General features: G+C 58.7%; 224 protein-coding genes, 1 tRNA gene, 1 other RNA gene and 1 pseudogene (2 of these 227 cut by a window edge). 120 read left to right on the top strand and 107 right to left on the bottom strand.

What is annotated here, in order from left to right:
- The 4 genes from ggt to GOV53_RS11690 form a co-directional block, all read left to right on the top strand.
- Nucleotides 1-416, top strand: the 3' end of a protein-coding gene (gene ggt, locus GOV53_RS11705) for a gamma-glutamyltransferase (RefSeq protein WP_170466862.1). Its footprint begins 1,378 nt before the window's first position; the window shows 416 of its 1,794 coding nt (coding positions 1,379-1,794); its start codon lies beyond the left edge, outside the window; its stop codon occupies nt 414-416.
- Nucleotides 417-441: 25 nt separating this feature from the next.
- Entirely contained in the window at nt 442-1,848 is a 1,407-nt protein-coding gene (locus GOV53_RS11700) for an FAD-binding oxidoreductase (protein WP_170466860.1), read from the top strand.
- Between the two features lie 99 nt (nt 1,849-1,947).
- Complete coding sequence (locus GOV53_RS11695; RefSeq protein ID WP_170466858.1) at nt 1,948-3,195, top strand: hypothetical protein; 1,248 nt, start codon at nt 1,948-1,950, stop codon at nt 3,193-3,195.
- Between the two features lie 136 nt (nt 3,196-3,331).
- The gene (locus GOV53_RS11690; RefSeq protein WP_170466856.1) at nt 3,332-5,839 is read left to right on the top strand and encodes a GcvT family protein; all 2,508 of its coding nucleotides are present in this window, start codon (nt 3,332-3,334) and stop codon (nt 5,837-5,839) included.
- A gap of 38 nt (nt 5,840-5,877) precedes the next feature.
- Here the strand turns inward: GOV53_RS11690 and GOV53_RS11685 are convergent, their stop codons facing one another.
- The 3 genes from GOV53_RS11685 to GOV53_RS11675 form a co-directional block, all read right to left on the bottom strand.
- On the bottom strand, nt 5,878-6,213 hold the full coding sequence (locus GOV53_RS11685) for a carboxymuconolactone decarboxylase family protein (RefSeq protein WP_170466854.1): 336 nt from the start codon (nt 6,211-6,213) through the stop codon (nt 5,878-5,880).
- Nucleotides 6,214-6,280: 67 nt separating this feature from the next.
- Entirely contained in the window at nt 6,281-6,934 is a 654-nt protein-coding gene (locus GOV53_RS11680) for a DUF938 domain-containing protein (protein WP_170466852.1), read from the bottom strand.
- Nucleotides 6,931-7,998, bottom strand: coding sequence for an NAD(P)/FAD-dependent oxidoreductase (locus GOV53_RS11675; protein WP_170466850.1), 1,068 nt, complete (start codon nt 7,996-7,998; stop codon nt 6,931-6,933). Before GOV53_RS11675 ends, GOV53_RS11680 begins: the two co-directional genes overlap by 4 nt.
- A 177-nt stretch (nt 7,999-8,175) precedes the next feature.
- On the opposite strand from GOV53_RS11675, the pseudogene GOV53_RS11670 reads away from it, so the two are divergent.
- Nucleotides 8,176-8,573: pseudogene (locus tag GOV53_RS11670) on the top strand (hypothetical protein).
- A gap of 3 nt (nt 8,574-8,576) precedes the next feature.
- Entirely contained in the window at nt 8,577-9,809 is a 1,233-nt protein-coding gene (locus GOV53_RS11665) for an HlyD family secretion protein (protein WP_170466848.1), read from the top strand.
- Nucleotides 9,810-10,018: 209 nt separating this feature from the next.
- Here GOV53_RS11665 and GOV53_RS11660 read toward each other — a convergent pair whose 3' ends face one another.
- The 4 genes from GOV53_RS11660 to GOV53_RS11645 all read right to left on the bottom strand — a co-directional run bounded on the left by GOV53_RS11660 (nt 10,019) and on the right by GOV53_RS11645 (nt 13,747).
- Nucleotides 10,019-10,597, bottom strand: coding sequence for a hypothetical protein (locus GOV53_RS11660; RefSeq protein WP_170466846.1), 579 nt, complete (start codon nt 10,595-10,597; stop codon nt 10,019-10,021).
- A 444-nt stretch (nt 10,598-11,041) separates the two neighbouring features.
- On the bottom strand, nt 11,042-12,022 hold the full coding sequence (locus tag GOV53_RS11655; protein ID WP_170466844.1) for a CobW family GTP-binding protein: 981 nt from the start codon (nt 12,020-12,022) through the stop codon (nt 11,042-11,044).
- A 14-nt stretch (nt 12,023-12,036) separates the two neighbouring features.
- Nucleotides 12,037-13,503 (bottom strand): guanitoxin biosynthesis MBL fold metallo-hydrolase GntH, encoded by a 1,467-nt coding sequence (gntH, locus tag GOV53_RS11650; protein WP_170466842.1) that lies wholly within the window; start codon nt 13,501-13,503, stop codon nt 12,037-12,039.
- Between the two features lie 10 nt (nt 13,504-13,513).
- Nucleotides 13,514-13,747, bottom strand: a complete 234-nt coding sequence (locus GOV53_RS11645) for a hypothetical protein (protein WP_170466840.1) — start codon at nt 13,745-13,747, stop codon at nt 13,514-13,516.
- A gap of 99 nt (nt 13,748-13,846) precedes the next feature.
- On the opposite strand from GOV53_RS11645, the gene GOV53_RS11640 reads away from it, so the two are divergent.
- Entirely contained in the window at nt 13,847-15,181 is a 1,335-nt protein-coding gene (locus GOV53_RS11640) for a hypothetical protein (RefSeq protein WP_170466838.1), read from the top strand.
- 141 nt (nt 15,182-15,322) lie between these two features.
- Here GOV53_RS11640 and GOV53_RS11635 read toward each other — a convergent pair whose 3' ends face one another.
- The 8 genes from GOV53_RS11635 to xdhA all read right to left on the bottom strand — a co-directional run bounded on the left by GOV53_RS11635 (nt 15,323) and on the right by xdhA (nt 27,191).
- Nucleotides 15,323-17,266, bottom strand: coding sequence for an autotransporter family protein (locus GOV53_RS11635; protein ID WP_367648773.1), 1,944 nt, complete (start codon nt 17,264-17,266; stop codon nt 15,323-15,325).
- Between the two features lie 568 nt (nt 17,267-17,834).
- Nucleotides 17,835-18,908 carry a BMP family ABC transporter substrate-binding protein gene (locus GOV53_RS11630; protein ID WP_170423208.1) on the bottom strand — a complete coding sequence of 358 codons (1,074 nt, stop codon included), beginning with the start codon at nt 18,906-18,908 and terminating at the stop codon, nt 17,835-17,837.
- A gap of 31 nt (nt 18,909-18,939) precedes the next feature.
- Complete coding sequence (locus tag GOV53_RS11625; RefSeq protein WP_170423206.1) at nt 18,940-19,860, bottom strand: ABC transporter permease; 921 nt, start codon at nt 19,858-19,860, stop codon at nt 18,940-18,942.
- The gene (locus GOV53_RS11620; protein ID WP_170466836.1) at nt 19,860-20,942 is read right to left on the bottom strand and encodes an ABC transporter permease; all 1,083 of its coding nucleotides are present in this window, start codon (nt 20,940-20,942) and stop codon (nt 19,860-19,862) included. Before GOV53_RS11620 ends, GOV53_RS11625 begins: the two co-directional genes overlap by 1 nt.
- 39 nt (nt 20,943-20,981) lie before the next feature.
- Nucleotides 20,982-22,499 (bottom strand): ABC transporter ATP-binding protein, encoded by a 1,518-nt coding sequence (locus GOV53_RS11615; RefSeq protein WP_170466834.1) that lies wholly within the window; start codon nt 22,497-22,499, stop codon nt 20,982-20,984.
- Nucleotides 22,496-23,431, bottom strand: coding sequence for a xanthine dehydrogenase accessory protein XdhC (gene xdhC / locus GOV53_RS11610; protein ID WP_170466832.1), 936 nt, complete (start codon nt 23,429-23,431; stop codon nt 22,496-22,498). The genes GOV53_RS11615 and xdhC overlap by 4 nt, the downstream gene beginning before the upstream one ends.
- The gene (xdhB, locus tag GOV53_RS11605; RefSeq protein WP_170466830.1) at nt 23,431-25,833 is read right to left on the bottom strand and encodes a xanthine dehydrogenase molybdopterin binding subunit; all 2,403 of its coding nucleotides are present in this window, start codon (nt 25,831-25,833) and stop codon (nt 23,431-23,433) included. The genes xdhC and xdhB overlap by 1 nt, the downstream gene beginning before the upstream one ends.
- Entirely contained in the window at nt 25,830-27,191 is a 1,362-nt protein-coding gene (xdhA, locus tag GOV53_RS11600; protein ID WP_170466828.1) for a xanthine dehydrogenase small subunit, read from the bottom strand. The genes xdhB and xdhA overlap by 4 nt, the downstream gene beginning before the upstream one ends.
- Nucleotides 27,192-27,533: 342 nt before the next feature.
- On the opposite strand from xdhA, the gene dnaE reads away from it, so the two are divergent.
- The 3 genes from dnaE to GOV53_RS11585 all read left to right on the top strand — a co-directional run bounded on the left by dnaE (nt 27,534) and on the right by GOV53_RS11585 (nt 31,731).
- On the top strand, nt 27,534-31,061 hold the full coding sequence (gene dnaE, locus GOV53_RS11595) for a DNA polymerase III subunit alpha (protein ID WP_170466827.1): 3,528 nt from the start codon (nt 27,534-27,536) through the stop codon (nt 31,059-31,061).
- A gap of 83 nt (nt 31,062-31,144) precedes the next feature.
- Complete coding sequence (locus GOV53_RS11590) at nt 31,145-31,357, top strand: YMGG-like glycine zipper-containing protein (protein ID WP_170466825.1); 213 nt, start codon at nt 31,145-31,147, stop codon at nt 31,355-31,357.
- Between the two features lie 5 nt (nt 31,358-31,362).
- On the top strand, nt 31,363-31,731 hold the full coding sequence (locus GOV53_RS11585; RefSeq protein ID WP_170466822.1) for a hypothetical protein: 369 nt from the start codon (nt 31,363-31,365) through the stop codon (nt 31,729-31,731).
- A gap of 4 nt (nt 31,732-31,735) precedes the next feature.
- Here GOV53_RS11585 and GOV53_RS11580 read toward each other — a convergent pair whose 3' ends face one another.
- Nucleotides 31,736-31,930 carry a SlyX family protein gene (locus GOV53_RS11580; protein WP_170466893.1) on the bottom strand — a complete coding sequence of 65 codons (195 nt, stop codon included), beginning with the start codon at nt 31,928-31,930 and terminating at the stop codon, nt 31,736-31,738.
- A gap of 127 nt (nt 31,931-32,057) precedes the next feature.
- Here GOV53_RS11580 and hisS point away from each other — a divergent pair, with 127 nt between their 5' ends.
- Genes hisS through hisG form a run of 3 tightly spaced genes read left to right on the top strand, consistent with a single transcriptional unit; the run spans nt 32,058 to nt 35,323 of the window.
- Nucleotides 32,058-33,545 (top strand): histidine--tRNA ligase, encoded by a 1,488-nt coding sequence (hisS, locus tag GOV53_RS11575; RefSeq protein ID WP_170466821.1) that lies wholly within the window; start codon nt 32,058-32,060, stop codon nt 33,543-33,545.
- A gap of 3 nt (nt 33,546-33,548) precedes the next feature.
- Nucleotides 33,549-34,637 (top strand): ATP phosphoribosyltransferase regulatory subunit, encoded by a 1,089-nt coding sequence (locus GOV53_RS11570; RefSeq protein ID WP_170466819.1) that lies wholly within the window; start codon nt 33,549-33,551, stop codon nt 34,635-34,637.
- Nucleotides 34,634-35,323 (top strand): ATP phosphoribosyltransferase, encoded by a 690-nt coding sequence (hisG, locus tag GOV53_RS11565; protein WP_170466817.1) that lies wholly within the window; start codon nt 34,634-34,636, stop codon nt 35,321-35,323. The genes GOV53_RS11570 and hisG overlap by 4 nt, the downstream gene beginning before the upstream one ends.
- On the opposite strand, the gene GOV53_RS11560 is transcribed toward hisG, so the two are convergent.
- The gene (locus tag GOV53_RS11560; protein ID WP_170466815.1) at nt 35,324-35,755 is read right to left on the bottom strand and encodes a DUF1489 family protein; all 432 of its coding nucleotides are present in this window, start codon (nt 35,753-35,755) and stop codon (nt 35,324-35,326) included. It lies immediately after the preceding gene.
- A gap of 129 nt (nt 35,756-35,884) precedes the next feature.
- Here GOV53_RS11560 and GOV53_RS11555 point away from each other — a divergent pair, with 129 nt between their 5' ends.
- The 4 genes from GOV53_RS11555 (at nt 35,885) to rpsD (ending at nt 40,716) form a co-directional block, all read left to right on the top strand.
- A complete protein-coding gene (locus tag GOV53_RS11555) occupies nt 35,885-38,167 on the top strand; it encodes an adenosylcobalamin-dependent ribonucleoside-diphosphate reductase (RefSeq protein ID WP_170466813.1) in 2,283 nt (760 codons plus the stop codon).
- Nucleotides 38,168-38,302: 135 nt separating this feature from the next.
- Nucleotides 38,303-39,076, top strand: a complete 774-nt coding sequence (locus GOV53_RS11550) for a hypothetical protein (RefSeq protein ID WP_170466811.1) — start codon at nt 38,303-38,305, stop codon at nt 39,074-39,076.
- Nucleotides 39,077-39,394: 318 nt separating this feature from the next.
- Complete coding sequence (locus GOV53_RS11545) at nt 39,395-39,895, top strand: hypothetical protein (RefSeq protein WP_170466809.1); 501 nt, start codon at nt 39,395-39,397, stop codon at nt 39,893-39,895.
- Nucleotides 39,896-40,095: 200 nt separating this feature from the next.
- A complete protein-coding gene (gene rpsD, locus GOV53_RS11540) occupies nt 40,096-40,716 on the top strand; it encodes a 30S ribosomal protein S4 (RefSeq protein ID WP_170325974.1) in 621 nt (206 codons plus the stop codon).
- 54 nt (nt 40,717-40,770) lie between these two features.
- On the opposite strand, the gene GOV53_RS11535 is transcribed toward rpsD, so the two are convergent.
- Entirely contained in the window at nt 40,771-41,652 is an 882-nt protein-coding gene (locus GOV53_RS11535) for an AraC family transcriptional regulator (RefSeq protein ID WP_170466807.1), read from the bottom strand.
- A 149-nt stretch (nt 41,653-41,801) separates the two neighbouring features.
- Between GOV53_RS11535 and GOV53_RS11530 the strand changes: the two genes are divergently transcribed.
- A complete protein-coding gene (locus tag GOV53_RS11530) occupies nt 41,802-42,626 on the top strand; it encodes an SDR family NAD(P)-dependent oxidoreductase (protein ID WP_170466805.1) in 825 nt (274 codons plus the stop codon).
- Between the two features lie 2 nt (nt 42,627-42,628).
- Here the strand turns inward: GOV53_RS11530 and GOV53_RS11525 are convergent, their stop codons facing one another.
- Nucleotides 42,629-43,090 carry an Lrp/AsnC family transcriptional regulator gene (locus GOV53_RS11525; RefSeq protein WP_170423168.1) on the bottom strand — a complete coding sequence of 154 codons (462 nt, stop codon included), beginning with the start codon at nt 43,088-43,090 and terminating at the stop codon, nt 42,629-42,631.
- A gap of 103 nt (nt 43,091-43,193) precedes the next feature.
- On the opposite strand from GOV53_RS11525, the gene GOV53_RS11520 reads away from it, so the two are divergent.
- The 4 genes from GOV53_RS11520 to GOV53_RS11505 all read left to right on the top strand — a co-directional run bounded on the left by GOV53_RS11520 (nt 43,194) and on the right by GOV53_RS11505 (nt 47,521).
- Nucleotides 43,194-44,609, top strand: coding sequence for an aminotransferase class V-fold PLP-dependent enzyme (locus GOV53_RS11520; RefSeq protein WP_170466803.1), 1,416 nt, complete (start codon nt 43,194-43,196; stop codon nt 44,607-44,609).
- Nucleotides 44,610-44,673: 64 nt separating this feature from the next.
- On the top strand, nt 44,674-45,759 hold the full coding sequence (gene hisC / locus GOV53_RS11515) for a histidinol-phosphate transaminase (protein ID WP_170466801.1): 1,086 nt from the start codon (nt 44,674-44,676) through the stop codon (nt 45,757-45,759).
- Nucleotides 45,756-46,676, top strand: a complete 921-nt coding sequence (locus GOV53_RS11510) for a prephenate/arogenate dehydrogenase family protein (RefSeq protein ID WP_170466799.1) — start codon at nt 45,756-45,758, stop codon at nt 46,674-46,676. Before hisC ends, GOV53_RS11510 begins: the two co-directional genes overlap by 4 nt.
- Nucleotides 46,673-47,521, top strand: coding sequence for an extensin-like domain-containing protein (locus GOV53_RS11505; protein WP_170466797.1), 849 nt, complete (start codon nt 46,673-46,675; stop codon nt 47,519-47,521). The genes GOV53_RS11510 and GOV53_RS11505 overlap by 4 nt, the downstream gene beginning before the upstream one ends.
- Here the strand turns inward: GOV53_RS11505 and GOV53_RS11500 are convergent.
- The gene (locus tag GOV53_RS11500; RefSeq protein ID WP_170423158.1) at nt 47,518-48,519 is read right to left on the bottom strand and encodes a DUF2125 domain-containing protein; all 1,002 of its coding nucleotides are present in this window, start codon (nt 48,517-48,519) and stop codon (nt 47,518-47,520) included. The genes GOV53_RS11505 and GOV53_RS11500 overlap by 4 nt on opposite strands.
- Nucleotides 48,520-48,586: 67 nt before the next feature.
- Here GOV53_RS11500 and GOV53_RS11495 point away from each other — a divergent pair, with 67 nt between their 5' ends.
- The 3 genes from GOV53_RS11495 (at nt 48,587) to GOV53_RS11485 (ending at nt 52,069) form a co-directional block, all read left to right on the top strand.
- Entirely contained in the window at nt 48,587-49,117 is a 531-nt protein-coding gene (locus GOV53_RS11495; RefSeq protein WP_170466796.1) for a gamma-glutamylcyclotransferase, read from the top strand.
- Nucleotides 49,118-49,186: 69 nt separating this feature from the next.
- Nucleotides 49,187-50,365 (top strand): biopolymer transporter ExbB, encoded by a 1,179-nt coding sequence (locus tag GOV53_RS11490; RefSeq protein WP_170466794.1) that lies wholly within the window; start codon nt 49,187-49,189, stop codon nt 50,363-50,365.
- A 3-nt stretch (nt 50,366-50,368) separates the two neighbouring features.
- Nucleotides 50,369-52,069 (top strand): peptidoglycan -binding protein, encoded by a 1,701-nt coding sequence (locus GOV53_RS11485; RefSeq protein ID WP_170466791.1) that lies wholly within the window; start codon nt 50,369-50,371, stop codon nt 52,067-52,069.
- Nucleotides 52,070-52,093: 24 nt separating this feature from the next.
- On the opposite strand, the gene GOV53_RS11480 is transcribed toward GOV53_RS11485, so the two are convergent.
- On the bottom strand, nt 52,094-52,981 hold the full coding sequence (locus GOV53_RS11480; RefSeq protein ID WP_170466789.1) for a YHYH protein: 888 nt from the start codon (nt 52,979-52,981) through the stop codon (nt 52,094-52,096).
- Between the two features lie 198 nt (nt 52,982-53,179).
- Between GOV53_RS11480 and GOV53_RS11475 the strand changes: the two genes are divergently transcribed.
- Nucleotides 53,180-53,833 (top strand): hypothetical protein, encoded by a 654-nt coding sequence (locus tag GOV53_RS11475; protein WP_170466786.1) that lies wholly within the window; start codon nt 53,180-53,182, stop codon nt 53,831-53,833.
- Between the two features lie 109 nt (nt 53,834-53,942).
- Here GOV53_RS11475 and clpA read toward each other — a convergent pair whose 3' ends face one another.
- Together clpA and gloB are read right to left on the bottom strand one after the other, a co-directional pair.
- On the bottom strand, nt 53,943-56,267 hold the full coding sequence (gene clpA, locus GOV53_RS11470; protein WP_170423146.1) for an ATP-dependent Clp protease ATP-binding subunit ClpA: 2,325 nt from the start codon (nt 56,265-56,267) through the stop codon (nt 53,943-53,945).
- A gap of 172 nt (nt 56,268-56,439) precedes the next feature.
- A complete protein-coding gene (gene gloB / locus GOV53_RS11465) occupies nt 56,440-57,207 on the bottom strand; it encodes a hydroxyacylglutathione hydrolase (RefSeq protein WP_170466782.1) in 768 nt (255 codons plus the stop codon).
- 61 nt (nt 57,208-57,268) lie between these two features.
- Here gloB and GOV53_RS11460 point away from each other — a divergent pair, with 61 nt between their 5' ends.
- From GOV53_RS11460 to GOV53_RS11430, 7 genes are all read left to right on the top strand, one after another.
- Entirely contained in the window at nt 57,269-58,003 is a 735-nt protein-coding gene (locus GOV53_RS11460; RefSeq protein WP_170466777.1) for a class I SAM-dependent methyltransferase, read from the top strand.
- Between the two features lie 311 nt (nt 58,004-58,314).
- Nucleotides 58,315-58,875 carry a F0F1 ATP synthase subunit delta gene (locus GOV53_RS11455; protein ID WP_170466774.1) on the top strand — a complete coding sequence of 187 codons (561 nt, stop codon included), beginning with the start codon at nt 58,315-58,317 and terminating at the stop codon, nt 58,873-58,875.
- On the top strand, nt 58,876-60,414 hold the full coding sequence (gene atpA, locus GOV53_RS11450) for a F0F1 ATP synthase subunit alpha (RefSeq protein ID WP_152459013.1): 1,539 nt from the start codon (nt 58,876-58,878) through the stop codon (nt 60,412-60,414). It begins immediately after the preceding gene.
- 15 nt (nt 60,415-60,429) lie between these two features.
- The gene (locus GOV53_RS11445; RefSeq protein WP_170466770.1) at nt 60,430-61,305 is read left to right on the top strand and encodes a F0F1 ATP synthase subunit gamma; all 876 of its coding nucleotides are present in this window, start codon (nt 60,430-60,432) and stop codon (nt 61,303-61,305) included.
- Between the two features lie 18 nt (nt 61,306-61,323).
- Nucleotides 61,324-62,748 carry a F0F1 ATP synthase subunit beta gene (gene atpD / locus GOV53_RS11440; protein ID WP_170423135.1) on the top strand — a complete coding sequence of 475 codons (1,425 nt, stop codon included), beginning with the start codon at nt 61,324-61,326 and terminating at the stop codon, nt 62,746-62,748.
- A 12-nt stretch (nt 62,749-62,760) separates the two neighbouring features.
- Complete coding sequence (locus tag GOV53_RS11435) at nt 62,761-63,171, top strand: F0F1 ATP synthase subunit epsilon (protein WP_170466767.1); 411 nt, start codon at nt 62,761-62,763, stop codon at nt 63,169-63,171.
- Nucleotides 63,172-63,286: 115 nt separating this feature from the next.
- Complete coding sequence (locus GOV53_RS11430) at nt 63,287-63,637, top strand: H-type lectin domain-containing protein (protein ID WP_170466765.1); 351 nt, start codon at nt 63,287-63,289, stop codon at nt 63,635-63,637.
- Between the two features lie 49 nt (nt 63,638-63,686).
- Here the strand turns inward: GOV53_RS11430 and rpiB are convergent, their stop codons facing one another.
- The gene (rpiB, locus tag GOV53_RS11425) at nt 63,687-64,136 is read right to left on the bottom strand and encodes a ribose 5-phosphate isomerase B (protein ID WP_170466762.1); all 450 of its coding nucleotides are present in this window, start codon (nt 64,134-64,136) and stop codon (nt 63,687-63,689) included.
- Between the two features lie 60 nt (nt 64,137-64,196).
- Entirely contained in the window at nt 64,197-65,216 is a 1,020-nt protein-coding gene (locus tag GOV53_RS11420; RefSeq protein WP_170466759.1) for a ribose-phosphate pyrophosphokinase, read from the bottom strand.
- Nucleotides 65,217-65,324: 108 nt separating this feature from the next.
- Here GOV53_RS11420 and GOV53_RS11415 point away from each other — a divergent pair, with 108 nt between their 5' ends.
- Both GOV53_RS11415 and GOV53_RS11410 read left to right on the top strand, forming a co-directional pair.
- Nucleotides 65,325-65,927, top strand: a complete 603-nt coding sequence (locus tag GOV53_RS11415; protein ID WP_170466757.1) for a 2-hydroxychromene-2-carboxylate isomerase — start codon at nt 65,325-65,327, stop codon at nt 65,925-65,927.
- The gene (locus GOV53_RS11410; RefSeq protein WP_170466754.1) at nt 65,924-66,736 is read left to right on the top strand and encodes an alpha/beta fold hydrolase; all 813 of its coding nucleotides are present in this window, start codon (nt 65,924-65,926) and stop codon (nt 66,734-66,736) included. Before GOV53_RS11415 ends, GOV53_RS11410 begins: the two co-directional genes overlap by 4 nt.
- Nucleotides 66,737-66,772: 36 nt before the next feature.
- On the opposite strand, the gene GOV53_RS11405 is transcribed toward GOV53_RS11410, so the two are convergent.
- The 8 genes from GOV53_RS11405 to GOV53_RS11370 all read right to left on the bottom strand — a co-directional run bounded on the left by GOV53_RS11405 (nt 66,773) and on the right by GOV53_RS11370 (nt 74,223).
- On the bottom strand, nt 66,773-67,807 hold the full coding sequence (locus tag GOV53_RS11405) for a threonine aldolase family protein (RefSeq protein ID WP_170466752.1): 1,035 nt from the start codon (nt 67,805-67,807) through the stop codon (nt 66,773-66,775).
- Nucleotides 67,807-68,280 (bottom strand): YcgN family cysteine cluster protein, encoded by a 474-nt coding sequence (locus GOV53_RS11400; protein ID WP_170466749.1) that lies wholly within the window; start codon nt 68,278-68,280, stop codon nt 67,807-67,809. Before GOV53_RS11400 ends, GOV53_RS11405 begins: the two co-directional genes overlap by 1 nt.
- A complete protein-coding gene (locus tag GOV53_RS11395; protein WP_170466746.1) occupies nt 68,277-69,209 on the bottom strand; it encodes a bifunctional riboflavin kinase/FAD synthetase in 933 nt (310 codons plus the stop codon). The genes GOV53_RS11400 and GOV53_RS11395 overlap by 4 nt, the downstream gene beginning before the upstream one ends.
- A 206-nt stretch (nt 69,210-69,415) precedes the next feature.
- The gene (locus GOV53_RS11390) at nt 69,416-69,859 is read right to left on the bottom strand and encodes a MaoC family dehydratase (RefSeq protein ID WP_170423116.1); all 444 of its coding nucleotides are present in this window, start codon (nt 69,857-69,859) and stop codon (nt 69,416-69,418) included.
- A 100-nt stretch (nt 69,860-69,959) separates the two neighbouring features.
- Nucleotides 69,960-70,835 carry an HAD family hydrolase gene (locus GOV53_RS11385; RefSeq protein ID WP_170466743.1) on the bottom strand — a complete coding sequence of 292 codons (876 nt, stop codon included), beginning with the start codon at nt 70,833-70,835 and terminating at the stop codon, nt 69,960-69,962.
- Between the two features lie 107 nt (nt 70,836-70,942).
- Nucleotides 70,943-72,013 carry a DUF389 domain-containing protein gene (locus tag GOV53_RS11380; protein WP_170466740.1) on the bottom strand — a complete coding sequence of 357 codons (1,071 nt, stop codon included), beginning with the start codon at nt 72,011-72,013 and terminating at the stop codon, nt 70,943-70,945.
- A gap of 116 nt (nt 72,014-72,129) precedes the next feature.
- On the bottom strand, nt 72,130-73,050 hold the full coding sequence (locus GOV53_RS11375; protein ID WP_170423109.1) for a manganese-dependent inorganic pyrophosphatase: 921 nt from the start codon (nt 73,048-73,050) through the stop codon (nt 72,130-72,132).
- A gap of 105 nt (nt 73,051-73,155) precedes the next feature.
- Nucleotides 73,156-74,223, bottom strand: coding sequence for a TraB/GumN family protein (locus tag GOV53_RS11370; protein WP_254439266.1), 1,068 nt, complete (start codon nt 74,221-74,223; stop codon nt 73,156-73,158).
- A gap of 28 nt (nt 74,224-74,251) precedes the next feature.
- Here GOV53_RS11370 and GOV53_RS11365 point away from each other — a divergent pair, with 28 nt between their 5' ends.
- From GOV53_RS11365 to GOV53_RS11340, 6 genes are all read left to right on the top strand, one after another.
- A complete protein-coding gene (locus tag GOV53_RS11365; protein ID WP_170466735.1) occupies nt 74,252-74,926 on the top strand; it encodes a DUF2161 domain-containing phosphodiesterase in 675 nt (224 codons plus the stop codon).
- A 152-nt stretch (nt 74,927-75,078) separates the two neighbouring features.
- Nucleotides 75,079-75,366: a co-chaperone GroES gene (gene groES / locus GOV53_RS11360; protein WP_170423103.1), complete on the top strand. Its 288-nt coding sequence runs from the start codon at nt 75,079-75,081 to the stop codon at nt 75,364-75,366.
- A gap of 55 nt (nt 75,367-75,421) precedes the next feature.
- Nucleotides 75,422-77,062 (top strand): chaperonin GroEL, encoded by a 1,641-nt coding sequence (groL, locus tag GOV53_RS11355; RefSeq protein ID WP_170466731.1) that lies wholly within the window; start codon nt 75,422-75,424, stop codon nt 77,060-77,062.
- A gap of 174 nt (nt 77,063-77,236) precedes the next feature.
- Nucleotides 77,237-78,079, top strand: coding sequence for a DMT family transporter (locus GOV53_RS11350; RefSeq protein ID WP_170466728.1), 843 nt, complete (start codon nt 77,237-77,239; stop codon nt 78,077-78,079).
- A gap of 38 nt (nt 78,080-78,117) precedes the next feature.
- Nucleotides 78,118-78,891 carry an alpha/beta fold hydrolase gene (locus GOV53_RS11345; RefSeq protein ID WP_170466725.1) on the top strand — a complete coding sequence of 258 codons (774 nt, stop codon included), beginning with the start codon at nt 78,118-78,120 and terminating at the stop codon, nt 78,889-78,891.
- Nucleotides 78,888-80,039, top strand: a complete 1,152-nt coding sequence (locus GOV53_RS11340) for an alpha-D-ribose 1-methylphosphonate 5-triphosphate diphosphatase (RefSeq protein WP_170466722.1) — start codon at nt 78,888-78,890, stop codon at nt 80,037-80,039. The genes GOV53_RS11345 and GOV53_RS11340 overlap by 4 nt, the downstream gene beginning before the upstream one ends.
- 1 nt (nt 80,040) lies before the next feature.
- On the opposite strand, the gene GOV53_RS11335 is transcribed toward GOV53_RS11340, so the two are convergent.
- The 3 genes from GOV53_RS11335 to GOV53_RS11325 form a co-directional block, all read right to left on the bottom strand.
- Nucleotides 80,041-81,108 (bottom strand): 5-(carboxyamino)imidazole ribonucleotide synthase, encoded by a 1,068-nt coding sequence (locus GOV53_RS11335; protein ID WP_170466719.1) that lies wholly within the window; start codon nt 81,106-81,108, stop codon nt 80,041-80,043.
- A complete protein-coding gene (gene purE, locus GOV53_RS11330) occupies nt 81,101-81,589 on the bottom strand; it encodes a 5-(carboxyamino)imidazole ribonucleotide mutase (protein ID WP_170423089.1) in 489 nt (162 codons plus the stop codon). Before purE ends, GOV53_RS11335 begins: the two co-directional genes overlap by 8 nt.
- A gap of 66 nt (nt 81,590-81,655) precedes the next feature.
- Nucleotides 81,656-81,880 (bottom strand): YdcH family protein, encoded by a 225-nt coding sequence (locus GOV53_RS11325; RefSeq protein WP_058275529.1) that lies wholly within the window; start codon nt 81,878-81,880, stop codon nt 81,656-81,658.
- A gap of 164 nt (nt 81,881-82,044) precedes the next feature.
- Here GOV53_RS11325 and GOV53_RS11320 point away from each other — a divergent pair, with 164 nt between their 5' ends.
- From GOV53_RS11320 to GOV53_RS11305, 4 genes are all read left to right on the top strand, one after another.
- Nucleotides 82,045-82,458 carry an Hsp20 family protein gene (locus tag GOV53_RS11320; RefSeq protein ID WP_058275530.1) on the top strand — a complete coding sequence of 138 codons (414 nt, stop codon included), beginning with the start codon at nt 82,045-82,047 and terminating at the stop codon, nt 82,456-82,458.
- Nucleotides 82,459-82,463: 5 nt separating this feature from the next.
- A complete protein-coding gene (locus GOV53_RS11315; RefSeq protein WP_170466716.1) occupies nt 82,464-82,688 on the top strand; it encodes a DUF1150 family protein in 225 nt (74 codons plus the stop codon).
- A gap of 94 nt (nt 82,689-82,782) precedes the next feature.
- Nucleotides 82,783-83,670 carry a PhzF family phenazine biosynthesis protein gene (locus GOV53_RS11310; RefSeq protein ID WP_170466713.1) on the top strand — a complete coding sequence of 296 codons (888 nt, stop codon included), beginning with the start codon at nt 82,783-82,785 and terminating at the stop codon, nt 83,668-83,670.
- Nucleotides 83,667-84,536, top strand: a complete 870-nt coding sequence (locus GOV53_RS11305; RefSeq protein ID WP_170466710.1) for a hypothetical protein — start codon at nt 83,667-83,669, stop codon at nt 84,534-84,536. Before GOV53_RS11310 ends, GOV53_RS11305 begins: the two co-directional genes overlap by 4 nt.
- Here GOV53_RS11305 and GOV53_RS11300 read toward each other — a convergent pair.
- The 5 genes from GOV53_RS11300 to trxB all read right to left on the bottom strand — a co-directional run bounded on the left by GOV53_RS11300 (nt 84,533) and on the right by trxB (nt 90,576).
- Nucleotides 84,533-85,390, bottom strand: coding sequence for a hypothetical protein (locus tag GOV53_RS11300; RefSeq protein ID WP_170466707.1), 858 nt, complete (start codon nt 85,388-85,390; stop codon nt 84,533-84,535). The genes GOV53_RS11305 and GOV53_RS11300 overlap by 4 nt on opposite strands.
- Before the next feature lie 116 nt (nt 85,391-85,506).
- The gene (locus tag GOV53_RS11295; protein WP_170466703.1) at nt 85,507-87,225 is read right to left on the bottom strand and encodes a bifunctional sulfate adenylyltransferase/adenylylsulfate kinase; all 1,719 of its coding nucleotides are present in this window, start codon (nt 87,223-87,225) and stop codon (nt 85,507-85,509) included.
- A 206-nt stretch (nt 87,226-87,431) separates the two neighbouring features.
- Complete coding sequence (locus tag GOV53_RS11290; protein ID WP_170466700.1) at nt 87,432-89,102, bottom strand: adenylate/guanylate cyclase domain-containing protein; 1,671 nt, start codon at nt 89,100-89,102, stop codon at nt 87,432-87,434.
- Nucleotides 89,103-89,153: 51 nt separating this feature from the next.
- Entirely contained in the window at nt 89,154-89,630 is a 477-nt protein-coding gene (locus tag GOV53_RS11285) for an RES family NAD+ phosphorylase (protein WP_170466697.1), read from the bottom strand.
- Between the two features lie 4 nt (nt 89,631-89,634).
- A complete protein-coding gene (trxB, locus tag GOV53_RS11280) occupies nt 89,635-90,576 on the bottom strand; it encodes a thioredoxin-disulfide reductase (protein ID WP_170466693.1) in 942 nt (313 codons plus the stop codon).
- Between the two features lie 227 nt (nt 90,577-90,803).
- Between trxB and GOV53_RS11275 the strand changes: the two genes are divergently transcribed.
- Nucleotides 90,804-91,304: an Lrp/AsnC family transcriptional regulator gene (locus GOV53_RS11275; RefSeq protein ID WP_170423073.1), complete on the top strand. Its 501-nt coding sequence runs from the start codon at nt 90,804-90,806 to the stop codon at nt 91,302-91,304.
- A 116-nt stretch (nt 91,305-91,420) separates the two neighbouring features.
- On the opposite strand, the gene GOV53_RS11270 is transcribed toward GOV53_RS11275, so the two are convergent.
- On the bottom strand, nt 91,421-92,203 hold the full coding sequence (locus GOV53_RS11270) for a Hint domain-containing protein (protein ID WP_170466691.1): 783 nt from the start codon (nt 92,201-92,203) through the stop codon (nt 91,421-91,423).
- Between GOV53_RS11270 and GOV53_RS11265 the strand changes: the two genes are divergently transcribed.
- The gene (locus tag GOV53_RS11265; protein WP_170465965.1) at nt 92,122-92,724 is read left to right on the top strand and encodes a hypothetical protein; all 603 of its coding nucleotides are present in this window, start codon (nt 92,122-92,124) and stop codon (nt 92,722-92,724) included. The genes GOV53_RS11270 and GOV53_RS11265 overlap by 82 nt on opposite strands.
- A gap of 186 nt (nt 92,725-92,910) precedes the next feature.
- On the opposite strand, the gene pgeF is transcribed toward GOV53_RS11265, so the two are convergent.
- From pgeF to lgt, 3 genes are read right to left on the bottom strand one after another with little or no spacing between them, the layout of a single operon-like run.
- Nucleotides 92,911-93,669, bottom strand: a complete 759-nt coding sequence (pgeF, locus tag GOV53_RS11260) for a peptidoglycan editing factor PgeF (RefSeq protein ID WP_170466688.1) — start codon at nt 93,667-93,669, stop codon at nt 92,911-92,913.
- Nucleotides 93,666-94,733 carry a class I SAM-dependent methyltransferase gene (locus GOV53_RS11255; RefSeq protein ID WP_170466685.1) on the bottom strand — a complete coding sequence of 356 codons (1,068 nt, stop codon included), beginning with the start codon at nt 94,731-94,733 and terminating at the stop codon, nt 93,666-93,668. The genes pgeF and GOV53_RS11255 overlap by 4 nt, the downstream gene beginning before the upstream one ends.
- The gene (lgt, locus tag GOV53_RS11250; RefSeq protein WP_170466682.1) at nt 94,730-95,617 is read right to left on the bottom strand and encodes a prolipoprotein diacylglyceryl transferase; all 888 of its coding nucleotides are present in this window, start codon (nt 95,615-95,617) and stop codon (nt 94,730-94,732) included. Before lgt ends, GOV53_RS11255 begins: the two co-directional genes overlap by 4 nt.
- A 97-nt stretch (nt 95,618-95,714) precedes the next feature.
- On the opposite strand from lgt, the gene GOV53_RS11245 reads away from it, so the two are divergent.
- The 5 genes from GOV53_RS11245 to GOV53_RS11225 all read left to right on the top strand — a co-directional run bounded on the left by GOV53_RS11245 (nt 95,715) and on the right by GOV53_RS11225 (nt 98,909).
- Nucleotides 95,715-95,963, top strand: coding sequence for an accessory factor UbiK family protein (locus GOV53_RS11245; RefSeq protein WP_050604795.1), 249 nt, complete (start codon nt 95,715-95,717; stop codon nt 95,961-95,963).
- 312 nt (nt 95,964-96,275) lie between these two features.
- Nucleotides 96,276-96,776 (top strand): YbjN domain-containing protein, encoded by a 501-nt coding sequence (locus GOV53_RS11240; RefSeq protein ID WP_170423063.1) that lies wholly within the window; start codon nt 96,276-96,278, stop codon nt 96,774-96,776.
- A 36-nt stretch (nt 96,777-96,812) separates the two neighbouring features.
- A complete protein-coding gene (gene proC / locus GOV53_RS11235) occupies nt 96,813-97,628 on the top strand; it encodes a pyrroline-5-carboxylate reductase (RefSeq protein ID WP_170466679.1) in 816 nt (271 codons plus the stop codon).
- Entirely contained in the window at nt 97,621-97,959 is a 339-nt protein-coding gene (locus GOV53_RS11230; protein ID WP_170466676.1) for a tRNA-binding protein, read from the top strand. The genes proC and GOV53_RS11230 overlap by 8 nt, the downstream gene beginning before the upstream one ends.
- Entirely contained in the window at nt 97,959-98,909 is a 951-nt protein-coding gene (locus GOV53_RS11225) for a 2-hydroxyacid dehydrogenase (protein WP_170466673.1), read from the top strand. The genes GOV53_RS11230 and GOV53_RS11225 overlap by 1 nt, the downstream gene beginning before the upstream one ends.
- Here the strand turns inward: GOV53_RS11225 and GOV53_RS11220 are convergent.
- Nucleotides 98,906-99,484, bottom strand: a complete 579-nt coding sequence (locus tag GOV53_RS11220) for a thymidine kinase (RefSeq protein WP_170423055.1) — start codon at nt 99,482-99,484, stop codon at nt 98,906-98,908. The genes GOV53_RS11225 and GOV53_RS11220 overlap by 4 nt on opposite strands.
- A 354-nt stretch (nt 99,485-99,838) precedes the next feature.
- Between GOV53_RS11220 and GOV53_RS11215 the strand changes: the two genes are divergently transcribed.
- Nucleotides 99,839-100,300 carry a hypothetical protein gene (locus GOV53_RS11215; RefSeq protein WP_170466670.1) on the top strand — a complete coding sequence of 154 codons (462 nt, stop codon included), beginning with the start codon at nt 99,839-99,841 and terminating at the stop codon, nt 100,298-100,300.
- Between the two features lie 291 nt (nt 100,301-100,591).
- Here the strand turns inward: GOV53_RS11215 and GOV53_RS11210 are convergent, their stop codons facing one another.
- On the bottom strand, nt 100,592-101,716 hold the full coding sequence (locus GOV53_RS11210) for a beta-ketoacyl-ACP synthase III (protein WP_170466667.1): 1,125 nt from the start codon (nt 101,714-101,716) through the stop codon (nt 100,592-100,594).
- A 167-nt stretch (nt 101,717-101,883) separates the two neighbouring features.
- Between GOV53_RS11210 and GOV53_RS11205 the strand changes: the two genes are divergently transcribed.
- Genes GOV53_RS11205 through GOV53_RS11195 form a run of 3 tightly spaced genes read left to right on the top strand, consistent with a single transcriptional unit; the run spans nt 101,884 to nt 106,450 of the window.
- Nucleotides 101,884-102,351, top strand: coding sequence for a MarR family winged helix-turn-helix transcriptional regulator (locus GOV53_RS11205; protein WP_170423049.1), 468 nt, complete (start codon nt 101,884-101,886; stop codon nt 102,349-102,351).
- Nucleotides 102,348-103,385, top strand: a complete 1,038-nt coding sequence (locus GOV53_RS11200) for an efflux RND transporter periplasmic adaptor subunit (RefSeq protein ID WP_170466664.1) — start codon at nt 102,348-102,350, stop codon at nt 103,383-103,385. Before GOV53_RS11205 ends, GOV53_RS11200 begins: the two co-directional genes overlap by 4 nt.
- Before the next feature lie 11 nt (nt 103,386-103,396).
- Nucleotides 103,397-106,450 carry an efflux RND transporter permease subunit gene (locus GOV53_RS11195; protein ID WP_170466661.1) on the top strand — a complete coding sequence of 1,018 codons (3,054 nt, stop codon included), beginning with the start codon at nt 103,397-103,399 and terminating at the stop codon, nt 106,448-106,450.
- A gap of 35 nt (nt 106,451-106,485) precedes the next feature.
- Here the strand turns inward: GOV53_RS11195 and GOV53_RS11190 are convergent, their stop codons facing one another.
- The 4 genes from GOV53_RS11190 to carB all read right to left on the bottom strand — a co-directional run bounded on the left by GOV53_RS11190 (nt 106,486) and on the right by carB (nt 110,979).
- Entirely contained in the window at nt 106,486-106,701 is a 216-nt protein-coding gene (locus GOV53_RS11190) for a hypothetical protein (protein ID WP_170466658.1), read from the bottom strand.
- A gap of 152 nt (nt 106,702-106,853) precedes the next feature.
- Entirely contained in the window at nt 106,854-107,027 is a 174-nt protein-coding gene (locus tag GOV53_RS11185; RefSeq protein WP_170466655.1) for a hypothetical protein, read from the bottom strand.
- 101 nt (nt 107,028-107,128) lie between these two features.
- On the bottom strand, nt 107,129-107,335 hold the full coding sequence (locus GOV53_RS11180; protein WP_170466652.1) for a glyoxalase: 207 nt from the start codon (nt 107,333-107,335) through the stop codon (nt 107,129-107,131).
- Nucleotides 107,336-107,634: 299 nt separating this feature from the next.
- Nucleotides 107,635-110,979, bottom strand: a complete 3,345-nt coding sequence (gene carB / locus GOV53_RS11175) for a carbamoyl-phosphate synthase large subunit (RefSeq protein ID WP_170466649.1) — start codon at nt 110,977-110,979, stop codon at nt 107,635-107,637.
- 177 nt (nt 110,980-111,156) lie between these two features.
- Between carB and GOV53_RS11170 the strand changes: the two genes are divergently transcribed.
- From GOV53_RS11170 to aspS, 4 genes are all read left to right on the top strand, one after another.
- The gene (locus GOV53_RS11170) at nt 111,157-112,284 is read left to right on the top strand and encodes an aminodeoxychorismate synthase component I (protein ID WP_170466646.1); all 1,128 of its coding nucleotides are present in this window, start codon (nt 111,157-111,159) and stop codon (nt 112,282-112,284) included.
- Nucleotides 112,239-112,883 (top strand): aminotransferase class IV family protein, encoded by a 645-nt coding sequence (locus tag GOV53_RS11165; RefSeq protein ID WP_170466643.1) that lies wholly within the window; start codon nt 112,239-112,241, stop codon nt 112,881-112,883. Before GOV53_RS11170 ends, GOV53_RS11165 begins: the two co-directional genes overlap by 46 nt.
- Nucleotides 112,883-113,554 (top strand): CPBP family intramembrane glutamic endopeptidase, encoded by a 672-nt coding sequence (locus GOV53_RS11160; RefSeq protein WP_170466640.1) that lies wholly within the window; start codon nt 112,883-112,885, stop codon nt 113,552-113,554. Before GOV53_RS11165 ends, GOV53_RS11160 begins: the two co-directional genes overlap by 1 nt.
- Before the next feature lie 79 nt (nt 113,555-113,633).
- Complete coding sequence (gene aspS / locus GOV53_RS11155; protein ID WP_170466637.1) at nt 113,634-115,409, top strand: aspartate--tRNA ligase; 1,776 nt, start codon at nt 113,634-113,636, stop codon at nt 115,407-115,409.
- A 241-nt stretch (nt 115,410-115,650) separates the two neighbouring features.
- On the opposite strand, the gene GOV53_RS11150 is transcribed toward aspS, so the two are convergent.
- Nucleotides 115,651-116,367: a response regulator gene (locus GOV53_RS11150; RefSeq protein WP_170466634.1), complete on the bottom strand. Its 717-nt coding sequence runs from the start codon at nt 116,365-116,367 to the stop codon at nt 115,651-115,653.
- Between the two features lie 135 nt (nt 116,368-116,502).
- Between GOV53_RS11150 and mce the strand changes: the two genes are divergently transcribed.
- Together mce and GOV53_RS11140 are read left to right on the top strand one after the other, a co-directional pair.
- Nucleotides 116,503-116,907, top strand: a complete 405-nt coding sequence (gene mce / locus GOV53_RS11145) for a methylmalonyl-CoA epimerase (protein WP_170466631.1) — start codon at nt 116,503-116,505, stop codon at nt 116,905-116,907.
- Between the two features lie 21 nt (nt 116,908-116,928).
- Nucleotides 116,929-117,204, top strand: coding sequence for a DUF1467 family protein (locus tag GOV53_RS11140; RefSeq protein ID WP_170466629.1), 276 nt, complete (start codon nt 116,929-116,931; stop codon nt 117,202-117,204).
- 3 nt (nt 117,205-117,207) lie between these two features.
- Here the strand turns inward: GOV53_RS11140 and GOV53_RS11135 are convergent, their stop codons facing one another.
- Together GOV53_RS11135 and GOV53_RS11130 are read right to left on the bottom strand one after the other, a co-directional pair.
- Nucleotides 117,208-117,906: an EI24 domain-containing protein gene (locus GOV53_RS11135; RefSeq protein ID WP_170466626.1), complete on the bottom strand. Its 699-nt coding sequence runs from the start codon at nt 117,904-117,906 to the stop codon at nt 117,208-117,210.
- A complete protein-coding gene (locus GOV53_RS11130) occupies nt 117,903-118,481 on the bottom strand; it encodes a nitroreductase family protein (protein ID WP_170466623.1) in 579 nt (192 codons plus the stop codon). Before GOV53_RS11130 ends, GOV53_RS11135 begins: the two co-directional genes overlap by 4 nt.
- Nucleotides 118,482-118,618: 137 nt before the next feature.
- On the opposite strand from GOV53_RS11130, the gene GOV53_RS11125 reads away from it, so the two are divergent.
- Nucleotides 118,619-118,894 carry a DUF167 domain-containing protein gene (locus tag GOV53_RS11125; protein WP_170466620.1) on the top strand — a complete coding sequence of 92 codons (276 nt, stop codon included), beginning with the start codon at nt 118,619-118,621 and terminating at the stop codon, nt 118,892-118,894.
- On the opposite strand, the gene GOV53_RS11120 is transcribed toward GOV53_RS11125, so the two are convergent.
- Nucleotides 118,882-119,130, bottom strand: coding sequence for a hypothetical protein (locus tag GOV53_RS11120; protein ID WP_170423018.1), 249 nt, complete (start codon nt 119,128-119,130; stop codon nt 118,882-118,884). The two genes, GOV53_RS11125 and GOV53_RS11120, sit on opposite strands and share 13 nt — an antisense overlap.
- 122 nt (nt 119,131-119,252) lie before the next feature.
- On the opposite strand from GOV53_RS11120, the gene GOV53_RS11115 reads away from it, so the two are divergent.
- The 5 genes from GOV53_RS11115 (at nt 119,253) to GOV53_RS21315 (ending at nt 121,186) form a co-directional block, all read left to right on the top strand.
- Nucleotides 119,253-119,960 (top strand): M48 family metalloprotease, encoded by a 708-nt coding sequence (locus tag GOV53_RS11115; RefSeq protein WP_170466617.1) that lies wholly within the window; start codon nt 119,253-119,255, stop codon nt 119,958-119,960.
- Entirely contained in the window at nt 119,957-120,325 is a 369-nt protein-coding gene (locus GOV53_RS11110; RefSeq protein WP_170466615.1) for a YigZ family protein, read from the top strand. Before GOV53_RS11115 ends, GOV53_RS11110 begins: the two co-directional genes overlap by 4 nt.
- Nucleotides 120,326-120,393: 68 nt before the next feature.
- Nucleotides 120,394-120,669 carry a DUF6455 family protein gene (locus tag GOV53_RS21320; protein ID WP_302477695.1) on the top strand — a complete coding sequence of 92 codons (276 nt, stop codon included), beginning with the start codon at nt 120,394-120,396 and terminating at the stop codon, nt 120,667-120,669.
- Nucleotides 120,657-120,929 carry a DUF6455 family protein gene (locus tag GOV53_RS11105; protein ID WP_170466612.1) on the top strand — a complete coding sequence of 91 codons (273 nt, stop codon included), beginning with the start codon at nt 120,657-120,659 and terminating at the stop codon, nt 120,927-120,929. The genes GOV53_RS21320 and GOV53_RS11105 overlap by 13 nt, the downstream gene beginning before the upstream one ends.
- Nucleotides 120,818-121,186: a DUF6455 family protein gene (locus GOV53_RS21315; protein WP_367648774.1), complete on the top strand. Its 369-nt coding sequence runs from the start codon at nt 120,818-120,820 to the stop codon at nt 121,184-121,186. Before GOV53_RS11105 ends, GOV53_RS21315 begins: the two co-directional genes overlap by 112 nt.
- Here the strand turns inward: GOV53_RS21315 and GOV53_RS11100 are convergent, their stop codons facing one another.
- Nucleotides 121,187-121,429, bottom strand: a complete 243-nt coding sequence (locus GOV53_RS11100) for a CDGSH iron-sulfur domain-containing protein (RefSeq protein ID WP_170466609.1) — start codon at nt 121,427-121,429, stop codon at nt 121,187-121,189.
- A gap of 214 nt (nt 121,430-121,643) precedes the next feature.
- On the opposite strand from GOV53_RS11100, the gene GOV53_RS11095 reads away from it, so the two are divergent.
- Together GOV53_RS11095 and GOV53_RS11090 are read left to right on the top strand one after the other, a co-directional pair.
- Entirely contained in the window at nt 121,644-121,832 is a 189-nt protein-coding gene (locus GOV53_RS11095; protein WP_058275732.1) for a hypothetical protein, read from the top strand.
- Between the two features lie 132 nt (nt 121,833-121,964).
- Nucleotides 121,965-122,321, top strand: coding sequence for a diacylglycerol kinase (locus GOV53_RS11090; RefSeq protein ID WP_170466606.1), 357 nt, complete (start codon nt 121,965-121,967; stop codon nt 122,319-122,321).
- 539 nt (nt 122,322-122,860) lie between these two features.
- On the opposite strand, the gene rimO is transcribed toward GOV53_RS11090, so the two are convergent.
- Nucleotides 122,861-124,249 (bottom strand): 30S ribosomal protein S12 methylthiotransferase RimO, encoded by a 1,389-nt coding sequence (gene rimO, locus GOV53_RS11085; protein ID WP_170466603.1) that lies wholly within the window; start codon nt 124,247-124,249, stop codon nt 122,861-122,863.
- 94 nt (nt 124,250-124,343) lie between these two features.
- On the opposite strand from rimO, the gene GOV53_RS11080 reads away from it, so the two are divergent.
- Entirely contained in the window at nt 124,344-126,302 is a 1,959-nt protein-coding gene (locus tag GOV53_RS11080; RefSeq protein ID WP_170466600.1) for an AsmA family protein, read from the top strand.
- Nucleotides 126,303-126,346: 44 nt separating this feature from the next.
- Here the strand turns inward: GOV53_RS11080 and GOV53_RS11075 are convergent, their stop codons facing one another.
- The 4 genes from GOV53_RS11075 to GOV53_RS11060 are packed head-to-tail and all read right to left on the bottom strand — an operon-like array spanning nt 126,347 to nt 130,908.
- On the bottom strand, nt 126,347-127,843 hold the full coding sequence (locus GOV53_RS11075; protein WP_170466597.1) for a phosphomannomutase/phosphoglucomutase: 1,497 nt from the start codon (nt 127,841-127,843) through the stop codon (nt 126,347-126,349).
- 14 nt (nt 127,844-127,857) lie between these two features.
- A complete protein-coding gene (kdsA, locus tag GOV53_RS11070; RefSeq protein WP_170466593.1) occupies nt 127,858-128,691 on the bottom strand; it encodes a 3-deoxy-8-phosphooctulonate synthase in 834 nt (277 codons plus the stop codon).
- Between the two features lie 5 nt (nt 128,692-128,696).
- Nucleotides 128,697-130,271 carry a capsule biosynthesis protein gene (locus GOV53_RS11065; RefSeq protein WP_170466590.1) on the bottom strand — a complete coding sequence of 525 codons (1,575 nt, stop codon included), beginning with the start codon at nt 130,269-130,271 and terminating at the stop codon, nt 128,697-128,699.
- Nucleotides 130,249-130,908: an ABC transporter ATP-binding protein gene (locus tag GOV53_RS11060; protein WP_170422996.1), complete on the bottom strand. Its 660-nt coding sequence runs from the start codon at nt 130,906-130,908 to the stop codon at nt 130,249-130,251. Before GOV53_RS11060 ends, GOV53_RS11065 begins: the two co-directional genes overlap by 23 nt.
- 230 nt (nt 130,909-131,138) lie before the next feature.
- Here GOV53_RS11060 and GOV53_RS11055 point away from each other — a divergent pair, with 230 nt between their 5' ends.
- A complete protein-coding gene (locus GOV53_RS11055) occupies nt 131,139-131,726 on the top strand; it encodes a uracil-DNA glycosylase family protein (RefSeq protein WP_170466588.1) in 588 nt (195 codons plus the stop codon).
- Entirely contained in the window at nt 131,719-132,507 is a 789-nt protein-coding gene (locus GOV53_RS11050) for an SseB family protein (RefSeq protein WP_170466585.1), read from the top strand. Before GOV53_RS11055 ends, GOV53_RS11050 begins: the two co-directional genes overlap by 8 nt.
- Before the next feature lie 35 nt (nt 132,508-132,542).
- Here the strand turns inward: GOV53_RS11050 and yghU are convergent, their stop codons facing one another.
- Nucleotides 132,543-133,421 (bottom strand): glutathione-dependent disulfide-bond oxidoreductase, encoded by an 879-nt coding sequence (gene yghU / locus GOV53_RS11045; protein ID WP_170466582.1) that lies wholly within the window; start codon nt 133,419-133,421, stop codon nt 132,543-132,545.
- Nucleotides 133,422-133,671: 250 nt separating this feature from the next.
- Here yghU and GOV53_RS11040 point away from each other — a divergent pair, with 250 nt between their 5' ends.
- A complete protein-coding gene (locus tag GOV53_RS11040; protein WP_170422988.1) occupies nt 133,672-134,190 on the top strand; it encodes a YHS domain-containing (seleno)protein in 519 nt (172 codons plus the stop codon).
- A 51-nt stretch (nt 134,191-134,241) separates the two neighbouring features.
- On the opposite strand, the gene GOV53_RS11035 is transcribed toward GOV53_RS11040, so the two are convergent.
- Together GOV53_RS11035 and metF are read right to left on the bottom strand one after the other, a co-directional pair.
- The gene (locus GOV53_RS11035) at nt 134,242-134,892 is read right to left on the bottom strand and encodes a J domain-containing protein (RefSeq protein WP_170466579.1); all 651 of its coding nucleotides are present in this window, start codon (nt 134,890-134,892) and stop codon (nt 134,242-134,244) included.
- Nucleotides 134,893-135,059: 167 nt separating this feature from the next.
- Entirely contained in the window at nt 135,060-135,926 is an 867-nt protein-coding gene (metF, locus tag GOV53_RS11030; RefSeq protein WP_170466576.1) for a methylenetetrahydrofolate reductase [NAD(P)H], read from the bottom strand.
- Nucleotides 135,927-136,020: 94 nt separating this feature from the next.
- On the opposite strand from metF, the gene GOV53_RS11025 reads away from it, so the two are divergent.
- Both GOV53_RS11025 and GOV53_RS11020 read left to right on the top strand, forming a co-directional pair.
- Nucleotides 136,021-136,926, top strand: a complete 906-nt coding sequence (locus tag GOV53_RS11025; protein WP_170466573.1) for a LysR family transcriptional regulator — start codon at nt 136,021-136,023, stop codon at nt 136,924-136,926.
- Between the two features lie 96 nt (nt 136,927-137,022).
- Nucleotides 137,023-137,808, top strand: a complete 786-nt coding sequence (locus GOV53_RS11020; RefSeq protein ID WP_170466571.1) for an inositol monophosphatase family protein — start codon at nt 137,023-137,025, stop codon at nt 137,806-137,808.
- 55 nt (nt 137,809-137,863) lie between these two features.
- On the opposite strand, the gene bhcD is transcribed toward GOV53_RS11020, so the two are convergent.
- From bhcD to bhcA, 4 genes are all read right to left on the bottom strand, one after another.
- On the bottom strand, nt 137,864-138,853 hold the full coding sequence (bhcD, locus tag GOV53_RS11015) for an iminosuccinate reductase BhcD (RefSeq protein WP_170466569.1): 990 nt from the start codon (nt 138,851-138,853) through the stop codon (nt 137,864-137,866).
- 81 nt (nt 138,854-138,934) lie between these two features.
- Nucleotides 138,935-140,098, bottom strand: coding sequence for a 3-hydroxy-D-aspartate aldolase BhcC (gene bhcC, locus GOV53_RS11010; RefSeq protein WP_170466566.1), 1,164 nt, complete (start codon nt 140,096-140,098; stop codon nt 138,935-138,937).
- 12 nt (nt 140,099-140,110) lie between these two features.
- On the bottom strand, nt 140,111-141,085 hold the full coding sequence (gene bhcB, locus GOV53_RS11005) for a beta-hydroxyaspartate dehydratase BhcB (protein ID WP_170466563.1): 975 nt from the start codon (nt 141,083-141,085) through the stop codon (nt 140,111-140,113).
- A 10-nt stretch (nt 141,086-141,095) separates the two neighbouring features.
- A complete protein-coding gene (bhcA, locus tag GOV53_RS11000) occupies nt 141,096-142,286 on the bottom strand; it encodes an L-aspartate--glyoxylate aminotransferase BhcA (protein ID WP_170466560.1) in 1,191 nt (396 codons plus the stop codon).
- Nucleotides 142,287-142,476: 190 nt separating this feature from the next.
- Between bhcA and GOV53_RS10995 the strand changes: the two genes are divergently transcribed.
- The gene (locus GOV53_RS10995; RefSeq protein WP_170466557.1) at nt 142,477-143,298 is read left to right on the top strand and encodes an IclR family transcriptional regulator; all 822 of its coding nucleotides are present in this window, start codon (nt 142,477-142,479) and stop codon (nt 143,296-143,298) included.
- 7 nt (nt 143,299-143,305) lie between these two features.
- Here GOV53_RS10995 and GOV53_RS10990 read toward each other — a convergent pair whose 3' ends face one another.
- Both GOV53_RS10990 and putA read right to left on the bottom strand, forming a co-directional pair.
- A complete protein-coding gene (locus tag GOV53_RS10990; protein ID WP_170466554.1) occupies nt 143,306-144,049 on the bottom strand; it encodes a rhomboid family intramembrane serine protease in 744 nt (247 codons plus the stop codon).
- A 42-nt stretch (nt 144,050-144,091) separates the two neighbouring features.
- On the bottom strand, nt 144,092-147,493 hold the full coding sequence (gene putA / locus GOV53_RS10985) for a bifunctional proline dehydrogenase/L-glutamate gamma-semialdehyde dehydrogenase PutA (RefSeq protein WP_170466551.1): 3,402 nt from the start codon (nt 147,491-147,493) through the stop codon (nt 144,092-144,094).
- 102 nt (nt 147,494-147,595) lie between these two features.
- Here putA and GOV53_RS10980 point away from each other — a divergent pair, with 102 nt between their 5' ends.
- Nucleotides 147,596-148,084, top strand: coding sequence for an Lrp/AsnC family transcriptional regulator (locus GOV53_RS10980; protein WP_170466548.1), 489 nt, complete (start codon nt 147,596-147,598; stop codon nt 148,082-148,084).
- Nucleotides 148,085-148,114: 30 nt separating this feature from the next.
- Nucleotides 148,115-148,681, top strand: coding sequence for a tetratricopeptide repeat protein (locus GOV53_RS10975; RefSeq protein ID WP_170466545.1), 567 nt, complete (start codon nt 148,115-148,117; stop codon nt 148,679-148,681).
- Nucleotides 148,682-148,736: 55 nt separating this feature from the next.
- On the opposite strand, the gene GOV53_RS10970 is transcribed toward GOV53_RS10975, so the two are convergent.
- The gene (locus tag GOV53_RS10970) at nt 148,737-150,626 is read right to left on the bottom strand and encodes a PhoX family protein (protein WP_170466542.1); all 1,890 of its coding nucleotides are present in this window, start codon (nt 150,624-150,626) and stop codon (nt 148,737-148,739) included.
- 340 nt (nt 150,627-150,966) lie between these two features.
- Between GOV53_RS10970 and GOV53_RS10965 the strand changes: the two genes are divergently transcribed.
- The 4 genes from GOV53_RS10965 (at nt 150,967) to GOV53_RS10950 (ending at nt 155,970) form a co-directional block, all read left to right on the top strand.
- Nucleotides 150,967-151,041 (top strand) — tRNA-Gly (locus GOV53_RS10965).
- 128 nt (nt 151,042-151,169) lie between these two features.
- Nucleotides 151,170-152,990: an ABC transporter transmembrane domain-containing protein gene (locus tag GOV53_RS10960; RefSeq protein WP_170466539.1), complete on the top strand. Its 1,821-nt coding sequence runs from the start codon at nt 151,170-151,172 to the stop codon at nt 152,988-152,990.
- 154 nt (nt 152,991-153,144) lie between these two features.
- Nucleotides 153,145-155,034, top strand: a complete 1,890-nt coding sequence (locus GOV53_RS10955) for an acyl-CoA synthetase (RefSeq protein ID WP_170466535.1) — start codon at nt 153,145-153,147, stop codon at nt 155,032-155,034.
- Between the two features lie 12 nt (nt 155,035-155,046).
- Nucleotides 155,047-155,970 carry an alpha/beta hydrolase gene (locus tag GOV53_RS10950; RefSeq protein WP_170466532.1) on the top strand — a complete coding sequence of 308 codons (924 nt, stop codon included), beginning with the start codon at nt 155,047-155,049 and terminating at the stop codon, nt 155,968-155,970.
- On the opposite strand, the gene GOV53_RS10945 is transcribed toward GOV53_RS10950, so the two are convergent.
- The 16 genes from GOV53_RS10945 to GOV53_RS10870 form a co-directional block, all read right to left on the bottom strand.
- The gene (locus GOV53_RS10945; protein WP_170466529.1) at nt 155,971-156,807 is read right to left on the bottom strand and encodes an alkaline phosphatase family protein; all 837 of its coding nucleotides are present in this window, start codon (nt 156,805-156,807) and stop codon (nt 155,971-155,973) included.
- 148 nt (nt 156,808-156,955) lie between these two features.
- Nucleotides 156,956-158,593, bottom strand: a complete 1,638-nt coding sequence (locus GOV53_RS10940; RefSeq protein ID WP_170422951.1) for an ABC transporter ATP-binding protein — start codon at nt 158,591-158,593, stop codon at nt 156,956-156,958.
- On the bottom strand, nt 158,590-159,405 hold the full coding sequence (locus tag GOV53_RS10935; protein WP_170466526.1) for an ABC transporter permease: 816 nt from the start codon (nt 159,403-159,405) through the stop codon (nt 158,590-158,592). Before GOV53_RS10935 ends, GOV53_RS10940 begins: the two co-directional genes overlap by 4 nt.
- Nucleotides 159,402-160,358, bottom strand: coding sequence for an ABC transporter permease (locus GOV53_RS10930; RefSeq protein ID WP_170466523.1), 957 nt, complete (start codon nt 160,356-160,358; stop codon nt 159,402-159,404). Before GOV53_RS10930 ends, GOV53_RS10935 begins: the two co-directional genes overlap by 4 nt.
- A 15-nt stretch (nt 160,359-160,373) precedes the next feature.
- Complete coding sequence (locus tag GOV53_RS10925; protein ID WP_170422945.1) at nt 160,374-161,960, bottom strand: ABC transporter substrate-binding protein; 1,587 nt, start codon at nt 161,958-161,960, stop codon at nt 160,374-160,376.
- A 126-nt stretch (nt 161,961-162,086) separates the two neighbouring features.
- Nucleotides 162,087-164,081: a CocE/NonD family hydrolase gene (locus tag GOV53_RS10920; RefSeq protein WP_170466520.1), complete on the bottom strand. Its 1,995-nt coding sequence runs from the start codon at nt 164,079-164,081 to the stop codon at nt 162,087-162,089.
- A gap of 51 nt (nt 164,082-164,132) precedes the next feature.
- Nucleotides 164,133-165,236 carry a glycerate kinase type-2 family protein gene (locus GOV53_RS10915; RefSeq protein ID WP_170466517.1) on the bottom strand — a complete coding sequence of 368 codons (1,104 nt, stop codon included), beginning with the start codon at nt 165,234-165,236 and terminating at the stop codon, nt 164,133-164,135.
- A complete protein-coding gene (gene dtd, locus GOV53_RS10910) occupies nt 165,236-165,673 on the bottom strand; it encodes a D-aminoacyl-tRNA deacylase (RefSeq protein WP_170466514.1) in 438 nt (145 codons plus the stop codon). Before dtd ends, GOV53_RS10915 begins: the two co-directional genes overlap by 1 nt.
- Before the next feature lie 25 nt (nt 165,674-165,698).
- On the bottom strand, nt 165,699-166,367 hold the full coding sequence (locus GOV53_RS10905; RefSeq protein ID WP_170466511.1) for a nitroreductase: 669 nt from the start codon (nt 166,365-166,367) through the stop codon (nt 165,699-165,701).
- An 80-nt stretch (nt 166,368-166,447) separates the two neighbouring features.
- Nucleotides 166,448-167,557 (bottom strand): TFIIB-type zinc finger domain-containing protein, encoded by a 1,110-nt coding sequence (locus GOV53_RS10900; protein ID WP_170466508.1) that lies wholly within the window; start codon nt 167,555-167,557, stop codon nt 166,448-166,450.
- Nucleotides 167,557-168,033: a protein tyrosine phosphatase family protein gene (locus GOV53_RS10895; RefSeq protein WP_170466504.1), complete on the bottom strand. Its 477-nt coding sequence runs from the start codon at nt 168,031-168,033 to the stop codon at nt 167,557-167,559. Before GOV53_RS10895 ends, GOV53_RS10900 begins: the two co-directional genes overlap by 1 nt.
- 18 nt (nt 168,034-168,051) lie before the next feature.
- On the bottom strand, nt 168,052-169,200 hold the full coding sequence (locus tag GOV53_RS10890; RefSeq protein WP_170466500.1) for an SPFH domain-containing protein: 1,149 nt from the start codon (nt 169,198-169,200) through the stop codon (nt 168,052-168,054).
- 22 nt (nt 169,201-169,222) lie between these two features.
- Nucleotides 169,223-170,179 carry a DUF2927 domain-containing protein gene (locus GOV53_RS10885; protein ID WP_170466497.1) on the bottom strand — a complete coding sequence of 319 codons (957 nt, stop codon included), beginning with the start codon at nt 170,177-170,179 and terminating at the stop codon, nt 169,223-169,225.
- Between the two features lie 13 nt (nt 170,180-170,192).
- Nucleotides 170,193-171,383 carry a toxic anion resistance protein gene (locus tag GOV53_RS10880; RefSeq protein WP_170422929.1) on the bottom strand — a complete coding sequence of 397 codons (1,191 nt, stop codon included), beginning with the start codon at nt 171,381-171,383 and terminating at the stop codon, nt 170,193-170,195.
- Between the two features lie 30 nt (nt 171,384-171,413).
- On the bottom strand, nt 171,414-172,328 hold the full coding sequence (locus GOV53_RS10875) for a 5-bromo-4-chloroindolyl phosphate hydrolysis family protein (protein ID WP_170466494.1): 915 nt from the start codon (nt 172,326-172,328) through the stop codon (nt 171,414-171,416).
- 174 nt (nt 172,329-172,502) lie between these two features.
- Complete coding sequence (locus GOV53_RS10870) at nt 172,503-173,312, bottom strand: pseudouridine synthase (protein ID WP_170466491.1); 810 nt, start codon at nt 173,310-173,312, stop codon at nt 172,503-172,505.
- A gap of 61 nt (nt 173,313-173,373) precedes the next feature.
- On the opposite strand from GOV53_RS10870, the gene GOV53_RS10865 reads away from it, so the two are divergent.
- The gene (locus GOV53_RS10865) at nt 173,374-173,823 is read left to right on the top strand and encodes a nucleoside deaminase (RefSeq protein ID WP_170466488.1); all 450 of its coding nucleotides are present in this window, start codon (nt 173,374-173,376) and stop codon (nt 173,821-173,823) included.
- A 2-nt stretch (nt 173,824-173,825) separates the two neighbouring features.
- Here GOV53_RS10865 and GOV53_RS10860 read toward each other — a convergent pair whose 3' ends face one another.
- Nucleotides 173,826-174,518, bottom strand: a complete 693-nt coding sequence (locus GOV53_RS10860) for a metal-dependent hydrolase (protein WP_170422922.1) — start codon at nt 174,516-174,518, stop codon at nt 173,826-173,828.
- Nucleotides 174,519-174,578: 60 nt separating this feature from the next.
- Between GOV53_RS10860 and GOV53_RS10855 the strand changes: the two genes are divergently transcribed.
- On the top strand, nt 174,579-175,235 hold the full coding sequence (locus GOV53_RS10855) for a ceramidase domain-containing protein (RefSeq protein WP_170466485.1): 657 nt from the start codon (nt 174,579-174,581) through the stop codon (nt 175,233-175,235).
- Here GOV53_RS10855 and GOV53_RS10850 read toward each other — a convergent pair.
- Together GOV53_RS10850 and GOV53_RS10845 are read right to left on the bottom strand one after the other, a co-directional pair.
- Complete coding sequence (locus tag GOV53_RS10850) at nt 175,226-175,789, bottom strand: DUF4202 domain-containing protein (RefSeq protein ID WP_170466482.1); 564 nt, start codon at nt 175,787-175,789, stop codon at nt 175,226-175,228. The two genes, GOV53_RS10855 and GOV53_RS10850, sit on opposite strands and share 10 nt — an antisense overlap.
- 139 nt (nt 175,790-175,928) lie before the next feature.
- Nucleotides 175,929-176,093: a hypothetical protein gene (locus GOV53_RS10845; RefSeq protein WP_170466479.1), complete on the bottom strand. Its 165-nt coding sequence runs from the start codon at nt 176,091-176,093 to the stop codon at nt 175,929-175,931.
- Between the two features lie 238 nt (nt 176,094-176,331).
- Between GOV53_RS10845 and gatC the strand changes: the two genes are divergently transcribed.
- From gatC to rnpB, 5 genes are all read left to right on the top strand, one after another.
- The gene (gatC, locus tag GOV53_RS10840) at nt 176,332-176,619 is read left to right on the top strand and encodes an Asp-tRNA(Asn)/Glu-tRNA(Gln) amidotransferase subunit GatC (protein WP_058275619.1); all 288 of its coding nucleotides are present in this window, start codon (nt 176,332-176,334) and stop codon (nt 176,617-176,619) included.
- Between the two features lie 3 nt (nt 176,620-176,622).
- A complete protein-coding gene (gene gatA / locus GOV53_RS10835) occupies nt 176,623-178,110 on the top strand; it encodes an Asp-tRNA(Asn)/Glu-tRNA(Gln) amidotransferase subunit GatA (protein WP_170466476.1) in 1,488 nt (495 codons plus the stop codon).
- A gap of 40 nt (nt 178,111-178,150) precedes the next feature.
- A complete protein-coding gene (locus tag GOV53_RS10830; RefSeq protein ID WP_170466473.1) occupies nt 178,151-178,849 on the top strand; it encodes a hypothetical protein in 699 nt (232 codons plus the stop codon).
- On the top strand, nt 178,800-179,510 hold the full coding sequence (locus tag GOV53_RS10825; RefSeq protein WP_170466470.1) for an N-acetylmuramoyl-L-alanine amidase: 711 nt from the start codon (nt 178,800-178,802) through the stop codon (nt 179,508-179,510). The genes GOV53_RS10830 and GOV53_RS10825 overlap by 50 nt, the downstream gene beginning before the upstream one ends.
- A gap of 124 nt (nt 179,511-179,634) precedes the next feature.
- Nucleotides 179,635-180,034, top strand: an RNA gene (gene rnpB / locus GOV53_RS10820) — RNase P RNA component class A.
- A gap of 8 nt (nt 180,035-180,042) precedes the next feature.
- Here rnpB and GOV53_RS10815 read toward each other — a convergent pair.
- The 3 genes from GOV53_RS10815 to GOV53_RS10805 form a co-directional block, all read right to left on the bottom strand.
- Complete coding sequence (locus GOV53_RS10815) at nt 180,043-180,375, bottom strand: GYD domain-containing protein (RefSeq protein WP_170422908.1); 333 nt, start codon at nt 180,373-180,375, stop codon at nt 180,043-180,045.
- 69 nt (nt 180,376-180,444) lie between these two features.
- On the bottom strand, nt 180,445-181,287 hold the full coding sequence (locus GOV53_RS10810) for a DUF2182 domain-containing protein (protein ID WP_170466467.1): 843 nt from the start codon (nt 181,285-181,287) through the stop codon (nt 180,445-180,447).
- A gap of 13 nt (nt 181,288-181,300) precedes the next feature.
- Complete coding sequence (locus GOV53_RS10805; protein WP_170422904.1) at nt 181,301-181,936, bottom strand: DUF1326 domain-containing protein; 636 nt, start codon at nt 181,934-181,936, stop codon at nt 181,301-181,303.
- A 318-nt stretch (nt 181,937-182,254) separates the two neighbouring features.
- Between GOV53_RS10805 and GOV53_RS10800 the strand changes: the two genes are divergently transcribed.
- The 3 genes from GOV53_RS10800 to GOV53_RS10790 all read left to right on the top strand — a co-directional run bounded on the left by GOV53_RS10800 (nt 182,255) and on the right by GOV53_RS10790 (nt 183,957).
- Nucleotides 182,255-182,959: a DUF533 domain-containing protein gene (locus tag GOV53_RS10800; protein ID WP_170466464.1), complete on the top strand. Its 705-nt coding sequence runs from the start codon at nt 182,255-182,257 to the stop codon at nt 182,957-182,959.
- A gap of 125 nt (nt 182,960-183,084) precedes the next feature.
- The gene (rpmG, locus tag GOV53_RS10795; protein ID WP_007799108.1) at nt 183,085-183,252 is read left to right on the top strand and encodes a 50S ribosomal protein L33; all 168 of its coding nucleotides are present in this window, start codon (nt 183,085-183,087) and stop codon (nt 183,250-183,252) included.
- Between the two features lie 198 nt (nt 183,253-183,450).
- Complete coding sequence (locus GOV53_RS10790) at nt 183,451-183,957, top strand: hypothetical protein (RefSeq protein ID WP_170466461.1); 507 nt, start codon at nt 183,451-183,453, stop codon at nt 183,955-183,957.
- A 176-nt stretch (nt 183,958-184,133) separates the two neighbouring features.
- Here GOV53_RS10790 and GOV53_RS10785 read toward each other — a convergent pair whose 3' ends face one another.
- Together GOV53_RS10785 and GOV53_RS10780 are read right to left on the bottom strand one after the other, a co-directional pair.
- Nucleotides 184,134-184,910: a Bax inhibitor-1/YccA family protein gene (locus GOV53_RS10785; protein ID WP_170422898.1), complete on the bottom strand. Its 777-nt coding sequence runs from the start codon at nt 184,908-184,910 to the stop codon at nt 184,134-184,136.
- Between the two features lie 181 nt (nt 184,911-185,091).
- Nucleotides 185,092-185,301 carry a DUF1127 domain-containing protein gene (locus GOV53_RS10780; RefSeq protein WP_170466456.1) on the bottom strand — a complete coding sequence of 70 codons (210 nt, stop codon included), beginning with the start codon at nt 185,299-185,301 and terminating at the stop codon, nt 185,092-185,094.
- A 127-nt stretch (nt 185,302-185,428) separates the two neighbouring features.
- Here GOV53_RS10780 and GOV53_RS10775 point away from each other — a divergent pair, with 127 nt between their 5' ends.
- Complete coding sequence (locus tag GOV53_RS10775) at nt 185,429-186,310, top strand: LysR family transcriptional regulator (RefSeq protein WP_170466454.1); 882 nt, start codon at nt 185,429-185,431, stop codon at nt 186,308-186,310.
- On the opposite strand, the gene GOV53_RS10770 is transcribed toward GOV53_RS10775, so the two are convergent.
- Nucleotides 186,291-187,274 carry an NADPH:quinone oxidoreductase family protein gene (locus tag GOV53_RS10770; protein WP_170466451.1) on the bottom strand — a complete coding sequence of 328 codons (984 nt, stop codon included), beginning with the start codon at nt 187,272-187,274 and terminating at the stop codon, nt 186,291-186,293. The two genes, GOV53_RS10775 and GOV53_RS10770, sit on opposite strands and share 20 nt — an antisense overlap.
- A gap of 311 nt (nt 187,275-187,585) precedes the next feature.
- On the opposite strand from GOV53_RS10770, the gene GOV53_RS10765 reads away from it, so the two are divergent.
- The 3 genes from GOV53_RS10765 to GOV53_RS10755 all read left to right on the top strand — a co-directional run bounded on the left by GOV53_RS10765 (nt 187,586) and on the right by GOV53_RS10755 (nt 190,242).
- Nucleotides 187,586-187,957, top strand: a complete 372-nt coding sequence (locus GOV53_RS10765; RefSeq protein ID WP_058275630.1) for a helix-turn-helix domain-containing protein — start codon at nt 187,586-187,588, stop codon at nt 187,955-187,957.
- Nucleotides 187,958-188,001: 44 nt separating this feature from the next.
- Nucleotides 188,002-188,793: a histidinol-phosphatase gene (hisN, locus tag GOV53_RS10760; protein WP_170466448.1), complete on the top strand. Its 792-nt coding sequence runs from the start codon at nt 188,002-188,004 to the stop codon at nt 188,791-188,793.
- Nucleotides 188,794-188,907: 114 nt separating this feature from the next.
- Nucleotides 188,908-190,242 carry an 8-oxoguanine deaminase gene (locus GOV53_RS10755; protein WP_170466445.1) on the top strand — a complete coding sequence of 445 codons (1,335 nt, stop codon included), beginning with the start codon at nt 188,908-188,910 and terminating at the stop codon, nt 190,240-190,242.
- 66 nt (nt 190,243-190,308) lie between these two features.
- On the opposite strand, the gene guaD is transcribed toward GOV53_RS10755, so the two are convergent.
- A complete protein-coding gene (gene guaD, locus GOV53_RS10750) occupies nt 190,309-191,598 on the bottom strand; it encodes a guanine deaminase (RefSeq protein WP_170466442.1) in 1,290 nt (429 codons plus the stop codon).
- A 139-nt stretch (nt 191,599-191,737) separates the two neighbouring features.
- On the opposite strand from guaD, the gene mgtE reads away from it, so the two are divergent.
- Both mgtE and GOV53_RS10740 read left to right on the top strand, forming a co-directional pair.
- Nucleotides 191,738-193,132, top strand: coding sequence for a magnesium transporter (gene mgtE, locus GOV53_RS10745; RefSeq protein WP_170466439.1), 1,395 nt, complete (start codon nt 191,738-191,740; stop codon nt 193,130-193,132).
- Nucleotides 193,129-193,686, top strand: a complete 558-nt coding sequence (locus GOV53_RS10740) for a 5-formyltetrahydrofolate cyclo-ligase (RefSeq protein ID WP_170466436.1) — start codon at nt 193,129-193,131, stop codon at nt 193,684-193,686. Before mgtE ends, GOV53_RS10740 begins: the two co-directional genes overlap by 4 nt.
- Before the next feature lie 2 nt (nt 193,687-193,688).
- Here the strand turns inward: GOV53_RS10740 and GOV53_RS10735 are convergent, their stop codons facing one another.
- Nucleotides 193,689-193,925, bottom strand: coding sequence for a putative hemolysin (locus tag GOV53_RS10735; protein WP_170422880.1), 237 nt, complete (start codon nt 193,923-193,925; stop codon nt 193,689-193,691).
- Between the two features lie 88 nt (nt 193,926-194,013).
- On the opposite strand from GOV53_RS10735, the gene GOV53_RS10730 reads away from it, so the two are divergent.
- From GOV53_RS10730 to GOV53_RS10720, 3 genes are all read left to right on the top strand, one after another.
- Entirely contained in the window at nt 194,014-194,829 is an 816-nt protein-coding gene (locus tag GOV53_RS10730; protein WP_170466433.1) for a TIGR00282 family metallophosphoesterase, read from the top strand.
- 89 nt (nt 194,830-194,918) lie between these two features.
- The gene (locus GOV53_RS10725) at nt 194,919-196,697 is read left to right on the top strand and encodes an SLC13 family permease (protein ID WP_170466430.1); all 1,779 of its coding nucleotides are present in this window, start codon (nt 194,919-194,921) and stop codon (nt 196,695-196,697) included.
- A gap of 99 nt (nt 196,698-196,796) precedes the next feature.
- Nucleotides 196,797-197,537, top strand: coding sequence for a YbaY family lipoprotein (locus GOV53_RS10720; protein WP_170466426.1), 741 nt, complete (start codon nt 196,797-196,799; stop codon nt 197,535-197,537).
- Nucleotides 197,538-197,551: 14 nt separating this feature from the next.
- Here GOV53_RS10720 and GOV53_RS10715 read toward each other — a convergent pair whose 3' ends face one another.
- The 4 genes from GOV53_RS10715 to GOV53_RS10700 all read right to left on the bottom strand — a co-directional run bounded on the left by GOV53_RS10715 (nt 197,552) and on the right by GOV53_RS10700 (nt 202,678).
- Complete coding sequence (locus GOV53_RS10715; protein WP_170466423.1) at nt 197,552-199,213, bottom strand: FAD-binding dehydrogenase; 1,662 nt, start codon at nt 199,211-199,213, stop codon at nt 197,552-197,554.
- 11 nt (nt 199,214-199,224) lie between these two features.
- Complete coding sequence (locus tag GOV53_RS10710) at nt 199,225-200,082, bottom strand: bile acid:sodium symporter family protein (protein ID WP_170466420.1); 858 nt, start codon at nt 200,080-200,082, stop codon at nt 199,225-199,227.
- Between the two features lie 72 nt (nt 200,083-200,154).
- Nucleotides 200,155-200,889, bottom strand: a complete 735-nt coding sequence (locus GOV53_RS10705; RefSeq protein ID WP_170466418.1) for a glutamine amidotransferase — start codon at nt 200,887-200,889, stop codon at nt 200,155-200,157.
- 16 nt (nt 200,890-200,905) lie between these two features.
- Nucleotides 200,906-202,678 carry an SLC13 family permease gene (locus tag GOV53_RS10700; protein WP_170466415.1) on the bottom strand — a complete coding sequence of 591 codons (1,773 nt, stop codon included), beginning with the start codon at nt 202,676-202,678 and terminating at the stop codon, nt 200,906-200,908.
- Nucleotides 202,679-202,788: 110 nt separating this feature from the next.
- Between GOV53_RS10700 and GOV53_RS10695 the strand changes: the two genes are divergently transcribed.
- Together GOV53_RS10695 and GOV53_RS10690 are read left to right on the top strand one after the other, a co-directional pair.
- Nucleotides 202,789-203,529, top strand: coding sequence for a YebC/PmpR family DNA-binding transcriptional regulator (locus GOV53_RS10695; protein WP_170422863.1), 741 nt, complete (start codon nt 202,789-202,791; stop codon nt 203,527-203,529).
- Nucleotides 203,530-203,699: 170 nt separating this feature from the next.
- A complete protein-coding gene (locus tag GOV53_RS10690; RefSeq protein WP_170466412.1) occupies nt 203,700-204,974 on the top strand; it encodes a permease in 1,275 nt (424 codons plus the stop codon).
- A 9-nt stretch (nt 204,975-204,983) separates the two neighbouring features.
- Here GOV53_RS10690 and GOV53_RS10685 read toward each other — a convergent pair whose 3' ends face one another.
- A complete protein-coding gene (locus GOV53_RS10685) occupies nt 204,984-205,874 on the bottom strand; it encodes a LysR family transcriptional regulator ArgP (RefSeq protein ID WP_170466409.1) in 891 nt (296 codons plus the stop codon).
- Between the two features lie 86 nt (nt 205,875-205,960).
- Here GOV53_RS10685 and GOV53_RS10680 point away from each other — a divergent pair, with 86 nt between their 5' ends.
- From GOV53_RS10680 to GOV53_RS10655, 6 genes are all read left to right on the top strand, one after another.
- On the top strand, nt 205,961-206,560 hold the full coding sequence (locus GOV53_RS10680) for a LysE/ArgO family amino acid transporter (RefSeq protein WP_170422857.1): 600 nt from the start codon (nt 205,961-205,963) through the stop codon (nt 206,558-206,560).
- 79 nt (nt 206,561-206,639) lie between these two features.
- Nucleotides 206,640-207,509 (top strand): DMT family transporter, encoded by an 870-nt coding sequence (locus GOV53_RS10675; RefSeq protein WP_437436795.1) that lies wholly within the window; start codon nt 206,640-206,642, stop codon nt 207,507-207,509.
- A gap of 87 nt (nt 207,510-207,596) precedes the next feature.
- Entirely contained in the window at nt 207,597-208,169 is a 573-nt protein-coding gene (gene betI, locus GOV53_RS10670) for a choline-binding transcriptional repressor BetI (RefSeq protein ID WP_170466403.1), read from the top strand.
- On the top strand, nt 208,166-209,674 hold the full coding sequence (gene betC / locus GOV53_RS10665) for a choline-sulfatase (protein WP_170466400.1): 1,509 nt from the start codon (nt 208,166-208,168) through the stop codon (nt 209,672-209,674). The genes betI and betC overlap by 4 nt, the downstream gene beginning before the upstream one ends.
- A gap of 73 nt (nt 209,675-209,747) precedes the next feature.
- Nucleotides 209,748-211,406 (top strand): choline dehydrogenase, encoded by a 1,659-nt coding sequence (gene betA / locus GOV53_RS10660; RefSeq protein ID WP_170466396.1) that lies wholly within the window; start codon nt 209,748-209,750, stop codon nt 211,404-211,406.
- A 90-nt stretch (nt 211,407-211,496) separates the two neighbouring features.
- The gene (locus GOV53_RS10655) at nt 211,497-211,736 is read left to right on the top strand and encodes a YdcH family protein (protein WP_170422847.1); all 240 of its coding nucleotides are present in this window, start codon (nt 211,497-211,499) and stop codon (nt 211,734-211,736) included.
- A gap of 69 nt (nt 211,737-211,805) precedes the next feature.
- Here GOV53_RS10655 and GOV53_RS10650 read toward each other — a convergent pair whose 3' ends face one another.
- Nucleotides 211,806-213,206: a helix-turn-helix domain-containing protein gene (locus GOV53_RS10650; protein ID WP_170466393.1), complete on the bottom strand. Its 1,401-nt coding sequence runs from the start codon at nt 213,204-213,206 to the stop codon at nt 211,806-211,808.
- Nucleotides 213,207-213,271: 65 nt separating this feature from the next.
- Nucleotides 213,272-214,477 (bottom strand): multidrug effflux MFS transporter, encoded by a 1,206-nt coding sequence (locus GOV53_RS10645; protein ID WP_170466390.1) that lies wholly within the window; start codon nt 214,475-214,477, stop codon nt 213,272-213,274.
- A 183-nt stretch (nt 214,478-214,660) separates the two neighbouring features.
- Between GOV53_RS10645 and GOV53_RS10640 the strand changes: the two genes are divergently transcribed.
- The 3 genes from GOV53_RS10640 to GOV53_RS10630 all read left to right on the top strand — a co-directional run bounded on the left by GOV53_RS10640 (nt 214,661) and on the right by GOV53_RS10630 (nt 217,248).
- Nucleotides 214,661-216,193, top strand: coding sequence for an acyl-CoA carboxylase subunit beta (locus tag GOV53_RS10640; RefSeq protein WP_170466387.1), 1,533 nt, complete (start codon nt 214,661-214,663; stop codon nt 216,191-216,193).
- 88 nt (nt 216,194-216,281) lie between these two features.
- Nucleotides 216,282-216,767 carry a DUF6497 family protein gene (locus GOV53_RS10635; RefSeq protein ID WP_254439264.1) on the top strand — a complete coding sequence of 162 codons (486 nt, stop codon included), beginning with the start codon at nt 216,282-216,284 and terminating at the stop codon, nt 216,765-216,767.
- Nucleotides 216,768-216,894: 127 nt separating this feature from the next.
- Nucleotides 216,895-217,248: a hypothetical protein gene (locus GOV53_RS10630; RefSeq protein WP_170466384.1), complete on the top strand. Its 354-nt coding sequence runs from the start codon at nt 216,895-216,897 to the stop codon at nt 217,246-217,248.
- Nucleotides 217,249-217,334: 86 nt separating this feature from the next.
- On the opposite strand, the gene GOV53_RS10625 is transcribed toward GOV53_RS10630, so the two are convergent.
- Nucleotides 217,335-218,492, bottom strand: coding sequence for a DcaP family trimeric outer membrane transporter (locus GOV53_RS10625; protein WP_170466381.1), 1,158 nt, complete (start codon nt 218,490-218,492; stop codon nt 217,335-217,337).
- Nucleotides 218,493-219,142: 650 nt separating this feature from the next.
- On the opposite strand from GOV53_RS10625, the gene GOV53_RS10620 reads away from it, so the two are divergent.
- Nucleotides 219,143-219,346, top strand: coding sequence for a hypothetical protein (locus GOV53_RS10620; protein ID WP_170466378.1), 204 nt, complete (start codon nt 219,143-219,145; stop codon nt 219,344-219,346).
- Nucleotides 219,347-219,463: 117 nt separating this feature from the next.
- Nucleotides 219,464-221,509, top strand: a complete 2,046-nt coding sequence (locus tag GOV53_RS10615; protein WP_170466375.1) for an acetyl-CoA carboxylase biotin carboxylase subunit — start codon at nt 219,464-219,466, stop codon at nt 221,507-221,509.
- Nucleotides 221,510-221,585: 76 nt separating this feature from the next.
- Here the strand turns inward: GOV53_RS10615 and GOV53_RS10610 are convergent, their stop codons facing one another.
- Nucleotides 221,586-222,032, bottom strand: coding sequence for a DUF4174 domain-containing protein (locus GOV53_RS10610; RefSeq protein ID WP_170466372.1), 447 nt, complete (start codon nt 222,030-222,032; stop codon nt 221,586-221,588).
- A 168-nt stretch (nt 222,033-222,200) separates the two neighbouring features.
- On the opposite strand from GOV53_RS10610, the gene scpA reads away from it, so the two are divergent.
- From scpA to GOV53_RS10585, 5 genes are all read left to right on the top strand, one after another.
- Nucleotides 222,201-224,327 (top strand): methylmalonyl-CoA mutase, encoded by a 2,127-nt coding sequence (gene scpA, locus GOV53_RS10605; protein ID WP_170466369.1) that lies wholly within the window; start codon nt 222,201-222,203, stop codon nt 224,325-224,327.
- Between the two features lie 105 nt (nt 224,328-224,432).
- A complete protein-coding gene (locus tag GOV53_RS10600; RefSeq protein ID WP_170466366.1) occupies nt 224,433-225,035 on the top strand; it encodes a VOC family protein in 603 nt (200 codons plus the stop codon).
- Entirely contained in the window at nt 225,032-225,556 is a 525-nt protein-coding gene (locus GOV53_RS10595; RefSeq protein WP_170466363.1) for a GNAT family N-acetyltransferase, read from the top strand. The genes GOV53_RS10600 and GOV53_RS10595 overlap by 4 nt, the downstream gene beginning before the upstream one ends.
- Before the next feature lie 9 nt (nt 225,557-225,565).
- Nucleotides 225,566-226,246: a molecular chaperone DjiA gene (locus GOV53_RS10590; RefSeq protein ID WP_170466360.1), complete on the top strand. Its 681-nt coding sequence runs from the start codon at nt 225,566-225,568 to the stop codon at nt 226,244-226,246.
- A 3-nt stretch (nt 226,247-226,249) separates the two neighbouring features.
- Nucleotides 226,250-226,794: the 5' portion of an endonuclease/exonuclease/phosphatase family protein gene (locus tag GOV53_RS10585; protein WP_170466357.1), read on the top strand. 451 nt of this gene lie beyond the right edge of the window; 545 of the gene's 996 nt are visible here — the first part of the coding sequence; it begins with the start codon at nt 226,250-226,252; its stop codon lies off the right edge, out of view.

Here is a 226,794-nt window from a genome sequence, read left to right as displayed (position 1 = left end):
TTTCCTTCAAGACTCATAGTAACGGCGTGCCGATTGCCAACCGGCTGGAACCGGGCAAGCGTCCACGCTCGTCTATGAGCCCGACAATCGTGATGCAGGACGGCGCGCCCGTTCTGGCCATCGGATCGCCGGGCGGCAGCCGCATCATCGGTTACGTCGCCAAGTCGATCATCGCCTGGGCGGATTGGGACATGGATGTACAGCAGGCTTTGTCGCTGCCGCATCTGGTCAACCGATTTGGGACCTATGACGTGGAACAAGGCACGGCGGCTGAGGGCTTCTCGGACACGCTGATCGGGCTTGGGTTCGAGGTCAATCCGCGGGATTTGACCTCTGGTCTGCATGCAATTGAGATTGGCGACGTACTGGTTGGCGGTGCTGATCCGCGCCGCGAAGGGATTGCGCTGGGCGAATAGGCCAGCGTCAACAAGGGAGAAAAACATGGTGCAGGCCGTCGCTTTGCCGCGAAACGAAGATGGGATTGCGGCGGCTGTCGGCATCCTGAAACAACAATTCGGTGACCGGCTGCAGACCGGGCAGGCCATCCGGGAACAGCACGGCCATACGACGACCTGGATTGAAAACCAGTCCCCTGATGCGGTGGTCTTTCCGAAATCGACAGACGAAGTGTCCGAAATCGTGAAAACCTGCGCGGCGCATAAAGTGCCGGTGATTGCCTTCGGCACGGGTACGTCGCTTGAGGGGCACGTCAACGCTCCTGCGGGCGGTATCTCGGTCGACTTGTCCCAGATGGCCAAAGTTCTGGCCGTGAACCCCGGTGATTTGGACTGTGTCGTGCAGCCCGGTGTGACGCGCGAAGACCTAAATACGCATTTGCGCGATCAGGGCCTGTTCTTTCCGATTGATCCGGGTGCGAATGCCTCATTGGGGGGGATGGCGGCGACACGGGCGTCTGGCACAAATGCAGTCCGCTACGGTACGATGAAGGACAATATCCTTAGCCTTGAGGCCGTGATGCCCGACGGACAGATCATCCGAACCGGACAGCGGGCCAAGAAATCCTCGGCCGGGTATGACCTGACTCGTTTACTGATCGGGGCCGAAGGGACGTTGGGCATAATCACTGAACTCACTCTGCGCCTTCAGGGTATCCCCGAGGCGATCACCTCGGCCCGCTGTTCCTTTCCCACGGTGGATGGGGCCTGTCAGGCGGTCATGATGACGATCCAGTATGGCGTCCCGGTGGCTCGGATCGAGCTGCTGGACGAGATGTCTGTCAAGGCCGCCAACGCCTATTCCGGGCTAAGCCTGCCGGAAACGCCGCTGCTGCTGCTCGAGTTTCATGGGTCCGAGAGTGGCGCGGTCGAGCAGGCCGAGACCTTTGGGCAGATCGCCGAAGAGTTCGGCGGCAGCGATTTCGCGGCGACCTCAACAACCGAAGAACGCAACAAGCTTTGGCAGGCGCGTCACGACATGTACTGGGCATGCCTGCAGCTGCGTCCAGGCGCGCGGGGGATTTCGACGGATGTCTGTGTCCCGATCTCTCGTCTGGCGGAGTGCGTGACGGCAACGCAAGACAAGGCCCGCGAGCTTGAATTGATGGCTCCGATGGTCGGGCATGTCGGGGATGGCAACTTCCATAGCCTGCTTCTGATCGACATGGAAAACGCCGATGAAGTCGTCAAAGCCGACGCGTTTGTCGGATGGCTGAACGATCTTGCGATCTCAATGGAAGGGACCTGCACAGGCGAGCATGGAATCGGGCAAGGTAAGCGGCCTTACCTGTCCAAGGAGCTTGGGCCAGCGGTTACTTATATGGCAGCTATCAAAAGGGCGTTGGACCCGGACAACATCATGAACCCAGGCAAGATTCTACCGAACGCCTAGTCTCGCTGCATTCTCGGGAATTCCGTCTCAAAGCCACAACTGCGCCCAATTCCACCGGTATCACTCGCACAAAATGCATTGATTGATTTCGGGGTCAAAATGGACGCACTCAGGTTCATTGGTTTTGTCTTGATTGTCGGGCTGGTTATCGCTGGCCTCGACTACTATCAGCAGGACAAGAAAACGGACAAAACGCTGTCGCTGAGTGGGTATTTTGATACTGTCTCGGCACGTTTCGATCGGGGGCAAAAGGAACGCGAGATCAAGAATGTTGCGCGGGAACGGCAAGAGAAGTGGGATGCAGGGGCCAAATCCTATCTGCCCGAGCCTCCCACCGATTGGGTGCGTCTCGCACTGACCGAGACCGACAACGCTGCCGTGTCGAAGGTTCTTTCCACTTTTGGGCCTACGCCTCTTGTTAGCTCGATCAGCGACCCGGCTGAGCTGGCGCTGCTCAATACGGCCGGAAAAGAGGGTGTTCTGCGAATGCTGGACGAAACGGGCACCGTTTACGCAAAAGATGATGAGCTTGTCTGGCTGGACATCACGCTCAAGCCGCAGGCCGCAAGGAACACGCTTGCGGGGCTCGCGCTGAGTGCACAGGATGCGTTTCTGAACGGAATGCAAGTCCAACAAGGCTTTGCCGTGATTGACGGTGTGGCCTTCATGGAGACAGTGGGACATCTGCTGGATGGCGGCGACAAACCCGAGTTTCGTGCGTTCACGGGCCGCATCGGCTTTGACCAAGAGGTGGTCATCCGCCTTCACACCAACGCCAGCGATGCTACCATTCGTGAGGTGCTCGGGCTGGTCGATTATGCTGGTTTGAACCAGCTTTTGCCGCATCCGGCTTTGGTGGTTGGCAACGGGATCGAAGTTCCGCTGGCCAAACAGCCGGACATCGCAGATCAAATGCACAACCTTTACGAAACGATGCAGGCCGCCCAGCTGAAATTGGGGCAGGAAAAGTTGAATAATCTGGATGCCGTTTCAGTTCTGGCGAATACGCTGACCAGCTCAGGGTTCAATGCCGAAGGCGTTCTGGACATCACCAACGGTGAGGTGTTCGAAAACCAAGAGCTGTCGCAACTGGCCTACATGCGCACTCAGAACCTGCTGCTGACATCTGCATTGAACGAAAAGGCCCCCCAAATGGTAAGCGCAGGCGGCATCGGTGGCTTCCTGAAGGGGTTGATCGGCAAAGCGTCGCAGGTCGCGGTCGGCGCCGAGGAGGCCGCGTCGCGACCTGCAGCGCCACGCGAAGTCAAAGTCTCCAAGGGCGGGTTGGGTGCTTCATCCTGTGCCTCTTTGGGCAGCAGCAAACGGTGTTCGGTCGGAGGCAACTAAGAACATTCACACCAAAAACGACGATCCGCGCCATGGGCGGGTCGTTTTTTTTATATCACTGGTCGGATGAATGTCGCGCCGATCCCCTGAAATGCGCCATATGGTGTCAACTGAATTCAAGGGGAGACGCCCGGTTATGAAAACCCAAGTCAAAGCACTGGTCGTCGGCGGTGGTGCCGTCGGTACTTCGATTGCATATCACCTCGCCAAGGCGGGCTGGGATGATGTGATGCTGATCGAACGGGACGAGTTGACCTCGGGGTCAACCTGGCATGCAGCCGGTCTTTTGCCCCTGTTCAACATGTCTTACGCGACAACGCATATCCACAAGTACTCGGTCGACTTCTACAAGACCCTTGAAGAGGAAACCGGCCTCAACGCTGGATTTGCTGTGGTTGGCAACCTGCGCATGGCGCAGACGCAGGAGCGTATGGACGAATACATGCTCTATGCGTCCACCGCCGAGACCTGTGATGTAGCCTACGAATGGCTGACACCGGACCAGATTAAAGAGCGCTGGCCTCTGATCGAAACCTCGGACCTGAAGGGTGCGATCTACCACACCGAGGACGGCTATATTAACCCCGCTGACGTAACGCAGGCGATGGCCAAGGGCGCCCGTCAGCGTGGCGTTGACATTGTGCGTAAAATGCAGGCCGATGCCTTCCACTGGACCGGTACCCACTGGGAAGTCACCTGCACCAAGATGGTCGAGAAGGGCGGCAACCTCGTTCCTTCAGATGAGCAGGTAGTCATCACGGCTGAGCATGTTGTGACCGCATCGGGCAACCACGCGCAGCGAACCGCCAAGATGCTGGGCATTAAAATGCCTGCGATCCCGGTCGAGCATACCTTCATCGTCATGGACAAGGACCCAGAGCTGGTCAAATGGCGTGAAGCGGGCAACCCCGAGCACCCCGTCGTCCGTGACGCCGACAATGAATCCTACGCGCGAGAGGAACGCGGTGGCTGGATTCTTGGCATCTACGAACATGGCGCGCCCGCGCAATTCGAACATGGCGTGCCGGACAGCTTCCGTGCAGACCTGTTCCCGCTGGATCTTGACCGGATCGCGGATCAGTACATAGCGATGGCCGAGCGCGTGCCGTCCTGCGCCGAATCCGGTCTGAAAGACGATTTCAACGGCCCAATCTGCTACACGCCTGACGGCAACCCGCTGGTCGGCCCCGCGCCGGGTCTGCGCAACATGTGGTTGGCCGAAGGCTTCTCGTTCGGGATCACCGCTGCAGGTGGCACCGGTTATTACCTGGCTCAGATGATGGTCGATGGCGAAGCCGAGATCGACATGGCCTCGCTGGACCCCAAGCGTTACTCGTCCAACTGGATGACCACCGAGTTCGCGGCGCGCAAGAACGAAGAGTGCTATGAGCACGTCTACATCCTGCATCACCCCGATGAAGAGCGCGAAGCTTGCCGTCCACTGCGCACCGTTCCGGCTTATGACCGGCAGAAAGCCCGTGGCGCTCAGTTTGGCTGGGTCAACGGTTGGGAACGTCCGAACTACTTCGGCCCGCTGGACGCGCCCGACAACTTTGACAAGGAAAGCCGCAGCTTCCGCCGCGGTGGCTGGTGGCAATATGCCGTTGAGGAAGCCAAAGCGATCCGCGAAGGCGTTGGCCTGATCGACGCATCGGCCTTCACCAAGCATGTCGTCAAAGGCCCCGGTGCTACCCAGTTCCTGGATTGGTTCACCTGCAACAAGCTGCCCAAGGTCGGTCGTATCAACCTGACCTACGCGCTGACTTCGCACGGCACCACGCGCACCGAATACACCATCGTCCGCAATGGCGAGAACAACTACTATATCGTCTCCGCCGGTGCCTGGACCGAGTACGACGCCGACTATCTGCGCAAGGCGGCCGAGGACAAGATGGAGGAGTTCGGCTATATCGAGATCCAGGACGTGACCACTCAGTGGGGCGTCTTCGCCATCGCCGGACCCAAGTCGCGTGACGTTCTGAAAGAGGTCATCAACGACGTCGATCCCGAAACCGCTCTGTCCAACAAGCGCTTCCCGTGGCTGTCGGCACGTCAGATCGAGCTGGGCATGTGCCCGGTCAACGCGATCCGTGTGGCCTATACCGGTGAGCTGGGTTGGGAACTGCACCACCCCGTAGAGATGCAGAACTACCTGTTCGACCTGCTGGAAAAAGCCGGTGAAAAGCACGGTATGAAGCTGGTCGGTGCGCGCGCCCAGAACTGGCTGCGTCAGGAGAAATCCTATCGCGCCTTCGGTACCGAACTGGGCCGCGACGCGACCCCGCTTGAGGCCGATCTGCCGCGCTTTGTCGACCTGTCCAAGGACTTCCATGGCAAGGCCAAGCTGGAAGAGACAGGCGTGCGCGTCAAATGCTGCACCTTGCTGATCGACGGCCCGGACGATGCTGATCCGTGGGGTCGCGAGGCACTGTATACGCCGGAAGGTGAGCGCGTGGGTCGTCTGACCTCGGGCGGCTACTCGGTCGCGTTCGAGAAATCCATCGGCATGGGCTATGTGAAACCCGAGCTGGCTGTCGAAGGCACCAAGCTGAAGGTCAAAATGCAGGACAAGCTGTGGGATGCGGTCGTCACCTGCGACAGCCCCTACGATCCCAAGAACGAAACCATCCGCAAGGACGGTTGATCAAACAAAGGCCCCGGACACCTCCGGGGCCTTTGTTGTTAAGCGGACAATTCGTCAAAACATTCCAAGGCTTTGGCTGCGTACATCATCGACGGACCGCCGCCCATCTGAATGGCCATGGCCAGAACATCCGATACTTCCTCGCGGCTTGCGCCAGCTTTGATCAGTGCTTCGGTGTGAAGCGTAATGCAGGGTTCGCAACGGGCTGCGATGGACATGCCCAAAGCGATCAATTCCTTTGTTTTGTAGTCCAGCGTGCCACCTTCCTTGACCGACTTTCCAAGTGCCCCAAAGGCACGGGCGGTGTCGGGGATGGCCGCGTTTAAATTGCGCAGATTCTTACGCGTATCCGAGAGCTTGTTTTGCCAGGTCATTTTGAGGTTCCTTTACACATATCACATTCGGAATATGTGGTGAGTCATCGACCGGCTTTGATTTCGATCAGGTTGCTGGTTTTTCCCCGACAAAGGCCAGGTTGTTGGCTGGCATCTCAATCACATCGACCAAGGATAGCTGGCTACGTGCAAACAGATCCAGAATATCGGCATCGTTTTTGTAGCCGATTTCGGGGTCTTGCTGCGTCAATGCTGCGTGAAAGCTCTGATCTCCGGTGCTGGTGAGTTCGCCGCCACGCATGAACGGTCCGTACAGCACAAGGCGGCCACCTGGGTTCAGGGACAAGGCGGCCTCGGTGACCAGAGTTACAACCTCGGGCCAGCTGATCAGGTGTAAAAGATTGATCAAAACGATCAGGTCTTTGGCCCCGTGGTCCGCGTGCCACCCAGATTGGATAGCGTTCAGCTCGGCCGCCGGGGCAATGTTCCCGATGCCATCTGCATAAGCATCGATCGAGGCGCGGCGGTCCGGGGCGATCTCACTGGGTTGCCAGTTCAGATCGGGCAGATGCTGCGCAAAAGCGGCGACATGCTGACCCGTACCACTGGCCAGTTCCAGAGCGCGGCCCCTATGTGGCGCGACACGACCCAACAGATCGCAAAGCGCATCCGCGTTTCGGCTGGCCGCCGGGGCAACCAGTTTCTGTCCCTCAGTTGCTGAGGCAACACTTGCATTCGGAGGAAGCTTACGAGTGGTCATGCGCATAACCTTTCCGGTTTCAGGGCCGCAATACTGAGGGCGTCCAAATCCGATCGAGACCCGGTCACAAGGTCAGTCACTAATTGCGACGCAGCGGGCGCCGTTTGAAACCCATAGCCGCCTTGGGCCGCGGACCAGATGAAACTGGAGTCGGCGGGGTCGGGCCCCAGAACCAGGGTGCCGTCCGGTGCAAAACTGCGCAGCCCGGCCCAGTTTGTTTCGACCCGCGTGACAGGCTGGGTCACCATCGCTTCGTACCGGGCCAGCCCCTCGGCCAGAACCATATCATCGGCATAGGCGTCGTGTGGGAAACTGGGATCCGCTTCGCAGGGCGAGACCAAAAGTTTCCCGGCATCCGGTTTTGCATACCAGCTTTCGCCCGCGCCCAAAATCAGGGGCCATCCCGTGAGGTCATGCCCGGCAGGTGCAGGAATGCGGGCCATCGACCGGCGGCGTGGCTCGATGCCGATGGTGGCTATTCCCGCCATTGTCGCAACCTCATCCACCCAGGCCCCGGCGGCATTCACCAGATTGCGGGCCTCATAGCTGTCTCCGGCCTGCACGATCCAGTGCCCCGATTTTTCAATGGAGGTAACCTTTTGCCGGGTTAAAACCGTACCGCCATTTCCCCGGATCACACGCGCAAAATCCTGCAGCATTCGGTCCGTATCAATGTCGAAGGCTGCAGTGCTTGCGGCCGCAAACCCGACCGTCTGCGGGTTCAGGATCGGAACTCTTGCCGCCGCATCCTCAAGCGGAATTTCCTGCAGCCGAAGGTCTTTCTGATCCTGCAGAAACACCTCGCGCTGGTCCTTGCCGCCAATCAACATCAAACCACGCGGGGAGAGATACCCGTTCGAAACCAAATAGGCTTCGCTTACGGCGTTCAGCACCTTGACGGAAGGCGGGCCATAACCCTTTTCGAACAAAGCCGCGGACCGGCCTGAGGTGTGGTAGCCCAGTGCCTCTTCGGCCTCGAGAACGACAACGTGGCCATGTTCGGACAGCCGCGCACCTGCGCTTAACCCGGCGATGCCACCGCCTATGACAAGGAAATCTATCACTCTTTTCTGCGCCTCGAGGTTGCCGTAACAGCAGTCGTTTTCTGATGTGCCGTCATTCACAAATGGACCATCGCACGCGGTACACCGTTGGGAAAGAGGTGTAATCTCCGTAATGTAAACTTGATCCTGCGCACCCAGCCTGTTTTTAGTGCGGCCAAATCGGAATCGGAGACACACGTGACACCGGCAGAGTTACACCCATTGGCCACGGGGCATATCCCGTCATACGTCACGCAGGCAGACGGCAGTGACTTTTTGCTGACCTTCATGTTCGTGTTCACAGTTCTGGTGATCGTGCTGATCGGCGTCGGGTACTTCACCCTGCATTCGATCCCTAAAAGATCGCACATGAATCCAACCATCCCCAGTTTCAGCTTGTCGGGATCCTGGCGCTTTTGGCGCTGTTTACCCATAACGGCCTGTTTTGGGTTGCGGCCATTCTGGTGGCCGGGTTCCAGTTCCCGGATGTAGCAACCCCGCTGCGTGCCATTGCCGATGCGATCCGGTCACTGGGTAAACAAAGCAACGAAGCGCCTGCGCCTCAACCGCAAGCCACCGCGCAGCAGGAGCACTAAGGCATGCTGGAAACACTGATGTGCGCACTGGTCACAGTGCTGCCCGATTACCTGTTCCGGCGCTATGTTCAGGGCAAACGGATCGGCCACGAGATCACTCTGTTCACCATGTGGTATGAGTTGCGCTGGGGCCTGACCACCTGCGCCATTCTTGCGCTGACCGTCATCACCACGCTGTTCTACTTCCATCCGGCCAGTAAAACGGCGGCATCGTATTTTCGAACCGTGACAATCCTGCCGCAACTGGGCGGTCGTGTCTCTGAGGTCTACGTGACCAACAACCAGCAGGTCGTTGCGGGTCAGCCGATTTTCAGGATCGAAGACTTCACTCAGACCGCGCAGGTCGAAGCCGCGCATGCACAGATTGCACAGGTTCAAGCCTCGCTGAAGGTTGCAGAAACCGATCTGGCCGAGGCCGAGGCCGGCATTGCCGGTGCCCGCGCCGCACTGGACCAGTCGCTTGAAGATCTGGAACGGAATACGACCCTGCGCGACGAGGGGTCCAGCGCAGTGCGTTTGGCCGAGATTGACCGGCTGGAAAACCTTGTGGCCGAGCGAGAGGCGCAACTGACCGCCGCACAGTCCCGTCGCGCCGCCGTCGTACAACAGATCGAAGAGCTGATCCCGGCGCAACTGGCCAGCGCGAACGCGCAGCTGGATGCCGCCCTGACCGAGCTGGACAAAACCGTTGTCAGTGCCGGCGTGACCGGGCGGGTCGAGCAGTTTGGCCTGCAGGTGGGTGACTACGTCAGCCCGCTGTTGCGGCCCGCGGGCATTCTGGTTCCGTCAAGTTCGGGCCATAACAGGTTCGAGGCTGCGTTCAACCAAATGGCGGCTCAGGTGATCAAACCCGGCATGATCGGAGAGCTGGGCTGTATGACCAAACCTTTCACCGTCATCCCGATGGTGGTGGTCGAGGTGCAGGATGTGATCCCCTCGGGCCAAATCCGTCCAACAGATGAACTGCGCGACGTTCAGAACAATACCAACCCGGGCTCGATCCTTGTTTACATGGAGCCTCTGTACAAAGGCATGGCTGATGACATCCCACCGGGCAGCAACTGCCTGGCGAATGTCTATACCGACAATCATGAACGGCTTGAACATGAAGACCTTGGCTTTTGGCACGCAGCCGCCCTGCACGTGATTGACACAATCGGCGTGGTCCACGCCGCAGGCCTGCGCCTGCGTCTGATCCTGATGCCGGTGAACACGTTGGTTTTGACCGGGCATTGATGTCGAAAGGTCCATCTCGTGGTGTCTGACCGGACGAACCAGCGCTTCAAAGGGCTGTAATCAGACCAAAGCGGACCTTTAGAACCGAGTTTGCAATGTCCGAGATGCGGACAAGTCCGGTCATTCGCTTTCGCCGCTGCAACACCCGCAACCGGCCCGGCCGAGCATTTGCGGACAAGCGTCCCTTTGAACAATCGTAAAGCCGTTTCTTAATTGGATTTTGAGACAATTACGCTGGTTTCTGGGTTCAGATCATCGTTCGGATCCGTCAAAACGCCGGCTGGAAAGGAAACCGAGATAGGGCGGTCCTTTGTATCAAGGCAGAGCATGTGGTTATTGTCCCCGTCACCCAGATCGGCAAGCGCGGCGGGCGTAACCGTGCGTTGAGATCCGTCTCCGGCCTCTACGATGATCTTGTACAGATCACGTTCCGTGTCGCCAGGTTCTTTGCCGTTCGCCAGCGTAACGCCACCCGCCCAAGTTACCCGAATGGCCTGTACGATGTTTTCACTTGGACAAAGGCTACCTCTGGTCCGGCGTGGCCCCAAGTTTCCGACCAAAGTCCAATCTTCAACAACCTCGGCCAGGATCAATGAAGGCCCGTCTTCCAGCGGAGTCACGGCGACTGTGGCACCTCGAAAATCAAGCGTTCCATCGATGGAATGAAGGTGTCCAATGACCTCGACTGCAACCGGTGGATCCTCGGATACGTTCCCAAAATCCCCGATGAGAAGCACCGTGCGCAATTCACCGGGATCAGTAGCGGGCAACACTGACGCGCAGTGCATTGTTCCGATCTGGCCTGACTTTGTTACGACTCTGAAGTCACCGGCCTGCAAAGTTTCCAAATCTACCTGGATAGAAAAAATAGCAGGCATCCCGTCTTTGCCCCTGGAACCTCTGCAAATGAGATTTGCTACGCGGGGCAACGCCTCGAGCCCGTGGAACGCGGAAAGCAACTCGGCATCTTGTCCTCCAGCTGAACTCGGCAACCCGAGGTTCGGGGTTATATCTTCAAGTTCTCGACTCGAGACGTCCTGCGCACACAAAGCCGTTCCCGACAAGACAAACGCAGTGGCAGGTGCGAGCAATCTGATCGCTTGGCTCCATTTCCTAAACGGCTTCAGCAATTAGGTTTTTCTCCATACTTGGTCCTCGGTGCTGCGGGCTTTCGAACCGTTGCGTGTAGGAATTATAGAAACACACGCAAACAAGATTGATGGAACTGGCCGCTATGCGGTGGCCAACAACGCATCGGAAAGCTCGTATTCCGAAAGTGCCCCAGGTGCACCTATTGCAACAAGCCTTGTTTCGGGTTTTCGGTGGCCCCATGCGCCATCCCTTGCGATGTCCATGCGCTTTCCGACAACCTGTACAAGAATGCGATGATTCGGATCCTCCTCGCTAAAAACAAAGCCCTTGAGGCGATAAACGTCGCCGGGAAGCTTTCGAATTGCACTCCGAAGAGAAGACAAGCTTATCGGGCGTTCAGCTTTCATCATTGTTGTTGAGAAGCTGTCCGAGTGATCAGAGTGGTGGCAACCACAATCCGGTCCATGCTCGTGATGATCGGGTATTTCTGTTTCGAGTTGTTCGGCGGCGAAACGACCAACGGAAAGAAGTATATCCAATGGTACGTCTGCGTTGACGGCTTCGACCAGACGATATCGACGGAAGCGAGACCCGAGCCAATCGTGCACCCTTTGAACAGCCGCCCTGTCGACGAGGTCGACCTTGTTCAAAATAACCATGTCCGAGAACGCGATTTGCCGGAGCTTCAGTTCCATTTGCTCCGGCGCAGAAAAGAGCTGTTCCGCATCGACCAAGCACATGAGGCTGTCTAAGCGGATCATGTCCCGAAACTTTTGATCGGTGAATGTCATTGCAATTGATGACGGGTCCGACACTCCGCTTGCTTCAAGGACGATGTATTCCGGTTTCTCAGGCCGGGCGAGAACGGCTTCTACCGTTTCGATCAGGTCATCGCGTATCGAGCAGCACACGCAGCCATTTGCCAAACTCATCACATCATCTTCGAGACCGACGACCAAGTCGGCGTCTACGTTTATTGATCCAAAGTCATTCACCAGAACCGCAACCCGCAACCCGTGATTGCCTGTCAGGATGCGGTTCAAAAGTGTTGTCTTACCGGCTCCGAGAAAGCCGGTAAGGATCGTTACGGGGATTGCGGAAGTCGAACCGAACTCAATCATTGTTCAATCTCTCCTCAGTCTTCATCGCGCGAGCCGATTACATCCGAAACTTTGATGGTAAAGTCCTGTGGCCAGTCCCCGCCGGGCGCTCGGAAAACGTCGGTTGGGTAGTACTCACGTGGATCAATCTCCATATCTCGGTATTTCTGATCTTGCTGATCTGCTCGAGTGAGCCTTGGGTTCGGTAGTGTGACTTCATCAGGAAGCTCAATACGCCCGGCCTCGGCTGCTGCAGCCAGTTCGCGAAATGGTGGGACAGTACCGGATTTTCCGGGCAGTGCAGCTTTCCTGTACCAGATCGCATCCTTGGTCACGTTTACAACGGCTACATCGAGACCCCATTGGAAGAGACCGTCATAGTGGGCGCGAATTCCAGCCAGCATTTCAGCGTCGATGTCTTCGTCTTGAGTATAGTGCGTCACCATTCCCAAACGCGGCCTTGTGTCAGCAAAGAGCTTACCCACGGCATAGTGGGAGGTGTGATGCGTATCGATTGTGTAATTAAACAGATCCTGTGGGATACCGTATTTGTAGGTCATCAGTTGACCAATATCCTGTCCCGACATTTCGGTTACAAAGACATCAACACCTTCGCCGTATTTCCGTGAAAGCTCATCCGGGCGACCATCGCCTGTCCATACAAAGCTCAGATCATTCCAATCGAGCCGATACCCAACTGCGCCATCCTTGGCGTGGCTGCGCGGCCAGGACCGAACAGTCACACCGTCTTGGTCGTAAACGACACCGCCTTCTTGTCGGAAATCGAACTCGTTGACCTCGATCTCATAGCCGTCACCAATTGGGAACACGTCGAATGCTTCAAGGTGCCATTTGAGCATCTGCTGCATGCCTTTGACCATCCCGGCTGTTCCAAGCTCGGGTGTCCGACCAGAGGGACCGTGAATGCGCAGCGGCGTGTACCCTCCTGACCAAGCCCGGAACGGGTAGATGTAAGGGATGTCGGCATAGTGGTCGACATGCAGGTGAGAGATGAAGATGTCGTTGATCAGCTGCCCCGGCACCTGCATGGCAATGACGTTACGGACACACCCGGATCCAAAGTCGAAAAAGAACCGTTTTCCATTTCCCAACTCTACCATGATACAAGTGCCCGCCTGATCTTCGCGCGGCGGATAGGGTGTTGAACCACAGAATGAGATGCGCATCTCATCTGGACCCAACTCCTCGCTAAGTGGAAAATAATTCGCGTTAGAACCCGTCATGTATTTCGTCGGGCGGAAGTATTCTGGCAAAGAGATGCCGCCTGCGGGCCGACCACCGTATGGGTTCTTGAGCGTTTCTCCCAGTGGGCCGTCTCCTTCGTGGGCCTCCGCACTCCCCGCCGCAAACCCAGCTGCCCCCGTTGCGGCTGCTCCAGTGGCTAAACCCTTAAGAACATTCCGTCGCGAGGGGTCTTCAATTTGGTCTGTCGCTTGAACCTGTTTGTTCTCCAGGTCTTTCCCATTGTCTTCCTTGGTCATGGATAGGTCCTCAGTTAGGAGTGTTACGAAGGTTGCGCTTCACCATCCGGCGAAGCTCGTTCACGAGTTCGGATCTGATGTGGGCCCATTCCGCGCGCTCTGTGGCTGTGATCGATGTGTCATCCAACAGCGCAGTAACTTTCTTTAGGTCTTCGATTGCCTCGCTGAGCAACGCATCCGTTTCGGTACGCCCCAAAAACGCATTGGAAAGCTCTGGAAGCTCATCACTCAGTTCCCAAGTCACTGGATAATCCCCGGTTCCCACTATCTATTCTCACATCAAGATGAGTGCGGTTGACGACATGCGCCAAGTGAGTCACCGTGAGTTGGGGGTGAGTTTGCTTTGAACCAAGCCAATGAATTGCCGATAGATCAAGATGTTGCACCGCCATCGCCGGAGCTTGTCCGACAGGCACTTCAGAGCGTTGTTTCCAGCGTCGCGTTCCAGGCTTCGCCTCGCCTCCAGCAGTTCCTTACTTACGTGGTCGAAGAAACTCTTGCCGGTCGCGGTGCTCAGATTCGTGGCAAAGCAATCGCGGTTGAAGTCTACGGTCGGAGTATTGATGGCACCGGTGGTCGAAACCTTGTCCGCGTCGAAGCCAGACGGCTGCGGCGACTGCTAAATGAGTTTTATGAAGATCAATGGGACGGTCAGGGAGTTCGCATTTTTGTTGATTCCGGCGGATACAAGCCACGGTTTTCGCAAGGCAGGACGACAGGAAGCGACAACTCAAATGCTCAGGACAGCGACCTGCTTGGCGGGCATCGACGTCTGGTCCAGCTGCTGCCGATTGGGCTGGGTTGCCTAGTGTTGATTGCGGTGACAGGCTTTTGGTTCACGCGGGATAACAAGGCGGTTTTGCCCACAACTCAATCCATCGAACAGGCTGAGCGAACTGCGCTTGGCGAGCAATCTTTGACACGGCTTCAGGCGGCTAATCTTGCGGACCAGGCCCGAGGCATGTTTTTTCCGGTTTTTGACGTCAAGCGGCAGCAAATAGCACTGGGAATGTTTCAGCATGCGGCTGAACTCGACCCCGCACTCTCGGACGGTTATGCCGGATCGGCACAGGTCCTGGCAACTTTGGCCATGCTGTCCCCTGATGAGGCACAAAGAGATGACCTCTTTAGCCAAGCTTCTGAGATGTCGAGAAAAGCGCTTGATCTATCTCCCACTGATGCGTGGGCAAACGGTGCAAATGGTTGGGTGTTGGCCACCCAAAACAATCCAGTCGAGGCTATGAAATACGCAAGACTGTCGGTCGAGCTTGCGCCGAATGATGGTCATATTCTGGATCTTGTCGGCATCACCGCCATCATGGCGGGCGCCCCAGAACTTGCGGCTGAGGTGAGCGATCCAGAAAGACTCAGGTCAGGATCGGGCCGCTTTGGCGCACGAAACATTTGGGGTGTATCGCAACTGATGCTCGGGAATAACGAAAAGGTCGTAGACGCCTTTAAAGGAGCGCCCGCTGCCGGTGCGCCTGTAAGTGCTCCTTCTCTCCTGTTCCAAGCCGTTGCGCAGGATCAGTTGGGGCATACCGAAGAAGCTCAGCGACTGGTCAACGAAATGCGTAAAACGTGGCCGGAGTTTCCATCTGAGTTTCTCGCCGGCCGGATTTTCCAAAATGATGACGCAACGCGGCAAGCGATACTCGATACTCTGATCAGATACTGATGAAACGCGTCGCATCGTTGCCGCTGGTATGAACGACCGCCCCGCGGAGAAAGTGGCCGTCCATTGGGGTCGTTGATGAATACCCCAACACTGATGGTCGACGTGTGCGATGCCTAATTTGGAAACAACTGTGCGGCCAAATCAGAAACGAATGCTAAGATTTGCCCCCAAGCCATGTTCTTGGCCATTGGAACGAACAGAATAGCCATACCCTGCCGTTAGTCTTGCCAGATCAGAAATCTGATAGCCCAGCCCAAGCCCGAGAACGAAGCCATTTGCTCCTCGATTTTGTCCGACTTGTGTAAATGTTCCGAACAATGGACTTGTAACTGTGATTTCGTGCTCACTATCCTTGTTGGCAAAGAAATCGTACTCGTAACGAGCAAAGGCCATTGGGGTGAGGAGTCCATTTTCAGTCAAGAAGTCTTGTTGGTAGTCAATCCCAATGGACGCGACCAGAGACTCTGCGTTCGCTTTTTCAATCGAGTAGTTGAAATCACCACCGCCGGTCTCTGTGCCTGAACCTTGTTGAATGCGCCCGTAGTTCAATCCAAAAACCGTAGAAACCCTTGCGCCGCTGTCCAGGTTAAACAGCTTCCGTGCCTGGATACCGGCATGGATACCCTCTTGGTCCAGATCGGACTTTGCCTCGCCTCCCGTAAAGCCATCAACAGAAGGGTTGTTCCGTTTGGCGTCCGTTTCACCGAACATGTAACCGATCAGCCCTGAGAACTCCCACGTTCCGGTTGTTGTACGTCCATAAACGCCCACGTGATAGCTGTCGGTCGAAAAGTCCTGATCGACTTTATCGTGCTCATCCATGGAGGATGTCCCGAAGCCCGCGTACACGCCGACCACACCTCTATTGGTACTTGCGACATCCGCTCCGACCAAAATGGTGCCGAGCGAATAGTCGAATGTCCCAAGGCCGTTGCTTCCATCAACGTCCCCGCTCACATAGGCCGTGTCGATCCACCAGCGCCGATCAGAGCAGTCTATTGCTCCACTAGGGCTCTGGACCGTGTCGATCTCGCCTGATGCAACCGGTTGATCCTCATTGCCGAAACCGACCGCTTGATACTTGCGGCAGTCTGCGTGGCTCAGCACGGTGTTGGTTATCAGGTCCAATTGCTCAAGCCCAATGGTCAGGTTAGAGGAATAGGGTTCCGCGTGCACTCGATTGAATCCAGCAAGGCCGGAATTGGTGAGAGTATTGACTACTACCCCTACCGTTGAGCCACTACTGAGCCCTGTCCCCGGCGACGTCGTTGTCGTGTTAGCAACCGCTCCGGCGAGGTTGCTGGCATTTGGCGAATTGGTAACTGCTGGGTTTTGCGGTAGGCTTGAGACCGGCTGCGCAGTGAACGCGATATCAATCTGACCATCTGTGCTCGGCGTGTTGGCTATAGTCAGATTGGACAACGCTGGCAGAGATCCTCCTGCAACGAGCGTCGGTGAGTCTCCATCAAACCTTGAGGCTTGAAAAACCGTGTAATTGTTGCCGGCAGCATAGTCTTGCGCAGTCAGGCCGGGCCGAGCAGCTTCGACTTGTATAGTCGCGCGGTCAATTCCCGTCACCGGCCCGCTGGATGACACCAAGTCAGCTTTCTGCCCGGCCGTCGGATCGACTTCACTCAAGACGCTTGATCCAGTTTCAAAGTTAATTCCACCACTATTGTTGAGTGTGCCAATTGAAGAGCCCGGCGAAAGCACCCCGCCGTTCTTAACCGTGAAGTTGAAGGCGTTCACGGTCCCCGTTCCGGCCAGCGTGCCAAAATTCTCAAAGTTTACGGTGTTCAAGCTGCTTGTGGTATCGAGGCGAACAGTCGTGCCAGCGGCTATCGCCATATCGCTGGTTGAGGAAATCGAACTATTCGTCAGTGTGAAATCGGAAGCCTCAGCAATCCGGGTCTGTATATAGTACGCCCCGAAAACCACTTCGGTGGCTCCCATAACAGTCAGGCGGTCGTAGGTTAGCGGTTGGTCTGACTGGAAGTAAACTTCAGTGGGGTCGATATTCGCGCCGTTGAACGGAGCGAACGTCATTGATCTGCCGGAACCAATCGACGTTCCAATCAGGTTCACTCGGAGCTTCCCGTTGATGTTTGTTGCCAAGGCTTCCCGGGAGACAAAGTCTCCGCTACCCGACGCGACATCAACATTCAGAAGAGTTAACACAGAAGCATTGCTTGGAACGGTGTTTTGGCCTGGAACATACAACTCAATCTCACCTGAGGACGTGATTGAGGAGTTGCCAATTGTAAGTCCTGTAATGGGTCCGTTTGGGATCGGGAGACACGTGCGTTCCGTCGTTGAGATTGTTTGATTAATGCGAGTGCTTTCAGATCCAGAAGCGTATTCTATCCGAGGAGACCCTAGTTCTACGCAGGCCTGTGCGCTTTGGGCCTGTGCGTGGTCCGCCACCAACACATAAGCCAAGCCTCCTAGTGTTAACTTAATGAAAACTGCACGCTGAACATATTGTGTCGCAAGTGCCGAGCCCCTTGTTTCCATCAGCTTTCTCCTCTTACTCCATAAGCGAGAGTACACACATTTGTGATACACCGTGAGTCTTTCGGATTGCTTTAAAACAGTCAAAAAAAGGCCCGCATAACGATGCGGGCCCTTTCGATTTCCTAATATTTATAGCGCCTTACTGCGGAATTTCGCCTTCCAGCCCTTCGACATAGAAGTTCATGCCAGCCAGCGTGCCGTCATCAGCAGTTTCGCCCTCGGCCAGCCAGTCGCTGCCGTCCTGCTTTTTGATCGGGCCGGTGAAGGGGTGGTATTCACCCGCAGCCATGGCTGCTTTCAGAGCCAGGGCTTCTTCTTTAACATCAGCCGGAACGGCGTCAGTGATCTCGCCGATTGCGACCATGCCTTCACGGATACCGTCCCAGGTGTTCGCGCTTTCCCATGTGCCGTCCATGACCGCTTGGGTGCGGGCGATGTAGTAGGGGGCCCAGTCGTCAATGATCGACGAGACGCGCGGGAACGGAGCGTATTCACTCATGTCCGAGGCCTGACCAAAGGTGACCACGTTACCTGCTTCTTGCGCAGCTGCCTGCGGTGCGGTCGAGTCTGTGTGCTGCAGGATTACGTCTGCACCCTGTTCGATCAGAACGGTGGCGGCGTCAGCCTCTTTCGCCGGGTCGAACCAGGTGTAGGCCCAAACGATTTTGAACTCGACATCCGGGTTAACCTTCTTGGCGTGGATATAGGCCGAGTTGATGCCGCGGATCACTTCGGGGATCGGGTAGGACCCGATGTAGCCGATGATGTTCGACTTGGTCATGTTGCCGGCGATGTGGCCCTGAACAGCGCGACCTTCATAGAAGCGAGCCGAGTAGACCGAGACGTTGTCGGCGGTTTTATAACCGGTGGCGTGCTCGAACTTCACGTCCGGGAATTTCTTGGCGACGTTGATGGTCGGGTCCATGTAGCCAAACGAGGTGGTGAAGATCAGGTCGGCCCCTTCCAGCGCCATTTGAGTCATCACGCGTTCCGCGTCCGGGCCTTCGGGCACCGATTCAACGAACACGGTTTCGACCTTGTCGCCAAAGTGCTCTTCGACCGCCAGACGGCCCTTGTTGTGTTCGTAGGTCCAGCCGCCGTCACCCACGGGGCCGACATAGACGAAACCAACTTTGGTCTTGTCTTCGGCCATGGCTCCGGTCGCCAGACCCAGTGCCATGGCGGCGCTGGTCAGAAGTGTAGTGAATTTCATGTGTTACTCCCCAAGTTGGTTCAGTTGGCCCCTAGTGCGAGGCATGGAAGGTCCGGCCCAGTGAGGCAGGTGCGCTGCTCTTGTCGGCCGAAAGGATCACAAGCACAAGGATCGTGATGATGTAGGGCGACATTGCCAGATACTCGACTGGAATAGCAACGCCCGCTGCCTGCAAATTAAGCTGCAACACGGTTATGCCGCCGAACAAATAGGCACCCAACAGCGCCCGCCATGGCTTCCAGCTGGCAAACACTACCAGAGCCAGGGCGATCCAACCGACACCGGCAGTCATACCTTCGGTCCACTGCGGGACGCGGATCAGGCTGATATAGGCGCCACCAAGGCCTGCGCAGGCTCCACCAAACAGGATCGCCATGATGCGGATCTTGATGACCTTGTAGCCGAGTGCGTGAGCGGCATCGTGGTTTTCACCCACTGCGCGCAGGATCAGACCAACGCGGGTGTATTTCAGCGTCGCCCAAACTGCCGCTGTCAGGGCGATCCCGACATAAAGGATCGGATCATGCTGGAACAGGATTGGTCCGATAACCGGAATATCGCTGATCACAGGGATGTGGATGTCACCCATGCTGGGCGGTTTGATCCCCACATAGCTTTGACCCAGCAGGGCGCTGAAGCCCAGGCCAAACAGGGTCAGCGCAAGACCACTGGCGACCTGGTTGGCCAGCGCCACCTGTGTCAGCAGCACAAACAGCAAGGACAGCACCGCACCGCCTATGGCTGCTGCGATAAAGCCCAGCCAGGGCGATCCGGTCTCGACCGAGATCGCAAAGCCGCTGATCGCGCCGACGATCATCATACCCTCGACTCCGAGGTTCAGAACGCCTGCTTTTTCGACGACCAGCTCTCCGATCGCGGCCAACAGCAGGGGGGTTGCGGCCACCATCAACGAGGCGACCAGAAGGACGGGGTTAATCTCACCAAGGTCCATTATGCTACCTCGCTACGGGCCGCACGGATGCGGTAGTTTGTCAGAAGATCGAAAGCCAGCAGGAAGAACAGGAGCATTCCCTGAAACACCTGAATGGCAGCGGCAGGCAGACCGAGCTGTGACTGCGCGATTTCACCGCCGATATAGGTCAGCGCCATCAGTCCACCGGCCAGCAGGATACCCACCGGATGCAGACGGCCAAGGAAGGCCACGATGATCGCGGTAAAGCCATAGCCTACGTTAAAGTCGATGCTGACCACGCCCGAAGGACCCGAGACCTCGAACATCCCCGCCAGACCGGCCAGAGCGCCGGACAGGCCCAGACAGAACAGGATCAGACGGGCAGGGTTCACACCAGCAAACTTGGCGGCCCGAGGGGCCTCGCCCGTCAAACGGATGTGGAAGCCCAGCATATGCCGGTTCAACAGGACATAGGCAAAGATCACAGCAATCAGCGCAGTTACGACGCCCCAGTGCATCCCCGACCCGGCGATCAGCTCGGCGTTATGCGCACTCTCGTAAGACTGCAGGTTGCGCGAGCCGGGAAAGCCGAACCCTTCGGGGTTCTTCAGCAGACCCAGAGAAACAGAGGCCAGCATCTGCTCGGCCACATAGACCAACATCAGCGAGACAAGGATCTCATTGGTGCCAAAGCGCACCTTCAGAAAGGCCGGGATCATCGCCCATAGCCAGCCGCCAAACGCGCCTGCGATGACCATGATCGGGAAAATGTAGAACGCATCCAGCGGATAGAACGCCAGACCAGCCGCAGCGCCAAAGATAGCGCCCATGATATACTGGCCCTCGGCCCCGATATTCCAGATACCAGCGCGAAAACCCAAAGACAGGCCAATGGCGATCAACACCAGCGGCGCGCCTTTCACCAGCAATTGCGGGCGGTAGTAAAAGGCGAACTCGCCAAAGAGCGGTTCCCAGAAAATGGTGCCGATCGCCTCTACCGGGTTCTTCCCAAGTATGGCGAACAAGATGCCGCCAAACACCATTGTCGCCAGCACCGCGACCACAGGGGTGGCATAGGACCACGCCTTGGACGGCTGAGGCCGTTTCTCCAACACAATCACCCGCTCATCCCCCTGTTCTTACTTCTTTTTTGATTTGTCTTAGACATGGGCGACCTCCATCCCATGGGCGCCGCCCATCATCAGGCCGATCTCATCAACGGTCAGGCCCGTGGTTTCGCGCGGGGCGCTCAGCCGCCCTTCGTTCAGAGCAGCGAAGCTGTCCGAGATTTCCATCAGTTCATCCAGATCCTGGCTGATACAGATCACCGCGGTTCCCTTGGCGGCCAGATCCAGAATAGCTTGCCGGATCGCCGCCGCCGCCGCTGCATCTACCCCCCATGTCGGTTGGTTCACCACCAGAACGTCGGGGTTTTGAAGAACCTCGCGACCGATCACGAATTTCTGCAGATTGCCGCCCGACAAAGAGCGTGCTGCGTTTTCGGGACCGGGCGTACGGACGTCAAAGGCGCTAATGATCTTTTCCGCAAAGCTCTTGGTCTCGGCCCATTTCAGGAAGCCATTGTTTTCAAGCCCTTCGCGAACCGATCCGGTCAGCAGGGCGTTTTCGGTCAGGCTCATGTCCGGCGCAGCCGCGTGACCCAGCCTTTCTTCCGGCGCGGTCAGAACACCCAACTTACGACGCGCCGTCGGCCCCAGTTTGCCGATCGGCTGACCGTTGAACTTGATCGCATCGGCCGCTGTGGTGCTCTCGCCTGACAGCACGCCCAGCAGTTCGTCCTGCCCGTTGCCAGCAACGCCACCGACGCCCAGAACCTCGCCCTTGCGGACCGTCATATGCACGTTCTTCAACGCCGTCCCGAATTCTGAGGGCGAGGGCACCGACAACCCGCTGACGTCCAGCGCGACTTCACCAAACTCGCGCCCGGAACGTTCGGGCGTTTGCAGGGTCGAGCCCACCATCATCTCGGCCATATCCCTTGCCGAGGTCTCTGAGGGCACGCATTCGCCCACATTCTTGCCTAAACGCAGGATCGTGGCGTGGTCACACAAGGTGCGGATCTCTTCCAGCTTGTGCGAGATATAGAGGATCGAGGTCCCCTCAGAGCGCAATTTGTTCAAAGTCTGGAACAGGATCTCGACCTCTTGCGGGGTCAGAACTGAGGTCGGCTCATCCATGATCAAAAGCTTTGGATCTTGAAGGAGGCAGCGGATAATCTCGACCCGCTGACGCTCGCCCGCAGACAGGTCACCCACGGTGCGGTAGGGGTCCAGAGGCAAGCCATAAGTCTCGGACACTTCGCGGATACGCGACGCCAGATCACCCATCGGAGGCGGGTTTTCCATTCCCAGCGCGATGTTCTCGGCCACGTTCAGCGCATCGAATAGCGAGAAGTGCTGGAACACCATCGCGATCCCATCGGCCCGGGCCGCGCGTGGTTCTGGTGGGGCAAAGGGTTGGCCACGCAGCAGCATCGTGCCGCTGTCGGGCTTCACCAACCCATAGATCATCTTGACCAGCGTGGATTTGCCCGCGCCGTTTTCGCCAAGTAGGGCGTGAACTTCGCCCTCGCCGATATCAAAGGACACTTGGTCGTTGGCCACGACGCCGGGATAGGCTTTGGTCAGCCCTTGTAAGCTTAGAAGTGGAGTGGTCACGCGCTCAGGTCCTTCTTTCTTTCATTCTGCCGGGCAGGGCGCAAAAGCTGCGCCGCGACACCAACTGCGATCATCTGCGGGTGTTTGCCCAGGGCTGGATCCCCGATTGGGCAGGTGATCCGGCTGATCCGTTCGGGCGTGTGCCCCAACGCAGCCAGCCGGGACCGGAATCGCGCCCATTTCGTAGCCGAGCCAATCAAGCCAGCAAAGCGGAAATCATGCGAAAGCAGCCTGTTGCACAGTTCCAGGTCCAGATTGTGTGAATAAGTAAGCACAAGATGCTCGGCATCGCGCGGTGCATGGTGGACCAACTCGGCGGGTTTGGCCGCTGGAACCGTGGTGACACCGTTTGGGACGGCCTGCGGAAACCGCTCTGGTCCGGTATCGACCCATGTGATCGACAGATCGGGCAGCGGGGCCAGAACGTCGACCAACGCGCGGCCAACGTGACCTGCGCCCCAGATCCACAAGTTGCGAGTTGGCTTGTGAACAGGCTCGACCATCCATCCGTCGATCAACTGCGGATCGGGTGCGATCCCCTGACCCCGGGCCGATGCCATCAGACGTTTGACTGATAGTGGCATATCGCCAGTGGCCGTCGGACGCGCTATGATTGTGTCGTCCAGATCGTCGATGGCCTGCAGGTCATACACCTCGCTCAATAGCGATACCGCGCCGCCGCAGCATTGCCCCATGTCCGGACCAAGCGCGTGATGGGTCAGGCGGGACGGTGAGGATTGGGTCCGCGCGGCCTCTGTCGCCTGGAACTCCAAAGTGCCGCCCCCGATTGTGCCGCTTTGCCCGTCCTCCCAAACAAGCATTGCGGCGCCGACCTCGCGAGGGGATGACCCCTTGATCCCGGCGATAACCACCCGGACCACGCGTCCGTGAGTTTTGACCGCCTCCCTCAAAGCCTCCAGGTCAAATCCCATCAGGTGCCTCCTTTCACCCTTTGGACGCCATGCCAGACCTGTTCGGCTGTGGCAGGGGCATCCAATGCCGGATAGCTGTCACCGCAGGCCGCCACCGCGTTCGACAGGGCGAGCCAGGCGGAAATTCCCAGCATAAAGGGCGGCTCTCCGACCGCTTTCGAGCGATAGATCGTCTCTTCACGGTTTTCGGCATCCCAAAGCGCGACGTTGAATACGTCTGGCCGGTCCGAACAGGCCGGGATTTTGTAGGTCGAGGGCGCGTGCGTGCGCAGGTTGCCCTTGCCGTCCCAGACCAGCTCTTCGGTTGTCAGCCAGCCTGCGCCCTGCACATAGCCACCTTCAACCTGCCCGATATCCAGCGCCGGGTTCAGCGAAGCGCCAGCGTCATGCAGGATATCGGTGCGCAGAATGCGATTCTCACCGGTCAGGGTATCCACGGCCACCTCGGTGACCGAAGCGCCGTATGCAAAGTAGAAAAACGGGCGGCCACGACCTTTGATCCGATCCCACTCGATCTTGGGCGTTTTGTAGAAGCCTGTCGCCGAAAGGCTGATGCGGCCCTGATAGGCCAGCGCCGCGGCTTCGGCAAAGTTATAGCGTTCTTCTCCGACTGAGACGTAACCGTCCGAGAACGACACCGTCGAAGGATCGGCCTGATGCCGTTCGGCCAGATAGTCCGCCATCCGGTCGCGGATAGTGTCGCAGGCGGCTTTCACGGCCATCCCGTTCAGGTCACTGCCCGAAGATGCGGCTGTCGCCGAGGTGTTGGGCACCTTTGCCGTATCCGTGGCGGTGATCTTGACCATCTCCAGCGGGATACCAAAGCGCGACGCGGCGACCTGGGCAACTTTCTGGAACAGGCCCTGACCCATCTCGGTCCCGCCGTGGTTCAGATGGACCGAGCCGTCCTGATACACGTGCACCAGCGCACCCGCCTGGTTCAGGTGGGTCAGCGTAAACGAAATCCCGAACTTGACCGGAGAGAAGGCGATGCCTTTCTTGATCACGCTGTTCTCGGCATTCCATTTCTGGATCGCAGCCTTGCGCGCGACATAATCACTGGTTTTCAGCAGCTTCTCGGTCATGCCGTGCAGTTCAAAGTCGCTGACCTCCATCCCGTACGGCGTGGTGTTTCCGCCTGCAGGCAAGGGGCGCACTGGCGCGTCGCCCATTTCAACGGCACCCCGGCTGGTCAGGTCTTCGTGCGGGTCGGGGTGACCCAGTGGTTTCTCTGCTGGTTGCGTCTCGGCGACTTTATGTGCCGGTTCGTAGTAGTTCCGGCGGCGCAGCTCGACCGGGTCCAGACCCAATTCATGCGCGGCGTGATCCATGACGCGCTCGATGCCAACCATCCCCTGTGGACCGCCAAACCCGCGATAGGCGGTGGCGGATTGAGTGTTTGTCTTGAGCCGATGGCTTTCGATCCGCGCATTGGGCAACAGATAGGCGTTGTCCGAATGCAGCATTGCGCGGTCCGCAACGGGCAAGGACAGATCCTGCGCCCAGCCGCAGATCGCGTAGTGGTGGAAGGACACGCCCTGAATGTGCCCGTTCTCGTCAAATCCGGCCTTGTACGAGATGCGGAACGCGTGGCGCTTGCCGGTGATGATCATGTCATCGTCGCGGTCATAGCGCATCTTGCAGGCTTTGCCGGTCGCCCGCGCAGCTATGGCGCAGGCAACAGCCAGCGCGTTGCCCTGGCTTTCCTTGCCACCGAACCCTCCGCCCATCCGGCGGGTTTCGACCCGGACGGCGTGCATCGGAACGCCCAAAGCATCGGCCACCTTGTGCTGAATCTCGGTCGGGTGCTGGGTTGAGCTGTGCACCAGCATATCCGCACCCTCATTCGGCACGGCCAAGGCGGCCTGACCTTCCAGGTAGAAATGCTCTTGCCCGCCGATCTCGAACGTGCCCTCGATGACACGGGCTGCGCCAGCGATGGCCGCATCCGCATCGCCCTTTGCGTAGATACGGGGGCCGTTTTCGAACCGGCTGTCGGCGGCAAGGGCCTCTTCGACCGTCAGGATCGGTGTTTCTTCGGCATAGTCGATCTTGCCCAAGCGCGCCGCCTTTCGGGCAGCCAGATGGCTCGTGGCGACGACCAGAAACACCGGTTGGCCGATATAGTGAACGGTTCCGTCCGACAGCAGCGGTTCGTCATGGATCGAAGGAGAGACATCGTTAGCAAAAGGCAGATCCTCAGCGGTCATCACCATGACGACCCCGTCGGCGGCTTTCACAGCCGATAAGTCCATCGCGTTGATCTTACCCTTGGCGATGGGGCTCAGACCAAAGGCCAGATGCAGGCTGCCCTTGGGCGTCGGGATGTCATCCACATAGCGCGCCGAGCCAGAGACATGTAGCGGCGCGGCGTCATGGGGAAAGGGTTTGGTCACGCTCATGCCGACACCTCCAACACATTGGTCACTTCGCCCTGATCATCAAGGAAGTATCTCTCGAGCATCGCTTTGGCGGTTTCCAACCGATAGTTGGCCGAGGCACGCATGTCCGTGAGTGGCGAATAGTCGTCGGCAAAGGCTGGCAGCGCGGCGCCGATCGTCTCGCGCGTCCAGGGTTTGCCAACCAGTGCGGTCTCGACATGGGTTGCCCGTTTGGGGATGCCAGCCATGCCGCCGAACGCGATGCGCGCTTCGGTGACTGCGCCGTCCGTAACAGTGATATTGAAACACCCACAAACGGCCGAGATATCCTGATCGAACCGCTTGCTGAGCTTGTAGACTTTCAACCTATCAGCCTGACGCGCAAAGCTGACCGCCTCGACGAATTCGCCGGGCGAGCGGTCTTGCTTTCCGTAGTCGATGAAAAACTCTTCCAACGGAATGGAACGGCGCTTTTCGCCTTTGCGCAGATGAAGGGTTGCGCCCAACGCAATCAGGGTAGGCGGGTTGTCTCCGATGGGCGAGCCGTTGGCGATGTTGCCGCCCACCGTTGCTGCGTGGCGCACCTGAACGCTGGCATACCGGCGGATCATCTCGGCATAGGACGGGTGCAGATCGGCCAACGCCTCGCCCATGCGGTTCATGTCGACCATGGCACCAAAGCGGACTTCTTCTTCGGTGATCGTGACCTCCTTCAGATCATCGCAGCGATTTAGAAAGATGACCGGATCGAGATCGCGCAACTGTTTGGTGACCCATAGCCCCACATCGGTCGCTCCAGCGACCAGAGTTGCATCGGGGTGAGCGGCGTAGACCTCGGCCAACTCGTCAGACGAGCCGGGCAACATCGGCGATGCGACACGCGTCGCAACCGGCTTGTCCTTAAGCCAAACGGGCACCGGCTGTTCTTCGGCCGCTTGGGCCGCCCGAATGATCGGGGCGTAACCAGTGCAGCGGCACAGGTTTCCGGCAAGCTGTGTGTCGTGATCTGATGCGCCATTTACGTGGCTTGCGACCATAGACATGACAAACCCGGGGGTGCAGAAGCCACATTGTGAGCCGTGCAGATCGACCATTGCCTGTTGCACCGGGTGCGCCTCGCCGTTGGGGCCGCTTGCGCCTTCGACCGTGCGGACCGCTTTGCCGTGCAATTGCGGCAGGAACAGGATGCAGGAATTCAGCGCTTTGTGGCCGTCCTCATCCGTCACCATAACGGTGCAGGCCCCGCAATCGCCCTCGTTGCAGCCTTCCTTTGTGCCGGTCAGGCCGCGATCCTCACGCAGCCAATCCAGCAAGGTCGCGGTCGGAGTGACATCCGACAGCTCCACTGTCTCTCCGTTCAGAAGAAACGTGATATTCATTCGAGAAACCCGTCGCCTTACCCGGTTGCGCCCCTGTGGCCCTCCTTCGATGCGACGTAGAAAGAGTGGCGGGCGAAGTGCTTGCCGTCAGATGTTAGAAACAGGGCAGCTTGTCTGGCAAGAAAAACTGCCTATTTGATACACCATAGCGCGCTGACGACGCGTGATAGTTATCCGCGTGTAATCTACAGGCGTTTGAAACTAAAGAGCTTTTTCCATTTGATTGCTGGTGATCTTCGAAGCACCTTCTGAAAAAGCCGAATAATCAAGCTTATCTTTTAGGCATCCCGAAGCTGCGGTTCCTGCTTTTGCCCCGCGCCCGGCTGAGATAGCGTGGCGTTTATGAGCAGTACTCCTCGATTCATTCACCTCCGCGTTCACACCGAATATTCCCTATTGGAAGGGGCCGTGCGTCTGAAAAAGTTGCCGGGCCTCTGTGAGAAGATGGAGATGCCCGCCGTCGCGGTCACCGACACCAATTCAATGTTTTCGGCGTTGGAATTCTCGGTCACGGCCAGCGGGGCAGGGGTGCAACCGATCATGGGGTGTCAGGTCGATCTGACCTATGTGCAGGCGCAGCCGGGGGAAAAGCCGAAAGCACCGGCACCGCTGGTGCTGCTGGCCCAGTCCGAGGTTGGCTATGAGAACCTGATGAAGCTCAGCTCGTGCCTCTATGTGGACAAGGGCGGGCAGTTGCCGCAGGTGACTTTGGAAGAGTTGGCAGAGCGTTCAGATGGCCTGATCTGCTTGTCCGGTGGGCCGGATGGTCCGGTCGGGATGCTGCTACAGCAGGGCCAGCGCCCTGCGGCTGAAGCTCTGGTAGATCGCTTGGCGGTGATGTTCCCGGATCGGCTGTACATCGAGTTGCAGCGCCATCCGGGCGAAGGTGGCCAGCCGGAAGCGGAACGCCTGACCGAGCGCGGCAATGTCCAGATGGCCTATGCCAAGAACCTGCCTTTGGTCGCCACCAACGACGTCTATTTTCCGACCACCGATATGTATGAGGCGCATGATGCGCTGATCTGCATCTCCGAGGGCGCTTATGTGGACCAGCAGGAAGGTCGCCGTCGCCTGACCGCGCAGCACTATTTCAAGTCACAGCAAGAGATGGTGACCTTGTTCGCCGACCTGCCTGAGGCGATTGAGAACACGGTCGAGATCGCCAAACGCTGCGCTTTCATGGCTTATCGCCGCGATCCGATCCTGCCGAAATTCGCAGATGATGAAGTCGCCGAGCTGCGCCGCATCGCCAACGAGGGCTTGCAGAAGCGTCTGGCCGTGATCCCTCATGCCGTGACGCCCGAGGAATATCAGGAACGGCTGGATTTCGAACTTGGCATCATCGAGGGTATGGGGTTTCCCGGCTATTTCCTGATCGTTGCGGACTTTATCCAGTGGTCCAAAGATCACGACATTCCGGTTGGGCCGGGGCGTGGGTCTGGTGCGGGCTCACTGGTGGCTTACGCGCTAACGATCACCGACCTCGATCCGCTGCGCTATTCGCTGCTGTTCGAACGGTTCCTGAACCCCGAGCGGGTCTCGATGCCCGACTTCGACATCGATTTCTGCATGGATCGCCGGGAAGAAGTGATCCGCTACGTGCAGCAGAAATACGGACGCGACAAGGTGGGGCAGATCATCACTTTTGGTGCATTGCTGTCCAAGGCCGCCGTGCGCGACATCGGCCGGGTGCTACAGATGCCCTATGGGCAGGTCGACCGTCTGTCGAAGATGATCCCGGTCGAGGGCGTTAAACCGGTTTCGATTGAGAAGGCACTGAAAGACGAACCGCGCCTTCGCGAAGAAGCCCGGAACGAAGAGGTCGTTGACCGGCTGCTCACCTACGGCCAGCAGGTCGAAGGGTTGTTGAGAAACGCTTCGACCCACGCGGCAGGGGTGGTGATCGGGGACCGTCCGCTGGACGCTCTGGTCCCGCTCTATCAGGACCCGCGGTCCGACATGCCTGCCACCCAGTTCAACATGAAGTGGGTGGAACAGGCCGGGCTGGTCAAGTTCGACTTTCTGGGCCTAAAGACTTTGACAGTCATCCAGAACGCGATGGACATCATCTTTAAATCCGGGCGACCCTTGCACGTCGCGGCGGACGGCACCGAGCTTTATGAGCCAGCCGAGGGAGCGGAAAACCAGATTAACGCCATCCCACTGGATGATGAGGCGACGTATAAGCTCTATTCGGCGGCCAAAACCGTGGCGGTGTTCCAGGTGGAATCCTCGGGCATGATGGACGCGCTCAAGCGGATGAAACCCACTTGTATCGAGGATATCGTGGCCCTCGTAGCGCTCTACCGTCCGGGCCCGATGGAGAACATCCCGACCTATTGCGAGGTCAAGAACGGGCTGCGGAAAATTGAATCTGTCCATCCGCTGATCGACCATATCCTTGAGGAAACCCAGGGTATCATCGTTTATCAGGAACAGGTGATGCAGATCGCCCAGGTCATGGCTGGGTACAGCCTTGGCGGCGCGGACCTGTTGCGCCGCGCGATGGGTAAGAAGATCAAAGAGGCGATGGACGCCGAACGCCCCAAGTTCGAGAAGGGCGCGGGCGAGAATGGTGTGGATGCGAAGAAGGCATCCGAAGTCTTCGACCTGCTGGAGAAGTTTGCGAACTACGGCTTCAACAAATCCCACGCGGCTGCCTATGCGGTCGTCAGTTATCAAACGGGCTGGCTAAAAGCGAACCATCCTGTTGAGTTCATGGCGGGTGTCATGAACTGCGATATCCATCTGACCGACAAGCTGGCCGTTTATTTCGAAGAGGTCCGCAAGGGGCTGGAGTTGCCCTATGTGCCGCCTTGCGTGAACCGATCTTTGGCGACGTTCGACGTGGTTGATGGGCATCTGGTCTATGCGCTGGGCGCGCTCAAGAATGTGGGCGTCGAGGCGATGAACCTTGTAGTCGAGGGGCGTCGCACCGGAGGTGCGCAGGATGAAATGAGCGACAAGCCGTTCGTCAACTTGTTCGACTTCGCCCGCCGAGTTGATCTGAAGAAGGTCGGGAAGCGCCCGCTTGAGATGATGGCGCGGGCCGGGGCCTTTGATCAACTCGACAAAAACCGCCGCCGTGTGTTCGAAAGCCTCGAACAGCTGGTGCAGTATTCGGCGGCGATCCACGATCAGAAGAACTCGAACCAGGTGTCTTTGTTTGGCGAGGCCGGTGATGACCTACCTGAACCCCGCTTGTCGCCGACGCCGGACTGGCTCCCGGCTGAACGTCTTAGTGAAGAATTCAAGGCCATCGGATTCTACCTCTCGGGCCACCCGCTGGACGACTACATGCCTGCGTTGAAGCGCAAGCAGGTGCTGACGCTGGACGAGGTGACCGAAAAGGCGCGCTCGGGTCCGTTGATCGCCAAAATGGCAGGTGTCGTTGCCGGACGGCAGGAACGCAAATCCGCGCGTGGTAACCGGTTTGCCTTTGCTCAGCTGTCCGATCCGACGGGTGCGTACGAGTTGACGCTGTTCTCAGAGACGCTGGAGAAAAGCCGTGAGTTTCTGGAAACCGGCGCGCAAGTGGTTCTGACCGCCGAGGCGACGATGGAGGCCGATCAGTTGAAACTGCTGGGCCGCTCTGTCGGTCCGGTGGATTCGGTCGTTGCCGAGGCTGGCGCGACCGGCCTGCGCATTTTCGTCGATCAGCCACAGGTCCTGCCGACCGTCGCCAAAGTGCTGGAAGACGCCGCCGGCGCCGCCAAAAGCGCATCGAAAGGGCCGATCCATCTGTGCTTGCTGGACCCGGGTCTGCCCGGCGATGTCGAGATGGATCTGGGGCAGGACTTCCCGATCAACCCGCAGATCAAAGGGGCGATCAAATCGCTGGACGGCGTTATGTCGGTTGAGGAAATCTGACACAGCGTTTTGTTGCCACAGGCAAATCCCGCCGCTAGGCTGATCCCATATCCATTTGAAGACTGTCATAGGAGGGTTCCGATATGACACACTCAGGTAATGGTTTCAGAGCATTCACTTTGGCGGTTGTCGCCTCGGTAGCGATGGCTTCGGCCGGGCTGGCGGATGACAAGAAGAAAAAGAAAACCATCGAAGGCGCGCTGATCGGCGCGGGCGTGGGTGCATTGGTCGGTGACGGCAAAGGCGCTGCAATCGGCGGCGTGGCCGGCGCAATAATCGGACATAACTGGAAGTGATTGTGATGCGGATCAAGACATTCAAAACCTTCGCTTGCGCGGCAGCCTTGTCTCTTCCTGCGGAGGCGATGGCTGATGAGGCGGCGGATCAGATGGTGCAGGAAGTACTGCCCATGATGCATTATACCTGTGCCTCAATTGCGGAAGAGGCGGATGGGGACGAAGAATTTGTCGTGGCTGTTGTTGGAAAGATGACGGCCCTGTCGCTGTACAATCGCCAGATCAATATCGAAGATCATGCAACCACAGATGAGGAAAAGGCCCATCTGCGCGAAGCCTTCATAGCGGCACTTTCGGAAGGTTGCGCCGCTGATAAGGATGCCCTGTTGGGCGGAGTGGTCGACAACGCGGTGAAAGTGACGTTGGGGCTCTGACTTCTCAATAATGCGGCGGGCGTTCGTCTCCGAACAAGACCCCGCCCGAACCTTCCTGCGCCCGTTCGGCTTCGCGCTGCAACAGCATCTCGACGCGGCGGGTCAGGCGGTCGATCTCGCCTTGTTGGCGGGTGACCACCGCGTTCAGCTCTTCGACCGTGCGGGTCAGGTGGGCGATCTGCTCTTCCAGATGCTGCATGGAAACCTCCTGTCTTGGGCCGGTCATAGCGGCCCCCTAGGCTCAAGGCCAGCGAAACCGCGCCTTGCCCCGATGCGGGCCATGGGATAGACCGCGCGCGGAACATGACCCGTGAAGGACGCCCCCGATGGCCAAGCCCAAGAAACAGCCCCGCCCCAAGGCAATTACGCCAAAAGGGTTCCGCGACTATTTCGGCCAGGAAGTCACGCAGCGCACCGAGATGCTGCGGGCTATTGCGGACGTCTATCATCGGTATGGGTTCGACGCCCTGGAAAGCAGCGCGGTGGAAACCGTCGAGGCGCTGGGCAAGTTTCTGCCCGACGTGGACCGCCCGAACGAAGGCGTGTTTGCATGGCAGGAGGCCGATGAGAACGACAAGGGCGACTGGATGGCCCTGCGGTATGACCTGACCGCACCTCTGGCCCGCGTTTATGCGCAGCACCGCAATGATTTGCCCACGCCCTATCGCCGCTATGCGATGGGGCCTGTCTGGCGCAACGAAAAGCCGGGGCCGGGGCGGTATCGCCAGTTCTATCAGTGTGATGCGGATACGGTCGGCACGGCTTCGATGGCTGCGGACGCCGAGATTTGCGCGATGCTCTCGGACACGTTGGAGACCGTCGGCATCCCGCGCGGCGACTATCTGGTGCGCGTCAACAACCGCAAAGTTCTGAACGGAGTGCTTGAGGCGATGGGTCTGGGTGAAGACGCAGCCGCTCGCGACAACGTCCTGCGCACCATCGACAAGTTCGACAAGGTGGGCGAGCAGGGCGTGCGCGAATTGCTGACCAAAGGCCGTCTGGATGCCTCAGGTGCGTTCATCGACGGAGTTGGCCTGAGCGATGATCAGGCTGAACCGGTGATTGCCTTCCTGACCTCCAAGGCTGCTGACACCGCTGGAACTTTGGCCAACCTGCGCGCGGCTGTGGGTGACAGCAAAATCGGTGCCGACGGGATTGCCGAGCTGGAACAGATTGGCACGCTGTTGGATGCGGGTGGTTATGGGTCGGATCGGATCGAAATCGACCCCTCAGTCGTGCGTGGCCTGGGCTACTACACTGGGCCGGTTTATGAGGCCGAACTGACCTTTGAGATTTTCGATGAAAAGGGCCGCAAGCGGCAGTTTGGGTCGGTCTCGGGTGGAGGGCGTTATGACGATTTGGTCAAACGGTTCACCGGGCAGGAAGTGCCCGCGACCGGCGTGTCTATCGGTGTTGACCGACTGCTGGCCGCCCTGCGCGAAAAGGGCCGGATCGCCGCACAGGCAACCGGCCCAGTTGTTGTTACCGTTATGGATCGTGACCGCATGGCCGACTACCAGGCGATGGTGGCGGAACTGCGCAATGCGGGTATCCGGGCTGAGGTTTATCTGGGCAATCCCAAGAACTTCGGCAACCAACTGAAGTATGCGGACAAGCGCAATTCTCCGATTGCCGTGATCGAGGGTGGTGACGAAAAGGCAAATGGCATCGTCCAGATCAAAGACCTGATCCTCGGTGCGAAAATCGCCGAAAGTGCAACGCTGGAGGAATGGAAAGAACGCCCCAGCCAGTTCGAAGTGCCACGCGGCGATCTGGTCGCGAAGTTGCGCGAAATTCTGGACAGTCAGGATTGAGCCATGGCCAACCGTTCCCAGATACAGGCCCGCGCCGCGATGATGCGTGTCCGGTTCGAGGCCGCAGGTGCGCAGGTCGTGGACCCTCCGCTTTTGCAACCGGCGGAAACGCTGTTGGACCTCTATGGCGAGGATATCCGCGCGCGTGCCTATGTGACCACGGACGCGCTGCGCGGCGAACAGATGCTGCGCCCGGATTTCACTATGCCGGTTGTACAGATGCACATGAGCGAGGGCGCTGAACCCGCGCGATACACCTATTCAGGTGAAGTGTTCCGCCGGCAGGAGCATGACCCGGATCGTTCGAACGAGTATATCCAGGTCGGGTACGAGGTCTTTGACCGCAATGACCCCGCGGGGGCCGATGCTGAGGTGTTCTCGCTGTTTGCCTTGCAGTTGCGAGGGTTGCCCTTGCGCGCGGCAACCGGTGACATCGGTATTTTGACCGCAGCCGTTCAGGGCCTGCGCACGACGGACCGTCGCAAAGCGGCCTTGATGCGCCACCTGTGGCGCCCGCGTCGCTTCCGCATTCTGTTGGATCGGTTTGCTGGTCGTAAACCCGAGCCCGAGCATCGGACCAAACTGCTGGAGTCTGCCTATCCAATGGGCTTCGACGCGCCGATGATCGGCAAACGGCGCGCTGCCGAGATTGAGGCGCGGATCGAAGCCCTGCGCGCAGATCGGGAAACACCTCCGATCTCGGACAACGAACTGACCGGGCTGGAGTCGCTGTTGGGTGTGCGGGAAACCATGCCCTTTGCGCTTGAGCAACTGCGCGATGTAGCGGTCGATCTGCCGCAGATCACACCGGCGCTGGATCGGCTCGAGGCCCGAATCGCTGCACTGCAGGCGCGCGGGGTCGATGTCGAGACATTGGATTTCGAAGCCGCTTACGGTCGCACGTCGATGGAGTATTACGACGGGTTCGTCTTTGGGTTTTATGCCGAAGGCCGCCCCGATCTTCCTCCTATTGCAACTGGCGGGCGCTACGACGCGCTGACGCGTCAATTGGGCGATGGCGCTGAAATACCTGCCGTGGGTGGCGTATTGCGCCCGGACCTGATGCTCGAGATTGAGGAGGCCGCGCAATGAGCCTGAAACTTGGCGTGCCCTCAAAAGGCCGGTTGATGGAAAAGACCTTCTCGTGGTTCGAAAAGCGCGGCATCACCCTGTCGCGCAGTGGGTCGGATCGGGAATATGCGGGCAAGGTTGAAGGGATCGACGGAGTCTCGCTGATCCTGCTGTCGGCGGGCGAGATCCCGCGCGAACTTGCCGCCGGACGCATTCACCTGGGCGTCACCGGAACCGATCTGGTGCACGAAAAACTGCCGCGGTGGGAGCAGCAGGTCGAAGAGGTGTCTCCGCTTGGGTTCGGCAAAGCAGATCTGATTGTCGCAACGCCAGCCTGTTGGGTTGATGTAGAGACGTTGGACGATCTGGATGCGGCCGCTGCGGCGTTTCGTAAAACACATGGGCACCGTTTGCGGATCGCGACCAAATACCACCGTCTGGTGCGCGAGTTTCTGACGGATGCAGGAGTGGCGGATTACACTCTGGTGGACAGCCAGGGCGCGACCGAAGGCACCGTGGTGAACGAAACCGCCGAAGCAATTGCCGATATCACCTCGACCGGTGAGACGCTGCGGGCCAATCACCTCAAGATTCTGTCAGACGGTCTGATCCTGCAATCGCAAGCCACGCTGTGGCGCAGCCGCGTTGCGTCTTACGGAACCGGAGACAAAGAGGTGCTGTCTGACTTACTGGACCGCCTGAGCTGACTAGAGCACGCCGATCTCGGCCAGCGCACGGTTCAGGTCGTCGGGAAGCGCATCGTCTTGCTCGCGCCCTTTTGGCAGATCGGCGGGCGTATCTTCAGGTTTAAGGTAGCGCCAGCCCTGGAACGGACGTTTCAGGGCGTTCTGGGTGCGATGAACCTCTGGGTCCAGAACAATCGCGCAGCGGCGGATGCCGTCTTCGCCGCGTACTTCGTCCAGGCGCAGGATGCGCTGACGGCACTGAATCACGCCTTTGATGACCCAATAGATTGAACCGCCGTTTAGAATCTCGGCCTCACGCTTGGGCCACATGCGTGTCACGTGACGCGGCAAGCCATCATCGAACCGTTGCCGATAGCTGTTCTGCCAGGCGATCAGAGTGTCGACGCTTTCCGAACCGACCGAGAGTTTTATGAGATTAACGTACTTATCCACAGCTTTCCCACAGAGTCGTCCCACGCACCATCTTTATATTGTAGACTGATGGCTGCCGTCATCAAGGTGTTGTGGTGTGCGTGCGAATTGGGATAGTCTGGATACCTCTTTCAGAACAGGGAATCACCAATGAGCCGCTTTGCCGCCCCCATCGCCGAGCAGATCTGGGACATGAAATACCGTTTCAAACAGGCGGATGGTACGCCCATCGACCAAACGGTCGAGGACAGTTGGCGGCGCATCGCCCGCGATCTGGCGCGGGTCGAGAAGGATCCGGCCCACTGGGAAGATAAGTTCTATGAGGCGCTGGAGGATTTCAAATACCTCCCCGCCGGACGCATCACGGCTGGCGCGGGCACGGCACGGCAGGTGACCCTGTTCAACTGCTTCGTCATGGGCACGGTACCCGACAGCATGGGCGGTATCTTTGACATGCTGAAAGAGGCCGCGCTGACCATGCAACAGGGCGGGGGGATCGGTTATGATTTCTCGACCATTCGCCCACGCGGTGCGGATGTGAAAGGCGTTGCGGCGGACGCATCCGGTCCGCTGAGCTTTATGGATGTGTGGGACGCCATGTGCCGTACGATCATGTCCGCGGGTTCGCGACGCGGGGCGATGATGGCAACCATGCGCTGTGATCACCCGGATATTGAACATTTCATCACCGCCAAATCCGACCCCGCGCGTCTGCGCATGTTTAACATGTCGGTTCTGGTAACCGACCCCTTCATGGAGGCCGTCAAGGCCGATGGCCCGTGGGAGCTGGTGTTCGGTGGCAAAGTCTATCTCACCGTTCAAGCCCGTGATCTGTGGAACAAGATCATGCAGGCGACCTATGATTACGCCGAGCCGGGCGTGATCTTCATCGACCGGATCAACCAGGCCAACAACCTGAGCTATGTCGAAACTATTGCGGCCACAAACCCATGCGGTGAGCAGCCGCTGCCGCCTTATGGTGCGTGCCTGCTGGGCTCGATCAACCTGGCGCGTCTTGTTGCTGAGCCGTTTGAAAACGCGGCACATCTGGACGAGGCGGCTTTGCAGGAATTGGTCGCAACTGCTGTTCGTATGATGGACAACGTCGTCGATGCGTCGAAATTCCCGCTGCCCGAGCAGGCGGCTGAGGCTCAGGCCAAGCGGCGCATCGGGTTGGGTGTTACCGGCTTGGCGGATGCGCTGCTGATGTTGGGCTTGCGATATGGCTCCGACGAGGCGGCGCGTCAGACAGAGCGCTGGTTGCACGCGATCGCCCGCGCCGCGTACCTGGCGTCGGTCGACTTGGCGAAGGAAAAGGGTGCGTTCCCCTTGTTCGATGCTGAGAAATATCTGGCCAGCGGCACGATGCTGCAGATGGATGACGACGTGCGCGATGCGATCCGGGAACACGGCATCCGCAACGCGTTGCTGACGTCAATCGCACCTACGGGGACGATTTCGCTTTACGCAGGCAACGTGTCGTCGGGGATCGAACCAGTCTTTGCCTATGCCTATACGCGTAAGGTTCTGCAGAAGGACGGCTCACGCACCGAAGAAGAGGTCGTGGATTATGCCGTGCAGATGTGGCGCGACAAGTTTGGCGACAAGGAGTTGCCCGACTATTTCGTGAATGCGCAGACCCTGTCTCCTTCCGATCACGTCAAGATGCAGGCAGCCGCGCAGAAGTGGATCGACAGCTCGATCTCGAAGACGATCAACTGCCCCGAAGATATCAGCTTTGACGCCTTCAAGGACGTTTACATGCAGGCCTGGGATCAGGGTTGTAAAGGCTGCACGACGTATCGTCCGAACGATGTAACGGGGTCGGTCCTGACAGTTTCGGAAAGCGACGATAAAGTGCCGGGCGAAAGCGCCAATGCGCCGCACGAGGTCGACGGTGGCGATGTTATCTATATGTCCGAACCGCTGGACCGGCCGCAGTCGCTGGAGGGATCGACGTACAAGCTGAAATGGCCCGACAGCGAGCATGCGATTTATCTGACGATCAACGATATCGTTATCGGTGGGCGACGTCGCCCGTTCGAAGTGTTCATCAACTCGAAGAACATGGAGCACTATGCCTGGACGCTGGCGCTGACCCGGATGATCTCGGCTGTGTTCCGGCGGGGCGGGGATGTTTCTTTCGTGGTGGAAGAGCTGAAGGCCGTGTTCGACCCAAGGGGCGGTGCGTGGGTTCAGGGCAAGTATATCCCGTCGATCCTGGCCGCCATCGGCGGTGTGATCGAACAGCACTTGATCAATATCGGCTTTCTTGAGGGTGAGGGCATGGGCCTGAAATCCGATCCTCAGGCCCAAGTGGTCAACATGGACGCGCCGCGAGGCAAAGCCTGCCCGTCCTGCGGTCAGTTTGACATGGTGATGATCGAGGGATGTATGACCTGCCGCAGCTGCGGGCATTCCAAGTGCGGCTGACTGAACGGCCACACCCTGCTTTGCGGTAGTGGTGCTCCAAGCTGATCGGATGTTTGAACCCTATGGTTTCGAAAAGCCCGTTTCTTGCGGGCTTGTCGGCATTCGGAAAGGGCCTGTTCATTTGGAAGACGTGTTTTGAAAGTCCTAATTCATCAGGGGTTCCACAAAACTGGCACAACGACCCTGCAAAAGACGCTTGAGAAAAACCTGGATGTTCTGAAGGAACAGGTGAACATCCTGTTGCCGCACGATCTGCAGGAGGTCAGTTTGGCCGCTCGGCGCTATGCGGTTTCTCCGAAAGAGCGGACGTTGCAAAATTTTGGCCTGAGACTGCGGCAGGTGCTTGCGCCGTTCGCAGGTGAACGGGACAAACCTTTGCTGATCAGCAACGAAGAGTTGTCGGGCCTTATCCCGGGACGAAAGGGTGTGTGGTCCTATGCGCAAACGCATGTTCTTAGCAGGGCCTTGCTAGATGAGGTGTCGCGCCTGACAGGCGAAAAGGATCGCATCATCTTTCTGTTCACGACCAGAAACGCAGGTGAATGGATCAGAAGCACGTATTGGCAGAACTTGCGCAGCAACAGAATCTGCGAAGACCTCGACCAGTATGGCCAGCGGCTGCAGCATGGCGCGGACCTTGAGGCGGTCGTGCAGCGGGTGTCTGACTGCGTTTCCCCACGGGCCGAGGTTGAGGCGGTTAACGTCTCGGCTCAGGGCGCGCGGGATATGCCGCTGCTGACAGCTCTGTCCAAGCTGAATGTGCGATCAGACCACCTGAGGTCGATCGATGAAAGAAACGTTCAGCCCGAAGGGAGCGCGGATTATTTTCTGGAATTGAACCGATCAGACATGAGCGACGCGGATGTCGCCGTTGCAAAGCGCGCGTACCTGGATGCTTTGAAGGGGTGAACTGGGTTTCGGTTGCTTTTTTGAACGTGCATTCTGAATACACCTTAGCTATTTTGCCGTGAGGGAATCATCCAACGTTTTCATATTTATAACAATGCGTTAGATTTGAATTTTCTGATCACGCCTACCGGTTTAAGCTGTCCTCGCCCATTCTTTTTCGCTCTAAGGTTGATTTTGTATTGAGTGAAGTCTCAACCTGATTTGACTCAGCGGCAACATTTTCGTGATTGCTGCATTTACGTCTCTTTTACGCCAGATTCTGACCTGATAAGACAATGCTAGTGAGCAGTGATGTGTTGAAAGGTACGGGCGGTTGTAATGAGAACCGGTTTTAACGGTCGTGTGGCGATTTCGTGGATACAAACAGAGTTGGATGGGCTTGAGGCAGCGCCTCGGTCCTTTTTGAAGGTCGGAGCGGCATGGTCGTGGCGCGGGCAGGCCGTACACCTCGCCGAGCCAGTCCACCAAGAGCTTGAGCTTTCGGGCGGCTCTAATGATTACTCAGCAAAATATACGAGCAAATTCGCAAACTCTCCGGATTTGCAAGGATCCGCGATGGGTTCTGTAGTGCTGACCAATGGGGCGCAAAAGTTTGCCGCCTCGCTATTCCTGGTGTCGGGAGAGTCGGATCCGGTTCTGATGTTCGAAAACGGATACCCAGCGCGGGATCAAGAATTCTGGGTCAGTGAATTTACCGAGTATGAAAACAACAGCGCATCCGTGCGCTTGGATCGTACTGTGGTTGCGTTTCCAACGCGCTCACCCGCGATTGAAGGCTGGGCTGGCGCTGTGAAGCGAGCAAACACAACGGCTGACTAATCCGTCACGCAAAATACGCCTAACCTTCGTCAAAATCTCTCCGACCGTGTGTTGACTCTGCCCACCTGGCAGATATAAGCGCGGCTTCATTGGTGTTGGTGGACCCCGCAAGGGGATGCCTGTCATGGGGGAAACCTCAAGAGGACAACGCCCTTCATAGTGGCCTGCAAAGGCCTCGACCTAAACGAAGGAGATCAGCCGTGACCAAACGCACGTCTGCCAAGTACAAAATCGACCGCCGGATGGGCGAAAACATCTGGGGTCGTCCGAAATCCCCGATCAACCGTCGTGAATACGGCCCCGGCCAGCACGGTCAGCGCCGCAAGGGTAAACTGTCGGACTTCGGTCTGCAGTTGCGCGCCAAGCAGAAGCTGAAAGGCTACTACGGCGACCTGACCGAGAAGCAGTTCCGCCGCATCTACGCCGAAGCCGAGCGTGTCAAAGGCGACACCGGTGAAAACCTGATCGGCCTGCTGGAGCGCCGCCTGGACGCAGTCGTCTACCGCGCCAAGTTCGTGCCGACCGTCTTTGCTGCACGTCAGTTCGTGAACCACGGCCACGTCAAAGTGAACGGCAAGCGGGTCAACATCCCGTCCTACCGCGTCAAAGAAGGCGACGTGATCGAAGTACGTGACAAGTCCAAGCAACTGGCTGTTGTTCTGGAAGCTGTTGCTCTGGCCGAGCGTGATGTTCCTGACTACATCGACGCCGACCACTCGAAAATGACTGCGACCTTCGTTCGCGCACCTGGCCTGAGCGATGTTCCTTACCCGGTAATGATGGAACCGAACCTGGTCGTCGAATTCTACGCGAAGAACTAATCTTCGCCGATACCACATTCCGAAAGGCCGCGCATTTTGCGCGGCCTTTTTCGTTCAGGCGGCGCTGTGCGTGCCGATATCTTGTCGTGGGGACACGCCGAACTTGCGTGAATATTCTCGGCTGAATTGCGTTGGGCTTTCATACCCGACCTCAAAAGCCGCCTGCGAAACGCTGAGGGTTGCGTGTGACAGCAGCCTGCGTGCCTCGAGCAACCTGAGCTCCTTCTGATATTGCAGGGGTGACTTGGCGGTCACCGATTTGAAGTGAGCGTGAAAGGTCGAAACGCTCATTCCGGCTGCTTGTGCAAGGTCCGGCACGGAAAGCGACGTCTTGAAATCCGAACGAATGACATCGATCACCCGCGCGATCCTGCTGGCGCTACTGTCGCGCCAAAGCATTTGCCGCAACATCCCCCCGTGGTCCGCCTGCAGCAGCCGATAGTGGATCTCGCGACTGATCAACGGTGCCAAAACTTGTGCATCCATCGCGTTCTGGCTGGCGTGAAACAGGCGGGTCATTGCGTCGACCAGGTCAGGAGACGCCTTGGAAACAGCGAGGCTCTGCGCGGTTTCGACATCGGTGGCGTTGGTTTCGTTGTAAACACTTCGCAGAACCGACAAATCCAGCGAGAATACCAGACCCACGTAAGGCTTCTCGCGGCTCGCCTCGGTGACCGAAGCCATCACTGGAACCGAATGGCTGACGATCAGAGAGTCACCTGCTCCGAAATGTACCAGGCGATCGCCTATGCGTGTTTCTTTCTGTCCTTGTAGAACTAGACAGACGATCGGTTCGTAGACCAGAGCCTGAAAGGATTTGCATTTGACGTCGTGGACCAGTCCGAAGCCGTCCAGCGCCGTTGGATAGAACTGCGCGTCTTCGGGTTCTCCGCGCACTGCGCAGCAGATTTCGGAAATCAGATTAGCGTGTGTCATATCGCTTACAGCATAATTTGCAGGCCCTATCGCAGCCAGCGAAAATCCGGGGGCTCAGAGAAATAGGCAGAAATTACGTAGAATCCGGCAGGCAAGGTTTGGCGCAACCGCCTATCTGTTTGTCAGGCTCATTTCAGCGGAGAAGGATCATGCCTCAGACAATCCTTATTACCGGCGCATCGTCGGGTATCGGAAAAGTCACAGCGGAACTGTTTCACAAGCAGGGTTGGAATGTCATCGCGACCATGCGCAGCCCTGAGAAGGAAACCGAGCTGACGCAGCTTGAGAACGTATTGGTTACGCGCTTGGACGTGACCGATGAGGGCTCGATCACGGCGGCTGTCCAAGAAGGGATCGCGCAATTCGGCCAGATAAACGTTCTTCTGAACAACGCGGGTTATGGTGCATATGGTCCGCTCGAGGCCTTTCCGATGGACCGCATTCGTCGTCAGTTCGATACCAACGTGATCGGTTTGCTGGCCGTGACCAAAGCCGTGCTGCCGCATATGCGGGCCAATGGATCGGGCTGCATCGTCAATATCTCGTCCATTGGCGGACAGATCACCTTCCCGCTCGGGGCGCTCTATCACGGGACGAAATTTGCCGTCGAAGGTATTTCAGAGTCGCTGCACTACGAACTGGCGGCGGCCGGCATCAAGGTCAAAATCGTCGAGCCTGGGTTGATTGCCACAGATTTCGGCGGTCGGTCTTTTGATTTCGTGAACGACGAAAGCATGACCGAGTATCAGCCCGTGGTTCAGGCCTTGTTCAGCACTTGGGGGTCTGAAGAAATGGCCTCACGCACGTCGCCGCCAAGTGTCGTTGCGGACGTTATCCTGAATGCGGTTACGGATGGCACCGACACATTGCGCTATCGGGCGGGTGAGGATGCTGTTGAGCTTCTCAACAATCGCAAGGCACTGGATGACGCTACTTTTATCGGTGGCATGAAAACGATGCTCGGGTTGTCCTAAGCTCAAATCGGCAGCGGTCGCCCTTCGGCGATCGCTTCCATCGCGAAATACGAGGTTACACTGTCCAGTTCGACTTTCTCGATCAGGCGTTGATAAACCCTGTCATAGGACGCCATATCCTCGGTCACGACTTTCAACTGATAGTCGTAGTCGCCGCCGATCCTGTGGAAATCCACCACCTCAGGGATTGTCAGGACATGGCTGCGGAAAGCCTGCAACCATTCTGCGGAATGGTGCCGTGTGCGCAGCATCACAAACACCACAAGGCTGAGCCCCAGCTTTTCGCGCGCGATCCGTGCGGTTGATCCCGTGATTACCCCATTTTCGTTCAAAGCTTTCAGGCGTCGCCAGCAGGCGTTCTGCGACAGCCCAACCCGGTCCGCCAGTTCGCGCTGAGACAGTGTGGCGTCCGTTTGAAGCTCGCGCAGTATGCGTTTGTCAATTTGATCTAAGTTTTCGGCCATATTAAAGCATATGACACAAAAAATGAGAAATCCATCCAAAGAAAGGTGAAGTTTCCGCGTCTCGGCTCAATCATATTTGATATTGCAATACGGAGCCTTACAGATGACCTTGTCCAATTTTCGCGCAGCACTCCAATCCACCACTCGCAATTCCAGCCTGCGCGACGGGCTGATCGGAGAGAATGTTCTGATCCCGGGTCTGAATGGGGACGTGCCGCTGGTCTATGCGGATTACGTCGCTTCGGGTCGTGCCATGCGGCAGGTTGAGGATTTTGTCGCCCATGAGGTGCTGCCTTTCTATGCCAACAGCCATACCGAGGCCTCCTATTGCGGGTCCTACATGACCCGTCTGCGCCGCGAAGCGCGCGCGGAAATTGCCCGCATTGTTGGCGCGAGGGGCGAGGATGCCGTGATCTTCACGGGGTCCGGTGCCACTGCGGGTCTTAACCGGCTGGTCAGTCTGATGGGAGTAGAGGAGGCTGACCGGCCGGTTGTCTTGATCGGGCCGTATGAGCATCATTCCAACATTTTGCCCTGGCGGGAAAGCAAGGCGCAGGTGATCGAAATTCCCGAAGCACCCGAGGGCGGCGTCGATATGGATGCTCTGCGCCAGGCGCTGCAGGCCAATGCGGAGTCTGATCTGGTCATTGGGTCTTTTTCGGCCGCGTCCAATGTGACGGGTATCATCACTGACCCGGACCCGATCACGCGCTTGCTTAAGTCTCACGGCGCGGTTTCGATCTGGGACTATGCGGGCGGCGGGCCATACTTGCCGATGGATATGGGGCCAGAGGATGCGCGCAAGGATGCCATCGTGGTGTCTCCGCACAAGTTTCCGGGTGGGCCGGGTGCGTCGGGTGTTCTGATCGTCAACCAGAAAGCAGTGCGCCGTACATGTCCCAGCTGGCCCGGTGGCGGCACCGTCAGCTTCGTTTCGCCCTGGCGGCATGACTATAGCGAAGACCTTGCCACGCGCGAAGAAGCCGGAACGCCGAACGTGATCGGTGATATCCGAGCCGCACTGGCCTTTATCGTCAAGGACGTCGTCGGCACGGATGAGATCGCCAACCGCGAAGCGCAGTACAACAAGATGGCGTTGGACGGGTGGCGGGATAATCCGAACCTGACCCTGCTGGGCACTGAAAACCCGCACCGCTTGCCGATTTTCTCATTCCTTGTCCGGGACAACTCGGGCCAGCCAGTGCATCAGCAACTGTTCACCCGAATGCTCAGCGACATCTATGGCATTCAGGCGCGTGGCGGTTGTGCATGCGCAGGGCCATATGCGCATCGCTTGTTGGAGATCGACCAAGAGACATCCACCGAATTGCATGCTGCTTTGTCTGCGGGTGAGGAATTGAAGAAACCGGGTTGGGTGCGTCTGAACTTCTCGTACCTGATGAGCGAAGAAACGGTTCAGTTCATCATCGACAGCGTCAATGACCTGTCCCGCCGGACTGAGGAGTTCGCCCCGTATTACAACGCTGACCCGGCGACCGCCCGTTTCAAGGCGGCGTGACGGAATTGCCGCTTTTCTCAACCCGTTGAGACAGGTATGAGAGGCTCCAACAACGGAGCCTCTTATGAATAAGATCACCCCACAACCCGGCATTATGGACATCGCGCTCTATCAGGGCGGCCAGTCGCATGTGGCCGGGGTGGAGCATGTGATCAAGCTCAGCTCGAACGAAAACCCGTTCGGCCCCAGCCCCAAGGCGATCGAAGCTGTACGGAACAGCGCTGAAACTCTGCATCGTTACCCCAGCACCGACCACGCTAGCCTACGGGCGGCAGTTGGTGAGCGTCACGGGCTGGAACCGGCGCGGATCATCTGTGGTGTCGGCAGTGACGAGGTGCTGCAATTCATCGCTCAGGCCTATGCCGGGCCGGGGGATGAGGTGATCTATACCGAGCATGGGTTCTCGATGTACCCGATAATCGCGCGCATGGCCGGCGCGACGCCCGTTATGGTGGCCGAACGCGAACGCCATGTGGACGTCGACAACATTTTGGCTGCCGTGAACGGGCAGACGCGGATCGTATTCGTGACCAACCCGGGCAACCCGACCTCGACCATGATCCCCGAGGCGGAACTGGTGCGACTGGCCGAGGCGCTGCCGCCGACTTGCCTGATGGTAATCGACGGGGCCTATGCCGAGTTTGTCGATGGGTTCGACGGTGGCGCGTCCTTGGTGGACCGGTTTGAAAACGTGATCATGACCCGGACCTTTTCCAAGGTGTACGGCCTGGGCGGGATGCGTGTCGGCTGGGGCTATGCCGCGCAGTCGATCATCGATGTGCTGAACAGGGTGCGTCAGCCTTTCAACCTGTCCTTGACCGCTTTGGCGGCGGCCGAAGCTGCGGTGAAAGACGTGGAATTCCTGTCTTTCTGTCAGGCTGAAAATGCGCGTTTGCGGGTGTGGTTGTCAGAGGAACTGGCTAAGATCGGAGTGCCTTCGGACGCGTCCTGCACCAATTTCATCCTCGCCCGTTTTGCCGATCAGGCCGAGGCTGAAGCTTGTGATGATTATCTCAAAACCAAGGGTTTGATCGTGCGCCGAGTGGCGGGCTACAACCTGCCAAACGCCCTGCGGATCACCGTGGGCGATGAAGAATCCTGCCGCCGCGTTGTTGCGGCCATCACTGCGTTCAAAGGGGGCGCCGCATGAGCCAAGTTTATGACCGTGTGGCCCTGATCGGGCTGGGCCTGATTGCCTCGTCCATGTTCTGGGCCATCAAGCGCGCAGGGCTTGCTGGCGAAGTAACCGGTTATGCCCGATCCGAGGCAACCCGTGAGACCGCCCGCCGGATCGGCCTGTGCGACCGCGTGTGTGACACCGCGAAAGAGGCAGTTGAGGGCGCTGACCTCGTCGTGCTTTGTGTTCCCGTGGGCGCGATGGGGGCCGTGGCCGCAGATATCGCGTCGGCGTTGAAACCTGGGGCAACGGTGACCGATGTGGGATCGGTTAAGCGGCACGTTATCCAAGCCGTGTCCCCGCATATTCCCGAAGGAGTGCATTTCATCCCTGCGCACCCATTGGCGGGGACCGAGCATTCCGGTCCGGAGTCCGGCTTTGCCGAGCTGTTTGACAACCGTTGGTGCCTGCTGGTCCCGGTCGAAGGCTCGGACCCGGATGCAATCGCCCGCCTGCGCGCGCTTTGGGAAGGCATGGGCTCGAACGTGGATGAGATGGATGCGGATCACCACGATCTGGTACTTGCTGTCACGTCGCACGCGCCGCACCTGATCGCTTACACGATGGTCGGTGTTGCTGATGACTTGCGCCGGGTCACAGATACCGAGGTCATCAAGTATTCGGCGGCAGGTTTCCGGGATTTCACACGTATCGCGGCATCGGATCCAACGATGTGGCGCGATGTGTTCCTGACCAACAAGGATGCAACGCTTGAGATCCTTGGGCGTTTCACCGAAGAGTTATTCGCATTGCAACGCGCCATCCGCACCGGTGATGGGGAGCAATTGTTCGACTACTTCACCCGCACGCGTGCGATCCGCCGCGGCATCATTGACGCGGGTCAGGATACGGATGCGCCCGACTTTGGGCGGGGGAAAGCGAACCCATGAAACAGCGCTTGAGAACCGCTTTGATCGGATTGGTGGCCGCCTGTGCCGCGTCCGTTCAGGCTGGCGTTCTTGAGCGGTCGTTGATCCCCGTAGCCCGGCCTGACGCCGCTCTGGCCCCCCAGCAACTGGCCTTTAGCAGCGCGATACCTCAGCTGCCCACCTCGAACATCCGGCCCGAACAGCGTCCGGTATCTGCTCAGGTTTTGGCGGTTGCAGCAAGGCCCTCTGATCTGCCCTTGTTGGGGCCTGACACGTCCTTGATGCCTTACCTGCGACCCAAAGCCCTTGAGCAGGAGGCGTTCTTCAAAAAACGCAAGTTGCGCAAAGGGTCGGTGTGCGGCGATATCAACATTCAGGGCAAGGCGGTCGGCCGTGTGCCGGGTCGGATCAAAGCCTGCGGCATCAAGGATGCCGTTCAGATCACGTCGGTATCGGGAGTAGCTCTGAGCCGCCCGTCGACGATGGATTGCGGTACGGCGATTGCGTTGAACAAATGGGTCGACAAAAGCGTTAAGCCAACATTCAAACGGCGCGGTCCAGTGGTAGAGCTGCAGGTTGCCGCGCACTATGCGTGCCGGACGCGCAATAACCAAAAGGGCGCGCGGATTTCCGAACATGGCAAAGGCCGTGCGATCGACATTTCCGCGTTCAAGATGGCGGATGGTGAGGTCGTGACCGTTCTGAATGGGTGGCGCAAGAACCCGTCCAAACGGCAACTGACCAAGATATGGCGTGGGGCCTGCGGGCCGTTCGGGACCGTCTTGGGCCCGAACTCGGATCGGTATCACCGCGATCATTTCCATCTGGATACGGCCCGCCATCGCCGCGGGCCATACTGCCGTTAACGCAGGATCAGGCGTGGTGCGGGCCCTAAAGGCAGCGGACCCAACGCGACGAACCCATCCCGAAAGTTCAGTTGCAGGTCCAGCGCATTTGGATTGCCGCCCAGCCCGGCCATGAAGTTCAGCGCGCGCGTGACAGGGTCAACAGCCTGATCGGGCAGGGCGCCCGCTGCATTGGCCATGGCGATCATGTCGCGCCAGTTTTCGGCTTTGATTGCGATCTCTCCGGTTGGAATACCCTGATGGTCGACATCCAGCTCGCCCGCCGCGAACAGACGCAAAGCACCCCATTTCATCTCGGCCAGTTTCAGGTCGATCTTGACCGGCTGCGGCCTGCTCTGCTCCAAGGCCGAGCGGTCCCAGGGCTTGTTGAACGTCGCTACCATATCCAGCTCAAGCGTTTCGAAAGCCTGTGGCAGAGTGGTCGCCGACCGCATCAACGTGCGCAGGTCGTCGCCGGGGGTAAAGCCGTCAATCCTGGCCTTTACGGAATAGGCCACCGGGATTGGGGTCTGTTCCATCACCAACGCCAGTGTGTCGCCCCCGGCCTGAGGCTCGGCCTCATCGGTGATCGACCATGGCCCGGCGGTCAACGCCATCTTTTCCAGCACCAACGCCACGCCCGGCTGTAGCTGTAGTTCTGCCTGCAGGTCGCTGGCCTCAATGGTAGCCGTCTGATCGTAGTAGGACAGGCGTTGGGGCGTGTCGGCAAAGCGAAGCACCTGTCGGCCGGGCCAAATTGCTGGGCTTTGGAATTCGATCCAATCGGCGCTCCAGGCGGTACCATTGACCGGGTCAGCCAGCGCGGGATTATTCAGGCGCGTGACATGGCGAAAGGGATAGCCAGCCGTTGAGACATCTGAAAAGTCCGCTTGCCAACCAACGTCTTGCTGTTTGTCGAACCACGTGGTGATCGCATTGCGCAACCCGTAACCGGCGACGAACCAATAGGCGCTCCAGATAACCGCTATGAAAATGACGACTCGTATAAGTCCACGCATGGCAGTTGGCCCTTTTTCCCGCGTTGAATTTGATGTTTATAGGCCCAAACGGGCAAGGACCAGAGCTATGACGATGTGGGTTTTCGGATATGGATCACTGTTGTGGAATCCCGGCTTTCCGGTAGTGCGCAGCGAACACGCCACGTTGCACGGCTATGCGCGGTCCTTCTGCATGAGCTCGATCCACCATCGTGGGACCGAAGATCACCCCGGTCTGGTTCTGGCACTGGACGAGCAGGTCGATGCCCACTGCAAGGGATTGGCTCTGGCGGTTGAGGCGGGTCACGAAGACCGCACCCTGCACGAATTGCGCGAGCGTGAGCTGATTTCGTCGGCCTATGTCGAGAAGATGTTGGATGTGCAGTTGGCCAGTGGTGAGGTCGTCAATGCGGTCACTTATGTGATTGATGCTGATCACGTCCAATATTGCGGGGGCATGCCGCTGGAAGAGCAGGCACAGATCATCGCACATGCAGTTGGCGGGCGCGGACCAAACACGGAATACCTGTACAACACTGCGGAACATCTGGCCGAGATTGACTTGCGCGATCCCGATCTTGAGTGGTTGGCGCAACGGGTGCGTGCCATTACCTCATAAACCCTTGGCGTCGTCGGCGGAATTTGGCTAGATTCAAGCCAGAGCAGGCAAAAACCAGGAAACACGCGCATGGCGCAGGCACATCAGGGCGCGAGACCCCATTTCTCGCATCCCATCCGTCAAATTGTGATGATGTTGGTCGCAATTGCCTTGGCGGGCTTGGGTGTCTTTATGGCGCTGCCATATGTGTTGCCGGTATTCGAGGCCAACCCATACCTGAACGGCTTCATCATTCTGGTTTTCATAATCGGCGTGTTCGCCTGTTTCTATCAGGTCACACAGCTGATTGGCTCGGTCCGCTGGATCGAAGCGTTTGTCGGTGGCGTCGTGCGCGAAGACGCCCGCACACCGCAACTATTGGCACCTCTGGCATCGCTGCTGCGCGAGCGGGGGGCAAGATCGCAGATCAGCTCAAGCTCAACCCGGTCGATTCTGGACTCGGTTGCGGAGCGCGTCGAGGAAGAGCGCGAGATCACCCGCTATATCACCAACGTCCTGATCTATCTTGGTCTTTTGGGGACGTTCTTTGGTCTGGCGACAACCGTTCCGGCCATTGTCGACACGATCCGCAGCCTGAACCCACAAGAGGGCGAGGAAGGGCTGGCCGTGTTCAACCGCCTGATGGTCGGGCTCGAGTCCCAACTGCAGGGCATGGGTGTGGCGTTCGGGTCGTCTTTGTTGGGGCTGGCGGGCTCTCTGATCGTTGGCCTGCTAGAGCTTTTTGCGGGCCACGGACAAAACCGGTTCTATCGCGAGCTTGAGGAATGGTTGTCCTCAATCACGCGCGTGGGCTTTGCGTCCGCGGAAGAGGGCGGGGCAGAGATTGCGGTTTTGACGCCCGTTCTGGATGCCATGTCTGAACAGATGGATGCCCTGCAGGATCTGTTTTCCGCGCAAGAGTCCGATCGCGCGACGGTTTCCGTCAAATTGGGTCAGTTGGTCGACGCAATTGGCGAGATGAATGTGCGCCAATCCGAGACCGAAGGCGTTACCGCTGCGCTGGAGCGGGTAGCCCTTGGACAGGACGCGCTGCTGGACCACATGCGTGAGCAGGGCACAGGCGACGGCATTGATGCCGAAAGCCGGATGCGGCTGCGTTCGATGGATGTTCAGCTGCTTCGCATTCTCGAAGAAATCTCTGCTGGCCGACAGGAAAGCATGAGCGAGCTGCGCAAGGACATCGAATTGCTGGTCAAAGCCCTGACACTGCCCAGAGGCGCCGTGCGCACCGCTCCGGAAGGAGAGTAACCCATGGCTCTGTCCCGCCGCACAGGTCAACGTTTTCAGGGTTCGGTCTGGCCGGGCTTTGTGGACGCGATCACCGGGTTGCTGATGGTTCTGACATTCGTTCTGACCATCTTCATGGTGGTTCAGTTCGTGCTGCGCGAGACGATTTCCGGTCAAGAAGACGAGCTGACAGCCCTGTCGGACGAGGTTGCCGCACTGGTCGGTGCCTTGGGTCTTGAAGAGCGCGAAAACAGCCGATTGCAAGCACGCCTTGGGGCGCTGAACGCGACCCTGTCGCAGACCGAGGACACCCTTGCGCGCGCCGAAGTGGATTTGGCCCTGTCACAGGCCCGCATCACTGATTTCGAAGCGCAGGTGGCGGCGCTTCTGGCGGATCAGAACCGCGCGCGTAGTGCGATCTCGACGCTTGAGGCGCAGCGCGAAGCACTGTTGGACGAACGGCAGGCTCTGAACCTGGCGCTGGCGCAAAGCCGGGCTGAGATCGACGAACAGGCAGAGGCGGCCCGTTTGGCAGCCGCACGTCGCGAGGCATTGGAAGCCCTGGTCGCTGATCTGGAACAAAGCGACGCGGCGCAGGCGACCCGGATCGGTGACTTGGAAGATCAGCTCAGCGCGGAAGAGGCCGCGAGACTGGCCGAGGCCGCCGCCGCCGAAAACCTGCGAAACCGCCTGCAGGACGCGGACGCCGAGCTAACTGCCATGACCCTGGCGCTGGAGGCGCAGCGTAAAGAAGCCGAAGATACGCTGACCCTGCTGGCGGCAGCGCAGGCCGCCCGGGCTGAATTGGAACGCCAATTTGGTGCGTTGGATGCTGACGAACTGCAAGCGCAGTTGCAGGCGGCCCTTGCCGCGCAAACCGAAGCCCAGGCCGAAGCGCAGACACAACGCTCGCTGGCGGAAGAACGCGCCAACCTCTTGGCCGTGGCCCGCGAAGCAATCTCGGCTGAGCAGGCGATTTCGGCAAAAGCTCAGCGCGAAACAGCCTTGCTGAATCAACAGATGGCCGCACTGCGTCAGCAGCTTGGTGGGTTGCAGGCTATTCTGGATGACTATGAAGAGCGCAACGCAGCTGCGGATATCCGTATTCAAAGCCTTGGTCAGGACCTGAACGCAGCCCTTGCCCGTGCGGCTTCGGAAGAGCGTCGACGGCGTCTGCTGGAAGAGGCCGAACGCGCCCGGCTGGAAGCTGAGGCCGAGGCCCTGTCTGGTCAGAATCAGGAACTGGCGGCCCAGGCCGAGGATCTGCAGCGCTATCGTTCCGAATTCTTTGGTCGTTTGCGCGATGTTCTGGGCAACGAAGAGGGCGTTCGCATCGAAGGCGACCGGTTCGTGTTCTCGTCCGAGGTACTGTTCGACACCGGCTCTGCCGTCCTATCCCCGGTAGGGCAGCAAGAGGTGGCCAAAGTTGCCGCGATCTTGCGCAGTGTGGCCGCTGAAATCCCCGAAGGCCTGAACTGGGTGATCCGGGTCGACGGCCATACCGACAACGTGCCGCTGGCCGGATCAGGTCGGTATCGTGACAATTGGGAGCTGAGTCAGGGGCGCGCCTTGTCAGTGGTACGCTATATGGTCGACGCTTTGGGCATCCCGCCAAACCGTCTGGCCGCAAATGGATTTGGTGAGTTCCAGCCCGTCAACCCGGCCGACACGCCGGAGGCCCGCGCGCAGAACCGGCGGATCGAGCTGAAACTCACCGAAAGGTAACGTTGCACTCGTTAAACCTACGGATCAGCCACGACCGAACCGAAAGCTAGTATCTGGCTTGCCCGCGAAACAGCGTGGAATAACCGGATAGTTTTCCGTCAGGAAGTAAGCGTAGGTTCCAGATGGATATTCGGGGGAAACCGTAAAGGCTCCGTTACATTCATCCAGGGTCCCGGAACCTGCGACATAGGCATAGTCTTCATTGAACGTGCCGTCATGCTTTCCGTCCGGCTCGTCGCCACCCGGTCGGTTGCCCGCTTTCAGACGGTAAGACGATGTCATTTGCTGGACATTCCCGTCCACGACTCCGGTCATTGCATAAATCGGAAAGCCGTCCGCTGCATATCCGATCAATGGGGAGTGGCGGTTTGGCGCATAGTCCAACAGTTCGATCAAACCGGTGGGTATGCCGTGATAGTGGTACTTACCGTTGGGCTGCACGTGGGCGAAATTCTCATCCAGTCCCAACGTAACCGCACCCCCGAGGGCATTGTAGGACCAACCCGAATTAGGATCACCGTGCCAGAATTCGGCGGCCAAGGGATCGAACACCACTCCGTTCAAAGACACACCAAAGTTCCAGCCCAATTCCAGCGGTGTGACCGTTCGAGCGGATTTGGGATTGGCAGGTATCTTCAAGCTGACATTTTGTTGCGAGATGCCGTGCGGATTGCCTCGGTTGGGGAAGCGACCGACAAGGTGATCGGGAATCCCATTGGCTGACACCTTCAGGCTGTTTTGGGACTCTGAAATCTCTGTCAGGCTGGTTCCGGGATCAACCGTTGCGGCCTGCAGGCGCAGCGGCTGAGTTTCGGTTTCGTCATGGTATCGAAATCTGTGCTGCGCGGTGGCGATGGCAGCTATGGTCGACAGTGCGAATGCGGCGCTCCAAATGGCGACAGTTTTGGTCATCAAAATCCCTTTCGCGTTTCAACATTGAAAGTGAAACGGGTGGCAGGCGGCATTCCGTCGAAAAAATACGATTGCGGCTTTAAGGCAAAGGCGGATCCGCGCCGGAAACAGGGCTGGTCGAGCGAATAATTCGCCCGTCCAAGATGAAACGCACAGGCAGAACTCCTATATCTAACCTAAGGTCTACCGGAGGTGAGCGTGAAAGACAAAACAGCAGAGATACACGTCGCGATGCACGAGGCCTTAAAGGCCCCGCATCAACGTGTGACTCTGTGTCAGACACGGCGAGGTCTCCGGTTTTGGATAAAGCGTGTTGAGCGTTTTGCGCCACATCTCTGGCTGGTCAAAGGCAAACCTGAACAAGCTTTTGATCGGGATCGGCAGTCCCATCTCTATCTCTGGAACCGCGGTGTGGCTGTACCAAGGATTCTGGCCGAGGGTTCGGATTACATCGTCGTTGAGGACGCCGGAAGCAGTCTGACCAAGTTTTGCAAAGATGCCTATGTCACAACGGTCGATAAGCTCAAGGCCTGCCGCGCTGCAGGACGGGCGCTGGCGCGTTTGCACGCGATGGACCTGGCGCATGGTCGGCCGGCATTCAGGGATATGTGCTGGGACGGACAGCAGACTCGCTTGATAGATTTTGAGTATTTCTCGCCGTCCAAAGCTGGGCGACTGCGCAAGGCGCGCGACCTGGGGATAGCGATCCTTTCTGCGCTTGCTCAGGGTCTTGAAGGGCCGCGCTATGCGCAATGCCTCTTGTTGGCGTATCTTGCGGCGCGAGACAGGCAACCAAAGGCCATGCCGATACCGTGTCCCGTGCCAAACAGTCAGTCACGCGTTCGAAAATAACTTTGGGTTCGCGGTTTACGGCTCTCGGGCCAACCAAGCGCAGCCGCAGAACTCCGAAAAGAAAAACCCGCCTCAAAAGGCGGGTTTTCTGTTTGCAGTGCGGCGTCACTTAGTCCGCTGTCAGCAATGGAGGCTTGTCACCCGGAATGCGCGGCTGATCGGGGCCGAGGATTTCCAGGTTCAGCTCACCCTTCTTCACCGAGACGCGGACCACACCACCCTTGGCCAGTTTGCCGAACAACAGTTCCTCGGCCAGCGGCTTTTTGATGTGTTCCTGGATCACGCGGCCCAGCGGACGTGCGCCCATCTTGTCGTCATAGCCCTTGTCGGCCAACCATTCAGCGGCCTTCTTGGTCAGGTCGATGGTCACGTTGCGGTCCAGCAGCTGCGCTTCTAGTTGCAGGACGAATTTCTCGACCACCTGCAGGATGACCTCTTTCGGCAGAGGCGCGAAGGAAATCACCGCATCCAGACGGTTGCGGAATTCCGGCGTGAAGGTCCGTTCGATCGCTGCGGTGTCCTCGCCCTCGCGACGGTCGCGGCCAAAGCCGATGGCAGCCTTTGCCTGTTCCTGCGCGCCCGCGTTCGAGGTCATGATCAGTACCACGTTGCGGAAGTTCACTGTGCGGCCATTGTGATCGGTCAACTCGCCGTGGTCCATCACCTGCAACAGGATATTGAACACATCCGGGTGTGCTTTTTCGATCTCATCCAGCAGCAGCACGCAATGTGGATGCTGGTCGACACCGTCGGTCAGCAGACCGCCTTGATCAAATCCGACATAGCCCGGAGGTGCGCCGATCAGACGGGAGACCGCGTGTTTCTCCATGTATTCCGACATATCGAACCGCAGCAACTCCACACCCAGAGTGTCGGCCAATTGCTTCGCCACCTCGGTTTTGCCCACACCGGTCGGACCAGCGAACAGGTAGTTGCCGATGGGCTTTTCGGGCTCACGAAGACCGGCGCGGGCCAGTTTGATGGCACTGGACAGCGCGACAATCGCGTCATCCTGACCAAACACCACCCGTTTCAGCGAGGCTTCGAGGTCTTTCAGAACCTCGGCATCGTCCTTGGTGACGTTTTTCGGCGGAATGCGCGCAATCTTGGCGACAACCGCTTCGATCTCTTTGACGCCGATGGTCTTGCGGCGCTTGCTTTCCGCGACCAGATGCTGTGCTGCTCCGGCCTCATCGATCACGTCGATGGCCTTGTCAGGCAGTTTGCGGTCGTTGATGTAACGCGCCGAAAGCTCCACAGCGGTCTTGATCGCATCCGCGGTATATTTGATCTCGTGATGCTTTTCGAAATAGGGCTTCAGGCCGCGCAGGATTTTCACGCTGTCTTCAACCGACGGCTCGTTCACGTCGATCTTCTGGAACCGGCGGCTGAGCGCGCGGTCTTTTTCGAAGTGCTGGCGGAACTCCTTGTAAGTGGTCGAGCCCATCGTGCGCAGCTTGCCGCCCTGCAGGGCAGGCTTCAGCAGGTTCGACGCGTCCATGGCACCGCCCGAAGTGGCACCTGCACCGATCACCGTGTGAATCTCGTCGATGAAAAGCACTGCGTCCGGGTGATCTTCTAACTCGGTCACGACGGCCTTCAAGCGTTCCTCAAAGTCACCGCGATAGCGGGTGCCGGCCAGCAGCGCGCCCATGTCCAGCGAATAAATCGTGGTTTCGGACAGCACGTCAGGCGCTTCTCCGGCCACGATCTTATGGGCCAAACCTTCGGCAATCGCTGTTTTACCCACGCCAGGGTCACCCACCAACAGTGGGTTGTTCTTGCGGCGGCGGCACAGAACCTGAATGCAGCGCTCGACCTCATCGGCGCGACCGATCAGCGGGTCAACGTCGCCAGCACGGGATTTTGCGTTCAGATCAACGCAGTATTTTCCAAGCGCGCTTTCCTTCTGATCGCCTTCGGTCGCGCCAGATTGAACCTCTTCCTCAACCTGATCCGCACCTGAAACCGAACGGTTTTCACCATAGGCCGGGTCTTTGGCGACGCCATGCGCGATGAAGTTGACCGCGTCATAGCGGGTCATGTCCTGTTCCTGCAGGAAGTAGGCAGCGTTGCTTTCGCGTTCGGCAAAGATGGCAACCAGCACGTTCGCGCCTGTTACCTCGGTCCGGCCCGAGCTTTGGACGTGGATCGCTGCGCGCTGAATAACGCGCTGGAAGGCGGCTGTAGGGACGGCTTCTGAGCCGTCAATGTCTGTGACAAGGTTCGACAGATCCTCGTCAATGAATTCGACCAGAGTGCTGCGCAGTTCATCCAGATCTACGCTGCAGGCTTTCATGACGCGGATCGCATCAGGTTCTTCCAGCAGCGCCAGAAGCAGATGCTCTAGCGTAGCAAATTCGTGACGCCGTTCGTTCGCTGCCGCCAGGGCCGCGTGAATGGCTTGTTCTAATGTGCTCGAGAATGAAGGCACGCGGGTGCTCCTCTGTCTTGGGTCGAAAGGGGCAGGCTTCGGCCGGATCCCCATCCCAACCATGTCCTCATACTATTAGAGTTTGGTTGATCGTGGCCCGGCTTCAAGGGTTTTCTTTCACTTGACAGTCACATTTCACGTGACCGTGGCCGTGAGGAGGGCAATTTGGGCACTAGAAGCGGTCTTTTCTAGCCCTGATCTCTGCAAAAACTTCCGCTGGGTCGGCGTTTTGCATTCCCAGATGCGCCTGAATCGCCGGATCCGTTGCCCGAAGAAAGGGGTTAGTGGCCTTTTCCAGCGCCAGAGTCGACGGCACCGTGGGTTCGCCAGCTGCCCGCGCACGATCAATATCGGCCATGCGTTGCTGCAGTGCGGCATTGCCCGGGTCCACAGTAATCGCAAATTTCGCGTTTGACTGGGTGTATTCATGTCCCGAACAGACCAGCGTGTCATCAGGCAGTGCCGCCAGTTTGCTGAGCGAGGCCCACATCTGCGGTGCAGTGCCTTCGAACAGGCGACCGCAGCCCAAAGCCATCAGGCTGTCGGCGGTGAACACGACCGCGCTTTGGGGCATGTAATAAGCAACGTGTCCGACCGTATGGCCTGAAACGTCCATCACCTGCACCGGCTCGCCGCCGAACTCGAAGCTATCACCGTCGCTGACTTCTTGATCCAACGGGGGCAGGCGGTGTGCGTCTGCGGCAGCTCCGATCACTTTGGCGGAGTGTTTTTCCAAAATGCCGGGCAACCCATCCACGTGGTCCCAGTGGTGGTGCGTCAAAAGGACGTGGGTCAGCGTCCAGCCACGCTTGTCCAACTCGGCCAGAATGGGACCAGCCTCGGGCGCGTCGATCAGGGCGGTGTTGCCGCTAACGGCGTCATGCGCCAGAAAAGCGTAGTTATCGCTGAGACATGGGATGGTAACGATCTCAAGAGGCATGGCCTTTTGCCCTTTCGTTGCTAGACTGCGCCCAGCTAAGCCGATTGACCGGGTGTCTGCAATGCATCTTGATGTGCAGGATTTGAGGAATTTCTACTATCGCAGCACCCTCGGGCGTGCGGCGCAGGCTGCGATCCGTGGGCGCCTGACCCAGCAATGGCCAGAGGCCAAAGGGCAAACGGTCGTCGGCTTTGGGTTCGCGGTACCGCTGCTGCGCCCTTACCTTGCGGATGCTCGGCGCGTCATTGGGCTGATGCCGGGGCCACAAGGGGTCATGCCGTGGCCCGCAGGGATGCCCAATGTGTCCGTTCTGACGGAGGAGACCTTGTGGCCGATCGAAACCGGCCATGTTGACAAACTGGTCGTGATGCATGGGCTTGAGACAACGCAGCGGCCCAGCCAATTGCTGAATGAGTGTTGGCGTGTCCTTGGCCCCGGGGGGCGTGCATACTTTATCGTGCCAAACCGGGCGGGGCTGTGGTCGCGGACTGATCGAACGCCGTTCGGCTTTGGTCGGCCCTATTCAGCAACGCAGCTGGAAAATCAGCTTAAGGCGCATCACTTCATCCCGGAAAGCCATTGTTCGGCCCTGTACCTGCCGCCATCCTTCCGCCGGTTTTGGCTGAAATCCGGCAGTCTGATCGAAAAGACCGGCCAGCGCTTGCCAACCATAATGGCGGGCGGTGTTCTGATGGTCGAAGTGACAAAGCATATCCGTCCCCCCAGCGGCAACGTCACGAAGGAGGCCGAGCGCCGCCCGATCAAAGCGCTTGATGGGCTTTTGAAGCCTGCCTGATATACGCGTCATCTTTCCCCCGTCAAATCGAGAAAAATGAGGGAAAAAGGACACAGGAATCGCAAAAACCTACAGTTTCGTAACATTTTTCGGCCTGCTCAGCCGGATAAAAGGGTCGCACCTTGTCTAAGTGACTGAAAAATAATGTTTTGTGGATAAACCTATTGCCGTGATAATATGTTGCTAGCTGGGTTAGGCTCTGCTACATCCCCGGTGATTTTGATCCCCGACCGTCTGGCCGGGGTTTCTTCACGCCCCCGGGGTAGCTGCCGCAACGCGAATTCGGGGCCCAAAATATCGGAAGGGTGGACGTGTCCGAACCAGCTTCGATTTCCACAGGCATCGCCGAGCGCTATGCCACCGCGATCTTTGAGATCGCCAAAGAGAATAATGACCTCGCAGGTCTGGAAACCGGAATCAACGATCTGGCAGCAGCATTGGGCGAAAGCGCCGAACTGCGCGACCTGATCTCATCGCCTCTGGTTTCGCGCGCCGAACAAGAAGGCGCCATTACCGCAATCGCTGACAAAATGGGTCTGCACGCCATCCTGCGCAACACGCTGGGTCTGATGGCACAGAAACGCCGCCTGTTCGTTGTGCCGCAACTGGTGCAGGTTCTGCGCGACATGCTGGCTGACGAGCGTGGCGAAGTGACTGCCGATGTTGCCTCGGCCAAGGCGCTGACCAAGACGCAAATGGAAAAACTGTCCAAGACGCTGTCCGAGCGCGTGGGCAAGACCGTGACTATCAATGCGACCGTGGATGAAAGCCTCATCGGCGGTCTTGTCGTTAAAGTGGGCTCGAAAATGATCGATAGCTCGATCCGTTCGAAGCTGAACTCCCTACAGAATGCAATGAAAGAGGTCGGATAAATGGGAATCCAAGCTGCAGAGATTTCTGCAATCCTGAAGGACCAGATCAAGAATTTTGGTCAAGAAGCCGAAGTGGCCGAGATCGGCCGCGTGCTGAGCGTCGGTGACGGGATTGCCCGTGTATACGGCCTGGACAATGTGCAAGCGGGTGAAATGGTCGAATTCCCCGGTGGCATCATGGGCATGGCTCTGAACCTGGAAAGCGACAACGTCGGTGTCGTTATCTTCGGCTCCGACCGTGACATCAAAGAAGGTGACACCGTCAAGCGCACCAACTCGATCGTGGACGTTCCGATCGGTGACGAGCTGCTGGGCCGCGTTGTTGACGGTCTGGGCAACCCGCTGGACGGCAAAGGCCCGATCAACGCGACCAAGCGAGGCGTTGCAGACGTTAAAGCCCCCGGCATCATCCCGCGTAAATCGGTTCACGAGCCGATGGCAACCGGCCTGAAATCGGTTGACGCGATGATCCCGATTGGCCGTGGCCAGCGTGAGCTGATCATTGGTGACCGTCAGACCGGTAAAACCGCCGTTGCTCTGGACGCGATCCTGAACCAGAAAACCTACAACGACGCAGCAGGCGACGACGAGTCGAAGAAACTGTACTGCGTTTACGTTGCGATCGGTCAAAAGCGTTCGACCGTTGCGCAGCTGGTGAAGAAACTGGAAGAATCCGGTGCGATTGAATACTCGATCGTTGTGGCCGCAACCGCGTCCGACCCGGCACCGATGCAGTTCCTGGCACCCTACGCCGCAACCGCGATGGCCGAATACTTCCGTGACAACGGCCGCCACGCGCTGATCATCTATGATGACCTTTCGAAACAGGCTGTTTCGTATCGTCAGATGTCGCTGCTGCTGCGTCGCCCGCCCGGACGTGAAGCCTATCCTGGCGACGTTTTCTACCTCCACTCGCGCCTGCTGGAACGTTCGGCGAAGCTGAACGAAGACTTCGGTGCCGGTTCGCTGACCGCTCTGCCGGTTATCGAAACGCAAGGTGGTGACGTTTCGGCGTTTATTCCGACCAACGTGATCTCGATCACCGACGGCCAGATCTTCCTTGAAACCGAACTGTTCTACCAGGGCATCCGTCCTGCTGTGAACACCGGTCTGTCGGTTTCGCGTGTGGGCTCTTCGGCTCAGACCAACTCGATGAAGTCGGTTGCCGGTCCGGTTAAGCTGGAGCTGGCTCAGTACCGCGAAATGGCTGCGTTTGCGCAGTTCGGTTCCGACCTTGACGCCGCGACCCAGCAGCTGCTGAACCGTGGTGCGCGTCTGACCGAGCTGATGAAACAGCCGCAGTACTCGCCGCTGACCAACGCTGAAATCGTCTGTGTCATCTTTGCAGGTACCAACGGTTACCTCGACAAGATCGATGTGTCCGACGTTGGCCGTTACGAAGCTGGCCTGCTGGCGCACCTGCGTGGCAAACACGCGGATCTGCTTCAGTGGATCACGGACGAAGATCCCAAGATCAAGGGTGACGCTTCCGACAAGATCAAGGCTGCGCTGGACGAATACGCCGCAACCTTCGCTTAAGGGAGAGGCGGGCATATGCCAAATCTTAAGGATCTTAAAAACAGGATCGAGTCGGTCAAATCGACCCGCAAGATCACCAAGGCCATGCAGATGGTCGCGGCTGCAAAACTGCGCCGCGCCCAGGAATCTGCCGAAGCCTCGCGTCCCTATGCCGAGCGGTTCAATGCCGTGATGGCGGGGCTGGCGGCTTCGGTCGGGGGCAGCGACAGCGCCCCCAAGCTGCTCCGAGGTACGGGCAGTGATGATGTCCATCTGCTGGTTGTCATGACAGCTGAACGCGGCCTCTGCGGCGGCTTCAACTCGAACATCGCCAAGCTGGCCCGCCAAAAGGCGGAAGAGCTGCGCCTGAAGGGCAAGACAGTCAAGGTTTTGACTGTCGGCAAGAAGGGCCGCGACGCGCTCAAGCGTGATTTTGGCGATCTGTTCGTTGGACATATCGACCTGAGTGAGGTCAAGCGCATTGGATACAACAACGCGCAAGACATCGCCAAGGACGTCCTGTCTCGCTTTGACGCGGGTGAGTTCGACGTTGCCACGATCTTCTACTCGAAGTTCGTCAACGTTGTGACCCAGATCCCGACGGCACAGCAGGTCATCCCCGCCTCGTTCGAGGAAACCGAGGGTGACGACAGCGGTGCCATCTTCGATTACGAGCCCAGCGAAGAGGCCATTCTGGCCGACCTGCTGCCCAAGGGGGTTGCGACCGCGATCTTCTCGGCTCTGCTCGAAAACGGAGCGTCTGAACAGGGTGCACGGATGTCCGCGATGGACAACGCGACACGCAACGCGGGTGAGATGATCGACAAGCTGACGATCCAGTTCAACCGCTCGCGTCAGGCCGTGATCACCAACGAGCTGATTGAAATTATTTCCGGCGCCGAAGCGCTGTAAGAAAACCGGAGACGAAACATGGCGAATGCAAAAGGCAAAGTCACACAGATCATCGGGGCCGTCGTCGACGTGCACTTCGAAGATCAGCTGCCTGAAATTCTGAACGCGCTGGAAACCACCAACAACGGCAAGCGCCTGGTGTTGGAAGTTGCGCAGCACCTGGGTGAAAACACCGTCCGCACCATCGCGATGGACGCGACCGAAGGTCTGGTCCGCGGCGAAGCGGTAAGCGACACCGGCGCACCGATCTCGGTTCCCGTTGGTAACGCCACCCTGGGCCGCATCCTGAACGTTGTCGGCGAGCCGATCGACGAAAAGGGCGACGTTGAAGCAACCGAAACCCGCGCGATCCACCAGCCCGCACCCGAGTTCGACGAACAGTCGACCGAGTCGGAAATCCTGGTGACCGGCATCAAGGTTGTTGACCTGCTGGCCCCCTACGCCAAAGGCGGTAAGATCGGCCTGTTCGGCGGTGCCGGCGTTGGCAAAACCGTTCTGATCATGGAACTGATCAACAACATCGCAAAAGTGCACTCGGGCTTCTCGGTGTTCGCGGGTGTTGGTGAACGGACCCGTGAAGGGAACGACCTGTATCACGAGATGATCGAATCGAACGTTATTAAGCCGGACAACCTGTCGGAATCGCAGGTGGCCCTGGTTTACGGTCAGATGAACGAACCTCCGGGAGCACGTGCACGTGTTGCTCTGACCGGCCTGACCCTGGCCGAACAGTTCCGCGACCAGTCCGGTACCGACGTTCTGTTCTTCGTCGACAACATCTTCCGCTTCACGCAGGCGGGTTCCGAGGTTTCGGCTCTGCTGGGTCGTATTCCTTCGGCGGTGGGCTACCAGCCGACGCTGGCCACCGACATGGGCGCCCTGCAGGAACGCATCACCTCGACCAAGTCGGGCTCGATCACATCCGTGCAGGCGATCTACGTGCCTGCGGACGACCTTACCGACCCTGCGCCGGCAACCTCGTTTGCTCACTTGGACGCGACCACCGTTCTTAACCGTGCGATCTCGGAAAAGGGTATCTACCCGGCGGTTGACCCGCTCGACTCGACCTCGCGTCTGCTCGACCCGGCCATCGTTGGTGAAGAGCACTACAAGGTTGCGACCGACGTTCAGCAGATCCTCCAGCGCTACAAGTCGCTGCAGGACATCATCGCCATCCTCGGCATGGACGAACTGTCGGAAGAGGACAAACTGACCGTGGCCCGTGCCCGTAAGATCGAGCGCTTCCTGTCGCAGCCGTTCGACGTGGCCGAAGTCTTCACCGGTTCGCCGGGCGTTCAGGTTCCTCTGGATGTGACCATCGAGTCGTTCAAAGCGGTTGTCGCTGGCGAATACGATCACCTGCCCGAAGCGGCCTTCCTGATGGTTGGCGGCATCGAAGAAGTGATCGCCAAAGCCGAGAAGATGGCAGCAGAAGCCGCCTAAGGAGTATCCCTGATGGCAAACACGATGCAATTCGACCTCGTCAGCCCCGAGCGGAGCCTAGCTTCGCTTGCGGCCACCGCGGTCCAGATTCCCGGCGCGGACGGGGACATGACGGCAATGCCCGATCATGCCCCTACCATTACCACGCTGCGCCCGGGCGTCCTAAAGGTCGAGGCACCCGAAGGCTCCAGCGAATACCTGGTCACCGGTGGGTTTGCTCAGATCAACGGCGACAGCCTGTCGGTTCTGGCCGAAAAGGCGATCCCGGTTTCGGAAGTGACCCGTTCGCATCTGGACGAGATGATCGCCGAAGCTCGCGCCTCGCACGAGGCGGCAAAAGAAGGCGATGATCAAACCATCGTCGATGACGCCGCCAAGCTGCTGGCCGACATGGAAGCCCTTGGGACGCATATGAGCCTGTAAGGTTCTCGCAATTCCAAAGATAGAAGACGGCCCTGCCAATGCGGGGCCGTTTTTTTTAGTGATTTTAACGAGTTTCCGAGGTACGGTTTCGGAATTCATTGATAAAGACGAATGAATGAAGACGTTTAAAACCCACCCGATTGGCATTGACCAGGGCGAGACAGTATTGTTTTCCGAGTTTGCCGACGGCGGTGACATGTGGACCGGAGAAGGTCCGCGCGAGCGCCGTTCAACCATCACATTCAGCCAACCTTTCAGATCCGCGCCGGTGGTTCAGATTGGCGTGTCTTTGTGGGATGTGGATACTTCTTCTGCTTTGCGGGCCGAGGTGCGCGCAGAAGATATCACAGCGAACAGTTTCAGCGCGGTGTTTCGGACGTGGTCGGACACACGGATCGCGCGGATCCGCGTGACGTGGACCGCCATCGGCGAAGTCGCGCATGAGGATGACTGGGACATCTCATAAAAAAGGGCCCCGATCGGGGCCCTGTCGTTTGACTGGGGTTAACGACGTTTCAGCCGTCTTGCCCCTCAATCATGTCCACACGGGTCGCATGGCGGCCGCCTTCGAACTCGGCACCCAAAAACGCGTCGACAATATCCAGCGCCTGACCTTCACCCACAACACGCGCGCCGATGGACAGCATGTTGGCGTTGTTGTGTTCGCGGATCATGCGGGCCGAGAATGCGTCGGAACACACGCCGCAGCGGATGCCGGGAACCTTGTTCGCGGCCATCATGATGCCCTGACCTGTGCCGCACAGGATGATCCCCATCTGGCAATCGCCCGAAGCGACGGCCTGTGCGGCGGCTTTCCCATGGATTGGGTAATGCGTGCTCTCGGGCGTTTTGGGGCCGATATCCACGACCTCCCAACCTTTGGCGGCGATATGGTTAGCGACCGCCTGACGCAGCTCAATGGCTGCGTGGTCACTGGAGAGAACTATACGTTTTGAGGCTGTCACGGGAACATCCTGTGTTGTTGTGTTGACGAAAAAGGACGGCTTAAGGGCCGCCCAGCTCGGTCAGTCCATATGGTACATCGACTCGTAGATCGGTGTCAGAGTCTTGTCCTCAAACAGCGAGGAGACGCTCGTGCCGTTCCAGATGTTCAGGATTGCCTGCGTGAAGATCGGCGCGGTTGGCACGATGCGGATATTCTTGGCTTTGGCAACTTCCAGTGTCGGCTGGATCGTGTCCGTCAGGACCAGCGATTTCATCACCGAATTGGTCACTCGTTCAACGGCAGGGCCGCTCATGACGCCGTGAGTGATGTACGAGTGGACCTCTTTCGCACCATTGTCCAGCAGCACCTGCGCCGCTTTGCAGAGCGTACCAGCGGTGTCGCACATGTCGTCCACGATCAGGCAGATCTTGTCTTTGACGTCGCCGATTACGGTCATCTCAGCCACTTCACCGGCCTTCTCGCGACGCTTGTCGACGATCGATAGCGGCGCTTCGATCCGTTTGGCCAACTCACGCGCGCGGGCCACGCCGCCGACGTCGGGCGAGACCACCATGATTTCATCCAGGCAGTCCTGGAACTGGTGCTTCACATCCAGAGCGAAGATCGGCGAGGCATACAAGTTGTCCACCGGAATATCGAAAAAGCCCTGAATCTGCGCCGCATGCAGATCCATGGTCAGAACCCGCTCGATCCCAGCGCCGGTTAACATATTGGCCACCAGCTTCGCAGAGATGGGCGTACGGGCTTTGGTGCGGCGATCCTGACGTGCGTAGCCGAAGTAAGGTATCACGGCTGTAATCCGTTGAGCCGATGAACGGCGCAGCGCATCCGCGATGATCAGCAGCTCCATCAAGTTATCGTTGGCCGGGTTCGAGGTCGGCTGGACAATGAACATGTCCTCACCGCGCACATTCTCGAATACCTCGACAAAGATTTCGCCGTCGTTGAAGCGTTCGACACGCGCATCGACCAGGTTCTGATCAACGCCGCGATACAGGCTCATGCGTCGCGAGATGGATTCGGCAAGAGGAAGGTTAGCGTTCCCAGCGATTAGCTTGGGTTCGTTGAGTGTCGGCATCGGCTGAGGTCCCCGGGCAGCAATGGCAAATGTGACAGATTCGTGATGTTGACACCGCTTAGCATGGCCTTACCGTCCAGCAAAGATAACCAAGCGGAGAAAGTGCACATGGCCCAGATTGACTACTATTTTGCGACACTCTCGCCCTATACCTATCTGGCAGGCATGCGGCTGGAAGAGGTTGCGGCGAAGCACGGCGCGACGATCAATTATAAACCGCTGGATATCGTTGCCCTGTTCGGCCGCACCGGGGGCACACCCCCCAAGGATCGTCATATCTCTCGCATCGAATACCGGGCGCAGGAGTTGCAGCGGCAGTCGAAGAAGTTGGGCATGGAATTCAACTTGCAACCTGCGCATTGGCCGACCAACGCGGCACCGTCCTCTTATGCGATCATCGCAGCGATCAAGGACGGATCGGGGGATGTCGGCAAGCTGGCGCATTCCTTTGTGCGGGCGTGTTGGGCCGAGGAAAAAGACATCGCCCAAGATGATGTGATCCGGGATTGTCTGACCCAATCGGGGTTTGATCCGGGGTTGGCTGATAGTGGATTGCTGGTAGGTGCCGAGACCTATGCCGCCAATCTAGAAGAAGCGGTCGATCGTGGGGTTTTTGGCGCACCGTTCTACATCACTGAGGACGGCCAGCGGTTCTGGGGACAGGACCGGCTAGAGGATCTGGACCAGCATCTGGCGGACATGAAAGGGTGAGGGATACCACCCTGGAAGATAGCGTATTCGTAAGAACTTTGGGGCAGGGTGGGCGCAAAGTGCTGGCCCTGCACTGCACCATTGCGCATTCCGGGGCGTGGTCGGCGCTGGCTTCTGTGCTGGATGGCGAAGCGACGTTGAGAGCCCCCGACATGCCGTCCCACGGGCGCAGCCCGAATTGGGACGGGCGTGGCGATCTGTTCGACCTCGTGACCAAGCTAACTGCCGCACAATTGACCGAGCCGATGGACCTGATCGGGCATTCCTTTGGAGGGATGATCGCTTTGCGCTTAGCTGTCGAGTTCCCTCAGCTCGTTCGCAGCGCGGCGCTGATTGAGCCCGTTTTCTTTGCCATTGCCGCTCAGGATACGCCCGAGCTTGTGCGGAGGCATCACGATGAGGCCAAACCTGTATCCGACGCATTCGCGTCAGGGGACATGGAAAAAGCCGCCCGGTTATTCAACCGGATGTGGGGTGCTCAGGATGGCCCCCGCTGGCCCGACTTGCCTGAACGAACTCGCGCAGGCATGGTTCGGGGAATTCACGTAGTTCCAGCGGTTGACGACGCGTTGTTCAAAGATACCAAAGGGATATTGAACACGGGCGTTCTGGGCCGAGCAACCATGCCGGTACTGATCCTCAGCGGGTCTGAGTCGCATCCCATCATGCCCGCGATTGGTTATGGCCTTGCCCGAAGGTTGCCCCATGCCGAAACGGGTGTGGTTTCGGGCGCAGGGCATATGCTGCCGATCACGCATCCGCAACAGACGGCGGCTGTAATTCAATCTTTTTGGGGCAGGTCTTCCTGAAGCGCGAGCTGGAAAGGCTCGCGCCCGGTAATTGGCTCACAGCAGAGTCAAAAACCGGTCTATGTCATCTCGACCAATCGACCAGTCGCATACCAATCGACACGCCAGCGCTTCGTCGTCATCCGAACCGTCCAGCTCTGCGCCCCAAAGGTGGTAGATCGCGCCCGCCTCGTTCAGCTGCTTGTGCCGAGCGCGGGAAAACTGTGCAAAGATCATGTTGGCCTGCGGTTCATGCAGAAAGGTCGCGCCTTTGGCACGCAAACCATCGGCCAGATAAGCACAGCTGTCATTCGCTTGCCGGGCCATTTGCAGCCACAGGTCGTCTTGCAGATAGGCGGCCATCTGAGCGGACAGGTATCGATGCTTGGAAAACAAATGCGCACCGCGCTTGCGGCGCAACTCAAACTCCCAGGCTTTGGCTTCGTCAAAGAAAACGACCGCCTCAACGCCCATCAGCCCATTCTTGGTCCCGCCAAAGCTGACCGCGTCCACACCCGCTTTCCACGTCATTTCAGCTGGGGAACAGTTCAGTGCAACCAGAGCGTTGGTGAACCGTGCACCGTCCAGATGCACGGGCAACCCGTATTCCTTCGCGACGCCGCACAAGTCCTGCAATTCGGATAGAGAGTAAACCGATCCGCGCTCGGTCACCTGCGTGATTGATACCGGCCCACGCTGAGGTCCGTGAACGCCGCGCGTCTCTTCGGCCAAAATTGCGCCGCGCAGCGCCTCGGGGGTCATTTTGTCCCCGCCCGGGACCAAGGTCAGCTTGGCACCAGTGTAGAATTCGGGCGCATTGCACTCGTCTTCGTGGATATGCGCAACCGGTGAACAGAACACCGTCTCCCATGGGTTTGACAGCGTTGCCAGAGCCAGCGAGTTCGCAGCCGTCCCTGTGGCCACCAGATAAACCGCCGCGCCCGGAGCCTCGAAGATGCCGCGAATGCGATCCCGAACTTCGTTCATCAAGCTGTCAGCGCCATAGGCCATCTGATAGCCTTGGTTGGCCTCGTTCAGCGCGGCCATGACCTGTGGATGAACGGGGCCGGAATTGTCAGAGGCGAAATACATCAGCTTGGCTCCTCGATGATATAGTCTTCCCATTCTTCCATGGGGGTTTCGAACTCAGACACCGTGCGCCCCTGAACCGAGATACCAGCCGCGTGCACGCTGTCCGGTGTACCTGATATCAACGGGTGCCAGTCGTAAAGTGGCTTCCCTTCCCACAGCAGCCGGTAGGCGCAGGTTTGCGGCAACCAATAAGCGTGATCGTCGATGTTGTCGGGCTTCATCACGATACATTCCGGCACGAACTGATGGCGGATGTCATATTGCGTGCAGCGGCAGGTTTCATCGTCCAGCAAACGGCAGGCGACGCAGGTCAGAGCGACCTCGCCGGTGTCCTCGTCCTCAAGCTTGTTCAGACAGCATTTGCCGCAGCCGTCGCACAGTGCTTCCCACTCGCGCTGATTCATTTTGGTCAGCGGTTTGCGTTCCCAGAACCGTGGGGACAGGCCGCCGCGATCGATCGGGTCGGCGGTCATAGCGCAGCCAGCAGTGCGCGGGCCTTGTCGCAATCCGTGTCCATCTGAGCAATCAGGCCGTCCAGCCCATCGAATGTCATCTCGGGCCGCAGGTAGTCGACCAAACCGACCGACAATGTCGAGCCATAAAGATCACCCGAAAAATCGAACAAGAAGGTTTCGATATTCGGGATTTCACCGTTGAACATAGGCCGCACACCGACCGAGGCTGCGCCGTGATAACTGCCCTGATGCGGCCCGTCCAACACGTCCACAAGTACCGCATAGACGCCGAATTTCGGCGGATGCAACCCTTCGATAGACATATTGGCGGTTGGAAAACCCAGCTCTCGACCGCGTTGTTCTCCGCCGATCACCTCACCTTCGATCCGGTGCCAGTGGCCCAGCATGGCGGCGGCATCGCGGGGGCGGCCATCGGTCAGAGCCTTGCGGATCGCAGTCGATGAGACGACGTCATCGGACCGCTCCATCAAAGGCGCGATGGTGACGCCAAAACCCATCTCTTTGCCAAACCGGATCATATCATCGGCAGTACCGCTGCGCCCTTTGCCGAAACAGAAATCTGCGCCGACCACGACATGCGACAGGCCGAGACCGTCACAAATGACATTGCGCGCAAACTCTTCGGGGCTCAGGCCTGCGAGGGATGCGTTGAAGGGCAGCTCGTACAACTTTTCGACGCCGAGTTTTTCCAGCCGGTGCGCGCGCGCGGTGTCTCGCATCAGACGAAAGGGTGGGGCGGCCGGGGCGAAGTATTCCCGTGGATGCGGCTCGAACGTCAACACACCCAGCGGTGCATCCGGAGCAACGCTGCGCGCCAGTTCGATGACCGACTGATGCCCGACGTGAATGCCATCAAAGTTCCCGATGGCCACACTGGCACCGCGGTCTTCTGGCTCGACAAACTGGAAATCCCGGATGATCTGCATGCAGCTTGCCTAGCGGGACTGAAGGCCGGGTTCAAGCACCTGATTGCTGTGGGAGTGTTACCTTGCCTCGCTTTGACGTTCAGGGGCCAACTGAACGCTTCCTTCGCTGGCCGTGAGGCGAATGCGCGTAGGCGGCGCATCGAGTTTCCGAGCAACAAAAAAAGGCGCCGTGATTGGCGCCCTTGGGGATTTCTCTGGAAGAGAGCTCAGTCGAACTTGCGGGACGGGGCAAGGACCATCGCCTCACCCACCAGTACTTTCTTGTTGTCGACCGAGCAATGGCAGTCCAGCTTGACCCGCCGCTTGGCAAAGTCGATGTCGATCACTTTGACCTCGGCATAGACCATGTCGCCGGGGCGCACAGGGGCCAGAAACTTCAGCGACTGCCCCATGTAAACTGTTCCGTGGCCAGGCAGTTGCTCGCCAATAACGGCCGAGATCAGACCTGCGGTCAGCATCCCGTGGGCAATGCGCCCTTCGAAAATCGTGTCGCGGGCATAATCGTCGTCCAGATGAACCGGATTCCGATCCGTTGAAACCTGCGCGAACATCTCGATGTCTTCGTCCGTCACCACTTTGCGCAGGTGGCGGGTCATGCCCATTTCGATGTCTTCAATACAGATCGTGCCGCGTGGAAGGTTATCCAACATATCGCCCTCACTCGATTTCAGCGGGCAACAAAAAAACGCAAGCTGCCCTCGTTTGGCAACTTTATTACTTCGCAACTGCAGAAAATCAAGTCTTTTCTGACTATCTCAACCGGCCAATCGTGTATGTCGGATTGATATTTTCCCTTGCAATATAATCGCTTAGGGATTCTTCGTGCGGATGGTGCTCAGTTTTTGTTTCCGCAGCAGCCAAGCCACCCGAGATAAACAGAGAATCAATGCCTTCTCCCATGCCGCCCAGAATGTCGGTGTGAGGGCCGTCGCCGATCACCAGAATGTCCCCATCGGGGATGTCGTGGCCCAGTTCCTGCAGTCTGCGGCGGGCCAGATCATAGATCGGCGGGTGGGGTTTTCCGAAGTACAGGCTCTCTCCGCCCATCTCGGTGTACAGCTTGGCCAACGCGCCTGCGCACCACTCGCGCACTTCGCCCCGGTCCACGACGATGTCGGGGTTGGCGCAGAGCAGCTTCATTCCTTTTTGCTTGGCATACAGGAAATCGGGGCGGTTCACCGCAGGGTCCGCCATCGGGTCGAATGGCCCGCAGCATACAATGCCTTCGGCCTCGTCCAGAGGAACGCGCTCGATGTGGATCGGGTGGTGAAGCAGTTTCAGAGGTTCAAAGAACCCTGCATCGCGTTCCCACTCTCCCATGAAATAGACCTTGTGGCCGACGGCTCCGCGGAACATCGCGGATCGTGCCGAGTCTCCGCTCGTGGCGATGGTGTCATAGGCGTCCGCAGGAACATTGAACTGCCCCAACTGTTCGGCCACACCTGCCCGCGGTTTCGGAGAGTTCGTGACCAACACGACGACCCCGCCTTGCGCGCGATAGGCTTTCAACGCGGCGACGGCCTCGGGGTAGGCGGTGATGCCGTTATGAACGCAACCCCACAGGTCGACGAACAGCGCCTTGTAGCGGCCTGAAATCTCGGAAAGCGCATGGATGATCTGGGTCATGGGGGCCTCGGGATCTGAAGTCAGAGTTGCCACAGCTATGGCAAAGCTTTTGCCTGTTGGCCATCCCGCAATCTGTTTCGCGGGCCAACAAAGGCAGCACTTGGGCGCTATTCGTTGATTTCCTCGACATCCGGCGCTTGCTGCACGTTCTCGGTGCCCAGAATGACTTGGGCGCCGATCCTATTCTGGAACCTAACAATAACCTTATAGCCCGGGCCTAGCTCATCCCTCAGCACATCGACCAATGGCGTCTCCCGCAGGGTTTCCGGAAGCAGGCCGGCAATAGAGGACACCTTGAATGCCGCTTCGATCGGAAGGTCCACGATCAGCCAGATATCGGCGTGTTTGCGTTTGGCATTCACGTCCACCCGGATCACCTCGACGGACACCGGATCCGCCCAGTCCCGGATCGTCTGCGCCAGTTGCGCTTCGGTTCGGGTTTCCAGATATCGGTTGTAGGTGGATTTGCCGAGTTGCAGGACAACAAAGGCCAGAAACGCGAGCGTCACCACCACGCTTGCGGTGAAATTCAGTTTACGACGACCTTTGCTGAAAGCTACGGCCCGCGCCGCGTACACGATGTATACCGCGCATGCAGACAGGATGATCGCGCCAAGGTTGGTGGCGAACAGCAATCCGGCCTCATAGGCCTCGGCCGGTTCGCCGAAATACAACAACACACCAGAGGCAGACAGGGGCGGTACCAACGAAACACCGATAGCAGCTCCGGGCAGCAGGCTGGCCTCGGATCGGTTGATCTGAACATAGGCTCCGGCCACTCCGGCGGCCAGGGCGACGATCAGGTCTTCGGTGCCGGGGTCCGTTCGGGCCAGAACCTGATCGGGGATCAGGATGCCGCGTGGCACGTCCGCGACATAGACCAGAAACCATGCGAGAAAGACGCTGACCACCGCAGCGCCACAGACGATCAGGGCCAGCTTGAAGGCCCGGCCAAGCCATCCCATGACCATCGATGCGGCCACGCCCAGGATTGGGGTCATCAAAGGGGCGACCAGCATCGCAGCGATGACCACCGCACCAGAGTTCCGCAGCATACCCATCGTCGCAATCACGACGGATAACGTCAGCAGCATCGCAAACCGTCGCCAATAGGCGGCCTTGTCCGTTCCTTCAAATCTGAGAATATCGCGTGTGGTGCTGAACTTGCGGGAACTCATAAATGTTGTCTGACCCTGATTGGCTTTTGCAATCAGACTAGCAACAGATGCGAATTGCGCAAAACAATGAAAAAGGCGCCCGGATAGGCGCCTTTCGTTTTGAATATCTGGACAGATCAGACTTTGAGGTTCGGGATGATCTGCTTCTTGCGGCTCATGATACCGGGAAGGACCACGGCGTCGCCATCAACGCTTGCGCCAAAGCTCTTTTCGGCCACGCCTTTGACCAGATCATTCGGGACCAGAAGAGTGGCTTCTTCGTTCAGGATGTCGACGACGAACAACAGGACCTGATCAACGCCGTCTTCCTTGGCCACGTCGACCATCGAGTCTGCAAGGCTGGCCTTGCGGTCCAGCACGACGCCGGGGGCGGTGGTTTCCAGAACCGACACGCGGAACTTGGTGCCGTCCACTTCGTACTCTTTGCTGTCCATACGGATCAGTTCCGCATCCGAGAACGAGGACACGTCCGATTTCGCCGCAAACATATCGGCAGCGTAAGCCGAAACGTCCAGACCCAGATCCGCTGCCAGTTTCTCGGCGACGGCGCGGTCATGCGCGGTGGTGGTGGGCGAGCGGAATTCCAGCGTATCGGACAGGATGCAGGTCAGCGCCGCGCCTTTGATGGCTTCTGGCATTTTGGCGGCATCGTCGCCAATCAGGTCCATCATGATGGTCGCGGTGCAGGCCAGAGGGCGAACGGTGATGTCGATCGGGCCTTTGGTTTCCAGACCGCCGACCAGCTTGTGGTGGTCGATGATGGCGCGGATGTCGGCGCTGTTGATGCTGGCGGGCAGCTCTGCAGGGTTGTTGGTATCGACGATGACGACAGGGGCGTCCGCGTCGACATCTTCGATGATGCGCGGCTTGGGCAGGTCCCAGCGTTGCAGCAGGAACGCCGCTTCTGTGTTGGGTTCGCCCAGCAAAACGGGCTCGGCCTGTTCGCCTTTGATTTCGTTCAGGTACCACGACCACAGGATCGGCGAGCCTGTAGAGTCGGTGTCGGGAGATTTGTGGCCAAATACGAGCGTTGTCATGTCAGCGTCCTGAGGATGATCATTTCGCGCGCCTTATAGGGCGGTGCGCAAGGGTTGTCACCCGGCAGTATGTACGCTGCGACGGTTGGTCTGAATTTGCAGGGATCAGAACGGGGCGCGCGACAGGGCGTAACCGGCTTGTTGCAGAAGGTTCAGCAAGCCGTGGTCACCCCCCAGATGCCCGGCACCGACCGCGATCACAGCGGTCTGGTCTTGAATGCCCAGGATATGCTGCATCCAGTTGGCGTTCCGCTCGACCAGCAATTGCTGGTCGAAACTGTCCCATTCCGCGTCGAATTCCTCGGGCGTCAACCCTGACTCTTCCAGCCCCTGAATGCGGGCCAGTTGAATGATTTCGACATGCTTTTCTTCCAGATAGGCATTCGCCATCGTCGCCAATTGATCCTCGCTGCCGCCCAAAGCACCGGCCATCCGCACGAGGGATTGCACCTGCTTTTCGATCGGGTGGCTATCGAACATGGCCATCAGGTCGGTAATCTGTTCCAGCGAGTATTGCGGGATGTTCAAATCGGCGGCCAGATTGTTCAGGCGGGCGTCCATGCCATGGCTGGCATCCGGATCGTGCATCATGCATGCGGGGATGCCCAGCATCATACTTAGGAACCAGGGGCGCATCTGGGCCGCCATCCAAGCAGGAATGCCGCGTTCCGACAGCCCTCCTGACAAGGCGGACCAATCATCCTCGGACATCAGGTCGATCAGGCTGGGACCCGAGGTGATCATGATCGGGCTCATGTCATTGGCCAGATCCTTCTCGAACGCGTCCATTTCGTCCTGTGTGACTTCAAAATAAAACGCGTCCGCTTGTTCCAGTGTTGGCATCAACCGCGCGACCACAGCATCCATTCGCGGATCATTGGCATGCAGCGTTCCGATCAGGTGCAGGACAGTGTCGCCTTTGGTTGCGATCCAGTGGTTGCCTTCGGGAAAGGGAATGTCGGCAACCGTCTTTTGCAGTTCTGCCTGCACCTCGGCACTGAGGTTCGGCCGCAGGTCTTGCCCCTCGCAAGCGGCGTGCAGGGTTGCGGGCAGAAACAGGAAAATCAGCAAGGCAAACAGGCGCATCAGGTCCATCCCGAAAACTTCTACTTCGGTGCGACATTGCCTTGGCGTAGCGGCGTGATCAAGACGGGCGCAGGTGATGTCTGGCATTCGCGGCAATTTTGCATAGCATGGCGCAATGGAGCGTGAGCAGGATCTCTACCCCCCGATCAAGGCGCTGTTAGAGCGTCAGGGTTATACCGTCAAAGGCGAGGTTGGCGCGGCCGATATTGTCGCCGTGCGCGAGGGGGGTGACCCCGTGATTGTCGAGTTGAAGCTGAGGTTTTCATTGGCTTTGTTCCATCAGGCGATCACTCGGCTGAAGGTGACCGATCAGGTTTACATCGGCGTATGCAAGCCCAAGGGGAAAACGGCCCGGCGGGCGCTCAAGGACAATCTGGCGCTATGCCGCAGGCTGGGGATTGGGTTGATCACCGTGCGGGCCGACGGCGCGGTTGAGGTGCAATGCGACCCCGGACCTTACGCGCCGCGCAAGAACAAGGTAAAAGCTGCGCGCCTGTTGCGCGAATTCGATCGGTTGGAAGGTGACCCCAACGCGGGCGGCGCAACGCGGCATGGGATCGTGACGGCCTACCGTCAGGATGCCCTTCGGTGCGCGGCACATCTGGCCGAAAACGGAGAGACCAAGGGTGCCGAGGTCGCGCATGCGACCGGCGTATCCGCAGCCACGCGGTTGATGCGGGAAAATCACTACGGTTGGTTCGAAAAGGTCGAAAAGGGCATCTATGCTCTGACCGAAGCAGGGCGGGAAGGCCTGAAACATTGGGCCTACAGTTGGGATCAGCCAGACTGAGCCAATTTGCCAAAAAATCCATCACAGCTTGTTGACTCGGGGTTTGAGACCTCCTAGCTATGCGTCGTTATCACTCTCAATACCAGAGTGCTAACACCTCGCCGACTGGCGAGGGGAGGATTAATAAACTTTGAGCCCAAGGAGCTGCAAAGATGGCATTGAAACCGCTTCATGACCGTGTGCTGGTTCGTCGCGTTGAAAGCGAAGAGAAAACCGCAGGCGGCCTGATCATTCCCGACAGCGCAAAAGAAAAGCCCAGCGAAGGCGAAGTCGTTGCAACCGGCGAAGGCGCACGCAAGGACAGCGGCGAGCTGATCGCAATGGCTGTAAAAGCTGGCGACAAGATCCTGTTCGGCAAATGGTCGGGCACCGAGGTTCAGGTCGACGGCGAAGAGCTGCTGATGATGAAAGAAAGCGACATCATGGGGATCATCGAGTAAGCGAACCCGCTTTCTCTGATCTTCATCACAATACATTTTCTCAAGGAGAAACGACATGGCTGCAAAGGACGTCAAGTTCGACACCGATGCCCGTAACCGCATGCTGGCAGGCGTAAACATCCTGGCCGATGCTGTTAAAGTGACCCTAGGCCCCAAAGGCCGTAACGTGGTTCTGGACAAATCCTTCGGCGCACCACGCATCACCAAAGACGGTGTCTCGGTTGCCAAGGAAATCGAACTGGAAGACAAGTTCGAAAACATGGGCGCGCAGATGGTGAAAGAAGTCGCCAGCCGCACCAATGACGAAGCCGGTGACGGCACCACCACTGCAACCGTTCTGGCTCAAGCCATCGTTCGCGAAGGTCTGAAGCAGGTTGCAGCTGGCCTGAACCCGATGGACCTGAAGCGTGGCATCGACCTGGCAACTGCCAAGGTTGTTGAAGGCATCAAAGACGCCTCGCGCGAAGTCAAAGACTCGGCCGAAGTTGCTCAGGTTGGCACCATTTCGGCCAACGGCGAAGCCGAAATCGGCCAGCAGATCGCAGACGCGATGCAGAAGGTTGGCAACGAAGGCGTCATCACCGTCGAAGAAAACAAAGGTCTGGAAACCGAGACCGATGTTGTCGAAGGTATGCAGTTCGACCGTGGCTACCTGTCGCCTTACTTCGTCACCAACGCAGACAAGATGATCGCAGAGCTCGACGATTGCATGATCCTGTTGCACGAAAAGAAACTGTCCTCGCTGCAGCCGATGGTTCCGCTGCTCGAGCAGGTGATCCAGTCGCAAAAGCCGCTGCTGATCATTGCTGAGGACGTTGAAGGCGAAGCGCTGGCAACTCTGGTTGTCAACAAACTGCGCGGCGGCCTGAAAATTGCTGCTGTCAAAGCACCGGGCTTCGGCGATCGCCGCAAAGCCATGCTGCAGGACATCGCAATCCTGACCGGCGGTCAGGTTATCAGCGAAGATCTCGGCATGAAGCTCGAGTCCGTCACCATGGACATGCTGGGCACCGCCAAGAAAATCGAAATCACCAAAGACGAAACCACCATTGTCGACGGTGCTGGCGAGAAAGCCGAGATCGAAGCACGTGTTGCTCAGATCCGCACTCAGATCGAAGAAACCTCGTCGGACTACGACCGTGAGAAGCTGCAAGAGCGCGTTGCCAAACTGGCAGGCGGTGTTGCTGTTATCCGCGTCGGTGGCATGACCGAAGTTGAAGTGAAAGAGCGTAAGGACCGTGTGGACGATGCTCTGAACGCAACTCGCGCTGCTGTTCAGGAAGGCGTTGTTGTAGGCGGCGGTGTTGCTCTGGTTCAGGCCGGCAAAGCACTGGAAACGCTGGAAGGCGCAAACGCTGACCAGAACGCAGGCATCAACATCGTTCGCAAAGCAATCGAAGCGCCGCTGCGCCAGATCGCTGAGAACGCAGGTGTTGACGGTGCGGTTGTTGCGGGCAAAGTCCGTGAGTCGTCCGACGCAGCCTTCGGCTTCAACGCGCAAACCGAAGAATATGGCGACATGTTCTCGTTCGGCGTGATCGACCCGGCCAAAGTTGTCCGTACCGCTCTGGAAGATGCGGCATCGGTTGCTGGCCTGCTGGTCACCACCGAAGCAATGGTTGCTGACAAGCCGCAGAAAGACGCACCTGCTGCAGGCGGCATGCCCGACATGGGCGGCATGGGCGGCATGATGTAAGCACGTCGAATTCTGACGGCCCCGACAGGCGCTTGGCCTTCAGGCCAGGCTGCCGAAAGGGAAAGCCCAAATCAATTCAGTGGGGTCGCCATCCGGCGGTCCCATTTTTTGTGTTTCACGCTTCGCGCATGAATGTGAGTGTCCAATGCACTCTGAAACGGCTATGCGTTTGATATGAAACTGTTCCTGCTCACTGCTTTGACCATGTGTGCCTTTGCGGCCAATTCGATACTGAATCGTATGGCGATTGACAGCGGTGCCAGCGACCCGACCGCTTTCGCCGTGGTGCGGGTACTGGCAGGGGCTGTGGTTCTGGCGTGTCTGGTTCTGCTGCGGGCAGGATCTCTGCCATTGCTCAACCGTCGCAGGGTCGCTGGCGCGGGGTCCTTGTCGCTGTATATGATTGGCTTTTCACTGGCGTATCTGTCGCTGGACGCAGGGCTTGGGGCGCTGATCCTGTTCGGCGTGGTGCAGATCACCATGTTCGCGGTGACTTCAACAACGGGCATAACGCCAACCTTGCGCCAGATCGCCGGAGCTGCAATCGCGTTGCTGGGGCTGGCCTATGTATTGTGGCCGACCGGGACGGTTCAGGTCGATACGGCGGGGGCGGCGTTGATGGTGGCGGCTGGGGTCGGTTGGGCGATCTATTCGCTGGTCGGGAAATCCGAACCGGATGCCCTGTCAGGCACAGCGGCCAATTTTGTCGTGGCCCTGCCGGTGACCGCTCTGGCCTTGGTCGCGACCGGTGGAGCCTGGCACATGACGGCGAACGGCTACCTGTTGGCTGCGCTGTCAGGTGGTGTGACATCCGGAATGGGATATGCGCTGTGGTATCGGGTGTTGCGGCAACTGGCCCCGACCACAGCGGCGGTCGTTCAATTGAGTGTTCCGATCATCGCTATTGTCGGCGGGGTCATCCTTTTGGGTGAGGTCGCCAGCCTGCGTTTGGTCGTGGGCGCTGTGTTGGTTCTGGGCGGGATTGCGCTGGCCGTTTTGCACGTGACCTCGCGCTAGGGGTTTATTCGTACGATCTTTGGCCTTATCTGGCGGCTATGCGGTATCTTCTTGCCCTCTTTCTGTTACTGGTCCCGGCCATCGCGCATGCCAAATGCGTGCTGCTGCTGCATGGTCTGGCGCGGACCGAGGCATCGTTTACCGTGATGGAGCAATTGTTTAAGGCGCATGGATATTCGGTCGTGCGCCCCGGTTATCCGTCGACTGACCTGCCGATCCCGGAACTGGCCGCGCAAACCTTGCCCGATGCTTTTGCGCAATGTGGCGAAGACGGTGTCAACGTCGTGGCGCATTCGATGGGAGGTATCCTGTTGCGCTACTGGTTGCAGGACAACAGCCCTGAAAACCTGGGCCGCGTCGTGATGCTGGGGCCACCCAATCAGGGCAGCCAGTTGGTGGATGAGTTGGGCGCTTATGAGGTTTTCGGTATGCTGCACGGCCCCGCCGGATTGGCGCTGGGAACCGGACCAGAAGGTATTCCCCGAAAACTGCCGCCTGTGGATTTCGAATTAGGAGTGATCGCGGGTGAGAACTCGTTGAACCCATTGTTTTCATCGATGATCGACGGGCCGGATGACGGCAAGGTTTCGGTCGAGACTACCAGGGTCGAGGGGATGAACGACCATATCGTCCTGCCGGTGACCCACACGTTCATGATGAACAACCCGCGTGTCATGGCGCAGGCGTTGCATTTCATAGAATTCGGGCAATTCGATCCGCAGATCACTTGGCTGGACGGCGTGATGGACGTCATTGATGAGATTTGCATTGGGCAGGATTGCTCGGAACCCGCTTCGGAGCGTTCTGAATGACTTCACTAACCATGACGCTGACCGGCGCAGAGGTTCTGCTGCCGGAGCAAGGCCTGACGCGCGTAAACCTGTCCGTTGGTTACGGCGTCGTTCAGGCGGACCCCTCCGGTCGTACCATCGATCTGTCGGGATATTTGGTCCTGCCGGGGATCATCGACCTGCACGGGGACGGGTTCGAACGTCATATCGCGCCGCGACGCGGGGCGATGAAGCAAATGGACGAAGGCATCCTGTCGGTCGAAGCTGAACTGGCCGCCAACGGTATCACGACCGCTGTTCTGGCCCAGTTCCTCAGCTGGGAAGGCGGCGTACGCGGCCCGGAATTCGCGGGGCAGGTGTTCGGCGCGATTGCTTCGGTCAAAGATCGGGTTTTAACGGATCTGCTGCCGCAACTGCGGTTCGAAACCCATATGCTGGATGAGTATGCTGATCTGCCTAAACGGATTGCCGAATGGCAGGTGCCCTATGTGGTGTTCAATGACCACTTGCCGCATGATCGGTTGGCCGAGGGGCGCAAGCCGCCGCGTTTGACGGGCCAAGCGCTCAAGGCCGGGCGGAACCCGGACAAGCACTTTGAGATGTTGCTCTCCATGCATGCCCGCCGGAATGAGGTGCCGGCTGCTTTGGACACGCTCTGCGCAACATTGGCCAAGCAGGGCGTACGAATGGGCAGCCATGACGATGCGACGGCCCAAACGCGTTCTGATTGGCGTGCGCGCGGAGCGCGTATCGCGGAGTTTCCCGAAACGCTTGAGGCGGCCGAGGCTGCCCTCAGTGCCGGGGATCACGTTATTCTTGGCTCACCCAACGTGGTGCGCGGCGGGTCGCACAAGGGTAATGTCAGTGCGCTGGACCTGATTGCGATGGGTCTGTGTGATGCCCTGGCATCGGACTATCACTATCCCAGCCCGCGCCGCGCCGCGCTGATGCTGGCCAAGTCGGGCCTGCTGGATCTGGCCGGGGCATGGGCATTGGTTTCCTCGGGCCCGGCGCGTGTGCTTGGGCTTTCTGATCGGGGGGATTTGTCGGTTGGGAAACGCGCTGACATCGTCATTCTCGAAGCTGAATCAATGCGCGTCGCCGCCACGCTTGCAAGCGGGCGGGTCAGCTTTATGTCGGGCGATATCGCCGCGCGGTTCGTAGGTTGACTTAGCGCGAGATGCGGTTGAAATGGCCCATCTTGCGACCTGCCTTGACCTCGGCCTTGCCATAGAGATGTAGGGCCACGTCGCGTTCCCGGGCCAGGTCCGGCACCCGGCTCATATCGTCGCCGATCAGGTTCTCCATAACGACATCCGAATGCCGCTGCCCGTCGCCGAGCGGCCACCCGGCCACGGCGCGGATGTGTTGTTCAAACTGATCCACGGCGCAGCCGTTCTGTGTCCAATGGCCCGAGTTGTGCACACGCGGCGCGATCTCGTTCACGATCAAACCTTGCGGGGTGACGAACAGTTCCACCCCCATAACGCCGACATAGTCCAGCGCGTTAAGGATGTTTGCGGCCAGCAGAACCGCATCGGTGCGCTGCGCTGGGGCAAGGCGGGCAGGGACTGTGGTGGTGTGCAGGATGCCATCGCGGTGCACGTTCTCACCGGGGTCGAAACAGGCCACCTGACCATCCACTCCACGGGCCGCGATGACCGAAACCTCGTGGCTGAAATCTACGAACCCTTCGAGGATCGCAGGCGCACCGGCCATATCGGACAGGGCGGCCTCGGCATCCTCGGGGCTGCGCAGGCGGGCTTGCCCCTTGCCGTCATAGCCGAAACGTCGGGTTTTCAGAATGGCGGGCGTGCCGATCTGATCGATCGCAGCCTTCAGGCTGTCCAGATCGGTAATGTCCTCAAACGGTGCGGTCTTCAGGCCAAGCCCCTGCAAAAACGTCTTTTCAGTCAAACGGTCCTGACTGACGCGCAGCGCCTCGCGGCCCGGGCGAATGGGGCGATGAGCCTCGAGCAGATCCAGCGCCTCGGTCGGGATGTTTTCAAACTCATAGGTGATGACATCGACCGATTGGGCAAATGCCTTCAGCGCATCGGCGTCATCGTAGGCCGCCGTCGTCACCCGATCTGCCACTTGCCCGGCCGGAGGGTTCGCACCGGGTTCATAGATATGCGTGACAAAGCCAAGACGCGCCGCCGCAACCGACAGCATCCGGCCCAGTTGGCCGCCACCCAGAATTCCAATCGTAGCGCCGGGCTTCAGTGCTTCACTCATCGACAGGCTCCTCAGGGATTGAGGCCGACAAAGCAGCGCGCCAAGCGTCCAATCGCTCGGCCAGTGCCGCGTCCTGTAGCGCTAGGATACCAGCCGCCATCAGACCTGCATTGGCACCACCGGCGGCACCAATCGCCATCGTTGCGACAGGGAAGCCCTTGGGCATCTGTACGATGGAGTAGAGCGAGTCGACACCGGACAGGGCCCGTGTCTGAACCGGAACGCCGATCACTGGCACGCGTGTTTTGGATGCCATCATTCCCGGCAGATGCGCGGCTCCGCCTGCGCCCGCGATAATCACATCCAGGCCACGCTCAACAGCGGTTTTGCCATAGTCCCAAAGGCGATCCGGGGTACGGTGGGCGGACACGATGCGTTTTTCATAAGCAACGCCCAGTTCATCCAGAATATCCGCAGCTTCCTTCATCGTGGGCCAGTCCGACTGGCTGCCCATGATGATCCCCACTTTCACATCGCTCATCCGCTTAATGCCCCTGCCTGCTGAGAGAGCGCGCACTATAGCCAAATCCGACTTCGAGGCAATGCGTCAGGCGATGATGTCCGGGGTCAGGCGGTCTTCGATCAGACGAATGATGTCCTTGAGCCGCAATTTCTGTTTTTTCAAACGCTTGATTGTCAGCTGATCCGAGGTGCCGGTGGCCTGAAGCGCCTCGATCGCTTCGTCCAGGTCGCGGTGTTGGCGGCGGAACACCTCAAGCTCGACCCGAAGAACTTCGTCTGTTTTCATCGAAATGTCAGTGGGCGCGTTCATGGGCGACTCGGTCGTTGCTGTGGTGCTTACCACACAAGATAGTGTGTCAGGCTTTATCCCGCCAGACCTTGTGGACATCCCTGCATATTCCCATATTCTATCATACGCGGTTGCCAGAACGGGGCCGCACCACACGTCGCTTTGGCAATAAAGGACGAAAATACGTGTCAAAACTTACTCTTGGCTCATACCCGCATCTTTTGGGGTTCGAGCAATTGGAACGCCTTCTGGAACGGTCTGCAAAGGCTGGCAACGAAGGGTACCCGCCCTATAACATCGAACAGACCTCGGATTTTTCCTATCGCATCACTCTGGCCGTGGCCGGTTTTGCGGAAGAGGACCTGTCGATTACCATCGAGGATCGTCAACTGGTGATCCGGGGCCGTCAACGCGACGACAGCGAGGGGCGCATCTTTCTGCACCGTGGCATCGCGGCGCGTCAGTTCCAGCGCATGTTTGTGCTGGCTGATGGTGTCGAGGTGGGCGAGGCGATTATGGAAAACGGTCTGCTGCATGTGGATCTGACCCGCGCCGTGCCGGAAACCGTGGTTCAGACAATCAATATACGGAAGGGGTAGGAGCAATGAATACACCGATTGAGATTAACACTGAAGGCGATCGTATTGTTTACGTGAAGGCTGTCGACGTTGCTGATCTGCCGCGCGAAGTGCGCGAACAGGCTGGCGATCTGGATCAGCTTTATGCGGTGCACGACTCGGATGGGCAGCAATTGGCGCTGGTTGCCGATCGCAAGCTGGCCTTTGTCTTGGCGCGCGAACACGATTTCTCGCCGGTGGCCGTTCACTGAAACGGCCCCGCTGCGCGTGATTTTCGCGTGACATCCGCCGCCCCACGGGTGAGATATGCGACCCAACACGTGTCGCAGAGCAGGGGCATCAAGAATGAGCTGGTTTGATTTTGACTGGGTGGACGCGTTCACCGGCCGCGCATTTGGCGGAAATGGCTGCGCCGTGGTCCACGGTGGAGCCGCGTTGTCCGAAGACGTCTGTATGGCCTATGTGCGCGAGACGTCACTGGTCGAATGCACCTTTACCGGTCCGTCAGAGGTCGCCGATGTTCGGGTTCGGTACTTCCTGGCCAGCCGTGAGATTCCCTTTGCCGGACATCCCACCATCGCAACGGTCGCAGCCATGCGGTCGCGGGGGCTGTTTCAGGGCGATGCGCTGACGCTTGAAACCGGGGCCGGGATTGTGCCGATCCAGCTCAACGGGGATGAGATCGAGATGACGCAGGTTGCCCCGCAGTTTGGTTTAATGGTGCCCGCTGATCTGGTCGCCAGCACCATCGGCCTTCCAGCAAGCGCGATCATTTCCGCTCCGCAATTCGTTTCGACGGGGCTGCCGTTCTGCATCACCGTTCTGCGCGATCACGACGCGCTGCGGGCGGCCAAGCTGAACGAAGGTCCGCTGCGCGAGGTCGCTGCAAAAGCAGGCTATTCCGGGTCAGACATGGCCGAACCGTTCCTTGTGACCCTGGAAGGCGCAACAAGTGCAGGTGATACGTTCTCGCGCCTGCTGATGCTGCCGCCCAGCCCGCCCGAAGACCCGTTCACCGGATCCGCGACAGGAGCCATGGCAGCCTATCTTTGGAAATATGGGCTCATGCCCAAAGACAGCTTTGTTGCCGAGCAGGGCCACAACATGGGGCGTCCAGGCTGGGCGACCGTGACCCGCGTAGGACCGGCGGATGCGATGGCAGGTATCAAAGTGGCGGGGCAGGGCTATGTGCTGATGCGCGGCCAGGTCGATCTGCCTGGGCCTGCGTCATGACGGAACCCGCGATTGCAATTCTGCCTTATGGACATCGCTTGGGACCAAAACTGTCCTCGGTCCCGTTGTCCGAGCTAATCTGGCCAGAGGGCTGCCCGGATCGGCTGTTAGGGAAGACCCTGGGCGATCTGGACCGTACGGACCACCTGATCATGTACCCCAATTCGACCGTCCATCTGCGCCTGCGCCGGGGTACCCGTGCGCAGATATCTCTGATGATGGGCGAACCCTCGGCTATTCACGCCAAGCATGATCGGATGTTGCGCTATACTTGGCGGCGGTTCTTTCGGGTTCTGACGTTTCACGACGTTCTATTGCAGAATATCCCGAACGCGGTGTTTCTGCCCTATGGCGTGACGATGGTGCCGGATTGGCGCGATCTTGACGTTCAAAAAACAGAGTCCTGTTCGCTGATCGCTTCGGCAAAACGCGACCTCGAGGGGCACCAGCTGCGCCATTCGGTGATTGACTGGGTGCGCGAAACGGGGGCCGACGTTGATATCATGGGGCGTGGCTACACGCCGTTTGACCGAAAATCCGACGGGTTGGCCCCGTATCGCTACTCCGTTGTGATCGAGAATGTGCGCGAGCGGAACTATTTTTCGGAAAAGCTGACGGACGCGATCCTGTGTTCGACGGTCCCGATCTATTGGGGGTGTCCGAATATCGGCGATTTCATGGATACATCCGGCATGATCCTGTGCGAGACCGAGGCTGATATTCAGCAGGCGATTACCAAGCTTTCCCCGGAAGACTATGCCCACCGCCTGCCACATCTGCAGGCTGCGCAAAAGCAGGCGGCTGAGTTTGGCGACTTTGAGGGGCGCGCCGTGCGCACCCTGCGGGAACAGATTAACGCGGCCTAGTTTGCCGAAGGCTGTGGTTCCAGCCAGCCCACCGGCAAGATCGGATTGGCCGACGGATCAATCCCGTGCCGGTCGCATATCCTGTGCAGGTACGAACCCATGACCGGCAGTCCCGCCGTGTTACTGGCCAACTGCTTTTTCTGATGCCCGTAAACGTGGACCGAATGGACGCCATCGCGCTCGATTTCACCGATGGAAACCTGAGGGGCATGCAGCATCCACAACTGCTCTTTCGCGAGGGGGTAGAAAACGTCGGGTGCCATCGCATGGCTGTCCTCGCCGGTCTGTCGCAGAAAGTACTCGAATGCCTTGGGCCCTGAGCTGCCCCAGGGCAGGGTTTCAATCCCCCAGGATTCCCCATTTCTGATACGCCTTCGGTTATGGCGAAACAGCCGACCGCCACGCCATGGCTGGGTCGGGTTGGCTGAGGTCACAAATGCGAGCCAAAGAGCCAGCGTTTCCGACGCTTCGGGCAGGCGCAGCACACCGTTTGGATAGTTCCCAGAAGGCAAGCGTCCAAAAACATACGGTGCGGAAAAGTCGAAAGGTTTCACGCAGTACGCATCCAGATCAACCCAAATGAACGGCGTTTCCTGCATCAACCGCAGCCGGAATACATCGGAAAACACCGCGACCCCTAACCGGTCATCGGGGCGAAGTTCGAAGGGCGGCGGCCACAATATATCCCCTGCTGATCGCACCTCGGCTCTGGTGGGGACATTTTGTATGTCTTGTGCAGTGTACAGCACGAAGCTGTGGCCGTTATCCAGATAGGACTGAATGCACAACGCCTCGAGCCAGCTCAGGTCCGATCCGAACCAGAAACTGGCAATTGTGGGCAGGGTGCGGGTCATGGGCCGTTTCGTTTTTTGATCAGGTCCTGCATTTGCACCTAGGCCTTGTGCCATTGTCAATCAGTCACAAAAAAGCGGCCATAGTGGGCCGCTTTGTGTGTTGATTTTTGTGTCGCTTAGGACGCGGCAATCAGCCCCATGCTTTCCAGTTTCAGCAGTACCTGATGGGCGCAGTTGTCGACCTCAACATTTTCGGTCTCAACGCTCAGTTCGGGGCTTTCGGGCACGTCATACGGGTCCGAGATGCCGGTGAACTCTTTGATCTTCCCTTCGCGGGCCAGCTTGTACAGACCCTTGCGGTCCCGGCGCTCGCATTCCTCGAGGCTGGTGGCCACGTGGACCTCGCAGAAGGCACCGAACTGTTCGATCTCTTCCCGGACCGCGCGGCGCGTGGTGGCATAGGGCGCGATCGGCGCGCAAATGGCGATGCCGCCGTTCTTGGTGATCTCGCTGGCCACGTAACCGATGCGGCGGATGTTGAGGTCGCGGTGTTCTTTGGAAAAGCCCAGTTCCGAGGACAGGTTCTTTCGCACAATGTCACCATCCAGCAGGGTAACCGGCCGGTCGCCCATCTCCATCAGCTTAACCATCAGCGCGTTAGCGATGGTGGATTTTCCGGATCCCGAGAAGCCTGTGAAGAACACGGTGAAACCCTGACGCGAGCGCGGCGGGAAGCGGTTGCGCAGCTCTTGCACGACTTCGGGGAACGAGAACCATTCGGGGATTTCCAGACCTTCGCGCAGACGGCGGCGAAGTTCGGTGCCCGAAATGTTCAGAATGGTGACGTTGTCCTTGTCGAGGATTTCGTCATTCGGCTCATACTGGGCGCGTTCCTGGACGTAGACCATGTGTTTGAAATCGACCATCTCGATGCCGATCTCGTCCTGGTATTTGCGGAACAGGTCTTGGGCGTCATAGGGACCGTAGAAATCTTCGCCCTGGCTGTTCTTGCCGGGACCTGCATGGTCGCGGCCCACGATGAAATGGGTGCAGCCGTGATTGGCGCGGATCAGGCCGTGCCAGACCGCCTCGCGCGGGCCAGCCATACGCATCGCCAGGTTCAGCAGGCTCATCGAGGTAGTCGAGGCCGGATACTTGTCCAGCACGGCCTCATAGCAGCGAACGCGCGTGAAATGGTCCACGTCGCCCGGTTTGGTCATGCCCACGACCGGGTGGATCAACAGGTTGGCCTGCGCTTCTTTGGCGGCGCGGAAGGTCAGTTCCTGGTGCGCGCGGTGCAGCGGGTTGCGGGTCTGAAATGCCACGATACGACGCCAGCCGACTTTGCGGAAATAGGCGCGCAGTTCGTTCGGAGTGTCGCGACGGGCGCGGAAGTCATAGTGGACGGGCTGCTGAATGCCGACCACGGGTCCACCCAGATACACTTTGCCCGCAACGTTATGCAGGTAGTTTACGGCAGGGTGCGCGTCGTCATCTGCGCCAAACACCTTTTCGGCCTCGCGCGCCTTGTCCGGGGTCCAGCGGTCAGTCACCGTCATGGTGCCCAAAATGACGCCTTCCTGATCGCGCAGGGCGATGTCCTGACCCAACTCGATCTTCTCGGCAAACGCTTCGTCTACGTCCAGCGTGATCGGCATGGGCCACAATGTGCCATCGGCCAGCCGCATGTTTTCAACAACGTTGTCGTAGTCTGCCTGGCTGAGGAAGCCTTTGAGCGGGTTGAACCCGCCATTCATCAGCAATTCCAGATCGCAGATCTGACGCGGGCTGAGGTCCCAGCTGGTCAGATCGGCGGCTTCTACTTTCAACTTCTGGGCTGACTCGTACGAGACATACAGTTCGGGGATAGGAGCCAGATTGCTTAACATCGTCATGGGAATACTCTTGTAGAAGTGCCGTTTTGCCTTGGATTAATGGGCGTTTGCCCCGGCTATTTATTAAAGTCCATATACCTGAGCGCAACAAAGGACGATATGCGCGGTTTTTTCATGAAATGGAAGGATATTCCGGTTTGCATAATTTTGCGCGAAACCGGTTCCCCGGATGGGCAACAATTTGGCAGGTTTCAGGGCTTGTGTTCTTATGCGGCGACACTGACGGTCAGGTCTGCGGCACTTTGGACGGGCAAGGCGGGAATCGGGTGCGTTACGCCGCGCAGATCAAAGGACCGCATTTGCCGCATGTCGCCATCGTATCCCGCGGCCCGCAGCAGGTCTTCTGACACCAGAAGCTCGCAGCCCAACGATTTGGTTTCGGCCTCAAGTCTGCTGGCCACGTTGACAGTATCACCGATGATCGTTCGGGCGGCGTGGCCCGCGGCCCCGATCTCGCCCAGTACCAGATCACCTAGATGCAGGCCCATTCCAATGCGAATGCGCGGACTTCCTTCGGATTCCAACTGTTGATTGAACCGTTGCAGCGCAAGGCTGATATCTGCGGCGGCCTTCATCCCGGCTCTGGCCGAGCTCTGGGCATCAGTGGTTTCAAACACGGCCAAAAGCCCGTCACCCATGTATTTGTCGACCACACCGCCCTCGGCCGTGATCGCAGGCACGATGGCATCAAAAAAGCGGTTCAGTAGGAACACGATGTCATAAGGCAGTTGACCAGCGGTGAGCGAGGTGAAGCCACGCATGTCTAGGAACAGCACCGCCAGTTGCCGTTCCTGACCTTGGCTTGCATGCGCCCGGTTCCGCGCGCCGTCGGGGCGAAATATGCGAAACGCGGTGATTGGGGCGGTCGGGCGAATCTGGCAGGCCAACCGCGCCCCGTCTGGGGCGCTGACCGCAGCAAGGCTACGGGCCTCGACCTCGCCAGGTTCCGGCAGATCGTTGGCACCGTCTTCGACGATCACGCGGCAAGTGGTGCAGCGACCTTTGCCGCCGCACAACGCGGTGTGGGGGATGCCGTTGGCCTGCGAAATCTCAAGCAGGGTCATACCCTTTTCGGCCACGACCTCGGGGCCTTCGACATACTTGACGCGCACGGAGTGACGGCGGCGCCAAAGCTTGCGGATGGCAAACACTGCCAAAGAGGCACCCAATGCCACCCAAAACGCCATTAACGCGTTGTCCTTGACGCTGAACAAAGCCTGGAACTCTTCCGGTGAAGGCCAGTTATAGTGCTCGACATACTGTTCGCGTAGAAACGGATCAGCAAAATCCGCCCACAGACGCCGCCCTTCGGTCAGCAAACCTGCCAGCGCGAAGGTTGGGACAAACACCGCCACGCCAATCAAATAGGGCACAGCCCTGGACCACCAGCGCGTCAATCGCAGCCACATGTGCAGGCCGATACAGCCATGTACCCAGACCAGCAACAGTAGCAAGCTTTGCATCCAGACAGCCACGCTGGGCCACATCAGGATGATGATATAGCCCATCTCGTCGTTCACATCGTAAACTGTGTTCGCATAGCGCGTCTGAACGATGTGCGAGATCAGCTGCAGCGGGATCAGCAGGCCCAGTATCACCTGCAGCCCGGTGCTGAACGGCATGCGTAGAGTGCGCAACTGGCTGATGGTGTACAGCGCCAGCCCTGCATGGATAAACAGAGCGGTATATAAGATCAGACTGCCCAGATCGTGACGCGTGATAACGTGCCGGGCGTCCTGCATGTCGTGCAAGTAATCGGTGTGGAACAGGCCCATCCCGATATTGATGAAGTGAAAGAACGCAAAGGCGAACAGAACCAGGCCGCTGCCGATCCGCAGCCGGGTTGCCCACCCGCCTTGCCACAAAACACTTTTCAATCAGGTCACCTGCATTCGTCTCGCTCGGCCCCGAGTCTGATACGCGGCGGCTTAGCGGTCAAGCGGTGGTTGCGGATACATCGGCACCCAAGGGATGGCCCGCACATCCACATGAATTAGGGCGGGGGAGGAGCTGAACAGGACGATGTGGCTCAGGTCCGGGCGCGAGCGCGAACTGTAAAGCAACCCGTCCGCGCCCGCATCGCGCGCGCTGTCCGAGTAAGACCATGTTGGCGAGCTGCCCTGTTCGTCGCGGATGTCCTGCCAGACGCTTGAGGCATCGCTCTGCCCTCGAAGGTCCACCAGCCGCGCCTTCGTCACTTGCGCTTGCTGTAGAACGCGAGGCGGATCGCCGGCCAAGACATACCTCCGGATGGCAACACCGGCACCTTCCGCGCTGAGCGAAGCGTAAAGCGCCGTCTGCCCCCTGTAATGAAAACGCCCCTCTGGCGCCCGCGCAGGGGCCAGAGGGGCGTCAATCTGCGACAGATACAGAATTCTCCAGACCGGGCCGGAGAATTCCAGCATCCGATTATTCCTGCTCGGCCAGGAACCGCTCTGCGTCCAGCGCGGCCATGCAGCCCATTCCAGCGCTGGTCACAGCCTGGCGATAGATGTGGTCCGTCAGGTCGCCTGCGGCAAACACACCTGGTACCGATGTCTCGGTCGAGCCGGGCTTGGTCACAACGTAGCCACCCATATGCGTTTCCAGCGAGTCTATAACGAGCTCGTTGGCCGGGGCGTGGCCGATCGCTACAAAAACGCCTTTGCACGGAATCTCGGTGATTTCGCCAGTCTTGACGTTTTTGACGCTCACACCTTCGACGCCAAGCGGAGCATCAGTGCCAACGACCTCTTCCAGTTCATGGAACCAGAGAGGTTCGATTTTCTCGTGCTTCAGCAAACGGTCCTGCAGGATCTTTTCGGCGCGCAGTTCATCACGGCGATGGATCAGGGTAACCTTGCTGGCGAAATTCGTTAGGAACAGAGCTTCTTCCACAGCGGTGTTGCCGCCGCCGATGACCACGATTTCCTGCCCGCGATAGAAAAACCCGTCGCAGGTGGCGCAGGCCGATACGCCAAAGCCCTTGAACTTCTCTTCCGAAGGTAGGCCCAACCACTTGGCGCGCGCGCCCGTAGCCAGAATGACGGCATCTGCCGTATAGGTCGTACCGCTATCGCCTTTCGCGGTGAAAGGGCGCTTGCTGACGTCCAGATCGTTGATGATGTCTCCGATTACCTCACAGCCCATCGCTTTGGCATGATCCTGCATGCGCACCATCAGGTCCGGACCCTGAACCTCGGTATCGCCGGGCCAGTTTTCGACCTCAGTCGTTGTGGTCAGCTGGCCACCCGGTTCAATGCCTTGTACCAGAATAGGATCCAGCATCGCGCGGCTGGCATAGACGCCGGCCGTGTAACCGGCCGGTCCCGACCCGATGATCAGAACCTTGGTGTGTCGTGTTTCGGCCATGGTACCCCCAACTCGATCTGCCTGACTGGGGCGTCTGGCCCCTGACGGATGGATATAGCGACCGGCGCGCAGGGCTTAAACCCCCTACCTTTTGACATGCGGCTATGCACTGGCCGCAGGGTGCCCAAAAAAAGAACATTGAAAATATGGAATATTGCGCTGATGCGAAAGATAATTGCGCATCGGTTGGGTGCTGCTATAACAACCGAAAATACTAGGAGCATTTGATGGTCGCGATACGGCTGGATGAGATTGACCGCAAGATTCTGGCGGAATTGCAGGCTGATGGTCGCATGACCAATGTCGAGCTGGCAAAGCGTGTTGGAATCTCCGCGCCGCCTTGCTTGCGACGCGTCCGAACGCTTGAGGAATCCGGGCTGATCCGCGGTTACCATGCCGACGTGAACTCACGCGAGCTGGGGTTCGAAGTTCAGGTCTTTGCGATGGTTGGTTTGGAAAGTCAGGCCGAATCCGAACTGAACGCGTTCGAGGAACGCTGCCGTGAATGGCCGCTTGTCCGCGAGTGTCACATGCTGAACGGCGAGGTGGATTTCATCCTGAAATGCGTCGCCCCGGATCTAAGCAGTTTCCAGCAGTTCCTGACGGGCGAGTTGCTGACTACGCCCAACGTGGCCAGTGTGAAAACCTCGCTGGTTATCCGCGGCGCAAAAGACGAACCCGGCGTCCCCTTCGATGTTCTCGAAGAACGAATGAGCCGGACGGCGTGAACATCATCCGTTTTTGATGCGGTTTAGACGGCGGCAGGAAGGCTGCGACCGTCAGTGATAGTATCCAACTCAAAATCAGCTGCATAATGCCCCCACATTGCAGTTGTTATGGTTTGTTAGGCCGTGATCGCATCAACCTCACCGTCTCCGGCGCGTGGCAGGGCCAGCGGGCCGAAATCGTTCAGTGATTCGATATGCGCAAACAGGTTCAGGTAGATCGACCGGAGTGACCGGCTGACCTGGCGCACGGCATTCACACCGGGATGGTAGGATTCGAACTGCAGTCCGTCCACTTTGATCACCGAATGACGCTTCAAACAGATGTGAAACAACTCAATCGGCGTTGGCGGAAGCGTTTCGATCACGCTCATGCCATCCTGGAACTCGTGAACGGGTGTCAGTACAGCGCCGTCCCCGTGCAGGTGCCGCAGATGCGAAGGCGTTCCCAGCAGGCGTGCTGCTGGCCCTGCAATCACACCGGATAGTGGCTTTTGCATACCAAAAGTGTCAGCCATGATCCGCGTCAGCGGACGCGTTCGGCCGCGTGAATCTTCGCGTCCGGGAATCAGGGTGACTGACCCTTTCCATAAAACGGTCTGCGAGGAGCCGTCTTGCGTCAGAACCGTGTCACCTGGCAGCAGGTCTTCGATCGCCAGTGGCCCGGATTCGGTCTCGACCAGCGATCCTCGCGTGAAGGCGCAGAAGGCGTCTTCGAACATGGACAAGGCCGGAGCGATATGGCGGGTTTGCGAAATATCACCATTCGGCATCAGAGTACTGACTTCATAGCGTCGCAACTGCGCCTTAGGTCTTGGTTTTGCCCTGGGCATTTCGCGCAGCATTGCCGACGTTTCGACGGCATTTCTGGCAGCGCGTGCCAGGGAATGTGGAATTGTCATTTTTATTCCGTCCCCTTCAAAAACCGACCAGACAACAAGCGCCCTCCGTACAGAGCAGCCTGACCGGCATCTTTTTTGTCTTGAATGAGATGGTGACCACAGGACGTACGCCGATCCGGCGTCGCAACGCGATTGAAATTCGCATACCTTTTGGTCAACACGCTGACCCCCCAGACAAACTCACTACAACGCAGGTGGAAATTTCCTACGCACACACGCCCCGGAACCTGACCGCCGAAAATTGCAGCGGTTGGTCACATATCGGATCGGAGCACCCTTCCGATATGCGTCTTACCCGTTGGAACCGGCAGCTGGTTCCTTGGGGCTTTGGTCAGCGTCGGCTAGCCAAACGGCGCGCGACCCTGACCGAAGAACTGGAAACCCGTTTCCACGGCATTTCCGGTGCCTGTTCCCGCGTGGCCGCAACAACGGCGCTGAGAAAGCGAGATTTAACCTTCATGTTTTTTCCTGCTCTTATTCCATTGTTGGGCCAGTATTTCGGGCCAATGCGGCACCGATAAGGCTGATCCGGGAAAGAATCAGGAAGACGAAGGTCGGCAGTTCCTCTTCTTTGAAATTGTCTAACGCTGCTGGAAAGTGGGCGTATAAGCACCTGAGCGCAGACAATAAAAGTTAAATTGTCTGACCTAAGGTAATACAACAAATGTGGCAAAAAAGCGGCGAAACTGCCACAATTGGGGCGTGGGCTATAATTTAATGGCGGAAATCAGGCGGCCGTAGTCCGCTTCTTTCGCATGGGTCGACCGGCGGTACGAATAGAATCTGTCCGGGTCCGAATAGGTGCAGTGGCGCGTCCATTCGGCCTGCCCAACGCCTGCCTGGCGCAATTTGTGCAGGCCAAAAGCGGGCAGATCGAATTGCAACCTGTCGCCGGTGCCGTTTGCAAAGAACCTTAGATTGTCGGGCGATTCCGCGACAAACGCGTCCAGAAAGTCCGGCCCAACCTCGTAGGCGCTTTGGGAAATCGTCGGGCCGATTACAGCGATAGTGCTGCCGCGTTTCGCTCCCAAGGATTCCATTGCGTCCAGGGTCGCTTCCAGAACGCCGTCCAATGCACCTCGCCAACCGGCATGCGCAGCTCCGATCACATTTGCGTCAGGGTCGGCGAAAAGGACCGGTTGGCAGTCCGCCGTCAGAATCGTCAGTGCCAAACCGGGCGTTGCCGTGACGACGGCATCGGCCTTGGGCTTGTCTCCGTTAATCGGGCCATCCACCGTCAGAACAGTCGGAGAATGCACCTGATGCACGCCAACGAGGGCGTCAGGCTCGACTTCCATCGCGGCGGCGACGCGCTGGCGGTTGACCGAGACAGCCTCCGTCTGGTCGGACGAGCCGTAGCCGCAATTAAGGCCTGCGAAGATCCCCGACGATGCGCCGCCTCGACGACTGAAGAATCCGTGGCGGACAGGCGAAAGGATGTCCGAGGTCAGAATTTCCAATGTCATGGTTCCAGTCCCGGTGGAGGTGCAGCATATGAGGGGTAGAGGCCCAGCGTCTTGAACAGGTTTCCCATTTCGTCGGGGTGCGTCAACCTGCGATGTGCGGCAACAAGGGACTCAAGCTCAGACCCGCCGAGTGGCGCGGCCAGCGCTTGCGCGCGCGCGGTGATTCCCAGCCGTTCGAGGAACACTCCCTGGGGCGTCAGGCGCGTATGGGCACACCCGGCTGCGCGTGCTGCAAGGGCGAGGGGTTCAAAATCCACCTGCGCGGTCAGGTCCGACTGTCCCGGAGCCGCCAATGGGTCCACCCGGTCATGGGACTGCAATGCTTGAAATGTATCTCCAAGCGAATGCCAATCTCCGTAGTCTACGATCAACGCCGCGCCGCCATGGGTGGCTATGCGACCTGCGACAACGGTTAGAATCGGAATGGCCGCTGCGCAGAGTTCGACCAGATCGCCGTCTTTCGTGTCTTGCAGCCGGTCTGACAGGGCCACCTGCGGGCCATGTGGGCCCAACCCGAACGCCAGCGATTCGCCTTCGACTCCGATCAGCCGTTCGCGCCAACCGTCCCCGTCGCGCAGAAATTGGCGAATGGGCAAGGCGTCAAAAAATTCGTTCGCAACCAGAAACAGCGGGGCGTCGGGTAGGTCGGATACCGAGTCGATCCATTTCGGATCGTATTCGCCCAAAGTTTGGGACTGAGTGCGGCGCAGAGTAGGTGAGGCTTCAAGCAGAACGATTTGAGCCGCAGCGAGAAAGCCAGGCACAGTGCGGGTTGCGCGCAGGATGTCGACCATCAAGGTCCCGCGCCCGGGGCCAAACTCAGCCAGAGCGAACTGTTCTGGTTTTCCCTGATCCATCCAGGTTTGCGCCAGACACAACCCGATCAGCTCTCCGAACATCTGAGAGATTTCCGGCGCGGTCACGAAATCCCCCTGCGCACCTAACGGGTCGCGGGTGGAGTAATACCCGAACTCGGGGTGCATCAGGCATTCCGTCATGTATTCCGCAACGCTGAGCGGTCCGTTCAGCGCGATTTGCGCCAACAGGTGGTCCTTCAAGCTCATGAGGGGCGTCGCGCGCGCCACGCGAACCACAGGCCAAGGGCGATCATCGGCAGGGAAAGAAGTTGCCCTATCGTCAGCCCGTATCCGCCCAACTGCCACGCCAGCCCCAGCGGGTTACCCGGAGAGATAAATTGAGCATCCGGTTGGCGGAAAAACTCGACAATGAAACGCGAAGCGCCGTAGCCGGCAAGAAAAACGCCCATGATCAGGCCGGGTTTGTGAAAAGCCCCACGCCGATAGGCCATCCACAGTACCAGAGCACCCAGCAGCAACCCTTCCAGCGCGGCTTCGTATAGCTGTGAGGGGTGGCGGGCGCACATGCCTGCAACAACGCCGGGACAGTCCTGCGCCGCGGCACCCGGAAAGATCACCGCCCAAGGTACCTCGGAAGGGCGTCCCCAAAGTTCGGCATTGGTGAAATTCGCCAACCGTCCCAGTAAAAGGCCTGGCGGGACCGCATGTGCGATAAGATCGGCCAGGGACAACATGGGTATTTGGTGGCGTCGGGCGTAAAGGTAGGAGGCCACCACAACGCCAAGCAGGCCGCCGTGGAAAGCCATGCCGCCTTGCCAAATCTTAAGTATTTCCAGCGGGTGCGACAGGTAATAGGCGGGCTGATAAAACAGCACGAACCCAAGACGCCCACCAAGGATTACGCCGAGGATGATCCAGGTGATCAGGTCCTCCAACTGTTGTGGCTTCATTGGTGGGGTTTCTGCGGGCCACAGGGCAGGGCGCTTCAGCGCCATCACGCCCAACCGCCACGCGATCAGAATCCCTGCGATATAAGCCAGCGCGTACCAGCGCAATGCGAACTCCATCCCGAACAAAGAGATCGAGAAAACTTCGGGAGACAAATCGGGGAAATTCAAAACAGCCTGCATATGCGTCTCATTGCCCGGGGTTGGCAGGGCAAGTCAACCTTGAGCCCGGGCCAATCTTTACCCATATAGAGACCAGCCGAGATACCGGAGTAAAGCCATGCAGACCCGCAATAAGATTCTTGATGACGTTTCCCAACTGATGACTAACGCCATGGGCGTCGCGCAGGGCGCGCGGGAAGAGGCCGAGAACGCGATGAAGTCGATGATCGACCGCTGGTTGGCCGACCGCGATTTCGTCACCCGCGAAGAGTTCGACGCCGTGCGTGCCATGGCCCAGAAAGCGCGTGAAGAAAACGCAGCACTCGAGGCGCGCATCGCCGCGTTGGAAGCCAAACTGGACAAGTAAGTCCACCGCTCACGATTTTTGGGACAAGTCAGGCGCCGCGCAATCCAGTCTTGGGTTGTGCGGTGTTGTGCATTCTGACGCCTCGCTGAATTTAATCAAGACAAAGCTGGGGGCGACGCCAATATTTTGATCGCCGTTGCCGACTGTCCACAACTTATTGCTGTTATCCCCAATAAATAGGGTTGCCAGAACCTCATGCGCGGCGCACCATATCTAGTACAGGCAGACTGGGGAAGCCCGGCTTGTAGAGCAAGCAACTAGCGTTGGGGCGCTGCCAGCCCCTAAAAGGCTAGAGATTAGTGAGGTGGCATTATGGCCCTTTCCGAGCAGTTTCTCGAAGAAGACCTTCATCCAATCGACATTGTTGAACATCTTGCCGAACATCACGACTGGGATTTTGACCGGATCGGGGATGATCAGATCGCCATGGCTGTCGAGGGGCAGTGGCGAACCTACTCGATTACGCTGGCCTGGTCCAACTATGATGAAACGCTGCGCATGGTGTGTTCCTTTGAAATGGATCCGCCGTCCGAGCGTCAGAGCGAGCTTTATGAGCTGCTCAACAAGATGAACGACCAGTGCTGGGCCGGGGCCTTTACCTACTGGGCCAACCAGAAACTGATGGTCTACCGTTACGGTCTGGTTCTGGCCGGCGGCCAGACGGCCAGCCCGGAACAGATCGATACGATGATCAATGCCGCAGTCCTCAGCGCCGAGCGCTACTATCCGGCGATCCAATTGGTCACCTGGGGCAACCGTGACCCGGAAGAGGCCATGCAGGTCGCCATTGCAGAGGCCTATGGCCGCGCGTAAAGCTTTGCCCCGAACCGAATAAGGAGAGGGGCAATCATGGATATGTCACGTGTCGCCGAGCAGGGGCTGGTACTTCTGGGATGCGGCAAGATGGGATCGGCCATGCTCGCCGGATGGTTAGAGCATGGCCTTCCTGCGTCAGCCGTCTGGGTTGTGGATCCGCACCCCTCAGACTGGCTGAAAGCGCAGGGTGTCAACATCAACACTCCGTTGCCCGAAGCCCCGGCTGTTGTGTTGGTGGCTGTAAAGCCTCAGATGATGGGCGAAGCGCTGCCTGCAATCACAGCGCTAGGCGGGGGCCGCAGCCTGTTCGTGTCCGTTGCGGCCGGGACATCCATAGCGACATTCGAGACCGTTTTGGGTCAAGGCACGCCAATCGTGCGTGCCATGCCAAACACCCCTGCTGCAATCCGCCAGGGAATCACGGCGCTGATCGGTAACTCGGTTGCTTCTGATGACGATGTTGCTTTGGCCGAGGGTCTTTTGTCCGCCATCGGCGAAACCGTTCGCCTTGATGACGAGGGGCAGATGGACGCGGTGACCGGTCTCAGCGGTTCGGGGCCTGCTTACGTCTTCCATTTGATCGAAACGCTGGCTGCAGCAGGGCAAGCACAGGGTTTGCCGCATGATCTTGCGATGAAGCTGGCCAAATCCACAGTAGCCGGGGCAGGGGCCTTGGCCATGGCGGCCGAAGAGGACCCGTCGCAACTGCGCATCAACGTCACGTCGCCCAACGGTACCACGCAAGCCGCGCTTGAAGTGCTGATGCACGAGCAAGAGGGTTTCCCCGGCCTGCTGCACCGCGCGGTCAGGGCTGCTACCGAACGATCCAAGGAGCTGTCCCGTGAGTGAGATTTCATTCGACGATTTTATGAAAGTCGACATTCGCGTCGGCAAAGTCTTACGTGCGGAACCATACCCCGAGGCCCGCAAACCAGCGATCAAGATGTGGATCGACTTTGGCGACGAAATTGGCGAACGCAAAACCTCGGCCCAGATCACAGCGCATTACGACCCTTCGGCGTTAGTCGGTAAGCAGGTGATGGCCGTCGTCAACTTCCCGCCGCGCCAGATCGGGCGCTTCATGTCCGAGGTTCTGGTTCTGGGCCTGCCGGATGAGAACGGTGAGATCGTTTTGATCGGACCGGATGATCAGGTTCCCGTAGGCGGGCGGATGCACTGATGAAACTGCTGATCGCCCGCCCCATGACCGCTGCCGTTGAAGAGCGTGCCCGCGCCGCCTTCGATGTAGAGATCCGCAGCAGCACCTTGCCCATGTCGCCTGACGAAATGCGCCGAGCGCTGTCCGAGTTCGATGTGGTCGTTCCCACCCTAGGCGATCAGTTTTCGGCTGAGATTTTTGCCGAGGTGCCAGAGCCGCGTTGCAAATTGCTGGCCAATTTCGGCGTGGGCTACAACCATATCGACGTCGCTGCTGCGCAGGCGGCCGGAGTGCAAGTCACCAACACACCTGGTGCCGTGACAGATGCCACTGCTGACATCGCGCTGACCCTGTTGCTGATGACTGCCCGCCGCGCGGGAGAGGGCGAAAGGCTGGTCCGTTCAGGCAAATGGCAGGGCTGGCATCCGACGCAAATGCTGGGGCACCATGTGACCGGAAAACGTGTCGGGATTGTAGGGATGGGCAGGATTGGTCAGGCCATCGCCTGGCGCTGTCATTTCGGCTTCGGCATGGACGTGGCCTATCAATCCCGCAGTCCGAAAGAGGTAGAGTTTCCAGCCGAGAACATCCTGAACCTTGAAGAGCTGGCCGCAGCGGTCGATTTCCTGGTGCTCGCAGTTCCGGGCGGTGCCGAGACGCACCACCTGATTAATGCGCAAGTGTTGGAGGCGATGAAACCGTCGGGCATCCTGATCAACATCGCCCGTGGCGAGGTGGTGGACGAGGCGGCCCTCATCGCCGCATTGCAATCCGGTCAGATTGCAGGGGCGGGGCTGGATGTTTACGAGTTCGAGCCCACCGTTCCGCAGGCCCTTTGTGATATGGAGAACGTTACGTTGCTGCCTCATCTCGGTACGGCAACCGAAGAGGTGCGTACAGATATGGGCAATATGGCGCTGGATAACGTTGCGGCCTTTGCCGAAGGTCGACTGTTACCTAACCCGGTTTAATCGCCGACGGCTTCACGCCAGTGTTTGCGGCAAAGCGAGACATAGGTCTCGTTGCCGCCGATCTGTACCTGTGCGCCTTCGGTGATGGCGTTGCCGTTTTCGTCCTGTCGGATCACCATCGTGGCCTTGCGCCCGCATTTGCAGATAGTGCGCACCTCGCGCATCTCATCCGCCAGCGCCAACAAGGCGGCTGAGCCTGGAAACAGGCGACCCTGAAAATCTACGCGAAGCCCATAAGCCAGCACAGGCACGCGCAAATCATCCACTGCGCGGGCCAGTTGCCAGACTTGGTCCTCGGTCAGAAACTGCGCTTCATCGATAAAGACGCAGGCAATCTCGCCTTGGGCAAGGCGTTGTTCAATCATCGAAAACACGTCATCGCCAACGGCGAATGTGTCGGCTTCAGCCGATATTCCAATACGTGAAGCGATCTTGCCAATCCCGGCCCGTCCGTCCAGGGCTGCAGTCATCAGGTAGGTGTCCATACCGCGCTCGCGATAATTGTGCGAGGCCTGCAGCAACACGGTCGATTTCCCCGCGTTCATCGTCGAATAGTTGAAATAGAGCTTTGCCATGGGCCGGGTCTAAAACGCCTTAACCCTGCGGGCAAGTGGTCAAAAGTCCTGATTAAGCGACGTCGCCGCTATCGCTGACGAGGGTCGAGCGTAAGCCCATTGGGGATGGATACCCCCGCCTCAACAACGACGACGCCGTCGGCCAACATGCGGCCTACCCAAAGCAGGGCTAAAAATGCCCCGCAAACACTCGTTACCGGCATGAAAAGCCGCCACTCACTCACAAAACCCCCGCATATCTGAGGGATAGCCAACATATGACATTTCAATTATGAATCGAGTATGGGAAATTTCTTCTCCCTTTCCCCCGCACGGGCAGATGTTGTGGGGGCTACAGGCAGTAAAGGTAAAAGTATGGCAGATATCGGGGCCTACCTGAAAAAACACACTGAAGCGCTGGTCAAAGACGTGGGAATCGAATCCGCCTGCGAGATTACCAGCAAATCCAAAGCCACTTTGGGCCGTTACTACTCCGACAATATCGAACACGCTGACCGGTTCATGCCGGTGGACGCCGTTGCGCGGCTCGAGGCGGTTGCGACCTTCCCGCACGTCACCTCGGCGCTTGCTGACCTGAAGAACATCACCCTGTCCTACGATGGCCGCAATGACGACAGCCCCCGTACTGGTGGTGTGAACTCAGACGTCATCGCGCTGAGCCAGCGGTTTGCGATGTTGATGACCGAATATCAGTCGGCGATCGAGGACGGCATCATCACCGTGAACGAAGCCAAGCGCCTTTTGAAGGAAACCAGCCTGCTGCAACAGGTCCTGCTGGATATGAAGCTGCACCTGGAAGAAGAAAGCGTGAGCTGAAATCTCCAAGTGGTTGGGCGCGGATCCCGCGAGCTCATGACAACGAAAAAGCCAGTACCTTATTCAGGTACTTTTGGTTGGTGATGCAAGAACACGTCTTGCCAATTTGCTTGAACCCATGCGCGCCGGATGTGGCGCGGATGTGCGAAATCTAGACCTCAATCGAAACTGTAGGTATGTTTGCTGCGTCAAAATCCGCAGATTTGTGCGATTTTGTAGCGGTTAAGTGGGCGCATTCTTCTCACAGACCGCGTCGAACTTTGCCCTGTAATCGCTGGTCGAGGCGCACGCTCAACCGTGCCGCTTTACAATAACTGAACCCACCGAATAGCCTGCACCGAAGGAACAAATCAGGCCGACATCGCCGTCCACAAGGTCATCCGAATACTTGGAGAACGCGATGATCGACCCGGCCGAAGATGTGTTGGCATAGTCCTGCAGGATGTTGGGCTGCTCGCCCGCTTCTGGTTCGCGGCCAAGAACCTTTTTGCCGATGAAGTCGTTCATCGTCTTGTTGGCTTGGTGCAGCCACAGGCGTTTCAGGTCATCGCTGTTCACACCTTCCGTATCCATGTGATCCGAGATGTGCTTGCTGACCATCGGCAACACTTCTTTGAAAACTTTGCGACCGTTTTGCATGAACTGCATGTCGCGGCGGTCGACCACGCCGTCCGGGCGTGAGCGGCGCAGGAAGCCGTTGTTGTTACGGATGTTGTTCGAAAACTCGGTGGCGCAGCGGGTCGACAGGATTTCGAAATGCGGGCCCTGCGCGTCCTCGATCCGTTCGATCAGCGTAGCCGTTGCGACGTCGCCAAAGATGAAATGGCAATCGCGGTCGCGCCATTCCAAGTGGCCCGAGCAGATCTCGGGGTTCACGACCAGCGCCGACCGAACCGAGCCAGACCGCACCATGTCAGCCGCGGCCTGAATGCCGAACGTGGCCGAGGAACAGGCGACGTTCATGTCAAAGCCAAACCCTTTGATTCCAAGGGCTTGCTGAATTTCAATCGCAATCGCGGGGTAGGCGCGTTCGTGGTTTGAGGCGGCGCAGATCACCAGATCCACGTCCTCGGCCGTCCGCCCGGCTTGGGCCAAAGCCTTTTTGCACGCATCCACGGCCATCTCGGTCATGATGCCCGGCTCGTCATCGCTGCGCTGACGCAGAAGCGGATGCATCACATCGGGGTTCAGCACGCCGTCTTTGTCCATCACATACCGGTTCTTGATGCCGGATGCCTTGACGATGAATTCTTCTGACGAATGCTGCATCGGCTCTATGTCACCCGCCGCAATCGCGTCTGCGTTTTGGGCATTCATCTTGTCGGCATAAGCGTTGAACGCGGTGACAAGCTCGGCGTTGGTGATGACGTTTTCGGGGGTGAAAACACCGGAGCCGGTGATCGCGGGCGTGTACATGATAAGACCTGAATGTTTCGGATTTGCCCAAAATGCAGTCATAGCAGGGCCAGATCAAGAGAGGTGACCCAAGGGAATGTAAAAGATTCCGACCAATTCAACTTCAGTTCTTGAATAGTTCATTTTTCGAAGTATATGCCACTGCGAAATCGCAAACGGATTCGCCGATGACATATGACGACAGCGCGCTGGTGCGGCGCCTCAGCCCCGAAATGCAGGCGATGATGGGCGTCTATGCGCTCTACTGGAAGCTGGAAGAAAGCTTTGCCGCCCTTGAGGTCGAGCTGAGCCACCAGGAATGCCACATGGTCATCAAGCTTGATGAGCCTAAACGGATGGGTGTTCTTGCAGCAGACATGCTGACGGTGCCGTCGACCATCACATCAACAGCCGACGCGTTGGAAGAGGCCGGGTATCTAGCCCGTCAGCGCGATCCTGCAGACCGCCGGGCATGGTTGCTGGTACTGACCGACAAGGGTCAGGAGATGCGGCAAATGCTGGTCTTGGAAGCCGGAGCATTGTTCCACCGTGCCGCCGGCCTTGACGCTGATGAAACCGCTGAATTCGCACGACTGGCCCGGAAAATCCGGGAAAACATAATGAAAACAGGAATTCCTGAGGGATTGAAGAAATGAAACTCTTCTCTGTTCTGAGCGTTGCTCTGACCGTTTTTGCCACCGCTGTCACGGCTCAAGATACGGCAAAACCCGTGAAACTGATGCTGGTCGAGGAAACCTCGCCAGGCTTTTCACGGCAATTCTTTGGGCGTGTTGCCGCGCGCCAGACCGTAGACCTGGCCTTTCAGGTGTCGGGCCAGATTGTCGAAATGCCTGTTACCGAAGGCTTTGTGATCCCCAAGGGCGAACTGATCGCACAGTTGGACCAAGAGCCGTTCCAACGCCGTTATGATCGTGCCGTGCTGCAAAAGGATCAGGCGGACCGCACCGTTGCGCGTTTGTCCCGCTTGCGCGGAACAACTGCCAGCCAGGTCGCTGTGGATGACGCTGAGACCGAGGCGCAGTTGGCGGACATTGCCGTGCGCGACGCGGAATATGATCTGGAGCATGCAACGCTATCGGCACCGTTCGATGCGCTGGTCTCGCGCCGGATGGTCGAGTCGTTCACGACCGTAACCTCGGGCGCGCCAATCGTACGCATCCACGATATGTCCGAACTGCGGATCGAGGTGGATGTACCCGAAATCCTGTTTCAGCGCTCGGGGCAGCAAGATGACATCACGATCACCGCGAAATTCCCGGTCAGCGACGAGGTCTTTCCTCTGCAGATTCGCGAGTTCGATGCGGAGTCGTCCAGCGTCGGCCAGACATTCCGCATCCAATTCGGGCTTACCCCGCCTGAGGGTCTGCAAATTCTGCCGGGTTCATCCGTGACCGTGAACGTTCAGGTCCAGGATGGTCGGACAGGAATTGTGGTGCCCGCAACTGCCATCGTCGCTGATGCGTCGGGTGAGCTGAGCGTGATGGTCTTTTCACCGGTTGGTGCCGATGAGGGCACCGTTCGCCGCGTTCCGGTGACCGTCGAGCCCACACAAACCGGCGAGGTTCGTGTTTTGACCGGCCTGAAAGATGGCGATGAGGTCGTCGTCGCAGGCGGCGGTGCGCTGACGGACGGTCAGGCGGTTCGCCGCTTTGCCGGCTTTGCGAACTGAAGGGCAGATCGATGAACATAGCGCGCGCATCCATTGATCGCCCAATCTATACGTGGCTGATCATCCTGATCGCCCTGTTCGGGGGCATCTGGGGCTTCCTGTCGCTGGGTCGTCTTGAAGACCCGGCATTCACCATCAAAAACGCGGTTATCGCGACCCAATATCCCGGCGCAACCGCCGAGCAGGTGGCGCTTGAGGTCTCGGAGCCCTTGGAATCTGCCATCCAGCAGATGGGTGAGGTTGACACGATCACATCCGTCAACCAGCCCGGCCTGTCCCTGATCGAGGTCGAGATCAAATCGACCTATGACGGCACGGAACTGCCGGAAATCTGGACCAAATTGCGGGCCAAAGTGCGCGACACTGCGCGCGCGCTGCCGTCTGGGGTACAGCAACCACTGGTCAATGACCGGTTCGGCGACGTGTTCGGCCTGTTCTATGCCGTCACTGCCGAGGGCTTTTCGGATGCCGAAAAGCACGAGCTTTCGACTTTCCTGCGGCGCGAGTTGCTGACCGTTGACGGCGTCGCGGACGTTGAGGTGATGGGCCTTCCGCAAGAAGCGATCTTTGTCGAGCCCGATCTGGCCATTTCGGTGAACCAGAACGTGCCCTTGCAGGCGATCAACGAAGCGATTGCCAATGCGGATTCGGTTAACTCATCTGGTTCGCTTAGGTCCGACAATGACCGTACTGCGATACTGACCGCTGAAGGGTCGGACACGGTGTCGGCGATTGCGGGGCTGTCCGTAGGCTCGCAAGGGCAGGTCATCAACCTGTTTGATATGTCGGATGTCTTTCGCGGTCGCCTGACAGACCCCGAGGTGATGATCCGGTTCAACGGAACCGAGGCGTTCACGTTGGGCATTGCGGGCCTGTCCACGGAAAACATCGTCGAAGTCGGCAAGCGCGCGGATGCGAAGTTTGCCGAGCTGGACACGCAGATTCCTTTTGGCGTCGAAATCCTGCCGATCTATCAGCAACACGTGGTGGTCGAGCAGGCTTCGAACGACTTCCTGGTGAACCTCGCAATGTCCGTCGCCATTGTGGTTATCGTGCTGGCGCTGTTCATGGGCTGGCGCGCGGCCATAGTTGTCGGCTCGACCCTTTTGCTGACCGTTGTGGGCACGCTGCTGTTCATGTCGATCTTTTCGATCGAGATGGAGCGGATTTCGCTGGGCGCGCTGATCATTGCTATGGGGATGCTCGTGGACAACGCTATCGTTGTCGCCGAAGGCATGCAGATCGCCATGCTGCGCGGGAAGAACTCGCGTGATGCGGCGGATGAGGCTGCTTCGAAAACGCAGATCCCACTTTTGGGTGCGACCGTCATTGGGATCATGGCCTTTGCGGGTATTGGGCTTAGCCCGGACGCGACGGGTGAGTTCCTGTTCTCGCTGTTTGCCGTGATCGCGATCTCCCTGCTGCTCAGCTGGGTTCTGGCCCTGACAGTGACTCCGCTGCTCGGCCACTATTTCTTCAAGCAGGGCGAAGAAGGTGCCTTGGATGCCTATGGCGGGATCATGTTCCGCATCTACGGGGCCATCCTGCGCTGGGCACTGCGGTTCCGCTGGCTGGTGGTTGCCGGTCTGGTGGGCGTAACATTTGCCTGTTTTGCCGGGTTCGGTCTGGTCAAACAGCAGTTCTTCCCGGACTCCAACACGCCGTTGTTTTTCGTGCATTACAAGCTGCCGCAAGGCACACCAATCGCGCGTACGGCCGAAGATATGGCTGTGTTCGAAGAATGGCTGGACCAACGTGACGATGTCGTTGCCGTGACCACGTTCGTGGGGCAGGGGGCAACCCGGTTCCTGCTGACCTATTCGGCAGAAAAACCCAACCCCAGCTATGGTCATATGATCATCCGAACGGAGACCCTGGACGACATCCCTGCGTTGCAGGCTGATCTTGAGGCGTTCGGTTCGGCGCAATTCCCAGAAGGCGAGTTCCGCACCAAGCGTCTGATCTTTGGCCCCGGCGGCGGCGACCCAATCCAGGCCCGGTTCTCGGGCAGTGATCCGGCGGTCTTGCGACAGCTTGCAGATGAGGCGATCCAGCGAATGCGTTCCGCGTCCGAAAATGCCCTGCATGTGCACCATGACTGGCGCGAGAAAGAACTGGCAGTTCAGCCCATCTATGCAACCGAGCGGGCGCAGACAGCTGGTGTGACGCGTGAAGATATCGCCGGCACGCTGCAGTTCTCGACAGACGGTGTTCGAGCCGGTGTTTTCCGTGAACGCGACCGGCTGATCCCAATCATCATCCGGCGCCCGGCGGATGGTGAGTATTCGATCGTTGATCAGGTGGTCTACTCGGATCAGTCCGAGAAGTTTGTTCCCATTGAACAAATGGTCGACGGTTTTGACTACAAGGCGCTCAATACGCTGGTGCATCGCCGTGACCGGGTTCTGACGATTACAGTCGGGGCCGAGATTCCGGCGGGTTTCACGGCGGCCCAGGTGCATTCCGAAGTGCGTGCAGCCATAGAAGATATGGAATTACCTGCGGGCTATCGCATGGAATGGGGTGGTGAGTTTGAAAACGCGGGCGAAGCAAACGAAAGCCTTGGCCGCCAGTTGCCTGTAAGCCTGCTGATCATGGTGCTGATCTCAGTGTTGATCTTCAACGCTGTCCGTCAGCCGATCATCATCTGGTTGTTGGTGCCGATGTCCGTCAATGGTGTCGTCATCGGACTGCTGGGAACCGGATTGCCGTTTACATTCACAGCCTTGCTGGGCCTGCTCAGCCTGTCAGGGATGCTGATCAAAAACGGCATCGTTCTGGTCGAGGAAATTGATCTGGTTCGTGAGACTGGCAAGGGCCTGCGCGAGTCGATCATCGAAGCCTCGGTCTCGCGTCTGCGTCCGGTCATGTTGGCCGCGATCACCACCATTCTGGGGATGGCACCGCTGCTGACGGATGCGTTCTTCAAGTCCATGGCGGTGACGATCATGGGCGGTCTGGCCTTCGCAACCATCCTGACGATGGTCGCAGCTCCGGTCTTCTACCTGATCTTTTTTGCACGGGACGAAAAACGCGAAATGAAAGCGGCGGAGGCTTTGGGCTAAACCGCAGAGTAAATCTATGAATCCCGGGCGGATATCTATTCGGCCGGGGTTTTTGCCCACCCAATATTGGCGAAAGCCGCTTGGGTTTCGGGGTCTATGACACAGTTGGAAAGCGCACCGGCATCATAATGGCACCACGCGCTCGACGCGATCGGAGTGCCGAAAGGCTGCAGACCGTGCCCCGCTCGGTGATAACCGGCGAAGTCTTCGATCCATGTTGGATTATTGTCCCGCGATAGCGTTACGGCCACGTTCTTTCCCAGGAAGGAAGCCGAGTTCTGCTGTACCGAATTGACGGCGGATTCTACAAGCGCTCCGCCTCGTTCGAACACCAGAGTCTTTGGTCTGTTCTGTGCCCCAATGATAAGGACATCATAGAAATCGTGCTGTTTCAGCCTTGGTTTTACGACCTTTTGCCATCCAGATGGAACTGTCCTTCTCGAACTGCATCAAAAAGGCCGAACAGCTTGGGGCAGAGAATCGTAACGCGTCCGTTATCCCAGAACGCGTCGTACCAGAATGTATCATAGTCATAGACGTGTTCGGAATAGTCCGGTCCGGTATGCCCCGGCTTCATCTCGCACCGCAGTCCGAGACCCGTGAGGCTGCTGGAGGCCAATACGGGATGGGATTGCTTTGTCAAAATCGTTGGTTTGCCGCGCTGACGCAAGTTTTTACTCAGTTGTCTGAGTCCTTGGCCGGGTCATAGCAGTAACAGAAACAGGACAGCTTGTTCCCGTAGGGATCACGCAGATAGGTGGCATTGAAATCAGGCGCATCATAGTCCAAAATACCCGGCGCGCCATCAACTATGCTGCCGTGCTTCAGATCTGCTGCGCAGAATTGTCTGACCGTGGTGGCGAACCGGGCGAGGAAAGCCATCATCGTGCCGTTTCCCACACTCGCAGGCCGACCGTCAAAGGGCGTGAATACCTGAAACCCTGTTCTGGCTTCTGGCGCAAGGCACTAGCGCGCCTTTTCAAATGCTACGATGCCAACTGTTGTGTCAGATTAACGGGACAAATGGAACATCACAGGCTGCTAGGGACATAAGTGCAGCGAAAACCATGAATCTGCGCATTTGTTTTTTTCCTTCTGCTCGTTTCCTGAAAAAGATGCGCGCCCGAAGACACAAGGTCAACGGGCGCGTAAAATCGTCATGAATGCCAGCAGGTTCAGGCCGATCAGCCCTGCAATGATTTCACCTCGACATCGCCCTCGGCCTGCGCCTTGATTGCCAGCGCGGCGGCGTGGCTGGCCGCGGCGGTCGTGTAGTAGGGGATCTTGTCGTAGAGCGCGATCGAACGGATGGCCTTGCTATCTTCAACCGCCTGAGCGCCTTCGGTGGTGTTCATCAGCAGCTGTACCTGACCGTCTTTCAGCATGTCGACCACGTCCGGGCGGCCCTCATAGACCTTGTTCACTACCTCACAGGCAACGCCCTGTTCCGACAGCCAGCTTTGCGTGCCGCGCGTTGCGATCAGCGAAAAGCCCTGCTCGGTCAGTACCTGAGCGGCCTCAAGCATCGCAGAACCTTTGTCTGCGTCCTTGATCGAGATAAATGCGCGGCCCGAGGACGGCAGAACCATTCCTGCGCCCATCTGTGCTTTTAGGAATGCACGCGGGAAGTCGCGGTCCCAGCCCATGACCTCACCGGTCGAGCGCATTTCCGGCCCCAGAATTGTGTCGACGCCAGGGAAGCGAGCAAATGGCAGAACAGCCTCTTTCACCGAGAACCACGGCATGTCCGGGTCGGCCAGAGTCATCTGGTCGGCGATCTTTGTGTCCTGACCTTCTTGATAAGCCGGGCGTTGCGGGAAGTTGGCCAGCTTTTCACCGGCCATGACCCGCGCGGCAATCGATGCAATCGCACTGTCGGTCGCCTTGGCAACAAACGGCACGGTACGTGAGGCGCGAGGGTTCACTTCGATCAGATAGATCTCATCATCCTTGATCGCGAATTGCACGTTCATCAGGCCAACAACGTTCAGCGCCTTGGCCAGCTTGTATGCCTGATCCTCGATCTGGTCGATGATCTCTTTCGACAGCGAGTAGGGCGGCAGCGAACAGGCCGAGTCGCCCGAGTGGACGCCCGCCTCTTCGATATGCTGCATGATGCCTGCAACGTGAACGTCGGTGCCATCGCACAGCGCATCGACGTCCAGTTCCACCGCACCGGCCAGATAGCTGTCCAGCAGAACCGGGCTGTCGCCCGAGACCACCACGGCCTCGTTGATGTAGCGGCGCAGCTGATCCATATCGCGGACGATCTCCATCGCGCGGCCACCCAGAACGTAAGAGGGGCGGATCACCAGTGGGAAACCGATCTCTTCGGCGATTTCCAGCGCTTGTTCATCGGTCGAAGCAATGCCGTTCTTGGGCTGTTTCAGACCCAGTTCGTTGACCAGCGCTTGGAAGCGTTCACGGTCTTCGGCCAAATCGATGGCGTCCGGTGTGGTGCCGAGGATCGGAATGCCTTCTGCTTCCAATGCGTTCGCCAGTTTCAGTGGGGTCTGGCCGCCGAACTGAACGATCACACCGTGCAGCGTGCCGTTTTCCTGTTCCTTCGTCAGGATTTCCATGACGTGTTCAAAGGTCAGCGGCTCGAAATACAGGCGGTCCGACGTGTCATAGTCGGTCGAAACCGTCTCAGGGTTACAGTTGACCATGATGGTCTCATACCCCGCCTCGGTCAGCGCGAAACAGGCGTGACAGCAGCAATAGTCAAACTCGATGCCCTGACCGATCCGGTTTGGGCCACCACCGAGGATGACGACCTTTTTGCGGTCGCTGGGCCGGGCTTCGCACTCGACCTCACCCATCATCGGGGCCTCGTAGGTCGAATACATGTACGGCGTCTGTGCCTCGAACTCGGCGGCGCAGGTGTCGATGCGTTTGAAGACGGCATTGACCCCGAGGTTGCGGCGCGCGCGGCGAACATTGTCTTCATCACGGCCAGTCAGATTGCCCAAACGCGCGTCGGTGAAGCCCAGCATTTTAAGCTTGCGGATGCCTTCTTCGGTCACCGGCAGACCGTCTTTGCGGACCTGACGTTCGGCCTCGATGATCTCGCGGATGCGGGCCAGGAACCACGGGTCGAACTTGGTGACGCCGAAGATTTCGTCATCGGTCAGACCGTGGCGCATGGCTTGTGCGATGGTGCGCAGGCGGTCGGGGGTCTGCTGGCTGATTGCCTTGATGACGGCTGCTTTGTCGTCAGCCTCGTCCCAGACGCCCACATTCAGGCCAGGGATTTCGATCTCATCAAAGCCGGTCAGACCCGATTCCATCGAGGCCAGTGCCTTTTGCATCGATTCGTGGATGGTGCGTCCGATGGACATCGCCTCACCCACCGATTTCATTGCGGTGGTCAGATAGGGTTCGGACCCAGGGAACTTCTCAAAGGCGAATTTCGGGATTTTGGTGACGACATAGTCGATGGTTGGCTCGAACGAGGCGGGTGTGACCTTAGTGATGTCATTGTCCAACTCGTCCAGCGTGTAGCCCACGGCCAGTTTCGCGGCGATTTTGGCAATCGGGAAACCGGTCGCTTTCGAGGCCAGTGCCGACGAACGCGATACACGTGGGTTCATCTCGATCACGACCATCCGGCCATCATCGGGGTTGATCGCCCACTGTACGTTCGATCCGCCAGTCTCGACACCGATCTCTCGCAGCACGGCGATCGAGCCGTTGCGCATGATCTGGTATTCCTTGTCGGTCAGCGTCAGGGCTGGGGCCACAGTGATCGAGTCACCGGTGTGCACGCCCATCGGATCGACGTTCTCGATCGAGCAGACGATGATGGCGTTGTCAGCGGTGTCGCGCACCACCTCCATCTCGTATTCTTTCCAACCCAGCAGGCTTTCATCGACGAGGATCTGGTTCACCGGCGAGGCATCCATGCCCGAGCGGCAAAAATGGATATAATCCTCACGGTTATAGGCCACACCACCGCCGGTGCCGCCCAGGGTAAAGGCGGGGCGGATAATGGCGGGCAGGCCGATCTCTTCCAACTCGTCCAGAGCCATCTGCACGCCCGCATCCAGATCGGCAGAACCGTCTTCTTTGCGAGGTGCGGTCACGATGGTGGCTTTGGGGTTTTCAAGACCCAGACGGTCCATCGCCTCGCGGAACAGTTTGCGGTCTTCGGCCATTTCGATGGCGTCGCGCTTGGCCCCGATCATCTCGACGCCGAACTCTTCCAACACACCCATTTCTTCCAGCGCGAGCGACGTGTTCAGGCCGGTCTGTCCGCCCATCGTGGGCAGCAGGGCGTCGGGGCGTTCTTTCTCGATGATCTTGGCGACAACCTCGGGGGTGATCGGCTCGATATAGGTCGCGTCGGCCAATCCGGGATCGGTCATGATGGTCGCAGGGTTTGAGTTCACCAGGATGACCCGGTATCCTTCTTCCCGCAGCGCCTTGCAGGCCTGAGCGCCGGAATAGTCGAACTCGCAAGCCTGACCGATAACAATGGGGCCCGCCCCGATGATCATGATCGACTGGATGTCGGTTCTTCTCGGCATGGCCTTGTTCCTTCGATTGTCCGCGAGTCAGGGCACCCCCAAGCGCCCAAATTGTCCTGCGTTATAGGGACCGCGCGAAAAGGTTCAAGAGGTATCGGAAACGGGGGCGAAATTGCCGCTTTCTCCTCTTTCCCTCTCCGCCGTATCCTCTATATCGCGCAGCACGGTAAATTGAGGATGCAATTGCGTATTCGTTTTGATCAGGGGCCAGCCGGGGCCGGAACCAGTTTCGACCGGCCAGCCGACGTGATCCGCGCGGACAATGCGGAGGACGTGCCCCAGGCGTTGGCGGCGCTGGATGCCGCGCGCGCTGACGGTGCCTGGCTGGCAGGCTATGCCAGTTATGAGCTGGGCTATGCGCTGGAGCCACGCCTCTCTGACCGGATGCCGAACGGCCGCCGTCTGCCGTTGCTGTGTTTTGGCGTCTACGAGACGCCGGCTCAACAAGCGCTATCCGCGCCGGCCGGTGGCGTGACCCGCTTTGAACCACGCTGGGACGAGGCGCGGTACACCCGTGCGTTCGGGCAGGTGCATGACGCCATCGGAGCAGGGGACATCTATCAGGCGAACCTGACCTTCCCGATTGATCTGACGGTCGAAGGCGACAGCGCCGCGCTTTATGCAGCGCTGGCGGCAGGTCAGCCCGTGGGCCACGGAGCGTTGATCCAGCAGGATGGGTTGCCCGATCTGCTCAGCCGCTCGCCCGAGCTGTTCTTTCGCACCAACGCGGACAGAGGGATCGAGACGCGCCCAATGAAGGGCACACAGCCCCGCAGCGCCGACGAGGCCGAAGATGCTCGCCGCCGCGCGTTCCTGTCGCGTGACGAAAAGAACCGGGCCGAGAACCTGATGATTGTCGACCTGCTGCGCAACGACATCAGCCGCGTCGCGATGCCCGGATCGGTCAAGGTGCCCGAGCTGTTCAAGGTCGAAACCTACGCGACGGTGCATCAGATGACCTCACTTGTGCAGGCTCAGCTGCATATGGGCGCGGAACTGTCTGACATTCTGACGGCGCTCTTTCCCTGCGGGTCGATCACCGGCGCGCCCAAGATTCGCGCGATGGAGATTCTGTCCGACCTCGAACCCTGGCCGCGTGACATCTATTGTGGGGCGATAGGCTGGGCAGCGCCGGACGGACGGTCCGAGTTTAACGTTGCCATCCGCACGCTGATGGTCGAGGACGGCGCGGCCACCCTGAACGTGGGCGGCGGCGTTGTTTGGGACAGCACCGCCCCATCGGAATACGAGGAAGCGCTATGGAAAGCCCGCTTTGCGCACCAGATGATCCTGACTTCCGTCTGATCGAAACACTGGCTTTTCGGCCTGGTCAGGGTTTTGTGCGCCGAGATCGGCACCTTGCTCGCATGGCGCGGACCGCTATGGCGCTGGATGTTCCGTTTGACGCCGAAACAGCGACTCGAACGTTAGAGGCGATCGCAGGCGATGCGCCTTTGCGGTGTCGCCTCACTCTGTCCGTCGATGGCACGTTTGCAGTGACGACCGGAGCATTGGCCGAAAACCCGCCTGTTTGGCGCGTCGCGGTCGCGGAAACGCGATTGACCGCTTCGGACGTCTGGCTGAGGCACAAGACAACGCAGCGCGCGCTTTATGACGCGGCACGCGCTTCACTACCCAAGGGAATCGACGAGCTTCTGTTTTTGAACGCGCGCGATGAACTCTGCGAAGGGACAATCACAAATCTCTTTGTGCGCATGCCGGACGGGCAATACCTGACTCCTCCGCTGTCCTGCGGATTGCTGCCCGGTATCCTGCGCGAGGAACTGATTGATAATAAACAGGTTACCGAACGCGCCTTGTCCTTGACCGATCTGAAAAACGCGGAAAAGGTCTTTGTAGGGAATTCCTTACGTGGCCTTATCCGGGCGGAGTTGGTGGGATAGTGACCAGACAAAGCGAATGGGCGGAGGATGCGGCGTACCACATGCGGTTGCGTCTGGAGTTCGGCCTATTCTTCATCGCTGTTCCAGTCCTGATTGCGGTGTTTTTCCCGCCGAACTGGATGTTTCCATCATTGTTCACTTTCACCGCGATCGGCATCATCCTGTTGCACATAACGCCCGGTTTTTCCTGGGCAGAGCTTCGTTACAACTGGCGCAATTGGACTTGGGCCGAGCTTGCCATCTTTGGTGTCGCCATGACAGCGTTTTGCTCGGCGGTGGTTATGACCACACACCCGGATGCTGCCTTTCGCATGCTTCTCTATCGGCCTGAGTTCTTGGCTATAATCTGGCTCGGCTACCCGGTGCTTTCGGCCTTGCCGCAAGAGCTGTTGTTCCGTTCGCTGTTCTTCCGCCGTTATCACGCCATCCTGCCGAACGGGTCCGCAGCCTATCTGCTCAACGCCTCGCTGTTTTCACTGGCGCACCTCATGTATTGGAGCTGGATCGTCGCCGTTATGACCTTTGGCGGAGGGCTGCTGTTCACTTGGGCTTATCGCAAGCGCGGATCGTTTTTCTACGCGGTGCTGCTGCACGCGATCGCCGGGAACATCATCTTTGCCGCCGGTCTGGGCATCTATTTCTATTCCGGCAACGTTCAAAGGCCGTTTTGACGGCGCGACCTGCCTTGACTTTCCAAGCCTGACAGGGTGTATCGGCGCGACGAATTCTGCGCCCGAAGGGATATGATCCATGCACGCCTATCGCAGCCACACCTGCGCCGCTCTGACCGCCGCCAATGTCGGTGAAACCGTCCGCCTGTCCGGTTGGGTGCATCGTGTCCGAGATCACGGTGGCGTCCTCTTCATCGACCTGCGCGACCATTTCGGCGTCACCCAGGTTCTGTGCGATGGCGATAGCGCAGCCTTTGCCGAGCTGGAAAAGGTCCGGTCCGAATGGTGTATCCGCATCGACGGCACCGTCAAAGCGCGCGATCCGGAGCTTGTGAACCCGAAACTGCCCACCGGTGAGATCGAAGTTTACGTGCGTGAGCTCGAGGTTCTGGGTGCGGCTGACGAACTGCCACTGATGGTCTTCGGCGATCAGGAATACCCCGAGGAGACCCGTCTGCGTTATCGTTACCTGGACCTGCGCCGCGAGGCGATGCAGCAGAACATGACCCTGCGCTCGGACGTTGTTGCGTCGATGCGTCGTCGCATGTGGGATCAGGGCTTCCGTGAGTATCAGACACCCATCATCACAGCCTCGTCGCCTGAAGGCGCACGTGACTTCTTGGTGCCCTCGCGTCTGCATCCGGGCAAGTTTTATGCGCTGCCGCAGGCCCCGCAGCAGTTCAAACAGCTGATCATGGTGTCGGGCTTTGACAAGTATTTCCAAATCGCGCCGTGCTTTCGTGACGAAGACCCGCGCGCCGATCGCTCGCCGACCGATTTCTACCAGCTTGACCTTGAGATGTCGTTTGTCGAGCAGCAGGACGTGTTCGACACGATCCAGCCTGTTCTGACTGGTGTGTTTGAGGAATTCGGAGGTGGCCGTAAGGTCGATCAGGAGTGGCCGCAGATTTCCTACAAGGACGCGGCCCTATGGTACGGCACCGACAAACCCGACCTGCGGAACCCTATTAAAATGCAAGTGGTCTCCGACCATTTCCGCGGGTCTGGCTTCGCGATTTTCGCGAAGCTGCTGGAACAGGAAGGCACCGAAATCCGCGCGATCCCAGCGCCGAGCGGTGGCAGCCGCAAGTTCTGTGACCGAATGAATGCATTCGCCCAAAAAGAAGGTCTGCCGGGGATGGGGTACATCTTTTGGCGGGATCAGGGCGAAGGGATGGAGGCTGCAGGTCCGCTGGCCAAGAACATCGGCCCCGAGCGCACCGAGGCGATCCGTCAGCAGCTGGGTCTGGGCGTTGGTGATGCGGCCTTCTTCCTGGGTGGCAAACCGAAAGCCTATGAAAAGGTTGCCGGCAAGGCGCGCGACGTGATCGGTGAGGAACTGAACCTGACCGAAAAAGACCGGTTCGCCTTTGCCTGGATCGTGGATTTCCCGATCTACGAGCAGGACGAGGAAACCGGTGCGATCGATTTCGAACACAACCCGTTCTCGATGCCGCAAGGTGGAATGGAAGCGCTGAATGGCGATCCGCTCGATGTGCGTGGCTACCAGTATGACTTGGCCTGCAACGGGTATGAGCTGGTTTCGGGCGCGATCCGGAACCATAAGCCCGAGATCATGTTGAAAGCCTTCGAGCTGGCCGGGTACGGCGAGGATGAAGTGAAAAGCCGCTTTGGTGCGTTGTTCAACGCGTTCCACTATGGCGCGCCGCCGCACGGTGGTTGCGCTGCAGGCATCGACCGTATCGTTATGTTGCTGGCGGATGAGGCCAACATTCGCGAAGTCATGATGTTCCCGATGAACCAGCGCGCCGAGGACTTGATGATGGATGCGCCCTCGGATCCGACCTCGGATCAATTGATGGAACTGGGTCTGCGGATCATTCCTCAGGACTGAGATTGACAAAAACCCGCTGCATCACTTGCAGCGGGTTTTTTTTTGGCTTGCTGTGGAGCGTTGGGGGGAACCGGCGCAAACCATCTGCTTGCTTATCTGCCTAGACCTATTACTGCAACTTCAGAGCAGCGGGTCCTTGAGTGATCTGCGGCTGCTGCGAATACTGCGCGCTGTCGCGCGGGTGTGTGTATACGCCCAGATGCACAGGATCGTCGCGGTTATGAAATAGGCTATCACCATCTTATATCGCCTCGCGCTGTTGGAAACGGGATTGCGCCAAACCGGCGACCCGCGCCGCTACGGCTGTGACGGGGGTGCCGCCAGCACGTGACTCGGCCAGCCGTTGTGCTGCGTCTGCCAGAACGGTATCTTCGGCATCCCGCGCAACGCCGCGCAGGAATTGGGCCGCGTAGTCCAACGTGCATTGATCATTCGGTCCGGCCAGAACGTCTGCGATATGGGCCATGTCGTCCCGATAAGCCATCGGATCGGGGCGAATAACCTCATCCCGGACAGCGTGCAGGCTGTTGGGCCTGCGGTCTTCTGGCAAACGTTCCAGGATCGAGGTCTGGAAATAGGCCAGGGACTTGAGAGGTTTTGCCAGAAACCCATCTGCCCCCGCTCGCATCGCGGCGCGTTCGGTGTAGTCATCGCCGGACATGCCCAGGACGGCACCGATGCGTGGCGTAGCCTCGGACAATTCGGCAATCAGATCCGCGCCAGAGCCATCCGGCAGCCCCATATCGATCAGGATGACAGAGGGGCGGTAAATCTGCAGATGCCGACGCGCGGATTGCAGGCAATCCGCCCGCCTGATGCGTGCGCCGCTGTGCAGGCACATCAACCGGATGGCATCGCAAGCATAGCGGCTGTCTTCCACAACCAGAATGGTTTGTCCCAGCAGGGGCCGTGTGGCCGTTGGCTGCGCGGGTGAGGCGAAGTGGCTCGAATCGTCCATGGCAGAACTCCTAATCAGCAGATGCCTCACGCTAGGAACTTCTGGCTAACACGGCGTTAACGGCAATTTGGCGCACTTGTTCTTTGATCATTCAACCCCCATAACCGCTGCAACGCAGAACGTAAGGAGAGTTCCATGATTGGTCGTCTGAACCACGTCGCTATTGCCGTGCCTGATCTTGAAGCCGCGTCCGAGCAATACCGCAATGCGTTGGGCGCCAAGGTTGGCGAACCGCAAGACGAACCCGATCATGGTGTGACCGTCGTGTTCATTGAACTGCCCAACACCAAGATTGAACTGCTTTATCCGCTGGGCGATGACAGCCCGATCAACGGGTTTCTGGAAAAGAACCCCGCAGGCGGTATCCACCATGTCTGCTATGAGGTCGAAGACATCATCGCTGCGCGCGATCACCTGAAGGAAACCGGTGCGCGCGTGCTGGGTTCGGGTGACCCCAAGATCGGTGCGCATGGCAAACCCGTGCTATTCCTGCACCCCAAGGACTTTAACGGCTGCCTGGTCGAACTAGAACAGGTGTAACGCAACCCCGGAGGGGATGAGATGACGATTACTGCTGCGGCGGTTCTGTTCGCTGTGATCTGGTTCATGACCTTGCTGGTGGTGCTGCCCATCCGCATCAAGACGCAGGGTGATCTGGGTGATATCGTACCGGGCACCCATTCGGGTGCGCCGGAAGTGCATCACATGAAAAAGAAGATGTGGATCACCACCGGAATAACGGTGGTGCTCTGGGCAATCATAGCCGGAATTATCCTGTCTGGCCTGATTTCGGTGCGCGACTTCGACTGGTTGAATCAGATGGGGCCGCGCGGCTGACCGCTAGGCCATGGGCCGCGCCAGCTTGTGATAGATGTGGGTGAATGTCGCGGCTCCGATGATCGGGATCACGAGATTCACTAGCGGCACCGATAGCGGGATTGCCATCAATGTTCCTGCGATCCAAATAGTTGTCGCATGTTTGGCGCGCAGTTTACGCGCGCCTTCGCGACCGACCCGGCGCATAGCCGCCAAGGTGAAATATTCCCGACCTAGCAGGAACCCGTTCATGGCCCAAAAGATAAACGGGGCCAGAGGGGTGAATATCGCATAGAGGATCAGAGCCAGTAGGTTGGCGGCAATCAGAACGCCCATAAAGCCCAACCCGTCGATTACGCTCTCCCGGAATGGGATGCCGGGCACCTTCGGTAAGCTTGGGTAGTGCTTGTCTTCGACAGCTTGTGCGACCTCTTCCAGAAACATCGACGTGATCGCCGAGGCCACTGGGACCATCAGGAAAACCGGCAGGACCAGAACGACGAAGATGCCGGAGTAGTTCAGCACGTCGTTCAGCCACGGCACAGCCCCGACAAAGGGCAGAGAGATTTCGTTACCCGACAGCCAGTTGATCAGCCAGATCGCCATTGCACAGGCGGCGATCAGCAGCACGACTGTCAGGCCGACCCCGCGCAGTAGGACAGCCCGGAACTTTGGGTCTCCGATCTGACCGAGGGCTGCGAAGAAGGCGTTGAAGATGATCATTCCGTGACCCATTCCGTCAATGCGGCCACGTCGGGGCGGGGGCGCTCGGGCGGGGTGCTGCCTTCGGTTGCGATATGGATCAGGCCCGCAACGCGCTCGTTATCTTGCAGCCCAAAGGCCTTTTGGCAAAAGGCCTTGTCATGGGTTTGCCAGCCAGACAGCCAGTTGGCACCCCACCCGGCCGCAAGGGCGGCATTCAGAAGGGCCAGGCACACCGCGCCAGCAGAATAGGTCTGTTCGATCGCCGGGATCTTTTCCGAAGGCTTTTGTACTTCAATCACCGTAACTGCCAAATGGCCCATGTCGAATTGGGTGCGCGCCTTGGCGATGTCCTCGGGGGATTTGCGCAGGGCAGCGCCGCATTCTTCGGTTAGTTGTGCCAGCCGTGACATGGCACCTTTCTCCAGCACAACAAAGCGCCAGGGCTCCAGCTTGCCATGGTCGGGGCTGCGTGCGGCCGCGGTCAACAGTGGCAATAGCTGTTCCCGCTTAGGTGCGGGTGCAACCAGTGTTTTCGCGGGTCGCGAGCGGCGTGTTTGCAGAAACTCCAGAGCGGCCGGATTCTTCAAGGACATATGTTAACTTCCTTTACATAGGCGGTTGTGTATGTGGTTGAACATCTGGCGTGTTTCAAGAGCAAGCGGCTGGATGCAGGGGATCATTTTCATTCCCTGAACGATCGTGCAAGTCTGTTGATCAGGAAGTGGGGACGATGGCCAAGCCAAAACTGCAAAACATGCCGGATCTGAGCCAACGGGCGGTGCCGGGGGCAGAGATTTCGGTCACAGTCACGCCCAAGGCCGCAAGAGACGGCATTGCAGTTCATGACGGCGCTATTCGCATCGCTGTCACGGCACCGCCCGAAAACGGGAAGGCGAATGCAGCCGTGCGTGCCATTTTGGCCAAGGCAATGGGGGTGGCACCGTCAAAGCTGACCCTTAAACGGGGTCAGACATCGCGCGAGAAAACCTTTGTCTATTCGCTTTGACCCGATGTTTCACGGATCTGGTACACGCCCTCGGGCAGGTCCAACGCGGCGGCCAGATCGCGCACCTGTTCGGGGGACAGGGTGATCCTCAGAATCTGATCCGTGCGCGGGTCCAATTGTTCAAGCGTCACACATTCGGCGAAGCTGTTGATGACGACATCCTCTTGCAAAGGCTTTGGGCCTTCGTCCACCAGAGTAATGACGGTCGAGTCGAATTCATGCTCAATCGAAAACATATTGTCAGAGTGCAGGCCGGGCGGTCGCAATGCAACCCGTACCTTGGCAATCCCACAGTGGCGATCCCCTGGCAGGCGCGCTATGGTTTGAAAAACGGTCCGCCCGTTTCAAAGGATATAGAATGCGCCGTCTGATCTGTTTGTTGCTTCCCCTGTTTCTGGCGGCGTGCGGCGCCAACACCTTGCGTGTGCAGCCCGTGGGTGAATGGTCGCCAGAGACGGAGGCGTTCCGCGCCCAGGCGGAGACTTTCAGACAGGTCAGTCAGCAAGTTGGAGAGCAGGCTCGCCGGGAATGCGTGCGGCGCGCAAATGTCGCCAATTGCGATTTCACGATACTGGTCGACCTGAATCCAAACGCTGAGGCCAACGCCTTTCAGACGCTGGACGACAAAGACCAGCCCGTCATCATTTTCACCCGGTCGATGATCGAATCCGCAGCCAACGCGGATGAATTAGCCTTTGTTATGGGGCATGAGGCCGCCCATCATATCCTGCGTCATATTCCGCGGCAGTCCCGAAACGCGCGCGACAGCGCGGCGATCTTTGGTGAACTCGCCCGGTTGGGCGGTGCGGACGGCGCGGCCATTGAAGAAGCGCAAAAATTGGGCGCACAGGTCGGGGCGCAGGTCTACATAAAAGACTTTGAGCTGGAAGCCGATCAGTTGGGCACAATCATAACCTATAATGCTGGGTACAACCCGTTGATCGGCGCTAAGTACTTTGACCGGCTTCCCGATCCAGGCGACAGTTTTCTGACGTCGCACCCCCCGAACGCTCAGCGTGTTGAAATTGTTCAGGAAACGGCGCGGAAGATCGGGCTGACGCAATGACATCACTGGTGCAGATGGGCGTGATCCTGACGGACCGTGGGTCAAAATACGCTGTGTCCGGGGCCTCGGTTCAGAGCCGGGATGATGTGGATGCCGTATTAAAAGAGCTCAAGGCCGATAAAAGCTATGCCAAAGCGACGCACAATACGTGGGCGGCGGTGCTGCCCACAGGTGGGCTCAAGGCTGATGACGGTGAAAGTGGCGCGGGGATGGTGATCCTGCGCATGCTCGAAAGAGCAGGGCTGGACGACCATGTCGTCATCGTAACCCGCTGGTACGGCGGGAAAAAGCTTGGCGGAGACCGCTTTCGCCGAGTGCAGGACGCCACGCGGGCGTATCTTGACCATATCGGTGTGGGGTCTTGACCTGAGTCAAAGGCTCGCCTGAGCATCCGCGTTATCCTTTCTGGACTGTGCGACAGGGAGAGAGCGCTATGCGAGGCAAGGATACTCTGAAACGACATGCAGCACTGGTAGACAGAATGGCAACCCGCGTGGGGGTCGATCTGGAAAGTGCAGCGATTGGCGGTGAAGTCTCAATCGATCAGATTTCCGAGGCAGTCTTGCGGTGCAGCGACTGCTCGAACCCGGGCCATTGCGAACAATTCCTTGGGCAACCGGCCCAAGATCGTAAGACACCAGAGTACTGTCGAAACACCGCATTGTTTGATCGGCTGACATCAATATCGGAAAGCGAATGCAACAGTTAGGAAAAACCATGGGCCATCATCGCCTTGTGTTGCGCATGGGGCAGGTGGTGGGCTCAGATATTGTGGCCGAACATCGACAAGGACGTCTGAGCCAGGAAGACTGGGCCGAGATGGTTCGGCGGTGTCAGGGATGCGAATGGGCCTGCAGATGCAAGGACTGGTTGCAGAACAGGGAATTTGCTCAGGACGCCCCGGAAACCTGCCCGAACCGCGAAAAATTTGCGGTGCTTCGGGCGCAGCAAGGACGGGATTGCCAATGAGCCGGGACAGTCTGGGAGATGTTGAAAAACACTTCTGGCTGACCAGGTCGGTGGCTAGGTGCATGGACATCTCATTAACCGAAGCGATGGCCGAAGGGCGACTGTCCGCGAACGAATATTCTCGAATCGTAACGCGCTGCCGTGCTGCGAATTGCAGCGGTCAATGCGAGGTTTGGCTGTCGCAACAACAGGCCCAAGCCGCATCGGCGCCGGAGTTTTGCGCCAATGCGGACCGTTTGAACGCGCTAAAGGCCTAGTCAGAGCTTGGAATGCGCCCCGTCGCACAGTGGCGGATTAGAGGTTTGTTTACAGCCACAAAAGAACACTTTCTTACTAGATTCTGCCGTGTATTTCACCGGCTCGAAATCTGTTCCCTTGTGTGAGCCATCGCAGAACGGCTGCCGTTCGGATTTGCCGCAACTACACCAAAAATAGCTTTTGCCCTCGGTCACTTCGACCGGATAGGGGGCTTTTTGGGCGATATTTGGCCGATCTGACATGTGGCTCCTCCGCTGTTGGCTGATGTCGTGAAACAACTATAGGGCCATTGCACCCAAGGTGTAGCGGGCCTTTCATCCCCAGCACCAAAAGCATGGTTTTGCCGCTCTCACAATTCTGTGATTGATTTTGTTGCAATAATATCAATGAGGTCGTATTTTGAGACTGGCCCGAGGTTGTAGGTCAATAGGAAAAATTTTTAGAGGATTGACGGACATGAAACTTAAATTCGCTGCCGTAAGCGCAATCGCCCTGGTTTTGGCTGCATGCTCGCAGCAGGAAGAACCGACACCGGTGTACATCACGCCCGAATATGACAAGTTTGGCACGCCGAGCTGTCCGGCAGGAACCGAATTGGCCACGACCGAAGCGGGTCAGACCATCTGTAACCCGGTCGCTCAATAAGCTTTCCGCGAGCGGCTTTCTTCAAGGCCGCTCGCACACCCACGAAATTCAAAACCGCCCAAGGGCGGTTTTTTTCTTGTCTCCGGCCTGTTGATCAGGTTTCTGTGTGGTCCACAAAACGACCGAGGACTCATGAAAAACTTCTTCTCGCGCCTGAAGGATCGCACCAGATGGAGCTGGCAGGGTCTGTCTGTTTCGTGGCGCGAAGAATACTCGTTCCGGTGTTGGGTTTGGGCAAACCTCATCTCAGCAGCTTTGGCTATCTTACTTCCGCTCTCAGATGGTTTGCGCGCCCTCATACTGGTGTTGGGGCTTTTTGTGTTGATCGCGGAACTGTTCAATACCGCGATCGAACGTGCGGTGGACCACACATCAACCGACCACAATATTCTGGCGGGTCAGGCCAAAGACACGGCCAGCGCAGCTGTGTCCTTGACTGCGGTCGCGGCGGGCGTCGCTTGGGTCGTGGCCTTGCTGAGCCTGTTCTGAGGCAAAGCTAACTGTATATCAGTACGGCGAGAAGCTGGGATGGAGCTGCCGGCTTTTGGTTCCGTAAAGCGGTGGGAAATAAGTCGGAGAAGGCCATCTGTTGTAATGACCGAAAGACCGGCGATGTTTTTTCCTGACAGGCTTTGTGTAGTACACTCGCGGTTTCGTCTTGTGGTAATGAACCTTCGGTGTCCCTTTGAGATCATAGCCCTTCGGCTTGGATTTGCGCACGTAGACTTTGGGCGTGACGTAGTAGCGGTTCACGGGATGCGTACTGCGAATATGCAAGGTCACTGACCCAGAGCGTACGGAAAGAAACCCTCCTGAGCTAGAGCCGTAACCGTTGGCTAATGCTGGTGCCGCAAAAAGATGCGTGGCAATGACCGCAGCGGCACATGTAGCTGCAATGGAATGCAGACAAGACATTGGACCCTCCTACTTCTGTAACGAAGTGCCCTGCCATAGTCCGCCAATTTTGAACAGAATCCAAATGAACTTGGCTCACGCTTCTCCGATCCGGAGTGATCGGGCAGGGTGCGTCAGCGCAACTTACCCCACAGATCGTATTCTCCGGCCTCGTCAACTTCGACCGACACGATGTCACCGGGTTTCAGGTTTTCGAACCCTTCGTCAATGAACAGGTTGCCGTCAATCTCAGGGGCGTCTGCCTTGGTGCGGCAGGTGGCCGCCTCATCATCGATCTCGTCTACGATCACATCAAGGGTCCGGCCAACCTTTGCCGCCAGCTTGGCCTCAGAGATTGCCTGCGCCTTCTCCATAAAGCGTTCCCAGCGCTCTTGCTTGACCTCAGCAGGGACGTGATCCGGAAGATCGTTGGACCGCGCGCCATCAACGTTTTCGTATTGAAAGCAGCCGACCCGATCCAGTTGCGCCTCATCCATCCAGTCCAACAGGGTCTGGAACTCGGCCTCGGTCTCGCCCGGGTAGCCTACGATGAAGGTCGAGCGCAGGGTGATATCGGGGCACGTCGCGCGCCAAACGGCGATCTCATCCAGTGTCTTGGCCGCTGCAGCGGGGCGCGCCATGCGTTTCAGAACGTCCGGGTGGGCGTGTTGGAACGGAATGTCCAGATAGGGCAGCACGTTGCATCCCGCTTCGGCCATCAGCGGGATCAGCTCTCGCACATGCGGGTAAGGGTAAACGTAATGCAGCCGGACCCAGGCATCCAGCTGCCCCAGTTCGCGCGCCAGATCGGTGATATGGCTGCGCACCTCGCGATCTTTCCACGGGTTCACGTCGTATTTTCGGTCCAGCCCGTAAGCTGAGGTGTCCTGCGAGATCACCAACAGCTCGCGCACACCGTTATCGACCAGCTTTTCCGCTTCGCGCAGGATGGCACGAGCCGGGCGGCTGGCCAGTTTGCCGCGCATGTCCGGAATGATGCAGAACTTGCACTTGTGGTTACAGCCCTCGGAAATCTTGAGATAGCTGTAATGGCGCGGCGTCAGCTGCACGCTCGCGGCGGGCAGCAGGTCCACGAATGGATCGGGATCGGGCGGCACCGCCTGGTGCACGGCGTCCAGCACCTGTTCATACTGGTGCGGCCCGGTGACCGCCATGATGCGCGGGTGATGTTCGCGAATGTAATCCGGCTCGGCGCCCAAACATCCTGTCACGATGACTTTGCCGTTCTCCACCAAAGCCTCGCCAATCGCATCCAGAGACTCGGCCTTAGCGCTGTCGAGGAACCCGCAAGTGTTCACGATCACGGCATCCGCGCCTGAATAATCCGGTGAGATGCCGTAACCTTCGGCCCTGAGGCGCGTCAGAATGCGTTCGCTGTCGACCAGGGCCTTAGGGCAGCCCAACGAGACCATACCGATCGTCGGCTGGTTCGAACGTGGCGTCTCGGGCATCCGGGCGGCAGGCGCCAGGTCGGGGCGGAGGTTTGGCGGGTTCGTGGTCATGGCCGGGCATATAGTGGGGAACGCTTCCCCTTGCAAATGCGACGCAGGCTTTGGATGATCTTTTTAAACGCATGAAAAAGGCGGAGAGCAGAAAATGAAGTGGCTGTTGCGCATTCTATTCCTGTTAGTGGCGGTGTTTGGGCTGGTAATCGGCGCGCTGTTGCTGATGCCGGGCGACAAGCTGGCCACGATTCTGGCCGAGCAGGTTCGCGCGCAAACCGGCCGTGATCTGAAGCTGACCGGGGACGTCAACCTGTCCTTCTGGCCGGTGCTGGGGATGGAAACCGGTCCCGTGACCTTTGGAAACGCGTCCTGGGCCGGGCCTGAGCCGATGCTGAGCGCCGAGAGCCTGGCCGTTGGGGTAGACGCCTCGGCCCTGATTTCCGGTGACCTGCGCATCAAACGCGTGATTGCGGAAAACCCCGTTCTGCGGCTGGAATTGTCAGACGGTCGCGGCAACTGGGAGCTGTCGGCACCTGCAACCGTTGCCCCGGCCAATTCGACCAGCGGTGCGACCCCGCAAGGGCAGCAAGGAGAGGTGACACTGGATCACCTGAAACTTACAAACGCGCGTCTTCTGTACATCGAAAATGGCGCGACCAAGTTCGATTTTGCAAATGTCGATCTGGCCGCCAGTTGGCCGAACATCGCCGCCCCATTGAAAGTTCATGCCCAGATGGCGGTTCCCGGTGGGGCGGTCGATGTGGATCTGAGTATTCAGGACCTGCCCGCTTATGCCTCGGGTGTCGTAACGCCGTTGGATTTGACGCTCACAGCGCCCGGCGGAGATTTCGCCTTTGACGGCCGGGTCAATCTTGCCGGCGAGATGGCTGGTAGCCTGCGCGCCAAAACGACCAGCACAGAGCTTATGCTGGCCGCATTCGGGCAGGCCGGAATGGGCGTGCCGTTGGGGCTGGGGCGCGCGGCGGATGTTTCCGCGCAGATGACATACACTCAGAACGGGCGGATTTCGCTGCGCAATATGGTGGCGCAGCTGGATGACAACCGACTGACGGGTGAAGCGGATATCATGATCTCGGACCCACCTCAGATTACGGCACGGCTGGATGCAGGTGATCTGGACCTCAGCCGTTTCAATGATGGTGCGGCCACCGGTGGTGCGTCGCAAGCGTCGCCCGCGACGCCACAGAACGAAGGGTGGTCGACCGCGCCGATAGATGCCTCTGCGCTGGCTCTGGCGAACGGTAGAATCCGCCTCAAGGCCAATTCCATTGCAGTTCCGGGGCTGACGCTGGGGCCCAGCGATCTGACGCTGAACCTGGATCGGTCGCGCGCTGTTCTGCAAATGAACCCGGCCACTTTGTTCTCAGGCCAGTTGAACGGACAGGTCGTGGCGAACAATCGCAATGGTTTGTCTGTCGGCGGCAATCTGACCGCGGATGGAATCAACGTTCAACAAGCCCTGTCCACCTTGGGCGGCATCGAACGCCTGTCGGGCACCGGGTCTGGGTCATTCGAGTTTCTGGGGGTAGGGCAGACCGAAGATCAGATCATGCGCTCACTCAGCGGCAAGGGCCGTGTCGATGTAGGCCGGGGCGTGATCTCGGGCTTTGACTTGGACCGCCTGATGGGGCGGGGCGGGGGTGAGGCCGGGACGACCGTGTTCAACAGCCTGTCCGCCAGCTTCAACATTGATCAGGGTGTTTTGCGCAATGATGATCTGTTGATGTCGCTGGACAACTTTCGGGCGGACGGTTCGGGTCGTGTCGGCATCGGTAATCGTGACATCGACTATCTGTTCACGCCCGTCGCCCTTCGCGCCAACTCGGGCAATGGTATCGCGGTGCCTGTTCGGATCGTCGGACCATGGAGCAACCCGTCCATCAAACCCGACCTGACCAAAGTGATTGAAGCGGCTGCAGAGGGAAAAGCCAAAGAGCTTGAGGACGAAGCCAAGCAGAAGGTTTTCGAAAAGGTCGGGAATGAGTTGGACACAACGATCACCGACAGTGATCAGATCGAAGACGCCATCAAGAACAAGTTGGAAGACGAGTTGAACAAAGGGATATTGAAGCTTTTCGGCGGCAACTGACCTGAACGTTCCGGGGCCGCCCTGGCCCCGAAACGACAGAATGTTCAGATCGTCTGGTCGTAGTCGCCAACACCGGGTTCGGTGCGAATGACCGCGTCGATATCAGCAAAGATCGCACGCATTTCTTCTTCGCTTTCGCTGCTTTCGCAGACCACCACAAGGTTCGGAGTGTTCGAGGACGCGCGAACCAGACCCCAGCTGCCATTGTCCAGAATGACTCGAGCACCGTTGACGGTGACGACTTCTTTGATCGCGCGACCGGCAAAGCGGTCTCCGGCGTCTGCCTTGGCGACCAGCTTGTCGACCAGCCGTTTCAGGATGTCATATTTTTCTGTGTCAGCCGCGTAGGGTGACATGGTCGGCGTCGACCAGGTTTTGGGCAGGGCCTTGCGCAGATCCGACATGCTTTTGTCCGGGTTACGGTCCATCAGCTTGCAAATCTCAACTGCGACGCGCATGCCGCAGTCATAACCACGTCCGATGGGTTCGGCCAGGAAGTAGTGCCCCGATTTCTCAAAGCCCGCCAGAGCGTTGATTTCCTTGACACGGCGTTTCATGTGGCTGTGGCCGGTTTTCCAATAATCCGCTTTCACGCCATGCGCCTGCAACTCGGGGTCGCTGGCAAACAGGCCGGTCGATTTCACGTCGGCCACGAAGGTCGAGTTCGGGTACAGCTTGGCAAGGTCGCGGGCCATGATCACGCCGACCTTGTCGGCAAAAATCTCTTCACCCTCGTCATCCACAACACCGCAGCGGTCGCCGTCGCCGTCGAAGCCAAGGGCCAGATCGGCACCGCTGGATTTCACGCTGTCGGCCATGTCGTGCAGCATCTCCATGGCTTCGGGGTTGGGGTTGTAGTTGGGGAAGGTATAGTCCAGCCGATTGTGGCTGGGCACCACTTCGACGCCAATACGCTCGAAGATTTCCGGGGCAAAGGCCGAGGCGGTGCCGTTTCCGGTGGCGCAGACAACTTTCAACGGGCGAGACATTTTGAAGTCACCCACCAGATCGTCAATATAGGCCTCTTTCACGCCATCGACGAACTCATACGAACCGCCTTCATGGGCTACGCCCTCGCCGTTCAGGACAATGTCGCGCAGCTCCGACATCTCATCCGGGCCGTGGGTCAGCGGACGGTCAAAACCCATTTTGACCCCGGTCCAACCGTTGGGGTTATGGCTGGCCGTGACCATGGCCACAGCAGGAACGTCCAGATGGAACTGGGAAAAGTAGGCCATTGGGCTAAGTGCCGGGCCGATATCTTTGACCTGAATGCCAGCTTGCATCAGCCCCAGGATCAGTGCGTTTTTAATCGCCAAAGAGTAGTCGCGATAGTCGTTTCCGACCGCAATGACAGGATCAATCCCGCGTCTGCGCATCTGTGTGCCCAGACCAAGACCAAGTGCAGTCATGCCGGGCAGGTTGATCTCTTCGGGGTATTTCCAACGGGCATCATATTCACGAAAGCCCGTCGGTTTGATCATGGGGTCGCGCAAAAAACTCCAGGTGTTTGGTGTCACCTCGGGGATGGGTTTGGTCATGCTATTGCTCGTACTTAAATCTGGATCGGGATTGCTTTGGCCAATGCATCAAAGCGCATCAGTGTGTCAATCAGATGGGGCATCTCGTCCAGAGGGATCATGTTTGGCCCGTCAGATGGGGCGTTGTCCGGGTCCTGATGGGTTTCAATGAACACCGCTCCGATGCCCAGCGATACAGCCGCTCGCGCCATTACCGGAGCAAATTCGCGCTGCCCGCCCGAAGATCCGCCTTTGCCGCCGGGTTGCTGTACCGAGTGGGTCGCATCCATCACAACCGGATAGCCTGTCTTGGCCATTTGCGGCAGTCCGCGCATATCGGCCACCAACGTGTTGTAGCCGAAGGACGTTCCGCGTTCGGTCAGAAGTATGTTGTGGTTACCAGTGCTTTCTACCTTGTCAACGATATTGCCCATTTCCCAGGGGGCCAGGAACTGACCTTTTTTCACGTTCACTGCTTTGCCCGTGTTGCCAGCAGCCAGCAACATGTCGGTTTGGCGGCACAGAAAAGCCGGGATCTGCAACACATCCACAGCCTCGGCGGCTATGGCGCATTGGGCCTCGGAATGGACGTCCGTCAGGACCGGGATACCCATGCCCGAACGGATGTCATCCAGCACCTTCAGCCCTGCATCGATGCCCATCCCGCGCTTGCCCGATAAAGATGTGCGGTTCGCTTTGTCGTAGGACGCCTTAAAGACATACTGCGCGCCAGCGGCATCGCAGGCTTCTTTCATTGCGCCAGCGATCATTTGCGCATGATCCGCGGTTTCAAGCTGGCAGGGGCCGGCAATGATCGTCAGCGGCAGATCATTACCGACCGTCAGATCGGAGATTTTTACATGTTTCATGTGTCTTACGAGGATACCTGTTCACGAAGGACCGACGCGGTAAGCGAGATCATCAGGTAGATACCAGCAAACAACAGAAAAGCCAAAATCGTATTTTCGAACTTGCGCGGGTATGTGGGATCCTGACTTGGAACCGGATTTACGGATACCGTCAGATAGCGCACTTTACGGTTGGCTTCTGTCCGTGTGGTCTCCATTTGCTGCATGGCCGTCTGCAGCATCATATCCCGGGCCGCCAAATCAGCCTGAGCAATCTGAATGCGCACGCTCAGCCGCGCCAGCGAGTTTTCGCCAGCCGAGACGTCAAGCATTTCCGCGTTCAATTCTTCCAGTGCGTCTTCCAGACGCGCAACGTCCGCTCGCGCACCGTCGACTTTGGCCTGGTTGGGGCGCAGGTTGTCCAGCAGCGCGGCAAGCTGAAGTTCTTTTTCCTGCAACTGCGTTTCAAGGCCGTTGATCCGGGCACGCAGGCCCATAATAACGTTTTCAGGATCGAGAATCGCCCCTTGGAGCTGAAGCTCAATCAAGTCTTCTTGCGCTTTCTGGCGTTCTTTTTGCGCCATCTCAAACCCCGCCAAAGCATCGCGCATTTGGTCTTCGCGCTTCAACTCGGTCAGGCCGTTTATCCGTTCTTCGGCGTAAGCCAGCAAACGATTCGATATTGCGACCGCGATATCGGGGTTAGGTGCTGCAACTTCCATTCGGATGATGCCGTCACTTGGGTCATAGCCAATCGTAATCATCCGCTTGTACAACTTGTATGTCTCTTCGAGCGTTGCATCTGGCGCAAGGCGCTGAATCGGATCGATCCAGTCTTGCTCGAAGATCTCAGTAAAGCCCATGTCACGTTCCAGCCTCAGCAGGGCGTCCTTGGACTCCAGAAACTCTTGTGTGGCCACCGAGTCCTGAGCTGTCGCATATTGAGTGCCCGCGAGGAAGCCGCCAAACGACGCTCCGCCGCCGTCAGCTTGCAGGATAGAGAATGCCGAGTCGCTGGCGTACATGGGTGTCGCGATACGATAGAAATAGAGCCCCACAATAAACGTCGGCAAGAAGACAAAAACGGCGAGGCGTGCAAACAGCGCAAGCAATTTGCGGCGTCGGCGACGTGCGATGTCTTTTCGTATCTCGTCAATTTCCCGCTCGCGCCGTTGGGCCGGGGACATCTCGGGCCCAGGCAAGGACCCGCCACTCTCACTGACGGTCTGCGGCAAATGAATTCTTATCTTGCCTTTTGATTGGTCATCCGGGTCCGCCGCATCCCCCGCCAGGTTAAGCAAGTTTGCGCGATGAAAGGGGTCGATCCCTCTTTGGCGCAGCAACCGCACGGCATCATAGTCGGACGTCGCAGCCAGACCGTTTTTCTGTGCCAACCGGCGCGCGATCCGCAGTTGACGCCCCGTTAGACCTTCGCGCTTGATGGCGTCGATTTCGGTTCCCGGCTGCGGGTCATTGGCCGCTTCGGCTGGCTGCGTCGCCTTGCGAATACGCGAGATGGCGTCGGCGCGGGCTTCTTCCGTTCCCGCGCTGCGGCGTTTGCGTCGCCAGTTGTAGATACTAGCCTTGGGTTTGGTAGTCATATAGCTGCTTGGCCTCTTCCAAGGTGTCGAACATATAAAGCTGACCGTCCATAAGAACTGCCGCTTCTTGCGCAAATTTTTCCAGCACCGAGGGGCTGTGCGACACGATCACAAGCGTCGTGGTGCGCAGTTTTTCGCGTAGGATATCCCCGGCCTTTCGGTTGAACTCCACATCCGTGGATGCGGGCATGCCTTCATCGATAAGGTACATATCGAAATCCAGCGCCAGCATGAGGGCGAAGGTAAAGCGCCCCCTCATACCGCTGGAATAAGTCGCCAATGGTTGGTCGAAGTAATCACCCAAGTTGCAAAGCCACTTGCAATAAGCTTCAACGTAATCGGGGTCCATCCCATAGATATTGGCAACGTAGCGCGAGTTCTCCAAAGCCGACAGCTTGTTTGCCACACCACCGGAAAACCCCATCGGAAAGGAGACGCGGCAGGATTTTCGGATCACGCCTTCGTCAGGCTTTTCCAGCCCCGCCATCATGTTGATCAGGGTGGTTTTTCCAGTGCCGTTGGGTGCTAGAATGCCAACCGAGCGCCCCAGTTCGACCCGGAACGAGACATTGTCCAGGATCACCTTGCGGCGCGTCCCGGTCCAGAAGGACTTGCTGACATTCTCAAACTCAAGCATTCGGGGCCTGCTGCTTGCACCTTTTCGTTGGTCCGGTCGCGCCGGTGATAGAGGGGCGTTCCTACCCGTTTATATGGGCCACATTATGTCGAATTTTGACGGCAATGATCAATGTATCCACAGGCGTGCTGTTGGCAATGTGACTTTTCCATCTGTTGGACCCACGCCTTGCGTTGACTATCTTTCACCGTGACCGTCAACCAGTTTGATGCAGGAAACCTTGCTATCTGATGAATTCGCTTGAGAAAGAGATCGCCGCGTGCCGCATCTGCGCTGACCGTTTCGCTGCAACGCAAACGGCGCACCGACCCCGTCCTGTGGTTTGGTTTCGCGCCGGAACGCCTGTTCTGATTGCGGGACAGGCCCCGGGCGCGCGGGTGCATGCCTCAGGGCGGCCATTCACTGATCCCTCAGGCGATCGTTTGCGGGACTGGCTTGGGATAGATGAGACAGTGTTTTACGACAGATCTCGGGTTTCGATTGTCCCTATGGCTTTTTGTTTTCCGGGCTATGACGCTCGAAATGCGGATTTGCCGCCGCCGCCTGTCTGCGGACAGACGTGGCATGGCAGGGTCATGCAAACGTTGGGTGAGGTGCCTCTGACGATACTGGTTGGGGGACATGCTCACAAATACCACCTGAACGTCCGCGGCTCAGTTACCGAGACGGTGCGCAACTGGCGAGACCATGCGCCGCGCGTCTTTGCCTTGCCTCATCCGTCGTGGCGCAATACGGCATGGTTGAAGAAAAACCCGTGGTTCCAAGCCGACCTTCTGCCGGTTCTGCGTGCGCGGGTGCAAGAGGTTCTGAATGACTGAAGCAACGGCTCTGGATAATGCCCACGGGGCGATGACCGCTGATCCGCAGGATGATGCGGCGCGTTTGCGGTTCTTTGAACGGCTGGCCGACAGCGAATTGTTCCTGCTGCTGACTGAGGAAGCGAAGGACGAAAGTATCTCTCCAGAATTGTTCGACGTTGCGGATGGTCGTTTTGTTCTGGCGTTTGATCGCGAGGATCGGCTGGCGCGGTTCGCCGAGCGTCCCGTTCCGTATGTGGCGCTTTCGGGTCGCGTGTTGTCTGCGATGCTAGCCGGGCAGGGGATCGGACTTGGGCTGAACCTTGAAGTCGCACCGTCCTCGATGCTGATCCCGGCTGAGGCGCTGGGCTGGTTGGCTGAAACCTTGCAGCACGGCCCGGAAGAAGTTCAGCAGCAGTTGGAGGAGTTCCTTCCTCCTGCGGGTCTGCCCGATGATCTGCTGACGGCATTAGACGCGAAGCTTGCCACAGCCGTTGGATTGGCAGAGGCGGCCTATCTTGTTGGAACAAAATCCAAGGGCGGCGGTGCGGGTCATATGCTGGGGTTCATCGGTGCCGTCGAAGGCGCAGAGCCTGCTTTGGCCAAAGCTGCGTCCGAGGCGCTGACGTTTTCTGGGATAGAAGCAGGGGCTATGGATGTCGGGTTTTTCCGCGCACATGATCAGGTGGCGGCCTCATTGGCGCGGGTTGGCTTGCGGTTCGATCTGCCACAACCCGAAGCGCGTGTGGTGACTCAGACAATACCAGGCAGTGACCCGGAAAAACCACCAATTCTGAAGTAAGCCCCGCGACAGAATGATCGCGGGGCTCAATTTGATTATTCCGCAGCAGCTTCCAGTTTGTCCTGCGTGCGGGTTTCAAAATCGCTGGCTTCGTGACGCTCGTGCAGCTGCGTATGCAACTCACCAAAGGGGCGGTTGACCATGCGGCCGCGCTGCACCGCCGGGCGAGCGTCGATGGCTTTGGCCCAACGCATAACGTTTTTGTACGATTCAACGTCCAGGAACTCTGCAGCGCTGTAGAGACGGCCCAGAACCAACTGGCCGTACCAGGGCCAGATCGCCATGTCAGCGATGGTGTAGTCTTCGCCCGCGATAAACGTCTTGTCGGCCAGTTCGCGGTCCAGAACGTCCAATTGACGCTTGGTCTCCATCGCGAAGCGGTTGATCGGATATTCCCATTTCTCGGGCGCATAGGCGTAGAAATGACCAAAACCGCCACCCAAGTAAGGCGCGCTGCCCATCTGCCAGAAAACCCAGTTCATTACCTCGGTGCGCTCCGGGCCAGATTCGGGCAGGAACTCACCGAACTTTTCGGCCAGGTGAAACAGGATCGAAGCGCTCTCGAATACGCGCAACGGTTCGTCGCCCGAGCGATCCCAGAGGGCGGGGATTTTGGAGTTCGGGTTCGCCTCGACAAAGCCCGAGCTGAACTGATCGCCTTCGCCGATATTGATCAGCCAGGCATTGTATTCCGCACCTTCGTGGCCCAAGGCCAGCAACTCTTCCAACATCACGGTGACTTTCACGCCGTTTGGCGTTGCCAGTGAATACAGCTGCATCGGATGACGCCCAACCGGCAGATCCTTGTCGTGGGTGGCACCGGCAATGGGGCGGTTGATGTTGGCGAATTGGCCGCCGCTTTGGCTATCCCAGGTCCAGACCTTTGGGGGCGTATAGGTCGGTTGCTCGCTCATTTCTTGCCTTTCTGTGCAAAGTGCATGTGAATTGTCCGTCCGTCACAACAGCTAATGTTGCAAGCCACCGAGTCCAACCCCCAACGCAGCGGCTGTTTTGTAACATTCCTCACTTAACCTCTCACGTTTTCTCATTAGACGTCACAGCGCCGCGAGCAGGACTGCGCATCGGATGTGAATCACCTATTGTATGGTCAGACCCGCACGTTCGGGCAGATCAACAATCCCAAGGACAAAAGGACCGACCACCATGAAACGTTTTGCCCTGACAGTAGCTGCGGCGCTGACTTTTGCCGCTCCGGCCTTTGCTGGTGATCAATATGTGGACGGCACCGGATTTGCCGTATCCGGATATGACGTTGTCGCCTATCGCAGCCTGGATCAGGTTCCGGTCGGTCAGTCACAGCCCGAAGCCGTGCGTGGACGTGCGGACATCACTGCAGATTACAACGGTGCGACCTGGGCGTTTGCGACCGAAGAAAACCGTGACAAATTCCTGGAAAACCCCGCTTTTTATGCACCGCAATATGACGGGCATTGTGCCTATGGCGTGTCGAAAGGTGGCAAGGTTCCGGCAAACCCGAACCTGTGGCGCATTGTCGATGACAAGCTGTACCTGAACATCACAGATGTCGTGGTTGGCTTTTGGGAAGAAGACGTACCGGGCAACATCAATATTGCCGAAGGTAACTGGCCCGGTATCGAAGGCGACGGTGCTTCGACCAGCGTAATCCCGAAATTTACCTCGGAAGGCCCGATCACCAACTAAGTGGCCACTCACCAAACCAAAGCCCGGCAAAGTATAGCCGGGCTTTTTGCGTTAGTGGGCCAGCCAGAACTCATCGCGTATCTGCTGATCGGCTTCGAACCTGATCCGAACGCTTTTGGCTCCGGGAAACTTTCTCGCGGTGATGTTGTCCGGAACGACGACCTCGCCCGACCCGGAATCGTTGGATTGAAAGTTCAGAACTTCGGTTTCAGTCCGGCGTGATCCGGCCAGAACCGATGTCGGCAACGCGACGCGGTTTGGCCCCTGATGGACCGGCGTTGGAACAAAGAAGGTCAGGTGTCGTCCAAAGAAGCCCACTGCATCCGGGACATGGTCGGACTTGCACATGAGTTCCGCGTCCGAGAAATCGTCGTCGCCCGTTCTGTCGGGCAAGGCGGTGTTCAGCAGCGCCCGGCAAGCGTCGATGTCGGAGGTCTCCAGGGTGATAATGCGACGGCGCAACTTTGGGCGTCGCGGTTTGCCTGTGGTGCTTCCTTTGTTGGCAAACCCTTCCTTGCGCAAAAGGTCATAGGCCTCTTTAGCGCGTGTGAACCCGGAACAGTCGCCATGCGCCTGATCAGGATGCCCATGAAACGCGATATGCCGCCAGGCGTTGCGAATATCATCTGAGCTGGCGCTTTGATCCAATCCCAGGGCATACAAGGCCTCTGTGCGGGCTTTGATCTTTTCTGCAGATTCCATACCCAAAAACTCATTACAAAACCGATACAAATTCAGTTTGAACAGGGTGACAGTTTTGTCAATTTTCTTACGAAATTGAGGTAGCTACGCGAACAATCTCGGTTGGGTGCCTCGATTGTCCTTGCGGTCTGAGGCGCGCATGTGGCAACGACGCGCCCCCGACCTATTCAGGCCACATTTTGCAGCTCGGCTTTGGGTGTGATGCCAAGGGCAAAACACACGTCGCGCGTCAGCTCGGGGCGGTTCAACGTGTAGAAATGCAGCTTGTCCACGCCGCCGTCGATCAGGTCCGAACACAGTTCGGTGCACAGGGCCGTCGCAAGCAAGTCTTCGCGGTCGTCACGGATGGCCTTTTCAAACGCGTGCTCAACCCAGTCAGGGATATGCGTGCCGCAACGTTTGGCAAAGTTCCGGGCGCCTTTCCAGTTCTCAATCGGTAAAATTCCGGGAACGATGGGCTTGTCGATACCAGCCTTTTCGCAGGCGTCGCGGAACCGGAAGAACGTTTCGGCTTCAAAGAAAAACTGGGTCAAAGCTTCGTCTGCACCTGCTTCCAACTTGGCCTTCAGCCAATCAACATCAGACCGTGCATTGGGTGCTTCGGGGTGAATATCCGGATAGGCGCCGACGCGGATGCTGAACATCTCGGTTTCCGCCAGGGCTTCAATCAATTCGACCGAGTTGGCAAAACCTTCGGGGTGAGGCTCAAAACGGTCGTGACCCTTCGGCGGATCGCCCCGAAGGGCCACAATGTCCTGGACGCCGGCGCGAGCGAAGGTATCCGCGATTTCCAGCGTTTCCTGGCGTGAGGCATCGACGCACGTCAAATGCGCAGCGACCGGCAGGCCCGAGGATTTGTGCAGCGTCGCAACAGCGTCGCGCGTCAGTTCCCGTGTCGTTCCGCCCGCGCCATAAGTCACCGAGACAAAGCGCGGATCCAGCGGTGCCAGCGTCTGAACCGTATCCCATAGGCGGAAAGAGGCTTCGAGGGTTTTGGGCGGAAAGAACTCGAATGAAATTTCTGGCTTGGTCATCTCGGCCTCATAAACTTGCGTCTCGGACCTTGTGCCACTTCGGGTCATGTGAGACAAACTCATAATATTCAAGAACAACATGAGTCCTGCTTCAATGCACATCGAATTCCGTCACCTGCGCACGATCAAGGCGATCCATGAATGCGGTGGTCTTGCCCGTGCGGCGGACCAGCTGAATATCACCCAGTCCGCGCTGAGCCATCAGATCAAAGGATTGGAGGATCAAGCGGGCGTTGAGTTGTTCTTGCGTCGGTCCAAGCCGATGAAGCTGTCGGCAGCTGGGTTGCGCCTGCTGCGGCTGGCCGAACAGATTTTGCCGCAAGTCGAGGCCACGCAGCAGGAATTCTCGTCCCTGCGCGATGGGCGTACGGGACGAATGCACATCGCTATCGAATGCCATGCCTGTTTCGAATGGCTGTTCCCCGTGCTTGAATCTTTCAGGAAATCCTGGGGGGACGTCGATGTCGATATCCGTCCCGGTTTGGCGTTTGACGCCCTGCCAGCCTTGCAGAAGGAAGAGGTCGATCTGGTCGTCTCGTCCGACCCCGAGGATTTGCCGGGCATCGAGTTTATCGAGCTTTTTGATTATGACGCCGTGTTCGTCGCGGCCTCATCGCACCCGCTGGCCCAGAAAGAGTTCATCGAGGCTGAGGATTTCCGGGGTCAAACCCTGATCACTTACCCGGTCGAACGCACGCGTTTGGATATTTTCAGTCAGTTGCTGATCCCTGCGCGGGTCGAACCGGCAGCGATCCGTCAGGTCGAGCTGACGGCTGTGATCCTGTTGCTGGTGGCGTCGAACCGCGGCGTGTCCGTTCTGCCCGACTGGGTTGTGCGTGAGGTCAAGTACAACTCGGACTACGTCACCCGCCCTCTGACCAAAGACGGGATCACTCGCAGGCTCTACGCGGCGGTGCGGACCGAGGACCTTGAAAAACCCTATATGCAAGAGTTGATCCAACTGGCCGGAACCGAGGCGCGCAAGCTGCAACAGCAATAGGCGCAAAACGCGGGTCTGCTATGCGCATCATTCCTCTTGGCAAGGGCGCTTTGCATCAGTATACGCGCGGTTTGACCGGACAGGAGCCTTTGGACAATGGTTGGCAGTGCAAACCTCAACATCATGATCAAAGCCGCGCGCAAAGCGGGGCGTTCTTTGGTCAAGGATTTTCGTGAAGTCGAGAACCTTCAGGTGTCGATGAAGGGTGCGGGCGACTTTGTCTCCAAAGCTGACATTGCTGCCGAGGCGATCCTGAAAGAGGAACTGCTGGGCGCACGTCCGACCTATGGCTGGCTGGCCGAGGAAGGTGGTGCGATTGACGGCGAAGACCCAACCCGCCGTTGGATCGTTGACCCGCTGGACGGTACCACGAACTTCCTGCACGGTCTGCCGCATTGGGCGATCTCGATCGCTCTGGAACACAAGGGCAAGATCGTCGCCGGTGTGATCTATGACGCCGCCAAGGATGAGATGTTCTTTGCCGAGAAAGGCGAGGGCGCTTGGATGAACGACACTCGTATCCGGGTTTCGGGCCGTCACCGCATGATCGAGTCGATTTTCTCGACCGGTCTGCCGTTTGGTGGTCGCTCGGACCTGCCCGCCACGCTGCAGGATCTGGCGCGTCTGATGCCCGCCTGTGCTGGTGTGCGCCGCTGGGGAGCGGCTGCTCTGGACATGGCTTACGTGGCCGCTGGCCGCTACGAAGGGTTCTGGGAGCGCCGCCTGAATGCTTGGGACCTCGCCGCCGGGATTATCATCGTGAAAGAGGCGGGTGGCTTTGTTCAGGCACTGAACCCCGAAGGCAACGTGCTGGAAGATGGCGAAGTGATCTGCTCGAACGAGCCGATCTTTGACCAATTCGCCAAAGTGATCCGGGGCTGAAACCTCGACCGACCGATTGAGTAAGCGCGCCCCGATTTAGGCGCGCTTTTTCGTTTCAGAGTATGGCCGTTTCGGCCAGCCCATTCTCATCGGCCATTCGAGCGGCGACGTGTGCAACGGCGAGGTCTTGTAGTCCGACGCCTGTTCCGTCGAAGAGGGTGATTTCCTCGGCGCTGGTGCGGCCCGGATGGTCGCCATTGATGACGGCGCCGATGGGGGTGATTTGGGTCTCGGTGAGGGCGCCGTTTGCAATGGCGTGCTGGGCCTCTCCGATGGTGATGGATTGGGCGACCTCATCCGTGAACACGGTGGCCGAGGCGACCAGTGCCGGGTCGACTTCCATCTTGCCCTTCGTATCAGTGCCCATGCAGGCCAGATGGGTGCCGGGTTTGATCCAGTCTTTCATCAGCAGCGGTTCAAAGGCCGAGGTGATGGTGATGATGACATCGGCCTGCGCGCCCAGTTCTTCCTGGGTGACGGGTTCGAACTCCAGACCGATCTCGTTGGCGACCGCACCCAGACGGGGCAGCATGTCGGGATGCGGGTTCCAGGCGACGACTTTTTCAAAGTCGCGCTGCTCGGCAGCGGCGCGCAGCTGGAAGGCGGATTGGTGGCCTGCGCCGACCATGCCCAGAACCTTGGCGTCGGTGCGGGCCAGATGGGCAATCGACACAGCCGAGGACGCGGCGGTGCGTACGGCGGTCAGGTAATTGCCGCCGACCAGTGCCGAGAGACGCCCGGTATCGGGGTCGAACAGGAAGACGGTGGACTGGTGATTGGTCAGGCCCTTGTCCATGTTGCCGGGCCAGTAGCCGCCGGATTTGACGCCCAGCACCTGACCGGCGCGGTCAAAGCCGGATTTGAAGCCGTACAAAGCGTCGGCATAGCCGATGGCCTCACGAATGACCGGGAAGTTATAGGCGTCGCCACGCGCCATGGCGGCAAAGACGTCCTGCACCGCGTCAAACGCCTCGGCGCGGCCAACCAGTTGCTGGCAGAGGTCTTCTCCGACGATCAGCAGGGGTTTGTCTGTCATATCTTTCATGACCTTTTCCTTAAGCTCTGGGGTGCAGGTCCGGGCGGCAGGGGAAGGGAGAACTGCCGCCCAGGACGCATGTGCGGCGGCTTAGTAGGCCTTGCCGCGGGCAGAGACCGGCCAAAGCGCTTCGACCTTGCCGTTCCGAACACCCACATACCAATCATGCACATTGGCGGTCGGGTCACAGTGGCCCGGCACCAGATGCAGCTTGTCATTGACCTTGAGAACACCATCCGGGTCGGCCACCACGCCGTGCTCGTCGGAACATTTGACGTATTCCACATCCGTGCGCCCGAAGATCACCGGCAAGCCGCTGTCGACCGACTGGGCCTTGAGGCCGGCGTCCACGATGGCCTTGTCGGCCTTGGCGTGGCTCATGACGCTGGTGAGGATGAAGAAGGCGTTCTCCCATTCGCCGCGGTCGATGCGGTTGCCGTTCTCATCGAGGATGCGGCCATAATCGGCATCCATAAAGGCGTAAGAGCCGCATTGCAGTTCGTTGTACACGCCCGAGGTGCTCTCGAAGTAATAAGATCCGGTGCCGCCACCGCCGACAATGTCGCAGTCCAGCCCTTCGGCCTTGAGCCCGTCGACGGCGTCTTTGACCTGTGCCACGGCGATGTCGATCTTGGCTTTGCGGTCTTCGTACAAGTCCATGTGCTGCATCGCGCCCTGATAGGCCTGGATGCCCGCGAACTTGAGCCCCGGCGCCGCGTCGATGGCCTTGGCGATGGCAATGACCTCGGGTGTGGTGGTCACACCGCAGCGGCCCGCGCCGCAGTCGATCTCGACCAGACATTCGATCTGGGTGCCGTGGCGCTGCGCGGCCTCGGACAGATCAGCGACGTTGGCGATATCGTCAACACAGCAGATCGTGCGCGCGCCCAGCTTGGGCATGCGCGCCAGCCGGTCGATCTTGGCCGGGTCGCGCACCTGATTGGACACAAGCACGTCCTTGATGCCACCGCGGGCAAACACCTCGGCCTCCGAGACCTTCTGACAGCAAACGCCACAGGCCCCGCCCAGCTCGACCTGCAACTGCGCCACGTCGACGGATTTGTGCATCTTGCCATGCACCCGGTGGCGCATGCCGTGGGCCTTGGCGTAGTCGCCCATCTTCTCGATATTGCGCTCCAGCGCGTCCAGATCCAGCACCAGCGCCGGAGTCTGGATCTCGGATGCGTCCATGCCGATGGCGGCGGGGATGTCGTAGCCGACCTCAAGCTGATCAATATTCACAGGCATATTCATCTCTCTTCCTCCTCAGCCCTTGATCCAGGGCAGTTTGTCCAGATCCACATTGCCGCCAGTGATGACCACGCCGACGCGTTTGCCTTTGAACACCTCGGAGTGCTTCAGAATGGTGGCCAGCGGCACGGCGCAGCTGGGCTCCATCACGATGCGCAGGTGTTTCCAGGTGGTCTTCATCGCGGCGATGATCTCGTCTTCGCTGGCGGTGTGGATGTCGCTCACGAAGTTCGACACAAAGTGCCAGGTGTTTTCCTTCAGCGGCACTTTCAGCCCGTCAGCGATGGTGACCGGCGCGTCATCGGCGATGATGTGACCGGCCTTGAAGCTGCGATAGGCATCATCTGCCTGTTCCGGTTCCGAGGCATAGATCTGCACCTCGGGCGCGAGGTTCGAAAGGGTCAGGCAGGTGCCCGAGATCATGCCGCCGCCGCCAATCGGTGCAACCACTGCGTCCAACCCATCGGTCTGCTCCAGCAGTTCCGCCGAGCAGGTTGCCTGCCCCGCAATCACGCGCGGGTCGTTATAGGGGTGCACGAACTCGCCGCCCGTGCGGGCCTGCACTTCGGCAAACACCGCCTCGCGCGAGGTGGTCGAGGGCTCGCATTCGGTGATGATCCCGCCATAACGGCGCACCGCGTCCTTCTTGGCCTGCGGGGCCGTACGTGGCATCACCACGTTGCAGGGGATGCCCCGGCGACCAGCAGCATAAGACAGGCTGAGCGCATGGTTGCCGCTGGAATGGGTGCAAACGCCGCGCTCGGCGGCCTCTTCATTCAGGCCAAAGACCGAATTGCAGGCCCCGCGCACCTTGAAGGCACCGGCCTCCTGGAAGTTCTCGCATTTGAAGAACAGTTGGGCGCCGGTCAGATCGTCCAGATAGTCGGACCGCAACACCGGGGTGCGGTTGATATGCGGTTTGATCCGCTCATGCGCCTCGCGCATATCGGCGAGGGTCAGGCAATCGGCTGTGGTCATTGAATCCAACATCAGGGCCTCCTTACGCTGCGGATTGCATGGGGGCGGCATGGCCCGCGCGGAAATACTCCTGCGCTGCCGCGACACCGCTGCCCAGCTCGATCGGGTAATCCAGATCGGCCATGGCCATTTCGATCGTCGCAAGGCCGGACAGAACCATCACATCCGTCAGGCTGCCCAGATGGCCGATGCGGAAGGCCTTGCCATTCATCTCACCCAGCCCGATGCCAAAGCTGACGCCATAGGCGTTGAACGCGTGATCTGTCAGCGCATTGCTGTCGAAGCCTTCGGGCACATAGATCGCGCTGACCGTGTCCGAGTAGAGATCCGGCGACTGCGCCACCAGCTCCAGCCCCCAGGCGGCGGTGGCTTTGCGCACGCCCTCGGCCAGACGGAAATGGCGGGCATAGACATTGTCGAGCCCTTCCTCGAACAGCATCTTCAGGCTTTCGCCCATGCCGTAGATCAGTTGCAGCGGCGGGGTATAGGGAAAGCCGCCCGAGGCGTTCGCGTTCATCATGTCGCGGAAGTCAAAGAAGGTGCGCGGCAGCTGGGCGCTCTCCATCGCCGTCAGTGCCTTGGGGCTGACGCACAGGATCGCCATGCCGGTGGCCAGCATAAAGCCCTTCTGCGAGCCGGAAACTGCGATATCCACGCCCCAGTCATCAAATTCAAACGGCATCGAGGCCAGAGAACTGACGCAATCCACAAACAGCATCGCCGGATGGGCGCTGGCATCCATCGCCTGGCGCACGGCTGCAATATCCGAGCGCACGCCGGTTGCCGTCTCGTTATGGGTGACCAGAACCGCCTTGATCTCATGGGCCTTGTCAGCGGCCAGAGCCTCGGCAAACTTGTCTGCCGGTGCGCCGCTGCCCCATGGGCAGTCGATGATCTGAACATCCAGCCCGTGCCGTTGGCACAGGTCGATCCAGCGGTGGCTGAACATGCCATAACGCGCAACCAGTACCCTGTCGCCGGGACTGAGCGTATTGGTCACCGCAGCCTCCCACCCGCCCGTGCCGCTGGCCGGAAAGGTAATGACTTGACCCGAGGTGGTGCCAAACACGCGCTTGGTGTCCTCCAAAACAGGCGCAAACGTCTCAACAAAGTCCGGCGCGCGGTGATCCTGCGTCTGGACTTGCATCGCCAGACGCAACCGATCCGGGATGTTCGTCGGGCCCGGAATAAAAACTGGGTTTTGGTTGGACATCACTTGTTCCTCCGCTTTGGAGACAAGTGTCCGGGAAAACCTCCCTTTACGCAATTTTATTGAAAAATATTTTCATTTTTGCGATTAAATAATCAAAGCACTGTTTTTATGACATTTTCCGTTTTTCATTTTTGTTTTGCCAAATTTGGCGGTTCAAAAAGAGTCGGAGCAAAAGAAGGCGAAGCAAAGAATGAACACTCAGAAAAGGCCGCGCGGCAGGCCTAAATCGCTATTCAAGGAAAGCTCGGCCGGGACCATGCAGTCGCTGGACCGGGCACTGGGCGTATTGACCTCGGTCGCGCGGTTAGAGCGCGCAGCGCTGAGCGATCTGGCGCGCGAGGTCGATGTGCCAACGGCCACCACACACCGCATACTGACGACCTTGCAGAAGCACGGCTTCGTGGCTTTTGACGACGAGCGTCAGGAATGGATGATCGGGATCGAGGCTTACCGGACGGGCGCGTCCTTTCTGCGCCGCAATAGCGTCATTGAGATTGGTCGGCCAATCCTGCGGCGTCTGATGCAGGATAGCGGCGAAACCGCCAACCTCGCCGTGCCAGACGGGGCAGAGGTGGTCTTTGTCGGGCAGGTCGAGACGCCAAATCCGATCCGCGCTTTTTTTCCGCCGGGCGCGCGAACACCAATGTATGCCTCTGGCACCGGCAAAGCGATCCTCGCGGCGTTGAGCGAAACGGCGCTGGCCAAGACGCTTGGTGCGGCGAGTCCCGTTGCGTTTACCGCAAGTACGCTCACGCCCGGTGAGGGGCTACAGAAAGACCTGGCCGAGACACGCACACGTGGTTGGTCGCATGACAGCGAAGAACGGTACGAAGGCATGTCCTGCATTGGTGCTGCGATTTTCAACGACCGGGGCGAGCCATGCGCGGGGATTTCCGTCTCGGGCCCGACAGCACGGTTTGGCACGGATCGAGCTCCCGAGCTTGGCGAATTGGTTCTGGCGGCGGCGCTTGAAATCACGCAGCTCAGCGGAGGTCACAACCCGACCCGATAAGGTCAGTTTATCTCCGGGGGATACGTGGAATACGGGACTGAGAGAGGTTGTATTTTTTCTCAGGATGCGGCGGATGGCCGTGCGTGCGGCTCCAAAACCCGGTGCCGCCGCGCCGCAGCCAAAGTGGGATGCACAAGACAAGCCCAACAAAAAATCCGCCCGTATGGGCCCAGTAGGCCACCCCGCCTTCGTCAGGGTTGCTGGCCAAACTTCCAAAGAACTGGATGGCAAGCCAAAGCCCCAGCATGACAAAAGCCGGGATCGTGAAAATGCGGAAATAGACGATCAGGATCAGCAGGATATCGACGCGGGCCTTAGGAAACAGCAACAGGTAGCCGCCCATGACCCCTGCAATCGCGCCAGAGGCTCCAATCGTCGGCACAACTGAGTCCGGGGCTGTCATGACGTGGATTAGGCCTGCACCCACTCCGGCCACGAGGTAAAACAGAAGAAAGGGCAGGTGACCCATCTCATCTTCAAGGTTGTCGCCGAAGATCCAGAGGAACAGCATGTTTCCGGCCAAATGCATCCAGCCACCATGCAGGAACATCGAGGTGACCAGAGTATCGAACGCGAACCCGTCCGTAATGCGCGCAGGGATGACTGCGTAGTCGTAGTACAGCTGATTGATCAGCCGGGCATCATGCATGATCCCCACATAGCTGAGGAAAATCAGGATATTGGCCGCCATCAACAGATAGACAACGTAAGGTGTGCGCCCGGAAGGGTTATGGTCACGGATCGGAAACATGGGGGGACGCTGGGCTTTTCCCGGCCCAGCGTCAAGGTATGCTTACGCCGCACCACCCAACAAAGCGGCGTTACCGCCCGCGGCTGTGGTATCAACGCAGACGTGGCGTTCACCTAGCACACGGCTACGGTCAGGCAGGCCGGGGATCAGCGGCAGGATCGGACCGGCGCGGCGGGCCAGATGGCGTTCGATCTCCGCTGCTGTATCTTCGTCTCCCCACCAAAGAACGCCCGAGATTCCGACCACGTTCTCAAGACGGTGCAAATCCAAAGTGCCGGTTGCCTGAATGGCAGCGCCGCCCAAGGTCTCAACGGCTTGGGCTTGCGCGCGCGCCGCATCAGGGCCGGGGCCCATGCACAGCAACGGGGCACGGGGAAACTCGCTCAACCGGTTGGATTCCCCAGTCGGGCCGGGCAGGGATTTGGTTTGCGTGGGCGCCGGCGACCCCTGAGCATCTGGCAATTCGCTCATGGTGTTGTCCCATTGCGCGTCGACCTGCTGCCGGTTGTGGGCGCAGAATCGGGTCATGTAGTTCGGTCCGCCCGCCTTGGGGCCGGTGCCTGACAGACCTTCGCCCCCAAAGGGTTGAGACCCCACAATTGCTCCGATCTGGTTACGATTGACGTAGATATTGCCAGCATGCACCGCTTCGGTGATGTGCTGAACGCGATCGTCGATCCGCGTGTGCAGGCCAAAGGTCAATCCGTACCCGGTTGCGTTGATGTCCGCGATGACCTGATCGATGTCAGAGGCTTGGAACCGCGCGACGTGCAGAACCGGCCCGAAAATCTCACGCTCCAGCGCCGCGATTCCGGGAATTTCGATCAAGGTCGGCGCAATGAACGTCCCGTCGGGCGGTGTGGGCATCTCTTTCAGCACGCGCCCCTCGGTCCGCGCCTTTGCGATGTGATCTGCGATACCTTGCCGCGCGGCCTCGTCGATGACCGGGCCGCAATCGGTTGAGATCAACCACGGATCGCCCAGCTGCAGGACCTCCATCGCACCGGTGAGCATGGTGAGCAGGTCATCGGCGACGTCCTCTTGTACATAGAGACAGCGCAAGGCTGAGCAGCGTTGCCCGGCTGACTGAAACGCACTTTCAATGATCGACTGAACGGCTTGTTCGGGCAAGGCGGTGCTGTCCACGATCATCGCGTTCAAACCGCCGGTCTCGGCGATCAGCGGCGTGCCGGGGCGCATGTTGTCGGCCATCGCTGCGCGGATTTTCATTGCGGTCGCAGTGGACCCGGTGAAGGCCACGCCCGAGACGCGCGGGTCTGATGTCAGCGCAGCGCCGACTGCAGGGCCCCCGGGCAGCAGCTGCAGCGTGTCGCGGGGGACACCAGCTTCATGCAAGAGTTGGACGGCTCGGTGAGCGATCAGGGGCGTTTGTGGCGCGGGTTTCGCAAGAACCGCATTTCCAGTGGCTAAAGCAGCAGAGATTTGCCCTGTGAAAATCGCCAATGGAAAGTTCCACGGGCTGATGCAGGTGAAGATGCCTGCCGGTTCGGCCTCGGGGATATTCGCCGCGTAGTAGCGCAGGAAATCGACCGCCTCGCGCAGCTCAGCCACTGCGTCGGGAACGGATTTTCCTGCCTCGCGCGCGAGCAAGGCGAATAGTTCGCCAAAATGTGCCTCATACAGATCGGCCGCCGCGTTCAGGATGCGGGATCGATCTGCTTGTGGTGTTTGCCATGGAGAGGCAGTCGCCAGCGCAAGCTCCACGTCTGCGGCACTGGCCGGGGCGACAGCGCCAGGACGGTCCTGCGGTTGCGCAGGGTTGGTAACGGCTTGATCCTGTTCTGGGTTTGCATCGCCGGACAATAACGGCTGTGCATACCAATGGTGCGCCCGAAACGCATCCCGCGCGGCATCGATTCTGTCCAGCGTCGGAGTATGGTGCAGATCGAACCCTTTAGAGTTCTTTCTTTCCGGCTGGAACAGGTCTGGGCCAGTTGGCAGGGGCCGGGTCTGCTCCTTCAGGGTCAGGAACGGATCTGCCGCAACGTCCTCTGGCGGAACTGTCTCATCCACGATTTGGTTCACGAAGGACGAGTTCGCCCCGTTCTCGAGCAATCGCCGCACAAGATAGGCCAGCAGATCCCGATGCGCCCCGACCGGAGCATAAATCCGGCAGCGCGTGTTGTTTTGATCTTTGACCAGTTGATGCAAGGTCTCGCCCATGCCGTGCAGGCGTTGGAATTCGTATGGCTGGTCATCCGCCATATTCAGGATCGCACTGACGGTATGCGCGTTATGAGTGGCGAATTGCGGATAAATCCGGTCCGTCATGCCCAGCAGTTTGCGGGCATTGGCGATGTACGAGATATCCGTCGCGGCCTTTCGGGTGAACACGGGGAAGCCATCGACGCCCTCGACCTGGGCGCGCTTGATCTCGGTATCCCAATAGGCACCTTTCACCAGCCGAACCATCAGTTTGCGGTCGTGACGTTCAGCCATTTCATACAACGTATCCAGAACAACCCCGGCACGCGGACCATAGGCCTGAACCACAATGCCCAAACCGTCCCAGCCGGTCAGAGCAGGCTCGGTCATTACCGCCTCAACGACCTGCAGGGACAACGATAGTCGGTCGGCCTCTTCGGCGTCCACGTTCAGGCCCATACCCGCCGCTTTGGCCAGCAGGGCCAGTGCGCGCAGCCGCGGCACCAGTTCGTCCATCACACGGTCTTCCTGCGCTAGCTCATAGCGTGGATGCAGTGCCGACAGCTTTACGGAAATCCCCGGATTGGCGCGGATGTCATCGTGGGTGCAGGCCTCGGCAATGGCCGCAATCGCCCGCGAGTAAGACAGGTGATAACGCGCGGCATCTGCTTCGGTCCGGGCGGCTTCGCCCAGCATGTCATAGGAATAAGTGTAGCCCTTGGCCTCCATCCCGCTGGCGCGGTCCATGGCGGACTGAATCGTTTCGCCTAGCACGAACTGGCGACCCATTTCTTTCATCGCGCGCCCGACGGCGGTGCGGATCACCGGTTCGCCCAGCCGCTTGATTGCACCGCGCAAGACACCAACCGGAGAGGTCTTGTCTTCGTCGAGCACTTTGCCAGTCAGCATCAGCGCCCAGGTGGATGCATTGACCAAAGAGGACGACGATTGCCCAAGGTGTTTCCCCCAGTCGGACGGCGCGATCTTATCTTCGATCAGCGCGTCGATCGTATCGGCATCAGGAACCCGCAGCAGTGCTTCGGCCAAGCACATCAGCGCGACCCCTTCGTCTGTGGACAGGCCGTATTCGGCCAGAAAGACCTCCATCATTCCCGGCGAGGTGCTGGACCGGATGTCCCGCACCAATTGCGCCGCCGCCGCGCAGATTGCGGCGCGACTGGTATCACTCAGATCAGCTTGCAGGATCAGTGCATCAAGGACGGCAGATTGATCTGCATAGGTTTGGCCATCGATATGGGTGCGCAGGCTGTGTGACATAAATCCTCCGGTCTTTTGAGTAATATAGTGTCGATTTTCCGGGTCGATGGACTTAAATTAGGAGAATGATAGGCGTTCAGCCTGAATTTTGGGGCGCAAACGATGCAAAAAGACTTTCCGGAGTTAGACCGGTTCGACAGGTCAATTCTGACTATTCTGGCAGAGGATGGCCGCATCCCCGTCGCGGACCTTGCAAGGCGTATCGGGCTGTCCAAGTCCCCGACGCAAGCGCGGGTCAAGCGTCTTGAGGCCGATGGGATCATTACTGGATACCGGGCCATGCTGGACCCCATTCGCCTTGGGCTGGATCACGTTGCCTTTGTTGAGGTCCGCCTGACCGACACGCGTGAAAAGGCGTTGGCCGAGTTCAACGCCGCCGTTCGCAAAGTACCGGAAATCGAGCAAGCTCATATGATCGCGTCAAATTTCGACTATCTTTTGAAGATCCGCACCGGTTCGATGTCGGAATATCGTGCGGTACTGGCCGAGAAAATCTCATCCCTGCCGCATGTCGCCAGCACCTCTACCTTCGTGGCGATGGAGGCCGTGAAGGAAACCGGCGTGTCCGGTGCTTTGGATACGATAGGTTGACGAACGCCCTCCACGGGTCACCATTGGCGTATGAAACGCTTAGCTTATGCCCATGTCTTTTGTGTGCTGACCGCGTTTGCGGCCCATGCTCAGGACTGCCCCGTATCACCCGATCATACCGCAGATGTGTCTGCGGTCTTGGCGCAAATCCAATCGGCCAATTCCGAACAGGACGCGCGTGCCTTATCTGGTCAATTGTGGGAGTTTTGGACCGATGCCCCGGACGAGCAGGCTCAGGCGGTGCTGGATCGGGGAATGACACGCCGGAACGCATGGGACCTGTTGGGGGCGATCGAGGATTTTGACAAACTGATCGCCTATTGCCCAACCTATGCCGAAGGGTACAACCAACGGGCCTTTGCCCACTACCTGCGGCAGGATTTCCAATCTGCCCTGCCTGATCTGGAGAAGGCGATCGAACTGTCACCCAATCATGTGGCAGCGATCAGTGGTCGCGCACTGACCTTGCTGGGCCTTCAGCGCATTGATGAAGCGCGCGAGGCTCTCTCTCAGGCTTTGGAATTGAACCCGTGGCTTTCCGAACGCCACCTGATGGCAAAGGGCGGGCCGCTGGCATTGCCCGGCGAGGAAATCTGAAACGCAAAACGCCCCCGAAACCATAAAGGCCGGGGGCGTTTCGTTTTGGTTCGGCTTAACCGACCAGACCGTTATCGGCGCGCTTGATGGCGATCACCGACGAACGCGGCGTACCACCATCGGGCCAGTTGCTGCCGGGGTGCTGAATTCCGACAAACATGGTGCGCAGGTCGCTGGACCAGGCCAGGCCGGTGACTTCACAGCCGTTCGGGCCGGTCATGAAGCGCGCAATCTCGCCGGTGATCGGATCGCCAACCAGCATCTGGTTGTTGCCGCTTCCTGCGAAGTCTTCCTCGTTGTCGTCATTGCCGTCTGTCTGGATCCAGATCAGGCCGGTCGAGTCGATGACCATGCCATCGGGCGAGTTGAACAGGTTACCCTCGTTCACATTCGCTGATCCGGCGCGGGCATCCGAGTGCACGGTCGGGTTGCCTGCCATGACGTACAGATCCCAGTCGAACCCTTCGGCGGCGTGGTCGTCATTGGCCGGGCGCCAGCGCACGATCTGGCCGTACTTATTGGCCTCGCGCGGGTTCGGGCCGTTGACAGACGTGTCATCACCGCCAGCATTCGGCTTTACGCCGCGGTTCTTGTTGTTGGTCAGGCAGCAATAGGCCTCAACCGCAACAGGGCTGGATGCCACCCACTCGGGGCGGTCCATGGTGGTGCCGCCGACCTTGGAGGCCGCCATACGGGTGAAAATCGAAATCTCAGCTGCTTCCATGCCGGTGGTTTCCGGGGTCAGAGCCAGCCATTCGCCAGTGGCGTCGTCGTTGAACTTGGCGACATAAAGCGTTCCGTCGTTCAGCAGGCTCTCGGTTTCGCCGCCCGGCTGGTAGGTGCCGTTCGAGACGAACTTGTACAGATACTCGCCCCGCTCATCATCGCCCATGTAGACAACCACGCGGCCATCAGCAGCCAGGGTCACCTCGGCATTCTCGTGCTTGAAACGGCCCAGACCGGTGTGCTTGACCGGAGTGCTGTCCGGTTTGGTCGGGTCGATTTCAACGATCCAGCCCGCGCGGTGCGGTTCGTTGGGGTTTTTCGACGTGTCGAAACGCGGATCGAACAGTTCGTACCCGTTCCAGCTTTCGGCTTTGACGCCGTAGCGCTTGAAGCCGTCTGCAACCGCTTGCTCGTAGCTGGCGTTTTCGTCCGACGAGCCGAAGTAGCCGTTAAAGTTTTCTTCGCAGGTCAGATACGTGCCCCAGGGCGTTTTGCCCGCACCACAGTTGTTCATGGTGCCCAGAGACGCGGTGCCGGTCGGATCAGCCTCGGTCTTCAGCAGGTCGTGACCCGCGGCAGGACCCACGATTTTCATCGGAGTGTTGTGGTGAATGCGGCGGTTGAAGGGGCTGTCTTTGACAACCGACCAGCCGTCTGTGCCTTCGGTGATTTCCATCACGGTAACACCCTGAATGTTCTGCAGTTTCAGGACATCATCAGCGTTGGCGGGTACACCTTCCTGCGCAGCCGGCATGTTGATCTTGCGGTTCGGATACTCGTGGTTGATCGCGATCAGCTCGTGACCTTGGAACGAGAATGTCTCCATGCCATCGGTATTTTCACCAAAGATACGGTCCGATTTTTCGACCGGGCCACCCTCGGTGATGTCATAGCCGTCCGCGTCCGAGAACAGCGGATCGCCCCAGCGCGTCATGACTTTCCATTCGTATCCTTCAGGAACATGCACCGTGCCGTCGGTTTGTGCAGCGATCGGCTTGAAGGCAAAGCGCGACGCTTCTGCGGCCTGCGCCGAAGTCGAGCTGAGTAGGCCAGTGCCCATCACGGCCGCGCCCGAGCCAAACGCCAGAACGCCACCCAGGAACCCACGGCGGGAAATTGCGCTTTCGACAACGCGGTCAAAGTCGTTTTCCTCGGGGCGGGGGAAGTGCAGCTCGTCCCAATCGTCGGCGGACAGGTTGGTCGAATCAACGTCTTTCATGGATAGCTCCTGGCTGTCTGAGTGAATTTGGTGAACGCGACTTAGGGACTCTTTGTGACAGGTTCGTAACGGTTGCATGAAGGATTTAGGACGGGTCCGGGGTGTTCAAACTCGCTTTCGGTTTTTGGTATAGAAATCAATGTATCAGCGCTGAAATTGGTTTGAAAATCACGATGAGGTGCCATTCGGTCGCAGGGCAACCAATCATCCCGCGCAACTTGGCGAATTCAAGGGGCAGCGCGCATGACAGTTTGAAACTTGTGGCTGCAATGAATTTGAAATCTGCTTTCGAACGGCGCTTGACGGCATCTGACGCATCGCATAAACCAGCCAACGCTGAGCGGGCGTCGTATACTGGCTATTACCTCAGCCTTCCAAGCTGATGAAGCGGGTTCGATTCCCGCCGCCCGCTCCAAGTCAGCCCCCCAAATTCTGCGTCAAATGGCCCTTTTTGTAAGGGGTGTATATTGTGGTTCTTGACCCCGCTGGCGACGGTCGCCAAGAAGCGGGAACTTTAGTGCGAACACGACGTAAGGGCCGAAAATGGCGAACTCTGCCTCAGCCAACTCCAAGGGTAAACCTGCACCCGGCGCGACGGAAGAGCGCGCGGGATCGCGAAAAATTGGCGTTTTGTCCTCTCTTTGGCCGTTCATGAAGCCTTATCGCATGCTGATGATCGGCGCGACGTTGGCGCTGGTTTTGACGGCCAGCATGACGCTGACTTTGCCACTGGCAGTGCGCCGCGTTGTCGATAACTTTCGCATCGAGGATGGCGAGCTGCTGGATTGGTACTTCCTTGCAGCCCTGGTCATTGCCGCCGTTTTGGCAGTGGGGACGGGGATCCGCTATGCCCTCGTCACCCGGCTGGGAGAGCGCGTCGTTGCTGACATTCGCAAAGCCGTGTTCGACCGCGTAATTGGGATGAGCCCTGAGTTCTATGAACGGATCATGACCGGCGAAGTGCTTAGCCGGATTACGACTGACACCACACTGATTCAGTCGGTTCTGGGATCGTCAGTCTCGATCGCGCTGCGCAATCTGCTCATGTTTGTCGGCGGGCTGGTTTTGATGCTGCTGACCTCGGCCAAACTGACCGGAATGGTGCTATTGCTGATCCCGGTCGTGGTTGTCCCAATTCTGGTTCTCGGCCGCCGCCTTCGCGTGATCAGCCGGGAGAACCAGGATTGGATCGCAGCCTCCTCCGGCAATGCGGGCGAGGCTTTGGGCGCGGTGCAGACCGTCCAAGCCTTTACCCATGAGCAGGCCAGCCGCAAGCAGTTCAGCGATATGACCGAGACCTCGTACATCGTCTCGCTGCGGCGTATTCAGACCCGTGCTGTGCTGACTGTGATCGTGATCTTCTTGGTTTTTTCCGGGATCGTCGGCGTGCTCTGGATGGGCGCAAATGATGTCCGCGACGGGGTCATGACCGAAGGCGTTCTGATCCAGTTCGTGATCTACTCGATCATCATGGCCGGTTCGGTCGCCGCCCTGTCCGAGATCTGGAGCGAATTGCAACGCGCAGCGGGTGCGACCGAACGATTGGTCGAGTTGCTGAATGCCGAGGATACAGTAACCGACCCGGCAAAAGCGGCATCGCTGCCGTCGCCTGTGCGCGGCGAAATTCGGTTCGACAATGTCACTTTCCGCTACCCGGCCCGGCCAGATGTCGTCGCCTTGGACCAGCTGAGCCTGTCGATCAAACCTGGTGAAACCGTCGCCTTTGTCGGCCCGTCCGGTGCCGGTAAAACGACGGTCATCCAGATGATCCAGCGGTTCTACGATCCTGATAGTGGCCATGTCAGCCTGGATGGTGTCGACCTGCGCGATCTGGACCGGTCAGATTTCCGCCAACACATGGCTTTGGTGCCGCAGGACCCGATCATCTTTGCTGCGTCGGCTCGTGAGAACATTCGGTTCGGACGTCTGGATGCAACCGATGCCGAGGTCGAGGCTGCTGCGCGCGCCGCGGCAGCGCATGAGTTCATCTCGAAGCTGCCCGAAGGGTATGACAGCTTTGTCGGTGAACGCGGCGTGATGTTGTCGGGCGGTCAGAAACAGCGGATCGCCATTGCCCGCGCCATTCTGCGCGACGCGCCGGTTCTGCTGCTGGACGAGGCAACCTCGGCATTGGACGCTGAAAGCGAACGGGCTGTACAAGGCGCCGTAGACCAGATGCGGGCAGGGCGCACCACCCTGATCGTGGCCCACCGTCTTGCGACCGTGAAAAAGGCAGACCGGATTGTGGTTATGGAAGTCGGGCAGATCGTGGCGCAGGGCACGCATGAGGATCTGGTAGATCAGGATGGTCTTTATGCCCGTCTCGCGCGCCTGCAATTCACCGACGGCGTTGCGGCAGAATAAGCTTACGCGAGGGAAATCGCCGCGCGTCGCTGCGTAACACTACAAAATCGGCCATCGCACCACTAACCCGTCGCTTGCACCTGCGCGGTTTTGATCCCATCTTGCTTGAGGAGACAACCGCGCGAGACGTGGGAGAAGAACAGGGAGGAGCCACATGGCCTTTGTGGGTTTGGAAGACAAGGCGAGGATTGAGCAGGAAATGTCGTGGGAAGATCGGGATGTTCCGGTCACATTCCACCAGTTGCTGTCGCGTACGGCGGGCAAATTCCCAAACAGTAATGCGGTCAGTTTTCAGCTGTTGTCCGGTGCGACGGACAAGGCCGAGACGCTGACGTGGTCGCAGCTGCTGGGCAAGGTCAATCAGGCCGCAAACCTGTTCCGGTCATTGGGCATCGGTGAAAAAGACGTGGTAGCTTATGTGCTGCCAAACTGTAACGAGACACTGGTCACGATGATGGGCGGCGCGGTCGCCGGTATCGTGAACCCGATCAACCCGCTGCTAGAGCCCGAACAGATCGCCGCAATCCTGCGCGAGACCGGGGCCAAAGTGGTCGTGACGCTCAAGTCCTTCCCGAAAACGGATGTGGCTCAGAAGGTCGAAGAGGCGGTGCGGCATGCGCCAAATGTCAAAACCATCCTCGAGATTGACCTCAACCGCTACCTGACGCCGCCAAAGTCTTGGCTGGTGCCGTTCCTGCGCCCAAAGATGGGCGACAAGGAGAAACTGGCCCACGCAGACTACAAGAATTTCAACAAAGAGCTGGCTAAACAGCCAACGACGCTGACGTTTGAGGACAGCAAGGAAGATCGCGTTGCCTGCTACTTCCATACCGGCGGGACGACCGGTATGCCGAAAGTCGCGCAGCACAAATACTCGGGCCTGATCTACAATGGTTGGCTTGGCCACACGCTCCTGTTCTCGGACGAAGACGTGATAATGTGCCCGCTGCCGATGTTCCACGTATTCGCAGTCCACGTGATCATGATGGCTGCGGTTTCCTCAGGCGCGCACGTGGTCTTCCCGACACCTGCGGGGTATCGCGGCGATGGTGTGTTCGACAATTTCTGGAAGCTGATCGAACGCTGGAAAGTGACGTTTATCATCACTGTTCCAACCGCAATCGCCGCCAAGATGCAGCGCCCGGTAGACGCAGATATCTCAAGCGTGAAAACGGCCTTCTCGGGCTCGGCCCCGTTGCCGGTGGAACTGTTCCGCCGGTTCGAAGAGGCAACCGGTGTCACCATCGTCGAAGGCTATGGCCTGACCGAGGCCACTTGTCTGGTGTCCTGCAACCCGGTGGATGGCGAAAAGAAGATCGGTTCGATCGGTATTCCGTTCCCCTACACCGACGTGAAAATCCTGCTGGATGGTCCTGATGGGCCTAAGGAATGCGGCTCGGACGAGATTGGGGAGATTTGTATCTCGAACCCCGGTGTTTATGCAGGCAACACCTATACCGAGGCCGACAAGAACGTTGATCTGTACCATTTCGACAAGTACCTGCGCACAGGTGACCTGGGTCGGTTCGACGAAGATGGCTATCTTTGGATCACCGGCCGCGCCAAGGATCTGATCATTCGTGGCGGTCACAACATTGACCCCGCCGAGATCGAAGAGGCGCTGCTGGGGCACGATGCTGTGGCCTTTGCCGGTGCCATCGGGCAACCGGATCCCTACGCGGGCGAAGTCCCTTGTGCCTTTGTTGAACTGGTCGATGGTGCCTCGGTGACCGAAAAGGAACTGATGGAATATTGCGGCGTGCATGTCCACGAGCGCGCAGCACAGCCCAAGCACATGACCATTCTGGACGAATTGCCAAAAACCGCCGTTGGTAAGGTTTTTAAGCCTGAACTGCGTAAACAGGCCATCACGCGCATCTACAACGGTGCGTTGGAAGAGGCCGGTCTAGGCGCGCGCGTGGTGTCGGTGACCGACGACAAGAAACGTGGGCTTGTCGCGCAGCTTGACGCGAACGGTTCCTCCGAGGACGATGTCAGCAAAGTGCTGGGAACGTATACCCGGCCGTGGGAATGGGCTGCCTGACCGGGAGGGGACATGGATTATGAACGTCTGATTGATGAAGAAACCTGGGCGTTCATAAAACGAACGGCTGAAAGCTATCCTGATGATGCGGTCGAGTTGTCGATCGAAGATCAGCGCGGCGTGTATGACGCGATGTGCAAGGACTTTCGCCAGCCTCGCCCGCCAGGGGTCGAAACACAGAACAGGCACGCCGATGGCGTGCCTGTTCGCGTCTACACCGCAGGAAACCCCACCAGAACCGTTGTCTATTTCCACGGGGGCGGTTTCGTAGTTGGTGGCCTGGACAGCCACGACGACGTGTGCGCTGAGATCTGCGCGCAAACCGGGTACCGGGTTGTTGCGGTGGATTATCGCCTGTGCCCCGAACATGTCCATCCGGCGCAGTTTCAGGATAGCTGGACTGCAACGAATTGGGTCGTACAGGAATTCGGCGATCCGATTGTCCTTGCCGGAGACAGCGCCGGTGGAAATCTTGCCGCGGCCGTGGCGCATCATGGTCGAGGACGGCTGGACAATTTTCTTGGGCAGGTGCTGATCTATCCTGGACTGGGCGGTGACACGTCGAAGGGCTCGTATGTCGAACATGCCCACGCGCCGCTTTTGACACTGGACGAAGTTCGTTTCTATGAGAAAGTCCGTTGCGGCGGCAATGTTCCGGAGAGTGACCCGACCTTTGCGCCGCTCCACGACGCCGATTTCTCGGACCTGCCGCCGACCGTTGTGGTGACTGCGGATTGCGACCCGCTGCGAGATGACGGGCCCAGCTATTGCGACAAGATCACTGCCGCAGGTGGGCAGGCGCATTGGATCAACGAACCTGGCCTCGTTCACGGTTATCTGCGGGCGCGCACCAGTGTGAAGCGCGCCGCAGACAGCTTTGAGAGGATTTCGGTCGCCATCGAGGCGCTAGGCCAGAGCATCTGGCCCTACGACTGATTACTTCAGGAACGGTTGGGCTTTCATCGTCTCGGCGATCGGTGCACCCATACGGTCCAGAATCGTTGGTGCAAGTTGCAATTGGTCGATCACCGTGTCGACCTCGGGACCTTCGGCGTCGCCAAAGTAGTAAAGCGCGGTCTCCTGTTGCAGCGCGCTGCGGCCGCCGTGGTGACCGCGTTCATCCTGGCCGTGATCTGCGGTTACGATCACCTCAAACCCCAATTGCCGCCAGCGGGGGATGAAGGGCGCCAGCATTTCGTCGGCAACAAAACAAGCGTGATCCATTTCCTCGCAGTCGTGGAAGAACCGATGGCCCATGCTGTCCAGCGTGCAGGTATGCAGAATGCCGTAGTCCAACCCAAACCGCAGACACAGGTTGGTCAGCGTGCCGTACAGGTCGACATCGGACGGTGTCATCTGGTTGGCCTTTCCATAGCCGGTCATCGTGTGGAAACGGCCGTGGTTAATCGTCTTGCTCTCTGGCTCGTCATACTCGATATCGCGGACGTAATCGAAGGGATGGCGATTGAAGAATTGCGACCAATAACTGTGGGTGACGGCTCCGGTCACGCCGCCAGCTTCGCGCACTTGGCTGAACACGTCTTTGTGGTCTAGCCGGAATACGTTGCCGTTGCCGGTGCAGCCGTGTTCCTGAGGGGTGACGCCGGTATGGATCGAGGCATAGCAACTGGCCGAGGTCGACGGCAGGACCGCACGCATTTTCCAGACCCGCGCCTCGCCGCTGTCAACCCAACCTTCAAGGTTGCCAAACAAGCGACGGAAATTGCGCCACGGAACGCCGTCCAGAATGATGAGAAGTAGTTTGCGATCCATGTTCCGGCCTTTTGTTCTGATATGCGGCGACCCTAGGGGATTCGAACCAACAGGCCTGCCCGTTCGCGCCCCCAATAGCAAAATCCCGACACCTGTCATCCAACAAGGCGCCGGGATTTCGAAATTTCATCGAACTGTCACGAAGCGATCAGTTCCCTGCGCTCTCCATTTTGCGGTGGGCGACGACCTCTTCCAGCCAGCCCAGGTGCATTTCCGGCACCGAGCTCAGAAGTAGATCGGTATAGTCATCGAACGGCGGGCTCAGCACCTGCGACTTGGGGCCATAGCGGACCACGCGTCCCTGATACATCACCGCGATACTGTCGCTGATCGCGCGCACCGTCGCCAGATCGTGAGTGATGAACAGATAGGCCACATCCTCGATCTTTTGCAGATCCAGCAGCAGCTTGAGTATGCCGTCCGCAACAAGAGGATCGAGCGCCGAGGTGACCTCATCGCAGATGATCATCTTGGGCTTGGCCGCCAGCGACCGCGCGATGCACACACGCTGTTTCTGACCACCGGACAGTTCCGCCGGATAACGGTCGATGAACTTTTCGCCCAGCTCAATCTCATCCAACAGTTCGATGATCCGCTTGCGTTTTTCGGACCCGCGCATGTTGAAGTAGAACTCCAACGGACGACCGATGATCGTACCGACGGTCTGACGTGGGTTCATCGCCACGTCCGCCATCTGATAGATCATTTGCAGCTCGCGCAGGTCCTCGCGCGTGCGCCCGGCCAGATCAGGGCTGAGCTTGCGCCCGGCGAAATTGATCTCACCATCGCGCGGAGGCAGCAGGCCGGTGATCACCCGTGCCAGCGTCGACTTGCCCGAACCGGACTCGCCCACGACGGCCAGCGTCTGCCCCGGATGAAGCTCGACATTGACGTTGTGCAATACGTCGAAATTCAGCCCCTTATAGCGCGCGGTGATGCCGTCAACGCTCAGCACCGGTTCCGGTGTGGGCTGCTTTTCTTCGTGTTCGATCGAGCGGACCGAGACCAGCGCCTGAGTGTATTCCTCTTGCGGGTTGTTGATGATCTGATCGGTGGTGCCGTATTCGACCGTGTTGCCCATCCGCAGAACCATGATGTCGTCGCTGACCTGAGCGACAACGGCAAGGTCGTGGGTGATGTACAGGGCAGCAACGCCAGTGTCGGCGATGGCCTCTTTGATCGCCATGAGAACGTCGATCTGCGTGGTCACGTCCAAAGCCGTGGTGGGTTCGTCGAACACCACCAGATCGGGCTCGGGACACAGCGCCAGTGCCGTCATACAGCGCTGCAGCTGACCACCCGAAACCTGGTGCGGGTAACGGTCGCCGATATTGTCAGGGTCGGGCAGACCCAGTTTGGCGAACAGTTCGCGGGCACGGCCCTCGGCCTCTTTACGGCTGAACTTCTTTTGCTCGACCGCAGCCTCAACAACCTGATCCATGATCTTTTTGGCTGGGTTGAAGGACGCCGCGGCGGATTGGGACACATAGGTGACCTCGCCACCGCGCAGCTTGCGGATATCGCCATGCGAAGTTTTCAGGATATCGCGCCCGTTGACCCAGACCTCGCCGCCGGTGATTTTGACACCGCCACGGCCATAGGCCATCGAGGCCAGACCGATCGTGGATTTCCCGGCACCCGATTCACCGATCAGGCCCAGCACCTTGCCGCGCTCGAGGTCAAAGCTGACCCCGTGCACGATTTCGATGTCATGGGGTTTTTCACCCGGCGGATAGACGGTCGCGCCAATCTTTAGGTCGCGGACCTTGAGAAGGGTATCACTCATCCCCGACCTCCTTTCAGCGATGTGGTACGGTTCAGAACCCAGTCAGCGACAAGGTTGACCGAGATAGCCAGCGTCGCGATAGCCACAGCGGGGTAAAGCGCCGCGCCAATGCCATAGACGATGCCATCCTTGTTTTCCTTCACGATGCCGCCCCAGTCAGCCAGCGGCGGCTGAACGCCCAGGCCAAGGAAGGACAGGGTTGAGACGAACAGAACCATGAAGATGAACCGCAGGCCCAATTCCGCAACCAGCGGAGACAGAGCGTTTGGCAGGATTTCACGGAAGATGATCCAGACCTGACCTTCGCCACGCAGCTTTGCCGCCTCGACATAGTCCATCACGGCAATATCCACGGCCACGGCACGGGCCAGTCGGTAAACGCGGGTTGAGTCCAGCAAACCCATGACGATGATCAAGACGGGAACGGTTACTGGCACCATTGCCAGAACCACAAGCGCAAAGATCAGTGTCGGGATCGACATGATCAGATCCACGGCACGTGACATGACCTGATCGGCCCAGCCGCCCAGAACAGCGGCCAGAAAGCCAAGGATCGAACCTGTTACAAAGCTGAGGATGGTCGCAGCGGTGGCAATAAAGATCGTCGTGCGCCCGCCATAGATCATACGGCTGAGAAGATCGCGGCCAATGTTGTCGGTGCCCAGCCAGAATTGCGAACTGGACGGCTCCCACACGTCGCCGACGACCTCGGCCATGCCATAGGGGGCCAGCAGAGGGGCGAAAATGGCGATGATGAAGTACAGGGCTGTGAAGGCCAGCCCGATAATTGCAGAGATTGGGATATTCTTCATTTCGGATGCCTCAGCCTTGGGTTGGCCAGAATGGCAACGATGTCTGCAATCATGTTCAGTCCGATGTAGATAGCAGCGAAGATCACGCCGCAGGCCAGAACCACCGGCACGTCACGCTTGGTCACGTGGTCCACCAGGTACTGCCCCATGCCGGGATAAACGAACACCACCTCAACCACGACGACGCCGACAACCAGGTATGCGAGGTTCAGCATCACCACGTTAACGATAGGCGCAACCGCGTTGGGGAAAGCATGGCGGTAGATGACCTGAAAATTGCTCAGACCTTTCAACTCGGCCGTTTCGACATAGGCCGACTGCATCACGTTCAGGATTGCCGCTCGAGTCATGCGCATCATGTGTGCTAGAACAACCAGCGTCAGCACGATGACCGGTAGAGCGATAGAATTCAGTTTTTGCCCGAAGGACATACTGTCGTTGATCATCGCCAGAGGCGAGAACATGCCCAGCTTAACAGCAACGAAATAGACCAGAACGTAACCGATCAGGAATTCGGGGATGGAGATCGTGGTCAAGGTCACAGCTGAAATCAGCTTGTCCGGCCAGCGATTGCGATAGCGGACGGCCAGCAGGCCGAGGAAGATGGCAAGTGGAACCGATACGATTGCGGCCCAGAACGCCAGAAACAGAGTGTTGCCCAGACGGTTGCCGATCGAATCCGCAATATCCAGTTTGTTTGTAAGGGATTGACCCAGATCGCCCTGCAGGATGCCACCCAGCCATTCAAAATAGCGGGTCAGGGCCGGGCGGTTCAGGCCCATTTCTTCGCGCAGGTTTGCCAGCGCTTCAGGGGTTGCAGCTTGGCCCAGGACCGCTTGCGCAGCGTCGCCGGGCAGGGCTTCGGTGAGGCCGAATATCAGAGCCGATGCACCGAAGAGGAGCAGGAGTCCCAGCGCCAGGCGCTGGGAAACCAGTTTGATGATAGGATGCATTAACTGTGGGCCCTATCAGGAGAACCACATTTTGCGGGACATATTGCCGTTCATCATCTCTTGGGTGGGATCGTTTTCCCAACCTTCGAGCTGATTGGTAACACCTTCGACAAAGTCGTTGAACATCGGGCAGATCAGACCACCCTGATCGCGGACCATCATGCCCATCTTGCTGTAGATGTCCTTGCGTTTGTCGTTGTCCAGTTCGGCGCGTGCCGCGAACAGCATTTCGTCGAATTCCGGAATCTTGAAGCGGGTGTCGTTCCAGTCGGCAGTCGACAGGTACGCGGTCGCGTACATCTGGTCCTGCACCGGACGGCCGCCCCAGTAGGACGCACAGAATGGCTGAACGTTCCAGACCTCGGACCAGTAACCATCATTTGGCTCGCGCTTGATTTCAAGCGGGATACCCGCCTGAGCAGCGCTTTGCTGGAACAGAGCAGCAGCATCCACAGCACCCGGAAAGGCGCCGTCTGCAACACGCAGGATGATCGGCGAACCGTCATGGCCCGACTTCTGGTAGTGCTCCGCCGCTTTTTCGAGGCTGAATTCGCGCTGCGGGATTGAGCCGTCAAAGAGCGGGTAGGCCGCGTTGATTGGCATGTCGTTGCCAATAGTGCCGTAGCCGCGCAGAACCTTGTCGACCAAGTCCTGACGGTTGATGGCGTGCTTCAGCGCCAGACGCAGTTCGTTGTTGTCGAACGGCGCGGTGTCGCAGTGCATGATGAACACATAGTGTCCGCGACCTGCGGTCGAATGCACGGTCAGGTTTGGCGCGCGGCCCAGCAGATCGGCGACTTTTGGTTCAACGCGGTTGATCGCATGAACCTGACCGGATTGCAGTGCGGCGGTACGCGCAGTCGCATCGTTGATGACGATCACTTCGACACTGTCAAAGTTGCCGAAATCAGGGTTCCAGTGGTTTTCAAACTTTGTGTACATGTGACGTACACCGGGCTCGTTCACTTCTACCTTGTATGGTCCTGTGCCGATGCCCGCACCCGGATCATCCATACCGCCATCCGGCTGAATGATCAGGTGGTAATCGGCCATCAGATAGGGAAGGTCGGCGTTGGGTTCAGTCAGCGTAACCTGGAAGTTGTCGCCATCGGCTTTCATCGACTCGATGCCCTTCATGATGCCCAGGGCACCGGACTTGGAGTCTTCGTTCGAGTGGCGCTGCATGGTCTTCAGCACGTCTTCGCTGGTCATGGTCTTGCCGTTGTGGAACTCGACACCCTGACGCAGTTTGAACGTCCAGACTTTGGCGTCTGCGCTGCCTTCGACAGCTTCGGCGAGGCGCGGTTCAATCGACCCGTCGGGTGCAACCTCCACCAACTGGTCTCCGAATTGCTTACCGTTCTGGAACGGCACCGAGCTAGCATAGGTGGCCGGATCCAGCGAGTTGGTGGATTCACCGCCCTGCAGGCCAAACTTCAGGTCGCCACCCTTTTTGGGGCCCGCCGCGCGTGCAGCGTCTGCGAACATGGTGCTGGCCATCGCTGCCGACACACCCAGAGCCGCCGCTTTCCCCATGAATTCGCGGCGGGTAAGCTTGCCCGCTGTGACCTGACCGGCCATGTGAGTGAGTTGTTCGTTCATGTATTGGTCTCCCAGTTGAATGGATTACAGTCCTTTGCCGGACTTTTTATTGACGCATGAGTCAAAACTAGGCGCATTTCGGTCTGGCGAGCAAGGATAAATGTCTGACCTTTGCCAACCGAAACATCACATCTGGTTGCGGGGAACGGTGTCCTCCTTTTGCTTGGAAAACACCAATTCTTCGTTCTCAAAGGCGTTAACCTGCGCTTTGAGGTAAAAGTTGTCCTGATCCGACCACATTTCACAGGATGTTTCAGTCCGCAGTTCGATCCCGTCTCGAACCAGTTCCTGCGTCCAGTGGCAGTGCCCGTGGGCCGAAAGCGGGTCGTCCGGATGGATCGTCCAGCGTTCATAGGCGGTGCCGCCATGGGTCAGGCCGTGGTGGTTGTCGGTCACAAGGCCAAAGTCGTCTTCGATGATCAGTCGCGTTTCACCCGTGGTCATGTCTGTTTCTACCCGCCGTGCGTTTTGACTATCCCGCAAGGTCGTCACATCGCGCGGTGTTTCAGCGTCCGGGGGCTGGAAGAAACACTCGTCCCCGCCAGCCGTCGGCCGGTTCGGAATCGCGATCTCACCACTTGTCAGATGCAACTCGGCGGCTTCGGGCGCGGGCCAGATCAGGGGCCAATACGCGCTTGAGACGGCGACCCGAAGGCGATGCCCCTTAGGAACGCGATAGGCAATGTGGTCTAGGTCCAGTGTGATCTCGTAAGAGGTTCCCGGCTCCAATGGCGTTGGCTGCGCGTGGCTGTCTCGGTGGGTCAGGTTCAGAACACCGTAGGTAATCCGAGTAGATGCGCCATCCGGGTGAATGTGATTCAGTCGCACGGCAATCTGCGCTTGTGGACGGTCGGCGCTGAGCTGCAGCCGTATGCGCGGCGCACCCACGATATCCATATCTTCGGACAGGGGCGCTCCGTCAAAACAGGCAGACAGAGCGTCGTCGGCACGTTGATCGCCCGGCATGTCAGGCCCCAGCCAGATTGCACAATACTCACCGCCATCGATGCCGCAGGTCAGTGGCGATCGGATGCGTCTGTTCAGCGGCTCGGTTTGTCCAAGCCCTGCGTCCGACAGGGCCAGTGTCAGCTGCGCCAGATGTGAGGTCGCTCCTTCGGGTTCCGCAATCCAGCGCCCAGGTCTTTCCGCATACCAACGTTGGGGGCGGACACCGTCCATCAGATATGCCCGATACTCGGGATCATCTTCAACACCGGTATCCAAACCCTTCAGCCAGTGATCCCACCAGCGTAATGCCTCTTGCAGGAAGCCGATTCTGGGTTCGGGTACTGCAAAATGCGGGTATTTGTGCACCCAAGGCCCCACGATCCCTTTGACCGGCGCATCAAGTTGCTCGACCAGCAGCGGCACGGTGTTTTTGTAGGCGTCGCCCCAACCGCCAATCGCCAGAGTTGCGGCGCGAATGGCACTGAAATCCTCGCATACTGATCCATGCTGCCAATACGCGTCTCGCGTCTGATGGCGCAGCCATACCGAGGGGAGAAATGGCTGGTTCTCCAGCCGGTCCAGCCAGAGCTCGCGCCAGTTTGCTCGTAGGGCAGGATCGGGCGCGCGAGACGAATAGGACCACATGGTCGCGCCCCAGCCCAGGTTTTCGTTCAACAGACAACCGCCCTTGTAGTGGATGTCGTCCGCGTAACGATTCGCTGTGGAGCATAGAGTGATAATTGCCTTGAGCGCAGCGGGTTGAAGGGCCGCGACCTGTAAGGCATTGAACCCACCCCAGCTGATACCCATCATGCCGATCGTGCCCGTGCACCAGGGCTGGTCAGCCAGCCATTGAATGGTCGCGACGGCGTCTTCAAGCTCTTGCTGAGTGTACTCGTCCTCCATCAGCCCTTCGCTGTCGCCATTGCCTCGCATGTCCACGCGAATGCAGGCATAGCCGCGTTTGGCAAACCACGGGTGGGTCAGGGCATCGCGACCCGCCGTACCGTCGCGTTTGCGGTAAGGTAGGAATTCAAGAATGGCGGGTACGGGGTTGGAGGCGGCGTCAACGGGACGCCAGATGCGCGCCGACAGGCGGCAGCCGTCCGACATCACGATACCAACATCCGGCAAGTCTTCGATTTCGCATAGCGTATTGGGCGAGCGCGTCATTTTTGCAGTGTCGAAGCCTTTGCTTTGAATTTAAGTCCGAAAACCGCCAAATCAGCGTTTGATTGCGACAATCAGGTCCATCACATTCGTTCCGGTCGGCCCGGTCACCAGCAAGGCGTCTGCCTCATCCAGAAAACTGCCGCTGTCAGCGTCTTGCAGGGCTTGTTCGGCCCCGCCGCCCCATGTCGCGCCGTCGACCACCGCACCGGCGGCATCGGTTGGACCGTCGGTCCCGTCGGTCCCGCCAACAACCAGTGTCAAATCCGCTGTTCCGGCGATTTCCCTAGCCAACGCCAACGCCAGAGCTTGATTGCGCCCGCCCCGGCCGGGATTTTCCGGCAGAACGACCGTGGGCTCTCCGCCAAAGACCATTACGCCGGGCGACATGTCCTTCAGCCGTGGTCCCAGATCGGACGCAACGCGCATAAAGTCGTCGTGCAGACATTCCTCGTCGGCCAGAACCGGCAAACCTTCGCTGCGCGCCAACTCTGCCGCTGCGGATCGCGCATGGGCGTTTGAGGCCACGATCTGGGTCGAGGCTTGAAACGCATAGCTGTCCGGCAACGCGCCGATCCCAGAACCGATAACGGCAAGGTCATCGCCGGGGACGTCCGAGATCGCCAGAACGGTCGCTCTGGCACCTTTGAAATGCAACAGCAAACCGCCGCCCTTGATCCGGGACAGTTTGCGCCGTTCCGCATTCATTGCAGTGATATCAAGACCTTCGGCCAATAACCTGCCATTCAACTGTTCCAGGTCTGCCAGAGTGTTTCCGGGTAACAGATCCTCTGCCAAAGAGGACGCGCCGCCCGACACCAGAAGCAAGACATGAGAATCTGCAGGCATCGCTTCGATCACTTCGCGCAGGGCTCGTCCGCCCTCAAGGCTGCGCGCATCCGGTACGGGGTGAGAGGCTTCGATCACGCGAACGTCCTCGGGCAGGCCGCCACCGTGGCCATCCTTGGTGACGACCAGAGTTGGCAGTGGTCCGAAATGATCCAGTGCCGCGTGGGCCATGGCAGCTGCGGCTTTGCCGACCGCCAGAATTTGGTCCGGAGTTGGGACGTCGTCCAGAACAGCTTTGGTCGCCCGTTGCCCGTCAACCGCGTCAACACCGGCTTGCCAAATGCGAATTGCCTGTTGCCTTTGATCCATCAGCTTTCCATCCATATTGTCACTGGCCCGTCATTGACCAGCTCGACCGCCATATCCGCCCCGAATTGCCCGGTTTCCACGGGTATGCCATGGGCCTGCAAGCGGCGTGCAAACTCTTGGTAAAGGTGCTGGCCCGCATCTGGGGGTGCGGCCTCGGAAAATCCGGGTCTGTTCCCGCGCGACGTATCGGCTGCCAGTGTAAACTGGCTGATGACCAAGGCCGAGCCTCCAACATCCACGACAGACCGGTTCATCTTACCTGCATCATCTTTGAAGATACGTAGCTTCGATATTTTGGCGGCCAGTTGTTCGGCCTTGTGCTCATCGTCGCCTTGCATCGCACAGACCAGGATCATCAGACCTGGCCCGGTTTGCCCGACTTGTTGCCCGTCGACCGACACTTTGGCCCGGGAAACCCTCTGTAGAACTGCGCGCAAATCTGTTCTCCGTTTGATGGCGTAATTATCCGACCCAGCTGACGATCTCGTCCAGACCGGCGCGTTCTGTGCGAAACCCGTTGGCCGGATGCTCAGCGTCTGAATAGCCGAAGGAAATCGCGCACAGGATCAGACGGTCATCTGGAATGTCGAAATACCGGTGCAGGAACGGGCCATAGCTGGCTACCGCAGCCTGAGGGATCGTCGCTACGCCCAAGGCTTGCGCGGCCAGGGTGAACGCCATGACAAACCCACCGCAATCCATTGCGCCGTAGGGGCCAAGATCTGCGGGACTTGAGATGATCGCGCAATGCGGCGCGCCAAAAAGCGCAAAGTTCTCCATCATTTGCCGGGCCGAGCCCGCACGATCCCCGCGTTCGACGCCCACGGCATCATAGAGTGCCCAGCCACAGTCGCGGCGTCGCGCCTGATAGACACCGTTATACGCAGTCGGAAAGGGCAGATCTGGTTTCGGTGCGCCAGTTGCGACCTCTTTCTGTAGCGCTGTTCGGAACGCGTCTGTTTCCTTGCCGCTGGTGATCACGATGTCCCACGGCTGCGCGTTGCACCAGCTTGGCGCACGCGATGCGCTGGTCAAAATGTGTTCGATGTGGGCCTTCGGTACGGGGTCGGGGCGGAACGCCCGGCAAGAATGCCGATCGCTCAGTAATCGATCCAGATCGGATGGTGTCACACTGCTCTCCCCTTCGTGCAGTCGAGGCGCAGGATGACGTCAGGTCGCAGGATGTTCAAGCAGTTAAACGGGCAAAGAGGTTACTGCTGTCCGGTGGCCATCAGATAGCCCACACCTGCAGCAACAAGCAGGCCAAGAACCACCGCAATCGTGATTTTGATCGCCGACCAGGGGCGCTCGCCCTGAACCCGGCCAGTTCTGCCGTTTACAACAAAGCGATAGGTTTCGCCTCGATATTTGTAGGCGGCCATCCAGACCGGCAGCAAAATGTGCTTGAAGGTGACGTCCTGAACATCCGTGTCGATCGCGTGAATCCGCTGCCGGTCGCCACCGATGTCAAAACGCACATCCCGTTCGATCACACGTGCCATGTACCCGCGCGCCTCGGTGTAACCGTCCTGCAAACCAACCGTATAGGCCTCGGCCCGGAATCCGGCCAGATACTCGGGCTGATAGGGCTCGAGCGCAGGCAAATCCCACGGCTCTAATGCATCCGTGTAGCTTTTTGGCAAGGACCGAGACGCCAGCACCAGCACATCGTCGAAAAACCGGGCAACCCGGCCTGATTTCGGAGACCAACGTATCTTGGCCACCTGCTGCTGAACGCGCTTGCCGTCTCGCATCACCGTTCGCGTTTCATAGTAGACCGTGCCGCGCTCGCCGCGATAACCGGACTTGGTATCCGCGTCGAAGGTCCAGTAGGGCACATAAATTCCTTGCATCTTCCGGCCTTTGCGCGCGTAGTCCTTCAGCCCGTTGGGAGCGAACCACAACCTTCCCAGCCAGTCCGACATCGCTTTGTGCGCCGAGCGTTCATCCAACGCGAAGGGCAAGACCCCTTTGGGCTTTATGTGCCGGCTCACGCCAGTTTCGGTCACAACGGGTGTCGCGCAAAAGGGGCACTCGGCCGCGTGCGTATCCGGGTCGAACTCAACCTGCGCAGCACAGTTTGAACAGGTCAGAACCCGCGTTTCCTCGATCTCGGCATCCGGCAGGGCATTCTTTACGGCGGCGTCGAAGTCCAACTCTTTCAGGCTGGCGCCGCCCCATGGGCCTGCGCCAACGGTTTTCGAATGCCCGCAATGATCGCAGGTCAGGGTCCCATCGCTTGGATTAAACCGATAATCCGCACCGCATTGATCGCAGGGAAAACGATGTTCGGACAACGGGTTGGCTGGATTCTCGTTCATCAGTACTCATAACCCAAATAACGGTTCGGTTTATCAATATCGGCTTCGTGCCCAAGAAACGCGGCCCAAACACCTCCAGGACGCCATATTCCATCCATCAGCGCCTCGGCGGCGGCCACATCACCACTCCCGTCCCGCGCTCTGCGCAGCATGAAGGCTGACACGCGGGCATTATAGATGCAGTGCACATGCACGGGCGTATCGCCGAGCGAATCCAGAGTTTTGACAAAGGCGGAGTAGTCGTTTTCGGTCGGTTTCTCGAAATCCACCGGAATGTAATGATAGGTCATTCCGGCTGCAGCGACGGTTCCCGGCTCGTCCGCCAGTGCCCCCTTGTTGTCATGCGGCCCCAAGTTGACGATATCCGCGATCCCAGCACCTGCCAGCGCTGCAATCTGTTCCTCGGTCGGTTGGCCTGACAAAGTCAGCCGGTCATCGACGCGACGAAAGTTAAGGATATCGGTTAGAGACGTCATTTCCTTCCTAGGCTGTGCTTAAGTTCCTGGCGGTGGCGGCGGCAAGATCGTGAACAGTTGCGCCAACTCCTGTACGTCACCGGCCTTTTTCCAACCGTCCTGACCCGCCGTCCAGACGTGAGTGTCGCGCGTGATCTCTCCGTCTGTCGCCATGCGACCCATCTTGGCCTTCGAGAACGGACCGCTGGTCTGCCCGTCCACAGCGATATGCCAGACGTGCTCAACGGGGGGCGGAGGAGGCGGTGCCGCATGCGCGGTTGGTTGCGGGGCAGCGGGGGCGGAACTGCCCCATGGGCCGCTGGGTTGACCCGCTGCCATGTTTGCCATCTGGTTGGCCATCGCCATGCCCATTCCCATGCCAAGCCCGGCCCCCATGCCACCGCCCTGACCGGGGTTATTGGCTGCCGCTGTCATGGCTTCGGCTGCAGAGTACTGGGTGAACTTGCCCAGATCTCCGGCCAAACCCATCGAGGTCCGCTTATCCAGCGCAGCCTCGACCGCAGGTGGCAGAGAGATATTCTCGATGTAAAACTCGGGCATTTCCAAGCCATAGCCTTCCAGCACCGGAGACACCTCAGCTGCGATCAGCTTACCCAGATCGGCGGTGTTGGCCGCCATGTCCAGAACCGGAATGCCGGAACCTGCGATGACGCGACTGAATTCCTGCACGATGATGTTGCGGATCTGAAAGCTGATCTCGTCCATCGTGAATTCGCCGTCGGTGCCGACAATCTCAATCAAGAATTTCGCGGGGTCTTTGACCCGCACGGTATAGGTGCCAAAGGCCCGAATGCGGGTTGGCCCAAATTCCGGATCGCGCAGCATGATCGGGTTCTTAGTGCCCCATTTTAGATCATTGAACCGCGTCGTGTTGACGAAATAGATTTCGGATTTGAAGGGCGACTGAAACCCGTGATCCCAATGCTGCAGCGTCGTCAGGATCGGCATGTTGTTGGTTTCGAGCATATAAAGACCCGGCGTGAACACGTCCGCCAGTTGCCCCTCATGCACAAACACCGCTGCCTGACCTTCGCGCACCGTCAGCTTGGCGCCGTATTTGATCGCATGGCCTTCGCGTTCGAACCGCCACACCATGGTGTCGCGGGTGTCGTCGACCCAGTGAATGACGTCGATGAATTCTCCGGTCAGAAAATCAAAAATGCCCATTTGGGTTCTCCTCTTCCGGGGCTCAGAGCGGCTGGCCCATCAATTCTCGTGCAATAATCCGCACCACGGGGCGGGCGTTGTCTACTGAAACGCCGGTTTCTAGGCGCGGATCGTACAACATTGTCAGTAGTTTTTCGTCATGGCTGGTCAGCAGCGCAAATTCGTCATCATCGTTGAAAATCGACGGGCGCGCGGCCGGGCTGTCATTGGACAGCCCCAGCCCTTGGGCGATCTCTTCGTGGATACAGCTGCGACGCAACAGATCGGACAGCTCCGACCGGATCAGGGTCACGGCGCGAACGTATTTATAAGGAGCCGAGCTGTTGCCCAACGCGAATACAAAGCAATCGATATCTGAACGCGGGTTCGCCACCAGATCCAGCGAATCCTGGCTGATATTCGGGATCAGTTGTTTCAGGCGGGTGACCACATAGGCGCTGTCATCCTTGCCCGCAAAGAACACGTAGAAGTTTGCCCGACGGCTGACCACAGAGATCGGATGTCCGGTCACCCGAGCCAGACGAGCGGAATAGGACTCGACTGCTTCGACATCCTTGGTACGCGTGGCGGGCAGGACAGAAGGGCCGAATTCGGTCTGCAACCTGACGGGTCCGGTCCAGCGGCTGAGTTGACCGTCGGTCTGGCGCGATGCGACAGCGACCGCGTGGTCGGGATATTCGCTGTAAAAGGCGATGGCTTCGAAATTGCGCGCCAGATCATCCGCGTCATAGGGCGCATCCGGACCGCCGCCGTCGGTGCGCAGCAGCCCGCGTGTCAGCAGGTCACGTTCGACCCGTTCGTAAAACCGCGTCAGATCTTGGCTGGCAGCGGATGGCGGGACATACGCGTTCGGCTCCGGAGCCGGAGGCTGTGGCCGCGGTTCAGGGACAACGGAAGATGTCAGCGCCTCATCGCAATTGGCCAGAGCCAACAGCGATAAAAGCGCCAATGCAGGTTTCAAAGCACCACGAAAACGCACGCCCAGCCAGCCTTTAGCTCGAGACCGCAGTTCCAGCGTTGTCGCCGACCCCGTCCTTGCGCGCCTTGGCGGCAGCCAATGTGTCACGCAGCTCGGCCTCCATCTTCTCCAGTTCCTGTTCGGCTGCAGCGCGCTTGGCTTTGCCTTCGTCCGCAATCGCAAGGCTTTCGTTGATCGTACCGATCAAGTCTGCATTGGCTTGTTTGACGGCTTCGATGTCGAACACGCCGCGCTCCATTTCTTCGCGGATCATCTTGTTCGACTGGCGCAAGTTGGCCGCGTTCGAGGTCAGCAGCTCATTTGTCAGATCATTGGCGTCGCGCACGGCCGAGGCCGCTTCGGCGCTGCGCTGGATGGTCACGGCCTGTGCCAGTTGGGTTTCCCAAAGGGGCACAGTGTTGACCAGCGTCGAGTTGATTTTGGTGACCAGTGACTTGTCGTTTTCCTGAACCAGACGGATCGAGGGCAGTGATTGCATTGTCACTTGGCGTGTCAGTTTCAGGTCATGCACGCGCCGTTCCAGATCGTCCCGTGCTGCGCGCAGATCCCGCAACTCCTGCGCCTTCATGACTTGGTCGTCTTCCGGCGCGGCCTGAACCTCGGCCTCTTTTTCTGGGATGTCGTGGCTGTCCAGTTCGGTCAGCTTTTCCTCACCAGCTGCGATGTATAGCGCCAGCTCGTCATAGAACCCCAGCGTCTTTTCATACAGCAAATCCAAAGACTTGATATCTTTCAGCAGCGTATGTTCATGCGACAGAAGATCGTCGGTGATCCGATCGATTTGGCCCTGAACTTCTTCGTACTGCGCGGTGAACTTAGCGAACGGCGCGGCCTTGCCGATCAGCTTTTCCCACCAGCTGCGTTCGCGGCGAACGTCCAGCTCGCTGACCGAGAAGCCCCGGATCGTGGTGACAATGTTTCGCAGGCTGTCACCGGCTGGTCCGACATCCTTGTTGCGGACATCCGCCAGCATAGCTTGGCTGATTTCCTGCAATTCGGCCTGTGCAGACGACCCAAACGCGACGATGGAATTGGTGTTGTCCATGTCGATCTCGTCCATCCGCTTGCGGATTTCAGCGCTGACAGGTTCGTCAGCTTCTTCAAGCGAGACGATTTCGGCTGCGGGTTCGGGCAACGCAACGGCAGTCACCTCTTGGACCAGCGTTTCAGCTTCGACCGCCTTGTTCTTGATGTCATCGGACATGGGGGTAATCCTCTCTCAAATTGTGGCCGGTCAGTCCAACCGGACGCCTTCGCGTTGCAGTCTTTCGCGCAACACATCAATTTCAACCGTCAGATCACTGCGGTCATCCAAAAGCATCTTGCGGGTACGAGCCGCGAAATTCTGTTCAAGATCATCCAAAAGGGACGTGTAATCCGCCAACGCCTGAGGGTCTCGGGTTCGTGCATAGACATCCGCGAACTTGACTGTCGCATCACGGGCACCCTGCAGATAAACGGTCAGGTATTTGCGGGCACCCGCCAAATCACGCGGGTCTTCCTCGACCGTGCGAAACAGGTCCCTCGCCGTGTCCTGAAACCGCTCGACCCGCGCCTCGATCCGGCGGTCACCGGCGCGTTTGATGGCGTCGGTCATCTCGGTCAGATGGGTTTCTGCATCCTCAACCACACGGGCGACGCGGTCTTGTTGAAAGGTGTCGATACCTTCCATGCCCTTGTCTTTCATCGGATCAAGCCCGAACGAGACCGAGTGCAGGGCGGCGGCCACCAAGCCGAACAAGATCGGAGCAATCAGGCTGGCGTCGGCTGCTGTGGCGGCGTCCAGAAACTCAGTGCGATAGGCTGCCAACCCGATCCCAAGGCCGGTCAGCACGCTCGCAAAAATTTTTCTTGGGAAAGCAGGACGCCTGGCCGTGCGGCGGGCGTTGTACTCCGATTCCGCCCGCAATCCTTCGCGCAGCAAAAACGCGGCTGCTGTCAAAACGCCAGCCGCAATCAATCCGATGGTCATACCGACCGCGCCGTCGTTCAGAGACAGGAACACCAGCGGAATGGCAGGCAGAAACAAAAGGTTGGCTCGGGCACCGGCTGGTTCCACGCGCGCGCCGTCATATTGACCGCGCGGGGGTTGATCCGGGGGCGAGGAGTCTCCTTGCGGGCTGTATTTTCCGCCATACCGTTTGGCCATGTGCTTACAAGCCTCCCAGCAGGCCGGTGCACACTCCAAGCATGAGCATCAACAGCACAACATAGGCCAGTTTCTGCACTCCGGTCCCGGACATGGCGCCCCCCAAGCTTTTCCCTGTTTGAAATTTAGGGCATGCGAGGCCATGACGCTAGGGGGAAGGTTGCCTAACCTGCGTCACTTGCGAGGTTTCTTGCCGATACCGGGCCGTTTTCGCTGTGGTCGTGCGGGGCGTTTGGCCTGGGCGTCGGGTTCGGCGTCCAGACCCAGCTGATCCCGCATGACACGGCGGCGAATTTCTTCGACCTCGCCGGGTTTAAGGCTTCCAAGCTGGAACGGGCCGTATGAGACACGCAGCAGACGGTTCACGGCAAAGCCAATATCCTCCATGGCGCGGCGGATTTCGCGGTTTTTGCCTTCGCGCAAGCCGATGGTCAGCCATGCATTCGCGCCTTGCTGGCGGTCCAGTGAGACGGTCATGGGTTGAAACCGCTCGCCCTCGATCACCAAGCCCTTGCGCAGGGGCTCGAAATCTTCTTCTTTTGGGCGGCCGTTCACGCGCACGCGGTACTTGCGCAGCCATCCGGTGGCGGGAAGTTCCAGCTTGCGCTTGATGCCGCCGTCGTTTGTCAAAAGCAGCAAACCTTCCGAGTTCAGGTCGAGCCGTCCGACACTCATGACCCGCGGCATGTCCTCGGGCAGGTTGTCGAAGATCGTCGCGCGCCCCTTTTCGTCTCGCGTCGTCGTCACCAGGCCCGGCGGCTTGTGATACAGCCACAGGCGCGATGGTTCCGGTTCGGAAACCGGTTTGCCGTCGACGGTGATCTTGTCTTTGGCGGTGACGTTCAGCGCAGGGCTGTTGATTGCCTTGCCGTTTACACTCACACGACCGGCTTCGATCATGCGTTCGGCTTCACGGCGCGAGGCAACGCCTGCGCGGGCAAGGACTTTGGCGATCCGATCGCCGGGAGGAGGGGTTTTGTTCATCCGCAGCCCATAGCGCATCCCGACCGCTTGCGAAAGGCGGGTTTCTCAGGCAGTCAGAGGCATGGTGTTCAGATCGCATATGAATAAGGCGTTGATTGAGGCGCGGGCTGCAGCCAATCGCGGCGAAGTGCCGGTGGGCGCGGTTATTGTTGGGCCGGACGGCGCAATCGTTGCGTCTGCCGGTAACCGTACGCGTGAGTTGAACGACCCGACCGCCCATGCGGAAATCCTTGCCGTGCGTGCGGCCTGCGCCGCAGCAGGGTCCGAGCGGCTGCCCGATCATGACCTCTATGTCACGTTGGAGCCCTGCGCCATGTGCGCGGCGGCACTGGCGGCGGCGCGCATCCGGCGCATTTATTACGGGGCCGCCGATCCAAAATCGGGTGGCGTTGCGCATGGCGCGCGGGTTTTCACCCATACGCAGGCGCACCATGTGCCAGAGGTCTACGACGGCATCGCAGGGCAGGAGGCCGCCGACCTGTTGAAAGAGTTCTTCGCCGCGCGGCGCTGACCCTAGACGCTGATGGGTTTCATCACCTCGGGCTCGATCACATCGACACCTGGCAGCCCGTCGATCAACACCTGCGCCGATTGTTCGAGGATCGGGAAAGTCTTGTAGTGGCAGGGAATCACAGTTTTGAAGTCAAAGTACCGTTTGGCCGCATATGCGGCCCCCTTCATGTCCATCGTGAAATGCCCGCCCGCCGACAGAATGCCGATATCGGGTTTGTAGTAGTCGCCCATCCAATCCATATCGGCCATGATATCTGTGTCGCCCGAGACATAGAGCATATGCCCATCCGATTCGATCATGAAACCAACTTCGCTGCCGCCGGTGCGCAGCCCATCGGGCGTTGAGAAGGTCGAGCTGTGTGAGGCGGGAACCATCGACACTTTGACTCCGTTCAGGTTCACGGTTCCGCCCTTGTTGTAACCGATGGTTTCAAGGCTTTCGGCCTCGCTCCAATACCCCATCAGGTCATACTGCCCGACAACAGGGATCTTCAGGTGTTTGGCCAGTGACACGACGTCGACCACGTGATCGAAATGTGTGTGGGTCAGAAGGATATGCGTCGCACCGTCGACGGCGTCGTCATGTTGATCCTCCGGCAGGACAGGATTCCCGGTCAGCCAGGGATCAATCAGCAGAACCTGCCCACCGGTTTCGATGCGAAAACTGCCGTGTCCCAGCCAAATGATGTTCATGAATTCATCCTCCTAAAACAAACTGTTGGCTTTACCCTAGCATCGGCTATGTAAAAATTCATGGACTGGTTTCAGGAAATTGATGGCTATTGCGAGCGTTTGTCGCCCGCCTATTGGGCCGAGCCAATCAACGCGGTTACAAATGCCGCGTTTCTGGTCGCCGCGTTTGTCATGTGGCGGCGGGTGCGCGGGCAGGGGATGCCGATGGCGATGCTGTTGGTGCTTATCTTGGCAGCCATTGGGGTCGGCAGCTACCTGTTCCACACCCATGCGCAGGTTTGGGCTGCCATGGCGGATGTGCTGCCGATCCTGTTGTACATTCTGGTCTATATCTTCGCAATCAACCGGGACGTCTGGCAGATGCGGGTGGTGCCCGCAGCACTGCTGACGGCTTTGTTTATACCTTACGCCGCAGCCACGGTGCCTTTGTTCCAGTTTGTGCCCGGATTGGGGGGATCAGCTGCCTATGCCCCGGTTCCGCTGCTGATCCTGATCTACGCTTTTCTGTTACGTAATCGGGTGCCGGAAACTGCCCGAGGCCTGACCATCGGTGCGTTGATCCTAATCGCCTCGATCACCTTTCGCGCGCTGGACGAGCCGATTTGTGGGCAAATTCCGTTGGGCACGCATTTCATGTGGCACATCCTGAACGCAATCATGCTGGGCTGGATGATCGAGGTCTACAGGCGGCACCTGGTCCGCGCGTCTCAGTCCTGAAACGCGTTGGCCAGATGGTCCGGCAGGTCGAACTCGGACAAAACCCGCGCGCGACCGTCGGCTGACATTTTGCGGGCGGTTTTCTCGACGATGCTTTGGATTTTCTCGGCCGAGTGCTTTTCGGCGAACGGAGCGAAATACCATTTGAGGAAGACGAAACAGATCACGTCTTCAAGCGCCTGAACTTCGTCGTCGCGCTTGATGCCCTGTTTGCGCAGCATCCGACCGGCGGATTCGACATCGTCGGCGCCATAGCCATTTTGCTGCATCAGCCTCATCACGACTTCGGCGTGATGGACCCCTTGCGCCTTGCGCCAGGCCAAATACCCAGCGCGACCTTCGGGATACTCGCTGCGCGCCAGTTTCCACCGCTCTACGTGCTGGCCCCGTGCTGCAATCTGCAAAGGATCAGAGGCGTCGGGGAACAAACGGTCCAACTCTGCGCTCATGCGCTGGCCGTATAGCAGCTCAACCGGTTGGCCGTCTTCTTGGTTGGGGTCGTGTGAGTTGGCCGCATCAATTGCGTCCAGAACAGCTTGCTTGCGCGCGTTCATCTTCCGCTCCGTTGGCTGGCCGGGTCTGCGGTGCAGGTCGGCGGGTTATTCGGGGCCACCGTAGCGATTTGCCGCGTGGCGCGCAGCAAGCAATTGCCGGGCCGGGGCATTTGGACCCGGCCCGGTTTGGCGGGGCAAGTTACTTGCCCGGTTTGATTTGGTCCTTGGTGACGGGTTGCTCTACCTGATCGGGGAACATCAGGCTGCGTGTCAGGGTGTCCATGCTCGGGCCAAACCCGCCAGCTTGCGCTTGTGCAGCAAGAACTGTGGTGGCCAGTACAAAGGCAGTCATGAACGTTTTCATCGGTTTTCTCCATATCAGGCTGTGCCGTGAAGTATGAAATGAACAGTTCAGTTCAGTTTTTCAAGATGCAAAATGAACTAAACGGTTTACTTTTTTGCATAAGGGGTATGCAGAAACGAATGATCGGATCGAAATTATGGACCTTTGCGACAGATCCAGGGGTGGATCAGAGCCTCGGCGGTCTTGCGACCCGGCGACCAGACAGGTAAATGCCCCCTAACGCATATGAGGATATCCGATGTCGATTGACCAAAGCAATGCCGCCAAGGTGGCCAAACTGGCCCGGATCAAGGTCGAGGATGACGCGCTGCCCGCGCTGGCGTCCGAGTTTAACACCATTCTTGGGTTCATCGAACAACTGAACGAAGTCGACGTAGAAGGCGTCGAGCCGATGGTCTCGGTCGAGCCTATGCGCTTGAAACGTCGCGAGGATGTGGTCACCGACGGGAACCAGCAGGACAAGGTCCTGGCCAATGCCCCCGATGCGCGCGAAGGGTTCTTCGCTGTTCCCAAAGTTGTGGAGTAAGACATGAGCGATCTGAACAAACTGGGCCTGGCCGAGGCCCGCGACGCGCTGCGCAAAGGTGAAGTGACCTCGGTCGAGCTGACCGAGTCTTGCCTGAAGGCCATCGATGACGCCGACGCGCTGAACGCTTTTGTCCACAAAACGCCCGAGATTGCGTTGGAACGCGCCAAGGCAGCGGACGAGCGGATCAAGGCTGGCGACGCGCCGTCGATGTGTGGTCTGCCGATTGGCATCAAGGATCTGTTCTGCACCAAGGGCGTGCCGTCGCAAGCGGCCTCGAAGATTCTGGAAGGCTTCAAGCCCGAGTATGAATCCACCGTGTCGCAGCAACTGGCTGACGCGGGCGCGGTCATGCTAGGCAAGCTGAACATGGACGAGTTCGCAATGGGCTCGTCCAACGAAACCTCGGTCTACGGCAACGCGGTCAGCCCGTGGCGGCGTGGCAATGATGACGCCCAACTGACGCCGGGCGGTTCTTCGGGTGGTTCGGCTTCCGCTGTTGCGGCTGATCTGTGTCTGGCCGCAACTGGCACCGATACAGGCGGCTCAATCCGTCAGCCCGCCGCGTTCACCGGTATCACCGGCATCAAGCCGACTTATGGGCGTTGTTCGCGCTGGGGCATCGTAGCATTCGCCTCCTCGCTGGATCAGGCCGGTCCGATGACCAAGAACGTGCGCGATGCCGCAATCATGCTCGAGGCGATGTGCGGTCACGACCCCAAGGACTCGACAAGTGCCGAACTGGCCGTTCCGAATTTCGAGGCAATGCTGACCGGTGACATCAAAGGCAAGAAGATCGGTATCCCCAAGGAATACCGCATGGACGGTATGCCTGCTGAGATTGAAAAGCTCTGGGCCGAAGGGGCCGAGATGCTGAAAGCAGCGGGTGCCGAGATTGTCGATATCTCACTGCCCCACACCAAATACGCGCTGCCAGCCTACTATGTGATTGCCCCCGCCGAGGCGTCCTCGAATCTCGCGCGCTATGACGGTGTGCGCTATGGCCGCCGCGCGCAGCTGGCGCAGGGTGACGGCATCACCGAGATGTACGAGAAGACCCGCGCCGAGGGCTTTGGCCACGAGGTGCAGCGACGCGTCATGGTTGGGACCTACGTGTTGTCGGCTGGTTTCTACGACGCCTACTACAACCGCGCCCGCAAGGTCCGTACCCTGATCAAGAAAGACTTCGAGGATGTCTTCGCCGCGGGGATCGATGCGATCCTGACCCCGGCGACTCCGTCCGCGTCTTTCGGTCTGGGCGAAATGACCGATGCCGATCCGGTGCAGATGTACCTGAACGACGTCTTCACCGTCACAGTGAACTTGGCTGGCCTGCCTGGCGTTTCGGTCCCCGCAGGGCTGGACAAACAGGGTCTTCCGCTGGGTCTTCAACTCATCGGTCGCCCATGGGACGAAGGCGATCTGCTGAACACGGCCTATGCGCTGGAAAGCGCCGCCGGGTTTGTGGCCAAACCGGGCAAATGGTGGTAACTCTGTCGTCAGGCAAGACGAGTTAAGACGGAGCAGCTGAATGCGCTTTACGCTTCTGATCCCCGCAATCGGGCTTGTGGCCGCCTGTAACACGGTGGCCCCGGTCCAGGGTACAGGGTTCAATACGCCGCAGTACCAGGCACAACGTGAGGCTACGTTGGCGGGGCAGGGCTATACCGGCAACCCGCTGCTTGGCCCGGCTGAGGTATCAGAACAGCAACTGGGTGCACCTGGCACCGCGCCGACCGGAGACAACGCCGATATCGCCTCCGCAACGGCTGCCGCCTTGGCCAGCACTTCAGGTCAAAGCACAGTGACGCAAGCGCCGCTGTCCGCAGCCAGCAGCAACGCGATCTCGGATGAACAGGACTTCGCCGCCGTTTCAGGCCGCCGAACGATTGAGTCCGACGCTGCCCTGATCCAGCAGAACCGCCAGACCTACGAAGTCGTCACCCCGACCGCCGTTCCACAACGCGGTTCGGACGGGCAGCCGAACATCGTGCAATACGCGCTCAGCACCTCGAACCCGGTTGGCACACAGCTTTACAGCCGCGCCGGTTTCAACCTCGAGGCCAAGGCCCAGCGAAACTGCGCTAAGTTCCCGTCACCGGATCAGGCGCAGATCGAGTTTCTGGCCAGCGGTGGCCCCCAACGTGACCGCAACGGTTTGGACCCCGACGGCGACGGCTATGCCTGCGGCTGGGATCCCAGTGCCTTCCGTAGTGCTGTCAACAACTGATCCACTGACACCGATCTGGCATCCTTCGCCCAATTTCGGGCCGCGCAGGGATGGGTTAAAACCATCCCTGATCGTATTGCACTATACGGCAATGAACACTGCGCAGGATGCGCTGGACCGACTGTGCGACCCTGCCCACGAGGTTTCGGCGCATTACCTGATAGGTGGCGACGGAACCTTGTGGCAGATGGTGCGCGAACAAGATCGTGCCTGGCACGCAGGGGCCGGAGAATGGTGCGGTCAGACCGACATCAACTCCCGATCAATTGGCATCGAGCTGGACAACACCGGCGCGCATCCTTTCTCAGAACTTCAAATGGGCGTGCTGGAACAGCTATTGCCTCAGGTCATGAACCGCTGGGGAATTGGGCCAAACGGAGTGATTGGGCATTCTGACATGGCACCGGGCCGTAAGTTTGATCCCGGTCCGCATTTTGATTGGCAGCGTCTGGAGCGCAAAAAACTTGCCGCGCCGCGCAGCCCCAACGGTGAGGCGCGACCCGCCACCTTGGACGAGTTCAGAACACTGGCACGCGCCGCGGGTTTCAGCGCCGATGTCGATGATGAAACCCTGCTGAGCGCTGTTCGCCTTCGCTATCGGCCTTGGGGCAAAGGTTCGCTGTGCGCAGCCGATCTCGCTCCTTTGGCCAATGATGCCTGATCCGTTCTTCATCTGGCCAAAAATACCTCGGGGTTGAATTGGCCGCAGGCCAAGAAGGGGCTGGCCCCTTTGTACCCCCTCCACCCTTGACGCCGCCCGGCACAACGCATACCCCGACCTTCGCGCGGAGGGCCGGATGGCCGCTGGGGTCGCAAGACCCGAGAGGAAAGTCCGGACTCCACAAGACAACGGTGCCGGGTAACGCCCGGGCGGGGAAACCCGACGGAAAGCGCCACAGAAATCAGACCGCCCAAGACTTCGGTCGAGGGTAAGGGTGAAACGGTGGGGTAAGAGCCCACCGCGCCGCTGGCAACAGTGGCGGCACGGCAAGCCCCACCGGGAGCAATGCCAAATAGGGTCCCCGCGCGGGATGGTCGGCGTCCGCCGATACCACCGCTAAGCGCGTCTTGGCCGAGAGGGACCGGGTTGGCAGCTTGAGCCGCGCAGCAATGCACGGCCTAGAGGAATGGTCATCGAAGGGGGTAACCCTGGAACAAGATCCGGCTTACAGGCCCTCCGCGCATACCTCAGATCATTTCCCGGGCGGCGTGTAAGTCCCGGCCAGTTTTGCCGCTTTCTTCGTGATGGCGGCAAAGTCCTTCGCCTTCCAGGCGCGCACGGTCTGGATGTTTGACACAGCACCCGAGGCCGCAACAGCCATTCCAACGGCAACGGCATCGGTTCCGTCGGGAACCTCACTGATGACCACCACATCATTGTCGCCGGTCGTCATATAAAAAGCTATCAGCTTGCCGCCGACCTTTTTCAGCAGCGCGCGGACCGGTGCAGTGCGGTCTGCAGGCTTTTTTAGCATGCCTTTGACGCCGTCCTGCGAATAAGACGCGTAGGTGATGAAAATGGGCATAACACTCCTCCTTAGATCGATGTTTTAGAACCCTGAAATTGGCCGGGTCCCACGGCCTGAAATCGTTTTTCAGAAAATGTGAAGCACGGCGTCCAGTACGACCCAAAGGCCCACCGCGATCAGCGCCAATCCGGTCGCCACAGGCAGCCAGCGCGCGTTGGGCAGCAGCTTTTCCAAGGCCACATAAATGGCGAGGCCAGCGATCCAGTAGAGGTTCATGATCCCGCCGACAAACAGCAGCGCCATCAACGCCCAGCAACAGCCGAGGCAGTAAACCCCATGCAGAGCGCCGGTCCTGAGGGCTCCGTAAGCCCCCGGCTTATGGTGATCTGCGATGAACCGAGCCGGGCTTTGGCAATGCCGCAAACAAGCTGTCTTTAGGTCGGACAGCTGGTAGGCCCCGGCGAGGATCAGAATGCATCCGGCGAAGGTCTTGGACCGGATGGTCATCATCGGTCCGTCGGACAGCCCGATGCTTTCAAGCCCCCATTGCATCCCCGTCGCAATCAGGCTGAACACCGCCCAGGCGACAAGATACCCGGCCAGAAACAAAAAGCTAAAGCGCGCGGCCTTGGCCTGCTCTGGTCCCGCCCGTTTTATCGCCGTGTACAGCAAAACAGCAGGGGCGGCGCTGGGGGTCATCATTGCGATCATCATGACCCACCACATCAGGAAGATCAGAGTGGCGTATTGCAAATCCCATTGAGGGGCTGAGCCCATCTGCATGGGCTCACCGATAGGACCGGCCATCCGGGTCATTTCGGCGGCGGTCATGTTCATTCCGATCCCGGCGATTGTGTACCAGGCCGAAACCAGAATGATCAGCGAAACGCCGGCCAGAACGATGGCCCGGTCATGCCGCATCAACCGCTCGACCGCCCCAGAGCGGGGCGGGGTGGGGTGGGAGGTCATGATGCGCCCCGGGTCAGGCGCCCAGGACACCGTGGCCCGAGATATTCAGATGAGCCAAATGGGCATGGGTCGCATCAAAGGTCAGGCTGATTTCCCCGCCATGGGTTTTGGCAGTTCCCGAGGCCGCCTCGGCGTGGCGATACTCGAACCCGTTCGGAAGCTGGATCGACGCCCGGTGTGCCGCGCCCGAGACGATGTGCGGGATCGGGCTGACCTCGACATCGAAGATGCCCTTTACCTTCGCGAAACCTGTGCGTTCGTCACGGTCCCAGTTCAACTCGATCGGAACGTAGAGGGTTTCGTGTTTGGTCGGGGCCATCGCGCTGTAGACGTACCACATCGTCGCCATTTCATCGGTGTCTTCACCGGTCATAATGGCCTGCAGTGCCGCGCGCTGATCCGCGCTGGCGCTTTCATCAATGACCAGCTGCATCTGACCGTTGCCTTCGTGAATAGGGCCTGGCCAGTAGTAAACTCCCGCTGCCTTTACGCCTGCCAGATCGGTGTCGCCGTAGTGTCCGCTCTGGATGTCGAACACGACGACAGCTTCGCAATTTCCATGGGTCGGAAGAACGCTGAACTGGCAGGGGCAACCGAAGTTGCAGTTACAATTGGCCAATTCTTCGCCCTTAATGGTCCACTCAGTCATGATGCCCCCTTAACACTATAAATCATGCAAACGCTGCTGACGCGGTCGCTGGCCTGTTTATTGTGCCTCGAAGGATGAGCCGGAAATTGGCTTCTTGAGATTGTTGATAGCGCGCTAACTATCACAAATTCGAATTTCTGACAAATTAGGTTCATGTTTGTGCGAGATTACGCCTGTTAGGTGCTCAAATCTCAAAACCAGACCGCAGCTGCCTGTTTTCACGCTAGCGTCACGGGCATCTGCCATCTCAGCAGATAACTTGCTTCACCGAAATCTGCTAAACTACGAACACGCATTTTGAAATTTGGGAGGATTGTTATGAGCTTCATGAAAGCACTGGCTTCGGTTGCGGTCGGATTTGCTGCAGCAAAAGGCATTGAGAAGTACAAGCAAATGGGCGGTATGGCCGGGCTGCAGGACATGATGCAAGGGGCCGGGGGCGGCTTTGGTATGGATCAGCTGGGCAAGATGGCGGAACAGTTCGGGATGCCCGGTGGTGCCGCTGGACTGCAAGAGATGATTGGAAAGCTTGGTATGGCGAACCCGGCAGGAGCGGCTGGTCTTGGCGGGTTGATGAATGCCATGCAGGGGGCCGCAAAAACCGGCAGTCAGAACACTGTGGACATGATGGAGACGGTGTTCAAAGGCACGCCCGGAGGCGCCGCGATGGAGGAGCAGGCCAAGCTGATGCTGCGCGCGATGATCCAGGCCGCAAAAGCGGACGGAGAATTGGACGAGCACGAAAAGGAAACCATTCTGGGTGAGCTGGGCGACGATATCAGTGACGAAGAACGCGCTTTTGTTCAGGATCAGCTGAACGCCCCGATCGATGTGATTGGGCTGGCGGCTGACTCTGCTGCGCCGCTCAAGACGCAGGTCTATGCCACGTCACTGGCGGCGATTCGTCTGGATAACGCGCGCGAGGCGTCCTACCTGGGACAACTGGCGACTGCGCTGGGCTTATCCGACGCTGAACGCGACCAAATTCACGCGTATATGGGGGCTCCGACGCTTTCGACCTGACGCTTACCCGATATCGCCGCTCATGTGCCCAATTGCCCTTGACACGAGCGGTGCAAGGCGTAAAAGCGCACGCTCATAGGAATTCAACCGAAAGGCCCCTGCCTTTTCGGACGCAGGAGATAACCATGGCGAAGCCGACGACAATCAAGATCCGTCTGAACTCGACCGCGGGCACGGGCCACTTCTACGTGACCAAGAAAAACGCGCGCACCATGACCGAGAAAATGACCGTTCGTAAATACGACCCGGTTGTTCGGAAGCATGTCGAGTACAAGGAAGGCAAGATCAAGTAATCTGCCGTCCAGCTTGGACAGAATAGAAAAGGGTTCCGCAAGCGCGGAGCCCTTTTTCTTTGCGTGGATGTCGGTGTTTGCCGAACTGGTCCGTTGCAGCGACGCATCAGCGTAGGGATTATTCGGTCTGGCGCTGGGTTGCTTTTTGGAACGCCTTGGCAATACGCTTCAGCAAATCGTCCCAAAATGTTGGTCGCCATGAAAAAAATCTTGTTATCCACAATTGCCGTATTCGCTCTGGCGGCTTGTGAAGACCCGCTAAACCGTTCGGGTGTTGGTTTCACTGGAATCGATGGTGAACCGCGAACCTTCTCGGATGTTCCGGGCGCGGTCGCGTTCCTTCCTACTGCCACAAATGTACCGGCGGAACTTGCTGTGCTGCCGGCTGTGGCAGTCTCTACAGATCAGACCGAGCCCGAGAAGGTCGCCCGGGTTGCTATCGACAATGGTGGTCGTAGCGATGCCAACTCGGTTGTCCTCACCGGTTCGGACATGAACATGTACCTGAGCACCGTTAACGTGAACGGCACGCTTTTCGGTGTGTTGCGGACCGAGAACAACAGCACTCGTGTCGACAATGGGATCGGTGCTGCGTTCGGTCAGAACGCCGAACAGTTCACCGGATGCCTTCCTGCGGGACAGGTTTATCGCAAGGGCTCGTCCTCGCGTAGTTCTGGCTTTGCAGTGGCTCTGAACTGCAGCTGATCCACTGATCAGGTATTTCACGTAAGGCCTCTGCCCACAGGGTAGGGGCCTTTTTCTTTGCGATGCAATGGGGTTTGTGCGCGTCAAGTGGATTACTGAGCGAACGCTGCCGGCGAGCGGGCATTAAAAAAGGCGGACCGTAGTGGCCCGCCTTCTGTTTCAAAATTTGCTTCCGCTTATTCGCGGTTGCCGAACAGCTGCAGCAGGAACATGAACATATTGATGAAGTCCAGGTACAGGCTCAGCGCGCCCATGATGGCGGCTTTACCCAGCCATTCCTGATCGCCGGAATGTGCCATCTGCAGGTAGGTGGTTTTGATGTTCTGAGTGTCATATGCGGTCAGACCGGCAAAGATCAGAACACCGATAACCGAAATCGCAAACGCCACGGCCGAAGATGCCAGGAAGATGTTGACGATCGAAGCTACGATCAGGCCGATCACACCCATGATCAGGAACGTGCCCATTGCGGACAAGTCCTTTTTGGTCGTGTATCCGTACAACGAGAGGCCCGCAAAGGCGATCGCTGTGATCAAGAAGACCTGAATGATCGACTGGCCGGTGAAGACCAGGAAGATCCAGCTGATCGAAACACCCATTACGGCTGCGAACAGGTAGAACACGGTCTGTGCGCCAGCTGCGGACAGGCGATTGATGCCGGCGCTGAAGCCAAACACAAAGGCCAGTGGCGCGAACATGATCACCCATTTCAAAGGCGATGCGAACAGCGTGTAGCCAAACGACGTCAGGTATTTGCTTTCGCTGATCTGGGCCGCTGCGGCCGAAGGATCGGTGGTCGTTGCCAGGCCCGAGATCGCCCAGGCCGCTGCAAACGTGATCAGCATGCCCACGGACATCGTGCCGTAGACTTTGTTCATGTGGGCGCGTAGGCCCTCGTCAATCTGGGCAGCGCGCGCACCGGTCGCCGTCCGGATCGTGTCAAATTGTGCCATTAAGGGTCTCCCTTCGCATAGTTCTTGTCGTGGTCTCGATACGAGCCACATTCCCCGCAAATATCGGCAAGTGCGGGCCGCGTTTCAAGGGTTTAACGCCGGAAACTGGCTAAAAGACGCAACAAAAATGGCGGCTCGATGGATCGCGCCGCCATTCTCTGAGAAAAGATGTATGCCAGAGTTACTTTTGCCAGAATTCCGGCGCATCCCACACGTATCGGGCGGCTTCGGCCTGAGCTTGTTCACGGGTGACTCCGATGTCCTCCAGGGCGCGTGCGTCCAGTCGTGCAAGTGTTTTGCGCTGACGGTGCAGGGACAAGGCATCGCGAATCATAGGCAACGAAAACCGCCGATTGGGGGGGCAGGCGTGTTTGAGTGCAATTTGGGTCATATTTATTGTCCTTTCTCTGATTTGCGATGGTTTGTTGATCTATCATCAACTTCCTTGATTTATATGGCGCAGTATGACACATTTGGAAAATGAATATTTTTGAACTGATGCATAAGGATCCGTGAACATGCGAAACCTCGACATCACAACGCTCCGTTCTTTCATCGCAGTTGCGGATCAAGGGGGCGTGACGCGGGCCGCCGGATTTTTGCACCTGACGCAATCTGCGGTGTCGATGCAATTAAAGCGCCTCGAAGAGCTGCTGGGGCTTGAGCTGTTGGACCGCAGCGGGCGGACCATCGCGCTGACCGCATCTGGCGAACAGTTGCTGGCCTATGCCCGCCGCATGATCGCGCTGAATGACGAGGTGATTTCCAAGCTGACCGACCAAGCCTATGAGGGCGAGGTGGTGTTGGGCGTCCCGCATGACATTGTGTACCCGGCAATCCCACGCGTATTGCAGCGGTTCAACGCAGAATTCCCGCGCGTTCGGGTGCAATTGGTTTCGTCCTATTCGCTACAGCTGAAAGAGATGTTCAGTCGTGGCGAATGCGATCTGATCCTGACGACCGAAGCCTCAGCAGTGGACGGGTCTGAAACAGTGGCCGAGTTGCCGCTGCGGTGGATTGGGGCTCCGGGTGGGTCTGCGTGGCGCAAGCGCCCTATTCCTCTGGCGGTCGGCCGTCGGTGCGTTTTCCGGCCTCAGATGATTTCGGCGCTCGACGCAGCGGGCATCCCGTGGGAACTGTCGGTCGAAACCGAGAACGACCGCACCATCGAAGCCACCGTCAGCGCTGATCTTGCCGTTCACGCAATGTTGGATGGGACCGAGGCGGCGCATCTTGAGCAGATCGATGCGGCTGGAGCTTTGCCCGAACTGCCCGCGCACGTGATCAACCTCTACGGGGGAGAAGCCGGTCGTGGAGCAGTGGTCGAGGCGCTGGCCGATCTGGTGCGTCAGAATTTTCGGATGGTGGGCAGCGCGCCTCTCAAGGCGGTTGTGGGGTAACGGCTGCCCAGGGCGTGACTACCACTTTGCCGGTGGCAATTCGGTCGCGCAGCAACTGCATGCCTTTCTCGGCCTCGGTCAAAGGCAGTACGTGGCTGATATGCGGCTTGATCCGTCCCTCGGCGAGCCAGCCAAATAGCGTCTCAAAGCTGTCCTGTACGATCTGAGGGCGGAACTTCAGGTACCCGCCGATGTAAAAACCAATGACGGTCAGGTTCTTGACCAGCAGATGGTTGGCCGGGATCTGCGGCACATCCCCGCCTGCAAACCCGATGGGCAACAGGCGGCCTTCGGGGTTTGTGGCACGGAAGGCTGCTTTGAATACATCGCCGCCAATCGCATCATAGACGACATCCGCGCCGCCCAGTTCTTTGACGCGTGCGCGCAGGTCTTCTGAGGCGTCGATCAGGTGATCCGCGCCGGCAGCGCGCGCGACTTCCAGCTTTTCAGGGCCGCGTGCATGGGCGATCACCGTTGCGCCCATGAGTTTACCGATCTCAACAGCGGTCAAGCCGACACCACCCGCCGCTCCGGTGACCAGCAGGGTTTCACCCGGCTGCAGATGCGCGCGATGATCCAGCGCGATATGACTGGTGCCATAAGCGATCTGAACGGCGGCAGCGTCTTCAAAGCTGATCGCATCGGGCAGGAGGATTGCCCGGTCGGCGTCAAAGACACCAAACTCGGCCAGCCCACCCTGACCGGAGTATATTGCCACTCGATCGCCGACACGCAGTTCCGTGACGCCGTCCCCCAGTTTGTCGACAACTCCGGCAACTTCTAGGCCAAGAGTAAACGGAGCGGCCGGCGTGTCCTGATACGTGCCTTTCTGCATCAACAGATCGGCGAAATTCAGGCCGCAGGCTTTGATCGACACGCGAACCTGCCCCGCACGGGGTTCGGGAAGATCAATCTCAGCCAGTTGGGCAGCGGCTCCTTGGGATGGAATCGTGAATGCCTGCATGATCGCGCTCCGTTCTTTTGCGGGCATAGATTCGCTTCGGTGACAGATTGTCAATCGTTTACCCGGAATGGGGTGCGACCGACGCCGGGTGATGAAGGAACGCCGCGCGAAAACAACACAACCCTAAACATTTGTCAGCGCGAACTGATTCAACCTTCTTGAAAAAATACCCAAATGACGCAATATTGCGCTATGGTGCTGTTTCGGGGGTATGTTCCAAATTAGGGAGTGGTTAAGTGCGACTCGCTAATGTTGCGTTGAAAAATCATGCGCGTCCCCCCTGTAGTTGTGTGTAGGAAAGGAGAATACCAATGACCCATCACGTCGATGTCCATGTGGGCAAACGCGTCCGGCATCGCCGCTGGCTGATTGGCATGACCCAACAGCAGTTGGCGCAGCAAGTTGGTATAAAGTTTCAACAAATTCAAAAGTATGAAACTGGGGCCAACCGGATCAGCGCGTCGCGCCTGTGGGATATCGCCGAGGCATTGGACGTTCCCGTCAGCTTTTTCTTCGAAGGTCTGGAAGAGGCCGAAAAAGAGACAAGCGGCAAAAAGTCGGTTCCTGCCGATCTGATGGGGGACAAAGAAGCGCTGGACCTCGTGCGGTCCTACTATGCGATTCCCGAAAACCAGCGCCGCCGTCTGTTTGAACTTGCGCGGGTTCTCAGCGACGTCGCTTGATTTAGCGGGTTGACTCTGCACTGCGCGCGCCTCACGGCTATCGCATGCAAATGACCTCTTTGACCGATCTGGAAGTAGCCGAAGAAATGGCCGACGCCGCGCGCGAGGCCATTCTTCCGTTTTTCCGACAAACCGATCTTCAGACATCTAACAAACTGGACGACGGGTTTGATCCCGTGACGGTTGCCGATCGCGACGGCGAAAAGGCAATGCGCGAGGTTCTGGCGCGCTATCGCCCCGAAGACGGTATCTTTGGTGAAGAATTCGGCCATGTCGAAGGCTCCAGCGGTCGCACTTGGGTTCTCGACCCGATTGACGGGACACGCGGCTTTATCAGTGGGACTCCGACCTGGGGCGTTCTGATCGCGTTGAGCACAGCCGACGGTCCGATCATGGGGGTGATCGATCAGCCCTATATCGGTGAACGGTTTGTCGGCTCGGCCGACATTGCACAGGTCACTGGGCCTGCTGGCAAGGCCCGGATGAAAACGCGCCAAACCACTGCGTTAGATCAGGCCATCGTCTTCACAACATTCCCCGAGGTCGGTACCCCCGAAGACCGCGCCGGGTTCGAGGCAGTGGCCGGTCAGGCGAAACTGACCCGCTACGGCATGGACTGCTATGCCTACGCGCTTGTGGCTTCGGGGCAGGTTGATCTGGTCATCGAGTCCGGTCTGAATGCCTATGACATCCAAGCCCCCATCGCGGTGATCGAAGCCGCAGGCGGGGTCGTCACCGATTGGCAGGGCGGTCCGGCTCACAATGGCGGTCGCGCTTTGGCAGCGGCCAATCCCGAACTGCACGCAGCCGCCCTTGAGGTTCTGCGCAACTTCTAAATCCAGTTGCCGTGTTTCGACCGGTCGGGTAGGGTCGGTCCGGCTGGTTCTTGTGCCCGTTTTCCGCCAGCCAACGCACTCCTTGCATGAAACGGGCTGATGCAGGAGGGCGAAATGACCGAAATCCTTATCAAAAACGCGGACACCATTCTGACGATGGATGATGCGCGCCAAGAACTGTCTGGTGCGGATATTCTGATCCGCGAAGGACAAATCGCGCAAATCGGCCACGATTTGCAAACTGCCGGAGAGGTGCAAGATGCCTCGGGCTGTGTCGTGACCCCCGGGTTGGTGAACACCCATCACCATCTGTACCAAACCCTGACCCGAGCCGTTCCGGGCGGGCAGGATGCTCTGTTGTTTGGATGGTTGCAGACGCTTTATCCGATCTGGTCGCGCTTTGGTCCGGAAGAGATGTTTGTGTCGGCTCAGATTGGTTTGGCAGAGCTGGCCCTGTCGGGATGCACTCTCAGTTCCGACCACCTATACTTGTATCCCAATGGCGCGCGGCTGGACGACACCATCGCCGCTGCCGCGGAAATTGGCCTGCGGTTCCACCCGACCCGTGGCGCAATGAGCATTGGCGAAAGCGACGGAGGGTTGCCACCGGATGCTCTGGTCGAGGTCGAACCCGAAATCCTCGACGACATGATCCGCGTGGTTGACGCGTTTCACGACCCATCCGAAGGGTCGATGTGCCGTGTTGGGCTGGCGCCTTGTTCGCCGTTTTCGGTCAGCCGCGATCTGATGCGCGACACGGCTCTACTTGCGCGGGACAAGGGCGTGATGCTGCACACCCATCTGGCTGAAAACGATGAGGATATTGCTTATTCGCAAGCCAAGTTCGGATGTCGACCCGGCCAATATGCCGAGGATCTGGGCTGGACCGGGTCTGACGTATGGCATGCCCATTGCGTCAAGCTGGACGGGGCCGAAATCGACCTGTTCGCCAGAACCCAAACCGGTGTCGCCCATTGTCCCTGTTCCAATTGCCGCTTGGGGTCCGGCATCGCGCCGGTGCGTTCCATGCGTGACAGGGGTGTTCCGGTGGGCCTCGGTGCTGACGGTTCGGCCAGCAACGACAACGGCAGTCTCATGCTCGAAGCGCGTCAAGCCATGCTGTTGCAACGGGTCAGCAACGGGGCCGACGCCATGTCCTCGCGCGAGGCGTTGGAGATCGCCACACGCGGCGGTGCCGATGTTCTGAACCGACCCGATTGCGGACGCCTAGCGCCAGGTAAACGCGCCGATATCGCCATTTGGGATACGCGCAGCATCGAAAGCGCAGGCAGCTGGGATCCGGCCGCCTTGCTGCTGGCCGGACCGATGAAGGTGAAGCACCTGTTTGTGGAAGGCCGTCAGATCGTACGGGCCGGAGAATTTACAACGATCGACCTGCCGCGTGTCATAGAAACGCACAACCGTCTGGCGCGTGCATTGGCGGTTTAGCAGGATCCACTCTTCATCTGGCCAAAAATACCTCCGCCGGAGGCATGCGCCGCAGGCGCATTTGATTTATGTGCTGACCTTCCGGCCACCGATCCACACCTCTGCTATCGCCCGATCATCCCCCATCATGATAGTCGGAAAGATCGCCTCCCACAGGTCATCTGCGCAGGCTTCTCGTTGAGCGATAGCGGGGGTTGAGGCAAGGTCCAACACGACCAGATCAGCCTCCATCCCCGGTGCCACATTGCCGATGCAGTCGTCCACCCGCAAAGAGCGCGCCGAACCGACGGTGCCCAGCCACAACAGCTGCGCCGCGTGCAGGGGCGCACCACGCAGCTGCCCGATTTCATAAGCCGAGGCCATGGTGTGCAGCATCGAAAAGCTCGACCCGCCGCCGGTATCCGTCGCCAGACCAACCCGGTGCCCGTCGCGCATCAGACCGTCCATGTCGAACAGGCCTGATCCTATGAAGGTGTTCGAGGTCGGGCAGTGTATAAGCGCGGCATCAACCTCGCGCAGCCGATCGCGTTCTCGCGACTCCAGATGGATGACATGGCCGTAAACGCCGTGTGACCCCAGCAAGCCGAACTTTTCATAGGTGTCCAGATAATCACGCGCGTCCGGGAACAGCTCACGGACCCAGGCGATTTCATCCGTCTGCTCGCTCAGGTGCGTTTGCATCAGGCAATGCGGGTGTTCGGCCCAAAGCGCACCCATTGCCTCCAGTTGTTCTGGCGTCGAAGTTGGCGAAAACCGTGGCGTGATGGCGTAAGAAATCCGATCCACGCCGTGCCATTTCTCCAGCAATGCTTGCGACTGGTCATAGGCTGTCTGCGGCGTGTCGCGGAGCCCGTCAGGTGCATTGCGATCCATACAGGTTTTGCCAGCCACCACGCGCTGCCCGCGTTGTTGCGCTGCGGTAAAGAAGGCATCGACGCTTTCGGGATGGATCGTACAGAAACTGCACATCGTCGTGGTCCCGTGCGCTGCAGTCAGGTCCAGATAGCGGTTGGCGATCTCGGCGGCATAGGCGGGGTTCCCGAACTTCATTTCTTCGGGGAAGGTATAGGTGTTCAGCCAGTCGATCAGGCGCTTGCCCCAGCTGGCGATCATGGCGGTCTGGGGGTAGTGCACATGCGAATCTACGAACCCGGCCATGATGATGTGCTGACCATGGTCCAAAATGTCGGCATCAGGGTGTGCCGAGATCAGGCTGTCTGCATCCGCGACCGAAACGATCCGGCCCCCCTCGATCAATACCGCTTCGCTTATGGTCACGGCCTCGGTCGGTTCACCTTCAAAAGGTGATCCGTTGAAACTCAGGACGCGCCCTTTCAGAAGCGTTTTTTGCGCCATTTCCAATGTTCTCCGCCTGTATGGGACTGGGAAACAGCATAAGGCGGCGAAACTTGCCGGTAAATCGCCGCATTGTCATTGTTTTCCGGTAGCTGCTTCTTCTAATTAGGGGTCAATGCACGAACCAACGGGGGCAGACATGACGACAGGCTATGATGAACCCGTAACCGACGCTGGCCATGAAGACGACGTCTATGCGCTGGACCGCAGGACTGTGGCTGCGATCCTCTATGCGGTGGATGTGGACGATCGCGAGAAGCTGATCGAACTGATGGAGCCGCTGCACCCTGCGGACATCGCCGACCTTCTTGAACAGATCAACCCCTATGACCGCGGACGCCTGATCCGGTTGTATGACAAGGAATTCGACGGCGACATCCTTTCGGAACTGGATGAGGCCGTGCGGGAAGAGGTCATCAGTGTCCTGCGCCCTGACGTTCTTGCCGATGCTGTTCGAGACATGGAAAGCGACGATGTTGTCGACCTGTTGGAGGACCTTGAAGAGCCGCAGCAAGAGGCAATCCTTGATGTTCTGGAAGATTCCGAGCGGATCGCGGCGGAACAGGCTCTGTCCTATCCCGAGAACTCGGCTGGCCGTCTCATGCAGCGCGAGGTTGTCATGGCACCCGAGCACTGGACCGTGGGGCAGGCCATCGATTTCATGCGCGCCAACGACGATCTGCCCGAGCAGTTCTATCACGTGGTTCTGGTAGATCCGCGGTTGAAACCTGTGGCGCAGGTGACGCTGGGCAAGCTGATGGCGACCCGGCGGGACGTGTCGCTGCACGATATCGCCGAAGAGGAATTCCACACCATCCCCGTCGATCAGGACGAAGAGGATGTGGCCTATGCCTTCAACCAGTATCACCTGATCTCGGCCCCTGTTGTCGACGCCGATGGGCGTTTGATCGGGGTCATCACCATCGACGACGCGATGGTTGTTCTGGACGAAGAACATGAAGAAGACATCTTGCGCCTGGCGGGTGTGGGTGAGGAAAGCTCGCTGTCCGACAGCGTCGCGGCCACCAGCAAACGCCGCCTGCCGTGGCTGGCGGTGAACCTGTGTACGGCCATCTGCGCCTCGCTGGTGATTTCACAGTTTGAAGCAGCGATTGATCAGCTGGTTGCGCTGGCGATCCTGATGCCGATCGTCGCGTCCATGGGCGGCAATGCGGGGACGCAGTCGCTGACAGTTGCGGTGCGTGCCCTGGCAACCCGCGACCTGACCAACGCGAACGTCATGCGGGTGATCAGGCGGGAATTGCTGGTCGGCATGCTCAACGGTCTGTGTTTCGCCATTGTGTTGGGCACTGTTGGGATGATGTGGTTCGACTCTCCGATGCTGGGTGTCGTGATCGGGTCGGCCTTGGTCGTGAATATGGTCATCGCAGGCTTTGCAGGTACGGTAGTACCTGTCTTGCTGGACCGTCTGGGCGTTGACCCGGCACTGGCATCGGGGACGTTTGTGACCACCACAACGGATGTCATGGGCTTCTTCATTTTCTTGGGGCTTGCCAGCGTGGTGCTTTTGTGACCGATCTGACTGAAATCAAGGCCGCTGCGCGCAAGGCCGCGTTCGCGCGTCGCAAGGCTGCTTTCGATGCGCGTATGCCGGGCGCCGCCGGGCGATTGTCCGAAGTTTTGGCTGGTCATCGCGGCGTATCGCTTTCGGGCTACATGCCCATCCGGACCGAGATTGATCCGCTACCAGCGATGGCCGAAGCGTCGGCTTATGGCGCGGTCGGCGTTCCCGTCATCCAGGCCGCCGGGCAGCCGTTGAAATTCTCGCGCTGGGCGCCCGAAGGGGCTCTGAAAGACGGGCCCTTCGGTGCCAAAGTTCCCGAGGTCGATGACTATTTCGACCCCGAGATTTTGATCGTGCCGCTGGTTGCTTTTGATGCGCAGGGCGGAAGGCTGGGATATGGCGGCGGATTCTATGACCGCACGCTGGAAAGGCTGCGTGCCAAGCGCCCGACACTGGCCATCGGCTTTGCCTTTGACGCGCAGGAGGCCGAAGGCCTGCCGTTGGAGCCGACCGATCAGCCCCTCGACATGGTCATTACCGAAAGTCGGGTTCTGACCTTCTAGGCCTAACCCATGTTTTCGGCGCGGAAATACTCCCACGCATCTTGCTTGGATCCGTCCGGCAGGGTGCAGATTCCGACTTGGCCGTTCTCACCATCCTGTATCTCGTACTTCCCGCCTTGCTCGATGCAGAAGGTCGCAGCAGGATTGGCCAGCCCCACAGGCTGCTCCGAAGCTTGATCGGCCTGATCGCAGGCACCGAGGAGGGCCAGAGCGGCCACTGGGGTGATGTAACGGGTCATTAACGTCTCCTTTCCAATGCGTTTTCACGGTTTATGACCGCAGTTTAACCACTTGTGCTTGGAGGACACCACACTTAGGACGTTAGACATGAGAATACTGTTTCTGGGTGATGTCATGGGCCGCGCTGGACGTGCGGCTGTACAGCAGCATTTGCCGCGTTTGCGCGATGAATGGCGGCTGGATTTCGTCGTGATCAATGGCGAGAACGCCTCGAACGGGATGGGCCTGACCGGGGATCATGCCAAGCTGCTGCTGGATGCGGGGGCTGATTGCCTGACACTGGGCGACCATGCGTTTGACCAGAAGGACATGCTGCAGTTCATCGAAAAAGAACCCCGCATCGTGCGCCCGGTGAATTTTGCCAAAGGTGCGCCGGGCAGGGGACACCGGCTGTATACCGCCCCGGGCGGTCGCAAGGTTCTGGTGGTGCAAGTTCTGGGTCAGGTCTTCATGAAGCGCCCCTTTGATGACCCGTTCTCGGCTATCGAACCGATCCTGAAATCGCACCCACGTGGCGGGCAGGCACAGGCGATCATCGTCGACATGCATTGCGAGGCCACGTCCGAGAAGATGGCTATGGGTCACTATTGCGACAAGCGCGCCAGCCTTGTGGTTGGGACGCATACCCATGTTCCGACAGCGGACGCGCAGATCCTGCCGGGTGGCACGGCGTATCTGTCAGATGCAGGGATGTGCGGCGACTATGACTCGGTCATAGGGATGGACAAGGTCGAGCCGATGCGCCGTTTCATCACCGGAATGCCCAAGGCTCGGTTTACCCCTGCCAATGGTGAGGCCACGCTGAGCGGCGTGTTCGTTGAAACCGATGACCGCGATGGACAGGCGAAATCTGTTCAAATGGTACGCATTGGCGGACGGTTGCAGCAGGCCGGGCCGCAATAATCCACGTCAGGCTTGCTCTGCCGCGCGCAATGCGTGAAACTGCCTGACGGGCGCGTAAGCCAGGCCAGGGTTCGGACTGAATACCAAGAATGCAATTCCTTCAACTGACAGAAATGGGAAGCGCGATACTGGCGCTGTTGGTCGTTGCGGGCATGTTCATCATGTTCCTGCGCGAGGTCTATCCGACCGAAGTCGTCGCAATTGGCGGGGTCGCGGTGATGCTGGTGACCGGCATCCTTCCCTACCAAAGCGCGTTGGCGGTCCTATCCAATCCGGCCCCTTGGACTATTGCGGCGATGTTCATCATCATGGGGGCATTGGTGCGTACGGGCGCGCTGGACGCTTTCACATCAACCGCGCAGAAACAGGCACAGGTGAACCCCAAGGCCGCCATAGCGACGCTGATGGCCTTCGTCGTTATTGCCTCAGCAGTGGTTTCAAACACGCCTGTGGTGGTCGTCATGATCCCGGTCTTTGTCCAGATCGCGCGCACCCTGAATGTGCCAGCCTCGAAGCTGCTGATCCCGCTGAGCTATGCGGCCATTATGGGCGGTACGCTGACCCTGATCGGAACCTCGACCAACCTTCTGGTCGATGGTGTGGCCCGTGCGCAGGGGATGACGCCGTTTACGATCTTTGAGGTTACGCCCCTGGGCATCGCCTTGGTGATATACGGCATGTTCTACCTGCGTTTTATCTCACCGCGTCTGCTACCAGAGCGAGACAGTATGGCGTCGATGCTCAGCGACCGGTCCAAGATGAAGTTTTTTACCGAGGCCGTAATACCGCCCGACAGCAATTTGATCGGGCGCGAAGTCACCGGAGTTCAACTGTTTAAGCGCCCCGGTGTTCGCCTGATCGATGTGGTTCGGGGCGATGAGTCATTGCGGCGCAACCTCAAGGGCGTCTCGCTGAAGGTTGGCGACCGTGTCGTGCTGCGAACCGAGATGACCGAACTGCTGAGCTTGCAGACGAACAAAGAGCTCAAGCGTGTCGACCAGGTTTCGGCGGTTGAGACCAAGACGGTTGAGGTCCTGATCACTCCGGGGTGCCGAATGGTCGGCCGCACGTTGGGCGCGATGAGACTGAGGCGGCGTTACGGTGTCTATGTGCTGGCGGTGCATCGGCGGAACCAGAATATCGGTCGGCAGTTGGACGAATTGGTCGTTCGCGTCGGGGACACGCTGCTGTTGGAAGGCTCTCCGGCGGATATTCAAAGACTGGCCGCCGATATGGATATGGTCGATGTCACCCAGCCTTCGGCCCGCGCGTTCCGTCGCAGCCACGCGCCGATTGCAATCGGTGCGCTGATCGGGATCGTCGTGCTGGCCGCGCTGGGCGTTGCGCCGATCCTGTTGTTGTCGGTGTTGGCAGTGGCCGTCGTGTTGATGACCCGCTGCATTGACGCGGATGAGGCGTTTTCCTTTGTTGAAGGCCGCCTGTTGGCCCTGATCTTTTCCATGCTTGCCATAGGTGCAGCCTTGGACAAATCCGGGGCAGTTTCCCTGATCGTCGAGGCCATTGCCCCCAGTTTGGGCATGCTGCCCCCGTTCCTGATCATCTGGGCCGTCTATCTGCTGACTTCGGTACTGACAGAACTGGTGTCGAACAACGCGGTGGCCGTTGTCGTCACGCCGATTGCCATCGGCCTGGCGCAAGCCGTTGGGATTGACCCGCGCCCGTTGATCGTCGCAGTCATGGTCGCAGCCTCGGCCTCATTCGCGACGCCGATCGGGTATCAGACCAACATGATGGTGTACGGCCCTGGCGGTTACCGTTTCACTGATTTCCTGCGGGTTGGCGTGCCCTTGAATCTGACGGTTGGATTGCTGGCGTCGTTGCTGATACCGTTCATCTGGCCTCTTTAGAACCGGCGCGTAACCGCTGGCTTTCTGTAGAAGTCCTTGTAAATTCAAAGCTACACACAATGTTTTGAATAAATGAATTTGCAAGGAAGGAGCACAGCGATGCTCAAGACCGGATACACTGCTTTTGCGGCCGCGGCGATGGCCGCCACACTTGGTGGCGCCGCCTTGGCAGGTACAATCGAAGGCACGGCCACCTATCGCGAACGTATCGCGGTGCCGCCTGATGCGACCCTTTTTGTCCAGTTGCAGGACGTCTCGCGCGCTGATGTCCCATCGGTCACCTTGTCGGCCAAACGCTATGCGCTGACCGGCGTACCTGCGCAGTTTGAGTTGAGCTATGATGACGCGCTGATCCAGGAAGGGATGCGCTATGTGGTTCGCGGATCAATCTTTCAGGGCGACACGCTGCTTTACACGACGGACACCGCCTATCCGGTTCTGACGAACGGGGCGGGGAACACCACGGATCTGATTTTGGTCAAAGTGCAACCGCCCGGAGCCGCCACTTTGGAAAACACCAATTGGACGGCCATGGGCCTGAACGGCGCGCCTATTGAGACGGAACGCCGCCCTGCACTGTCCTTCGCGCAGGACGGGGCGTTCTCCGGAACCGGAGGGTGCAATCGGTTTTCCGGGCAGGCCAAAATCACCGGAACCAATATCGAGTTCCCGGATAACATGGCCGCTACTCTGATGGCCTGTCCGCCGCCATTGGATGAGGTCGAGCGGCAGTTCTTCAAAGCATTGCAGGGCGTATCGGCGTACGTTTTCCAGGGCGACACTCTGGTGCTCTTGAACAGCAACGGACAACCGCTCGTGCAGCTTGCCCGCGAGGGATAGGGCTTAGTGGGCCGTCACGCGACGGCCCTAGACCGCCCAGCGTTACGCCCCGAGAAGATGCAGCCGCCCAAAAAGGACCCTTCAAGGGCGTTGTATCCGTGGTAGCCACCCCCGCCAAAGCCGGCGACCTCGCCCGCGGCGAATAGACCGGGAACAACCTGACCGTCTGCACCGATCATCTGGCTGTCCAGATTGGTCTGCAACCCGCCAAGCGTCTTGCGCGTCAGCACGTGCAGCTTTACCGCGATCAGTGGGCCGTTGGCCGATTCCAGAAATTTGTGCGGCTTTGCCGTGCGGATCAATCGATCCCCGCGATAGTTGCGCGCCGCCAGAATCGCTGCCATTTGCGCGTCTTTGGTAAACGGGTTGTCGATCTGGGAATCCCGCGCCTCAATCTGCGCGCGCAGATGCGCCTCGTCGATCAAACCTCCGCCCAAGTGGTTCATACCATTCACAAGCTCGGTCAGCGTGTTGGCAACAACGAAGTCCTCGCCATGTTCTTTGAACGCTTCAACCGGCGCAGTGGCCTTTGAGCCGGTCAGGATGCGCTGGAACAGCACCTCTTTCCAGCCGCCATTGGTCATATCGGGGTTCTGTTCGGACCCGGACAGGGCAAATTCCTTCTTGATCACTTTTTGGGTCAGAACAAACCAGCTGTATTCATGACCGGTTTTCAGGATTTCCTTCAACGTGCCCAAAGTATCGAACCCCGGCAGGCAGGGCGGTTTCAACCGATTGCCTTTCGCGTCGAACCACATCGAGCTTGGCCCGGGCAGGATACGGATACCATGCGAAGGCCAAATCGGGTCCCAGTTCCGCACGCCTTCGGTGTAGTGCCACATCCGGTCGCTGTTGATTACATGCCCACCGGCCTTTTCGCTGATGCCAATCATGCGGCCATCGACGTGGAAGGGAACGCCCGCAACCATGTTCTTTGGCGGCTCGCCCAAACGGTCACGCGGCCAATTCTTGCGCACCATCTCAAAGTTGCCGCCGATCCCGCCTGATGTGACGAGGACCGCTGGGGCGTAGAGTTCGAACTCGCCAACCTCATCGCGGTTGGTCTTTGCGCCGTGGGCGGCGGTGTCATCGGCCAGAACTTCGCCCGAGACGCCTTTGGCCGCGCCGTTTTGCATGATGATGTGGCTGACTTGGTGGCGGAACTTCAATTCGATCAGCCCATTTTTGACATGCTCGCGCACGCGACGGATGAAGTGTTCCAAGACGCCAGGTCCGGTGCCCCATGTTATGTGGAACCGAGGGACCGAGTTGCCGTGACCATCCGCATAGGACCCACCCCGTTCCGCCCAGCCGACAATAGGGAACCAGCGCAGACCCATGTCGTGCAGCCATGGGCGCATCTCGCCCGCTGCAAACTCGACATAAGACTCGGCCCATTTGCGGGGCCAGGCGTCCTCGTCCCGGTCGAACTGCGCGCTGCCCATCCAGTCGCGCAAGGCCAGATCATAGCTGTCCTTGATACCCATGCGCCGCTGTTCAGGTGTGTCGACCATGAACAGGCCACCCAGGCTCCAAAAGGCCTGACCTCCCAAAAAATGCTCGGGCTCCTGATCGACCACGATCACTTTCTTTCCGCGATCGCCCAGCTCGGCGGCGGCGGCCAGCCCGGCCAGTCCAGCCCCGACGACAATGGCATCGGCAGTATTGTTGGTCATGACTTATCCTTTCAGCGGCTGCGGAACCAAAGGATGAAGGGCAGGGCCACAACATACATCGTAATTCCATACACGGCCGAGGGCAGGGCCAGCGGGCTGAACCCGCTTTCCGTTGCGGTGATCAATGCGGCCAGTGTAATCCCAAGTGTCGAGTTTTGTATTCCGGTTTCGATGGAAACCGTCTTACTTTCTTGCCACGAAAGTTTAGCTACACGCGCCAGGCCCAACCCAATCAGCAACAGCGCTATATTCAACGAGATCAACCCGGCCCCCATCACGCCGAGGTTGTCGACAAACAGTTGCCAATTTCCGGCCAGCGCAGCCACCACGATCAGCACAAAAAGAACTGTCGCAATCTTGGATAACGTGGGTTCGATCCGCTTTGCAAAGTCGGTTGCAAAGCTGCGAAGTGTTACGCCGAGGGCCACTGGAAGCGTGGTGATCAGGAACATCGCTATCGCCAGCCCCGCGATGGAAACCTCTGGCGCAGCATCGCCCATGAAGTGGTTCACCGACCAAGCGGCGAGAAAAGGAACGGTGACCATGGATAGCAGGCTGATAACAGCAGTCAGGCTGACCGAAAGAGCGACATCCCCCTTGGCCAATTTCGATAGAATGTTGCTGGTGACACCACCGGGGCAAAAACTGAGTATCATGAAGCCGACTGCGATCTCGGGTGGCAACGCAAACAGTTTGACCGTGATGAAGGCCACGACCGGCAAAAGCACCACCTGACACACAGCGCCGATTGCGAATGGATAGCGCCGGTTCAGGACGCGGCGGAAATCGGCAACCTCCAGGCCAACGCCCAAAGACAGCATGATAATGGCCAGCGAAATCGGCAGGCCGACATTTATTAGAAGATCCAAGAACAACTCCTCCCAAAGCCGTTCGGGCCAGCCTATGCGAGGGGTTGTAGGTCAGGCAATAACGCCGTTAGGTCACCCGTAACGTTCGGCAAATCTGCGCAGGATTTCTGCCGGTTGTGTGACATCCGCGGCATGACAGATATCGATCAGGCGCTGGGCATCTTCGGGCGGGAAATAGCCGTGGTTCTTGTAGATGTTGATGCGCTGTTCAAAATCGCCCGCGTCTGCCTCGGGATGGAACTGCGTGGCATAAACGTTTTGTCCCCAGCGGATCATCTGAAACGGGCAGGGGTCTGAGGCCAGCAGGTGCACGCAGCCGTCCGGGAGGGCCTGAACGGCCTCTTTGTGACCGACGAACGCATCGAAGCTGTCGGCCAGGCCCGCAGTTAGTGGGTCTTGGGCACCTTCGTCGGTCAGACGGCAGGTTGAGGGGCCGACAGGTTCGCCGTACTGCTCTTTGCTGACTGAGCCGCCCAGATGAGCGGCAAGAATGCCAAGCCCATAGCAACAACCCATGAACGGATGATCCCGCGCAATGATCTGAGGCATGAGTCCCATGATGGCAGCCTCGGTCCGCGCGTCGGTATCGGACTTGGTGGCCGGATCGTCACTGACGCATCCTGGCCCGCCACCGACGATTACCCCGGCGTAGTCCGTGACATCCAGATCAGAAGGCAGTTCTTCGCAATCCAGCCGTATGCGATGGGTCTGTTCCGGTGAAAGGCCGGTCTTGTCCAGAATCGAGGCATATTCGGCGTCCGATGCATCGATTTCCGGGCGCAGTTGCAGGATGAGAAAGCGTTTCATATGGCGCTCTTATCCGTCACAGCGGCCAGAAGACAAGGATTGCGGGGATGGAAACGGCAATTATCAAGATTTCCAGGGGCAGCCCCATGCGCCAGTAATCGCCAAAATGATACCCTCCGGGGCCCAGGACCAGCGTGTTGTTCTTGTGCCCGATGGGCGTCAAGAACGCGGCCGAGGCGGCAACGGCTACCGTCATCAGGAACGGGTCCGGTGACACCTCAAGCGTTCGAGCCATCTGTATGCCAACCGGGGCCGCGACAATGGCTGTCGCGGTGTTGTTCAGCACGTCAGACAGGGTCATGGTGACCACCATCAGCACGGTCAGGATGGCCCATGCAGGCAAGCCATCTGTCAATTGAATCAACGCATTTGCAATCAATTCCGTGCCGCCCGACGTCTCAAGTGCGCTGCCCAATGGGATCATCGACCCCAGCAGCACCACGACGGGCCATTCAATGTGGGTGTAAATTTCAGAGATTGGCATGATCTTGGTCAGTACATAGCCCACAACGACCAGACCCAATGCGATGGGCAGGTAAATCAGCCCGACACTGGCTGCCAGCACTGCGGCGGCGAACAGACCAATCGCCAGCCATGCCTTGTCATTGGCTGTAACGTTCAGCCCGCGCTCGGCCAAAGGCAAGCAGCCAAGCCACTCGGTCACGTCGGCGCTGCGGTCGCGCGGGCAGAGCAGCAGAAGGATATCGCCGGCCTCGATCTCGGTCTTGCGAACTTGTTCGGTGATGCGGCGACCCTGACGAGAGATACCCATCAGAACGGTGCTTTGACGCCACGCCAGCCCAAGACCTTGCGCAGTGCGTCCGGTAGCGCGCGCGTTCAGCGGCACGACAACCTCGACCACTTCCAGGCCGTCCCCCTCGGCCGTCAACAGTTCCTGACGACGTGTGTCCGAGAAATCGAGGTTCAAAGCCGTGCGGAACTCATCCAGTGCCTCTGGCCGTGCCTCAAGAACCAGCGCGTCGCCCGGTTTCAACGTTGCATGGGCCGACCGGCCATAACGCCGCTTGCCATCCCGGATCAGGCCGATGATGGCCACATCAGATTTTTCAGCGGCCTCATATAGTTCGCTTACGCGTTTGCCGATCTGAGGAGACTCTTCTGACACCGTCAGTTCGGCGATATATTCGGCGAGGGTGTCCGAGGCCTCTTCCTGCGGTCCGCGATTGGGGATCAGGCGCCACCCGATCAGTGCGACAAATGCCAGCCCCGCAATGGCTGCTAATCCACCGACAGGCGCAAAATCGAACATGCTGAACGGTTCGCCCAAAGTTTCGGCCCGGATCGAGGCGATGATGATGTTGGGTGGCGTGCCGATCAACGTGGCCATCCCCCCAAGGATTGTCGCAAAGCTGAGCGGCATCAGCGTCAAACCGACGGCTCGTCCGGCTTTGCGCGCGGTTTGGATGTCGACCGGCATCAACAGTGCCAACGCTGCCACGTTGTTCATGAAGGCCGAAAGAACCGCGCCGATCCCGCCCATCAGCGCGATATGCGCGCCCAGCCCACGTGACGCGTCGACCAGTGTGCGGGTGATCAAAAAGACGGCCCCCGACCGGACCAGCCCGGCTGAGACAACCAACACCAGCGCAACAATGATCGTCGCCGGGTGACCGAACCCGGCAAATGCATCGTCAACGGGGACCACGCCAAGTACAACGCCGATCAAAAGTGCGGTGAAGGCCACGAGGTCGTATCGGAATTTCCCCCAAAGCAGCATTCCAAAGACAATCGCGAAAAGGGAAAAAAGAATAATCTGGTCTGTCGTCATGCGGTCACCATACCGGCCAGATTGACTGTCGCAAGCCGCTCTCTTGATCCTTGGCCCCGCAAACGTCTATATGAGCGCCGAATACGCAAACATGATGACGAGGACGCACCATGGCAGGCCACTCCAAATGGGCCAATATCCAGCACCGCAAGGGACGTCAGGACGCCGCGCGGTCCAAACTGTTTTCCAAGCTGTCGAAAGAGATCACCGTTGCCGCCAAGATGGGCGACCCTGATCCCGACAAGAACCCGCGCCTGCGTCTGGCGGTGAAAGAGGCCAAGTCGAACTCGGTCCCGAAGGACGTGATCGACCGGGCGATCAAGAAATCGGTGGCGGGTGAAGGCGACGACTACGAAGAAATCCGGTACGAGGGTTACGGCCCGAACGGTGTCGCCGTGATCGTCGAGACGATGACCGACAACCGCAACCGCACCGCTTCGACCGTGCGCTCGACCTTTTCGAAGAATGGCGGGAACCTGGGTGAGACCGGCTCGGTCGGGTTCATGTTCGAACGCAAGGGCGAAGTCGTTTACCCGGCGACAGTCGGCGATGCGGACACTGTTTTCGAGGCGGCGATCGAGGCCGGTGCCGAAGATGTCGAAAGTTCGGACGAGGGTCACATCATCTGGTGTGCCGATACCGACCTGAACGAAGTGTCGAACGCGCTTGAAGCCGCCTTGGGCGAAACCGAGTCCACCAAGCTGGTTTGGAAGCCCACCACGACGACCGAACTTGGTCTGGAAGATATGCAAAAGCTGATGAAGCTGGTTGATGCGCTGGAAGACGACGATGACGTTCAGCGCGTGACCACGAATTTCGAAGCGACAGATGAGGTCATGGCGCAACTCTGACCCTTGTCGCGATACGTGCTTGCAAAACCCGGCCTCTGGCCGGGTTTTTTGCATTGCGCACATAGGGTTCTTGGCCGGTCGCGGTTAACCGAGTAAGCTGAAAAGACTGGATTATATGACCCTGTGCGGCGAACACGCTGTGCAGAGAATGGAAAAACACACGCAAGCGAGTGACGGAAATCGCGCAGGACACGTCAAAAAGGAATGTCCCGGTCCTGGCCGGGCAAAGCATTTTGTCTCAGGTGGCCTGGACATTGGGCAGCCCGTCCGTCGTCTTGCCGTTTCTGGCGGTCTCGTTAGAGCTTCCGATGTTCATAGCCGGGGCATTGGTTTCGGTGCGTATGGTTGGCAGCATGATTTCGGACGTGTTCCTGGCGCAACCGATTGCTGCGCGGGAACGGAAGAAACGCGCAATCGCAATGACCGAAGTTGCCATTGGCGCTTGCCTCGTCATGGCCTTGGTGGTTGCCGCGACCGGCATCGTGCCGGTTATCGGTCTGGCTTTTGTGGCCGCATTCTTTCTGATCGGCCTGATCGAAGAGATCCAGTCACTTATGTACACCGACCTGCTTGGGGATCACGTGCATTCAAAATCGCGGATGGTCATGCACTACCTGCAGCTGGGCGTCGGTGGGCTGGGGGCGATTGGTATTGCACTGCTGGTGCATGAACTCACCAAGGAAAACCCTCCGTTTTCACGACATTCTGCGATCATCGCCGTATCTGTGACCTTTTTCGTCCTTTCCGGCCTGTCGATCCTAATGATGTCCGAGGATGCAGGGCCGCCCGAGGATAAGGCCGCATCGCAGCCCATTGGCAAGCGAAAGTTCGTCGAGAACTTCACCGATATCGCCGCCATGTTCGATGAGGCATGGTTCCGTCGTTATATGGTTATGCGGATGCCGCTTGTTGTAGTTTCCCTGGCCGTTCCCTTTTTTGCTCTGATCGCTGCTGAAGCTCATCACAGTTCGGCCAAGGGGCTGACGGCCATGATCGTGTCTTCGGCGTCGGGATATCTGATCTCTGCCCCGTTGTGGCAATTCGTAAACATGAAGTCACACCGGGCTGTCATGGTGGTCGGAAACCTGATGGTTGCTGTCACCGGGGGTGCGCTTTTGCTGGTGCATTTTCTGGGCATTGATCATGAAGTGCACCTGCATGCTGTTGCCTTGTTCATCGTGACGGTAGCAGTGACCGGGATCGGCAGCGCCAGAAAGCTGTATTTTCTGGACGTCGCGCCCAAAGACCAGCGGGTCAAAGGGGCGGCCGCCGTCAAAAGCATTTGCCGGATTTCAGGTGTGCTGTTCTCTGCCGCTCTGGCGGGAATTGCGCATATGCACGAGGTCGTTTGGGCGATCGCGTTCATCGTCGCCACCAGCCTTTTTTCGGCCATCAACTGCTATCGCGTGGTTCTGCCACATACAAAAACCGCCGTACGGTCTTGAGTATGCAACTCAGGTGTCGACAGGAAGAAGAGCCTCAGCCGCAGTACGTTTGACCGCAGCGGTCAGAGGGGCAAGCGCTGCGGACAGGACCCGGCCAACCTGCCAGGTCAGCCTCACGTCCAGCGGCGCGTCTGGCAGAACAGGGCACAAGCGGCCATCCGCCAGCGCATCTTGCGCAAGGCCGATCGGGTTCATCCCCCATCCCAATCCGACAATTGCCGCCTCAACAAACCCTTGCGAAGAGGGCAGGAAATGCGATGGCGGGGATAGGCGCTGACCGGTTTGCCGGGTTAACCATGCCTTTTGCAAAGAGTCCTTGCGGTTGAACGTCAGGCAGGGCGCGCGGGACAATGTGTCGGCATTCACCCCATCAGCGAACCACTTGCGCATGAAATCCGGGTTGGCCGTGGGGACATACCGCATTGCACCCAGTGCGAGGGCGTCCGCGCCGGGGATTGTGTCTCCTCCGACTGTAATGGCGGCGCTGACCTCGCCGCGTCGCAGCCATTCCGCAGAGTGGTCCTGATCGTCGACGACAAGGTCGAACAGCAGACCGTCGACTTGAGACATCGCGTCGATGAACCACGTCGCCAGAACGTCCGCCGGAACCGCGATGCGTACGCGGGCCGGGCCGCTCGTCTGATCCAGGGTCAGCTCGCGGGCGAGTTTTGCCTCAAGCAGCCCAATGTCCTCAGCGTGCTGCGCAACGCGTAAACCCAGCGGGGTGGCCGTGCAGGGCGTTCCGCGGTTGATCAGGGCTGCGCCGACACGGTCCTCAAGCGCTTTGATCCGTTGAGAGACGGCTGATGGCGTCACCGACAGGTCCGACGCGGCGGCGTCAAAACTGCCGTGGCGCAGAATGGTGGACAACGCAGACAAGTGATTTGGGTCCAGCAACATTAGTTCAGCTTAACTAAATTCAGTATCTTTAATTTGATTGAAGGAAGCCGTGCGATTAGTCAACGCTGCAGAACGTCGGAGGTCTCATGCCCACATCCTTGATCGCAGGTTTCGTACTAGGCTTCAGCCTGATCCTGGCCATAGGTGCCCAAAACGCCTTTGTCCTGAGACAAGGCCTGCGGCGCGAGCATGTGTTCCCACTGTGCCTGACCTGTGCGGTATCCGACGCCATCCTCATTGCTGCCGGGGTCGCCGGTTTCGGGACCTTGGCACAGGCCTTGCCGTGGTTCGAGACTGTCATGCGCTACGGCGGCGCGATTTTTCTGACATGGTATGGCCTGCGCAGCCTAAGTTCGGCCTGGCGTGGCGGCGCGGTGATGGAGATCGGCGAAGGCCAGCGAGCCAGTCTGCAATCGGTTCTGCTGACCGTTCTCGCGTTCACCTGGCTGAACCCGCATGTCTACCTGGATACGGTTGTCCTGATCGGGTCGATCTCGGCCCAGTATGAGGACCGTTTGGCCTTTGCCATTGGCGCCATGACGGCCAGCTTTGTGTTCTTCTTTTCGCTAGGGTACGGGGCGGGTGTTCTGTCACCGATTTTCAGACGTGCCCGGGCGTGGCAAGTTCTGGATCTACTGATTGGTCTGGTCATGCTGGCGATTGCTGCCAAACTTGTGTTGATGTGATGGGTTGCCTCTGCCGAGGTTTCGGTGTTCAACCCTTAACATGACAAGTTTGGCCGCCCAACATCGACCGCTGGCAGGCATGCTTTGGATGTTTGCGGCGGGCCTGTCCTTTGTGATCATGACCGCCCTGGTCAAGTCGCTTGGGCCAACCATGGACCCGATCCAGGCCGCATTTCTGAGATTTGCATTCGGGCTGATCTTTTTGCTGCCAGCACTTCGTCTGGTTCTGACCACGCACCTTACAAAGAGGCACTTGGTTTTGCTGGGCACGCGTGGCGTCGTTCATGCCTTTGCCGTCATGTTGTGGTTCTTTTCGATGACCCAGATCCCGTTGGCCGAAGTCACGGCGATGAACTACATGACACCGGTTTATGTCACCCTCGGAGCGGCTCTCTTTTTGGGAGAACCGCTTGCCTTCCGCCGGATTGCCGCGATTTTCGTGGCGTTGATCGGCGTTCTGATCATCCTGCGTCCGGGGTTTCGTGAGATTTCGCCCGGTCACATCACAATGTTGGGCACGGCCCTGACCTTGGGTGGGTCCTACCTGATAGCCAAAGTGCTGGTACGTGATCTGCCGCCTTCGGTCGTCGTGGCCCATATGTCCATTTGGGTGACCATAGCGTTGATCCCATTCGCGATTGCTGTCTGGACCCCGCCCAGCTTGCGCGACCTTGGCGTTTTGTTTCTGGTGGCAAGCTTTGCCACGATGGGTCACTATTTCATGACCCTGGCCCTGAAGGCCGCCCCGGTTGCGGTGACGCAGCCCGTTACGTTTCTGCAGCTGATCTGGGCCACATTGCTTGGGGCGCTGGTATTCCACGAAAGTATCGACATCTGGGTTGTCGCGGGCGGAACCGTGATTCTGTTGGCGGTCAGCTTCATCGCCTGGCGAGAAGCGGTTTTGAACCGTAGCAACTTGACGACGCCCAGTATCGCGCCAAAACTGTGATCGTCCGGCCGGCGCAAAACGTTATTGATTGACGGGTCAATAAAAACCCCTTAGCGTTTTCACAGTTTACGTAATGAGGGGATAGCGATGCCGAAACTCGGAATGGAGCCAATCCGTCGTGATGCGATCGTCAAGGCAACGATTGCCGAGCTCGGGTCGAAGAAATCCCTTGATGTGACAGTCAGCCAGATCGCCAAACGGGCAGGGATGTCCAGTGCGCTGGCACATCACTACTTCGGTGGCAAAGACCAGATCTTTCTGGCTGCAATGCGCCGTATCCTGTCCGATTTCGCTGACGAGGCCCGTGGTGAGCTAAAGAACGCTGCCCCGCAAGAGCGTGCTCAGGCGATTATCCGGGCCTGTTTTGCGCCGTCCTGTTTTACACCGGATGTCATTGCGGCATGGATGACCTTCTATGTGCTGGCGCAGACAAACGATGATGCCCTGCGCCTGTGGCAAATCTATCAGGCGCGCATCCGGTCGAACCTGACCCATGCCCTGCGTCCCTTGCTCAGCGATCCGGAAGAGGCCGCTGTAAACATGATCGCCCTGATCGACGGGCTTTATATCCGCGCCGCACTCAGCGCCCCGGAAGAACCGCAGTTGGCGGTGAACCACGCCATGCGTGTCCTCAACACTCTGCTCGAGGCTGAAAAATGACAAAGCCGAATATTCTGATCCTGATGGTGGATCAGCTCAACGGGACCCTCGTTCCAGACGGTCCCGCCGAATGGCTTCACGCTCCGAACCTGAAAAAACTGGCGGAACGGTCGACCCGGTTTGCCAACGCTTACACGGCCTCGCCGCTTTGCGCGCCGGGGCGGGCCAGCTTCATGTCCGGTCAGTTGCCCTCGCGCACGGGGGTCTATGACAATGCGGCTGAGTTCCGCAGCGACATCCCCACCTATGCACACCATCTGCGCCGCGCGGGCTACTACACCTGTTTGTCCGGCAAGATGCACTTTGTCGGCCCCGATCAGATGCATGGGTTCGAGGACCGTCTGACCACCGACATCTACCCCGCCGATTTCGGCTGGACGCCCGATTATCGTAAACCCGGTGAACGTATCGACTGGTGGTACCACAATATGGGCTCGGTCACGGGCGCAGGCGTGGCTGAGATTTCCAACCAGATGGAATACGATGACGAGGTCGCCTACAACGCCAAGGCCAAGCTGTATGATCTGGCCCGTGGCAAGGATGACCGTCCGTGGTGCGTGACCGTCAGCTTCACCCACCCGCATGACCCCTATGTGGCGCGTCGCAAATACTGGGACCTCTACGAAGACTGTGAGCACCTGCAGCCCGAGGTTGCGGACCTTGGGTATGACAATCAGGATCCACATTCGAAGCGTATCTTTGACGCCAATGACTGGCGCAGCTTTGACATCACCAAAGACGACATCCGCAAGTCGAGACAGGCTTACTTTGCCAACATCTCGTATCTGGATGACAAGATCGGCGAGATCCTCGAAGTTCTGGAAACCACGCGGCAAGAGGCGATCATCATGTTTGTCTCGGACCACGGTGACATGCTGGGCGAACGCGGGTTGTGGTTCAAAATGAACTTCTACGAAGGCTCTGCCCGCGTGCCGTTGATGATCTCTGCGCCGGGGATGCCGGCGGGGCGGATCGATACGCCGGTCTCGACGATTGACGTCACGCCGACCCTGGGTGCACTGGCCGGTGTCGATATGGCGGAAATCGCCCCATGGACGGACGGCGAAGACCTTGTGCCGCTTGCCAATGGCACCGAACGGACCGCTCCGGTCGCAATGGAATACGCCGCCGAGGCATCTTACGCGCCACTGGTTTCTCTGCGCTATGGCAAGTGGAAATACAACCGCTGCGCGTTGGACCCTGATCAACTGTACGATTTGGACGCAGACCCGCATGAATTGGAAAACCTCGCGGACAAACCCGAACACGCGGGCACGCTTGAGACTCTACGCGCCAAATCCGAGGCGCGTTGGGATCTGGACCAGTTCGATGCCGACGTCCGCGCCAGTCAGGCCCGCCGTTGGGTCGTTTACGAGGCGCTGCGGCAGGGTGGCTATTACCCGTGGGATTACCAGCCGCTGCAAAAGGCATCCGAGCGCTACATGCGCAACCACATGGATCTGAATGTCGTCGAGGAAAACGCCCGCTTCCCGCGCGGCGAGTGACCTCTTCACCCTATTGAAAATACTCCCGCCGGAGGCGCCTTGAACGGGCTCGGCGGGTTATGGAGACCTGAAAATGGAAGCAGATTTCGTCATCATAGGCGCAGGATCCGCAGGATGCGCGATGGCTTATCGACTGAGCGAGGCCGGGGCCTCGGTGCTGGTGATCGAGCACGGTGGCACTGATGCCGGCCCATTCATCCAGATGCCAGCGGCGCTGAGCTACCCGATGAATATGCCGATGTATGACTGGGGCTACCGGTCCGAGCCCGAGCCGCACCTGAACAACCGCGAACTGGCCTGCCCGCGCGGGAAAGTCATCGGCGGTTCGTCTTCGATCAATGGCATGGTCTACGTGCGCGGCCATGCGCGCGACTTTGACACCTGGGCCGAGATGGGCGCCGATGGTTGGTCTTATGCGGATGTGCTGCCATACTACAAACGCATGGAGACTTGGCACGACGGTGGCCATGGTGGCGACCCGACCTGGCGTGGTACCGATGGTCCGCTGCACGTGTCGCGTGGCCCGCGCGAAAACCCGCTGTTTCAGGCCTTTGTCGATGCCGGTCAGCAGGCTGGCTATGAAGTGACCGGAGACTATAACGGCGAGCAGCAGGAAGGCTTTGGCCCGATGGAGCAGACCGTCTGGAAAGGACGGCGTTGGTCGGCGGCAAATGCGTATCTGAAGCCTGCGCTTAAGCGCGAAAACTGCGACATTGTACGTGGGCTGGCAACAAAAGTGGTGATGGAGAACGGCCGTGCGACCGGGGTCGAGTTGATCCGTGGCGGCAAAGCAGAAATCATCCGCGCACGGCGCGAAGTTGTTCTGGCCGCGTCTTCCATAAACTCGCCCAAGCTTTTGATGTTGTCCGGCATCGGTCCCGCGGCCCATCTGACAGAACATGGTATCGACGTCGTGGCGGACCGCCCCGGCGTGGGCGCAAATCTGCAAGACCATCTGGAATTGTACATCCAGCAGGCGTCTTTGCAACCAATCACGCTGTACAAGCACTGGAATTTGATTAGCAAAGGCCTGATCGGTGCGCAATGGCTGTTCACCAAGACCGGTCTGGGTGCCTCGAACCAGTTTGAGAGCGCAGCGTTCATTCGCTCCAAGCCTGGTGTCGAATACCCAGACATTCAGTACCACTTCCTGCCAATCGCCGTCCGCTATGACGGTCAGGCCGCAGCTGAGGGCCACGGGTTTCAGGCGCATGTCGGCCCGATGCGCTCCCCTTCTCGAGGGGCCGTAACGCTGCGCTCGGCCAAGGCCGAAGATGCGCCGGTGATCCGGTTCAATTACATGAGCCACGAAGAGGATTGGGAGGATTTCCGAACCTGTATTCGCCTGACGCGCGAGATCTTTGGGCAGGACGCGTTTAAACCCTATGCCGGGAAAGAGATCCAACCGGGCGCGGATGTGCAGTCTGACGAAGAGCTGAATGCATTCATCGCCGAACACGCCGAAAGCGCCTATCACCCTTGCGGCACATGCCGCATGGGCCGGACAGACGACAAAAATGCCGTTGTCGACCCTCAGGGGCGGGTGATTGGTGTCGACGGGTTGCGCGTCGCAGACAGCTCGATCTTCCCGCAGATCACCAACGGCAACCTGAATGCTCCGTCGATCATGGTGGGCGAGAAGATGTCGGACCACCTGCTGGGCAAGGACGCCTTGCCCGCGGCCAACGACCGGCCTTGGATTCACCCGCAATGGGCGGTGGCACAACGCTAAATGAACGCCGGATTTGATCCGCGTCAAAGTGATGTAGGGGTGGGGCGACTAGACTTGTATCGCAACGACATATTTTAGGAGCGAACAGGAATGTCCCACACCCCGCACGAACTGGCCCAAGAGTTTCCGGACAAGGTTGAGCTGATGAGCCAGCTCAAGCAGTCGGACGCGCATTTTGCTCGTCTGGCGGATGAATACCACGAGATCAATCGCGAAGTTCATCGCGCCGAAACCAATGTCGAGCCGATGGAAGACTTGGCAGAAACTGAGCTGCGCAAGAAACGTGCGGCCCTGAAAGACGAGATCTGGGCGATCCTGTCAAAAGCCTGAGTTCTGGCGGGGGCACTGCCCCCGTCGATTAAGTCTCGCCTCTCCCGCATTTTTGCCTCCGGCAAAAGGTCAGGTGACCTCATAAGGCAGCGTGCCTCGGGTGTGGGCGTTGATCGTCAGGCGGCGTTCCAACGGTGGGACCGAGCGTTGATGACAGTTTTGCCGCTCGCAGATGCGGCACGAGATACCGATTGGTTCGTATGCACTGGCGTTGTTGAAATCCAGATTGTCGGCATAAACCAGAGCCTCGGCGTGGCGCACCTCACATCCCAACGCGATGGCATAGCGGCGGACGGGGGCTCCGAACGAACCACCGGACTTCGATACATCCCGTGCCAATGAGATGTACTGCACCCCGTCAGGTGTTTCCGCCAATTGGCGCAGGAAGTGACCCGGTGTTTCAAACGCGCGGTGAACATTCCACAAAGGGCACGCGCCGCCGAACCGTGCAAACTGCAAGCGCGTGGCAGAATGCCTTTTCGTAATTGTACCCGCCTGATCGACGCGGACGAAGAAAAACGGGATGCCTTTTGCCCCGGGGCGTTGCAGCGTTGACAGCCTGTGGGCCACCTGTTCGATGGAAGCTCCAAACCGGTTGCTGAGCAGTTCCAGGTCGTGGCGGTATTCCTGCGCTGCGGCCAGAAACTCGGCATAGGGCATCAAAGATGCGCCTGCGAAGTAGTTCGCAAGCCCGATCTTGGCAATCGCGCGGGCCTCGTCGCTTTGGAATTTGGCAAAGTCCAGCGTTGCTTCCAGCAGCTTGTCCTGACTGATCAGAGCGACCTGCAGCAACAGCTGAAACACCTGAGTTTGCGGTGTGGTTCGGGATGACAGCAGCAACGTCTTGTTTTCGGGATCATACTTCCGAGTTTCCTTGATTTCGGGGAACTGAACCCGGATTCCACGTTCAGAGAGGCTGTCGAGCGCAGCAGCGCGTATGCCACCCGCATCGCTGGCGCGTCTTGCGAACCGTTCAGCAGCGCGATCGACCGCATCGATGTAGTTGTCGCAATAGTGAAAGAAGTCCCGGACTTCTTCCCAGGGGCTCGCTTGAATCTGGGCGTCCTCGCGCCCCAGTGCCTCGTCCAGCGATGCAAGGCGTTCATGCGTTTGGCGATATGTCCTGTGCAGCGCAATAAAGGCCCGCGCCAGCGCCGGTGCATTCGACGCCGTCAGGCGCAGATCAGCAAGCGGGGGAATGGCGTCATCAAAGACGGGATCGGCCAAGGCTTCGCGCATGTCCGAGACCAGACGCTCGCTGTCGCCGGTGCTCAGTTCGGTCACGTCCATTCCGAACTCCTGCGCCAGCGCCAAAACAACCGTGGTCGAGATCGGCCGGTTGTTGTTCTCCATCTGATTCAGATAGGGAAGGGACACGCCCAGTTTTGCAGCGAATTCCTTTTGGGTCAGTGACAGGCGCGTGCGCATTTCGCGCAGTTTCGCACCAGCATATAGCTTTTGAGTCGCCATGACGGGCCTTTGCAACTTTCCTACTTTGGCAAGCTAACTTTGCAAACCGCCCTAGGCAAGCTGAGTTACAGCCCCAGTTGTCGCTCTCGTCGGATGACGGACAGAATTGCGCAGACCGCCAGTCCTGCTGTCGCCAGCATCAGCCAGAGCAAAGGCATGGCCCCGGTTTCATGTGTCAGCAGAGTGCCAGCCAAAGCGCTGAGGCCCGCACCGCCGCCCAGCATGATGGCTCCGCTCAGGCCGGAGGCGGTAGCCGCCAGGTGAGGGCGTACGGACAGCGCGCCCGAGGTCGCATTGGGAATCGTCATCCCGTTGCCGACACCAACAAAAGTCATGAAGCCGAAAAAGCTGAGAGCCGTACCAAAGCCCGCCAGGAACAGAACAGCAGACATCGCCACGCCGCTTGCGTTTAGCCAGCATCCCCAGAGCACCATCCTGTTCACGCCGAAACGGACCGAATAGCGGCCGCTGACGAAGTTCCCGAGGAAATAACCGACGGCAGGTGCGCCAAAGTAGATGCCGACCTCGGCGGCACTAAGGCCGAACAACTCGGTGCCGATGAAGGGGGCGCCGCCCAGATAGGCAAAGAACGCCCCTGAAGACAGAGCAGAGGACAGCGAATAGCCCCAAAATCGCGGCGATCGCAGCAATTCGGGGTATTCGCGAAATTGCTGGACCAGCGATTTACCGCTTTTGGCAGAGGTTTCTCCGAAATCCGAATAGGTCAGAAGCAGCGTCAGCACACCCAGCGCGAAAGGAAGCCAGAAGTTGGCTTTCCAGCCAAAACTCTCTTCCAGTAGGCCTCCGATCGCCGGGCCGATCATGGGGACGACAGCCATGCCCATGGTGACATAGCCGATCATCGACGCTGCCTGATCCTGATCGTACATGTCCCGCACAGCGGCCCGGCTTAGGACCATGCCGACGACAACAACCGCCTGGCACATCCGGAAAGCCAGAAAGATCTCGATGTTTGGGGCGTATATGCAGCCCAGCGTGGCGATCAGGAAAAGCGCCAGCCCCCACAGTAGCACGGGACGCCGCCCTGCCTTGTCGGCAAGCGGACCGATCAGGATTTGCAGGACCGCGTTGACCAGAAGATACAAAGCAATCGAAAGCTGCATAACCTTGTAGTCTGCCTGAAAGTGCAGGGCCATGTTCGGCAAGCTGGGAAGGAACAGGTTCAGGCTGAGCGCGGACAGGCCGGACAGCAAAACAAGGGTGCCAATGGTCGGTGGCGTGCGGTGCGCCGAAGAAGAACTAAACTGCATGGTTCATCTGTATAGTGAGCGCACAAAGGAATGCCATCGGTCTTGATCCTTCAATGGCAAAATTTGCAGCTTTACAATATTCATCAGTGAGATTGGCAATAGTTTGCAAATTTGCGGAAAGGCGCTTTGGACTTTCTGCCTCAGCGTATAGTGTCGCGCCAAATTTTACAGGGGATCATCGCTATGAAAGACATCCTTTCCGAACTTGAAGACCGTCGCAACGACGCACGGCTGGGTGGCGGACAACGGCGCATCGACGCGCAGCATTCGCGCGGAAAACTGACAGCACGTGAACGGATCGAGCTGCTGCTGGACGAAGGCAGCTTTGAGGAGTTCGACATGTTCGTCAGCCACCGCTGCACCGATTTCGGGATGGAAAAACAAAAGCCTGCGGGCGACGGTGTTGTGACAGGATGGGGCACAATCAACGGCCGCATGGTCTATGTGTTCAGCCAGGACTTCACGGTGTTCGGCGGCTCGCTGTCGGAAACGCATGCGCAGAAAATCTGTAAGATTATGGATATGGCGGTCCAGAATGGTGCGCCAGTGATTGGCATCAACGACTCGGGTGGCGCGCGGATTCAGGAAGGTGTGGCGTCGCTGGCGGGTTATGCGGAAGTGTTCCAGCGCAACGTGACCGCCTCGGGCGTTGTTCCGCAGATCAGTGTGATCATGGGCCCCTGCGCCGGTGGAGCGGTGTACAGCCCGGCGATGACGGATTTTATCTTCATGGTCAAAGACTCGTCGTACATGTTCGTGACCGGACCGGACGTGGTGAAGACAGTCACCAACGAAGTGGTCACCGCCGAGGAACTGGGCGGTGCGTCGACCCATACCAAGAAATCCTCGGTCGCCGATGCTGCGTTTGAAAACGATGTTGAGGCTCTGGCCGAGGTTCGCCGTCTGGTGGACTTCCTGCCGCTCAACAACAAGGAAAAACCTCCGGTTCGCCCGTTCTTTGACGAGCCTGACCGGGTCGAAGCATCGCTGGACACGCTTGTCCCCGATAACCCGAATACGCCCTACGACATGAAAGAGCTCATCACCAAAGTAGCGGATGAGGGCGACTTCTACGAAATCCAGGAAGACTTTGCCAAGAACATCATCACCGGGTTCATCCGGCTTGAAGGGCAGACGGTCGGAGTTGTGGCGAACCAGCCAATGGTTCTGGCCGGGTGTCTGGACATCGACAGTTCGCGCAAGGCCGCGCGGTTTGTGCGCTTCTGCGACTGCTTTGAAATCCCGATCCTGACGTTTGTGGATGTGCCTGGCTTCCTGCCTGGTACGCAGCAGGAATACAGCGGTGTTATCAAGCACGGAGCCAAGCTGCTTTACGCTTACGCAGAAGCGACCGTGCCAAAAGTCACCGTGATTACCCGCAAAGCCTATGGCGGTGCGTATGTGGTTATGGCTTCCAAGCACCTGCGCGGCGATTTCAACTATGCGTGGCCCACGGCGGAAATCGCGGTGATGGGCGCGAAAGGTGCGACCGAGATCATTCACCGTGCTGACCTGAACGATGCCGAAAAGACGGCGCAGCACCAGGCGGACTATGAAGATCGGTTTGCTAACCCGTTCGTCGCCGCCGAGCGTGGCTTTGTCGACGAGGTGATCATGCCGCAATCGACCCGCCGCCGTGTTTCGCGCGCGTTTGCCAGCCTGCACAACAAGCAGCTGAAAAACCCGTGGAAAAAACACGACAATATTCCGCTGTAAACGGAAACACCGATTGATCTGCCCGGCCAAATTCGCGGTCAGGGCAGATTCTTCGGTAAGAAATTGACTTTGAGGCCACAACTGATAAATGGTTTTGCCCATTGGACATAGAAAAGCGCGGGCCAAAAGCCATGCGCGCGCGATCCCGGAGAGAGGAGCTTGCCTATGGCGGGTCCGGGATCGCGCCTTAGTCCTGGCCCTTTTGGGCATTGGGTTTCCTGTTCTGGCTGAAAACGAAAATCTGCTGCCGGTCCCTTCGGGCCAGCCTGTGCACCTGAGCGACGTTCTGCTGGATGACAATCCCGGCGAACTTTGGGTGCGCTTTCGCTTTATCGCTCCGCGTATCGGATCTGACGTCGGCCGTATCGGCTATGACATCGCGGCGGTGGATATGGAGCATTTGTGCCAGACTTTGGCGGTTGCCTACGTGGCCAAGTACGAACTTGAGCCCGCGCGCGTGGTCATTTCTCTGTCTGATCGTCCGATCGAGTTTGGCCGCGCTACTCCTGACGCAACGCAGTTCTTTGAAGCCTACCGGCTGGAGCAGTCCCGGTGTATCTGGGAGGGGCTTTGACCATGAATCTCTCTGTTCATCACGTCAGAGCATTTCTGAACAGCGACGCGGCTTTGGAGGTGCGCAAAATGACATCATCCTGTGATGGGTGTTACGAATTGATCCCCGGTTCGGCCGAGGTGACGCCATGCTGAAACATCGTGGGTTTCCCGGGCGCCTGCCGGGTACGGATTTCCAGTTCACCATTCGCCGTGCCAATCCCAAGGGCGTAACGCCCCTGACCCGGCGCGAGCGGTTTCGGGATCGCAAGCCCGCAGACAAGCGCGCGGATGCGGCTTTCATGGAAGCGCTGTGGGCGCATTTCGGCGATCAACCTTTTGAAAGAGGTAATCTGGATGCAGGGCGCTTGAGTTGGTTGTTCGAGCGTGAGGTCATTCCGGCAGAGGATCCGTTTGACCCGGCTAGTTATGACGCGCTGTTGGTGATCGACCCGGATGTGGGGCGGGTTTCGTTCCCGGACATTTTTGACGGGGTCCGCTGATCGTGCAAACCGCTGTCGCACATAACACTTTGCGGCCATCCCGGCCCAGAACCCTGCCCGCAATGGGGCAGGGCAGGTATGTGCGCTCAGAAATTGAGCTGGGCTGCAAGTTGAATCCGGTTGCTGTCAAATGTGCGCCCGGTCGGCGCGTCGTTACGTTCGCCGTAGAAGAATTCGGCGCTGAGGGTCAGATTGTCGGTCGCTTTGTAAAAGGCGTTGACGTGGATCGTTTCAACTTCGGTAAAGGACAGGGTTCCGGTCGAGGTCGGCAGGTCATAATTCTCTTGCCCGTAGGCAATGCCGACATTCCATTTGGCACTGAGGTCCTGACGGAACTCTACGGTAAAGCCGTCCACGTCGTTGGCCTGCCCGTTAACGACCGCGTCACCGGCAGCGATCAGGTAGGGGCCAAGCGCTTCGCCATCGACATAGTTGACCTGAAACAGACCGCCTTGCCAGGGGCGAACACCTGCCGCAAGCGTATAGCCGGTCTGATCCACTTCGACTGCGCCGGATTGGGCTTTGCCGTACAGGGCCGAGGCGCGGGCAAGGTAGGTGCCGGTGTTGTATTCGAGCGAGCCAGTCAGAACGGGATCGTTCGAGTTCGAGCCACCGACATTCTCTTCGATCGATACCGCAAAGGTTGTGTCCGATCCGATGGTGTTCGTATAGCGCACCTGAGGAACGCGGGCGAAGGGAATGCCAACAGGGCCGTTGAACTCGACGGTCGTTGGGTAGGTGTCCAGGGGCTGAAAATTGGTCCAGAATTGACCGATCAGCCAGTTATCTCCGATGCGGATGTTTGCATGGCGCAGGCGCAGCTCCGCCGGCCCATCCGAACCGCCGGAAAACAGGTCAAGTTCCAACTGGCCCGAGATGTCACCGATAGCAGACGGCGTGTTCGTGCGAAGCCCGATCCGAGATTGGCGCACGGTGGCCCCAAACGTGCCGCTGGTCGCATTCGCCGGCTCACCAATTCGGGTCGCATCGGCCAGGTCGCCCAGTTCAAAATCGGTGTCGAAAAAGAAATCAGCCTTAACGTATCCGTAAACATCAAGCGTGGTATTTCCGATTCGCAGGTCACCGGTCCCAGCACCGGGTTTCCCGGCCTCAAGGGCTTCGACGCGGGCGCGCAGCGCATCAAGCTCGGCTTGGGTCTGGGCATCTTGCGCGATAGCGACTGTGCCGGACAGACCAAGCGCGGATACGGCAAGCAGCGACGCCGTTTTTCTCTTTGCAATCATGTGGATGTTTCCTTGTGTGCGAGTATGCACGAGAACCGTTCCACGCAAGGCGTTGTGAGGGAAATCACGAGAATGGGACGGGAAGCCCCTGATTTCTCAAGGAAACGTGCTCGGACTTCGAGCTGCACTCACGCCGAGGTGAACAGATCTGTTAACCTTTTGCAGCCCGAAAGGGAATTTTCAACATCGCCTCTGGCGACCCGTGATGATGCAGGTGCAGAAAACCACCTTGCGAAGAAATTTTGTAACGGAACTGTGACGGTTTCGCCGTGTGAGAAGGCACCCGGTGCGCCGCAGGGCCTCGGCACGAATCTGCGCGCCTATTCGCCTAATGGGCGATTTCCAGCCGGAATCCTTACCAGAAACAATACTTTGTTTACGCCGTTGATTGTGCCGAGCAACCTGTTCAAGCCGTGCGGCTCTACTTTGCCTGCGTCGCACATGCACCTACTATTCCGTACCCCTTCCTTCCGCGGGCAGGCTTGTGATTTTCACAAAGTCCTGTCCGCGTTTTTCTTTTCGCGTGTACTGTACGTAAAGCGGCACAAATCTGCGCAAAACCTCTGCCAAGACTGCCTGTTATTGAATAACAAGGCCGGAATAACGCATCTGCCCCCGAACGCGTCAAGAATCCAAAAGGGGCAGATATCATGCGCATCTCAAAACTCTTTCTTGCAATGGCGACCTGTGCGGGCCTTGCGGCCTGCGGCGACAACACCGGCGAGCAGGCGCTGCTTGGGGGTGGCGCGGGCGCGGTCGGCGCAGCAGTTCTCAACTCGGACCCGCTGTTTGGGGCCGTGGTCGGCGCGGCAGGCAACGTCCTGTATTGCAAGACACAGAACACCTGTAGGTAGTACCGGGTTTTCCGGGGCGCGCGTCGCCCCGATCGTAATCACGCATCATGCCGTCGTGGAGAATACTCTCCGCGGCGGCATTTTGCGTTTTCAGAACACCAAGACAAAGGACGTTCCATGTTTAACAAGATCCTGATCGCCAACCGGGGTGAGATTGCCTGCCGGGTTATCAAGACTGCCCGCAAAATGGGTATCGGCACCGTTGCCATTTATTCGGACGCAGACAAGAACGCCTTGCATGTGTCGATGGCGGACGAAGCGGTTCACATCGGCCCGCCGCCTGCGAACCAGTCCTACATCGTGATCGACAAGGTTATGAATGCCATCCGCCAAAGCGGCGCGCAGGCCGTCCACCCCGGTTACGGCTTCCTGTCGGAAAACGCCAAATTCGCAGAAGCGCTGGAGGCGGAAGGCGTGGCGTTTGTCGGCCCCCCCAAAGGCGCGATCGAAAGCATGGGTGACAAGATCACCTCGAAAAAGATCGCTCAGGAGGCTGGCGTTTCGACCGTTCCCGGCTACATGGGTCTGATCGAAGACGCCGAAGAGGCGGTCAAGATTTCGAATGAGATCGGCTATCCGGTCATGATCAAGGCCAGCGCCGGCGGCGGTGGTAAAGGCATGCGGATCGCGTGGAGCGACGAAGAAGCGCGCGAGGGTTTCCAGTCATCCAAGAACGAAGCTGCGAATTCCTTTGGCGACGATCGGATTTTCATCGAAAAATTCGTGACCCAGCCGCGCCATATCGAGATTCAGGTTCTGTGCGACAGGCACGGCAACGGCATCTATCTGGGCGAGCGCGAATGCTCGATCCAGCGCCGGAACCAGAAGGTTGTGGAAGAGGCACCGTCGCCATTCCTCGACCCCGAAACCCGCAAAGCGATGGGTGAACAGGCTGTGGCTCTGGCCAAGGCCGTGGACTATGCCAGCGCCGGTACTGTGGAATTCATCGTCGATGGCGACAAGAATTTCTACTTCCTGGAAATGAACACGCGTCTGCAGGTGGAGCACCCGGTCACCGAATTGATCACCGGTGTCGATCTGGTCGAGCAGATGATCCGTGTGGCGGCCGGTGAAAAACTGACCATCACGCAGGACGACGTGACACTGACTGGGTGGGCAATTGAAAACCGTCTCTATGCTGAAGACCCATACCGCAACTTCCTGCCATCAATTGGTCGTCTGACCCGTTATCGTCCGCCACAGGAAATCGCCGCCGGTCCGATGCTGGTGAACGGCAAGTGGCAAGGTGACGCGCCCGAAGGTGAGGCGGCCGTGCGTAACGATACCGGCGTCTACGAAGGCGGTGAGATCAGCATGTATTACGACCCGATGATCGCCAAGCTGTGCACCTGGGCTCCGACTCGTGAAGCCGCGATTGAGGCGATGCGCGTGGCGCTGGACAGCTTTGAGGTCGAAGGCATCGGTCACAACCTGCCGTTCCTGTCGGCCGTGATGGATCACCCGAAATTCGTCAGCGGTGATATGACCACAGCCTTCATCGCGGAAGAGTATCCGGATGGTTTCGAAGGCGTCGAACTGCCCGAAGGTGATCTGCGGCGGATCGCAGCGTCCTGCGCAGCGATGTATCGTGTTTCGGAAATTCGCCGGACGCGCGTTTCCGGTCGGATGGACAATCACGAGCGGAAAGTCGGCAACCGCTGGGTAGTGTCCGTGCAAGGCAATGAATTTGCGGTTCGCGTCGGCGCCGACAAAGAAGGGGCAACGATCAAGTTTGAAGATGGGCAAACCCTGCGCGTCGCATCGGACTGGACACCGGGTGACCAGTTGGCCGTTCTGGATGTCGATGGCAGCCCGCTGGTCCTGAAGGTCGGCAAGATCTCGGGCGGGTTCCGCATTCGTAACCGGGGTGCGGATCTGAAGGTAAATGTGCGGCGTCCGCGTCAGGCAGAGCTGGCCAAGCTGATGCCCGAAAAGCTACCGCCGGATACTTCGAAAATGCTGCTCTGTCCGATGCCCGGCCTGGTCGTGAAGATCGATGTCGAAGTGGGTCAGGAAGTGCAGGAAGGCCAGGCGCTGTGCACGATCGAGGCGATGAAGATGGAGAACATCCTGCGCGCCGAGAAGAAAGGTGTTGTTGCCAAGGTCAACGCGGGCCCCGGCGACAGCCTCGCCGTGGACGAAGTGATCATCGAGTTCGAGTGATCGTGACCCTGTTTTTGCCATATCCCAAGGTTTTCCCGGCGTTTTGCGCCGGGGGCACTGGGCGTGGCAAAGGTATTCAGCCGCCCTCGCGCCGTTCGCGGATTTCGCGTTCGCGCAGGGGCGTCTTGTCGATGGAACGGCCGATCTCGCGCACGCTCCACGGGGACGGTTTGCGCAGTTTGACGACGCCGTCCTTGTCGACGAACACCATCTGGAAGCCGCGCGGTCGCAGCTGTGACCGGATAGGGGACCTGGCCGAGGGATCGGTATCGGTCAGCACGACGACATCGCGATCCCGCATGGCTGCTTCGCCTTCGACTAGCATGTCGATCTGCTGCTGGAACCGCGGGTCTGCCGGGGTATCCGCAAATACGACGATGGGTCGGTTGACCCACAAGAATTCGCTGAGTTCGCTGTCGCCTGCTGGGCGAACGAATTCGTCCTCAGCCGGTGCAGCCCCGTCGGCAGCCATCGCGGCCAGCGGGAATAGTGCCGAGAAAACAAGGGCAAGCGTTCGTGTCATGGGGCCTCCTGTTCGTTTGAATATAGCCCCTGCGCCGGTGAATGCGACCGGCGATTTGCACGCAGGCTTCAAAATATCGCGCTCAACCCCGCCGAAACGGGCGGCGCTGATCGTCAAATCGCACGGGCAAGGCCTGACTGCGACCCGAATTGAGAAAAGGAACACGCAATGACCGATACGAAAGACTGGCAGGCGCTGGCCGAGAAAGAGCTGCGCGGACGCCCGTTGGACGACCTGACAAAGGAAACGCTGGAAGGTATCGACGTCAAACCTCTGTACACGCAAGAAGATACCGCTGATCTGCCGCATATGGGCTCGCTTCCCGGCTTTGGCCCGTTTACGCGAGGGGTAAAGGCGACGATGTATGCGGGGCGTCCCTGGACGATCCGCCAATATGCCGGGTTTTCGACAGCCGAAGAGTCGAACGCCTTTTACCGTCGCAATCTGGCCGCCGGTCAGCAGGGTGTCTCGGTTGCCTTCGATCTGGCAACGCACCGAGGGTACGACAGTGACCACCCGCGCGTGGTCGGTGATGTCGGCAAGGCTGGCGTGGCGATCGACTCGGTTGAGGACATGAAGATCCTGTTTGACGGTATTCCGCTGGACAAGGTTTCTGTCTCGATGACCATGAACGGCGCGGTAATCCCGATTCTGGCGAATTTCATCGTTGCGGGGGAAGAGCAGGGGCACGACAAATCGCTGCTGGCGGGCACCATTCAGAACGACATTCTGAAAGAGTTCATGGTGCGCAACACCTACATTTACCCGCCTGAACCGTCGATGAAGATCATTTCGGACATCATCGAGTACACCTCGAACGAGATGCCCAAGTTCAACTCGATCTCGATCTCGGGCTATCACATGCAAGAGGCCGGGGCGAACCTGGTACAGGAACTGGCGTATACGCTGGCCGACGGGCGGGAATATGTCCGTGCGGCGACTGAGGCCGGGATGGACGTCGATAAGTTCGCAGGCCGTCTGTCGTTCTTCTTTGCCATTGGTATGAACTTCTTCATGGAGATCGCCAAGCTGCGCGCCGCGCGTACCCTTTGGCATCGCGTAATGACCGATTTCGGGGCGAAATCCGAGCGGTCCAAGATGCTGCGCACGCACTGCCAGACGTCCGGCGTCAGCTTGCAGGAACAGGACCCCTATAACAACGTGATCCGTACCGCCTATGAGGCGATGAGCGCGGTTCTGGGCGGGACGCAAAGCTTGCACACTAATGCTCTGGACGAGGCGATTGCATTGCCCACCGATTTCTCGGCCCGTATTGCCCGTAATACCCAGCTGGTGCTGCAGGAAGAGACTGGCGTGACCGATGTGGTCGATCCGCTGGCCGGATCCTACTATGTCGAAAGCCTGACCAATGAGTTGGTCGAAAAGGCTTGGGCGTTGATGGAAGAGGTCGAAGAGATGGGCGGTATGACCAAGGCCGTCGCATCGGGAATGCCCAAGCTTCGCATCGAAGAAAGCGCCGCGCGTCGTCAGGCGATGATCGACAAGGGCGACGAGGTCATCGTTGGGGTCAACAAATACCGTAAGGAACAGGAAGACCCGATCGACATTCTGGACGTCGACAACGTTGCCGTACGCGAAGCTCAGGTCGCGCGTCTGGAGCGTATCCGTGCAATGCGGGACGAAGCCGCGTGTGAGGCCGCACTTGAGGCCCTGACAACCACTGCCCGCGAGGGTGGAAACCTGCTGGCCGCTGCCGTCGAGGCCGCCCGCGCCCGCGCATCCGTAGGAGAGATCAGCATGGCAATGGAGAAGGAGTTCGGCCGTCACCGCGCCGAGGTGAAGACGCTGGCCGGTGTGTATGGTGCCGCCTACGAAGGTGACGAAGGTTTTGCAGCGATCCAGAAATCCATCGAAGAGTTCGCCGAAGCCGAAGGCCGCCGTCCTCGTTTGTTGGTGGTCAAGATGGGGCAGGACGGTCACGACCGCGGCGCGAAGGTAATCGCAACCGCTTTTGCCGACATTGGTTTTGACGTGGATGTGGGCCCGCTGTTCCAAACACCTGCCGAGGCCGCGCAGGATGCCGTTGATAACGATGTGCACGTGGTCGGGATTTCCTCGCAGGCGGCAGGCCACAAAACGCTGGCGCCGCAGTTGGTTGAAGAGCTCAAGAAAGCCGGTGCCGAGGACATCATCGTCATCTGTGGCGGCGTGATCCCGCAGCAGGACTATCAGTTCCTTTATGACCACGGCGTAAAGGCGATTTTTGGTCCGGGCACCAACATTCCCGAGGCTGCACAAGACATCCTGCGCCTGATCGGCGAAGCCAAAGCGTGACTCAGCGCAAGGTTTTTCGCCGAAAAGCCTTGTGATCCAACGCCATTGAAGAAAACATGCGACCAGATCCCGTTGGGTCTGGTCGTTTTTCATAGGAGGGCGCGCATGTTACTGGATCATCTGGCCGTTGCAGGCGAAACGCTGGAAGAGGCGTCAGCCCACCTTGAACAGGCTTTGGGCGTTCCCTTGCAGGAGGGTGGAAAGCACGAGAAATTCGGCACCTACAACCGGCTGTTGGGTCTGCGTGATGGCCTGTATCTCGAAGCGATCGCGATTGATCCGAGTGCGCCAAACCCAGAAAGAACAAGGTGGTTCGATCTGGATCGGTTCAAAGGGGCACCCCGGCTGAGCAATTGGATTTGTCGGGTTCCGGACATTGAGGCCGCGCTTACCGTTTTTCCCGATGGCGTGGGGCACCCGATTGACCTGGCGCGTGGCGCTTTGCGGTGGCAGATGGCGGTGCCACCGAATGGCCGCCTGCCTTTTGACAATCTTTTCCCTGCGCTGATCCAGTGGCATGGCGATCTGCACCCGGCCACGATGCTGCAGGACAGCGGTTGCCGGTTGCAACGATTGGTCGTGTATCACCCCGATGCGCTGGACTTAGCCCGTCTGCTTGGAGCACTGGACGGCGTCGTGTTCGACACTGGCCCAGCCGCGTTGCGGGCAGAGTTCGAAACGCCGCATGGCGTACGCATATTGGAATGAGGATCAGGCAAGCCACAGCGTCCGATGCCCAAGGGATCGCTGCAATCACCAACGCGATTATCCGCGACACGCTTGTGACCTTTACAACCGATGAACGCAGTGCTGACAGCATAGCTAGCGATATCGAAACGCGCAGCCCCGCCTATCTGGTCGCGGAGGAGGGCGGAAAGGTTTTTGGGTTCGCCACCTACGGCCCCTTTCGGTCCGGTCCGGGATACGCGGATTGCAGTGAGTTGACGATCCAATTGGCTCCACAAGCGCGTGGGCAAGGAACGGGCCGGGCTTTGATCCGCGCACTGGAGGATACCGCGCGGGCCCAAGGCGTGCATGTTCTGGTGGCCGGAATCTCGTCTGCGAACCCCGATGCGATAGCGTTTCACGCGGCGCTCGGGTTCACCGAAACTGGTCGTATGCCCGAGGTTGGGTTCAAATGGGGTAAACGTCTGGACCTTGTTCTGATGCAGAAAATTCTTGGCACGAAAATATCTGTCGCACCTGACACGCGCGATCAGGGACGCTAGGGTGCGCTCATGTCGATCTGGACCCGCATATCCGATGCGCTCAGCGCGCTTGCACAGGGCGAAAGCCTTACAGCCGTTTTTGAAAAACTGCGCTCGCCCCCCGAACGCTCGGTGGCGTTTACAATCGCAGTGATCGCTTTGGGTGCGAAAATGGCCAAGGCCGATGGGCAGGTGACCAGGGACGAAGTCACGGCTTTCAGGGATGTTTTCCAGATTGCCCGTGATGATGAGGAAGGTGCCGCACGTGTGTTCAACATGGCGCGCACGGATGTTGCTGGCTATCAGGACTATGCGCGCAAAATTGCGCGCATGTTCTCGGAAGACAGCACCACGCTTTGCGACTTGATGGAGGGGCTCTTTCACATCGCCATGGCGGACGGGTTCTATCATCCCAACGAAAACGAGTTTCTGGAAGAGGTCAGCCGTATTTTCGGGCAGACCGACGCACAATTTTTGGCGCTGCGCGCGCGGTTTGTACCCGATGCACCAAACGACCCCTATACGGTTCTTGGTGTGCCGCGTGACATGCCGCTGCCCGATATCCGCAAGGTCTGGCGGCAACTTGTCCGGGATACGCACCCCGATGCGATGATGGCGCGCGGCGTGCCCGAAGAAGCCATTCGCTTGGCTGAGAAGAAGATGATCGACATCAACCGCGCCTGGGATGAAATCAACGGTGCGCGGGCCTGAGCAATGCGTTTGGCGACCTATAACATCGAATGGTTCGCCAATCTGTTTGATCGCAAGGACAAGCTGATCGTGGATGACAGCTGGTCCGGTCGGCACGATGTGACCAAGGCTCAGCAGGTCGAAGCGATTGCCAAGGTTCTGACGGCCATCAATGCGGATGCTGTTCTGGTCGTCGAGGCTCCTAATACGGGCAAAACACAGAACACGGTGCGTGCGCTGCAAAGGTTTGCCGAGGCGTTCGAGTTGCGTACCAGCAATGCGGTCATGGGATTTGCCAATGATACCCATCAGGAATTGGCGTTGCTGTACGATCCGCACGTTCTAAAGCCGCGTCATGACCCGAAAGAGGGTGACAGGTCGGCCCCACGCTTCGATCAGGTGTTCAATATCGATCTTGATATTGATGCGACCGAAGATCAGGTGCAGTTCTCCAAGCCGCCCATGGAACTGGCTGTTGAAACCAGCTCGGGGCAACACCTCCGCCTGATCGGTGCGCATCTGAAGTCAAAGGCGCCGCACGGGGCCGAAAGCCGGGACGAAGCGATACG

The organism is Ruegeria arenilitoris, from assembly GCF_013035315.1.
GTDB lineage: Bacteria > Pseudomonadota > Alphaproteobacteria > Rhodobacterales > Rhodobacteraceae > Ruegeria > Ruegeria arenilitoris_D.
This window is presented reverse-complemented; position numbering and strand designations above follow the sequence as displayed.

Coding starts and splice junctions, on each gene's coding strand:
- GOV53_RS11700 (WP_170466860.1), top strand. CDS start 442: ATGGTGCAGGCCGTCGCTTTGCCGCGAAACGAAGATGGGATTGCGGCG.
- GOV53_RS11695 (WP_170466858.1), top strand. CDS start 1,948: ATGGACGCACTCAGGTTCATTGGTTTTGTCTTGATTGTCGGGCTGGTT.
- GOV53_RS11690 (WP_170466856.1), top strand. CDS start 3,332: ATGAAAACCCAAGTCAAAGCACTGGTCGTCGGCGGTGGTGCCGTCGGT.
- GOV53_RS11685 (WP_170466854.1), bottom strand. CDS start 6,213: ATGACCTGGCAAAACAAGCTCTCGGATACGCGTAAGAATCTGCGCAAT.
- GOV53_RS11680 (WP_170466852.1), bottom strand. CDS start 6,934: ATGACCACTCGTAAGCTTCCTCCGAATGCAAGTGTTGCCTCAGCAACT.
- GOV53_RS11665 (WP_170466848.1), top strand. CDS start 8,577: ATGCTGGAAACACTGATGTGCGCACTGGTCACAGTGCTGCCCGATTAC.
- GOV53_RS11660 (WP_170466846.1), bottom strand. CDS start 10,597: ATGCACTGCGCGTCAGTGTTGCCCGCTACTGATCCCGGTGAATTGCGC.
- GOV53_RS11655 (WP_170466844.1), bottom strand. CDS start 12,022: ATGATTGAGTTCGGTTCGACTTCCGCAATCCCCGTAACGATCCTTACC.
- gntH (WP_170466842.1), bottom strand. CDS start 13,503: ATGACCAAGGAAGACAATGGGAAAGACCTGGAGAACAAACAGGTTCAA.
- GOV53_RS11630 (WP_170423208.1), bottom strand. CDS start 18,908: ATGAAATTCACTACACTTCTGACCAGCGCCGCCATGGCACTGGGTCTG.
- GOV53_RS11625 (WP_170423206.1), bottom strand. CDS start 19,860: ATGGACCTTGGTGAGATTAACCCCGTCCTTCTGGTCGCCTCGTTGATG.
- xdhC (WP_170466832.1), bottom strand. CDS start 23,431: ATGGGATTTGACCTGGAGGCTTTGAGGGAGGCGGTCAAAACTCACGGA.
- xdhB (WP_170466830.1), bottom strand. CDS start 25,833: ATGAGCGTGACCAAACCCTTTCCCCATGACGCCGCGCCGCTACATGTC.
- xdhA (WP_170466828.1), bottom strand. CDS start 27,191: ATGAATATCACGTTTCTTCTGAACGGAGAGACAGTGGAGCTGTCGGAT.
- dnaE (WP_170466827.1), top strand. CDS start 27,534: ATGAGCAGTACTCCTCGATTCATTCACCTCCGCGTTCACACCGAATAT.
- GOV53_RS11590 (WP_170466825.1), top strand. CDS start 31,145: ATGACACACTCAGGTAATGGTTTCAGAGCATTCACTTTGGCGGTTGTC.
- GOV53_RS11585 (WP_170466822.1), top strand. CDS start 31,363: ATGCGGATCAAGACATTCAAAACCTTCGCTTGCGCGGCAGCCTTGTCT.
- GOV53_RS11580 (WP_170466893.1), bottom strand. CDS start 31,930: ATGCAGCATCTGGAAGAGCAGATCGCCCACCTGACCCGCACGGTCGAA.
- hisS (WP_170466821.1), top strand. CDS start 32,058: ATGGCCAAGCCCAAGAAACAGCCCCGCCCCAAGGCAATTACGCCAAAA.
- GOV53_RS11570 (WP_170466819.1), top strand. CDS start 33,549: ATGGCCAACCGTTCCCAGATACAGGCCCGCGCCGCGATGATGCGTGTC.
- hisG (WP_170466817.1), top strand. CDS start 34,634: ATGAGCCTGAAACTTGGCGTGCCCTCAAAAGGCCGGTTGATGGAAAAG.
- GOV53_RS11555 (WP_170466813.1), top strand. CDS start 35,885: ATGAGCCGCTTTGCCGCCCCCATCGCCGAGCAGATCTGGGACATGAAA.
- GOV53_RS11545 (WP_170466809.1), top strand. CDS start 39,395: ATGAGAACCGGTTTTAACGGTCGTGTGGCGATTTCGTGGATACAAACA.
- GOV53_RS11535 (WP_170466807.1), bottom strand. CDS start 41,652: ATGACACACGCTAATCTGATTTCCGAAATCTGCTGCGCAGTGCGCGGA.
- GOV53_RS11530 (WP_170466805.1), top strand. CDS start 41,802: ATGCCTCAGACAATCCTTATTACCGGCGCATCGTCGGGTATCGGAAAA.
- GOV53_RS11525 (WP_170423168.1), bottom strand. CDS start 43,090: ATGGCCGAAAACTTAGATCAAATTGACAAACGCATACTGCGCGAGCTT.
- GOV53_RS11520 (WP_170466803.1), top strand. CDS start 43,194: ATGACCTTGTCCAATTTTCGCGCAGCACTCCAATCCACCACTCGCAAT.
- hisC (WP_170466801.1), top strand. CDS start 44,674: ATGAATAAGATCACCCCACAACCCGGCATTATGGACATCGCGCTCTAT.
- GOV53_RS11510 (WP_170466799.1), top strand. CDS start 45,756: ATGAGCCAAGTTTATGACCGTGTGGCCCTGATCGGGCTGGGCCTGATT.
- GOV53_RS11505 (WP_170466797.1), top strand. CDS start 46,673: ATGAAACAGCGCTTGAGAACCGCTTTGATCGGATTGGTGGCCGCCTGT.
- GOV53_RS11500 (WP_170423158.1), bottom strand. CDS start 48,519: ATGCGTGGACTTATACGAGTCGTCATTTTCATAGCGGTTATCTGGAGC.
- GOV53_RS11495 (WP_170466796.1), top strand. CDS start 48,587: ATGACGATGTGGGTTTTCGGATATGGATCACTGTTGTGGAATCCCGGC.
- GOV53_RS11490 (WP_170466794.1), top strand. CDS start 49,187: ATGGCGCAGGCACATCAGGGCGCGAGACCCCATTTCTCGCATCCCATC.
- GOV53_RS11485 (WP_170466791.1), top strand. CDS start 50,369: ATGGCTCTGTCCCGCCGCACAGGTCAACGTTTTCAGGGTTCGGTCTGG.
- GOV53_RS11480 (WP_170466789.1), bottom strand. CDS start 52,981: ATGACCAAAACTGTCGCCATTTGGAGCGCCGCATTCGCACTGTCGACC.
- gloB (WP_170466782.1), bottom strand. CDS start 57,207: ATGCCTCTTGAGATCGTTACCATCCCATGTCTCAGCGATAACTACGCT.
- GOV53_RS11460 (WP_170466777.1), top strand. CDS start 57,269: ATGCATCTTGATGTGCAGGATTTGAGGAATTTCTACTATCGCAGCACC.
- atpA (WP_152459013.1), top strand. CDS start 58,876: ATGGGAATCCAAGCTGCAGAGATTTCTGCAATCCTGAAGGACCAGATC.
- GOV53_RS11445 (WP_170466770.1), top strand. CDS start 60,430: ATGCCAAATCTTAAGGATCTTAAAAACAGGATCGAGTCGGTCAAATCG.
- atpD (WP_170423135.1), top strand. CDS start 61,324: ATGGCGAATGCAAAAGGCAAAGTCACACAGATCATCGGGGCCGTCGTC.
- GOV53_RS11435 (WP_170466767.1), top strand. CDS start 62,761: ATGGCAAACACGATGCAATTCGACCTCGTCAGCCCCGAGCGGAGCCTA.
- GOV53_RS11430 (WP_170466765.1), top strand. CDS start 63,287: ATGAAGACGTTTAAAACCCACCCGATTGGCATTGACCAGGGCGAGACA.
- GOV53_RS11420 (WP_170466759.1), bottom strand. CDS start 65,216: ATGCCGACACTCAACGAACCCAAGCTAATCGCTGGGAACGCTAACCTT.
- GOV53_RS11415 (WP_170466757.1), top strand. CDS start 65,325: ATGGCCCAGATTGACTACTATTTTGCGACACTCTCGCCCTATACCTAT.
- GOV53_RS11405 (WP_170466752.1), bottom strand. CDS start 67,807: ATGTATTTCGCCTCTGACAATTCCGGCCCCGTTCATCCACAGGTCATG.
- GOV53_RS11400 (WP_170466749.1), bottom strand. CDS start 68,280: ATGACCGCCGACCCGATCGATCGCGGCGGCCTGTCCCCACGGTTCTGG.
- GOV53_RS11395 (WP_170466746.1), bottom strand. CDS start 69,209: ATGCAGATCATCCGGGATTTCCAGTTTGTCGAGCCAGAAGACCGCGGT.
- GOV53_RS11390 (WP_170423116.1), bottom strand. CDS start 69,859: ATGTTGGATAACCTTCCACGCGGCACGATCTGTATTGAAGACATCGAA.
- GOV53_RS11385 (WP_170466743.1), bottom strand. CDS start 70,835: ATGACCCAGATCATCCATGCGCTTTCCGAGATTTCAGGCCGCTACAAG.
- GOV53_RS11380 (WP_170466740.1), bottom strand. CDS start 72,013: ATGAGTTCCCGCAAGTTCAGCACCACACGCGATATTCTCAGATTTGAA.
- GOV53_RS11375 (WP_170423109.1), bottom strand. CDS start 73,050: ATGACAACGCTCGTATTTGGCCACAAATCTCCCGACACCGACTCTACA.
- GOV53_RS11370 (WP_254439266.1), bottom strand. CDS start 74,223: ATGCCAGACATCACCTGCGCCCGTCTTGATCACGCCGCTACGCCAAGG.
- GOV53_RS11365 (WP_170466735.1), top strand. CDS start 74,252: ATGGAGCGTGAGCAGGATCTCTACCCCCCGATCAAGGCGCTGTTAGAG.
- groES (WP_170423103.1), top strand. CDS start 75,079: ATGGCATTGAAACCGCTTCATGACCGTGTGCTGGTTCGTCGCGTTGAA.
- groL (WP_170466731.1), top strand. CDS start 75,422: ATGGCTGCAAAGGACGTCAAGTTCGACACCGATGCCCGTAACCGCATG.
- GOV53_RS11350 (WP_170466728.1), top strand. CDS start 77,237: ATGAAACTGTTCCTGCTCACTGCTTTGACCATGTGTGCCTTTGCGGCC.
- GOV53_RS11345 (WP_170466725.1), top strand. CDS start 78,118: ATGCGGTATCTTCTTGCCCTCTTTCTGTTACTGGTCCCGGCCATCGCG.
- GOV53_RS11340 (WP_170466722.1), top strand. CDS start 78,888: ATGACTTCACTAACCATGACGCTGACCGGCGCAGAGGTTCTGCTGCCG.
- GOV53_RS11335 (WP_170466719.1), bottom strand. CDS start 81,108: ATGAGTGAAGCACTGAAGCCCGGCGCTACGATTGGAATTCTGGGTGGC.
- purE (WP_170423089.1), bottom strand. CDS start 81,589: ATGAGCGATGTGAAAGTGGGGATCATCATGGGCAGCCAGTCGGACTGG.
- GOV53_RS11325 (WP_058275529.1), bottom strand. CDS start 81,880: ATGAACGCGCCCACTGACATTTCGATGAAAACAGACGAAGTTCTTCGG.
- GOV53_RS11315 (WP_170466716.1), top strand. CDS start 82,464: ATGAATACACCGATTGAGATTAACACTGAAGGCGATCGTATTGTTTAC.
- GOV53_RS11310 (WP_170466713.1), top strand. CDS start 82,783: ATGAGCTGGTTTGATTTTGACTGGGTGGACGCGTTCACCGGCCGCGCA.
- GOV53_RS11305 (WP_170466710.1), top strand. CDS start 83,667: ATGACGGAACCCGCGATTGCAATTCTGCCTTATGGACATCGCTTGGGA.
- GOV53_RS11300 (WP_170466707.1), bottom strand. CDS start 85,390: ATGACCCGCACCCTGCCCACAATTGCCAGTTTCTGGTTCGGATCGGAC.
- GOV53_RS11295 (WP_170466703.1), bottom strand. CDS start 87,225: ATGACGATGTTAAGCAATCTGGCTCCTATCCCCGAACTGTATGTCTCG.
- GOV53_RS11285 (WP_170466697.1), bottom strand. CDS start 89,630: ATGCTGGAATTCTCCGGCCCGGTCTGGAGAATTCTGTATCTGTCGCAG.
- trxB (WP_170466693.1), bottom strand. CDS start 90,576: ATGGCCGAAACACGACACACCAAGGTTCTGATCATCGGGTCGGGACCG.
- GOV53_RS11275 (WP_170423073.1), top strand. CDS start 90,804: ATGGTCGCGATACGGCTGGATGAGATTGACCGCAAGATTCTGGCGGAA.
- GOV53_RS11270 (WP_170466691.1), bottom strand. CDS start 92,203: ATGACAATTCCACATTCCCTGGCACGCGCTGCCAGAAATGCCGTCGAA.
- pgeF (WP_170466688.1), bottom strand. CDS start 93,669: ATGACATTGGAAATTCTGACCTCGGACATCCTTTCGCCTGTCCGCCAC.
- GOV53_RS11255 (WP_170466685.1), bottom strand. CDS start 94,733: ATGAGCTTGAAGGACCACCTGTTGGCGCAAATCGCGCTGAACGGACCG.
- lgt (WP_170466682.1), bottom strand. CDS start 95,617: ATGCAGGCTGTTTTGAATTTCCCCGATTTGTCTCCCGAAGTTTTCTCG.
- GOV53_RS11245 (WP_050604795.1), top strand. CDS start 95,715: ATGCAGACCCGCAATAAGATTCTTGATGACGTTTCCCAACTGATGACT.
- GOV53_RS11240 (WP_170423063.1), top strand. CDS start 96,276: ATGGCCCTTTCCGAGCAGTTTCTCGAAGAAGACCTTCATCCAATCGAC.
- proC (WP_170466679.1), top strand. CDS start 96,813: ATGGATATGTCACGTGTCGCCGAGCAGGGGCTGGTACTTCTGGGATGC.
- GOV53_RS11225 (WP_170466673.1), top strand. CDS start 97,959: ATGAAACTGCTGATCGCCCGCCCCATGACCGCTGCCGTTGAAGAGCGT.
- GOV53_RS11220 (WP_170423055.1), bottom strand. CDS start 99,484: ATGGCAAAGCTCTATTTCAACTATTCGACGATGAACGCGGGGAAATCG.
- GOV53_RS11215 (WP_170466670.1), top strand. CDS start 99,839: ATGGCAGATATCGGGGCCTACCTGAAAAAACACACTGAAGCGCTGGTC.
- GOV53_RS11210 (WP_170466667.1), bottom strand. CDS start 101,716: ATGTACACGCCCGCGATCACCGGCTCCGGTGTTTTCACCCCCGAAAAC.
- GOV53_RS11205 (WP_170423049.1), top strand. CDS start 101,884: ATGACATATGACGACAGCGCGCTGGTGCGGCGCCTCAGCCCCGAAATG.
- GOV53_RS11200 (WP_170466664.1), top strand. CDS start 102,348: ATGAAACTCTTCTCTGTTCTGAGCGTTGCTCTGACCGTTTTTGCCACC.
- GOV53_RS11195 (WP_170466661.1), top strand. CDS start 103,397: ATGAACATAGCGCGCGCATCCATTGATCGCCCAATCTATACGTGGCTG.
- GOV53_RS11185 (WP_170466655.1), bottom strand. CDS start 107,027: ATGAAGCCGGGGCATACCGGACCGGACTATTCCGAACACGTCTATGAC.
- GOV53_RS11180 (WP_170466652.1), bottom strand. CDS start 107,335: ATGATGGCTTTCCTCGCCCGGTTCGCCACCACGGTCAGACAATTCTGC.
- carB (WP_170466649.1), bottom strand. CDS start 110,979: ATGCCGAGAAGAACCGACATCCAGTCGATCATGATCATCGGGGCGGGC.
- GOV53_RS11170 (WP_170466646.1), top strand. CDS start 111,157: ATGCAATTGCGTATTCGTTTTGATCAGGGGCCAGCCGGGGCCGGAACC.
- GOV53_RS11165 (WP_170466643.1), top strand. CDS start 112,239: ATGGAAAGCCCGCTTTGCGCACCAGATGATCCTGACTTCCGTCTGATC.
- aspS (WP_170466637.1), top strand. CDS start 113,634: ATGCACGCCTATCGCAGCCACACCTGCGCCGCTCTGACCGCCGCCAAT.
- GOV53_RS11150 (WP_170466634.1), bottom strand. CDS start 116,367: ATGGACGATTCGAGCCACTTCGCCTCACCCGCGCAGCCAACGGCCACA.
- mce (WP_170466631.1), top strand. CDS start 116,503: ATGATTGGTCGTCTGAACCACGTCGCTATTGCCGTGCCTGATCTTGAA.
- GOV53_RS11140 (WP_170466629.1), top strand. CDS start 116,929: ATGACGATTACTGCTGCGGCGGTTCTGTTCGCTGTGATCTGGTTCATG.
- GOV53_RS11135 (WP_170466626.1), bottom strand. CDS start 117,906: ATGATCATCTTCAACGCCTTCTTCGCAGCCCTCGGTCAGATCGGAGAC.
- GOV53_RS11130 (WP_170466623.1), bottom strand. CDS start 118,481: ATGTCCTTGAAGAATCCGGCCGCTCTGGAGTTTCTGCAAACACGCCGC.
- GOV53_RS11125 (WP_170466620.1), top strand. CDS start 118,619: ATGGCCAAGCCAAAACTGCAAAACATGCCGGATCTGAGCCAACGGGCG.
- GOV53_RS11120 (WP_170423018.1), bottom strand. CDS start 119,130: ATGTTTTCGATTGAGCATGAATTCGACTCGACCGTCATTACTCTGGTG.
- GOV53_RS11115 (WP_170466617.1), top strand. CDS start 119,253: ATGCGCCGTCTGATCTGTTTGTTGCTTCCCCTGTTTCTGGCGGCGTGC.
- GOV53_RS11110 (WP_170466615.1), top strand. CDS start 119,957: ATGACATCACTGGTGCAGATGGGCGTGATCCTGACGGACCGTGGGTCA.
- GOV53_RS21320 (WP_302477695.1), top strand. CDS start 120,394: ATGCGAGGCAAGGATACTCTGAAACGACATGCAGCACTGGTAGACAGA.
- GOV53_RS11105 (WP_170466612.1), top strand. CDS start 120,657: ATGCAACAGTTAGGAAAAACCATGGGCCATCATCGCCTTGTGTTGCGC.
- GOV53_RS21315 (WP_367648774.1), top strand. CDS start 120,818: ATGCAAGGACTGGTTGCAGAACAGGGAATTTGCTCAGGACGCCCCGGA.
- GOV53_RS11100 (WP_170466609.1), bottom strand. CDS start 121,429: ATGTCAGATCGGCCAAATATCGCCCAAAAAGCCCCCTATCCGGTCGAA.
- GOV53_RS11095 (WP_058275732.1), top strand. CDS start 121,644: ATGAAACTTAAATTCGCTGCCGTAAGCGCAATCGCCCTGGTTTTGGCT.
- GOV53_RS11090 (WP_170466606.1), top strand. CDS start 121,965: ATGAAAAACTTCTTCTCGCGCCTGAAGGATCGCACCAGATGGAGCTGG.
- rimO (WP_170466603.1), bottom strand. CDS start 124,249: ATGACCACGAACCCGCCAAACCTCCGCCCCGACCTGGCGCCTGCCGCC.
- GOV53_RS11080 (WP_170466600.1), top strand. CDS start 124,344: ATGAAGTGGCTGTTGCGCATTCTATTCCTGTTAGTGGCGGTGTTTGGG.
- GOV53_RS11075 (WP_170466597.1), bottom strand. CDS start 127,843: ATGACCAAACCCATCCCCGAGGTGACACCAAACACCTGGAGTTTTTTG.
- kdsA (WP_170466593.1), bottom strand. CDS start 128,691: ATGAAACATGTAAAAATCTCCGATCTGACGGTCGGTAATGATCTGCCG.
- GOV53_RS11065 (WP_170466590.1), bottom strand. CDS start 130,271: ATGACTACCAAACCCAAGGCTAGTATCTACAACTGGCGACGCAAACGC.
- GOV53_RS11060 (WP_170422996.1), bottom strand. CDS start 130,908: ATGCTTGAGTTTGAGAATGTCAGCAAGTCCTTCTGGACCGGGACGCGC.
- GOV53_RS11055 (WP_170466588.1), top strand. CDS start 131,139: ATGAATTCGCTTGAGAAAGAGATCGCCGCGTGCCGCATCTGCGCTGAC.
- GOV53_RS11050 (WP_170466585.1), top strand. CDS start 131,719: ATGACTGAAGCAACGGCTCTGGATAATGCCCACGGGGCGATGACCGCT.
- yghU (WP_170466582.1), bottom strand. CDS start 133,421: ATGAGCGAGCAACCGACCTATACGCCCCCAAAGGTCTGGACCTGGGAT.
- GOV53_RS11040 (WP_170422988.1), top strand. CDS start 133,672: ATGAAACGTTTTGCCCTGACAGTAGCTGCGGCGCTGACTTTTGCCGCT.
- GOV53_RS11035 (WP_170466579.1), bottom strand. CDS start 134,892: ATGGAATCTGCAGAAAAGATCAAAGCCCGCACAGAGGCCTTGTATGCC.
- metF (WP_170466576.1), bottom strand. CDS start 135,926: ATGACCAAGCCAGAAATTTCATTCGAGTTCTTTCCGCCCAAAACCCTC.
- GOV53_RS11025 (WP_170466573.1), top strand. CDS start 136,021: ATGCACATCGAATTCCGTCACCTGCGCACGATCAAGGCGATCCATGAA.
- GOV53_RS11020 (WP_170466571.1), top strand. CDS start 137,023: ATGGTTGGCAGTGCAAACCTCAACATCATGATCAAAGCCGCGCGCAAA.
- bhcD (WP_170466569.1), bottom strand. CDS start 138,853: ATGAAAGATATGACAGACAAACCCCTGCTGATCGTCGGAGAAGACCTC.
- bhcC (WP_170466566.1), bottom strand. CDS start 140,098: ATGAATATGCCTGTGAATATTGATCAGCTTGAGGTCGGCTACGACATC.
- bhcB (WP_170466563.1), bottom strand. CDS start 141,085: ATGTTGGATTCAATGACCACAGCCGATTGCCTGACCCTCGCCGATATG.
- bhcA (WP_170466560.1), bottom strand. CDS start 142,286: ATGTCCAACCAAAACCCAGTTTTTATTCCGGGCCCGACGAACATCCCG.
- GOV53_RS10995 (WP_170466557.1), top strand. CDS start 142,477: ATGAACACTCAGAAAAGGCCGCGCGGCAGGCCTAAATCGCTATTCAAG.
- GOV53_RS10990 (WP_170466554.1), bottom strand. CDS start 144,049: ATGTTTCCGATCCGTGACCATAACCCTTCCGGGCGCACACCTTACGTT.
- putA (WP_170466551.1), bottom strand. CDS start 147,493: ATGTCACACAGCCTGCGCACCCATATCGATGGCCAAACCTATGCAGAT.
- GOV53_RS10980 (WP_170466548.1), top strand. CDS start 147,596: ATGCAAAAAGACTTTCCGGAGTTAGACCGGTTCGACAGGTCAATTCTG.
- GOV53_RS10975 (WP_170466545.1), top strand. CDS start 148,115: ATGAAACGCTTAGCTTATGCCCATGTCTTTTGTGTGCTGACCGCGTTT.
- GOV53_RS10970 (WP_170466542.1), bottom strand. CDS start 150,626: ATGAAAGACGTTGATTCGACCAACCTGTCCGCCGACGATTGGGACGAG.
- GOV53_RS10960 (WP_170466539.1), top strand. CDS start 151,170: ATGGCGAACTCTGCCTCAGCCAACTCCAAGGGTAAACCTGCACCCGGC.
- GOV53_RS10955 (WP_170466535.1), top strand. CDS start 153,145: ATGGCCTTTGTGGGTTTGGAAGACAAGGCGAGGATTGAGCAGGAAATG.
- GOV53_RS10950 (WP_170466532.1), top strand. CDS start 155,047: ATGGATTATGAACGTCTGATTGATGAAGAAACCTGGGCGTTCATAAAA.
- GOV53_RS10945 (WP_170466529.1), bottom strand. CDS start 156,807: ATGGATCGCAAACTACTTCTCATCATTCTGGACGGCGTTCCGTGGCGC.
- GOV53_RS10940 (WP_170422951.1), bottom strand. CDS start 158,593: ATGAGTGATACCCTTCTCAAGGTCCGCGACCTAAAGATTGGCGCGACC.
- GOV53_RS10935 (WP_170466526.1), bottom strand. CDS start 159,405: ATGAAGAATATCCCAATCTCTGCAATTATCGGGCTGGCCTTCACAGCC.
- GOV53_RS10930 (WP_170466523.1), bottom strand. CDS start 160,358: ATGCATCCTATCATCAAACTGGTTTCCCAGCGCCTGGCGCTGGGACTC.
- GOV53_RS10925 (WP_170422945.1), bottom strand. CDS start 161,960: ATGAACGAACAACTCACTCACATGGCCGGTCAGGTCACAGCGGGCAAG.
- GOV53_RS10920 (WP_170466520.1), bottom strand. CDS start 164,081: ATGACGCGCTCGCCCAATACGCTATGCGAAATCGAAGACTTGCCGGAT.
- GOV53_RS10915 (WP_170466517.1), bottom strand. CDS start 165,236: ATGGATCAAAGGCAACAGGCAATTCGCATTTGGCAAGCCGGTGTTGAC.
- GOV53_RS10900 (WP_170466508.1), bottom strand. CDS start 167,557: ATGAACGAGAATCCAGCCAACCCGTTGTCCGAACATCGTTTTCCCTGC.
- GOV53_RS10895 (WP_170466504.1), bottom strand. CDS start 168,033: ATGACGTCTCTAACCGATATCCTTAACTTTCGTCGCGTCGATGACCGG.
- GOV53_RS10890 (WP_170466500.1), bottom strand. CDS start 169,200: ATGGGCATTTTTGATTTTCTGACCGGAGAATTCATCGACGTCATTCAC.
- GOV53_RS10880 (WP_170422929.1), bottom strand. CDS start 171,383: ATGTCCGATGACATCAAGAACAAGGCGGTCGAAGCTGAAACGCTGGTC.
- GOV53_RS10875 (WP_170466494.1), bottom strand. CDS start 172,328: ATGGCCAAACGGTATGGCGGAAAATACAGCCCGCAAGGAGACTCCTCG.
- GOV53_RS10870 (WP_170466491.1), bottom strand. CDS start 173,312: ATGAACAAAACCCCTCCTCCCGGCGATCGGATCGCCAAAGTCCTTGCC.
- GOV53_RS10865 (WP_170466488.1), top strand. CDS start 173,374: ATGGTGTTCAGATCGCATATGAATAAGGCGTTGATTGAGGCGCGGGCT.
- GOV53_RS10860 (WP_170422922.1), bottom strand. CDS start 174,518: ATGAACATCATTTGGCTGGGACACGGCAGTTTTCGCATCGAAACCGGT.
- GOV53_RS10855 (WP_170466485.1), top strand. CDS start 174,579: ATGGACTGGTTTCAGGAAATTGATGGCTATTGCGAGCGTTTGTCGCCC.
- GOV53_RS10850 (WP_170466482.1), bottom strand. CDS start 175,789: ATGAACGCGCGCAAGCAAGCTGTTCTGGACGCAATTGATGCGGCCAAC.
- GOV53_RS10845 (WP_170466479.1), bottom strand. CDS start 176,093: ATGAAAACGTTCATGACTGCCTTTGTACTGGCCACCACAGTTCTTGCT.
- gatC (WP_058275619.1), top strand. CDS start 176,332: ATGTCGATTGACCAAAGCAATGCCGCCAAGGTGGCCAAACTGGCCCGG.
- gatA (WP_170466476.1), top strand. CDS start 176,623: ATGAGCGATCTGAACAAACTGGGCCTGGCCGAGGCCCGCGACGCGCTG.
- GOV53_RS10830 (WP_170466473.1), top strand. CDS start 178,151: ATGCGCTTTACGCTTCTGATCCCCGCAATCGGGCTTGTGGCCGCCTGT.
- GOV53_RS10825 (WP_170466470.1), top strand. CDS start 178,800: ATGCCTGCGGCTGGGATCCCAGTGCCTTCCGTAGTGCTGTCAACAACT.
- GOV53_RS10815 (WP_170422908.1), bottom strand. CDS start 180,375: ATGCCCATTTTCATCACCTACGCGTCTTATTCGCAGGACGGCGTCAAA.
- GOV53_RS10810 (WP_170466467.1), bottom strand. CDS start 181,287: ATGACCTCCCACCCCACCCCGCCCCGCTCTGGGGCGGTCGAGCGGTTG.
- GOV53_RS10805 (WP_170422904.1), bottom strand. CDS start 181,936: ATGACTGAGTGGACCATTAAGGGCGAAGAATTGGCCAATTGTAACTGC.
- GOV53_RS10800 (WP_170466464.1), top strand. CDS start 182,255: ATGAGCTTCATGAAAGCACTGGCTTCGGTTGCGGTCGGATTTGCTGCA.
- rpmG (WP_007799108.1), top strand. CDS start 183,085: ATGGCGAAGCCGACGACAATCAAGATCCGTCTGAACTCGACCGCGGGC.
- GOV53_RS10790 (WP_170466461.1), top strand. CDS start 183,451: ATGAAAAAAATCTTGTTATCCACAATTGCCGTATTCGCTCTGGCGGCT.
- GOV53_RS10785 (WP_170422898.1), bottom strand. CDS start 184,910: ATGGCACAATTTGACACGATCCGGACGGCGACCGGTGCGCGCGCTGCC.
- GOV53_RS10780 (WP_170466456.1), bottom strand. CDS start 185,301: ATGACCCAAATTGCACTCAAACACGCCTGCCCCCCCAATCGGCGGTTT.
- GOV53_RS10775 (WP_170466454.1), top strand. CDS start 185,429: ATGCGAAACCTCGACATCACAACGCTCCGTTCTTTCATCGCAGTTGCG.
- GOV53_RS10770 (WP_170466451.1), bottom strand. CDS start 187,274: ATGCAGGCATTCACGATTCCATCCCAAGGAGCCGCTGCCCAACTGGCT.
- GOV53_RS10765 (WP_058275630.1), top strand. CDS start 187,586: ATGACCCATCACGTCGATGTCCATGTGGGCAAACGCGTCCGGCATCGC.
- hisN (WP_170466448.1), top strand. CDS start 188,002: ATGCAAATGACCTCTTTGACCGATCTGGAAGTAGCCGAAGAAATGGCC.
- GOV53_RS10755 (WP_170466445.1), top strand. CDS start 188,908: ATGACCGAAATCCTTATCAAAAACGCGGACACCATTCTGACGATGGAT.
- guaD (WP_170466442.1), bottom strand. CDS start 191,598: ATGGCGCAAAAAACGCTTCTGAAAGGGCGCGTCCTGAGTTTCAACGGA.
- mgtE (WP_170466439.1), top strand. CDS start 191,738: ATGACGACAGGCTATGATGAACCCGTAACCGACGCTGGCCATGAAGAC.
- GOV53_RS10735 (WP_170422880.1), bottom strand. CDS start 193,925: ATGACCCGTTACATCACCCCAGTGGCCGCTCTGGCCCTCCTCGGTGCC.
- GOV53_RS10730 (WP_170466433.1), top strand. CDS start 194,014: ATGAGAATACTGTTTCTGGGTGATGTCATGGGCCGCGCTGGACGTGCG.
- GOV53_RS10725 (WP_170466430.1), top strand. CDS start 194,919: ATGCAATTCCTTCAACTGACAGAAATGGGAAGCGCGATACTGGCGCTG.
- GOV53_RS10720 (WP_170466426.1), top strand. CDS start 196,797: ATGCTCAAGACCGGATACACTGCTTTTGCGGCCGCGGCGATGGCCGCC.
- GOV53_RS10715 (WP_170466423.1), bottom strand. CDS start 199,213: ATGACCAACAATACTGCCGATGCCATTGTCGTCGGGGCTGGACTGGCC.
- GOV53_RS10705 (WP_170466418.1), bottom strand. CDS start 200,889: ATGAAACGCTTTCTCATCCTGCAACTGCGCCCGGAAATCGATGCATCG.
- GOV53_RS10700 (WP_170466415.1), bottom strand. CDS start 202,678: ATGACGACAGACCAGATTATTCTTTTTTCCCTTTTCGCGATTGTCTTT.
- GOV53_RS10695 (WP_170422863.1), top strand. CDS start 202,789: ATGGCAGGCCACTCCAAATGGGCCAATATCCAGCACCGCAAGGGACGT.
- GOV53_RS10685 (WP_170466409.1), bottom strand. CDS start 205,874: ATGTTGCTGGACCCAAATCACTTGTCTGCGTTGTCCACCATTCTGCGC.
- GOV53_RS10680 (WP_170422857.1), top strand. CDS start 205,961: ATGCCCACATCCTTGATCGCAGGTTTCGTACTAGGCTTCAGCCTGATC.
- GOV53_RS10675 (WP_437436795.1), top strand. CDS start 206,640: ATGCTTTGGATGTTTGCGGCGGGCCTGTCCTTTGTGATCATGACCGCC.
- betI (WP_170466403.1), top strand. CDS start 207,597: ATGCCGAAACTCGGAATGGAGCCAATCCGTCGTGATGCGATCGTCAAG.
- betC (WP_170466400.1), top strand. CDS start 208,166: ATGACAAAGCCGAATATTCTGATCCTGATGGTGGATCAGCTCAACGGG.
- betA (WP_170466396.1), top strand. CDS start 209,748: ATGGAAGCAGATTTCGTCATCATAGGCGCAGGATCCGCAGGATGCGCG.
- GOV53_RS10655 (WP_170422847.1), top strand. CDS start 211,497: ATGTCCCACACCCCGCACGAACTGGCCCAAGAGTTTCCGGACAAGGTT.
- GOV53_RS10650 (WP_170466393.1), bottom strand. CDS start 213,206: ATGGCGACTCAAAAGCTATATGCTGGTGCGAAACTGCGCGAAATGCGC.
- GOV53_RS10645 (WP_170466390.1), bottom strand. CDS start 214,477: ATGCAGTTTAGTTCTTCTTCGGCGCACCGCACGCCACCGACCATTGGC.
- GOV53_RS10640 (WP_170466387.1), top strand. CDS start 214,661: ATGAAAGACATCCTTTCCGAACTTGAAGACCGTCGCAACGACGCACGG.
- GOV53_RS10635 (WP_254439264.1), top strand. CDS start 216,282: ATGGTTTTGCCCATTGGACATAGAAAAGCGCGGGCCAAAAGCCATGCG.
- GOV53_RS10630 (WP_170466384.1), top strand. CDS start 216,895: ATGCTGAAACATCGTGGGTTTCCCGGGCGCCTGCCGGGTACGGATTTC.
- GOV53_RS10625 (WP_170466381.1), bottom strand. CDS start 218,492: ATGATTGCAAAGAGAAAAACGGCGTCGCTGCTTGCCGTATCCGCGCTT.
- GOV53_RS10620 (WP_170466378.1), top strand. CDS start 219,143: ATGCGCATCTCAAAACTCTTTCTTGCAATGGCGACCTGTGCGGGCCTT.
- GOV53_RS10615 (WP_170466375.1), top strand. CDS start 219,464: ATGTTTAACAAGATCCTGATCGCCAACCGGGGTGAGATTGCCTGCCGG.
- GOV53_RS10610 (WP_170466372.1), bottom strand. CDS start 222,032: ATGACACGAACGCTTGCCCTTGTTTTCTCGGCACTATTCCCGCTGGCC.
- scpA (WP_170466369.1), top strand. CDS start 222,201: ATGACCGATACGAAAGACTGGCAGGCGCTGGCCGAGAAAGAGCTGCGC.
- GOV53_RS10600 (WP_170466366.1), top strand. CDS start 224,433: ATGTTACTGGATCATCTGGCCGTTGCAGGCGAAACGCTGGAAGAGGCG.
- GOV53_RS10595 (WP_170466363.1), top strand. CDS start 225,032: ATGAGGATCAGGCAAGCCACAGCGTCCGATGCCCAAGGGATCGCTGCA.
- GOV53_RS10590 (WP_170466360.1), top strand. CDS start 225,566: ATGTCGATCTGGACCCGCATATCCGATGCGCTCAGCGCGCTTGCACAG.